This is a genomic window from Rhodococcus sp. OAS809, from assembly GCF_040546695.1.
Classification (GTDB): domain Bacteria; phylum Actinomycetota; class Actinomycetes; order Mycobacteriales; family Mycobacteriaceae; genus Rhodococcus_F; species Rhodococcus_F qingshengii.
The window spans coordinates 5,586,604-5,812,965 of sequence record NZ_JBEPOI010000002.1; the positions used below are offsets into that span (position 1 = coordinate 5,586,604).

Sequence of the window (226,362 nt, forward strand, 5' to 3'; positions counted from 1 at the left end):
CGAGGAGTGTGAGAGCAAATGCGTGAAGTATTGCTGACCAATAAGACTCGGCGTCCGCGAGTGCTGCTCGCCGTACTGACGATCGGGGTGGTGTGCGCGATGACAGGGTGTTCGAGTGATGACAACAGCGCTCCAGGAGACGAACCGACGACTACATCGGTGGTTGCGGCGTCTACGACCCCACCGCCGCTGACCGCAGCGACCACTTCGGAGACAGTCGAAGGCTCGAACTCGGTGGGCGGCGGTACGGACGCATCCACCCCCGGAGTCCCGGCGGGCGGAGCTGCGCCGGCCTGGACCCCGGTCTCGACCAGCGCGGCTGCCCCTGCGGCCCCTGGTCCGGCTACCGAGTCGACCAAGTGCACCGATCAGATCAATTATGTGGGTGACCCTCGTTCGAATGCGGAGATCAACAGCATCGGAGAGCAGATGGGTTCATGCCCGGCGCCGCTCCCGCCCGATGCCGTCGAGCCCTCCGAGAAGTGCACCGACCAGATCAACTACGGCGCTGACCCTCGTTCCAACGCCGAGATCAACATCATCGGGGAACAAACCGGGATCTGCCCCGAGCCGATACGCCCCTAGCGAGTTCAAAACCTGAGCAGTAGTCGGGAATTCGACCAAGAGCCGAAGCAGGGGGAGATCGGAATGACAAGCAGGGCAGGTGGACGTTCGATCGACAGTGTTGCCGACGATGCGTCCCGAGGGGATCGGGACGCGATTGCAGAACTCCTTCAACGAATCGTGCCTCTGGTGACGCGGCGCTGTCGTGCCGAACTGCGACCGCTCGACGCTGATCGTATTGCCGTCGGTATCTGCCGATCCGTCCTGTCCGACATTCGGCGACGTAGACGTACCGGAGAAGCGTTCCTCGCGCATCTGTACGACGCGATCAGTCGCGAAATCGATTCGCTACCCGCCTCCAGTCGACTCACTCTGCCCTTCGGTGATCTGTCGGCCGCAGAACGCAACGTCTTGGTAGCTCGCATCGTTGTCGGCTTCGACGTGCGCGAGACGGCGCTGTCACTGAGAACGACAACGAGCGCCGTCGAACTCGCCCAACACCGCGCGCTGGCCAAGATCAGACGCGGCAGCCTGAGCGGCGCCTGAATCAACGCTCGAAAGTCAACAGCTGCAACCCTTCGCAACTCCCGGCAACCTCACGCAACTCTTTCCCTTCGCCCGTGACCTACACGACACTGCATGGCGACGAGTGATCGAGAACGAGGAGTGTGACTGTGGTTCAACGGACGGCGCAGAAGCCGACAACCCCAGGATCGAAAAGGACCGGCGCCAAGCCTCATTCAGGGCTGGACCGGGATGCATTGCTGAAGGCGTACGAGAAGATGTCGCGCATCCGCGCGTTCGAGGATCGATTGCACGAAGAGAATGCAACCGGTGACATCCCCGGCTTCATTCACCTGTACTCGGGCCAGGAAGCCATCGCGGTGGGAGTGTGCGAGAACCTGAGCGACGCCGACTACATCGGATCCACTCACCGCGGTCACGGGCACTGCATCGCCAAGGGCTGCGATCTGAACGGCATGATGGCCGAGATCTTCGGCAAGGACGACGGCCTGTGTCGCGGTAAGGGTGGGTCGATGCACATCGCCGACCTGTCCGTGGGAATGCTGGGTGCCAATGCGATTGTCGGCGGAGCCCCGTCGTTGGCGATCGGCGCTGCACTGAGTGGCAAGACACTTCGAAACGGCGTCATCGCAGCGTCGTTCACGGGAGACGGTGGATCCAACCAGGGAACCGTCTTCGAGGCGATGAACATGGCTGTGGTGCTGGATCTTCCGATCGTCTTCGTGATCGAGAACAACGGATTCGGTGAGGCCACCGGAACCGACTACGCGGTGGGCGCACCCGACATCGCCGCCCGCGCTGCATCCTTCGGAATGCCTGCCGTCAAGGTGGACGGCACCGACTTCTTCGCGGTCTACGACGCGATGGCGGAAGCATCCGAGCGAGCCAGGACCGGCGGTGGCCCTACCACGATCGAGGCGGCCGCATTCCGTTGGCACGGCCACTTCGAGGGTGACGCGCAGCTGTACCGCACGGCGGAACAGGTTGCGCAACTACGGGAAACCAAGGATCCGCTCAAGAATTTCCGTAGCAGCGTGGATGTGAAGAAGGTCAGCACCGCTGATCTGGACGCGGTGGACGAGCAGTCGCGAGTGCTGGTGGACGAGGCGGTAGCGAAGGCGCGTGCCGCGGCGTATCCACCCGTCGAGAATCTGCTGACCGATGTCTACGTGTCGTACTGAGGAGCCCGAGATGACAAGCGTGGAAGCCGAGAACGTGTCGAAGAAGACCTACCGCGAGGCCGTCAAAGAGGCCATCGCCCAAGAAATGCAACGCGACCCGAGCGTCGTTCTCATCGGTGAGGACGTACGGGGTGGGCATGCCGGTACCAATCCCGATCTGGAGACGAAGAAGATCGAGGCATTTGGCGGTGTCCTGGGTGTCACCAAGGGATTGTGGACGGAGTTCGGATCGGAGCGTGTAATCGATACCCCGATCACCGAATCCGCGATCATCGGAATGGCTGCCGGAGCCGCACTGACCGGACTGAGGCCGGTCGCCGAGCTGATGTTCATGGACTTCTTCGGAGTCTCCTACGACGCGCTCTACAACCAGGCTGCCAAGTTCCGCTACATGTTCGGTGGCAAGGCCAGAACCCCGCTGGTGGTGCGAGGCATGATCGGCGCAGGGTTCTCCGCCGCTGCGCAGCACTCTCAGTCTCCGTACAACGTGTTCGCGGCGGTGCCTGGTCTGAAGGTAGTCGCTCCGTCCAATGCCTACGACGCCAAAGGCCTTCTCATCCAAGCCATCCGGGACGACGATCCCGTCGTCTTCTGTGAGCACAAGGTTCTCTACGACCTCAAGGACGAAGTGCCGGACGAGCCGTACGCGATTCCTTTCGGCGTCGCCAACTACACCAGGCAGGGCGACGACGTCACGATCATCGCGTTGTCCGCAATGGTGAACCGCGCCAACGACGTAGCAGACAAGCTGGCCGCCGAGGGTATTTCGGTCGAGGTTGTCGATCCTCGTACCGTCTCACCATTGGACGAGGACGGCATCCTCGAATCCGTCGCATCGACTGGAAGGGTCGTGATCGTCGACGAATCCGCCGCCCGCTGCGGTTTCGGGCACGACGTAGCCGCGCTGATCGCCACCAAGGGATTCAACTACCTGAAAGCGCCGATCGAACTGATCACGCCGCCGCACACACCGGTTCCGTTCTCCCCGACCCTCGAAACTGCCTGGCTGCCTGACGCGGCGCGCATCGAAGAGTCGGTTCGCAAGCTGGTGAGAGCCTGATCATGGCTGACATCAAAGCTATCGACATCCCCAAATGGGGGCTCTCCATGGAGGAGGGGTTGGTCAACGCGTGGCTCATCGAGGAAGGTGACTTGTTCACCAAGGGCCAGTTGATCTGTGAGATCGAGACCAGCAAGATCACCAACGAGCTGGAGGCGCCGTTCGACGGTGTTCTCCGCAAGATCGTCGGCACACCGGGGCAGACTCTGCCCGTCGGCGCCGTGATCGGTGTGTCCGCCGATGCGTCCGCGACGGATGCGGAGATCGAGCAGTTCCTCGCCGCCCGCGGCGCAACCGCGCCGGCGGAAGAGCCGGCACCGTCACCAGCTGCTGCGCCGGCGGCTCCCGTGACACCTGCGGCTACACCGGCTGCGAAGGTGGTTGTTGCAGCGAAACCTGCACCAACCGGTTCCACCGTCGTACCGAGTGTTCTGCAGGGCACGACGCAGAGCGACGTGTTTGCGAGTCCTCGCGCACTCCGACGTGCCGAATCGCTCGGAATCGATCTCGCCGCCGTAGTGGGTACCGGTCCCCTCGGGCGGATCAGTGTCCGCGACATCGACGACGCGATTCGTGACGCCGGTGGCACTGTTGCGCCGGTAGTGCCGGCCGCGAGATCCGGCCTCCCGCTGCGATCGACCGCCGACGACAGTGCCGTGCCTGCCACCCCGGTCGCACGCAGAACTGCCCGATCACTGGGCGTCAACCTGCATGACTGTCGCCCGACGGGTTCGCGGGGGCGCGTCTGCGTCACCGACGTGCACGACGCCGCTCGTTCCGCGCAGCTCCTGCCGGAGGCGGCGGCTGAGACCGAATCTGTTGCGGCCGAACCCGAGTACGACACAATTCCTTTCACCCCCATACGATCGGCAATCGCCGGTAGGTTGCAGGCGTCCAAGCAGCAGGCACCCCATTTCCGGCTCACCGCAGACCTCGAGCTCGATGCGCTTCTCGCTCTGCGCAAGGAGATCAATTCGACCGTCCCGGCGGTCAAGCTGTCGGTCAACGACTTCATCGTGAAGGCTTGCGCCGCTGCACTGATGAAGGTGCCGGACGTGAACGTCCAGTTCGATGCCGCGAACGAATCGGTTCTTCGATTCGCGTCGGCGGATGTCTCGGTGGCAGTTGCACTTCCGACCGGGCTGATCACGCCCATCGTGCGTAGCGCGAATACCAAGTCGTTGGCGGACATCTCGGGTGAGGTGCTCTCGTTGGCCACCAAGGCGAAGACCGGCAAACTTCGTCCCGAAGAATTCCAGGGCGGAACCTTCACGGTGTCCAACCTCGGCATGTTCGGGATCAAGGCATTCGACGCGATCATCAATCCGCCCCAGGGAGCGATCCTTGCCGTAGGTGCGGGGGAGAAGCGCGCGGTGGTGGTCGGTGACAGTGTTTCTGCCCGGACCGTGATGACCGTGACCCTCTCGTGCGATCACCGGGTTATCGACGGAGCCCTGGGTGCGACCTTCCTTCGGGAGCTCCAGCGCTTTGTCGCTTCTCCCGCGCTGATGTTGGTGTAAGGGGCTGTGGTGGAAAACAATACGTCGCATAAGTACGACGTTCTTGTCATCGGTGGCGGCCCCGGTGGTTACGTGGCGGCGATCCGGGCTGCCCAGTTGGGGTTGAGCGTCGCGCTGGTAGAACGTGATCGCCTCGGAGGTATCTGCCTCAACTGGGGTTGTATCCCCACCAAGGCGATGCTGCACGGCGCGGACGTCGCGCATACCTTGAGTGAACTTGACACATACGGATTCAGTTCGGCGTCTGTCCAGTTCGACATCTCGAAGTTGGTGTCGTTCAGCCGAGGGGTTTCGGAGAAATTGTCCGGCGGTGTTGCCTACCTGATGAAGAAGAACGGCGTCGACGTCATCTCAGGCACCGCGAAGTTGGTGGACAAGGGCGTCGTGTCCGTGGAAGGTCAGACGTATCGAGCCGACCACGTGATCATTGCAACCGGCGCCCGGCCGCGTTCGATTCCCGGGGTTGCCCCCGACGGTGATCGGGTGTGGACCTACTTCGACGCGCTCGTCCCGAAGGAACTGCCGAAGTCGCTGCTCGTGATCGGGTCCGGCGCGATCGGAGTCGAATTCGCCAGCCTGTACCGCGATCTCGGAACCGAGGTGACCATCGTCGAGATGGCACCACACATCATGCCGGTCGAGGACGAAGAGATCTCGGCCTTCGTTCGCAAGCAGTTCGAGAAGCGTGGCATCACGATTCACACCGGAGCCTCGGTGTCGGCGGTGACCGTCGGCGACGACGCCGTCCAGGTGAATGTGCAGACGAGCGACGGTGTCGAGTCGTTGACCGTGGACCGGGTGTTGGTGGCGGCCGGAATCACCGGCAACGTCGAGGATCTGGGGTTGGAGGCTCTGGGCGTCGAGATCGAGCGCGGTGCGATCGTCACCGACCAGTGGTGCCGTACCAGCGCTTTCGGGATCTATGCGATCGGTGACGTCGCGGGCGCTCCATGTCTGGCGCACAAGGCAAGCCACGAAGCTGTCCTGTGCGTCGAAAAGTTGGCAGGCGTGCCCGACGTTCATCCGCTCGATCGCGACTACGTTCCGGGATGCACGTATGCCCGCCCACAGGTGGCGAGCCTGGGTCTGACGGAGAAGCAGTGCGCCGGTACTGGTCGCGCGCTGCGGGTCGGACACTTCGACCTGCAGGCGAACGGCAAGGCACTGGCGATCGGCGAGGCCGAAGGCTTCGTCAAGACGATCTTCGACGCCGATACCGGGGAACTTCTCGGCGCGCACATGGTCGGTCCGGATGTGACCGAGCAGATTCAGGGTTTCGGGATCGCTCGATCCCTCGAAGCCACCGGCGAGGATCTCGCCGAGGTCGTGTTTGCTCATCCGACGCTCTCGGAGGCAATGCACGAGTCTGTGCTCTCGGCGCTGGGGAGACCCCTCAACGCGTGAGTACCGTTCGCGTGCGTGAACGCCGTCCTTTCGTTCACGCACGCGAACAACTCTGCAACCGGGTGCAACGCTCGCTTTCGATGACCCCGTCACATAGGACTGGAGTGTGATCGGCGAAACGAATCGACTCGAACCGGCCCTGGCCAGTGGTGAAGACCCGGCGCAGTACGCACGTGTTCTCGAATCCGTGTACGAAGCAACGATGTCGGGACGCAAGCCGCCTGCGCGTCCGCGCTCCGTCATCGCGAATTCGTGGTCGCGTTTGCGTGCGCTCGGACTCGATCCGGACCGGTGCTCGATCACCGAGACGGGCCGCGAATCCGAGATCGAAGAAGGCAGACGCGCAGCCGGCATGGCGGAGATCTTCGGCGAGGCGGTGCACGGTCTGGCACCACTCGTCGGCCCGGACGACGCGAATCTGATCTTGGTGGCGGACCGCTACGGACGTATCCTCTGGCGACACGGGGCCAGTCGAATGCTGGATCGGGCCGAACGGCTCGGGATGATCGAGGGTGCGTCGTGGACCGAGGAAGCTGTTGGTACCAACGGGATCGGCACTTCCTTGGCATCAGGTTCGGCAGTGCAGGTGTTCTCGGCCGAGCACTACTCGCGCTCGCAGCATCCGTGGACCTGCTCCGGGGCGACGGTTCGAGATCCGCGTAGTCGCCGGGCCATCGCCGTCGTGAACGTCGCCGGCGCAGCAGAGACGGTCCACCCGTCGACTCTCGCTCTGGTGGACAGTGTGGCCAGGCTGGCGGAATCCGCACTGCGGGAGAAGCATCGAATCGGATTGGATCAGCTCCGGATGATCTCGGCATCGACGCTGGCTCGCGCGAGTCAGCCGACAGTGGTCGTGGACCGCAGTGGCTGGGTCGCGGCGGTGGACTCGATGGCGCCGATCTACAGAATCGCACTGCCGAAAGTGATGAGCAGCGGCGAGCATTGGCTCCCGTCGCTCGGACTATGTATGTGCGAGCCGCTTCCGGGTGGTTGGCTCGTCCGCCCTCAGATGGATCCGGCGTCCGGAACGGTTTGTGCAGAAGTCGAATTGGATGTGCAAGATCCGAATGCGATGGAATTGCGGTACTCCTCGGCAATGGGGAGCTGGAGTATCGACCTCAGCCCGCGCCATTCGCAGATCCTCGTGGCTCTGACACAGGCGCCCGAGGGCCTCACGGCCTCGCAGCTCGCCTCACAGTTGTTCGGCGATCCGCGCAAGACGGTGACCGTCCGGGCCGAGATGTCGAGGTTGCGTAAGCGATTGGCCGGAATCCTGTTGGCTCAGCCCTATCGCTTCGACCCGGCGGTGAGGGTAAAAACCGCCCCTGCTGTGCGCCTTTATTAACCGCGGGGGGTTAATAAAGGCGCACAGCAGAGCGGCGCGAACGCCGCACCTGCGCGTACTCGTAGCCGTTCTGCCAGGTCACGGTGGCCACCAGCACCCAGATGATCCACGTGGCGCTCATGTGCGTGCCGACGATGCCCATGACGATGGGGACGGCGGTGCACGGGAGCGCCCAGCCGAGCAGCCACCGTCGGTCCGATCGCGCGAACAGCCCTGCCACCAGGCTGATTCCGAAATAGACTGCGATGCTTCCGCACAACAACCACCGCAGGTTCGCGGGCGTGTGCTCCGCGCCGTGTTCGGTTGCCGCTCCGAGCCCTGCGACCAGAACCGCGATAGCGCCGGTGGTGAAACAGTGCAGCGCCATGTCGATGCGAGCGGGAAACTTCTCGGCCTGCAGGTGCGGAACACCGGCGTGGCCGTAGAGAAGCGAGAGTGCCCACATGCCCGAGAGCAGGACAAACGATCCGACTGCGAGGCTGACCACCGTCGAGTCCCAGGTGAGCTTCGAGGCCGCAGAAATCACGAGGATCACACCCTCGCCCAGCACGATGATGACGTACAGGCCCAAGCGCTCGGCAAGGTGAGCCCGATCGGAGTGCAGGGCTTCGAGTTCGGGCATCCGGTCGTCCTTGAACCCCCGAACCTTGATGATGCGGTCGAGCTTTTCCTGCGCGTCTTCCATGATCGCGCTGCCGGAGACGACGAACATGATCAGCAGGTCGATGGTCACACCGGCGGTCCAGAGCCAGAACCGAGTTTCGCCCTCGAACCAGAACGAGACGATCCACGGGATCACACCGAGAGACATCTGGGCGATCGGCCAGTCCACGACTATCTGGCCGTTGTGCCACACCCGACTCGCCAGCAGACGTACGGCCACGTAGGCGACAGCGAAGGCCAGCGCATGGTTGTCGTGGATGCCGGCCACGGCCGCCATCATGACGGCCAGTCCGAACATGGCGATCAGCATGCTCGGAATTCGGACCCGGTCGCCGGCAACGTTGCCGTACATCGTGAACGTCGCCCACGCGGTCCAGAACGCGAGATAGAGCAACGCGTAGAGCGCGACATCCGACCACGACGGCGAACCGTGGAGCAGGTGAGCCAACTGACCGATACCGGCAACCACGACGAGGTCGAAGAACAATTCGATCCACGACGCGTGTCGCTCGAGCACCGCCTTCTGCTTCGAGTCTGGTTCATTTCCGAGTTCCGACATACAGCTCAGTATCGGCTATCGGCATCATCAGTGCTGGTAGGCGGCGAAGTTGTCCGTTTTTTCGAAGTAGTGTTTATGCTGTCCGCGCTCACGCGCGCGCCGTCAGGGAGGGGCATGCGAAGGCGCAAGTCGACGCCGTCGACCACATGACAAAGAAGTACGCACAAGAGTTGGCAGACAAGGGCTGACATCGTGAATGTCCCACAGGGCAACCGGGCGTTGTGTTTTCGAGAAGCCATGGCGCACGTGTGCTCACCGAGACTGCCGGACGCTCCCATCTGGATCGTGTGCACCGTGGACGGTGGTGATCACAAGATCGTGACAGGATCGGTGGACGAGGTCGAGCACCGCGAGTCGAATCCACTGACCTACCACCGGCGTGTATTCGGTACGCACGCACCGACGTCAGTGCTCTAGGAAGGAGAGCCATGTATGTACTGGTGGACGACGGCCGCGTCAGCATCCACGATGTGGACAACCTGAAGGACTTTCACGTCGAGGTGAGTGCCGACATCTCCGAAACCGAACTGGACGAACTCTTGCGCCTTCAGGATTACGGATACGTCAGCGGTGGTAGTGCATTCATCTCGGTAGCCCGCGTTCGCGAGAGCACCACGGACGTCGAAGGTGTTGCCGCGATGGTCGACTACGCCCAGAGCAAAGGCTGGGTGGACGAGGACGGCGAAGCACTGCAGGCTCACGTCGTTCGCCAGAAGTAGCGGAACGGCTCAGACCATGTCGTTCTTCTGCAGCCACCGCAGTGTCGGCCAACCGCAGAACACCGGGAGCCAGCAGGTCAGCACTCGGTAGAGCAGGACCGACGGGACCGCGATGCTTGCCGGCAGTCCGAATGCGGACAGACCACCGATAAGGGCGGCCTCGACGGCTCCGACGCCACCCGGTGTCGGAGCCGCCGAGGCGAGCGTCCCACCGATCATCGTAACGATGGTGACGGTGATGAACGTCGTTCCGCCGCCGAATGCTTCGACGCTCGCCCACAGAGCCAGGGCGGCACCCAGAGTTGTTGCGGCGCTGCCGCCCACGATGATGAGGAAGCGCGTGGGATTTCGCGCGAGTTGGCTCAGTTCACCCAACACCTCGGTGATCTGAGGACGCAGATCGTCGCGCAGCCACCCACGGAGTTTCGGGATGAACATGAATGCACCGAGAACTCCGAGCGCGACGCCGCCCGCCAGGTACAGAACAGTGGATCCCGGGATGAAGTGCGAGAGGTTCGTATCACGTCCGGCGACGATCGAGAAGAAGATCAGCAAGCCGACGTGGGTGACCACCTGAACCGTCTGTTGCAGCGCGACTGCGGCCGTTGCACGGACGGTACCGAGCCCGCCCTTCTGCAGGAACCGCACGCTCAGCGCGAGCCCGCCGACTCCGGCCGGAGTTGTCGTCGCCGCAAAGGTGTTGGCCACCTGCATGATCAAGAGGTTGCGGTAACTGACCATCGACGACGCACAGGCCCACAGGGCCGCTGCCGCGCCGACGTACGTCAGTGCGGAGACGCCGAGGCCGAGCAGTGCCCACCACCAGTTGGCCGTCTTCAGCTCGGTGATGAACGCGGGGACCTGGCTGATGAAGGGGTAGGCGACGTAGACCAGACCGATGAGCAGAACGAGCTGGATCAGCTGGTTGCGACTGAATCGGGTGACCTGTGCGGGAGCGACCTTTTCGATCCCGTTCTTGGCACCGACCTCGTCTCGGATCTCGGTCATCAGTTTCGCGGAATCCGTGACCGTCCGCCGAATTCGGTTGGGCAATGCAGCGGTGGTCAATCGGCCGGAGGCGGCGAGAATCGTGTCTGCGCCTTGCGCTCGAATCGCGGCGTCCACCGCTGCATCGACCCCGAACAATGATGCGGTGGCGAAGAGAAGTTGTGCGTTGTCGGACTGCATCTGAACTTCGGTGGCGCCGAATTCGGAGTACGCGTACCCGCCGAAGAGGATGGTTCCGCCTTCGACACGAATCTCGGAAGCGCGCAGGTCGCCGTGCGCCATCTGGTGCACGTGAGCGGTATGCAATGTTTGCCACAGCGCGTCGATCAGTTTGGTGGATTCTTCCTCGCCCGCCTGGTTCTCGACGGCGACGGCAAGGGGGATGCCACGAGGACTCGGGCGCGCGTACATCTCCCACCCGCGATCGAGTACCGAGATTGCGACGGCCTTGGAACTGGCCAGACCGATGTCGGCGAACGCGATACCCATGAGCGCTCGGTGTTCGACGGCGCGACGAAGTGATCCGTAGGGCGGCGGAGTTTCACGGTTCCGGAACGAGATCCAACGGAACGTCTGTCGAATTGCTCCGCTGCTTCGCTGGTTCTGTCCGTACAACTCGACGACGAGTTCGTCGAAAGGTTCGTCGTCCGGTGCTTGATCGATGGCTGCGGACATGACAAGAGGCCCGATTCCCGAGGGACTCACGACGCGGAACGCGGTGACGCGGTAACCGCGCCGCGCGAGTACGCGTACTGCCGAGTCCAACGGCACTTCGAGGGCAGGGGTGCCGACGGCGAGAACGATCACCGCGCCGATCAGGTAACCGACGGCGAGACCCAGCATCGATCGTGCGGGAACGATCGAGCTGACGATCAGATGGATGGGAGCGAAGAGCAGAAGCAGCGTCCACCAGGCTCGTCGCCACTTCTTCGGAAGCCACGGGCCCGAGACGGTGAGCACCGCCGCGAGCATCGCGATCCATCGCGGATCGTCGAGGAATTGAGACAGGAAGGTGGCGTCGAGTCGGTCCGGCACGTCGAGGTGCCATTTCGGTGCCGCCAGGCCTGTTCCGGTGAAGGACAGCGCGACACCGGCGCACAGGCCGGCGGCGGCGTATCCGGCCAGCAACTTCCACCGGCGCCCGACGATCAGGCCGATCAGGATGGCGAACGGTAGCGCCAGAATTGCGATGCCGTAGAGCAGGTACACAGTGTCGGACAGGCTCGGCGAGAGAACACCGACGATGTTGGACACCGACGTTTCGAGGGCGTCCCACTGACTTCGAGTGATCAGAGATCCCGCGATCACGCCGCCGAGCAGCACAGCAGCGATCGCAACCCGCATGATGTCGCTCGTACGGCGGTGCAGTGGTGGCAGGAGGCTTCCCGTTACCGGGATCTCCCGTCCGTCTACTCGCATCTCGCCAGAACTCTCTTCTCTCGGGGTTACCGACCGTCTCAGTTACCTCGATCAAGGTACCGCGTGAGGGTTCGGCGACTGGGAAGCCGGACCTGTCGTTACCTCCTCGATGCCAAGCAACATTCTCTTCGGACCCGCGGGAGCGGGCTTCGGCGCGTAAAATTCACTTTCCGGACGTTCGTTCATTTCGACGACAGGGAGTGCGTATTCATGAGCCCCGACGCCAGCGGTGTGGACGGTCGGGTTCCTGACCTGCCGACCCCGTCGACCAGAATTTCCGTCACCGAGGATTACGCGGCCGAGATCGACGAGCTGTCGAGTCTCAAGCACAAGCTCGGCGTGCTGGAGCCTTCGGAGTTCGCGGATGCCTGGAAGCAGGGCTATCCGTACGAGAAGAAGATGTCGCGCCGCGAGTACGAGCGGAAGAAGCGGCGTCTGCAGATCGAGCTGCTCAAGCTGCAGTTGTGGGTCAAGGAAACCGGTCAGAAGGTGCTCATCATCTTCGAAGGTCGCGATGCTGCCGGTAAGGGCGGGTCGATCAAGAGATTCACCGAGCATCTCAATCCCCGTGGAGCCCGCGTGGTCGCGCTCGAGAAGCCCACCGACATCGAGCGGACGCAGTGGTATTTCCAACGCTATGTCGCACACCTACCCAGCGGCGGCGAGATAGTGATGATGGACCGGTCCTGGTACAACCGCGCCGGCGTCGAACGAGTGATGGGTTACTGCACGCCGACGCAGTATCTCGAGTTCATGAGAGAGACCCCGGACTTCGAGCGGATGCTCGTCAACTCCGGGATTCATCTGCACAAGCTGTGGTTCTCGGTCAGCCGCGAAGAGCAGTTGGCGCGGTTCGCGGCCCGCCGAACGGACCCGGTGCGTCAGTGGAAGCTCTCACCGACCGATCTGGCTTCGCTCGACAAGTGGGACGACTACACCCAGGCCAAGGAAGCCATGTTCTTCTACACCGATACCGGGGATGCGCCCTGGACGGTGATCAAGAGCAACGACAAGAAGCGCGCTCGCCTCGAGGCGATGCGTCACGTGCTCGCCAGCTTCGACTATCCCAACAAGGATCACCGGGCTGTCGGTACTCCGGATCCCTTGATCGTCGGGCCGGCGTCGGCGGTATTCGAAGAGGGCGAGCACGTGAACGTGGAGTTGCCTCAGCTCTAGCGCAGGTGATCGCTCAGATCGAACTGGCCTCTGCCCACAGATTGATGCCGCTGTCCTTGGCGTGCTGATCTATGGAGGCCAGCTCGGCTGCGCTGAATTCGAGATTGTCGAGCGCGCCGACGTTGGCTTCGAGTTGGGCGACACTGGACGCACCGATCAGTACCGAGGTGACCCGCGAATCGCGGAGTGCCCAGCTCAGTGCCAGCTGAGCCAGCGACTGGCCGCGGTCTGCCGCGATGTCGTTGAGCGCGCGGATGTGGGTGAGAGCGTCGTCGGTCAACCACGACGGATCCAGTGACTTACCTTGAGCTGCACGGGAATCCTCGGGGACGCCGTTCAGATAGCGATCGGTGAGCATGCCTTGAGCGAGTGGTGAGAACGCGATGACGCCGACGCCGAGATCGTCGACAGCCGACAGCAGGTCCTGCTCTATCCAGCGGTTCAGCATCGAATAGCTCGGCTGGTGGATCAAGAGCGGAACCCCCGCAGCGGCGAGCAGTGCGGCGATTTCACGGGTGCGCTCCGGCGAGTACGAACTGATACCCGCGTACAGGGCCTTGCCCTGCTGGACAGCGCTGATCAGGGCGCCTGCGGTCTCGTCGATCGGAGTTTCGGCGTCAGGGCGATGGCTGTAGAAGATGTCGACATAGTCGACGCCGAGTCGTCCGAGCGACTGATCGAGGGAAGACAGCAAATACTTGCGGGAACCACCGAATCCGTAGGGGCCGGGCCACATGTCCCAGCCGGCTTTGGACGAGATGACCAATTCCTCGCGGTACGAAGAGAAATCCTCACGCAGGATCCTGCCGAAGTTCGTCTCGGCGCTTCCGTACGGGGGTCCGTAGTTGTTCGCAAGATCGAAGTGGGTGATTCCGAGATCGAATGCCCGCCGCAGAACTGCGCGCTGGTTCTCGATCGGTACGTCGTCGCCGAAGTTGTGCCAGAGGCCCAGCGAGATGGCCGGGAGTTTGAGACCACTCCGACCGGTTCGGCGGTACGGCATGGCTTCGTAGCGGTCCTGCGCGGCGACGTACTGATCGGACATGGTGCCTGCCTTCACATCGTTGTGTTTGCGGTTGAGCGTTCACTCCCGACCATTATCGCCGACGGCGCTCAGGTGTGCCGGCCGCTGGAGGTGTGTCAGTCAAAATGCTTGCGGTTTAAAGCAATTCGATCGATCTTTTGGACCGATGTTCAGGTTCGAGTCACAGTGCCGGGCGGCGGTGACGTCGACCACGTCTGGGCTCGCATCTAAGGGAACGGTAAGGAATCGCGGTTACCATGGTCACAGTCGATCGGCGATACCGATCGCCGATTCGCTTCGAACATGTTGCCCAGCAGCCGGATCCGGGGTCCGGCGAGGAGATCTATGTCGACGCAGTCCGTAGTGCACGCACAATCATCCGCAGACGAGAGCGTCGTGGGGGATTCGTCTCCGCCGGGTGGTGGAAGCCGGCGATATCTCGAGCAACTGATCAGATACGACGTGCCGGCGTCGCTGGTCGTATTCCTGGTGGCGCTTCCCCTGTCATTGGGAATTGCGATCGCCTCCGGGGCGCCGATCATGGCAGGTCTGATCGCCGCAATCGTCGGCGGAGTGGTGGCCGGAGCTGTGGGAGGTTCACCGCTGCAAGTCAGTGGTCCCGCAGCCGGCCTGACCGTGGTGGTCGCCGAACTGATCGGCAAGTTCGGGTGGAAAGTCACCTGCCTGATCACCGTCGGCGCCGGAATTCTGCAGATCGTGTTCGGGCTCAGCCGAATTGCCCGTGCGGCGCTGGCTATTGCTCCAGTGGTGGTGCATGCGATGCTCGCCGGTATCGGCATCACCATTGCGCTACAACAGGTTCACGTGTTGTTGGGTGGAAGCTCGGCCAGCTCGGCGCTGGACAATCTACGGCAGTTGCCCGCACAGATCGGTGCCTTGCATGTCGAGGACCTGATGATCGGACTCGTCGTCATCGCCACCCTTCTCGGGTGGCGCTATCTCCCTGCCGGTGTCCGCAAGGTTCCGGCGGCGTTGGTGGGCATCGTATTGGCAACTCTCGCTTCGCTGGCGCTGCCGATCGACGTCGAGCGTATTGCTCTCGACGGATCTTTGCTGGACTCGATCGGACTCCCCGCTCTGCCCGACGGCCAGTGGCTCGGCGTCGCAACCGGCATCCTCACCATCGCCCTGATCGCCAGTGTGGAGAGTCTACTCTCGGCCGTGGCCGTGGACAAGATGCACTCGGGCCCGCGGTCGAACTTCGATCGCGAGATGCTCGGCCAGGGCACCGCGAACATGGTGTCCGGGGCCATCGGCGGCCTTCCGGTCACCGGGGTGATCGTGCGCAGTGCGACCAATGTCGAGGCCGGGGCGAAGTCCCGCGCGTCGTCGATCATGCACGGCCTGTGGATTCTGCTGTTCTCGGCTGCGCTCGCCGGGTTGGTCCAGCAGATTCCGAAGTCTGCACTGGCCGGACTGTTGATTGTCATCGGTATTCAACTGGTCAAGCTGGCGCACATTCGGTTGGCGCGACGGACCGGTGATCTGTGGGTGTACGGCATCACGGTGGTCGGCGTCGTGTTCTTGAATCTGCTCGAGGGCGTCCTGATCGGGTTGGCGCTGGCCATCGCCCTCCTGGTGTGGCGTGTCATCCGCGCAACTGTCACCGCAGAAGAGTTGGGCGACAACGATTCCGGGAAGTGGCGCGTCCTGGTCGAAGGCTCGTGCACCTTCCTGGTGCTGCCCAAGCTGACGTCGGTGCTCGCCGGACTCCCACCGCGGTCGGACGTCACCGTCGAGCTGTCTGTCGACTTCCTCGACCATGCCGTCTTCGACGTCATCGAAGAGTGGGCGAGGCAGTACGAGTTGGCAGGTGGTTCGGTGGTCATCGACGAAGTCGGCTCGGTGAGTATGGAGAGCGCGACCACCGGTCCGCCGAAGCGCGGCGCCGCAGTCACCGACCTGCGCGGCTTGCTCGCGCCGTGGGGCAGTTGGCAACCACAGGCTTCGGGGAGGAATCTGAGCAGCCCGCCGGCCTTGCGGCCCATTCTCGACGGGGTATCCAACTATCATCGCCATCGCGCCGAAGCGATACGGCCGCACATGGATCAGTTGCGCGACGGGCAGAACCCCGACTCTCTTTTCCTTACCTGCGCAGATTCGCGAGTGGTGCCGAACATCATCACGAGCAGTGGCCCCGGCGACCTGTTCACCGTGCGCAATGTCGGAAACCTGGTTCCTGCCGGCGGCCGCGATACGTCGGTGGAAGCGGCACTGGCCTTCGGGATCGACGAGTTGGGTGTCAGCTCGGTGGTCGTGTGCGGACATTCGGGCTGCGGCGCGATGCAAGCACTCCTGACGAACGGTTCGTCGGAATCGGGAGTCGTCGGGGAATGGCTGCGGCATGCGGAGACGAGCTTGCAGGCCTATACGAGTGGCCATCCGGTCGCGCGTGCTGCGGCCGAGGCAGGTTTCTCGGAGGTCGATCAGCTCGGAATGGTCAATGTCGCAGTCCAATTGCAGACTCTCGAACGCCATCCTCTCGTCGGTCAGGCCCGTGTGGATGGTCGCCTGCGTATCGCCGGACTGTTCTTCGACATCGGCTCGGCTCGGGTCATCGAAGTGACAGCGTCAGGGATCGGCCAGTTGATCGAGACCTGAAGGGGCTATTCGGGTCCGGGCTGATCCCTGAGTTCGACCAGCAGGCGAGCCCCGCCGAGTGGACTGTCGTGAAATGTCGTCCGTCCGCCGTGCAGGGCCGCCTGCTGCGCCACCAGCGCCAGGCCCAAACCGGAGCCTGTCTTGCCTGCCGTCGATCCGCGAGTGAAGCGCTCGAACACGCTCGAGCGTTCCTCGGCCGGTATTCCGCAACCGTTGTCGTCGATCGTGATCGTGACGGTGTCCGGTGAATCTGCCGGGCGAGCGAGGGTGATGCGCACCGCGCTCGCGCCGCCGTGGCGGACTGCATTGGTGATCGCGTTGTCGAGGATCAACCGGATTCCGCCGGGAAGGGCCCGGATGCAATAGGGGAGTGGGGAATCCACCGTGACGACGCCGACGTCGAGCCCAGGATGATGTCGGCGTGCGTCGTCGGCAGCGATGTCGCAGACCTCGGTCAAATCGGTGTCCTTGAAATCCTCGGCCGTCGAGAGTTCACCCTTCGCCAGGCGCTCGAGGTCTCTCAGAGTTGACTCGACGCGGCCCTGCGCGCGGGCCAGATCTGTGAGGATCTCGCGTCTTTGTTCGTGATCGAGGTCGTGAATGGACAACACTTCGATGTCGGTTCGCATTGCTGTCAACGGAGTTCGGAGTTCGTGAGCCGAGGCGGACGCAAAATCTCGGGCGGCGGCAAGGGCGGAGTTGGTTGCGGCTTGCGCTCGAGCGACGTCGCTGAGCATCGATTCTGCTGCTGCGGCAAGCTCGTCCGCTTCACGGATTCCGGAAACCTCGGTGGCGAGATCGGGATCGCGCCTGGCGATCCGGCGGGTCAACTCCACGAGGGGGCGCACCGCCGGGCCACCGAACAACCATCCCAACGCAGCTGCGGCCGCTACGGCCCCGACGCCGAAGAACGCAACCTGTCGCTGTTGGTCGACTGTGATGTCTCGCGCTTCGGCATAGGGAACCGCCAGCGAGACAAGGGCATTGATCCCGTCGGCCTCGGCGGTATATGCCCGGTACTTCGTACCGTCCACGTCGACGGTCGCCGAGCCGACCGGTAGTTCGGGCAGTCGCGTCGGGGTACTGGATTTGACGGTTCCGTCGGTGTCGGAGCGGATGGTCACGGAAAAGGCGCCGCCGTCTCCGAACGCGCCGAGAAAAGGTCCCGCTGTAGCCGCATTGGCCACGATGACCGTCGATGCCGTCTCCAATCGACGGTCCAACTGCGCCAAATTGTTTCGTGCGATAGCCAGTGCAACGACCACACCGAGTGCGATGACGATGAACGTCGCCCCCAGTGCCGCGGCCGCGGCAACGCGAGTTCGTAGTGAGAAGCGGCGACGCTTCACGGGTTCTCCCGAAGCACGAACCCGACGCCGCGAACGGTATGCAGCAGACGAGGTGAACCGCCGGATTCGAACTTTCGACGCAGATAGCCGATGAAGACGTCCACGACGTTCGTGTCGGCGACGAAGTCGTAGCCCCACACCAGTTCGAGGAGACGTTCGCGAGTGAGCACGATGCCGGAATTGTGTGCGAGCACTTCGAGTAGCTCGAATTCGCGTTTGGTGAGCGGTACTTCCTTGCCGTCGACACGAACCCGGCGACCGGAGAGATCGATGTCGAGGTTTCCGACCCGCAGGGTATTCGTACCCTCGGAGTGATCGCCGGCCGGAGTGTTGCTGCGACGGAGCATTGCGCGGATCCGGGCAACCAGTTCGGCAAGAACAAACGGTTTGACCATGTAGTCGTCTGCACCGGATTCGAGCCCGGCGATGCGATCGTCGACCGAGTTGCGCGCACTGAGCACGCAGATCGGGATTTCGTTGCCGGCGGCACGAAGCGCCGTCACCACACCGGTGCCGTCGAGCACCGGCATGTTGATGTCGAGGACTACCGCGTCCGGTCGCTTGTCGGAGATCACTCGGAGCGCGTCGGCGCCGTCCACCGCCGTCAGTACGGTGAATCCCGAGAGCCGCAATCCGCGTTCGAGTGAGGTCAGGACGTCTGCGTCGTCGTCGACTACGAGGATTTTCGGTATCTCGGTCACAGCCCCATTGTGCCTTGCCTGGTACGTCGGGTTTCGCCGATCAGACCGGCAAGTCGGTACCGTCCGGACGCAGACCGGCCATGAACACCGCGACCAACCGCGGGACCAGGTTCGGCATGGCCTCGTCGGACAACTCGATTTGCGGGCGCGTCAGTTTGGCCAGAGCCATGACGAATTCGAGCGGTTGCAGATCGGCGCGAACCAGTCCGGCGCTCTGAGCGGCGCCGATCGTCGCGGTCATCTTCGTTTTCGTCACCTCACGCACCGCCAGAACTTCGGGCGCCAGCTCGGTGAAACTGCGTTCCACCAGTGCAGGAATGAGCGCACCCAGGCGCAGTTCCACGAGGCGGTCCACCAGCGTGTGCCACGCGTTTATCGGATCGGTGGACATTGCCGTGAGTGCGATGTCGGCAGCCTCGCGGACATCGGTCAGTGTTGCGACGGCGACGGCGGTCACGAGGTCCTCGCGCGTCGGAAAGTTTCGATACAGCGTGGCGATGCCCACTTTCGCGAGTTCTGCGACTGCATCGAGCGGCGCGTCGTGCCCGCGTTCGGTGAACACCGCTCGTGCGGCGTCGACTATTGCGTTTCTGCGTTCACGTGCATCGGCTCGCACATCCACCTCCGGTATTGACAGTTCATCATAACCGGAGGAATATCTTCCACAAATAGTGGAGGAAAAACTTCCACTTAGGGAGGGTAGTTATGAACGCCGAAGTCGAAGCACGGGACCGCAAGAAGTTGGTGGCTGTGGTGTTGGGCTTGTCCGCCGTGATCGGGCTGATGCTGCTTGCCTTCGTGCTGCCCTCGGTCAACAGTGGCCCGCACGAACTGAAGTTGGGCATCACCGGTCCAGCTGCGGCAACCGAACAGATCAGCACCTCGCTCGAGGCGAGTAAGCAAGGCGCCTTCGATACTCGAGAATTCGCCGACGCCGACGCCCTGCGTGACGCGATTCGGAATCGCGACGTGGTCGGCGGAATCGCCGTTGATGCCAACGGTCCTCACGTGTTGATCGCGACTGCAGGCGGAACCCCGATCGCCCAGACCCTGACCGGGGTGGCCAACGGCCTCTCGGAGGCCTCGGGGGCAAAGGTTCCCGTCGAAGACGTTGTGCCGTTGACGGCGGACGACCCGACTTGTGCTGGGCTCACGGCATTGGCCTTGCCTCTGGTGTTCGGTGGAATCATGCCTGCTGTTGTTCTCGTGCAGCTGTTTCCGCGCAGCATTGTCAAGCGAGTGTTGGGCGCTGCCGGCGTCGCGGTGGTCGCGGGTTTTGCACTGACTGCCATTCTGCAGTTCGGCACCAACAGTCTTGACGGAAACTACCTGCTCACCGCGCTCACACTCGCCGTTGGTATTTCGGCCATCTCGCTTCCCATTTTGGGGCTCGAATCCCTGCTCGGGATGAAGGGGTTCGCTTTGGGCGCCGTCACGATGATGTTCATCGGAAACCCACTCTCGGGGATGGCGACAACTGCCGCGTGGTTGCCCGCGGGTTGGGGCGCTTTGGGGCAGCTGCTCCCACCCGGCGCCGCAGGAGCATCCGTCCGTTCGATGGCGTTCTTCGACGGCCATGGCGCCACCACGCCACTTCTGGTGCTGGTGTGCTGGATTGCCGTCGGGATCGCGCTGTGCGTGGCTGCCGGTCGGAAGAAGGCGTCGACCCCCGTGGTCGAACCCGAGGCTGCGCTGGTCTAGTCGGTGCGGCTTGCGTACGGGGTCAGGTCGGGAATCGGCCAGACCCCGTCAACGCGTTCCATGGCCAGTTCGGCGACCACGGTGTCCTCGTCCATCGGTAGAGGTCGGAGGATTCGGGGCTTTCCCGCCTCCCATTCGACGTCGATGCCTGCGGAGGTCAGGGCGTCCTGATCGATGACGGCGACGACCAGTGGCAATGTGAGGTCGCCGAACACCAGATCGAGCACCGAAGCGAGTGCGTCCGGGTTCGTTGCGCGAATGAATCCTGCCTCGTCGTAACTGATTCCGCGCGTCGAGACCTCGTACTCACCGAAACGCTTGCATGCTTCCCAGTCGTCGGCGATAGCGACGTGGACGAGTCGTTGTCCGGTCATGCAGTGCTCCTGTAGTATTCGAATTAATGAAACGTCAACGTAGCATTAATTTACCGGCACGGTAACAGGGGACTTGATGGAGCAACCGCGCAGACGTGGGAGAACCAGTGACGCCGAGCGCGCCGAACGACGCAACGAGATTCTCGACGTCGCTGTCGACTCGTTTCGAGATGTCGGGTTCGCCCGAACTACCATCGAGGGCATTGCCACGGTGGCCGGCGTCGCCAAGCGCACCGTGTACAGCTACTTCGGCGACAAGTCTGCGGTCTTTGCAGCTGCGGTTGCGCGTCAGCACGCGTACGTCGACGATGCCGGCGAGGGCCAGTCCGACCTGCTCGCCGCTGCAGTGGACATCGTCATCGCCCTGCACAGCGACAACTCGATTGCGCTGCACCGCATGATGATCGGCGAGGCCGTGCAGTTCCCTGAATTGGCCGCAGCGTTCTACGAATCCGGCCCGGCCAAGTCGATTGCCTTTCTGGAGAAGATTTTGATCGATCAGCACGGCCAGAAGGCTGCGCTGTGCGCGGATCAGTTGTACACCTTGCTGCTCGGGGAGGAGCACCGGCGGCGACTGCTCGGGCTCACCTCCGAACCGACAGCCGAAAGAGCGGCGCAACTGGCGGCCCGCGCGGTGGGATGCGTTCTGAGATCTGATCGGTAGGCTCGACTGGGTGAGTAACTCTGTGATCTGGTTTCGACGCGATCTGAGGGTCGGTGATCTTCCGACTCTGACTGCAGCGGCGGATGCCGGCGGACAGACGTTGGGTTTGTTCGTCCTCGACGAGAAGTTGCTCGGACCGGCAGGCTCACCCCGCCAGAATCAACTGTTCGCCAACTTGTCGGCACTCGACAACCAGCTCGACGGACGATTGATGGTTGTTCGAGGTGATCCGGCAGACGTGGTGCCCCGCGTGGCGGAATCCGTTGGCGCCGAAGAAGTTCACATCAGTGGCGACTACGGGCCCTACGGCCGACGGCGCGACGCGGCCGTGGCCGAGAAGGTGGAGTTGATCGCCACCGGGTCACCATATGCCGTGGCGCCCGGACGCGTCACCAAGGCGGACGGTGATCCGTACAAGGTGTTCACGCCGTACTTCCGTCAGTGGATGGAACATGGTTGGCGGGGCCCCGCGTCGACCGATGCGGGGACGGTCCGTTGGTTCGATCCGAGCGAGAAGGACGGTGGCCCGCGCCGGGTGAGTATCCCCGCGCAGTCCGGCACCGTCAGCGATGTCGTCGGTGAGGCCGGTGCGCTCGAACAGTGGAAAGAATACTGCGAGAACGATCTTGACCGGTACGACGACGAACGAAATCGACCCGACCTCGACACCACGAGTCGGATGTCGATCCCGCTCAAGTACGGCACGATTCATCCGAGAACCATGTTGGCAGATCTCTCCAAGCGACTCGGAGACGGCGCTCAGGCGTACCGTCGCCAGCTTGCTTGGCGAGACTTCTACGCAGACATCCTGTTTCAGCGCCCCGACAGCGCGCGGAAGAACTACGACGACAAGTTCGACCGTTTACGTCACGACGGGGGAGTCGACGCAGACGCCGCCTTCACGGCCTGGTGTGAAGGCAAGACCGGCTTCCCGATCGTGGATGCCGGTATGCGGCAACTCGCCGCCGAGAACTGGATGCACAATCGGGTCCGAATGATCGTCGCGTCATTCCTGGTGAAGGACCTGCACATTCCGTGGTGGCGCGGCGCACGGTACTTCATGTCGCAACTGGTGGACGGTGACTTGGCCTCCAATCAGCACGGGTGGCAGTGGACTGCCGGGTCGGGTACGGATGCTTCGCCCTTCTTCCGCGTCTTCAACCCGATCACGCAAGGGGAGAAGTTCGATCCCGACGGCACATACGTCCGTCGGTGGGTCCCCGAACTTCGCGATGTTCCCGGGAAGGCCGTCCACTCGTTGAAGGCGATGCGCCCAGTCGACTACCCGGACCCGATAGTCGATCACGCGCACGAGCGTGAGGAGGCCTTGCGCCGGTACGGCGAGATCAAAGGCTGAGTGCTCAGTGATCTGCGGGCGCTACGCGGACGCGGTTTCCGTCCAGATCTGAAATGACAAACGTCAGACCGAAGACATCTTCGTTGGGTTCTTCGACGACCTCGACTCCCTTGGCCACCCACTCGTCGTGGATCGCCCGAATTTCGTTGCTCCCGCCGTCGACCAAGATGCCGACTTCGAAATTGCGCGGTGTCGCGGGATCGAGGTCGCGGGACTTGCCGCTCCACAGTGCAAGGACCACACCGCCGCCGAGGTCGAAGGTCATGTACCGAGGGCTGAGGACCTCAGGCTTCGCGTCGAACAATTCGCCGTAGAACGCTGCTGCGGAGGCGGCATCGCTGACGTAGATCAGAAACTGGTTGGGTAGTCGCACTGTGGTTTTCCCTCTCCCGTTGATGTTCGGGCCACCGGCAGCGGGGCGTGTGCCTGGTCGTGCGGGGCTGCGTTCAACAATCCCCGCGCGCCGGACGAATGTCCAAGAACAAGTGCGTCTGAGAGGCAGATGGATTACTTATGACGACTGCTGCAGTCACACCGCACTGAGGTGGTACCCGACGCTCAGGTTCGGGTAGTAGCCGTCGATGTAGCTCGAGATGAAGTAGTGATCAGGGTCGGTGGTGCGAGTTCCGTCGGTGTCGAACTGCGGATAGTCGTTGGCCATGAAGACTGCTTGTCCGCCGTCGGGAGTGGAATAGACGACGTCGACCGTCAGGCCGCGCGGGTCCTGGTTGTATGCCGTGACGATCTCGGTCTCGTGAGGCGCGAGCGACTGGCGTGGGCTCTGCATCCACTGTCCGTAGGGGTTGTCGGCGCCTTCGAGATGAATTGTCTGTTCGGTGTCGTTGCTGATCGTCATCGTGATGCTGTTGCCGGTTGTGGGAAGGGTTCCGGCACTGGCGATTCCGCTCAATCCCAACGTGAGGGCGCCGGCGGCCAGAGCTGTGATTGCGGCAACTACGTAGCGTGGGTTCGTCATCGTCGGTGTCCTTTGTCCGGGTGAGCGTTCGGTTGGCTCTCTCGAAGACAACTATGTCGGAGCAGATCGATGTCGTATGTCCACTCCCCGGACCCTGTGCAGGCGGAACGGTGTGTCCACCGATCGGGGGACACCTACTCCGACACCGAGACGGCTTCGACCTTTCGCTCGCCGGTGACCAGCAGTCCGATCAGTGCGGCCGCCGCGAGCACCATGACGAGTGCTCCGTAACCACGCGTCGTATCCACCAATCCGACCTTGCCGACCAGGTAGCCGGCCAGCAAGGCGGGAAGACTGTTGGCCAGATATGCGATGACGTAGACGGTGGACAACAAACCCGCGCGTTCGTGGTTCTCGGCCAGCGGCATGACGGTGAGGATAGTTCCTTGGAATCCTGCTCCGAAGCCGATACCTGCAACAGCCGTACCGACCAGAATCAATACGGCAGAGGATGTTTCAGCACCGATGAGTGTGACGGCCACCCCGAGCACCAAGGCGGTGGTTCCGATCAGCATCACGGTCCGGCCGCCGAGTTTGCGGAAGGTGAGCACTGCTGCCGCTCCGAATCCTGTCAGTGTTGCGACCATGATGGCACCGATGAGGGAGCTGTGAACGTCAAGTGCGTTGCGCGCCAATGCAGGTCCGAGTGAGAGGTAGAAACCTCCCAGTGCCCAGACCGCGATCAGGCACGGTGCGGTCAGGGCAATCATCGTGCGCGCCTGACGAGGAACGGCCAGTGTGGGGCGCAGGGACTGCCAGGCTCCCGGGCGTCCGCCCGAAGTCTCGGGAGCGGCCCATACTCCGAAGATCTCGAGAATGACAAGCACGAGAAGGACCAGGTAGACAGTGCTGGTGGGACGGGGCAGGTGCTCGCTGATGAGGCTCGAACCCACTGCTCCGACTGCAAGCCCCATCGTCGGAGCGACGCTGTTGATGATCGATCCTCGGCCCGGAGTGCGTTCGAGGTCGATCAATGCCGAACCCAGAGCACTGATTGCAGCGCCGGTGGCAACACCCTGTACGACCCGGGCGATGAGCAGGATGGTCAAACCGTCGGCCGAGGCGAACAGCGCGAGCGAGACTGCCTCGAGCGCGAGTGCTCCGAGCAGGACCGGGCGCCTGCCGATGTGATCGGACAGGGATCCGGCGGTCAGGAGCGTGGCGAGCAATGCGAGAGCGTAGATGCCGAACACAAGCGTCGACGCGAGCGAGGAGAATCCCCACAACTGTTGATAATGCTCGTACAACGGTGTCGGGGTCGCGGATGCGCCCAGGAACGTGGCGATGATGACGGCGATGAGTGTGAAAGCGACGCCTCGCCCAAGGCGTGGGCGTGAAGTGCTCTCGGTCTGTGGTGAAACGGTCGTTGTCATTGTCGTAGCGCTTCCCGTGCGGGTGGTGAAGACTTCAAACGCAAATACTTTGCGTTTGGGACGCTACGCCTGGCCGTAGCCTAATGCAACATCTTTGCGTTAGTATTGGATTTATGAGTCCGTCCGCAGGTCCGCGCCCCGGTGGCCGTAGTGCGCGCATCCAACAGGCCGTGCATGCGTCGGCGCGCAAGTTGTTGGAACAGCGTGATCGAGCCGAGATCACGGTGCCGATGATCGCGACCGATGCGGGAGTGACCCCGTCGACCATCTATCGGCGGTGGGGTGACATCAACGAAGTCTTTGCCGACGTCTCGATCGAGAGATTGCGCCCGGACGCCGACCCGCGTGAAACGGGCTCGCTCCGAGGGGATCTGACGATTTGGGCGCAGGAGTACCTCGAGGAGATGTCTGCGCCTGTCGGTCGTGCTTCGTTGCGTGACGTGTTGATGAGCGACGATCAGACGCATGCACCGGACGGTACGAAGAAGTTCAAGTGTGCCTTCTTCTGTCGGACGCAGATCGACGTGATCCTCGCGCGTTGGCCGGAAGCTGCCGGCGTGGATGGTGATTCGGTGGTCGACCATGTAGTGGCGCCGATCATCTACCGAATTCTGTTCGACCTCGAACCGGTCGTGCCGCAGCGAGTTGCGGAATTGGTGGATCAGACGCTTGCCCTCGCGGCGCGAGTCGTTGCCGAAGGCTGATCGCTACGTAGTCGGGCGTGGACGTGCATGTCGTGCCAGCCGTCGGCGTGCCTGGCGGAGCTTCGTCGAACACCTTCTTCGCTGAACCCTGCTTTGGTGGCGACTCGGCACGATCGTGGGTTGTGGATCGAGTGCTCGAGTTCCAGTCGATGAAAACCCGCTTCGCGGAATGCCCACTCGGACAGTGCGGTTACAGCCTGGGTGCACAGTCCGCGGCCGCGCGCCGCTGGGGTCACCCAATACGCGAGCTCGGCAGTGCCGTCCCACAAATTCACCCCCTTTGCTGCGATTCGACCGAGGAGTTCATTTGTCTCGGGAGCGGCGATCGCCCAATGGCATTCGGATTCGCTTGCCCACCCGTCTCTCCACTGGGTGAGCCAACCCCGTGCTTCGTCGATCGAGTCGGCGCGGCGGATGTGCCAACGCTGAATCGACGGATCGCGAAAGGCTTCCATGACGGCCGGTGCGTCGTCGCGGGTCCAGGGTCGGAGAATCGCGAAAGTCCCGACGTGGATCGAGGGTTGGTCCATTCCCCGGAGATATCCAGCGGCGATAGCGGGCGTGGTCAACTTGGGCACGTGAAGCATCATCGCCTACCCGCCTGATGGCGGGCAATGGCGTGAGCTTTCCGGTCATTATCCCTGCCACTCTGCGTTCAGTCGGCGCGCAGATTCCAGAGTTGCGATGGCCTCTTCGGTGTCAACTCGTGCGAGTACCAATGCACTTACCGTGCAGGAGAGAAGGATTCGAGTGCGATCTGAGAGCGTGGCGTCTGTCTCGGTTGGAAACGCGGCGTGTAATCCACTGTTGATCGCGTCGGCGAGTTCTCGGCGGTACGCGCGGATCACTGCGGCCGCCGCATCGTCGTGCGCGCCGAGTCCGGCAGCCGTATTGAGAAGTAGGCAACCGCGCCGAGGCGAGTCGGCGGTCATGGTGCCGATTGCTTGCGCAAGCGAGGAAAGGTAGTCGTCGACTGCGTCTGCCCCGGGATTTGTCGTGAGGCTGCGCAGACGTGGCCGGATGACATGGTCGAGGTACATCTGCACGGCGGCGTCGAACAATCCGCGCTTGTTGGTGAACGAGTTGTAGAGGCTTGACCGACTCAGCCCCGTCGCGGATTCGAGGTCGCCGAGTGAGGCACCTTCGTATCCGCGTGCCCAGAAAACGTCCAAAGCGGCAGCGACCACGGCTGTTGTGTCGAATTCTTGTGATCTGCCCATCAAAGCCTCGCTCTTTCTGTATCGTTCGGTCCAGTATATATTGGACCGAACGATACAGAATTCACTCGAAGCAACAGGAGTTCACCGATGAACGTCGCCGGCTACATCTTTGCGGGACTGGCCGCAGCAGTGCACGTGTACATTTTTGTCCTCGAATCGATTCTCTGGACGGCCCCGAAGACCCGCGCCACGTTCGGCGTGAAGTCCGAGGAAGAGGCGATCGCCACGCAGCCGCTCGCCTTCAACCAGGGCTTTTACAATCTTTTCTTGGCGATCGTGTCGGCGGTCGGCATCGTGATTGCGGCGACCGGCTCCGCGTCGGTCGGAATTGCCCTCGTACTGGCAGGCACAGGATCGATGGTTGCCGCGGGATTGGTGCTGATTCTCTCGTCTCCCGACAAAGCCCGCGCAGCCGTCGTACAGATGCTTTTCCCAGCTATTGCCGTTGTTCTGCTGGTAATCCACCTGCTTTGAGTGGTCTCTATCCGCCGCCGAGCACCAGTGATTCGATCAACGCAAAAGCCCCGTTGAGTGCTCCGCAATCGAAGGCTTCGGCCAGGGCGTAACCGATGACAAGTTCGTCGGTGCTCGGCGTGCTCGACCAGACTGCGTCGGTCTGTCTGGGATCGGATTCCTCGTTCTTGGAGAAGTGCCCGATCCGCAATCCGTCGCGGGTGAATGCACTGTTCGCGTAGTTGACTGGGGCGAAGTTCAAACTCACGCCGTCGACGAGTGCCGAGACAGAGTACGAGCGACGGGACAGAAACCCTTTGCCGACAGTGAGTTCGACTTCGTCGCCACCGACAGTGAAGAACAAGTCGGCGGCGGCGCGCGTTCCGATGGGTGTGCCTTCACGGCGCGGGGCATCGACTCGACGCGTCAACAGAGCGTGTGAGTTGCCGTTTCGGACGTCGACGACCCCCGTGTCGACATCGAACGAGATCTCGACTTTTCCGTGAATCGGGTCCATTACGGCGTATTTGACCGTCACTGTGCCTACCCCCTGTAAGTGTGAACTCGGGTCAATAATACGTGGTGGGAGCGTTGCCCAGTATGCCCGAATCCAAAAAAATAGTGCCGAATGACGCGCGTTTGCGGCCAAATGCTTCTACGCTGGGTCTTGGGTTTGTTGCGCATCCCACAACGGTTTTTCCCACACCAGACGAGGAGCGCCTATGAGGTTGTCGACTACTTGTTCTGTTGCTACGAAGGCTTGATCAAGCCGGAATTGCCTCTGCCGGATGGTGCTCGAGACCCATCCGGCAGAGGCAATTCTGCATCAGTTCGGGCCTTCAGCCGCCGGCGAATTTTTCCGAGGTGCCGAGATCGATCGGCAACGCGATGCCGGTGATCCCGCGCCCGGCCGGCCCCACCAGATAGAACACCGCATCCGCAATCACTTCGGGGTCGACCCACGGGTGGGGCAGCAGATTCAGCTTCGACATGATCGGAGCGGTATCGGCGAGGACAGGATTCTCCAAGTCTGGACGGAACGCACGAACCATCGGTTCGTTGTCGATCATCGTCGTTCGCACATTGCCCGGGTGTACGGAGTTGACTCGGATGTCTGCCCAGCCGAGTTCGTTGGCCAGAGACTTCGCCAACCCCCGAACGGCGTGCTTGGACGCGGAGTAATGTGCAATCCCCGGCACGCCTCGAAGCCCGGCCATCGAGCTGATCAACACAATGGATCCACCTCGATTGCCGTTCATGATGTGCGGAATCGACACCTTGGTCGTCAACCAGACGCCGGTGACGTTGATGTCCATCAGCTCGCGGAACTCTTCGGCGCTCAGGTCCCAGGACAATTTCGCCGACGCCGCGATTCCCGCGTTGGCGATCACGATGTCCAGTCGGCCGAGTTTCTCGACTCCGGCGTCGACCGCTGATTTCAGGGCATCGAGGTCGCGAGTGTCCGCGACGGATGCGACGATACGCCGGCCCTGAGCTTCGACCAGGGCGACGGTCTGGGCGAGGTCGGCTTCGGTGGCCATGTCGTACCCCGCCGTTGCGACCGGCGCGCAGAGATCCACCGCGATGATGTCCGCGCCCTCGGACGCGAGCTTGACGGCATGCGCGCGCCCTTGACCACGCGCCGCTCCGGTGATGAATGCGACCTGACCGTCCAAATTGCCCATCGAACTTCCCCTGTCCGTGTGAATCGCCGAAACTGGAACGTGTTCATACTGCTACGTCCGGAGGCAGAGGGGCAGGGGAATTCGCTGAATCCTTATCCGCGAAGGAGTTTGGACAACTCGTCCAATACGCTCGCGTCCTCGATGGTCGACGGGACCGTGTACTCCTCGTTGTCGGCGATCTGCCGCATGGTCTTGCGGAGGATCTTGCCGGAACGAGTCTTCGGTAGTGCGGCGACGACGGTGACGTCCCGGAACGTGGCGACGGCACCGATCTGGTCTCGCACCCGCGCGACCAGTTCTTGTCGGAGTGTTTCGGGATCGATGTCGACGCCGGACTTGAGCACGACATAACCGCTCGGCCGTTGCCCCTTGAGTTCGTCGTGAATGCCGATGACCGCGCATTCGGCGACAGCCGGGTGGCCGGCGACGACGGCCTCCATGCTTCCGGTCGAAAGGCGATGTCCGGCAACATTGATCACGTCGTCACTTCGTCCGAGCACGAAGACGTAGTTGTCCTCGTCGATGTACCCGGAGTCGCCGGTGAGGTAATAGCCTTCGAAAGTCGACAGGTAGGACTTCACGTACCGGTCCTCGTCACGCCACAGTCCGGCGAGTGTTCCGGGAGGAAGCGGCAGGCCGATCACGATGTTGCCCTCGGTGCCCGGACCCACGAGTTCGCCCTTGCCGTCGACGATTTCGACGCGGTATCCGGGGCAGGCGACGGTGGGTGAGCCTGCTTTGATCTCCATCGGTTCGAGGCCGCGCAGGTTCGCGCAGATGGCCCAACCGGTTTCGGTCTGCCACCAGTGATCGACCACCGGGCGATCGAGAATCCGAGTAGCCCACTCGTAGGTGTCGGGATCCAAGCGCTCGCCGGCCGCGAACAGTGTGTCGAGCGACGAGATGTCGTACTTGGCAAGCTCTTTTGCGTCCGGGTCGGCCTTGCGGACCGCGCGGATCGCTGTCGGAGCGGTGAAGAGTGCCGACACGTTGTATTCGGAAATGATGCGCCAGAACGCACCGGCGTCGGGGGTGCCGACGGGCTTGCCTTCGTACATGACCGTCGTGGCTCCGGCGAGCAACGGTCCGTAGACGATGTAGGAGTGGCCGACCACCCAGCCGACGTCGGAGGCGGTCCACCACACCTGTCCTGGGCTGATGTCGTACAGATTCTTCATGGTCCACGTCAGCGCAACGGCATGGCCACCGTTGTCCCGGACGACGCCCTTGGGCTTACCGGTCGTTCCCGAGGTGTAGAGAATGTAGAGCGGATCCGTCGCGGCGACCGACACCGGGTCGGCCGGGGTGGCGTCGGCGATCAGCTCGTCCCAGTCGAACCAGGCTGCGGCACTTGACTTGTAGTCGGAAGCTGCACCGGGAATCTGCTCGCGATTCTTCACGATCACGGTGTGCGCGGGAGTGGCGGACAGTTGCAGAGCCTTCTCGACCATCGGCAGGTACTCGATTGTTCGTCCGGGTTCGAGGCCGCCGGACGCCGTCACGAGCACCACTGGACCGGCGTCGTCGATACGGGTTGCGAGCTCCTTGGCCGCAAAGCCGCCGAACACCACCGAATGCACCGCGCCGATTCGCGAACACGCGAGCATCGCGATCGCAGCCTCGGGGATCATCGGCATGTAGATGATCACGCGGTCGCCCGCCACCACACCCTGATCTTTCAAGACGCCGGCGAAGAGTGAGACCTGCTCGAGCAATTCGGCGTAGGTGTACGTGGCCTTGGTGGGGACCATCGCGGAGTCGAAGATCAACGCGGTCTGATCGCCGCGGCCGTCGCGGACGTGCCGATCGAGGGCATTGAAGCTGGTGTTGAGCGAAGCATCCGGGAACCAGCGATAGATCGGCGCGGCAGAGTCGTCGAGAGCCTTGGTGGGCGCGACATCCCAGTCGACGGCCCGCGCAGCGTCGAGCCAGAACTTCTCCGGCTGATCCATGCTCTCGCGATATGCGTCGGCATACGTGGTGTGGGACGCCTGCTCGGAAGAGCTCATCGACGTGTGTCCTCTCGTGAACTTCGCTTACCGGTGACCTGAAACACCTTAGGTCACCGTCAGTGCGGTGCGCCTCAGTAGCGGTGGGGGTACCGTCCCTTTGCGCCGGGCGGGCCTGTCCCGTCGGCCAGTGGCGCGCAGGGGTGGGATAGGGCAGGGACTGAAAGGGGGGATCGATGTGACAGGTGCAGCGCAACGCGCAGGCTTCTGGGGAGTCCTCGCTCTGCGTGACTTCCGACTTCTGTGGACCGGCGACGCAGTCAGCGGTATCGGAAACGGTGTCACGACCGTCGTACTGCCGCTGATCGCGCTTCGCGAACTGGACGCGAGTAGCTTCCAGATCGGTGTGCTGGCATCAGCAGTGTGGTTGCCGTGGTTGATCGTCGGACTACCAGCCGGTGCCTGGATCGACCGGCTGCCTCGGCGCCCGATCATGATGATCGCGAACGCTGCGTGCGCGCTGTTCTTCGCGAGCCTCGCGATCGCCGGCTTCCTGGAGGCGATGACATACGGCCACCTGCTCCTGGTCGCGCTGCTCACCGGTACAGCCACCGTCTTCTTCCAGGCGGCCTATCACTCGTATCTCCCCACGGTGCTCGCCGAAGCGGATCTTGTCGAAGGGAACTCGAAGATTCAGGGCGCCGAGGCCGCAACTCGGGTGATCGGCCCAAGCGTCGGTGGGCTGGTGGTTGCAACTGTCGGGCTCGCGGCCGGTCTGGTTGTCGACGCGTTCACGTTCGCCTTCTGCTTCGTATGCATCTGGCTGATTCGTGTGCAGGAGACCGTCCATCGCGGACAGAATCAGCGAGAACCGTTGCGACGGCAGATTGCGCTCGGACTGCGATTCGTCGCCGGTGATCCGTATCTGCGGTCGATCGTCGTCTACGGCACTCTGCTCAATTTCGGTCTCACCGGGTACTCCACGATCCAGATCGTGTTCCTGGAAAAGACGGTTGGCGTGGGGGAGTTCGGACTCGGGCTTCTCCTGGCGATTGCCGGGGTGGGCGGAATTGTCGGATCGATGATCGCGCGCCCGCTCGGCCGCAGATTCGGCACTGCCCGAAGCGTTCTCATCTGTCAGTTGGTGACGGGACCGTTCATCCTGTTAGCACCTCTGACGACGTACGGTGCCGGCCTGTTCTGGTTCTGCATCGGCGGCATGGTGATGGTTGCGGGCGTCGTGTCGTGCAACGTGGTGCTCGGCAGTTTCCGTCAAAGTTACTGTCCGCCGGACCGCCTCGGACGAGTGGTGGCAACGAGTATGTTCCTGCTGCACAGCAGCATTCCGCTCGGTGCTCTGACGGCAGGCTACCTCGGCGACGCAGTGGGACCGCGCGGGACGATGTGGATCATGGCCTGCCTGATCGCGCCGTGCGGATTGGTCTTGCTCTTCAGCCCCCTCCGCGGAATCCGCGATCTACCGAGTCGGCCGGCGATCTCAGTGCGGTAGAGAATCGCTGCGGTAGGGGATTACTGCGGTAGAGCCGCGGCGGCCTCTTCGCTTCGAATCGCGATGCGAAGTGTCGCGAGCATGAACAGTGACACTGCGAAACCGAAAAGCGCGCCGAACTGGTCCTGCGTGAACAGATAAACCTGCGTCACCAGGAGGCTCACGATGAGGGATGCACGCAGGAGCCTTAATGCTCGCAGGTACGGACCTCGGAAGAGGAACCACACTCCCAGAACCACAAGAACTCCGGTTGTGACGGTGGAGATCTGGACCACCAGGTCGGAGACGTCGTCGGCCTCGACGACGTTCTCGGAAACCAACGCGTAGATCACCTGGACAATCGCCAGAAGAGCCTGCAGTACGAACAGGGTCAGAACCAGTCGGCGGACGACCCGGTGCCGGAGCAGTTCCTCAGCACGGTGGAAGAACGCGTTGCGGCCACGAGTGATCTTCGATTCGATACCGCCGGTCGGCGGAGTCTGTGAATGCAGGCCGGCCTTGATCGAATCGACGAGGTCGGTGAGGCTGCGGTCTTCGACGCCGTCGAGTACGCGGAGGGCGTGGTTGTACTGGATCTCGTCGAGCTGACCGAGAGCGAGGTCCGAGAGCGCTCGCGCCCCGATGGCGAGCCGATGACGATCATTCATTCCGCGCCGAATCACCACCTCGCGCGCGGCAAGATAGAAGAGAACGAAGACGACGTACATGATCGCGATGGCAGGCTGGTAGAAGTAATCGACGTCGGCGGTGACGAATTTTCCGACCTCGTCAATGAAGAGACCGAACCCGATTCCGCCGACGAGCGTGGCCAGGTCACGCGTGCGAGAACCTTCGGTGATGGCGGTCGCCACGATGGCGACGGCCATCAGCAATCCGCCCCAGAGAACGTGTGCGATGTGGAGGGCGCCGCCCCCGATCTGGGGATAGCCCGTTGCCGCCAGATAAGCGCGGGTGATCAGCACGGTGGCGATGCCCGCGAACAGGAACAATTCGAAACGAGCGAGTGCCGCGCGGTCGTAACTGTGCGGCAGCGTCAGCGCATTCCGGTCCTTCGTCGTCATTGCGGAACTCCCAGGTTTCGATAGCGCGCGATACGGGAGGACTGGCGATCGGTGTCCGACTCTTCGGCGAGCACGAAGAGTTCGTGCGCTATCGCAGCCCCTACCCTCTTGGAGAATTCCACGGGTTCATCGGCCGCGTCAGGCGTTTCGGGAATGATCGCGTCGACCACGCCGTCTCGAAGCAGATCCAACGAACGAATGCCCTGCGCTGCCGCCATCTCCGGTGCGTGACTGATGTCGCGATGGACGATCGCGCTTGCGCCTTCCGGTGGCAGGGGAGCGAGCCACCCGTTCTGTGCCGCGAGTACCCGATCGGCGGGCAGCAGCGCGAGAGCCCCACCGCCTGTTCCCTGGCCGAGCAACACCGACACTGTCGGGGTCTTCAGCGTCACGAGGTCGGCGATGCAACGGGCGATCTCAGGGGCCAGTCCACGTTCTTCAGCTTCTTTGGACAGCGACGCGCCCAATGTGTCGATCACTAGGACAAGCGGGAGTTGTAGTTCTTCGGCAAGTTTCATGCCCCGTCGCGCTTCCCTGAGCGCGGCCGGTCCCATCGTGGTGAGCGCGGATTGGCCACTGCGGTCCTGGCCGAGCAGGATGCACGGAAAGCCCCGGAAGCGGGCGAGCGAGAGCAAGATCGTCTTGTCGGTTTCACCCTGCCCGGTGCCGCTGAGCGGTACCTGTTCAGTTGCGGCATGGCGGAGCAACTGCCGGATGCCGGGTCGATCGGCCCGGCGCGAGAGCATCACCGACTGCCAGGCGGGAACATCGGGAATCTCGGGTGAGGGAATCGGGTCCGTGGCCGCCGGGGACGGGGGATCGGTGAGCACGCACAACGCTCGGTTGACCAGCAGACGGAGGCGGTCGACGGGGACGACGCCGTCGATAACGCCGTTGCGATACAAGTTTTCGGACGTCTGGATACCGTCGGGAAACTTTTCGCCGTACAGGGATTCGTAGACACGGGGTCCGAGGAATCCCACCAGAGCACCGGGTTCCGCGACGGTGATGTGGCCGAGGGATCCCCACGAGGCAAAGACCCCGCCGGTGGTGGGATTGCGCAGGTAAACCAGGTAGGGCAGGTGTGCCGCTTTGTGAACAGCCACTGCCGCAGCGATCTTCACCATCTGAACGAACGCCACGGTGCCCTCCTGCATCCGCGTTCCGCCGGAGGTTGGCGAGGCCAGCAGCGGGAGTTGTTCTGCCGTAGCACGTTCGACGGCGGTCACGATCCGCTCGGCCGCAGCGACTCCGATGGAACCGGCGAGAAAGCTGAATTCACAGGCAATTACCGCGACCCGACGTCCCCGAACGGTACCGACACCGGTGACGACGGACTCGTCAACTCCGCTCTTCTCGCGGGCCTTCGCCAGGTCTTCCGCGTATTTCGCGCCAGGTCCGACGTCGACGGGCGGGGAGTCCCAGGAGACGAAGCTCTCGGGATCGAGTACCGCAGTGAGTAGTTCTTCGGCCGAGATTCGCACAACGTCCTCCAAGTAAGCAGCACCCCGTCCAGGATGAACCTACCTGGGCGGGGTGCTGCCGTGATCGTGTGGCGTCAGTTGTGCGCCGGATAAATCAGCGTCCGAACGCCTCTTTCCACGAAACGACCTTGCCGATGCGAAGGATGGAGCGCTGGTAGATCTTTGCCGCGATCATCGACAGCGCAGCAGTCACGACCAGCATCAGCAGAATCGTTCCCACGATCTGGAACGGAGAAGCAACACCGGCGGAAATGCGCAGGGGCATGAGGATTGCCGAGAACGGCGGAATCCAACTCAACACGTTGCTCAGGGTTCCTTCTGGATTGCTCACCGAAACGAAAGCCACGCTGACCATTGCCATGACGAGCAGCGCGAGAGGCATCGCGGTGGCGTTGACGTCCTCCTGTCGCGAGACCATGGACCCGGCCGCGGCGTACAGCACGGCGAAGAAGAGGAAGCCCAGAATGAACCACCCCAGTGTGCCGAACAGAACGCCGATTGCGGTGCCCGTCACGGTCAGGACGCCCGTCGCCAGTCCGGTGGCGACGCCCGCGACAGCGTAAGCGGCCATCTGCATCAAGCCGACAGCACCGATTCCGAGAACCTTGCCCCACAACAACTGCAGTGGACGGAGAGTGGAGAGCAGCAACTCGACGACACGGCTGGACTTCTCCTCGACGACGCCCATCGCCACGTACGTTCCGAACAGCAGGATCTGCATGTACAGGAGCACCACAGCAGCGATCGACATCGCTATACGTTGGCCCTGTTCGGGATCCGGGGGATCGATGGCATCGATGGTGACCACTGCGGTGGACGTGGCTTCGGCGAGCTGAGCCGGGTCGATCCCCGCAGCGGAAAGCGCATTCGATTGTGCCTGCTGTGCAACGGAACTCTCGATGACGGCCCGCAGATTCGTGGCTACTTCCTTCTTGGTCACGACAGTGACGCCGCCGCCCGATCCAGCGATCACGGCCACGTCGAGGTCGCCGTCCTTGACTTGATCACGCGCGGTGCCGTCGTCGGAAACCTCCGTTACCGTCACCGGATTTCCGAGGGTGTCGCCGATGGACACCATCGTGGCACTGAGTGATTGGTTGCCGACCAAGCCGATCTTCGACTTGTCCTCGTCGCCGCCGGAGAAGAGCGAGAAGGCGATGATGCCGCCGATGATCGCGACCAGAATGATGACGTTGCTGATCACAAAACTCTTCTTCGAGATCTGCGTCATGAATTCGCGTCGGGCGACCAACCCGATGGCTCGACCTCCGCTCAACTGGTTGCTCATGCGGCTACTACCTCTCGGAACAGATCGGTCAGTGACGGACGTCGTAGCGTGAACTCGTGCACCGGTCCGGTTTTCAATGCTGCGTGCAGGATCTGCTGATCGTCGGCCGTGCCGTCGACGCTCAGGAGCGTTCGGCCGTCGAGGTGGCTCAGTGTGGTGACACCGATCAGATGGTGTGCCCAACCGACCGGCGCGTCAGGGGCGAAGACTTCGATTCGGCCGTCACCCTTGCCTCGTAGCTCGTCGACGGTTCCGATCTCTCGCATGCTGCCGCGGCTGATGATGCCCACGCGATCGCACAAGCGCTCCACCAGATCCAGCTGATGGCTGGAGAAGATTACGGGAACACCGGTGCGAGCCTTCTCGACCAACACGTCACTCATGACATCGACCGCTACGGGGTCAAGGCCCGAAAACGGTTCGTCCAGAACAAGTACCGATGGGTCGTGAACCAGCGCCGCCGCGAGCTGCACACGTTGCTGATTACCGAGGGACAGGGAATCGACGGTGTCCTTGACGCGTTCGGCGATGCCCAGACGTTCGGTCCACCGCTCAGTGGCCGCGTGCGCGTCGGCCTTCGAGAGTCCGTGTAGCTCGGCCAGATAGGAAAGTTGCGCTCCCACCTTCATCTTGGGGTAGAGGCCGCGTTCCTCCGGCATGTATCCGATAGTGCGACGCACGTCGAGGTCGACGGGTTTGCCGCCGAGGCGAACTTCTCCCGAATCTGCTCCGAGCACACCCAGCGCAATGCGCATCGTGGTCGTCTTGCCGGCGCCGTTGCTGCCGACGAATCCGAAGATCTCGCCTGGACGCACTTCGAAACTCAGGTTGTCGAGTGCGACGACGTCGCCGTAGCGTTTCGAGATGCCGTCGATCGTGAGGGTGGCTGACATGGGTCCTTCCCATCGGTCGAGTGGTGCGCTTCGGTAATACGGGTCAGAGATCGAACTCTTCCGAATCAATCGGATCCGGGTCTGGATTGGTCCACGAGAGAATCATCGCGGGCGTGCACGCGCCGATCAGCATTGCAGTCAGTGCCAATAAACCTCCCGTGTAAGGCAGCCTCTCTACATTCCACTGCACCGACGAGGTGAAAATGAGGAAAATGGCGACAATGAAGACCAACGTTTGGGTCACGCTGAGCCCGACGGAGCGAGCGTCGTTGCGTTGCTGGATCTCCCATTCGTCCAACGCCTGCCGCGGAGCATCCCCTTGCCGGCCCGACACGATTTGAAGTGAGGACCACGTCGGCAGGAACAGCAGGGTGAGGACCGGCCATGCCACGGCGAAGAGCGGATTGAACAGGCATGCTGTGCTGACGGCAACCATCGTGGTGAACAGGACCGCCAGGGCGACGACGAGTACGCGCCGACGTCGACGGGTTCGCCAATTCGGGAGCCAATGTCGGAACGTCTCCTCGTTCTGCAGGAACCGCCGAGTGCGGTGGGCCTGGTAGCGGTCGATCAGATTTGATTCAGGCACTTGGCTTTTCACTCCCCTCGGTAGTGCGGTCAGATCGGTAGACCTCCGTCGACGGTGCATTCCGGTAGACCTCCGTCGACAGCGGCCCGAACTCCGTCCGGGAGAACACCGCCTCCACCGGGAGGTCGAACACCCAGCAGATTCGGAATGCAAGATCCAGGCTGGGGTAGTGGTCACCGCGTTCGAGTGCCCCCACCGTCTGCGGATTCACGTCGACGAGTTGCGCAAGCTGTGCCCGGCTCATCTTCCGCTCGGCGCGAAGCACTCCGATGCGATTGAAGATGGGGAGCGCGTCTCCCCGCCGGACTGGGCTCATGCATCAAAGTGTTGTAAAAACCCAACAGTTTGTCAACACGAACCGCGATTGTTCGGCTTCTGGGGCGTGCCGGCGGATAAGGTTCGGGCAACGGAAGGGGCTTGGCATAGTGGTCGAACAGTTGGTGCTCGAAAAGTCCGGCCTGGTCGTGCAGGTGCGCGAGGATGGTAGCTACTGCGTGGGACCGCAAGGGCGCGACGCGGTCTGGCGCGATCCGATGGAGAAGGGTGCAGTCATCGGTATCGGGCAGCACACTCCGGGGGATGTGGAAGGCGAATCGTGGTGGGTCGTGTACGGCCAGTCGGACATCGGGGCGGACGTCACCGTTCGACTCGAGGACGGGTCGCACGTGCCGGTTTCGCGCCTCGGTGAGATCTTCGCCAGTGAATGGTTGAGTACCCCGCAGCAGGCGTTGCTGTACCGGTCCGATCGCCCGGTGGAGTCGCAGCCCACTAAACTGTCTGTGCTGTTCGCCAGGCCGAAGTTCATGCCCAAGGCGGCGTTTCCGGAGAATGATCGCTTGTAGTTGCAGCGAGCTGCCGTCGGGAGGCTGGCAGCCATCTTCTCGAAACATTACGGTACGTACTGTACTGTTTTGGAATGATAGCTTGGCCGAACGACCTCGCAGTAGTGCAAGTGCGCGTAGCGCGACCCACCGACAGGCTCGACGACGTGATTACGTTCTATCGCGACTGTCTGGGATTGCCAGAGCTCTACCGGTTCTCCGGTCATGCCGGGTACGACGGAATCATGCTGGGTCTGCCGGATTCGAACTATCACCTCGAATTCACGACCCACGAAGACGGAAGCCCGTGCCCGGCGCCGACGCAGGACAACCTGTTGGTGCTCTACTTCGCCGGCGAGTCGGCGATGTACGAGGTAGTTCAGAGGTTGGGGGAAGCAGGGCACGAACCCGTTGGCGCCGAGAATCCGTACTGGGAGGAGAATGCGGGGATGACTTTCGAAGATCCCGACGGCTGGCGTCTGGTGCTCATGCCGCGGCCGGTGCTGTAGATGGTGCGCGCCCGCGACGAGCGGATCGACGACGCCGTTCTGGCGGCAACCCTGGAGTTGTTGGGGGAGAACGGATATGCGGAGCTGTCGATCGGTTCGGTGGCGACGAGAGCGGGCGTGCATCGACCCGCCATCTACCGGAGATGGCCGTCGAAGCGGCATCTGGTGGTCGACGTTGTCGTGGCGCACATCGGCACTGATCCAACGCCGGACACCGGCGATCTCAGGGCAGACCTGGTCGCCGGCATCACGACATTGGTTGTGGGGCTGAGCGAAACGGTAGTCGGTCGGATCCTGCCCGCGTTGGTCGCGGATCTGGCGGCGGACCCGGAATTGGCGCGGGATTTCCAGTCGGCATTCTTTCAGCCTCGACGCGATTCCACTGCGGCAGTGCTGGAATCGGCGCGCCTACGCGGCGACATACGGAGCGACTTCGACCTGGACTTCGTCCTGGACGCGCTGGCGTCGCCGATCTATTACCGAGCGTTGTTCCGTCACTTACCGCTGGACGCGCTCCTGGCCGAGCAGTCCGTCGATTCTGTGCTGCTGACGTTGACTCCCCACGAAAATTCTTGAAGCCGTTTCGATTCAGTTCAATTCGACTGGATCGGGTCCGACACGGCTGTCGGTGTTCAGCGCTGCGATTGCAGCTGACTCGTCGGCATCGAGTGCGAAGTCGAAGATTGCGGCGTTGTCGCGCATGCGGGCAGGCGTGACCGACTTCGACAGAACGGTGTGGCCCTGTTCGAGATGCCAACGCAGAATGATCTGTGCCGGGCTCTTGCCGTGTGCTGCAGCAATTTTCCCGATGGCCGGGTCGTCCAGGATGGTTCCCTGTCCCAATGGGCTCCAAGCCTCGATTTCGATGCCGCGACTTCGCGCGTACTCCCGTGACGCGTGCTGTTGCAGTCTGGGGTGCAATTCGATCTGGTTGACGGCCGGGGTGATCGAGCTGTGCTCGGCCAGCAGTTCGAGATGCTCGGGCAGGAAGTTGGACACACCGATCGCCCGGGTGCGGCCGGAGGCGAGAATTTGCTCGAATGCCGCCCAGGTCTCGACGAACAGGCCCTTTGCCGGCGCGGGCCAGTGAATCAGATAGAGGTCGACGTAGTCGAGTCCGAGCTTGTCGAGGCTGGTGTCGAAAGCGGCGAGTGTTCGGTCGTGGCCCTGATCGTCATTCCACAGCTTGGTGGTGACGAACAGCTCTGACCTAGGGATATCCGAACCTGCGATGGCGCGGCCGACCCCGGCTTCATTTCCGTAGATCGCGGCCGTGTCGATGTGGCGGTAGCCGATCTCGAGAGCTGCGGCAGTGACCTCTTCGGTCTGTGCGTCCGGTACCTGGAAAACGCCGTACCCGAGTTGCGGGATGGTGATCGGCTCGCCGGTGGTTCCGTGAGTCAGTGTGCGGTCGGGGATCGACAACATTGAAGAGTGCCTTTCGGGACTGGGATGTGGCAGCTCGACGGGGGATCATGTCATCCGCGGGCCACCTATGCCGCGCATGCAACTATTGCGTGCGCCTGATAAATAGTTGCACACGCGGGTTGTCTGCGCAAGCAGAGTCGATCGGCTACTCCTCGAAGAGCTGTCCGTTCTCCATTCGCCACCGGCGCGTGCTTCGGGTGGACTGCAGCATGCGTCGATCGTGAGTGACCAGAAGGAGGGTTCCCTCGAACGACTCCATTGCCTGCTCGAGCTGTTCGATCGCCGGAAGGTCGAGATGGTTCGTCGGCTCGTCCAGTACCAGTAGGTTCACGCCGCGAGCCTGGAGCAAAGCAAGTGCAGCCCTTGTTCTCTCGCCGGGGGACAGGGAAGCGGCAGATCTGAGTACGTGGTGTCCGCGCAGGCCGAACTTGGCGAGGAGAGTGCGGACATCGGCATCGGGCCAGTCCGGAACCTGCGCACCGAAGGCCTCCACGACTGGTTGATCACCTTCGAACAATCCACGCGCCTGATCGATCTCACCGATCGCGACACCGGAACCCAGCGACGCGATGCCCTCGTCCGGGACGAGTTTGCCGAGCAGGACGTTCAGGAGGGTGGTCTTGCCTGCCCCGTTCGCGCCCGTGACGAGAATCCGATCGCCCCAGTCGATCTGCGTCGTGACCGGACCGAACGTGAACTGACCGCGAGTTACCTTGGCGCCGTTCGTGGTTGCGACAACGGAACCGGACCGCGGCGCCGCCGCGATCTCCATGCGAAGTTCCCACTCCTTGCGCGGTTCCTCGACGACTTCGAGTCGCTCGATGCGGCGTTGAGTCTGGCGGGCCTTCGCGGCTTGCTTCTCCGTCGACTCGGTCCGCAATCCGCGTCCGATCTTGTCGTTGTCCTTGGCTTTACGACGCGCGTTGCGGACGCCGTGTTCCATCCAGTTGCGCTGCATCTGTGCGCGATCTTCGAGATCGGAGCGGGTGCCTGCGTATTCCTCGAACGCCTCGCGTGCGTGCTGGCGGGCGATCTCGCGTTCGGCGAGGTACGACTCGTAGCCGCCGTCGTACACGGCGATGTCCTGTTGTGCCAGATCGAGTTCCACGATTCCGGTGACGGTGCGCGAGAGGAACTCGCGATCGTGGCTCACGACAACCAGTGCTGCGCGCGTCTCGGCGACAAATCGCTCCAACTGCTCGAGACCGCGTAGGTCGAGATCGTTGGTGGGCTCGTCCAACAAGAGAATGTCGTAGCGCGAAAGCAACAGTGACGCGAGGCCGGCGCGCGCGGCCTGACCGCCGGACAATGCCGTCATATGTGCATCGAGTGGAACTCCGAGACCGAGTTCTTCGACCACCTTCTCGGCGCGCTCGAGCAGGTCGGCGCCGCCGAGAGCGAGCCAGCGTTCCAGTGCCGGGGAGTACAGATCCTCTTCGGCTTCGGCCAGGGTTTCGGCTGCGGCGTTCATGACTTCCTCGGCGTGGGCGACGCCGGTGCGGCGGCCGAGGAACTCGAGGACGGTCTCACCCTCGATGCGATCGGGTTCCTGCGCGAGGTAACCGACCGCAGCATCCGGCGGGCTGAGGATGATCGAACCTTCGACGTCGGCAGTTCCGATTCCGGCCAGTGCGGTGAGAAGCGTCGACTTGCCGGCGCCGTTCGCGCCGACGAGGCCGATGACGTCGCCGGGGGCAACGGTGAGGTCGAGGTCGGAGAACAGGGTGCGTTCTCCCCGGGAAGCAGAGAGGCCGCTGATGCGCAGTGTTGCAGTCACCTGAGAAGTATCCCCGGTGCTGTGCGCCTTTATTAACCGCGGGCGGTTAATAAAGGCGCACAGCAGTCAGCCACGGACCAGGTGATACCAGCACGGATGTGCCGCACGGACCGGAAGTGGCGATTCACTCACGTCCGCGGCCATGCTCGAGGCCATCGACCAACCGTCGAATGCACGCATGACGTCCTCCTCCGAGACGCCGTGTGGCATCGGCCAACGGTGCCCCGGTCCGAATGCGAACATCACCATGGACGCTCCCGGTGCGGTGATCGCATTTACGGATCTCCCGTAGTCCCGCCGTTGATGATCGGTGAGCCCGTGAAAACAGCCGATGTCGAGCACCAGCAGGTGCCCGCCGTCGACAGCGATGTGCAGGTCTGCCGCGTCCTCGTGGAGGAACCGGACGTCGACGTGTGCTTCACGCGCGTGTATGCGCGCTTTGTCCAGCGGTTCCTGTTCGGCGTCGACGCCGGTGACGTGCCACCCGCGTTGCGCCAGCTCGATGGAATGGCGTCCGGTGCCGCAACCGATATCGAGTGCACGGCCACCTTCCGGGACGGGAATCGCATCCAGAAGGCCGGACAGTTGAGCGTCGAACCCGTGCCCGGTGTGCTCCCACGGAGTGACGCCGACCTTGTAGGCGAGACGATATGAAAGATTCATCGCTCTCTCTTTTCTCGAGGCGATTCCAATACTTGTCTTCCAAGGTAGACCGGCATTTCGGGCGGTACAAGGGCACTGCCCGGAGGTTCGGCGGGGAATGCCTCCCGGCCCTCGCGCGTTGGATCCATATATGACCGAGACCAACGATGTGACCTCTGTACCGACCATTGTTCTGAACGACGGTAAGACGATCCCCGCACTCGGATTCGGTGTGTTCCAGGTTCCGGACGACGAGACGCAGGAGGCCGTCTCCACAGCCCTGAAGACCGGCTACCGCAGTATCGACACCGCCAAGATCTACGGCAACGAGGTGGGCGTCGGCCGCGCGATCGCCGAATCCGGCATCGCCCGCGAAGACCTTTACATCACGACAAAACTGTGGAACGACGATCAGGGCTACGACTCGACGCTTGCGGCATTCGACGCCAGCCTCGACAAGTTGGGTCTCGAGTACCTCGACCTGTACCTGATCCACTGGCCGGTTCCGTCCAAGGACCTGTACGTCGAGACGTTCAAGGCATTCCAGAAGCTCAAGGCCGACGGACGGGTTCGATCCATCGGCGTCTCCAACTTCACCATCGAGAACCTCGAGCGCGTCATCGGCGAAACCGGTGAGGTGCCGGTCCTCAATCAGATCGAGCTTCACCCCAAGTTCAACCAGGCAGAACTGCGCGCCTTTCACACCGGCAAGGGAATCGCGACGGAAGCGTGGAGCCCGCTCGGACAGGGAACCGTTCTCGGCGACCCCGTCATCACCGCTATCGCCGACGCTCATGGCGTCACCGCGGCTCAGGTGATCATTCGCTGGCACCTGCAGATCGGAAACGTGGTGATTCCGAAGTCGGTGACCCCCGAACGTATCGCCGCCAACTTCGATGTCTTCGGATTCGAACTGACACCGGAACAGATCAACGCGATCGGTGCTCTCGACGACCCGGCCGGCCGCATCGGCCCCGACCCGGTCACGCTCGGCAGCTAGTACTTCCGGCAGACCCACAAACGGCACTCCCGCAATTGCGGGAGTGCCGTTTTGTCGTGCGAGGTCAGTTCAGGTGCGTGCGATGTTCTGCGGTGAATGCGATGTGCTCGTCCGCGCGTCCGGTGCGGAGCTTCTCGACCCACTCGGGATCGGCGAGCAGCGCGCGCCCGATGGCAACCATGTCGAATTCACCCCTCTCGTACTGAGCTTCGAGACGCTCCAGCCCGGTGACGGCAGATGCAGCGTCGCCGGTGAATGCCGTCGTGAACACGGAATCGAGTCCGACCGAACCGACGGTGATGGTCGGCAACCCGGTCAGCTTCTTCGTCCAACCGGCGAGGCCGAGTGTGCCGTCTTCACCGTCGAGTTCAGTGAATGCCGGTTCCCAATGACGCCTCGTGGACGGATGCAGAACGTCGACGCCGGCGTCGACCAGGGGAGTGAGGATGCGGCCGAGTTCTGCCGGGCTCTGGGCGATACGAGCGTCGTAATGGCCGGACTTCCACTGCGAGAATCGGTAGACGATCGCGAACTCGTCCCCGACGGCCTCTCGGATTGCGGCGACGACCTCGGCCGGGAAACGGGTGCGGGCCTCGAGTGATCCGCCGTATCCGTCGGTTCGGACATTGGTTCCCGCCCAGAGAAATTCGTCGAGCAGGTAGCCATGTGCTCCGTGCAACTCGAGACCGTCGAAGCCGGTGTTCTTCGCGTTGAGTGCGGCGTCGACCCACGACTGCTTCAAGTCGTCGAGGTCAGAGGTGGTGAATTCTCGTCCCAGGCGGGTGCCGTCCAGTGCCAGGCCGGAGGGGCTGACGGTTTCGACCTCGGGGTTCAGGCGCGAGTTCTCGCCGCGTTCGACTCCGAGGTGCCACAGCTGAGGAATGATCGATCCGCCTTCGGCGTGGACGGCGTCGACAACCGACTTCCAGCCACCCAGGCTCGAATCGCCGTAGATGCGCGGTACGCGGGTGTGCGGGCCGGCTGCCGGGTCCGGGATGTACGTGCCTTCGGTGATGATCAAGCCGACACCACCTGCTGCGCGACGACGGTAGTACTCGGCTACGTCGGCGCCGGGGATTCCGTCCGGCGAGAAGGCGCGCGTCATCGGGGCCATGGCGAAACGGTTACGCAACGAGAGTGATTTGACCTCGAAAGGCTCGAAGAGGCCGCGCAACGCGGAGGCCTCGGGTGCTGTCGATGTGTCGGGAAGAGTCACGGGTTTGTTCAACGCGGCGGACCCTCGACCTATTCCGCCGCCTGACTTTATCTCACCGAAATCTGCAAAAGGTTGCGTACGTTCGGTTTTCGATAGATGCTCACGTCGACCACACTTAGTTTGTGCATTAACTATTAACATGCGATATGGTCGTGCGGAAAGTTCTTGAGGCGGTATCGAGCACGAAAGAGGACGCGCGAGCATGACGACAACGGTGCCGGACGAGCGGACCGGAGAGTTGGAGCCGATTCCGGAGCGGCCGTACCCGAAGCGCCGTGATCCCAAGGGGTCGTGGATGTTCGACATGATCAAGACCACCGATCACAAGAAGATCGGGATCATGTACATGATCACGGCTTTCGTGTTCTTCCTGATCGGCGGCCTGATGGCCCTGTTCATGCGTGCGGAACTGGCTGTCCCCGGGATGCAGTTCCTCTCGAACGAGCAGTTCAACCAGTTGTTCACCATGCACGGCACGATCATGTTGCTGCTGTACGCGACGCCCGTCGTTTTCGGCTTCGCGAACTACATACTTCCGCTGCAGATCGGTGCCCCGGACGTGGCGTTCCCGCGTCTGAACGCATTCGGGTTCTGGCTCTTCACTTTTGGTGGTCTCATCGTTCTCGGCGGATTCCTTACGCCGGGCGGCGCTGCCGACTTCGGTTGGACCGCGTATACCCCGTTGTCGGGTGCGGTGCACAGTCCCGGCGTCGGCGCCGACCTGTGGGTCTTCGGTCTGACGGTCGGTGGCCTCGGCACCATTCTCGGTGCGGTCAACATGATCACCACCGTGATCTGCCTGCGCGCACCAGGTATGACGATGTTTCGGATGTCCATCTTCACGTGGAACATCTTCATCACCAGCATTCTGATCTTGATGGCGTTCCCGTTGCTGACCGCTGCGTTCATGGGTCTGTTCGTCGACCGTCACCTCGGTGGACACATCTTCGACCCTGCGTCGGGTGGAGTTCTGTTGTGGCAGCACCTGTTCTGGTTCTTCGGTCACCCCGAGGTGTACATCATCGCGCTGCCGTTCTTCGGCATCGTCTCGGAGATCTTCCCGGTCTTCAGCCGTAAGCCGATCTTCGGGTACACCGGATTGGTCTATGCGACACTGGCGATTTCAGCTCTGTCGATCGCGGTGTGGGCTCACCACATGTACGCGACGGGTGCTGTTCTCCTGCCGTACTTCTCGTTCATGACGTTCCTGATCGCCGTGCCGACAGGTGTGAAGATCTTCAACTGGATCGGCACGATGTGGAAGGGGCAGTTGACCTTCGAGTCGCCGATGCTGTTCTCGGTCGGCTTCTTGATCACCTTCCTATTCGGTGGTCTGTCGGGTGTCATTCTCGCGAGCCCGCCGATCGACTTCCATGTCACCGACACGTATTTTGTCGTCGCCCACTTCCATTACGTGGTCTTCGGTACGGTCGTGTTCGCCACGTACGCCGGTATCTACTTCTGGTTCCCGAAGATGACCGGTCGCATGATGGACGAGCGTCTCGGCAAGTGGCACTTCTGGACCACGTTCGTCGGTTTCCACGGCACGTTCCTCGTTCAGCACTGGCTCGGCGGCGAGGGGATGCCGCGTCGCTATGCCGACTACCTGCCCTCGGACGGGTTCACGGTGCTGAACTCGGTGTCCACGATCTTTGCCTTCGTGCTCGGTGCCTCGACGCTTCCGTTCATCTGGAACGTTTTCAAGAGCTACCGCTACGGCGAAGTTGTCACCGTCGACGATCCGTGGGGTTACGGAAACTCGCTGGAGTGGGCAACCACCTGCCCGCCGCCGCGTCACAACTTCACCGAGTTACCGCGCATCCGCAGTGAGCGTCCGGCGTTCGAGCTGCACTACCCGCACATGGTGGAGCGAATGAGGGCGGAAGCGCACGTGGGTCTCACCGGGCAACCCACGTCGACGTTGGAGAAGAGTGACGATCGTCGCCAGATTGATTAGTGCAATAATAGTTGCTGCACTAATTAATCTGATAACATCGGATTCATGACGACGAAGGCTCCGCAGACGCAGATGGATGATCCGCTGGCTCTCGACCGGCAGGTGTGCTTTGCACTTGCGGTCGCGAACCGGGCGGTGCTGTCCGTCTACCGGCCACTGCTCGAGCCGATGGGCCTCACGCATCCCCAGTACCTGGTGATGCTGGCACTGTGGGGAAAGTCGCCGATGGCGGTCAAGGAAATCGGGCAGGCACTGCAACTCGATTCGCCGACGCTGTCGCCGCTCCTCAAGCGACTCGAGGCGTCCGGGCTGATCACGCGAACCCGTAGCCGCGCCGACGAACGGCAACTGGACGTGGACCTCACCGAAGCCGGTGTGGCACTGCGCGCGGAGGCGGAGAAGATCCCGCCGGCGGTTGTCGCGAAGCTCGGCGTCAGCCTCGCCGAACTCGAAGAACTCCACAATGTTCTGACGCGGGTCAACGAGGCCGCGCTCCGCGCCGGAGCCTTGGACCAATGAGAGAAATGTGATGACTGCATCCGAAAGAAACGTGATGACTGCGTCAGTACCGTCGATGCGTACCGAACAGGTGACTTCCGTGACTTCCAAAAAGCAACGTACGAGCCCGAATCCTCTTCAGTGGTTGGGTTATTCAGTGGGGCGCAAGCTGCCCGATTCGATGCAGGACTGGGTACGAAACGACCTGATCGGTGACTGGGCCGTGCCGCGTCACCTGATCCGAAGCATGGTGCCGTTCATTCCAGTGTTCGCGGCCTTCATGCTCTTCCCCGGACCGTGGGCCCTGCGGGCATCGATGGTGCTGCTCGGAGTGCTTCTGGCACTGTTCTATTCGGTCTCCTACATGGCTCAGAACAGGTCGCGTCGCCTCGAGCGTCACGGTTTGCCTTCCGACCTCGAGAACCCGAAGAAGATCTCGCGCCACGACGCCGAGAAGGCCGCCTACGAGAAGTTGCACGGCGGCCCCGCGACGTAGACACCTCGGTCACATGCCGTGGAGGGCGCTGCCGCCGTTCAACTCGCAGACGCGTTGCTCCACGGTCGCCGAGAAGCCCCCTTCCGGCTCGGTCGAACGAAGAGCCGATTCGACGTCTTGCTCGACCAGATATCCGTTGATCGCGATTGCCGCGGTCGAACCTGCCGCCGCAGCATTGATTACCTGGGCGCGAGGGTCGACGACGTTGCCGGCGCCCCAGACGCCCGGAACGCTGGTGGCGCCGGAAGGGTCGACAACCGCGAATCCCGTAGGGCCGGTTTTGCACCCGAGTCGCGTCAGATGTGTGTCGTTCGGATTGAAACGTGGCGCAACGAACAATGCTGAGCGAGGGACCAACTGGCCGTTGTCGAGTTCGACGGCCCTCAGTTCGCCTCTCTCACCGATCAATCCAGATACCGATCCGTCGGCAACCGTCACTCCTCGGGCAGCCAGTCGCGCGCGTTCGTCGGGGGTGAGCGAGATCTTGTCGGGGAATAACGTCACATCCGACGACCACTGTCGGAGTAGAAACGCCTGGTGAAGTGACATCTCGCGAGCGTCGCCGCCGAGAACGCCGATCGGTTGGTCGCTGATCTCGTACGCATGGCAGTACGGGCAATGGAGCACGCTTTGTCCCCAAAGCTCCTGGATGCCTTGTATTTCCGGGAGTGAATCCCGTAGACCGGTGGCAACCAGCACAGTACGAGTTTCGAGCGTCGTGCCTCCTGAAAGTTCGACGACAAAGCCGGGTTCGATACCGCGCCAGGAGATGTCGACTACGTCATCTTGTGTCAATTCCACTCCGTACGTCTGCAATTCGCTGCGTCCGACGGCGAGCAACTCACGTGGCGCCATGCCGTCGCGCGAGAGGAAGCCGTGCATGTGTGCTGCCGGTGCGTTGCGCGGTTTGCCGGAATCGATGACGGCGACCGAGCGCCGAGCACGACCCAACACCAGGGCTGCGCTGAGTCCGGCGGCGCCACCGCCGACGATCACGGCGTCGAGGATCTCAGTTTCAGTGTGTGTTCGCATGAGCACAGATTGCTCGCGGAGGAGGTTCATCAGCAACTAATGTTGCCATTTCTGGGAATCGTCGTCAGACTCGGCACCATGAATGTCAACGGTCCGCACATCGATGCCGCCATCTCGCAGATCGGCGCGCGCCTCAAACGCATTCGTACACAGAGGAACGTCACGCTCACAGCGCTGTCCGAGTCCACCGGTATTTCGAAGAGCACCCTGTCGCGGCTCGAAGCGGGGGAGCGTCGCCCGAGCTTGGAGTTGCTGCTTCCGATCGCGCTTGCCCACCAAGTGCCGTTGGACCAACTGGTGGCGGCACCGCAGGTCGCCGATCCACGCATCCAGAGTGCGCCTCGAAGCGTCAGTGGGCGAACGGTATTGCCGCTGACTCGGCAACCGGGTGGGTTGCAGGCATTCAAGATGACCATCCCGGCAAGCCAGACGGAACCGGATCCCCAAGTGCACGACGGCTACGAATGGCTGTACGTGCTGTCGGGGAGGTTGCGGTTGGTGTTGGCCGATCACGACATCGTGATGGGTACGGGTGAAGCTGCTGAATTCGACACCCGAAACCCGCATTGGTTCGGCAGTGACGGGCGCGGCCCGGTCGAGGTACTGAGTCTGTTCGGCCCCCAAGGAGAACGCATCCACGTTCGGGCCAAGCCTTCGGCGAAGTGAAGGACAGTCATACTTTCATTCGGTACTGCCGGAAGCGAAGAGGACAGTGAGGATCTGTGCGAATCGAAATTGACGACCTGAGTCGGGATGCGGTCCGTGCTCTACTCACCGAACATCTCGCCGACATGCACGCGACCTCGCCCGCGGACAGCGTTCACGCGCTGGACGTCACGGGGCTGATGGATAGCTCTGTGACCATGTGGACGCTGTGGAGCGAAGGTGACGAGTTACTCGGTTGCGTCGCACTCAAGGAACGGTCGTCGGCGGGCGGCGAGATCAAGTCGATGCGAACGGCATCGGCAGCAAGGGGGCGTGGCGTGGGAACGCGACTTCTTCAACACGTCGTGGACGAGTCGAGACAACGAGGTTACCGGCAACTCGAATTGGAGACCGGTACGCAAGAGTTCTTCGATCCAGCTCGCCGGTTGTACGCGAAATTCGGGTTCGTGCCTTGTCCACCGTTCGGGAACTACCGCGAAGACCCGAACAGCGCATTCTTCGTTCTCACCTTGTGAGCAGCTCGCACGCTACAGCATCTTGGCTGTGATGCGTCGTACTGCACTGTCGGAGTCCATGATTGCGGTGTCGAGCACCAGCCGTTCCGTAGTCCACGGCTCGTAGTCTCGATCCAGAATTTCCTGCCACGTCGGTAGTACGAGATCCGGGATGTCGACGACTCGCCGTTCAGCGCGTCTGCGATGCTCGTCGGGATCCGAACAGATGACCTCGACACCGAGCAGGCGCGCCGAATTATGTTGTGCGGTAGCGGACCAGGCGTTTCGTGTCGCCTCGACGGGGTTGACGCATTCGACCACGACCGAAAGTCCCAGTCGCAATTGTTCGGCGGCGAGCGCGTACCCGGTGATGTATCCAGCGGTCCCGGACGCGTCAGCGATACCGCTGCGGATCAGCGTCTGTTCGATGGTATCGATCCGCACGAAGGGGATTTGGTGACGCTGCGCAAGCGCCCGCGCGATCGTCGACTTGCCGGTGGCCGGCAAACCACCGATCACGACGAGCGTTGCGCGGGTCGATGGCTGGGGGTTGTGTCCGGCATCCACCATCCCCGAAATGTACGGGGCGTTGTCGATTTACGTGAACTCGCCCCGTACTCTGCTCAGTTCGAGATCGCGAACTCTCGTGCTTCGAACGCCAGATCGTCGGCGGCGGATTCCATTCGTGCCGTCGCGCGGTTGGGTGCTGTCAGCACTGCGACAATCGGAACTGCCAACGCCAGCAGGCCGAGAACGAAGACAGGGAAGAGGAACGAGAACACTTCGAGTCCCTGTGGCGCCGGGGCTGCCGCGTCGTGAACAACCTCGACAGCGGCCATTCCGGTGTAGTGCATACCGACGACGGCGATGCCCATGATGATTCCGGCGACAAAACGCAGAATCGTGGACTCGAGCACCATGGTGAACCACAGTGCAGCGGTTCCGGCGACGACTGCGATGAGAACCGACAGTGCAACGAAGAGCAGGTCGTAGTGGATCTCGCCCTGAAAGCGCAAGGCGCGCATACCCGTGTAATGCATGATGTTCACGGCGAGACCGGTTACCACGCCCCCGATCAGAAGCCGCGTCCAGCGAAATTCGGTCCCGATGATCAGCAGGCCGACAAACACGGCCCCTACTGAGATGATCGCGGAGATCACGGTCCATCCGAGGTTGTATCGAATGGGACTGCCGGGGACTGCGAATCCGAGCATGGCGATGAAATGCATGAGCCAGATGGCGACGCCACCGATCGACAAGGCAGCCATGGCGAGCCATCGCATGCGTGTGGCGGTTGTCGTCGCCGACGCTGAATGCCTGGTGCACGCCAGGCCGACTACCGACCCGACCACGGACACGACGTAGGCGAGTCCGAGCAGCCAGATTCCCATCGAGAAATGGTGCATTTCATCCGACATGCCAGTTCCTTTCGGCGACGATTCGCATCTGGTGATTCATCTAGACGACTGCTTCAGCTGCAAGTCGTTCGAGGGAGTATTCGGTGACGGCGATCAGCGCGCGTTTGGCTGATTCGCGGTTTCGGGCGTCGATCTCGATCATGGGAACCCGGTTGGGTAGAGCCAACGCCTGGCGGAGATCGCTCGCCGAATGGATTGGCGCGCCGTCGAAACGGTTGACCGCCACGATGAACGGGAGGCCTCGCGCCTCGAAGAAGTCGACTGCGGCGAAGCTGTCTTCCAGGCGACGCGTGTCGACCAGAATGACCGCACCGATCGCACCGGTGATCAGGTCGTCCCACATGAACCAGAAGCGGCGCTGTCCCGGGGTTCCGAACAGATAGAGGACCAGGTCGTCGGCGAGAGTGATGCGCCCGAAGTCCATCGCGACCGTCGTGGTGCTCTTGTCGGGAGTGGATCCGAGATTGTCGATACCGTCGCTGGCGTCGGTGACCATGGCCTCCGTGCGAAGGGGGACGATTTCGGAGACGGTCCCCACAAGTGTTGTCTTGCCAACACCGAAACCCCCGGCGATCACGATTTTTGTCGATTTCACGCGAGACGATGAGTCAGAGTGCCCGAAGTCCACTGAGGGTCCTTTCGATCAGTTCGCGTCGCTCGACTCGAGATGCGTCGCTTCGCAGAGTGGCATGTATTTCCAGTGATCCGGCTACTACGAGGTCGGCGACCAGTACCCGCACGACTCCGATCGGAACACCCAGGTGGGCAGCGATCTCGGCAACCGAGATCCGCTGCTCGCAGAGTGCGACGATCGATGCACGAATATCCTGCGGTGCAAGATTGTTCGAGACCGCGTCTTCGATCGTCGCGATGATCGCTTCGAGTGGGAGGTCGATGGACGGCAGGGTCCGACCTTCGGTGAGCGCGTACGGCCGGACCAAGCTCGGTTCGGCGTCGTCGTACTCGGATTGATGGTGAGGCATCGAACTCAAATACCCTGCGATGTTCTCGGGGCAATGTCCATGGTGGTGCCGACGCGATCGACGAGAGTCGCCATTTCGTAACCGATCTGGCCGATGTCGCATCCGGCGACAGCGAGAGCAGCAAGGTAAGCGCCACTACCGACGCCCATGAGAAGCAGGTAGCCGTTCTCCATCTCGACGACGGACTGCATGACGGCTCCACCGTCGAAGAGGCGTGACGCCCCCGCGGACAGGCTGGCGAGTCCGGAAGTGACAGCGGCTAATTGATCGGCCCGATCGAGCGGAAGATGCGTGCTCGAGGCCGTCAACAACCCGTCGGCTGAGACGATGATCGCGTGACTCACACCCGGCACGTCTCGGGCAAAAGCCGAAACCAGCCAGTCGAGTGCGCGGGGAGTCTCTTGGGCTCCGACAGTGTTCACTGTTCTCCTTCATCGTTGTGCAACATCGTGGACGCTTCGAAAGACTGTCCGCCATCGGGCTGATGGTCGGCAGCGCGCCGACGCCCTCGTTGTACTCCGGATTGGTAACTGCTCCAACCACGTTGGACGTCCGCCGGATTGGATGCATGGCGCTGTGTCGTTCCACCTCTCCCGACTGCGCCGGGAACCAGGCGGGCTCCGCGGTCTCGAATGGGAAGTCCGGAATCGGCGATCTTGGTGACCGGCATCTCGAACGAGGTCCGAGCGGCCAGCCAGCCTTGATCCGCGTCGGTGGTCCACGCACTGCCGGTGGAAGCAGCTGACGTCTCCGCCGTCGGGTCCACGAGCCACTCGGACACCATCCGGGCGAAAATCGGCATCGTGGTCGGGGCAGCGAGTACGCCGTTCGAGTTGCCCTCTCCCGCGCCGTCAGCGCGCGCCGATGCGCGAGCAGAGAGCCCGTCACGGGTGCGCGAGGAGAAGAACGCCGCAGTATTTGTCGGCGTCGGGGCTGAGAGCCGGTGCCGTGGCGGCGGGGTTGTCGACGGGTGTGGACCCACCGGGATCTCGGGACCCTGTGCCGGCGAGGTGAATTCCGGCGAAGGAGTACGCACGGGAAGGGACGTCGATGCGCTTGTGCCTTCGGGATCGGGCAGAGGAGCGAAGGACGACACGGAGGTGGCGGGTGCAGCAGTGGTCGGAGTCGAGGTACTGACCGCCGGTACTCCACTTGTGCCCGGAGTGCGACGTGGCAACCCCGAAGGCGCTGTTGTCGTGGGAATGGATTGCGGTGTGATCGGGGCGAACGTCTCAGTCCGGTCGGTGCTGTTGCTGGGCGTTCGACGCGGGAGATCTGCGAAACTTCTGGTCGCAGGCTGCGGGGGTGCCAATTCGGTCGGGACGGGCTTTGACCAGGACGGTTCAGACGGTGCGGGCGGCGGAGTCCGATCGAGCGTGGGCACGGGTCCGGTTCGCGGCGTGCGGATCTCGGGTCCCCGAGAAGAATCGAGTATCGACGTCGGTAGGAGCACCGTTGCGGTGATGCCGCTGTGCGTCGACGACGTTGCCGTCGGGCGCAGGCGCACAGAGATGTTGTAGCGACGACTGATTCGGCTCACGACGAACAAACCCATGCGACGCGCTGTATCCGCGCTCATCTCGCCGCCGGCGGCGAGGCGCTCGTTGGCATCGAGGATATCGGCAGGCGACATGCCGATACCGAGATCTGCGATCTCGACGATCATGGAGCCGTCGATGGTGCGGGCAGCGTTGATGGAGACGGTGGTCTCCGGCGGGGAGTACCGCAGAGAATTGTCGAGCAGTTCAGCGATGAGGTGAACGACGTCCGGGGCAGCATGACCGGTGACGACTCCGGGCGGTATCTGCCCGAGTTCGACGCGTCGATATTCCTCGACGCCTGATACCGCCGCACGAAGGATATCGCCGAGAGCGACGGGGGCGGTTCTGGCGCGGCGTACATCGGTTCCGGCGAGAACCAACAAGTTGTCGCCGTTTCTACGCATTCTCGCGGCGATGTGGTCGAGCCGGAACAGATTCTCGAGGCGACGAGGGTCGTCTTCGTCCTGCTCCAACTGTTCGATCAAACCGAGTTGCTGGTCGACGAGGGACTTGTTACGCCTCGACAGCGTTTCGAACATGTCGTTGACCTGGCGCCGCAGGGTGGCCTGCTCGCCGGCCAGCGTGATGGCCTGACCGTGCATGTCGTCCACCGCGCGTGCAAGCTCGCCGATTTCCTCGTGGGTGCGGATCGGTACACGGGCGAAGTCGACGTCGTCGATACTGGCACCTGCGCGAATTCGTTCGATCGCGTCGGGGAGTCCGCGTCGTGCTGCTTGCAATGCGGCAAATCGCAGCCGACGGATCGGATCGATGAGCGATCGGCTGATGACGAGGGCGATGGCCAGTGCCAGCAGGACCGCGCCGAGCACGATTGCAGTGTCACGAAGTGCTGCGGTTCGTGCTGCATTGGATTCAGCGGTGACGGTATCGCCGAACTCGGTGACGGTGGTGTCGGTCAGGCTGTTGTACTGGTCGTTTCCGGATTTCAGATCGGTACCGACGCGGCTCCCCAGAGGAGAGGTCGACGGGGTTGATCCGAGTGCGTTGATCCGGTTCTGAGCAGAGTTGCTGAGGGTCCGGACGGTGTCGTTGCTCCCGTCGATGGCGAGAATGTTGTTCAGAGCGACCAGTTCGGCACCGGCGGCACTGACCATCGAGGTACGAGCCTGCTGGTCCGGATCACCTGAGCCGAAGAGGATTCGTTGTTCGGCCAGTGCTCGTCGCGCATCCCAGAGTGCTGAGAGTCGGCCACCCTCTTCGCGCAGCGCCGGACGCTGAGAATGCTCGACGACGCTGGTGAAGGTGCTCGAGAGTGCGCGAGAGACTTCGCCGACCCGCGAAACCAAGCGTGCGGGAGCCACCGCGCCGGCGGCGACCTCTTCCGTGATGGAACGGCTCTCTGCGAGCGCCGAAGTCACTTGGTCGTTGAGGTCGTCGTCGGACTGGAACGCGCGCGCGGCGTCGACCAGTTGATCCATTGCGTCCGAAACCGCTTGTGTGGCGGGGCCGGTGTCAGTGCGTGCCGATGCGGCTTCGGCGAGCTCGTACAGCGCGGATTCGAGATTGATCGCGGCGGGCACAGCGAGGGCGCGCTCGGACGAGGAACTCAGCTGTGCGGCTTCTTCGAGTTCCGTCTGAACGCGAAGGGCTCCGAGGACGACGGCGACGATCATCGGCAATGCGAGAACGGCGATGACCTTCCATCCCAGGCGCCATTCGCCGATCGACCACCAAGAGGTTGTCGTGTGTGAATCGTGTTTCATGCGGAACATGGCCCCTTCACGTCAACCCCCCGTGGGTCATTGCCCGAACCCCTTCGATCCGGTTTGACCAGAAGGGGTAGTTAGCTGAACGGTAACAGACTGTTCGCTGGCTCGCTACATCCCAGTTGGCTTCTTGGATCGCCGATGACTATATCCGGATTGTAAGGCCAGGTGAAAGGGTAAACGGACAAGTGCGGCGAATGGGATAGCCGGAAAGTCCAATTTGGTAGCTCGGCGAGCGGTGTTGCCCGGGAATTCGTGGAACTCACGGCAAGCATCTGGCTCGTGTCCCGACATCGAGGACACGTCCGAACGAGGCGCACACGCATGTCAGAATGTGGAAACCGCACCGATGACCGAATTGAACTTGGAGCCATAGTGAGTGGAACTGCTCGCGACGCGTTGCGCGCGATCGCCGAACTGCTCGCCCCTGACAGCGCTGTTGTCATCGATCGTGTGACTCTCGCGATCGACCAGCCGGAACGGTATGTCGAAGTACAGAACGAGTTGTACTCACAGACGCTCGAGAAGCCGCACCCGGAAATGGCGTGGTTTGCTCTCGTCGACGCATTGCACGAACAAGAACGCCTGGTCTGGGTGGATTGGAACGAGGGCGCTGCCGAGGTTCTGGGTCAGCTGCGAGTGCTCACGTCGGCGCCGGCAGGATCGTGGGAGTGGGCGGACAGTCTTGCCATGGGCTTCGATCGAGCTGCCGGACTCGAATCGCTTCTCGCCCGTATCGTCGACAACATCACCGATACGGGCGTTTCACTTGCCTGGCTCGACAGCGACAGCGATACGTTTCTCCTCGCGCTCGTCCCGAGTGTTCACGGTGCAACGCTCGTCGAACTCGCGCTGGCAACCGGGCACTGCGTGCGCGTGTTCTAGAGTCTCAGCGTTTGCCGAGCAGGCGGCGCAATCCTTCGATTCGATCGCTCAGTCTGGGTGGCGTGCGCTCGGGATCCATCAGTGCATTTTCAGCGAGCACGTGGTCTTCGCCGTCGACTGTGTTCCGGTCGAATTCGCGCAGACTGCGAGCGTCGGAGGTCGCGAGAGCGCGAACCGTCGACAACAGTGACTGCTCGCCCAACGCGTCGTCGACTTCTTCCTCGGTGACGTCGAGGTGCTCGCTGAGTAGGCGGCGCCTCAATCCGATGATCGAGGCGCGCAACTCGACATCTGCGTCGTCGTCGGATTCGACGGCGATGTCGCACTCGGTGTCGAAGCCCATCGAACGGTTGTTGAGATTCGACGACCCGATTCGCAGGAGGCGATCGTCCATCACGAGAACCTTGGCGTGGACGTAAATAGGTGCGCCAGAAGAGGTCACGGGATAAAACGCCCCGAACCGGTCGTGGATATCGGCGGACCACAGCAGATGCAACAGGTCGTGGCGCGCCCCGTCCATCGCCTTTTGTTCCAGCCAACCGTCGGCGTTGCGCGGAATGACCAGAACGATCTCCGGTCCGTCGTCCTCACGCAGGCGCGCGGCAATCGCCTCGGCCAGAGTGCGTGAGGCGAGGTACTGGCTTTCGATGTACAGCGTGTGTTCGGCGCCGGCGATGGCGGCGAGATACAGCGCCTCGATCTCACGAACCTCCGCGCGCTCGCCGAGTTCCGGCAATGTTCTGGCGACGGCTACGTCGACCACCCGCAAGGTGGGAGCCAAATTGACGGGCCACGGAGTCGCAGTGCTCTTGACCGGTGTCAGATCCTCGCCGGTTGCGGATTTCCAGCGTGCCCGCGCCAATTCGCCGATGGCCGCAGCCGCATTGCCGTCGACCGCCGTGGTTGCGTCATGCCAAGGGCCGTAACGCCTTCCGCTCGGCGTGATTCGATAATCGTTTCGGTCGACATGATCCGAGGTGTCCCAGCGGTCCACAGTCATGTCGATGCCGCCGCAGAACGCCAGAGCGTCGTCGATGACGATGATTTTCTGATGGTGCGCCGCACCAACCGGGTGGGCGCCGTCGATCTCGAACCGTAGGCGCTCGTCGGTCAGCCAGTTGGACACGAAGACGGGAGTCATGCCGCGGCCGATTGCGGTGAACGCGCCGATGTTCCATTTGAGTACGAGGATTTCGAGGTCGGGTTTCTCGCGGACGAGCCAGCGGAGGAACATTCCCAACCGGTTGGGGCCGTCGAGAGTCTGCTCGCCTGGTTCGAGTTTGATGCGCGTGTCGAAGTCCCAGCCGATCAACATGATTCGCTTTTCAGCTTGCAGCATTGCGGACTTCGCATGATGAAAGTAGTCAGCGGCGTCGACGATGCAGGCAAGATTGTCCGCCGGTTCGATGCGCCAGCAGGTTTCGCCCGGAACAAGGATTCTGTTCATTCGCCGATTCCCAGGTACGCGGTCAGTTCGCGCGCTGCCGCTTGGCCGGCGCGGTTGGCTCCGATCGTCGACGACGACGGTCCGTATCCCACCAGGTGCACGCGAGGGTCGGCTTCGACCTGCGTGGCGAGGCGCCCGGTCATCGGGATTCCGCCACCCGGTCCGCGCAGGTGCAACGGCGCCAGGTGATCGAGTGAGCTACGAAAACCGGTGCACCACAAGATGACATCGGCGTCGACTACGGTACCGTCGGCCCATTTCACGCCGTTCGGAAGAATTTCGGAGAACATCGGCAGTCGATTCATCACACCACGCTCACGTGCTGCCCGGATGGCAGGCGTTACCGGGAGGCCGGTCACCGAGACAACGGATCCCGGTGGCAGGCCGCGTCGTACACGATCTTCGACCATGGCAACCGCAGCGCGGCCGATGTCCGGCGTGAACGGCTCGTCGCGGAACTCGGGTTCGCGCCGCGTCACCCAGGTAGTGGTCGTGACGCGTGAGATCTCGTCGAGCAGTTGGACAGCCGAGATCCCGCCGCCGACCACGACGACATGTTTGCCTTCGAACTCGGCAGCGGTTCGATAGTCCTTCGTGTGCAGTTGTCGGCCACGGAACGACTCGGCCCCGCGATAGTGGGGGATGAAGGGCCGCTCCCAGGTCCCCGTCGCGTTGATCAAGCCTCGCGCCGCGAATACTCCCTGGTCGGTCTCGATCCGCAGGCGCTCTTCCCTCGGACACACCACTCGCGTGTGTACCGGGCGGTGGACGGGAAGTTCGAATTGCTTTTCGTACAGTTCGAAGTAGTGGGGGACCGCCACCGATGCAGGCACCTGTTCGGCGTCTGTACCGGTGGTTTCCGCGAAGGACATTCCCGGGAGGTCATGGACGCCGTTGACGGTGCTCAGTGTCAGGCTCGGCCAACGGAACTGCCACGCCCCGCCCGGACCGGACGCATGATCGAGCACCACGAACCCCGATTCGGGCTCGATTCCGAACTTGCGCAGGTAGTAGGCGGCGGAGAGTCCGGCCTGTCCGGCGCCGATCACCACCACGTCAACCGGGTGTGGTTGCTGTGCGGCAAGGTCGTCTGTACTCATCGGTAATCTAACCTCCTGATGTACAGAACTTAGCTGCAGAGAAGTATGCGGACGGTATCGGCGCCTCGGAACATCCCTGTGTCGAGCCTTCCAGAAACGAAAGTGAGCGGACATGATCGGGTTCTCCCGTGACGGCAACGTCGTGACCATCGAGTTGCAGCGTCACGAGCGTCGTAATGCGCTCAGCGCGGAACTCTGCATCGCAATACGGGACGCGATGAACGCGGCGGTAGCCGAGCACGCGCATGTCGTCGTCATCACCGGTGAGGGATCGGCGTTCTGTGCAGGCGCGGACCTTTCCGGCGACGTCTACATGGAGGGCTTCACCGATCGCCTGTTCGAGATGCTTCGCTCTATCGACACGGCGCCCATCCCCGTCATCGCTGCCGTCAACGGTCCGGCTATAGGCGCGGGCACGCAACTGGCCATCGCGTCGGATCTTCGCGTCGTGGCGCCGAGCGCTCGCTTCGGAATCCCGGCCGCCACCCTCGGTGTCTCGGTGGACAAGTGGACGATGCGTCGGCTCGCGTCGCTGGTCGGCGGCGGTCCCGCGCGCACCATTTTGCTCGGCATCGAACAGATCGGCGCCGAAGAAGCCTTCACTCGCGGCCTCGCCAACAAAATCGGAACCCTCGACGACGCTCAGGAATGGGCACACCGCATCGCGAATCTCGCACCGCTGTCGTTGCGGCACATGAAGATGGTTCTCAACGACGACGGCACCATGGAGGAGCAGTCTCCCGAGCAGCTCGACGCGCTTCACGCCGCCTGGCTCAGCGAGGACGTCCAGGAAGCCCGCGCTGCCCGCATCGAGAACCGCCCTCCCGTATTCAAGGGTAAGTAAAGCTGGTTGCAGGGAAAACAGGCGCCGGGCACGCAGGGCAGATAGTGGCTACGCTCGTCTGAATGAAGAAGACGACGGTTCTCGGAGTTGCTGCTGTTGCCGCGGCGACGGGGTGGGTGGCGCGAGCCGCATGGGGCATCCCGACGCAGATCGGGGCCTCGCGAAGCACGGTGCAACCGTATGCGGCGATGTCCCCGCGATACCGGGACCGCCAGTTCCACAACTCGGAGCCCAGCAGCACACTGGTTCCGGGCACCGATGTCGGAATGTTCAAGTCGATGGCTACGAGAGGGTCGACGGGTCGGCCGCGTCGGCCGATTCCGTTGGCCACTCCGCTGGCACCGGCGGCAGCCGGCGACGCGGCGGTGACGTGGTACGGCCATTCGAGCGTTCTCGTCGAGGTCGACGGCTACCGCGTTCTCGCCGATCCGGTGTGGAGTGAACGCGTATCACCCTCGGCCACAGTAGGTCCCGCGCGCATGCACCCCACTCCGGTGGCTTTGACCGAACTGCCTGCAGTGGATGCGATAGTCATCTCTCACGATCACTACGACCATCTCGACATGGCTACGGTCAAGACCCTGACTCGTACACAGACGGCTCCGTTCGTCGTGCCGATCGGTATCGGGGCTCACTTGCGGCACTGGAAGGTGCCCGAGGACCGGATCGTGGAATTGGACTGGGACGAGTCGACAAAAATCGACGACCTGGTCCTCACGTGCACGGAGGCTCGTCACTTCTCCGGTCGTGGCCTCGTCCGGAACACGACGCAGTGGGCGTCGTGGGTATTCGCCGGGCCGAAGCACCGGGTCTTCTTCGGTGGTGACAGCGGATACACATCGCGTTTCGAACAGCTGGGTGAAACCTATGGGCCTTTCGATCTGACGCTTCTCCCCGTCGGTGCGTACGACGTGCGCTGGCCGGACATCCACATGAATCCGGAAGAGGCAGTGCAGACGCACATCGACCTCAACAAGGGCGACGGGTCGCGCGGTGTCTTCGTCCCGATTCACTGGGCGACGTTCAACCTCGCGTTTCACTCGTGGTCGGAGCCGATCATTCGCCTCGACGAGTCGGCTGCAGATGCGGGCACAACAGTGTCGGTCCCGATGCCGGGCGGCAGGATCGACGCGTTGTCACCGACACCGCCGTCGAAGTGGTGGATACCGCTGGGCTGAGCGGCGAAGTGTCGCGGACGTGGTTGCCTGTCGAGTCGCACCCTGATTAGTTGCTCCGGGTGCGTAATCTTTGACCATGGCTCACGAGCACACCAGTTCAGAAGAGACAGCAGTGGCGGTAGCGCCTGAGCGATTGCCGGACGACGTCGACGTCGCCCGCGGTCTGACCGCCGATCAGGTTGCAGCAAGGATCGCGTCGGGACAAACCAACGATGTACCGGACCGGGCGTCCCGCTCGGTCAAGGACATCATTCGCGGCAACGTCTTCACTCGCATCAACGCGATCCTGACCGTGTTGTTGGTGATCGTGCTCGCGACGGGTTCGATCATCGACGGCATGTTCGGACTGCTGATCATCGCGAACAGCGGTATCGGCATCATCCAGGAGATCCGCGCCAAGCGCACGCTCGACGCTCTGGCCATCGTGAGTCAGGCCAAGCCCATGGTCAGGCGTGACGGCGTCGCCGTGGCGATGGCGCCCAAAGATGTTGTGCTCGACGATATTATCGAACTCGGATCCGGTGACCAGATAGTCGTCGACGGTGAGGTGGTCAGTTCGGCTGCACTCGAGGTCGACGAATCGCTGCTCACCGGTGAGGCCGATCCGGTTCACAAGGCGAGTGGCCAGCAAGTGTTGTCGGGCAGTTTTGTTGCCGCGGGCAGCGGTGCATACCGCGCCACCAAGGTCGGCGGCGATGCATACGCGGCCAAGCTGGCCGAAGAGGCGAGCAAGTTCACCCTCGTGCATTCCGAACTGCGCAGCGGCATCGACAAGATCCTGAAGTTCATCACCTACCTGATGATTCCGGCGGGTGCGCTGATCATCTTCAATCAGCTCTTCACGATCGGCCTGCCGATCCGACCGGCACTCAACGGCATGGTGGCAGCTCTGGTTCCGATGGTTCCCGAAGGCCTTGTGCTCATGACGTCCATTGCATTTGCGGTCGGTGTGATCCGGTTGGGCAAGCGCCAGTGCCTCGTTCAGGAGTTGCCGGCGATCGAGGGTCTGGCTCGTGTCGACGTGGTGTGCGCGGACAAGACCGGAACGCTGACCGAGAACGGTATGCGGCTGTCCGAGGTCGACGTCGCACCGGGTGGATCGGGGGAGACTGCGGTCAAGTCCGCGTTGAGCGCGATGGCCGCGTCCGACCCTCGCCCCAACGCGAGTGTCCTGGCGATTCGCGAGTCTCTCTCCGACGACTCCGGGTGGGGCGAAGCGACAGCGGTGGCGCCGTTCTCCTCGGCGAAGAAGTGGAGCGGCCAGTCGTACGGCAGTCACGGCAACTGGGTACTCGGTGCCCCGGACGTGCTGCTCGATCCCGACTCGGAAATGGCCCGCAAGGCCGAGGAAGTGGGTTCGAGCGGACTTCGTGTCCTCATGCTCGGCAGCAGCGACCTCCCCGTCGACGACGCCGACGCCCCTGGCACCGTCACCCCCGAAGCTCTGGTCGTGCTCGAGCAGAAAGTGCGCCCGGACGCCCAGGAGACGTTGGAGTACTTCGCCAGCCAGAAGGTCGCGGTCAAGGTCATTTCCGGCGACAACGCGGTTTCCGTCGGCGCCGTTGCCGGATCCCTCGGACTCGAAGGCGGCGACCGTCCCATCGACGCGCGAGAGCTGCCGAGCGATCAGGAAAAGCTGGCGGACACTCTCGACGGAGCAACGACGTTCGGTCGAGTGCGACCGGATCAGAAGCGGGAAATGGTCGCGGCCTTGCAGTCTCGCGGACATACCGTCGCGATGACCGGTGACGGCGTCAACGACGTGCTCGCCCTCAAGGACGCCGACATCGGAGTCTCGATGGGTTCGGGCAGCCCGGCTACCCGAGCCGTGGCCCAGATCGTGCTGCTGGACAACAAGTTCGCGACGCTCCCGTACGTCGTCGCGGAAGGCCGCCGAGTGATCGGCAACATCGAGCGTGTGTCGAATCTGTTCCTGACCAAGACCGTCTACTCGGTGGTGCTTGCGTTCCTGATCGGCATCACCGGCGTCCTGTCCCAGGTCTTCGACTTCGAACCGCTGCCGTACCCGTTCCTGCCCCGCCACGTCACGATCGCAGCGTGGTTCACGATCGGTATCCCGGCCTTCATCTTGTCTCTGGCACCCAACAACGAGCGCGCGCGAACCGGTTTCGTCTCGCGCGTGATGCGTCTGGCGTTGCCGTCGGGCCTGATCATCGGCATCACCACGTTCATCTCCTACGTATTGGCTTACCAAGGCCCGGACCAGACGGAAACCCAGAAGATCCAGGCCGGAACCAGTGCGCTCATCACGTTGATCATGATCGCCGTGTGGGTTCTGGCCGTCGTGGCTCGGCCGTACGTCTGGTGGAAGCTCGTTCTGATCGGCGGGTCGGTGGCCGGATACCTCATCCTGTTCGCGCTGCCGTTCACCCGCGAGTTCTTCAAACTGGATCCGAGCAACGTCGCTGCGACGACGCTCGCGATCACCCTCGGCGCGATCGGCGTTGTACTCGTGGAACTCTCGTGGTGGATCAGCGCACGCCTGCACGGGGAGAAACGAAAGATGTTCGCGACACCCGACGACCTGCCCGGCGAGCATCACCATGCCCACAGTGAGTGAGTAGTTTCAGCGCCTGAACATCTGCACCCAGGCAATGCGATCGCCGCCGCGCTTCTTGGCTCGGTACATCGCATTGTCTGCGTGCTCGATCAGTTCGTTGACAGCCCGATCCGGTAAGTCCGTCTCGGGACTCAGATAGACACTGACGCCGGTACTGGCGGACACAGGATAGGGATCGGAGTCGGACGAAACCGCCGAATGTATCTCGGTGGCGACCTGCTCGATATCTCCTCGATCGACTCCGCGCAGGACGACGAACTCGTCTCCACCGATTCGAGCCACCACCGCATCGGGGCCGGCGGCAGCGATGAGGCGGTCGGCGACAGCGGTCAACGCGTCGTCGCCCGCGACGTGCCCGTGTGTGTCGTTGAGGTTTTTGAACGAGTCGACGTCGATGAGTAGTGCGATCAGAGCCTGCGTTCGATCACTGCGCAGCAGATGCTGTGCCTCGTCCTGGAGTCCGCGGCGATTGAGTGTCGCGGTGAGGTAGTCCCGGTGGGCGTTGCGTGCGTCGTCGGTCAGGCGCAGCCAGACGATCTGCAGAATCCATGCGGTGGAGAAAACCACACCGGCAACCATCAGATAGAGATTCACGACCACCCAGTCGTCGTTGACCGGCTCGGACATCGCCATGGCAGCGAGCGTCGTGCAGACAGCAAGAGCCCAACCGATGTGGCTGATGGCAACGCGAGGGCTGTGAACTATCGCCGCATAGAAGCCGATCATGATGAACAAGATGCAGCCGATGGTTCCGACGAAAGCGGTGCGCACGGCGAAGAAGAGAGTGACGGCGAGCCACAGGTCGGCCCAGACGACAAAGGCCACGGATTGTCGCCAAGTTGGCCACGATTCATTACGCGCCCAGCGGTAGCCCGCATAGGCGCCACTGATAGTTCCGAGGGCGAAGATCGACCGCGCCAGGGCGGTGTCGGAACCGAAGCGGCTCAACTGCATGGTCGCCGCGATCAGGGCGAAGAGAAAACACCACACCGCGACTAATTTGCGTCCGGGAACGGTCAGCCCGCGAGTGTCGAGGAATCGGGGGAGCCAGGTGTAATCGGTGCGATCCGACCACCACCGGGACAGCAGTTCACGCGTGGGGTAGGGGTCGCTCCCCGTCCCGCGCAGTCCTGCATTCAAACCGGGCACCTGTCGATGTCGATGGGTGGTCAATCAGCTATTGGCGGGTTAACGCTACCTCGAGTTGCGCACGGCTCGAACGCACGGACCTGCTTTCTGGCGCAGAGGCCGTCGACCTGTGAGAATCGAAGGGCGCGGAGGAACGATTCCGCCGAAGGATGTGCGTCAGCACCGGGAGAGGACACGGACATGGGTTTCTTGGACAACGTCAAGGGATTGGTCGAAAAGGGCCAGGAGCTCGCAGCGGAGAACTCCGACAAGGTTCACGACGCTATCGACAAGGTCGCCGACATCGCCGACGACAAGACCGGCAACAAGTACGGCGATCAGATCGACAAGGCAGCTGAGGCCGCCAAGAAGGCTGTTCCCGAAAAGCAGTAATACCGGATTCGGCATACCGTTTTTCGGTAGCACCGTTGCTCAGGGGCCCGTCACCGAAAAGGTTGCGGGCTTCTGTGCGTCCGCTGGGTGAACTCCCAGGGTCGGCGGGCAGAATGAACGCGTGAACTTCACCTGGATTCTGCTGGTCGTCATTGCCGCCATCGCAGTCACCGGGCTGTCCAATCGACGAAACCTGCAGGCTCCGCTGGTTTTGGTGACGGTAGGTTCGGTCGCATCCTTCATACCCGGTATGCCGCGGCCGGAACTCGATCCCCACGTCATTCTCGGTGTGGTCCTGCCGCCGCTTCTCTACTCGGCCGCTCTGAAATTCTCGGTGGCGACCTTCAAACGCAACTTGGCCCCGATCTTGCGCCTCGGCGTCGGAATGGTGTTGGTGACGGCGTTCGTGGTTGCCTTCTTCTCCGAATGGATGGTGCCCGAGTTCACGATCGGCGCCGCCCTGGTGCTCGGGGCCGTGATCGCGCCGACCGACGCCGTCAGCGCGGTGGCGGTCGGTCAGAAGCTCGGGCTCCCGAAACGGGTGATCGCCATCCTGACGGGCGAGGGGCTCGTCAACGACGCCACCGCGCTCACGCTCTTCACCGTCGCCGTCGCAGCAGTGACCGGAACGCGAATTGCCACCGATTCGCCCCTGTTGTTCTTCGCGTACGAAGTGATCGGCGGCGTTGTCGTCGGCTTGGTGCTCGCGTTTGTCGTCAAGTTCGTTCGTGCCCGCATGTACGACTCTCCACTGGAAACCGGCTTGGGGTTGGTGCTTCCGTTCGCTGCCTACCTGGCCGCCGAAGAACTACACGCGTCCGGTGTTCTGGCCGTTGTGGTCGCTGGTCTGGTGATCGGGCACTATTCGACGGACGCGTCGATCATGACGCGATTGCAGGAGCGCTCGGTGTGGTCGAGCCTGGACACTCTTCTCGAGATGTTCGTCTTCGCATACATGGGGCTCCAGCTGAGCTTTGTGATCGACGATGTTGTCGCCGACGGACTTCCGGTGCTTCACGTGTTCGCGTACGGTCTCGCAGTCCTGGCCGTTGTCATCGTGATTCGGCCGGTGTGGCTGTTCCTGAGCTACTCGCGTGTGCGATTCGGTGTAACCCTGCGCCGTGATCGCGAGAATCAACTGACGTGGAAACAGAATCTGGTGGTCTCGTGGGCGGGAATGCGCGGCGTCGTCACTCTTGCTGCTGCCGGCGGTATCCCGTTTGCACTCTCGTCAGGCGAGCCGTTCCCCGGACGCGGCGTCATCCAGGCGATCGCGTTCATCGTCGCGGTCGGGACATTGCTCATCCAGGGATCTACCTTGCCGTTCATGATCCGTCGCCTCGACGTCGCGGATCCTTACGAGCAGTTGCGCACGCAGGAACAGATGGAGTTGGCCCGCAACATTTCTCGCAAGGCGGGAGAGAAGGCGTTGGCAGACGCGGCCGCGCACCCTCCGCCGGGGATCGACGGGAAGGAACTGCAGGCGATCGTCGAACGCGTACGACGCTCGATGCAGGCGAGGCTTCAACTCCAGGAGGTCGACGAGGACGCCGATCGCGAAGCCGCCTTGTGGAATGCGGGAGCTCTGTTCGACAAGTTCCGGCATCAGTCACTGCGCTCGCAACGAGTTGCGCTGATCGCCGCACGTGACGACGGAGATCTCGACGACGAGGTATTGCGTACCGTATTGGAAGGACTCGACATCGAAGAGGCCGCAGCAGAGGAACGTGTCAGGCGTCGCCGAGCAGGTAGCGGTGCGGGCAAATAGAGGGGAACACTGCGTATGACTGTTCGGAGTTCGAGGGTTCGCGCAGTCTGGGGAGTCGTGGTGGCGAGCGCACTTCTCGTGAGCGTCGGCTGCGGATCGGATGCCTCGCCGGATGTCTCCGTCACCGACACCTCGACCACGACAACCCCGTCGGTCGAGAGCAGTGCGCAACGTGGCGTCGTGTTCGACAGTGAACCCTTCACCAGCACAGCCGAAGTGGCGCCGTCCGGAGCAAGCGCGGTGAAAATCCTGTACGGCTCCACCTCCGGTATCGACGGCCGAGAGACTCAGGTGTCGGGAACGGTGTTCACGCCGCCTGGAACTCCGCCGGAGGGCGGTTGGCCGATCGTCTCCATCGGCCATGGCACGACGGGTATTTCGGACGACTGCGCGCCGTCGGCCTCGCCGACCCTGTTCGGCACGATCGGCCTGGTCGCGCCGTTCCTCGACTCGGGATACGTGGTCGCTGTCTCCGACTTCGAGGGCCTCGGCACTCCGGACCCGCATCCTTACCTGCAACCGGACACCGCGGCGTTCAACGTCATCGACGCGGTTCGAGCGGCGCGCAACGTCGTTCCGGACACCTCGACTCGTTGGGCAACTCTGGGGCTGTCCCAAGGCGGGCAGGCATCCTGGGCGGCAGCCGAGGAAGCCGACACCTACGGCGACGGACTCGAATTCGTCGGTGCAGCAAACCTGTCCCCGGCAGCGGACATCTCGCCGATCATCTCGAGTGATTCCGAGGTGAATCTGTCACTGCCTCAGCAACTGCTGCTGCCCTATGTACTCGAAGGGCTGTCCCTCACCCATCCGGACCTCGAACGAACCGACTACGTGCGCGGCGCATTCGAGCAGAACTACGACCTGCTCACCTCGTGCCTGACCTCTCGGGCGACGGAGAAGTTGGGTCTGGTCGGAAAGGTGACGCCCGCCGACACGCGGCCGGCTACCGCCGAGGATGCGGACCGAATTCACGCGTGGCTCAGCGATGTTGCTCTTCCCCGTCAACGCGCGAGCGGTCCGATGTACGTAGTCGTCGGTACCAATGACAACCTGATCCGTCCGGAATGGACCGAGGCGGCAGTCGAACGCGCCTGCGCCGGCGGTGACGTCATCGAATTCCAGGCGCGACCGGGTGAAGGTCATGCGGACGGCGCCGCTGTGCCGGGAGCTGTCGCGTGGGTGAAGGATCGATTTGCAGGTGTTCCGGCACCGAATACCTGCGGGTCGTGAATCGATGACGGCGTCGGCACGAATCCGCGCTCTTGCCCTGGCATTGCCGGAGGCGACCGAGCGGGTCAGCCACGGTGAAGCGTCGTGGTTCGTGCGCAAGGCGCCGCAGTTCGTCACCATGGCAGATCACCACCACGACGATCGCGTCGCGATCTGGGCCGCGGCCCCACCTGGGGCGCAGGCAGATTGGGTCAGTCGTGATCCGTCGAGGTTCTTCGTCCCTCCGTACGTGGGTGGCCGGGGATGGATCGGCGTGTACCTCGACGTTCCGAGTGCCGACGAGACCGAGGACGAGAAATTCTGGAACGACGTAGCCGACGTCGTCGAAGATGCGTACCGCACGGTGGCTCCGAAAACACTGATACGGAAACTGGACGAGGACTCGCGGTGAGTCCGGCCGTGGTCGCGCTTCTCAGCGTGCTGATTCTCGCAGTGGCCGGGGCGCTGACGGCTGTGTGGATGCGCACCAGACGTGAGGTGACCACCCCCACCGAACGTGCAGTCCATGCCGCTCTCCATACGGCTTCGCTTGCCGCGCGGCCACTTCGGCGTGGACTCGACGAGAATTCGGCCGCCGAGGCGGCGCCTCACCTACGTGAGCTGACCGGCGGCTCCGGTCTGGGCCTGGCAGACGCGTCGGGAAACCTGTTGGCGTGGGACGGCCGTCACGAAGCGTTGTCCGAACAATTCCACGACGCCGCCATTCGTGCGATCGAAGGCGAACGCCGGGTACTCGTCACGCACTCGGACCTGGTGCGCGGACCGAGCGATCACCATGTGCGAGCGCTGATCGCTCAGCCCCTGCTGATCGAGGACATCGGCGTGGTCGGCGTACTGGGAATCGTCACCAGCGAAGACCCGTGGCCGGGAATGCTCGGAGCGGTCACCGAGGTGGCACGATATGCCTGCAGTCAGATCGAACTCGCCGACCTCGACGCGTCCAGAGCCCTGTTGGATCGAGCCGAAGTGCGTGCCCTGCGCGCACAGATCAGTCCCCATTTCATCTACAACGCGCTCAACACGGTCGCATCGTTTGTTCGAACCGATCCGGCGCGGGCCAGAGAACTGATCCTCGAGTTCGCGGACTTCACGCGGTACTCGTTCCGATCTGCGGGTGAGTTCACCCTGCTTGCCGACGAGCTGCGCAACATCGATCGTTACCTGACCCTCGAACGCGCGCGATTCGGGGAGGCTCTGAACGTCCGCCTTCAGATAGCACCCGAAGTGCTCAACGTGGTTCTTCCTTTCCTGGCCCTCCAGCCGCTGGTCGAGAACGCGGTTCGTCACGGCATTTCGAGTAAGCCGGAGGGCGGGACCGTGAGCATCGTGGCTGCGGACGAGGGACCGGACTGCATCATCAGCGTCGAGGACGACGGTGTGGGGATGGACCCTGAACTACTGCGTTCCGGCTCACTTGACGCCATCGAGTCGGGATCGGGACGACCCAGCGCACGCGAAGCTGCTCACGTCGGTTTGGCCAACGTCGACGACAGACTTCGTGCCGCGTTCGGCAACGACTACGGACTCGTGGTGGAGACAGCGCCGGGTGCCGGTACGAAGGTCAGCATGCGTGTTCCCAAGTTCAAGCAGGGTATTCACGTCTGATTCTCGCCTTCGATGATCAGGCTGAAACCGTCGTGGGAACATGGACCTGTTGTGAACGAGACTGACACTGATGCCCAGCTGACCGTCCTTGCCGTCGACGACGAGAAACCAGCCCTCGACGAGCTGGCCTTCTTGCTGCGCGCCGAGGACTCGGTGGCGCACGTTCACACGGCATCGGATGCGACGACAGCGTTGCGGATCCTGCGCGGTGGAAGCATCGACGCGGTGTTTCTCGACATCAACATGCCCGGACTCGACGGTCTCGAACTGGCCGGCATCCTCTCCAATTTCGCGACGCCACCGCCCGTGGTGTTCGTGACAGCGCACGACGATCGAGCGGTTGACGCATTCGATCTCGGCGCCGTCGACTACCTACTCAAACCGCTCCGGGAGGAGCGTCTCGCTCAGGCCGTTCAGCGGATCGTGGGGCTGGCCGGGCGCACCAAGAGTGAGAGCAAACCCGAAGCTGCGCCCACGGACGAGGTGATCCCGGTGGAACTGGGCGGTGTCACGACGCTCGTTCAGCGTTCCTCGGTGGAGTGGGTGGAAGCCGACGGGGACTACGCGCGTTTGCACACCGCCGGGAAGTCGCACCTGGTGCGCATCCCGATCTCGACGCTCGAATCACGCTGGGCCGACGCGGGCTTCTTGCGTGTGCACCGCTCCTACCTGGTGTCGCTGGCGCTGGTCACCGGCATCCGAACAGTAGGCAGTGGATTGGTGGTCTGTCTGCGCCCGCACGGTGACAAGCCTCCCGTCGAGCTTCCGGTCAGTCGCAGACACACCCGTGAACTCAAGGATCGACTGGTTCGTGCGCCCAAGCAGAGTTGGTTGTCGCGGTGACGTCGCAGTCCGATCCTCCGCAGCGTGAGCGCGTTGTGTTGGCGCAACGTAGTGGCGCACGGATCGTGCGAACACGGGTGGAGGTGCAGGAACAGACCGAAGTCGGTGACGCCATGATCCGCGGTCTCGTTCGCGCGCAGTTGGGACTGGCGATTCGCCTTGCCGTCGTCGCAGCCGGGCTCCTGTGTGCGGTGCCGCTGCTGACGCACCTCTTCCCGACGCTCTCGGAGGTCGCGGTCCTTGGCATCCGGTTGCCGTGGCTCGTGATGGGCGGCGCCGTGTATCCCTTGCTGTTGACGACCGGTTGGGTGTTCGTGCGTCGTGCGGAGCGAAACGAGCAGGACTTCAACGACATCGTGGACGACTGAGCGCGGCACTGTGGGAGGACAACCTATCCCGGTGTTGACGGTGCTCGGCATCGTGGCAGCAGCTGTCGCGACGGTGGCTATCGGAATCTACGGCGTTCGGCTCGCTCGTACCACCTCGGACTTTCTCGTCGCGTCCAGAACCGTCAGTGCGCGGTGGAATGCGACGGCCATCTCCGGCGAGTACCTCTCTGCTGCTTCGTTTCTCGGTGTTGCGGGGCTGGTCGCCAAGTACGGCGCCGACGCACTCTGGTATCCCATCGGCTTCACCGCCGGATACCTCGCCCTGCTGCTGTTCGTCGCAGCGCCGCTTCGGCGTTCCGGTGCGTATACCGTCCCCGATTTCGCCGAGTTCCGTCTCGGCTCACCGCGATTGCGCAAGCTCGCGATGCTCGTGGTCGCGATGGTGTGCATCCTGTATTTGATTCCACAGTTCCAAGGCGCGGGACTGACGCTCAATATCTTGCTCGGGGTTCCCAGTTGGATCGGCGGCGTAGCGGTCGGGGTCATCGTCATCGCCAACGTCGTCGGCGGCGGGATGCGCTCGATCACCTTCGTTCAGGCCTTCCAGTACTGGCTGAAACTGACTGCCGTCGCGATTCCCGCTGTGGCACTGACCTTCTACTTCTTCGGCGATCACCACGACGTCGGCGCGTCGATGCCGCCGACGGTCACCACTGCGACGACCGTCGACATCACCACCGACGTCGTCGTCCAGGTGTCCGAGCCGGTGACGGTCAGCGGCGGCACAGTCGACGGGCGAGCGGTCGAAGGCACGATGACCCTGGGGCCGGGGGAGCACACTCTCGGTGAAGGCATGTCCATGGTCCTCGACGCGGGAGCCGCCGTCCCTGTCGTCGCCGGAGCGCCCGCGCAGAACTCTGACTGGATCACCCCGGGTTGGGGTTTCGGTGGGCCGCACCCGATGTACCAGGTGTACTCGCTGATGCTCGCGACCTTCCTCGGAACGCTCGGCCTTCCTCATGTTCTCGTCCGGTTCTACACCAACCCCGACGGCCGGGCAGCCCGTCTGACGTCGCTCGCCGTTGTCGGTCTGGTCAGCGTGTTCTACCTGTTTCCGACACTCCTCGGTGTTTTCGCTCGACTGTACGTCCCGCAACTTCTGATCACCGGCACCTCTGACGCGGCGGTGCTGCTGTTGCCGGGCTCGGTGTTCTCGGGGTGGGGCGGACAACTGCTGGCAGCCCTCGTGGCGTCCGGTGCCATCGCCGCTTTCCTGTCGACGTCGTCCGGATTGCTCGTCAGCATCGCCGGCGTCGTCAGTACCGATGTTCTCCGTGGTCGAGTTCGAGACTTCCGTATTGCAGCGCTACTGGCCGGGGTCGTTCCTCTCGTGCTGTCGCTGGCGGTGGTGTCGGTCGACCTCTCGAGAACCGTCGGTTTGGTGTTCGCAGTCGCTGCGTCGACGCTCTGCCCACTGCTCGTATTGGGTATCTGGTGGCGCGGTCTGACTGCCGTCGGCGCGGGGGCGGGGATGGTTGTCGGTGGATGTGTTGCGGGCACTGCCGCTACTGTCGCCGTCCTGGGTGGTTTGTCGGAGGACGTCCTCGGTGGCTGGCCGGCAGCCATTTTCGCGTTCCCGGCCGCGGTGAGCGTGCCGCTGGCGTTCCTCACGATGATCGTCGTGAGCAAGGTGTCGTCGAAGCAGATACCGGCAGATATTGCGCGAATCTTCACGCGGATGCACGCCCCGGAACGGCTCGGAATGGGCTCCGATCGCGAAGACGATCTCCGCCAACCCTGACTTTCACCGCCCGAACCCTCTGCCGTTGGTCGCGCCTGCCTGACCGTTCGGCGCAGCGCGCGACTGCTCACCGTGTGACTGACGCCACAGCGTCTTCATGTGACTCCGATCTCACTAACGTCTGTGCGTAGTTCACTTCACACGCGAGGCGAGGAGCCGGCAGTGTCCACAGCAGAAATCAGTGAGGGGTCGCCGCAAGAGCGACGCACCCCGGATGCCCAGGCATTCATAGACATGCAAGCGAGTCCCGAATTCCAGGAACTCCGAACGCGTCTGCGCAAGTTCGTTTTCCCCATCACTGCATTCTTCCTGCTCTGGTATGCGGTGTACGTCGTCCTGGCTACCTATGCCCACGACTTCATGGCCACCAAGGTCCTCGGCAACATCAATCTCGGCATCATCCTCGGCCTCGGGCAATTCGTCACGACCTTCGCCATCACCGCGTGGTACGTGAAGTTCGCCGGTCGTGAGCTCGATCCCCGCTCCGCCGCCATCCGTGAAGAACTGGAAGGTCCCGCACAGTGATCACCACACTCGCCGCGTCCGGAACGGACGTAGGAAACCCAGCCTTCAACATCGCGATCTTCCTCGCTTTCGTCGTCGTGACCATGACGCTGGTGATCCGCGCCAGCCGGACCACCAAGAAGGCGTCCGACTTCTACACCGGCGGTGGGCAGTTCACCGGCCCGCAGAACGGGTTCGCCATCGCCGGTGACTACCTCTCGGCGGCATCGTTCCTCGGTATCGCAGGTGCGATCGCCGTGTACGGCTACGACGGATTCCTGTACTCCATCGGATTCCTTGTCGCCTGGTTGGTTGCACTGCTCCTGGTCGCCGAATTGCTCAGGAACACGGGCAGATTCACGATGGCCGACGTCCTGAGCTTCCGGCTCAAGCAGCGTCCGGTGCGCATGGCGGCGGCCCTGTCCACTCTGGCGGTTTCCCTCTTCTACCTTCTTGCCCAGATGGCCGGCGCCGGTGGACTTGTCGCCCTGTTGCTCAACATCGACGGCAAGGTGGGACAGTCGATCGTCGTCGCGATCGTGGGTGTGCTGATGATCGTGTACGTCTTGGTCGGCGGCATGAAGGGCACCACCTACGTACAGATGGTCAAGGCAGTTCTGCTGGTTGCCGGAGCCGGAATCATGTTCGTACTCGTTCTGTGGGCAGTGCGCGGCAACTTCTCTCAGTTGCTCGCCAATGCGCAGGACATGGTCAACAGTTCCACCACCAAGGGTGTGCAGGGACGCGACATCCTCGGCCCCGGTGCCAAGTACGGTCTTTCCGGAATGACGAAGCTCGACTTCATCTCTCTCGGAATCGCTTTGGTGCTCGGCACGGCGGGCCTGCCGCACGTGCTGATGCGCTTCTACACGGTGCCCACTGCCAAGGAAGCTCGCCGCTCGGTGACCTGGGCGATCGCGCTGATCGGTGCCTTCTACCTGTTCACACTGGTTCTCGGCTACGGCGCGGCCAGCATGGTCGGACCGGACAAGATCTTGGCAGCGCCTGGTAAGGAGAACGCGGCCGCTCCGCTTCTCGCCTTCGAGCTCGGTGGCACCATCTTCCTCGGCATCATCTCCGCGGTGGCGTTCGCGACCATCCTCGCCGTCGTTGCCGGTCTCGCGATCACTGCTTCGGCGTCGTTCGCTCACGACATCTACGCCAGTGTCATCAAGCGCGGCAACGCAACCGAGGAGCAGCAGGTTCGAGTTTCTCGAATCACCGTCGTGGTCATCGGACTCGTCTCCATCGTTCTCGGCATCATGGCGATGGGGCAGAACATCGCCTTCCTGGTGGCTCTCGCCTTCGCGGTGGCGGCCTCGGCGAACCTGCCCACCCTGCTCTACTCGTTGTTCTGGAAGAAGTTCAACACCACCGGTGCGCTCTTCAGCATCTACGGCGGTTTGATCAGCTGCTTGACGCTGATCGTGTTCTCCCCGGCGGTGTCGGGTAAGCCGTCGTCGATGTTCCCGAACTCCGACTTCGCCTGGTTCCCGCTCTCGAACCCCGGCATCGTCTCGATTCCGCTGGCATTCGTCCTCGGCATCGTCGGTACGTACATCGGACGTAACAAGATCGAAGATCCGGCAAAGCAGGCGGAGATGGAAGTTCGCTCCCTCACCGGCGTCGGCGTCGAAAAGGCTGTCAGCCACTAAGAGGGGCAAAGCCCCGTGCGTCTTTCTGGTACCTCTGGTTACGGAAAAGGCGCACGGGGCTTATTGTTCTGCCATGGCAAAGCTCACAGTGAAAATCGACGTTCCGCTTCCTCCTCAGGAAGTGTGGGACAAGGCGTCCGATCTCAGTGGATACGAAAACTGGCTCGTGGTTCACGACGGATGGCGCAGTGAACTTCCCGAACAACTGGGTGTCGGCACCGAGATCAGCTCGGTCGTGACCGTGAAGGGCCTGCGCAACCGCGTTCGGTGGACCATCAAGAAGTACGACGTTCCGAAGGCGATCTCGCTCAAGGGAGACGGCAAGGGCGGGGTCAAGCTCGGTCTCGAACTCGACGTGAAGGCAAAGGGCGACGGGTCGGAACTCGCGCTGACAGTCGAGTTGGGCGGCGCGCCGTTGTTCGGCCCGATCGGTTCGAGTGTGGCGCGGGCGCTCAAAGGCGATGTGGAGAAGTCGCTGGCCCAGTTTGTCCAGATCTACACCTAGTTGTGGAGATTTCCACATCGAGCTACTTCACCGCTAACGTGAGTTAGGATTCTTTTCGGCGGGATAAACCGGGCATCGGTTGGTTATTGATGCGGGTCCCGCCGGAAAGGATTCGATCAATGTCGTCTCGTCATGGGTACGGCGCACCACCTGCGTCCATGCCTCGATCCGTGCAGGTTCTGATCGGACTCTTGGCAGTAGTCGCAGTCGGTGGAACCGCAGCATTCGCCGTGACGTTCAAAAGCGTCAGCGACAAGGGAGAACTCGGTGCGAGTGCTGTCACAGCTGCGACGGCAACCAGCTGTGAGAACCCGGAAACCGTGACCGTGGCCGCCGATCCGTCGATCGCCTCGGGACTCGAAGCTGTCGCCGCTGCCATCCCCGCTACGGAACTCGGGTGCAGCTCGCTCAGTGTGACGCCGCAAGATCCCGTGCTCACCGTCGCGGCGATCGCCGACGGTTCGGCGCCCGCATTATGGATCCCTGATTCGAGCGAATGGTTGGACAAGGTTTCGGCTAGCGGGCAGGAGATTCGCCGGATCAGCAACTCGGTCGCGTCCACCCCTGTTGTCACTGTCTCGGCGCCGGGTAGCGAGGCACCCACCGCTTGGACGGATGTCCTCGGCGCTCCAGCACTGCACATCGGCGATCCCCTCACCAGTGCCGTCTCCAGCGCACCGATCGTGGCAGCCTTTGCCGAGGCCCAGTCGCGGGGCGGGGACCTCACGTCCATTTCGGCAGCCCTGGTCCCGGTGGCGCAAGCGCAGTACGGAAATCTGAAGGAAACCGGTTCGACCGGACGCATCCAAACCGTGGACGCGTCCGGCGGGACCGCGGTGACGACCGAGCAGACCTTCGAGGCTTATCTCGCCGCACATGCGGACAGTCGACTCACCGCGTCGGTACCGTCGTCCGGTTCGGTCTTCATGGACTACCCGATGGCAAGTGTGGGTGCAGACTCGTCGGCGGCGGACGACGCCGGCAAACTGCTGGCGGCAGCGCTGACATCGGACACCGGGCGCTCCGTACTTGCCGGCCTCGGGTTCCGCGGCGCGGATCAGGCCCCGCCGGTCGCCGGTGGAGTGGGAAAAGTTGGCTCGCTGGTGCCGTCCGATCCGACTGTGGTCACCAAAGCGCTTGCGCGGTACGAGATTCTGTCCAGGCCTTCCCGTGCACTGGCAGTTGTCGACGTCTCGGGGTCCATGGACTACATGCAGGACGGGGTCACTCGAATGGCCGCGACTGCACAGGCTGGTGACATTGCGATCCGAATGTTTCCCGCCAACGCACAATTGGGTCTCTGGGCATTCTCCGTAGACCTCGGCGAGGGCACGGACTACCGCGAACTCGCACCTGTCGCCCGTATGGATGCAACTGAAGGCGACACGGATCATCGGAGCAAACTGCTGTCTCGGATCGACAGCCTCTCTTCGATCGTCGGCGGCGGAACAGGTTTGTACGACAGCGTTCTCGCCGCGTATCGGTCCATGCAACAGACTTACGATCCGGCCTCGATCAATTCGGTGATTCTACTGACCGACGGTGCGAACGATGATCCGTCGAGTATCTCGCTGCAGGAACTTCTCGACACCCTGACTCGCGAGCAGGACCCGACGCGGCCGGTACCGATCATCACCATCGGTGTCACCGATGACGCCGATACCGATGTGCTCGAGCAGATTTCGGCTCTCACCGGCGGCAACAGCCACTTCGCTCCGACACCGGCAGACATCCCGAAGGTCTTCGTCGGCGCGATCAGTGGGCGCGCCGGCTGAACTACTCGAGGACTGGCGCGTCGGCGCTGTCCGTGATCCATTCGGTTGCGAGTCTCTCGAGGGTGCCGTCGGCGTAGAGCGCATCCACGGCGGCAGAGACGCACGCCGTCAGAGGACTGTTCTTCTCGAGCACGAACCCGAAGAATTCGGTGACCGCGTTGGGCCGCGGAAACTGACCCACGATGACCGACCCGGGCAGTTCGTTCTCGGTGATGTGAAATCCGGTCGGGATGTCGACGACCAATGCGTCGATCTCGCCCGCGGCCAGCGCAGCTTTCGCGTCGTCCGTGGTCGCGAACTCGCGTGGCGCAGTGGTCGGAACAATCGTGTCGGTGATCGCCGCGAGGCTGGTGGAACCGGTCTGAGCGCCCAAACGGTAGCCGGCCAGATCCGCAAGATTCTTTGCCTCAGCGGCTTTGCTCCCGCGCGAGGCGATCACCGACTGCGCCACTGCGTAATACGGCGAGCTGAAGTCGACGTTCTCGCGGCGATCCCCGGAAACCGTGAACTGATTGACGTCGAAGTCGAAATCCTTGGGGCCTGGTTTCAGTGCGTCGTTGAAGGCGACCGTGGTGAAGCGAACCTGATCGGCGTTGTACCCGAGCTTGTCGACGACGGCCCGGGCCACCGCTCCCTCGAAGCCCTTGCCGTTGGACGGAGTGTTGTCGACGAACCACGGCGCGTACGCCGGCGAATCGGTGGCGATGGTCAAGACACCGTCTTCGAGGGTGGTCCCGCTCTGGGGTCCGCACTTGTCCACGGCGGTGGTCGAGGGCAGTTTGGTGAATGCCTCGGGAACCGTGGTCGTGGTGTCCGCTGCCGCAGGTGCCTCCGGCTGCGACGAACACGAGCCCAACAAGATCGAGCAAGCGAAGATCGCGGTCACAGCAACAGCGCGTCGTGTCATAGGCACAAGGTCATCTTGCCTGTTTGTCCGGTACGGACGTGACGGGGGTCTCGTGTGAGCGGAGTTCACGCAGCTGAGCGTCGTAGTGCGAGGCGCTCCGACGGTGTCGTCCCACCCCATACTCCGTGTGGTTCAGCGGTGTCGAGTGCAAACGTCAGGCAGTCCCGAATGACCGGGCAGCGGAAGCACACCTGCTTTGCGGAATTTTCCCGTGCAGCCCGATTGCGTCCGCGTTCTTCACCCGGCGAATAGAACACGGCGGGGTCCACCGTCTTACAGGTGGCGAACATCCGCCAGTTGTTGTCGACCAACGGCTCCACGGAACTGCGAACTGTCATCGTGGTCTCCTCTCCCATCGAGAATCCAGTCTTGCCCGTGGCCTGGCGCAGCGGCAGGTTTCCGATCCACCAGATTTCTACTGCCAGATGCAGCACTATCCAGCACAATGAGGAAATGGCAACGACGGATCGGGGTCAGATCACGCTCGACGGCACAACGGTGTCCGTGACCAATCTGGGCAAGATCCTCTACCCCGAGAGCGGCACCACGAAGGCCGAAGTCATCGACTACTACACCCGTATCGCCGCAGTCATGCTTCCGCATGTCGTCGGTAGACCGGGCACTCGTAAGCGTTGGCCCAATGGCGTGGACGGTCAGTCCTTCTTCGAGAAGAACCTTGCGTCGTCTGCCCCGCAGTGGCTCACGCGTGCGTCGCTGCAACATTCTGATCGTGTCGTCACTTACCCGGTCTTCGATTCCGTTGCATCCCTGGCGTGGCTGGGGCAGCAGGCCGCACTCGAATTGCACGTTCCCCAATGGCGATTCGACGGTTCCGAGCGTGGTCCGGCGACACGACTGGTATTCGATCTCGACCCGGGCGAAGGCGTCGGATTGACCGAGTGCGCCGAGGTGGCGAGGTCGATTCGAGATCTGGTCGCAACTCTGGGGTGGACTGCCTATCCGGTAACCAGTGGTAGCAAGGGAATTCACCTCTACGTTCCACTGGATCGAGCCTTGGACGGCAGCGGTGCGTCGACTGTCGCCAAGCAGATCGCCACCGGACTCGAGAAGCTTCACCCGGATCTCGTCACCGCGACGATGGCTCGAAATGTGCGGGCAGGCAAGATTTTCGTGGACTGGAGTCAGAACAACGCAGCCAAGACAACCATTGCGCCGTACTCGATGCGCGGTCGCGATCAACCCTATGTTGCCGCGCCGCGCAGTTGGGACGAACTCGACGATCCGAAACTACGACATCTGTTGTTCGACGAGGTTCTGGAGCGCGTCGAATCCGATGGTGATCTGCTGGGCGATCTGGATCCGCCGGTCTCGGCGGCTGTAGCCGACACGTTGACGCACTATCGCAACAAGCGGTCGGCCGACCGGACGCCGGAGCCGATCCCTGCTGCGGTGACCAAGGAGACAGCGGGCAATACCTTTGTGATTCAGGAACATCACGCCAGACGATTGCATTACGACGTTCGCCTGGAGCGGGATGGTGTGCTCGTGTCCTGGGCTGTTCCGAAGGGCGTGCCGACCAGTGCCGGAGAGAATCGGTTGGCCGTGCACACCGAGGATCACCCGCTCGAGTACGCCACGTTCTCGGGCACGATCCCGAAGGGGGAGTACGGCGGCGGTTCGATGACGATCTGGGATTCCGGGACGTACGAGACCGAGAAGTGGCGTGAAGACGAGGTGATCGTGCGCCTCAGTGGGAAACGGGTGCAGGGACGCTTCGCGCTGATCCGGACGAAGGGTGACCAGTGGTTGATGCATCTGATGAAGGATCAGAACGCGAGTTTCGGAACGGAGTTTCCCAAGAATCTCGAGCCGATGCTTGCCACCGCTCGAACGCTCGAAGGTCTCGACTCGCAGGAGTGGGCTTTCGAAGGAAAGTGGGACGGGATCCGAGTGATTCTCGAATATCATTCGGGCACAATGTCACTTCGCAGTCGCGCGGGTAACGACAAGACCGGGGACTATCCCTCCCTTGCCGGGTTGGCCGAGGTGCTGGACGGTCATGACGTGGTTCTCGACGGTGAAGTGGTGGCGTACAACGACGCGGGGGTCACCGATTTCGGTCTTCTCCAGCGAGGTGGGGAGCCGGTGTTCCTGGCCTTCGATCTTCTGTACCTCGACGGAGTGTCTTTGCTGCGGAAATCCTACTCGGACCGGCGCACCGTGTTGAATGCGTTGGCGGGCAAGGTCGGTGAGCTCGAGGTACCTCCACAGATCGAGGGCACGGCGGAGAACGCGTTGGAGGTGAGTACCGATGCCGGATGGGAAGGGATTGTCGCCAAACGTCGTGCATCGGTCTACCTTCCGGGGCGGCGTGGGTCGAGTTGGATCAAGGTGAAGAACTGGCGCACTCAAGAGGTGGTGATCGGAGGGTGGCGCACCGGGCAGGGCAATCGAGCACAGGGGATCGGGGCGCTGCTCATGGGAATTCCGGGTGAGGATGGATTGACCTACGTTGGGCGCGTCGGTACCGGCTTCAGTGATCGCGACTTGGAGTCTTTACTTGCGACACTGGAACCGCTGCGTCAGAAGGAAAGTCCGTTCGGGGAGGAACTTCCAGCAGATGACCGCAAGGGTGCGGTGTGGGTGAGGCCGGAACTCGTCGGTGAGGTGCGGTTCATGGATTGGACGAAGACCGAGCGTCTGCGTCATCCGAGTTGGCGAGGTCTGCGGGAGGACAAGAAACCGGGCGACGTGGTGCGGGAAACAGTGCAATGACGGCCAACGCACCGACGAACGCGACTGCGGCACAGATTTGGATTCCGGTACTCATCGCCGAGGTGTAAGCCTGGTTCGCTGCGTCGGTCAAGGCACTCGCGGGGGGAGCGCCGGCATGGATCTGCGCCGGATCGGCTGTGGAAGTGCCGACTCCGGGTTCGAAGCGGGACCGGAAAACGGTGGCTACGACCGTCCCGATGACGGCGACGCCCAGAACTCCACCCAACTCTCGCACGACGCTGTTGATCGAACTGGCCATCGAAGCCTGCTGGGGCGCAACCGAAGACATCGACGTGGTTGTGGCCGGAGCCATGACCAACCCCATCCCCGCGCCGACCAGTGCCATGATCGCAGCCAGGATTCCGAACGGTGCGTACCTATCTGCTGCGATCGACAGGACCAACAGTCCCGCGGACATGACTGCGAGACCGGTCGCGATCGAACTGCGCACGCCGAATCGGCCGACCATACGATCGCTGCTGGAGGCGACAGTCGCCATCACTATCGCAAACGGAACTGCACCGACGCCGGCGACCAATGGACCGTAACCACGAACTAATTGGAGGTATTGCGTGTACGTGAAGAGAACTCCGAAAAGGGCGAAGAATGTTACGGCCAAGATGGCATTGGAGGTGCTGAACACTCGACTGGTGAAGATGCGCACGTCGGTCATCGGCGCCGAGGCCCGCAGCTCCCACCAGACGAATCCGGCGAGAAGTGCTGTTGCGCTGACGATCTCCAGCACCGTGACGGGCGACGACCATCCGCGAAGGCTTGCCTGGGTGAGGGCATCCACGATCAAAGCCAGTCCGCCGGCGGACAGCAGGAGTCCGGGGATGTCGAACGAACCCTTCGTGATCCCTCTTGCCGGGGGCACAAGAAAAACCGTCGCGGCGATCACACCGGCGACCAGTGGGACGTTTATCCAGAAGACGCTTCCCCAACTGAAATGTTCGAGAAGTACGCCACCGGCCACGGGGCCGATCGCGATTCCCAGTCCGGCGGTTGCAGACCAGATTCCTATCGCCCGGCCTCTCTCGTGCGGGGCGAACATCGAGACGACAAGTGACAGCGTCGCCGGCATGACCAGTGCGGCGGCTGCCCCCATCACTGTTCTCCATCCGATCAGCTGCATTGACGTGTGAGAGAGGGCAGCGAAGGCTGACCCGAGGGCGAACAAGGTGAGGCCGGTCAGAAGTATCCGACGGTGACCGAATCTCGCGCCGAGTCCACCTGCCGTGATGAGCAAGGCGGCGAACGCCAATGTGTATGCGTTGGTGATCCATTGCAGGTCGACGGTGGTCGCCCGCAGTTCGCGGGCAAGGGTCGGGATAGCGGTGTTGAGGATGGTGTTGTCGATCGTGACTACGACGAGGGATGTGCAGAGGGCGCCCAGTGCTGCCCATCGTCGCCGGTCAGTGGGTTCGAGGGAATTCATCATGTCCTTACGAATGTAACCTTACGAATGTTTAGTGATGAGAACGGACCCCCTCGCCTTACATGTGTAAAGTTTGTCGGGTGAGTGATGTTTCCGAAGATGCCGATGAAACTGGGACGAGTGGTTCTCGGAGTACTCGCGCCCGAAATCCGAGAGGAAGCGGCGCACGGCTCCGCGGAGAGATCGTCGCCGCAGCGGCGACGCTCATCGCCCGCACCGGATCGGATCAGGCGGTGACGCTCCGATCGGTCGCTCGCGAAGTCGGGATATCCGCACCATCTATCTACGGACACTTTTCCGATCGCGATGCCATTGTCGAAGCGGTGGTCTCCGAATCGCTGGAGCAGTTGCATCTCGCCGTGGCCGGCGCCGTTTCCGCACACCCCGACCCGGTCGAGGGTCTGTATGCCGGGTGCTCGGCATACGTCGAGTTCGGCATTTCCGAGCCCGCTCGGTATCGGGTCTTGTTCGGGTGGTCCAGGCCGAAAGGTCAGTCACCACAATCGGATACGCGAGGACTGGCCGCCTTCAACACACTGGTGACCAACCTCGACGCGTGCGTCGCCGCTGGGAGGTCGGCCAGCACAGACACTTTTGTCGATGCGGTATCGATCTGGACTTCGCTGCACGGACAGGTGATGTTGCGGGCCGATCTCCCGGAATTCCCGTGGCCGTCGACCGACACCGTCGGTGAGATGGTGAGGAGCCTTGCGCGGCTTGTGAACTGACGCCTCAACCGTTTGCTGATCGGCAACCAGGCGAGGTCTGATCCAGCATCGTGAGATAGGCATCGAGCTGAGCTGCGCCGGCGAGAAGGTTGCGACTGCGTGTGGTCAGCCGGTCTTGCCAGGATTCGAGGAACGCTGACAATGCGTCTGCTCCGCCGGCCTCGCGCAGCGAATCGAGAAACTGAGCGACTTGCGACAGCCGATAGCCACCGCGCCGCAGCTGCCGTGCGATCTCGGCGTCGCGCACACACTCCGGACCGTATTCGCGATAACCCGTTGCTCGTTCGCGCTCGGGGCGCAGGATGCCGTGCTCTTCCCATGTGCGCAGTGTCGCCGGGTGAACGCCGAGACGGCGCGCCAGCTCACCCACCGTCAGCGCTGGACCGTGCACCAGTGCCGGTGCCATGGTGGACAGAGTCCCCAGCGCTGTGGCTACCTCGGTGCGAGTTTTTCGCTCGGCGAGCAGCGTCATGTGCGCACTGTCGATCAGGCGATAGGCGGACTCGGTGTCGCCCTGGTTGGTCGCCCGCATGATTTCCGTGGCCCGCTGGTGCCCGTGACCGCCGCGCAATGCGAGGAAAGTGCGCAGGGCTTGCGCGTGCACTGGGGTGTATCGCCGGTAGCCGTAAGTGCTGCGCTCGGTCGGAGGGAGGATGCCGGCATCGTCGTAGTTGCGGATCGCCTGTGCGGACAACCCGTGTTCACGGGCAAGGTCTATGGGCCGCACTGATCACCTCCGATTGAGGCTTTTCACGGTATACCCCACGTAATTGCCAGTGAAAGTTTCACTCGAATCTTCAACGATACTGTCGAAGGCAGTCCACCTTCGAAAGGGATGATCATGTCCACTGCCCCAGCGCTGAGTGAGTTCGGCCGCCAACTCGAAGACGCGGCAAGTCTTGGTCGTGCCGTCGACGAACTGCTCGCAGCGCGAACCGAGGTGCCGGCTCTGCTCGCTCTCGGCGAGCCGACTCATGGGATCAAGGCTTTTCCGTTGCTGCGCAACGAACTTCTCGGCCAACTGGTCGAACGAGGATATCGGTCGATCGTGCTCGAAACAGATGTCTTTGCGGCTTTGCTCGTGAACGACTACGTGAACGGGGGAGAGGCGGACATCGAGAAGGTGCTCGCCACAGGCTTCAGCCACGGATTCGGTGCGGTACCGGGTAACCGCGAACTCGTCGAATGGCTACGCGAGTACAACCACGGCCGCGCTCCGGCCGACCGAGTTCGCTTCTACGGCTTCGACGCTCCGGTGGAGTACTCCGGTGCACCGAGCCCACGTGGCGCGCTGTCTGCAGCAGGTGACTTCCTGCCCGCTGCGATGCGGCCGCACTCGTTCGACGGCATCGACCTTCTGCTCGGGCAGGACACCGACTGGACCAACCCGGCGGCGATGTTCGATCCGGCTGCGTCCGTCGGCAACTCCGATCATGCTCGCGCTCTGCGCATCATTGCGGACGACCTCGGCAGCGTCCTGCGGCGCGCCGCACCAGTGCTGCGACCCGACGACCCGGCCGGGTACGACCTGGCCCTTGCACATTCACGCACCGCTCTGGGGCTCTTGCGCTATCACTCCGCGATGGCGAGTTCCGCTCCTGATCGCATTGGAACACTGCTCAGTCTGCGTGCCGAGATGATGGCCGAGAACCTGCTGGCGGTCGTCGCCCAGGAGCAGCGACGCGGGCCTAGCCTGCTGTTCGCACACAATGCCCATCTCTTGCGAGTGCCGTCCGACATGCCGGTCAACGGCGACGTGGTCAGTTGGGGGAGCGCCGGCTCACTTGTCGGACTTGTCCTCGGGGAGCGTTACGTATTTTTGGCAACCGACGCCAACCCCGACAGTGATCCGGGCACTCTGCAGGGAGCGTTGGCCGATGCGACCGGTCGGCGTGCCCTGTTCTCGACTCCGGCCCTGCGAGCCGCGCTCGGCCCGTCGATCACCGCGGGAGAAGCGATCCTGCCAGGGCATCTGCCGCTGAAACCTTCGGAGTTGGACGGCGCCGACGCGGTCATCTTCGTCGCGGATACCGACGGGCAGCGTCATCAGTACTGGTAACAGCGTCAGGGGCAGAGCGCGTGCGAGAGTATCGCGACGGTGTCCGGCTGGTCCTTCGGCGTCGACGTCAGCGTCACAGTGAACGCGCGGTCCGGCGTCGCACCGGACAGTGTGTAGTACCCGTAGATCCCGCCACTGTGGCCGGTATAGGTGACGCCGCAGGGAAGTTCGGTGGCGCCGACGCCCATCCCGTACCCGAGTCCCTCGGCTTCGGTGGCGGCGACCTGAGGGGTGGTCATCTCAGCAAGCTGCTCGGCCGGCACCACCTGCCCGTCGAGTAGTGCACGCCAGAAGGTGTTCAGGTCTGTGCCCGTCGAGACCATCGCTCCGGCAGACCAGGGGATCGACGGTTCCGTGCGGGAAACGTCGGTCAGGCCACCGTCGAGATCCTGATAGCCCGTCAGGTGATCGCCCCTGATATCGCGCTCACCGGCCGCCGGGAGGTACGTGTCTTCCAGGTCCAGCGGGTCGAGTATCCGAGACTGAAGTTCGTCGGCGTAGCTGCGGCCGGTCACCGATTCGACGAGCATTCCGAGAACGATGTAGTTGGTGTTGGTGTAGACGAACGACGTTCCGGGGACGAATTGCGCCGGTTTGCCGAGGGCGATGGCGACCGCGGCGGACGGCGTCAGCGTTCGGTCCTCGTTTGCGGCAATCCATTCGTCGGCGCCGGGTTCTCCGGCGAACTCGGGTAGGCCGCTGCGATGTTGCAACAGTTGCCGCACGGTGATTGCGCTACCGTCTGTGCCACTGCCGTCCATGTCACTGCCGTGCAGTAGGTCCGGGAGGTACTGCTCGATGGGTGCGTCGAGGTCGACCTTGCCTTCGGCCACCAACTGCAGGACGAGTGAAGCGGTGAATGTCTTTGTCACACTTCCGATCCGGACCCGATCATTCTTGCCGATCGAATCGCCGTTGGTCCGATTGGGTACGCCGCTGGTCATGACAGCCGTCGTGGTGCCGTCGTCGAGTGTTGCGATCGACCCGACGACACCCGACCTGGTGAGTCCGTCGAGATCCGATTGAATCTCCACTGCGCGCTGGAGCGTCGAGCAACCGATCAGCGCCGTGGTGGCTCCGATGATGACCGCGGCGACAAGGAGGTATGAGCGCATGATTTCGAATCTAGGGATCCGCCGGCTCCGACGGATCCAGGAAATCCCCGATCATTCCCTGATCTTTGCCAGGCCGGGACGTAAGGCCTGTTTGTCGAAAACCGACAAATGGGATCAATGATTCCTGTCCGAACACCACGTCTACGCCGTTAACATCCGAACGAAGTGTTTGTTTTCACGTGTCTTACCAGTTCACGGCTATCGAGGTGCGCTGCCGCGCGCCGAAACGACTCCCACGAAGGACGGATGCATGAAGAAGTCGACACTCCGCACGGGAACGGTCGCGGCTTTGCTGACCGGAAGTGTCCTGTTGCTTTCCGCTGCCCCTGCCTCAGCCGACCCGGGAAGCCTCGGTAGCGGTGGCAGTAGCGGGAGTTCCGGAAGCGTGGGAAGCACGGGCAGCATCAGCAGCGGATCAGCCGCCCTTCCGATTCCGAGTCCGGCAGGGCTGATCGCGCTGGCAGCGGCGAGCACTCAGACCGGAAAGCCCTACCAGTGGGGCGGCGTCGGGCCGAACTCGTGGGACTGCTCCGGGCTGGTGCAATGGGCGTTTCGGCAGGCCGGCGTGAATCTGCCACGGACCAGCCAACAGCAGGCCAACGTCGGACAGCCGGTTCCCCGGTGGGCCCTCGCCCCCGGCGACGTCATCACCTTCTACCCCGGTGCGACGCACGTCGGCATCTACGCTGGGTTCGGAATGGTGTTCAACGCCTACGGAGTTGGTGTTCCGACCGGACTGACGCCCCTGGCGGATCTGCCGATCAACAACATCCGCAGGTTCTAGAACCTGCACAGAACCTTCACAAGTCCTCCCAGGTTCATCCACGAGGGCCGAATACAGTCAGTTCCATGAGTCAGCGAAGAGTGCTCGTGGTCGACGACGAGGTCAGCATCTGCGAGTCCATCGCGGCGAGGCTGCGTGCCGAGGGCTACGACGTCGAGCTGGCGTTCGACGGTCCCAGCGCGGTGGCCCGCTGCGAGCAGATGGACGCAGACCTGGTGGTACTCGACGTGATGATGCCGGGATTCGACGGACTCGAAGTCTGCCGCCGCATCCAGGCCGTGCGCCCGGTGCCTGTGCTGATGCTGACCGCTCGCGCCGATGAAACGGACATGCTGATCGGTCTCGGCGTCGGGGCCGACGACTATCTGAGCAAGCCGTTCAGCATGCGTGTGCTCGTCGCCCGGGTGCAGGCTCTGCTTCGGCGTGCGGATCGCGCGGAGCACGCTGCTCGCCCGGTGGCCGACCTCCTCGAGTTCGGTGACGTCGTGATCGACCTGACCGAACGTCGAGTGCGCCGTGATGCGCAAGAAGTTCACCTGACTCGCACCGAATTCGATCTCATCGCCTATCTGGCGGAGCGGCCGCGAGCCGCGATCCCGCGGGAGTCGCTGCTCGAGGAGATCTGGGGCTGGGGTGAGGGAGCGGGCAGTCGGACCGTCGACAGCCACGTCAAGGCGCTGCGACGCAAGCTCGGACCTTCCGTGATCCGGACCGTTCACGGGGTCGGGTACGCCTGGGACGTGCCGCGATGAGCGTCGTCGACCGTCTTTTTGCACGGTGGCCGCGGCCGCTGGACCCGATGCGGTCCTTCAAGGTGAAGGTCGGCCTCCTGGTTGTCGCAGCACTGGTGTTCGCCGCGGGTGGTTTCTGGCTGACGTCGCAACAACCGTTTCGTTTTGCTCTACTGACGGCGTTGGTTGTCGCTCTAGGCGTTACTCAGGTGCTCGCACACGGGATGACGTCACCGCTTCGCGAGATGACGGCCGCGGCGAAGGCGATGGCGCGCGGCGACTATTCGCGGCGAGTACGAGCGACTTCCAGAGACGAAGTAGGCGAACTCGCCCATGCGTTCAATCGGATGGCCGAGGACCTCGGGGCCGACGACCGGTACCGCCGCGAGTTGATCGGCAACGTCTCCCACGAACTGCGCACGCCCATCACCGCTTTGCAAGCCATGCTCGAGAACGTCGTCGACGGTGTCGAAGAACCGGATCCGGCGATGATGAAATCGGCGCTGCGGCAAACGGAACGACTGGGCGCGCTGGTAGCCGACCTTCTCGATCTCTCGAAACTCGAGGGTGGCGCAATGCCGTTGAAACGCCGCCGTTTCGAGGTCGAGCCGTTCTTACGCGAGCTGTCGAGTGTGAGTGCGGGCGACATCGAGATAGACGTCAAGCCTCCACAATTGTCCGTGGTCGCCGATCCGGATCGCCTCCACCAGGTGGTGACCAACCTGGTGGACAATGCGGTTCAGCACGGGAACGTCGACACCAAAGTTGTCATCCGAGTACGTACCGGCAGCGCGGGGGAGTTGGTGCTCGACGTCCACGACGACGGCCCCGGCATCGAACCACAGGCCCGTGAGCGAGTGTTCGACCGCTTCATCCGCGGCGGCTCGACCGACGGAGGCACCGGACTCGGCCTCGCGATCGCGAAGTGGGCGGTCGAATTACATGACGGCAGGATTGCCGTCGTCGATGCCCCGTCGGGTTGTTGCATTCGAGTAGTGCTGCCGCAGAACTGAATCAAAGTCCCTGACGAGATCGAGAGATCTCGCGATGGCGCATGTCTTCATCGGCATTCGTCTGTACTTCCGACCCTGAAAAATTGAACCAGACACATAGGAGATCACATGAGCGCTCCGATAGTAATTCCACCGAAACCGCCGATGCCGGCCGTAAAACCCAAGCGTTCCAGCCGGTTCTGGCGTCCCGATCGCACTTCGATGGCCACCCGCTCGATGCTCCTCGGCGCGGCCGCAGTAGGGGTGCTTGCGGCCCTGATCCTCGACCCAGGGTTCGCGAGTATCGCGTACTTGATCGTGGGTGCCGGTGTGGTGATCGTCTTCGGGATTCTGACGCCGCCGCGGATGACCGTGACGCAGTGGGTCGCCGCCATCGGGATGCTCGCACTGCTGGGTGTTGCCGCCGTTCGCGGTGCGGAGTGGTTGGTGTTCCTCTGCGTCGTGGTTGCATGGGTTCTGTTCACGTGGACTCTGATCGGCGGGCGGACGTGGACCGGGATACTTCTGGGAACGCTTGCTCCCTGGCGGGCACCGCACCGGACGGTCAACTTCGTTCGTCGTCGAAAGCTCGCTACCCGCTCTGCTCCGCGGGTGCCGGCGGCGCGAGTTGTCGTCGTGGGCGCAGTGTCGATTCTTCTCCTGTTGATTTTCGGATCTTTGTTCGTGAGTGCGGATCCGGAGTTCGCGAAGATCTTCGGCGGCTTCGCTCCGGCCATCTCGGTGTCGAACCCGGGGGCACGGATCTTTGCCGGCGTCGTGATGGCGTTCGGCACGCTGGTTGCGGTGTATCTGCGCCGCAGAACGCCGACGGTGGACGCGTTTGCACCTGCGCCGGCGACGCCGTTGCCGATGTGGGAGTGGGCGGTCCCGCTCGGAGTACTCAACGTGCTGTTCCTCGGTTTTGTCGCAGTACAGACGAAGACGCTGTTCGGGGGAGACGAGCACGTACAGGTGACCGATGGACTGACCTATGCGGACTATGCGCGTGAGGGTTTCTGGCAGCTCATGGCGGTTACCGTGCTGACGCTGCTCGTCATCGCCGTCGCAGTGCGGTACATCGACCGCCGCGACGCTGGATCGAGGCGTCTTGCCCGCGGACTGCTGGGTGCCCTGTGTGTCTTCAGCCTGGTGATCGTGGCGTCCGCTGTGCACCGGATGTGGTTGTACGAGAATCAGTACGGTTTCACGGTGCTCCGGGTCAGCGTCTTCGCGACAGAGCTGCTTCTTGGCTTCGTGTTCGTGTTGTTGCTCGTCGCAGGTATTCGGATGTCCGGGAAGTGGCTGCCCACAGCTGTTCTCGCCACTTCGGCCGTCGCGCTGCTGGCCTTCGCGGTGTTCAACCCCGACGCGTACATCGCGCAAAAGAACGTGGAACGGTTCGAGGGCGGCAAGAGCATCGATGTTTCCTACTTACACGGACTCTCCGTCGACGCGGTACCTGCCTTGGATCGTCTACCGGAACCGCAGCGTTCATGTGCCTTGAGCAGATATCGATTCGGAGTGCCGGGCACCACTGCGCCCTGGGAGTTCAACGCAGCGCGTGAGAAGGCCCGCGACATCCTGGAAGGTCGCCCGGTGGGGCCGTGCCTGCAGATGTACACGGTCGGATAGACGCAGGGCGATTGTGCAGCCGCGCGGCAGATGGCCTGCGCGGCTGCACAATCGGCGAGCGTCGCCTGGTCGATCAGTGCACGGCGAGTGAGATTTTCTCCCGTTCCTCTGCGGACACCACCTCTCGGGTGGATCGTAAGTCGACGGTCACGCTGTGGAGTTTGCCGCCGTAGCGGAACGTGCCCTTGTCCGCGAACTCTTCCGCGACCGGGCTTCCCCGGTTGATGCCGACGTCGAGCTGTTCGTTCATGCTGAAGATCGCCCGAGTGGTCTTCTCGATCCGGCCTTCGGAGACCACCTCGTCGTCGACGCTCAGGGTTGCGGTTCCACCCTTGCCGATTCCGCCGCCGTCGTACTCGAAGTGGACGGACACCTCGCGTGCATTGGGTGCCAGCGGGTTGCGCCCACGCACGAAGGTCCGACCACCGCCGCTGAAGTTGTAGCAGTAGACGGGGACGGAATCGAGTATGTACAAAGCGAATCCGCCGAACCGGCCACCGAGGCTGACCAGCATGCCGTCGGCGACGCTACCCAGACTCGCGGTCAGCGTGTATGAGCGGTTGAAGAACGTCGGCGCGGCTTTCTCGACCAGACCGTTCATGTGTGGGTACAGAGTGAGGGTCTTGCGGCCCATCATCGGATGCGGGGGTCGTGATTCCGCGGTGGCGTGGCGACCGACCGTTCTGTCGTCCAGCGGCAGCACCTGATATTTGGCCGCCTCGACGAGGAACTTTTCCTTGAGCCGGGCCAGGATCTCGGGATGCTCGTCTGCGAGATCGCGGGCCTGCGACCAGTCGACCGAGGTGTCGTACAGCTCCCAACGGTCCTCGCTCATCGGTGTGAGCTCGAGGCCGTGAGTGGCCATCAGCCAGGGTGCGCGGTGGGCCGTGACTGCGGTCCAACCGTAATCGTAGATTCCGCGGTTGCCGAAGATCTCGAAATACTGTGTGGTGTGGCGCTCTTCGGCGTCGGGCTCGGCGAAGGTGTAGTTCATCGCCACGCCTTCCATCGGTTTCTGGGTCACCCCGTCGACGCTGGACGGTGCCGGAATACCGGCAGCTTCCAGGATCGTCGGCGTGATGTCGACGCAGTGATGCCATTGCTCCCTGATGCCTGGCTTGTCGATCCCCTTGGGCCAGTGGGCGATCAGGCCGTTCCGGGTACCGCCGTAATGGGACGCAACCTGCTTGGCCCACTGGTACGGGGTGTCGAGAGCCAGAGCCCACGACGCCGGATAGTGCGGGTAGCTGGTTTCGGTCCCCAATTCGTCGTAGCGCGCCAGTACGTCGGATGTCGCACTCTTGTAACCGTTGAGGCCGGCGAGGTAGTTGAACGAGCCCTCCATTCCGCCTTCCGCGGAAGCGCCGTTGTCACCCATCATGTAGAGCACCAGAGTGTTGTCGAGTACACCCATGTCCTGCAACCGGTCGACGAGCCTGCCTACCTCGTCGTCGGTGTGCTCGAGAAATGCCGCATACAACTCCATCAGACGGGCCGAGACCTTCTTCTGGTCGTCGTCGAGTTCGTCCCAGTGTGGGAGCCCCGGAGCCCACGGGGCCAATTCGGTGTCAGGAGCGACGACGCCCAGTTCCTTCTGCTTTTGGAGGGTGATCTGGCGTTGGCGATCCCACCCGTGATCGAATTCGCCGACGTACTTGTCCAGGTAGCGGTCCGGGACCTGGAGTGGAGCGTGGCACGCGCCGAAGGGGAGGTAGCAGAACCACGGCTTGTCGGGGTCCATCGTGTTGACGCCCTCGACCCATTCGATCGCGTGGTCGACGAGATCCTCTGACAGGTGGTAACCCTCCTGTGGTGTCTTGGGTAAGTCGACCATCGTGAAGTCCTCGTAGAGAACCGGGGTGAACTGGTCGGACTCGGCACCGAGGAAACCGTAGAACTTGTCGAAACCCTCACGGACCGGCCAACGATCGAACGGCCCGGCAGCGGTGGTCTCCCACGTCGGGGTCTGGTGCATCTTGCCGAAAGCACCTGTCGCATAGCCGTTTCCCTGTAGGACGCGTGCGACCGTGGCGGCAGAGGCGGGGCGGGTCCCGTTGTATCCCGGTGCCGCGTTGGCCATTTCGGAGATGACACCCATACCGACACTGTGGTGGTTGCGCCCGGTCAGTGTGGCGGCACGCGTCGGCGAGCACAGAGCCGTGGTGTGGAATCGGCTGTATTTCACGCCGGTTTCGGCCAAACGCTCGGCGGTGGGGGTGCGGCACGGGCCACCGAACGCGGAGGGTGCGCCGAATCCGACGTCGTCGATCATGATCAGCAGCACGTTCGGGGCCCCGGCCGGCGGGCGAAGCGGTTCCGGGCGGGTGTACGGGGGATTCTGATCGGGGTAGTACACGGCGGCCGCGACGTTCGGTGTCTCGGGAATGATCGGAATGGAATGGCGATTCACCAGCAGGCTCCTTGGCGTGTGCAAAACCGGGCGGATTAAGCTGTCGTCTTAATCTGGAGCGTATCGATCGGAATTCAGTTGGCGGCGTATGTCTCGTTGACTGGGACAACTACCCCCGTGAGTGGTTAAGGAGTCCCTGCACTCCCTAACCGCGCACAGGGGATGGGGCTTGCGGAATTAAGACAGTGACTTATATGGTCGGTGTATGCCCGCCTCGTTGGATGCCAAGAACGCCATGATCGCCGTCGCCGAGCGGATGTTCGCCGAGCAAGGTATTCACGAAGTGTCCATGCGGGACGTGGCGACTGCGGCCGGGCAGCGCAACAACTCTGCAGTTCAGTATCACTTCGGTGGGCGAGACGGTCTGGTGCTGGCCGTATTCCGGCATCGGATGGATCAGATCAACGCAGCGCGACTGACGTATCTCGACGACATCGACGCCAGTGGGCGGACCGACTTGGTCCGTGCTTTGGTCGAAGCCTTTCTGTACCCGCTGGCAGATTTTCTGGCGACGGTCGACGGTTCCAACTATGCGAGGTTCATTGCCCGAATCTCACCGTCGGTGGATACGCAGAGTGCTGAGTTCCGCGAGGTCAGCGAGGGGATCAACGAAGTTGTCGTCAGGTTGACGCGGGCGTTGCCGCATCTATCTCGCCGCGTCGCGGTCGAACGGATCGATCTGACGTTCAACATGAGCGTCTCCGCTCTGGCAATCTTCGAGCAGCGCCGCGAAGACGAAAACCCGGTTGTGCAGGCAGATTTCGATACGACAGTGGATCATCTGGTCGATCTCGCGGTAGGAGCACTGACCGCGCCCCAAAGCGCACACAAACGCACACGAGCAAAGCGGGTGCACGCGTCGACTGACGTGTGACCCCGCGACACGACACGACAGGACGGAGTCATTCGATGGCTACCCTTACATCCTCACGAACAGTCCAAATCGGCAATCACACAATCGAATTCGGACCACGCGGAATGAGGCGAAACCCGGAAGGCGTTGAATCGAGGCCGTACGAGCGGTTCACTCTGACACCCGTCACACCATTCATCGGTGCCGAGATCAGCGATATCGACTTGCGTGACCCGTCGGAGGAGCAGATCGAGGACGTGCGTCGGGCCCTCCTCGAATGGAAGGTCGTGTTCTTTCGGGACCAGCCGATTTCGAGCGTGAATCATCGTGACTTCGCGGCCCATTGGGGTGAACTCGAGGTTCATCCACTTCTCCCGCAGGGAGAGGTCCCGGCAGTCGTCAGATTCGAACGCGGAGAGGACAGTCCAGGAACCGAGAACATCTGGCACGTCGACGTCACCTGGACGAAGACGCCGCCGCTCGGTTCAGTACTTCGGGCGATCGACGTACCGCCTGCCGGTGGTGACACGCTCTGGGCTGATATGGGTAACGCCTTCGACTGCCTCCCCGACGAGATCAAGGACTTGATCGACGGCAAGGACGCCATCCACGATTTCGTGCCGTCCTTCGGACGCGGCATGAGCCCGGAGAAGTTGGAACAGATGAAGGAGCAGTACCCGCCGGTCCTGCACCCGATGGTGCGTAAGCATCCGGAGACCGGGCGTAAGACTCTGTTCGTCAACAGCCTTTTCACCACCCACATTCCGGACATGGATCCTGTCGAAGGCAACGATCTGCTCAACCTGCTGTTCGCGCAGGTCAAGGTCCCGGACTTTCAGTGCCGCTTCAAGTGGGCGCCGAATTCCATTGCCTTCTGGGACAACCGGGCTACCCAGCACTACGCAGCGAGTGATTACTTCCCTCATCGCCGCGTCATGGAGCGGGTGGCCATCCTGGGGGACGTGCCCTTCTGATCTACTCCTGCGGAATGCGGATGATGCACCGGAAGCCGACGTGGCAGGTTGAGGACTCCTCGGATTCGCCCTGCCGCGCGGCGGGGCGGTAGCGCAAGCAGTAGTTCGGTGCACACAGATGTGAGCCGCCTTTGATCACCCGTCGTGCGTAGGGTTCGCCCACCAACGCCTCCGTGGCGAACTCCGCTCGGGGATTACGAGGAATGCAGCACGACGAGGCCGGCGCGACGTTCTTGGAACTGCGGGCGTGGTCCGATGTGTAGTGATCGGCCGTCCATTCCCACACGTTCCCGGCCATGTCGAACAGTCCGTAGCCGTTGGGCCGGAACTTTCCGACCGGAGCGGTGCGCTCGTAACCGTCCTCGAGCAGATTCTCCCAGGGGAACTGGCCCTGCCACACGTTGCCACCGGGCCGCCCGCCCGGAGAGTCGTGATCGCCCCACACGTACGCCTGGCGATCGAGTCCACCGCGGGCGGCAAACTCCCACTCGGCCTCGGTCGGGAGTTCCTTGCCGGCCCACGCGGCGTAGGCCTGGGCGTCGAAGTACGACACGTGGGTGACGGGGTGCCGTTCACGTCCCCCGATGTTGCTGTGGGCGCCCTCGGGATGGCGCCAATCGGCGCCGGGAGTGAACGACCACCACTGGGTGTAGTCGTCAAGTGAAACCGGGCCGGGTGGCGAAGTGAAGACCAACGATCCCGGGACGAGGAGGGCTGGATCGGCGTCGGGATAGTCGGCGGCATCCGGGGCGATTTCAGCAGTGGTGACGTGGCCGGTTGCCTTCACGAAGCGTCGGAACTCGGCGACCGTCACCGCCGTCGTGTCCATCCAGAATCCGTCGACGGTGACCTGGTGAACTGGGCGTTCTTCCGGATAGAAATCTTCGGAGCCCATCCAGTACGTCCCACCCGGGATCAAAGACATGTTCTTCGGGGGAGTAGCCGTGGAGTGAGGCGTCGTCATGAATTCAAGAATGGCACGTTGGTCGCGCCGATGTGGGGAGAGTCCCACCTGGTGCCCTCGGCAGGATTCGAACCTGCGACCCTTCCTTTAGGAGAGGAATGCTCTATCCCCTGAGCTACGAGGGCGGGGAGCGTACCGACAAGCGCTGAAAACCCTGTGCTGCCGGGGTTTTCGCTTCCCGATACTGCTGTTGCGTCCGCTCGACCTGTCGGCACGAAGCCTCGGGCGTCACAGCTGCGCTAGTCAGTGTAGCGGCCCGCCGACGAGGTCGCGAAGTCGACGGTATCGCCGGGTGCAAGCAGGAGCCGAACCGATCGCACTGATCGCAATGGTGTTCACCGCGGAGCAGGCACGGCATCGTGCGGGAATGACCCGCAGAATCCGCTTCAACGCCTTTGCCATGAACTGCGTCGCCCACCAATCGCCAGGTCTGTGGCGCCACCCGGAGGACCAGTCGTCCAGGTACACGGATCTGACGTACTGGACGGAGTTGGCGAAGCTCCTCGAGCGTGGAAGATTCGACGGGCTGTTCCTGGCCGACGTGTTGGGAACGTATGACGTGTACGGCGGCAATCACGACGCAGCGCTGCGGCAGGGCGCGCAGGTACCGGTCTCGGACCCGCTACTGCTGGCGTCGGCGATGGCTGCCGTGACCGAGCACTTGGGCTTCGGGATCACCGCAGGTACAGCTTTCGAGCATCCCTACCCGTTCGCTCGGCGCTTGAGCACCCTCGACCACCTGACGAACGGGCGAATCGGGTGGAACGTGGTCACCGGATACCTCCCCTCGGCCGCGCGGAACATGGGCGAGGACGACCAACTCCAGCACGACGATCGCTACGACCACGCGGACGAGTACCTCGAAGTTCTCTACAAGTTGTGGGAAACGTCGTGGGAAGACGACGCGGTGGTGCGTGACAGAACCACCGGGGTCTACACGGACCCCGCCAAGGTTCATCCGATCGAGCACGAAGGCAAGCACTTCACGGTTCCGGGCATCCACATCTCCGAACCTTCTCCACAGCGGACGCCGGTCATCTTCCAGGCCGGCGCGTCGCCTCGTGGGGTGCGGTTCGCCGCTGAGAATGCCGAGGCGATCTTTGTGGGTGCACCGACAAAGGCGATTCTCAAAGACACCGTTGCTCGAATCCGAAACGAACTGACGAAGGTCGGGCGAGATCCGTACTCGGCCCGCATCTACACACTGTTGACGATCATCACCGACCGAACCCCTGAGTTGGCCCAGGCGAAGCTCGAGGACTACCGCAGCTACGCGAGTAGTGAAGGCGCGCTCGTTTTCACCTCGGGGTGGATGGGAATCGACCTCTCCGGATACCGAGCGGACGAGCCGATCGGGAACGTCGAGAGCAATGCCATTCAATCCGCGGTCGCATCGTTTCGTCAGGCCGACGAGAAAGGCGGCGAATGGACGGTGGGGGACATCGCGGAGTGGGCGGGCATCGGCGGGCTCGGCCCGATCGTTGTCGGTTCCGGCGCGGAGGTCGCCGACGAGTTGCAGGAGTGGGTGTCCGAGACCGACGTCGACGGTTTCAATCTCGCGTACGCGGTGACTCCTGGAACCTTCGAAGACATTGTGGAGCATGTGATTCCGGAGCTGACCAAACGAGGTGCCTACCAGGGCGACTACGACGAGGGAACGCTGCGCAACAAACTGTTCGGGCGAGGGGACAGGCTGCCGCTCGAACACCGAGGCCGGAGCTTCGACCGGATCCGCACTGCCGGCTGAGCGGGGACCTCAGGACCAACCGGACCCGGGTACGTGAACCGAGGTGGTGAGGTCGACGGCCTCGATGTCCGAAGACCTCAACTCTTCACCACACACACTGCAACCCAAGCGCGCTTCGAACCGTTTACCGCAGGCCTTGTGATGGAGAACGATGTCCGGGCCGTCCGCGGATCTGAACCAACGCTGACCCCAGGAGATCATGCACATCACCACGGGGAAATACGCCGTGCCCTTGGCGGTGAGTCGATACTCCGACCACTGTGGGCGATCCGGAAGCGGACGCGTTTCCATTACACCGATCTCGGTGAGGTGCTTCAAGCGATCCGCGACTATCGCCGGTGGTGCACCGGTGATCTCGGCGAACTCTCCGTAGCGGCGAGCGCCTCGGAAAGCTGCACCGATGATCGCCGCTGACCAGCGATTGCCGACAAGTTCCATCGTGTGAGCCAGAATCTCCGGACGGCGTTCGGACTTGGTGGAGCGTCGCCGCGATGTTGCTTCCGGGACACTGCGTGAGAAGTCCCCACTCGGACCCATTTGGGAGTCCAGGGATCGTACGTCCACGTCCTCGCCGCACTCCTTGCAGCGCAGGATCGGGGTGAAGTCGTTTCCGCAGGTGCTGTGCCGCAGTGGTGGAAGCGGCTGGGTTTCATTGGGCGCCCACTGCTTCTCCCACGACCACATGGTGATGAGGACGGGCCAGATCGACTGCCCTTTGCGGGTGACCGAGTATTCGTGCCTGGGCGGGTTCTGCTGATACTCACGACGCTCGAGCATTCCGCCGGCCGTCAGGACCGCCAACCGTGAGGACAATACGGAGTTGGAGATTCCCCCGAGGGCGAGCCAGTCGTTGTATCGCCGCGACCCCAACAGGGCGAATCGCAGAATCCAGAGGTTCCACTCGTCCCCCAACAACCCGAGCGTGACGGCCAGTGCGTTCGGACCGCCGGCAGGCAACTCGGTGACGCCCGCCGACGCGGTGGGTGTCGAAGATCCGGCTGCATTCACTCGTACCACCCCGAAATCATAGGCCGCGCACCCTGCGGCACCGCGAGACCGTACCGAATGGTCTGCAGAAAGAGTCGGGAATCACTCGGTGCGGGCAATGAGTAACGCTTCCTGAGTGATCTGGCAGATCTGGAGTCCGGATCGATCGAAGACCGCCGCATTCACTACTGCTCTGCCGGTGTGAGCTGTGGGGGTCGAGTGCTCGAAGAGCAGCCACTCGTCCGCCCGCACAGGGCGTTGAAACCACATCGTGTGATCGAGGGACACACCAGTCCAGTCCGTGTCGAGCGAGTGCTCCTGCCCGATGTCGTAGCCGTGCGGAGTCAGCGCGGTTGCCATCAGCATCAGATCACTGGCATAGGCGAGAGCAGCCACGTGAATCAGTGGATCGTCGCTCAGCCGCTGAGCCGAACGCATCCAGATGTTGCGCGGAGGCGCCGCCGAATGCGTCGTGGGGGACTGCGAATCGATGGGGGACACACGAATCTCGATGGCGGAGAACTCCTCCCACACCTCTCCCAACCCACCGTCTGCCTCGGCCAACTCCTGCAACGTCACGCACTCAGCGGGCGGGAGTGCGGCGGGTACTGCGCGACTGTGAGTGATGCCCTCGTCGATCGAGGAGGCAGAGACCGTCGAACGGCAGACGAGTCGTCCGTCCTGGTGGACGTCGACGCCTCTGGTGGACAGGCGTTTTCCGTCCCGAAGGCGATCTACCGAGAACTCGGTCGCGCGATTCGTCGACCCCGGGCGAAGGAAGTGGGTGTGGACGGAACTGATCGCTTTGCCGTCGGTAACCGTGTGCCCGGCTGCGAGAATCGACTGGGCTACCAGTTGGCCGCCGAACAGCTGAGGCAGCCGAACACCGTCGTTCGACCCTTGCCACCGGTCCGGGCCGGTCGATTCCAGATCGAAGACGTCGGCGAGACCACTCGTGGGGGCGCTCACGACGCGTGGTTTCGTGCCGGACGGGGTGGACGAGGTAAGAATCCGCTGGTCCGGGCTACGTAGTCGTCGTAGGCCTGCCCCTTGCTCTTGCGCATGCCGCGTTCGAGAAGGGCCTTACCGCTGTAGCTCACCAGCAGTTTGATCATGACGATCGGAGAGACGATCGTGATCAGCGCCAATGGATCACCAAGCGCGAGGATGAACAGTCCGACCCAGACGCATGCATCACCGAAGTAGTTGGGATGGCGGGTCCAGGCCCAGAGCCCACGGTCCATCACCTTCCCGGCATTGGCCGGATCAGCTTTGAAGCGGGAAAGTTGGTAGTCTCCAACCGATTCGAAGACGAAGCCGACGGTCCAGACCGCGATGCCGATCGCGCCGAGGACTCCGAGGGCGCGAAACTCGTACATCGCGAACTGGACGGGCAGCGACACCACGAGAATGAGAACGCCCTGGAGGCCGTAGATTTTGCGAATCAGGAACGGAACCAGCGGTCCCTGTTGATGTTTGAGCAGGGCAGTGTAGCGCTTGTCCTGCCCGTGCCCACGGTTTCGGAAGCCGATGTAGAGGCCGAGTCGCATTCCCCACACCACGGTCAGAGCCAGCACGACGAGGCGACGCAGATCGTTGCCGTCCGACCCGATGGACGTCAGGTACGAGACGACGGCGACGACGGCGAAGCCAGGCCCCCAGCAGATGTCGATGATCGAGTGATTGTTCATCCGGATGGCGACGGCCATCACGACTGCGATGAAGACGAGGACGGCGAGTGCGCTCACACCGAAGTTCAGTGCAAGATCGCCCAGTGGGATGTCGGTCATGCGCGCGCTTTCCGATTGTGGTGGTCGAGCAGTTCGGAAGCGAAGTCCGCGAAGGCTTCCTGTGCGCTCGGATAGGTGTGAGGAGCGCCGAGTCGGCTGGTCACGAGTAGCGCGTCGAGCGCTTTGGCATCGAGTTCTGTGGTGGTGGGCAAGAATTCGGTCGAGCCCTCGACGGCGTCTGCCGAACGCACCCCGTTGCCTGCCGTGACGATCACCTGCCCGTTGGTCGTGGACTCGGGATCGACGAGGGCGGTGACCACCGGGGCTACCAGGTCGGCACCCATGATGTCGATGAATCGTGGATCCATTCCGGATTCGGTCATCTGCGTAGTGGCATAGGGCAGTACGACATTGGTGAACACATTGCGACTCGCTCCTTCGCCGGCTGCGGTGCGTCCCAATGCGATGACGGCACCCTTGCTGGCGGCGTAGGCGGACACGGTGGGTTCTCCGTGCAGTCCTGCGGTCGAGGCAATCATCACGATGCGCCCGAATCCGGCTTCGCGCATCACTCGGGAGGCTTCGGCGGCGACCAGTGCGGTTCCGACGACGTTTGTCGTGATGACGGTGCTGAGGTTCTCGGCGGTGGTGCGATGAAGCATCTGTGGACCGCTGACCGCGGCGCTGGTGATGCAGAAGTCGAGTCGTCCGAACCGAGTGAGAGCGTCGTCCACCAACTTTCGGCCGACCTCGGGGTCGGTGACGTCGTCGTGGTTGGCGACGGCCTGTCCACCGGCTTCGAGGATTTCGTCGACAACCTGATCTGCAGGGCCTCGGCCGCTCGAATCGAGTGTGCGATTTCGATTGTTGACGATCACCGTGACCCCTCGGCTCGCGAGATGCAGTGCGACGGCACGGCCGAGGCCCTTACCCCCTCCCGTGACGACGGCAACGCGGCCAGAGAGTGAACTGACGGTCATGAGGCGATCCGTTCGACGAGCACCGCGACTCCGACACCGGCGGCGCCGCTGACCGCGGCCACACCGTAGCGTCCGTCGCTCCGTACCAGTTCGTCGACACATGCGCCGACGAGAATTGCTCCGGTGGCGCCGAATGCATGGCCCATCGCCATCGTGCCTCCGTTGGGGTTCATGCGGTCCGGCCCGGCGTCAAGATCGCGGCGGAACCGTAGGCAGAGTGCGGAGAACGCCTCTGCGAACTCGAACACGTCGATGTCCTGTGGACGAAGCCCGGCTCGCGCGATGACTGCCTCCACGGCGCTCTGGCCCGCAGTGAGCATGAGGACCGGATTCACCGAAGTCGAGGCGGATCCGATGATCCGTGCGCGAGGGGTCAAGCCGGCTCTCGCCGCGGCTTTCTCGGATCCGAGGAGTAGGAGCGCTGCGCCGTCGGCCATGGCGGGAGAGGATCCGACGGTGTGCAGGTGTTCGATCTTGCCGACCTCAGGGTAGGCGGCGAGCGCGAGTGCATCCTGACCGGCGGCGCCGAGCCCTTCGAAGGCGGCAGGCAGCGCTGCGAGTCCCTCTGCCGTCGTCTCTGCCCTGACCAGTTCGTCGTGGGCTGTTCCCGCTTCTCCGTTTCTGCCGGGGACAGGCACAACGGACCGCTCGAATGCGCCGTTGCGCCAGGCCTCGGCAGCCTTGTGTTGGGTTTCGACGCCGTACGCATCCAACTCGTCGCGGGAGTACCCCTCGATCGTGGCATTCAAGTCGGCGGCAATACCCATATGGATGGAACCGATCTGCGCGATAGTTGCCGGATCGGTCCACAGCGGTCCGCGATCACTGAACATCGGAGTCCGGGAGACGCTTTCGACGCCACCGGCCACGACGAGGGACACGTCGTCGCCGCGAATGCGGGCCGCGCTCTGGCCGACTGCGTCGACGCCGGATGCGCAGAATCGATTGAGGGTTGCGCCGGGGACGGAGTCGCCCCAACCGGCAAGGAGTGCGGCAGTTCTCGCGATGTTCGCGCCCTGCTCGTCCACCTGCGATGCGCAACCGAGAACGACGTCGTCGATCTGTTCTGCGGCGAGGTTCGTTCTACCCTGCAGAGCCTTGGCCAGATGGACGACAAGGTCCACGGGGCTGTGTTCGTGGAGGGCGCCTCGCGCCGATGCTCGACCGCGCGGCGTGCGCACGTAGTCGAGGACAAAAGCATCAGTCATTTTCAACCCTTCAATTAGTAGAGTTACTCTGCTAGTTGTAGTACGGTTGCGGTGAAATTACAACCGCCGTTGCGCGGGTATCTCGGTGACGTCACCGAGGCCGGATCGGCAAGGGGAGAGGTCATGACTGTTTCGAACATTTGGATTCTCGGCGGGTACCAATCCGACTTCGCACGGAACTTCACCCGTGAGGAACTCGATTTCGCGAACCTTGCCGAAGAGGTGGTGAACCACACCCTGGACGCGGCGAAGGTTCCTGCCACCGACATAGAGGTGATCCACGTCGGTAATGCCTTCGGGCAATTGTTTGCCGGCCAAGGTCAGCTGGGCGCGATGCCCGCCACCGTGCATCCAGACCTGTGGGGTGTGCCCTCGTCTCGGCACGAGGCGGCGTGCGCATCGGGCAGTATCGCTGTACTTGCAGCGATGGCAGACCTGCGCGCCGGCAACTACGACGCGGCTCTGGTGATGGGTATCGAACTGGAGAAGACGGTTCCGGGTGATGACGCGGCCGGCCATCTGGGCGCTGCAGCCTGGGTCGGACACGAAGGTCAGGAAGCAAAATTCATGTGGCCGTACATGTTCGACCGTGTGTCGAAGGAGTACGGGCGGCGTTACGGGATCGACGAATCTCACCTTCGCACGATCTCGCAGATCAACTTCGCAAACGCGAAGAACAACCCCAACGCGCAGACACGCGGTTGGGCGGTACCCGATCTGCTCGGGAATGCAGGCGGCGACGACGCCACCAATCCTGTTGTGGAAGGCGGTGTTCGACGATTCGATTGCAGCCAGGTGACCGACGGTGGCGCCGGGGTGGTGCTGGTGACGGACAAGTACCTGCGTGAACACCCTGGTGCTGCGGCGACTCCGCTGGCCCACATCGCGGGCTGGGGTCATCGGACTGTTGGTTTAGGTCTCGAGCAGAAGCTGGCCCGCGACGCCGATAATCCCTACGTGATGCCACACGTTCGGGATGCGGTGATGGGTGCCTTCTCCCGGGCCGGAGTCGACCTGGCCGGGATAGACGGGATCGAAACACATGATTGTTTCACGGCGAGTGAGTATCTCGCGATCGACCACATCGGTCTGACCGCACCCGGCGAGTCGTGGAAAGCCATCGAGAGTGGTGACATCGCCATGGGCGGCAAGCTACCGATCAACCCCAGCGGCGGTCTGATCGGCGGTGGTCATCCGGTGGGTGCCAGTGGTGTCCGAATGCTTCTCGACGCGGCCCATCAGGTGACGGGAACGGCCGGCGGTTTCCAAGTCGAGGGTGCGAGCCGCTTTGCGACGCTCAACTTCGGTGGAAGTACGGCCACCACCGTCAGTTTTGTCGTCGACGCAGTTTCCTGAAAGTGCAGTCCAGCCTTTCCCCATCAGTCGAAAAGAGAATTCCATGGACGTCGAAATCGTAGGCAAGTTGTTGTCCACCCTTCCCGCCGATGACGATCACCCGTATCGCACCGGCCCGTGGCAACCCCAGACCACCGAGTTCAAAGCGGACAACCTCGAAGTCGTATTCGGTGAGGTTCCGAAAGACCTCGACGGTGTCTACCTGCGTAACACCGAGAATCCGCTCCATCCCTCGATGAAGGCGTATCACCCCTTCGACGGTGACGGCATGATTCACATCGTGGGCTTTCGCGACGGAGAGTCGTTCTACCGCAACCGATTCGTACGTACCGACGGCTTGGCGGCCGAGCAGGACGCCGGCGCTGCGTTGTGGGCCGGGCTTGCCGAGTCTCCCAAACTCAGTCGCCCCGAGGGCGGCAAGGGTGCGCGCACCCGGATGAAGGACGCGTCCAGCACCGACGTCGTCGTTCACAGGGGGACTGCTCTCACCAGCTTCTACCAGTGCGGAGATCTGTATCGTCTCGATCCGATGTCGGCGGAGACACTCGGCAAGGAAAGCTGGAACGGCAAGTTCCCCTTCGAATGGGGTGTGTCCGCGCATCCGAAGGTGGACGACAAGACCGGAGAAATGCTGTTCTTCAACTACAGCAAGGAAGCGCCGTACATGCACTACGGCGTCGTGGACTCGGCCAACGAGTTGGTCCACTACGTCGACGTCCCGCTTCCAGGTCCACGCTTGCCGCACGACATGGCCTTCACGGAGAACTACGCGATCCTCAACGACTGCCCCTTGTTCTGGGATCCGGTTCTGCTGGAGAAGGGCGCGCACGTCGCGAATTTCCATCCCGATATCCCGCTCCGTCTCGGAGTCATCCCACGCCGCGGAAACACCGCTGACATCAAGTGGTTCGAGGCCGATCCGACCTATGTCCTGCACTTCGTGAACGCCTACGAAGAGGGGGACGAGATTGTTCTGGACGGTTTCTACCAGGGTGATCCGGAACCGTCGGACAACGGTATGGGCAATCAGTGGGAGCGCGCCTTCCGTTTCCTCGCTCTCGATCGCATGCAGACCCGGCTTCACCGCTGGCGTTTGAACCTGGTCACCGGAGCCACGCGTGAAGAGCAACTCAGTGACTCGATCACTGAATTCGGCATCATGAACAGCAATTTCGCGGGTGAGAAGTACCGATACGCTTATGCGGCTTCGGGTAAGCCGTCGTGGTTCCTGTTCGACGGCTTGGTCAAACACGACCTGCTGACGGGCAACGAGGAACGATTCTCCTTCGGTGACGGCGTGTATGGAAGCGAGACCTCGATGGCACCACGCGTGGGCGGTACCGCTGAAGACGACGGCTATCTCATCACGTTGACCACCGACATGAACGAGGACGCGTCCTTCTGCTTGATCTTCGACGCTGCCCGCGTCGGAGACGGACCGTTGTGCAAACTTCGCCTTCCCGAACGGATTTCGAGTGGCACCCACTCGACGTGGGCGCCGGGTGCCGAGCTCCGACGCTGGCAGAGTACCGACACAGCCGCCGAAGCGGTCGGACTGTGACGGGCACGCACGACGCGGGCACGTGGGAGATCCTGCGGCAGGTGGTGATCGGTGCACGAGACCTGGACAAGACCGGTCAACAATTACGTGAAGCGTTGAATCTGGCGCCAGGATTCGCGGATCCACTGCTCGAAGGCATCGGTTTGGCCGACGAGACCTTGGCCGTCGGGCCGCAGGCATTTCTCGAGATCGTCGCGCCGCTCGACGAGACGGTCTCGCTGGCGAGATGGATCCGCAAGGGCGGAGGGGAGGGCGGCTATGCACTCTCGATCCAGGTTTCGAACATCGAGCCCTATCTGGAACGTGCAGCTGCGGCCGATGTTCGGACGGTGGCCGATCTCGAGGCCTACGGTCACCGGATCGTCCAACTTCATCCCGGTGATCTCGGACTGCTCGTGGAACTCGACGAGATTCCCGACGCCGACGAGTGGTTCTGGGATGAGACGGAGAAGGAAGTTTCCCTCGATCCCTGGGTCGACGACATCCTCGGCGTCGACGTGTCCTCGCCCGATCCGGCCAGGACGGCGACGCTGTGGGCCGAAGTGTTCGGAAAGGAACCGGTCTCGGCGCAACCACTCTCGATCAGGCTGGGATCACGCGTCGTGTCGTTCGTTCCGGGGGAGCGATCGATGCTCACTGCAATCGATCTGGCGGCGTCGAGCGGCGCGTCTGCCGTCGAGCCGGGGCTGATCGTCGGCGGCGTGGAGTTCCGGATTCACCCACGCTGAGCGTGCTTCACATCGAACGACAGAAATCGGGGCCGATCGCTCGAAGCGACCGGCCCCGAATTCGTGTCATGGACTCAAGCGAAGTCCTGTCGCAAACGAGTCTTGAGCAGCTTCCCGCTAGCGTTGCGTGGCAGCTCCTCGATGAACCGAACCGCACTGGGGCACTTGAAGTGAGCCAGTCGCTCGCGTGACCACTCGATGATCTCCGCTTCGGTTGCATCCGAATCAGCAGCTCGAACGACCACGGCAAGGGGAGTCTCACCCCACCGATCGGAGTGAACGCCGACTACCGCCACCTCGCGGATGCCGGGGTGCCCGGAGAGAACACTCTCCACCTCGGCCGGATAGACGTTCTCACCGCCGGAGACGATCATGTCCTTGAGGCGGTCGTGGAGGTAGAGATAGCCGTCCTCGTCGAACGATCCGCCGTCTCCGGTGCGAAGCCAGTCGCCGTCCAACATGGTGGCCGCAGTTGCTGCTTCGTTACGCCAGTAACGCTTCATGACGTGAGGGCCGCCGATGACGACCTCGCCGCGGGTACCGACCGGGACGTCTTCGAGCGTCACGGGATCGACGATGCGGATGGGCACTCCGAACATCGGCTGCCCGACGGACTTCAACCGATGCGCGGTCGACTCGTCGGTCGCCCGATGATCTTCCGGGGTCAGCATGGTGACGCCGCCGGTCGACTCGGTGAGTCCGTATGCCTGCAGGAAACTACACCCGAAGACCTCGGTCGCGTCTTGCAACAGGGGCAGTGGCATCGGCGCGGCTCCGTAGACCAGGAACTGCAGGGCACTCCAATCTGCCTCGCGCACAGCCGGAAGGGAGGTCAGGACGCTGATCACCGCGGGAACGGCGACCGCATGCGTGACTTTGTACTCCTGCATCAGCGCGACGAGTTCGAGAGGTCCGGCGATGGTCTCGAGCAGTAGAGCGCCACCGCCGAGCGTCGTGACCAGGGCGAGACCCAGTCCGGCCACATGGAAGAACGGAACCGGGCACATAGCCACGGAGTCGGTGTCGAGATCGAGCAGGTGATACATGGTGGCGAGGGCACGGCCGAGGTTGGCGCCGGTGAGTTCGATTCCCTTCGGGTGACCGGTGGTTCCCGACGAGTAGAAGATCAGCGCTGTGTCGTCGGGGCGGCGCGACGACCCCGGATCGTCGTCGCCGACACCGGAAAGCCAGTCGTTCCACGAGATCGAGTTTCCGGAACCGTCCACCGTGACGACGGTACGGACGCTACCGACCGCCGCGGCGACGTCGGAGAGGCCCTCATCGCCTGCTCCGAGTACGACGACGGTCGGCTCGCTGTTGCTCAGGATGTAGTCGACCTCGCCCGGTGCCAGCCGATTGTTGACGGCCGTCAGAATCGAGCCCATCTTCGAAGATCCGTACAGGACGGAGAGGAAAGACGGTGCATTGGCCCCGATGTACGCCACCCGGTCGCCGGGTCGAACACCATCGCGCAGAAGTGCATTCGCGACACGATTTGTTTCGATGTCGAGTTCGCGGAAACTGGTACGCCCGTCATCGGAGATGACGGCGGTGCTCTCCGGACTGGCAATCGCCCGGCTGCGCAGCAAGTCTTCCAGATTCTGCACGGGGCGACCGTCGGGCAGGAGCGCGTTCACGGAAGGTTCACGGACGGCAGGTTCACGGGTGGCAGGTTCACGGGCGGCAGTCGAACCTACGGCCGTCGGCTGAGTTGTCATGCTGAATGCTCCAATCTGAAGGGGGCAAAGACAGGGGGTTCGAAAATGCCGGCGGGAGCAGCGAGTACATGCTCGACGGCGCGTAGTGCCGGGCCTGCAGTGATGAACTGACCGGCTGTCGTGCGACTGTTCGGATCTTGTGGTTCGACCAGGTTGACGGTCATCACGATCTCGGGTTTGCCGAAGAGGTGGACTTCCCATTGGTCCCGTCCCGCGTATTCGTCGCGATCAGGTTCCATGGTCCAGATGATGGCGAGGGTGAGGAACTGCTTTCCGTCGACCATTGCGTGCCAGCGCCATTCGGTGGTTCCGACGGTTCCCGCGGCGATGCGTCCGGCGGCGACGTCGAGATCCGTACGTGCCGGAACGACCCTGTGATCGGACACGACCTCGTCGTAGGTGACGCCCAGGCGCTCGCACATGAACGCGATGGTCTCGAGGTACAGCGACGCGTACAGCGAGGGCAACGGCCCGGTTCCGTCCAGTTCCTCCGGGGGCGAACCCATTCCCATGACGGTGAACGCGAAGTCGGGGTCAGGCATGCCGCGAGCGTCGAGCACCTCGTCGATCGTAATTCGGTCGAGTTCGATCGATGTTCCCGTCAGCGCCAACGCCAATCGCTCGCCGATGACACCTGGGCTCACGCCGACCCCGTAGAGCGTCGAATCGCCTTCCTTGCATGCTTGGGCGAACATGTGCTCGCGTTCGGTGCCGTGTGCGCGGGGGAAGTGCTGCCCGGCCGTCGTGATCACGTTGATCCCGGCGCGAAGCAGACGGCACAGATCGTCGTCGTGGCGTTCGTACGGAATCTGCAAACGCGGACTGTGGATGAGAACCTGTGGGCGCGAGCGGATGATCTCGTCCACGTCGCGTGTAGCGATCACCCCCGTCGGTGCTCGTCTGGCGATGTCACCGGCGTCTCGACCCGCCTTGGCGTCGCTGTACACGTACAGGCCGACCAACTCCAGGTCGGGACGATCGATGATTCCGCGTAGCGCTGTCTTGCCGATGGCACCGGTCGCCCACTGGGCAACACGAATCGGATCGCTCATGATCGAGTGGTCAGTTCGCCGGCGAAGAGGAGCTTGCCCAGACCGCGTTCGTACCGAATCGGGTCGCGTGCCAGACGCGCACGGGCATCGATTGCCATGAAATCTGTGTCGCACGTCCACTCACCGCGTTGCGTGGCGGCGAGTCCGGTCGCGGCGATGTCCAGAGGATTTTCCTTGTGGCCCTGAACATGTGACGCCATGCGGGTATCGACGCTGCCGACGATCAACGACGTGACGGTGATGCCGTGCGGTTCGAGTTCGGCGCGAGCGATGCCGCCGAGCGACAGAGCAGCCGCCTTGGCCGGTGAATAGCCACCCATGAAGGCGGTCGGAGCGATTGCGGCCACCGACAGGACGTTGACTATCGATCCTCCGCCGCGGGCGGCGAGTACCGGCGCGAAGGCGCGGATCATCGTCAGAGGCCCGAAGTAGTTGACCTCCATCTCGGCTCGCGCAGCCGCTTGGTCGTCGGCCTCGATCAACCGATTCCCGGTGAACAGTCCGGCATTGTTGACGACCACTGTGGTGTCACCGCACGCCCTGGCCGCTGCATCGACGAGTCCTGGATCGGTCACGTCGAGTTCGACGATGTGTGCTCCGGTGGATCGCAGCTCGGCGGGCGCCTCGTCGGGATTTCTCACCCCTGCATAAATTTTGGCGGCACCCATCGACTTCGCCTGTTGGACGAAGGCCAAGCCGAGCCCTCGATTGGCGCCGGTGACGAGGACAGTCGCGCCCTCTATCGGCGTTCCGCGAAACCTTGTCATGAGTGCTCCTGTGTCTGCCGTGTGTAGATGAGGTCGTCGGGAAATTTCTTGCTCTTCTTCAAAGACGTTTCAGGCGCGAGCATCCCGAAGATCCAGCCTTCGGCTGTGGCCATGTCGTGGTTCCAGTCCCACCGCAGTGCGCGGTGGCGGATTCCCCACCTGCCGTCCTCGTAGCCGAAGCGGTCGATCAGGCGCGCCGCGGTGAGTGTGTCGGCTATGCCGTCCGAGTGCTTGATTCGCGCGAAGGCAAGCACGTAGGACTCGACGTGTGCTGTGGCCCCGTCGAGTTCGATCAGGACGTTGGTCATTGCGTGGGTCGTCAGTGACCGTGGGTGAGTGATGGCCCCGGCGATGTGGTCGATGTAGTCGTCGGCGGTGCCGGTGAAGACACCCCCGTGGTCTTCGGTTGCGCCGGGTAGATAACACCGCCTGGCGTCCTCGACGTCTCCGCGATCGGCAGCTCGGAGGAAACGAGCCAGAACCTCGTAGATTTCCTGCTTGGCGACGAGAGCGTCGACCCGGCTGTAGTCCCTGACGTCTGGGCCCCCGCCGCTGTCGACTGCGTGAATGTTGTTGGACCTCACGATGATGTCCCTTCTCGGCTCCGGATCGGGGGCCGCACGTTGACGGAGTGCCTCTGTTTACTGTAGTAATCTCTATCACACTGTTAATTGAAGTGTCACGAGGAGGTGAAACCAATGCTTGGAAACACACCACCCGCACAACCTGCGAATGACCCGGTCGTACTCACGCTCTCCGATGTATCGATCGAATTCGGCGGAGTCACGGCTCTCGACGACGTCGGCTTCGACGTCCACGCCGGCCAGATCTGCGGACTCATTGGGCCGAACGGCGCTGGTAAGACCACGCTGTTCAACTGCATCACAAGGATTTACGAACCGAGTCGCGGTGTCATCACCTGGCAAGGAACCGACCTCTTGGGATTGCGGCCCTATGCATTGGCATCTGCAGGGATCGCTCGGACCTTCCAGAATCTCGCACTGTTCAGCGGCATGAGCGTCTTCGACAACACCATGGTCGGCGGATCGTCTCGGGGCCGCTTCGGACTGGCGAGCGGGCTTCTCGGCTGGCCTCCAGCGCGCGCCCGAGTCCGAGAACTGCGAGAGAAGGCCTGGTACCTGCTCGAACGCCTCGAACTCGTCGACGTCGCGAACGCGCCGGCAGCAGGCCTTCCGTTCGGAACACTCAAGCGCGTCGAACTGGCACGAGCATTGATGTCCGAGCCTTCGCTGCTTCTGCTCGACGAGCCCGCCGGCGGGCTCACACACAGCGAAGTCAAGGAGTTGGGAGAACTGATCGTCTCGCTCCGCGACGACTTCGGCTTCGGAGCGCTTCTGGTCGAACACCACATGGGATTGGTGCTGGGTATCTCCGATCACGTTGTCGCACTGAACTTCGGCCACAAGATCGCTGAAGGTACTCCGGCGGAGATCCAGCAGAACGACGCCGTGATCAATGCCTATCTGGGGCGAGCGGCATGAGCCTGCTGAGCGTCGACGATCTGCATGCCGGTTACGGGCGAGGCAATGTACTGCACGGGGTGTCGCTCGACGTGGAACCCGGCGGGGTCGCTGTTGTTCTCGGCGCGAACGGTGCCGGCAAGACCACCATGATGCGCGCGCTTGCCGGATTGATTCCGCACCAGGGAACGATCACCTTCAACGGTTCGCCGCTCGGATCCAAACCTGAACGCGCCGTGGCCGCCGGCGTCAGCCTTGTCCCACAGGGCCGTGGAACTCTCGGTCAACTGTCGGTACGTGACAACCTGCTCGTCGGCGCTGCGCTTCGCAACGACAAGGCGGAGATCGAGGCCGACATCGAGCGGTGGTGTGAGACATTTCCGGTGCTCGCGAGGAGGTCCACACAGTTGGCAGGTTCGCTGTCAGGCGGTGAACAGCAGATGCTCGCGGTCGCGCGGGCATTGATGAGCCGTCCCACCCTTCTTTTGTGCGACGAACCGAGCCTGGGTCTGGCGCCCATCGTCATCGCCGAATTGTTCGACACGCTCGGTGCGATCAACCGGAGCGACGGAACTGCACTGCTGATCGTGGAACAGAATGCCGATCTCGCGATGAAACTCGCGTCGAAGGTCTTCCTGCTCGACGTAGGCACCATCGTCGCTGCCGGCACGCCCGAGGAATTTCGTTCCGACGACGTCGTGCGCAGCGCCTATCTCGGGTACCAGGAGTAAACGGTGACACTCTTTCTCGAACGACTCATCTCCGGATTGACCAACGGATCGATCTACGCAATTCTCGCGCTGGCACTCGTGGTGGTGTTCCGTGCCACCGGCACGATCAACTTCGCTCAGGGCGAGTTGGCCCTGTTCACAACCTTCGTGGCGTGGTGGCTCACAACGATGTCCTGGCCGATCTGGGCCGCGATCGGAGCGGCTCTCGCTCTCGGCTTCCTGCTCGGGGCGTTGATGGAGCGTCTGCTCATCCGGCCGGTTCAACGTAGAAGTGACATGGCAGTGCTGATAGTGGCACTGGGATTGTTCACCGGGCTCAACTCGTTGGCCGGAATGTTGTGGGGGAGCGAAACGAAGATCATGCCGAGCCCGTTTCCCAACGGTCCCACCGACTACATCTCGGTGGGCGGCGCGCGCGTGTACGGCGACGCACTGGGCGTACTGGTTGCGCTCGTTGTCCTACTTGTGTTGATGTCCTTGCTCTTTCGCAAGACGAGAGTCGGTCTGCACATGCGTGCCGTCGCGGACAATGCCGAATCTGCCACTCTCGCCGGAGTTCCGACCAGCCGGATACTCGCAATCGGCTGGGGTGTTTGCGGCAGCGATCGGCGCACTGGCCGGTGTCCTGGTCACTCCGCTCTCGCCGCAACAACTCGGCCTCACGACCATGTTCCCGATCTTCATCGCAGCATCTGCGGCAGCGCTGTTCGGCGGTCTGGACAGTCTTGTCGGCGCAGTTGTGGGTGGGTTGACGATCGGTGTTCTGGAATCGATGCTCAGCGGCTACATTTCGGTCATCGGCGGTTCGCTGCAGCAGACATCCGCGCTACTGATCATCGTGGTGATCCTCTTCGTCAGACCCAATGGACTGTTCGGTACCAAGAAACTGGAGCGGGTATGACGACGCTTGCCGAGAGAAATGAACCCGCGGTCGCCGAAAAGGCAGTCAGGCGACCGCGCGTGGTGGTTGCCGGATCGACGTCGTACCGGATACTCCAACTGGTTCTGCTGGTGGCTGCCGTCTGTGCCCTGCTCCTCGTGTCGCAGAGCGCGCCGTTTCGCGTAGGGCAGTTCACGAGTGTCTTCATCATCGCGATTGCCATCGCCGGACTGAATATCGTCAGCGGGTACACCGGACTTCTGTCGATCGGCCATTCTGCCTTCTTCGGCCTCGGCGCGTACACGACCGGCGTTCTGATCGTCGATCGCGGATACTCGCCGTTGACCACAATCCCGATGGCAGTCGTATTGTGTTTCGTACTAGGACTTCTCGTCGGGCTTCCCTCCTTGCGGATCAAAGGGCTGTATCTGGCTCTCGTTACCCTCGCCGTCGCTGTGGCGTTTCCCGAAGTGATCCGCAAGACCGGGGATCTCACCGGTGGCGCGGCCGGCATGGTCGTTCGTGCGAATCTTCTGGTCCCGCCGAAATGGACGGGTTTGACCCGCGCGGACACCTATCTCTGGATCTTCTGGGTTTCGGTAGTGACGCTGGCAGTGGTCATGCTCCTGATCCGCAATCTCGTCAAGAGTCGATTCGGTTTGGCAATGGTTGCGGTGCGCGACAACGAGATTGCGGCGAGTGCAAACGGCATCAACGTCGCGCGGGTCAAGATTCTCGCTTTCGGACTTTCCGGCGCGATCACCGGTCTGGCAGGTTCGCTGTTCACGATGTACATCGGCGCGCTCTCACCCGAGTCCTTTTCGTTGATGAAGTCGATCGAGTTCATCACCGGACTGGTGTTGGGCGGAATCGCAACGCAATTCGGCCCGATCGTCGGGGCGACGGCAGTGGTGTTCCTGCCGTACTACACCGGAAGCGTCACCGACGGCCCCGTGTCGGGAGTGGTGTTCGGCGCGGTGCTGATCGCGATCGTGTTCTTGATGCCGGACGGAATCGTCGGCCGGATCAACAGCGTTCTCCGACGGTTTGTCCTCGTGGTTCCCGCAGATCATCCCAAGTATCGCGAAGGTGAACCCCGCACCTGAGCGCCGTCTCCCTCGCCCACTCTCGTTTCTCTCAACTCACAGCAAGGAACTGGACGATATGAAAAGGCAGACCACGATTCCCGCAGTCATCGCCGCTGCGGCACTACTCCTTTCGGCCTGCGGAGGTAACTCCGACGCAGAGAGCAACACGTCGACCTCGGCCGGAGCAGTATCGGTCGACGACTGCAGCGATCCCAGTGGTGCCGCGGCGCCGATCACCGACAAACTCACGGTGGGGTGGAGTGGGCCGACGTCCGGCCCGCTCGCCGACGCGGTCGGCAACGTGATCGAAGGAATGCGAGCACGGTTCGAGGTCGAGAACGCGGCCGGCGGCGTCGGCGGCGTCAAGCTCGACGTCGTGGTCAAGGACGATGCCTTCTCCCCGGAGCGCGCCAAAGCCAATGTCGGAGAGTTCATTCAGAAGGACAAGGTCGACGTTCTGGGCACGTTCGGAGCAGGCCAGTTGAACGCCATCGCGGACGACCAGACCACTGCCTGTGTTCCACTGCTCTTCGCGCAGGCAGGCATGCCCGAGTTCCGGGTGATCGAAGACTTTCCGTGGACCACGGAGTATCTACCGGATCCGGGCGTCGAGATGGAGGTAGTGGTCGAAAGCCTGAAGAAGAAGTATCCGAGCGGCGCCAAGGTTGCCTTGGCCACGAACCAGACCGAGTCCGGACAAGGGATCGCCAACGGCTTCAAGTCCGCGATCGAAGGAACGAACTTCGAGATCGCAGCCGAAGAGGCGCTGACCGACCCCAAGACGGCGGCATCGACCCTCAAAGCCAGTGGCGCCGAGGTATTGGTGGTGGCCGGTGTCACCACCGATTGCCTCGCGATCACCCAGGCGATCGGACGTGTCGGATGGAAGCCCGACACCGTGATTCAACCGTCGAACTGCGTCGACGGTGCGACGCTGTATGCGCCCGCCGGTGATGCTGCCGACGGGCAGCAGGTGATGGTGTGGCTCAAGGATCCCAACAACGCCCTCTACAAGGATGACGCGGCGGTACGTGACTACCTGGCCGGTGCGGCTGCTCACGGTGCCGATTCCCCGACCAACAGCTACACCGTGAACGGCTGGGCCATCGGTGACCTGTTGGTGGACAACTTCACTCGGGCCTCTGAGTCATCCGACGGACTCTCACGCGCCAGCATCATGAGTGCCGCACGAACGCAGGACTACCACCCGCCGATGTTCATCGACGGAATCAAATTCACGATGACCGCGGACCATGCATTGGGAATCCTGGCATTCCAGCCGTTCGAGTGGAACGCCGCTACCCAGGCGTTCGAGAAGCAAGGCGACGTGATCGACATTTCCGGCCGTTACGAGAACTGAAACGAGTACGCGAATGAACAAGGCACACAGGGGATTGCACCCTCGCGTCAAGGTGGACGAATACACCTCGAAGGGGTGGTGGTCCGACGAGACGATCGATCAGGTGTTCCGGGCGCAGGTGCGGGTACGCGGTGACGAACTTGCCGTGGTTGATCCGGCGAACCGGAGCGAGTTGTCCGGCGGAGATCCGCGACGCCTCAGTTGGAACCAACTGGAGAGCGAAGTCATCGCGCTCGCTGCCGGCTTCTCCGAGGTGGGTTTGGGCCGGGGAGATGTTCTGGGCGTGCAGATGCCCAATACCGTCGAATTGGTCGAGGTCTACCTTGCAGCGTGGTCTCTGGGGATCGTGGTCTCGCCATTGCCCATGCAGTACCGCGAACGTGAAGTGGAAGGAATGGCAAACCAGGCGGCGTTTGCAGCATTTGTCACCGTACCCAGTTTTGGTGACAGACTCCCTGCTACGGAGATCGCTGCAATCAGATCCCGGATTCCCTCTCTGAGATCGGTGTTCGCCTACGCTCCCGCATCCGAGCTTCCGGCCCAGTTGCCGGCCGGTGTCGTGGGGCTGAGTCCTCGGGCGGCCACCGAAACACAGCGCAGTGAATTGGATGTCCGAATCACCGAAGATCCCAACGACCCCAACGATGCGATGACGATCTGTTGGACCTCCGGGACCGAAAGCGAACCGAAGGGGGTCCCACGTTCGCACTACGAGTGGCTGGCCATCTGCTGGGCCACGATCGACGCTCCCGACATCGGCGTCGGCGACGTCTTGCTGAACCCGTTCCCGATGGTCAACATGGCCGGAATCAACGGAATGTTCCTGCCGTGGCTCCGCACGGGATGTGTACTGGTACAGCACCACCCGTTCGATCTTCGAGTTTTCCTCGGGCAGATCGAGGCCGAGCGCGTGACGTACACGGTAGCGCCGCCTGCGCTGTTGTGGATGCTGCTCGCCGACGAGTCGATGCTCGCGGCGGTCGACCTGTCGAGCTTGACTCGGATCGGTTCGGGTTCGGTGCCACTGCAACCTCCGATGGTCCGGGGATGGCAGGAGCGATACGGAATCGGAGTCATCAACTTCTTCGGATCCAACGAAGGCATCAGTCTGCTCTCCTCGCCTGCGGACATGCCGGATCCGGACGACCGCGCACGGTACTTCCCCCGCTTCGGTGTCGAGAACTTTCGCTGGAGCACCAGAATCTCCGACTGGATGGACGTGCGCTTGGTCGACGTGGTCACCGGCGAGGACATCACCGAAGTCGGGCACCCGGGTGAGTTGCGAATCAGCGGACCGACGGTCTTTGCCGGCTATCTCGGCGATCGGCCGTCTCCGTTCGACGAGCGCGGATTCCTCTGCACCGGAGACATCTTCGAGATTGCCGGTGATCACGGGCAGTTTCTCCGCTACCTGGACCGGGGGAAGGACCTCGTGATCCGCGGCGGAATGAACATCGCCCCAGCCGAACTGGAGGGATTGATCGCCGAGCATCCGGCCGTTGCGGATGTGGCCGTCATCGGCGACCCCGACGAAGTACTCGGTGAGCGCGTCGCAGCAGTGGTCACGCTGCGGCCCGAGACCGAACTCGAGCTGGACGCTCTGGTCGCGTTCCTGAAGGACAAGCGCATCGCGTCGTACAAACTTCCCGAGCGGCTGGAGATTCGGAAAGAACTGCCGCGCAATTCGACCGGAAAGATCCTCAAGCGTGAGCTTCGACAGAAGAGTGTGGCATGAGTGTGATGAACGACAGTGACAAGCTTGCGTTGGCGCGTGAGATGTTCCAGGCGTGGGACGTCATGGACTGGACACGCGTCGTCGACCTGTTCGCCGAAGACGGTGTGCTCCACAGCGTCATGCAGGAACCTCTTGTCGGCAAGGAGGCCGTTGCGGGCCGAATTGCGTTACTGGCAAGCAAGTGTGAACGGATCACACTGAAGATCGAGTCTCTCGGCGTGATCGACGGAAGGGTATTTGTGCAGCGAGTGGACGACTTCCACTTCGACGGTACCCATGGCGTCGTTCCTGTTGTCGGAATCCTCAGCATGGCAGACGGACGGATCACCGAGTGGCTCGAGTACTACGACCGTCCGACACTGTTGGAGGGAATGGGTCTTGTCTCCGACTTCGAGTAGAGGTTTGCCGACCATCGACATCTCCCTGGGGTTGTGGCAGGACCGTCCGCCGCGGGAGGTGACCACTACCGCGCGCCTCGCCGACAAACTGGGGTTCGGCCGAGTGTGGGTGGGGGAGATGGCGACGTACGACGCCTTTGCGCTGGCGACGTCGGTCGGCGTCGGCTTCGAGTACTCCGAACTGGTGGTCGGCCCACTCGCGGTGACGGTTCGTGATCCGGCGATGATCGCGATCGGGGCGGCGTCGGTGGCCGATCTCACCGGGCGCCACGTGTCGATCGCCTTGGGTACGTCCAGCACTGTCGTGGTCGAAAAATGGCATGGACGAAGCAGGTCCGGGGCAGCTCGGGCGCTCGCGGAGTCCGCCCGCGGTGTACGAGCGCTGATGGACGGTGAACGGGGCGAAGTCGCCGGAACGGTGATGCGGACCAGCGGATATCGGCTGCGACTTCAGCCGCCAGGTGGGCGGCTGATCGTTGCGGCATTCGGGGACAAGGCGCTTCGGGCCGCGGTGGAGTTGGGCGACGAACTGGTGCTCAATCTGGTCAGCCCGGAGCAAGCGGGGCGCCTGATCACACGGTGCAAGGAAATCGCTGCCGAGTTGGAAACCGGCATGCCTTTCGTGTCGGTGTGGGCACCGGCTGCCGTCGCCGAGAATGGACCGTCACAGGTGTCGATCGATCAACTTCGACGCGGGCTCGTACCGTATCTGGCTGCTCCGGGGTACTCGGACATGTTCGTCCGCGCGGGCTTCGCTGATGTGATCGAGGCAGCCAGGGCCGGGGCCGCGCCGCGCGAGATCTTGAGCCAGGTCTCGGACGCGATGGTGGCAACGGTGGGAATCGTCGGGACTCCGGCCGATGCCCGCGAGCAACTCGAGGCGTACCGAGCGGCGGGAGTGGACTCCGTCGTGGCCGTGCCTTCATCCACTGATTCGGATCCTGCCGGCAAAGTGACCATGGAACTTCTTGCGGAGATGGCATGACGGACCCCCGACGAACTTACTCTCAGGTAAGTTCGTCGGGGGTATGTCTAACCGAAGGAGTAGCCGTGAGTGATCGCGTTCGTGTCGAGGTAGTGCAGTCGGTGGCGTACGTGACGCTCAGCCGACCGGAGAAACTCAACGGTCTCGATCTGGACATGCTCGACGCCCTGGTGGACGCCGCTCGAACTATCGAAGCTGATCGTTCGATCCGGGGCGTGATTCTTCAAGGCGCGGGTGACGCGTTCTCGGCCGGGTTGGACTTCGCCTCTGCGGGTAAGCAACCGAGGCGCATGGCGAAGGCCTTCGCGAAATTTCCCGGTCAGAAGACCAACCTCTTTCAACGCGCGTGCTGGGTGTGGCGCGAATTGCCCGTGCCGGTCATCGCGGTCGTTCACGGGCACTGCTTCGGTGGGGGACTGCAATTGGCGCTCGCCGCAGACTTTCGATTCACCACCCCCGATTGCACGTTCTCGGTGATGGAGGCGAAGTGGGGATTGATCCCCGACATGACCGGAACGGTCACGATGCGCGAACTCGCGGCAATGGACGTCGTGAAACGCCTCGCCATGACTGCTGAACTGTTCGACGGAAATCAGGCTCTCGAGTGGGGGTTCGTGAGCGGAGTCAGCGACAATCCGATCAAGCCGGCGCAGGAACTGCTGTCGCAGATCGCGGTTCGCTCGCCGGACGCCGTCGCAGCGACGAAGACGTTGCTGCACAAGACCTGGAACCGCTCGCCTCGCGGCGCGTTCTGGATCGAATCGCGGATCCAACTGGCGCTGATGCGAGGCAAGAACCACAAGATCGTGCGCACAGCGAATGCTGCGAAGAAGTTGCCGGAGTTCGCCTTTCGAAAGTTCGGCTGACAAACTCCGGCATCGCGACGCCGTTGGGCGTCCACATTCAGGTCGATTACACCATCAGGTCTCGTCCTGATCGATCCTTGATGAGCATCGTGGCGACGAACGAGACCGCGGCCAGCAGGGCGAGGTATATCGAGATGGCAAGGGTGCCACCGGTCTTGCCGAGGAGCCACTGTGCGACGGTGGGAGCAAAGGCGCCGCCGAAGATGGTGCCTACCGCGTAGGAGATCGACGCACCGCTGTAACGGATCGAAGCCGGGAACAGTTCGGCGAACAACGCGGGTTGAGGTCCGTACGACAGCCCGAGTCCGACCGAGAACAGGATCATCGCCACGTAGATCCAGCCGAGATTCCCGGTGTCGATGAGGAGGAAGAACGGCACCGCGAAGAGGACCATTGCGAGGTTGCCCACGTTCATCACCGTGGTGCGGCCGCGTCGATCCGACCAGTAGGCGCCGATCATGGTGAAAACGCCCCACGTGACGGCACTTGCGAGCGTGGCAATCAGTAGTTCGGTCTTACCCAGGCCATAGGTCTTGGTTGCGTACGCGACGATGAATCCGCCGATCACCATGTAGCCGTTGCCGTTTGTGCCGATGAAGGACAGCGCCGCGAGTACGACCTGCTTCGGGTGTTTCTTGAACAGAGTTCGGATAGGCGTGTTGCTCTCGGTGCGGCGTTCCTTGAGTTCGGCGAATACGGGTGACTCGCTGACCTTGCTTCGAATGTAGAAGCCGACGCCGATCAACACGACGCTGAGCAGGAACGGCACTCGCCATCCCCAGGGTGGTGAACTGTTCGTCCGTGAGGGTGAACGTGCACAGTGCCAAAACGCCGGTGGCGAGCAACATTCCGAGCGGTACTCCCATCTGTACGAACGCTCCGAAGAATCCTCGACGCTTGGTGGGTGCGTGTTCGACGGCAAGAAGAGCGGCCCCGCCCCATTCGCCGCCCGTCGAGAATCCTTGGACGACGCGAAGCAGGATCAACAGGATCGGTGCCCAGATTCCGATCGATGCATACGTCGGCAGCACGCCGATGAGAACCGTCGCGGCACCCATCATCGCCAACGTCGCGACCAGGACACGTTTGCGGCCGAGCCTGTCGCCGAGATAGCCGGCCACGATGGCACCGAGAGGACGGAAGACAAAGCTGATGCCGACCGTGACGTAGGAGACGATCTGGCCTGCCGAGCCCATCGGCTTGAAGAACAGGTCGGCAAAGATCAGGGCTGCAGCTTGGGCGTAGATGAAGAAGTCGTACCACTCGACGGTGGTGCCGACCATCGACGCCATCGCGGCGCGGTCGTATTCCTTCGCGGCGGGCTTGGTGCCAGTTCTGGTTGTGGTCATCGAGCTACTTTCTGCCAGTCACGTGGTTCACCGACACGGTGAAACTGCGAAGTCGGAACAGGGGAGAAACGCTGTTCGATCTGCGACGTTGCCGGTGTGCTCGGTGCATGCTTTTGGCTGACTCGGAGCGTTCCTGCGCGATCTCATCGTCGATATCGACAACCGAATGATCGGTAGGTAATGAATTATGCAGAAGTGTGAGCGTCAACACAAGCGATGCCGGAAAAGTCTGATTGTTTGATGCGGAGCGTGCGAGAAGTCAGCGACTCACGTGTGGAGTGACGCCGCGATCCGCAGATCGATTTCCCTGGCGCTGAGCAGATGGTCGAGGACGAGAACCGCACAACCGAGGATGCCGGATTGTGCGCCGTGGCTGACCGAAGCGATCTGAAGCTTTCGGGTGGCAAGCGCCGTTGCGTTGCCGTAGACGGACTCCCGAAGCCCGGCGAGGAAGAGTTCGTCCGCCTCGGCCATGTCGCCGCCGATGATCAGGACCTCGGGATTGAGGAGATTGACCGCGCCGGAAATGACGTCGCCGATCAGTCGGCCGCTGCTTCTGATGAGCCGGCGGGCTTCGCTGTCGCCGTCCAGGGCGAGGCGGACGACATCACGCACGTGACCGACGCTTCGGCCCTGATCTCGGAGGGCGTGCACGAGAGCCCAACCGCTGGCGACAGTTTCGACGCAGCCGACGTCGCCGCAGCGACACTTCATGCCCCGCGCTGCAGCGGTTTTGGTATGCCCGATCTCGCCGGACGCTCCGAGTGAACCGCGTTGGAGGACTCCGCCCATGACGATTCCTGCGCCGAGGCCGGTTGACGCCTTGATCATCAGGAGGTTGGGCGCACTCTCGCGTCGCTCGCTCAATTCGGCCAGAGCCATCACGTTGGCATCGTTGTCCGCGAACAGCGGAGCCGTGGTCACCGATGCCAGATAGGGGGCAAGCGCGACTCCGTCCCACCCCGCCATCATCGGAGAGTCGAGGCTTGCTCCCGCGGCGACGTCGACCGTTCCGGGAATGCTCAGTCCGATTCCGATGACCTCGGTAGACGCGCGGTGGACCTGGGCCAGTAGTGACGAAAGATGCTCGGCAATTTCGGGCATCAGTTCGTCGGGGCCGACCCCGACCGACTTGTCGATGTCTTCTGCCGCGAGGATCGTGCCCGCCAGGTCGGTGACGGCAAGTTGTGCCCGCGATCGACCGATTGCCACGACGAGAACCACGCCGGACGAGTTCGCGAACGTGAGAGTGGACGGCGGCCGACCGCCTGTCGACGGGCCCTCGTCGTCATCGGCAATCAAACCAAGCGATTGAAGTGCTGCAACCCTGGCCGATACCGCCGTCCTGGACAGGCCGGTGAGCTTCCCGATCTCGCTGCGCGTGGTTGCGGAACCGCTGCGTATCAGCGTGAATACCTCTCCCGCAGTAGCCGGAGTCGTGGACGGTCGGGTCATTGTCCTATTCAAGCATTCCTCGTCGGTAACTTCAGCGTGCGAAAGTTGGCATACTTTGTTCACAAAAAGACATAAGTAGGTCTTGTGAAAAAGCAGAAGTAGGCATAGTCTGTGTCTTGACTCACTGCCACGGGCGTCCGAGGAGACGAGTCGCAGTTTCTGTGAAGCAGGGCGCACAAACAGGGGAGAACCTGATGAGCCGCACCGATACACAAGAGATCGTCGAGTTCGCACGTAAGTGGCAGCAGTTCGACGGTGGACCTGACGAAGAGATCTTCGTAACCTTCGGCCTCGCCCCGGACGAGTATTTCCGCAGGCTGCAGGCAATTCTCGACGACGGCGTCGTAGCGCTGACTCCGCCGGTCACCGGCGAACTCGCAACGGTCTGTGCACATCGACTCGGCCAATCGGCCAGGCGTCGATAAGTCCGACCCGGCGTCAGCCCAGAGTCACCCGAATCCGTGTCACCCGAGTAAGGAATTGAGGTCGCCATCATGCACAAGCACCTTCCGATGCCGTACCCGACCGCCGAAGTGTGGGACTGGCAGCTGCAGGGAGCGTGCCGCGGGCACGATTCCGCGGTGTACTTCCATCCGGACGGCGAGCGTGGACACGCCCGCGAGAACCGTGAACGCAACGCCAAGAAGGTCTGCGCGACGTGCCCTGTACTCCAGCAGTGCCGCGAACACGCACTCTCCGTCCACGAGCCGTACGGCATCTGGGGTGGAATGACGGAGACCGAGCGCGCAGAATATGTGCGATCGCTGCGTAAGCGCAGCAACCGGATGCCCGCGGTCGCCAACGCGAGCTGACGGTCCTTCGGAAAGGACGCCAGTGTGACCCTCGTAGCCGGTATCGATTCGTCTACCCAGTCGTGCAAAGTCATTGTCCGTGATGCCGATTCGGGAGAGCTGGTACGAGAAGGGCGGGCGGCGCACCCCGTCGGTACCGAGATAGATCCGGCATGCTGGCTCGAGGCGATGGACAGTGCAATCGCCGCGGCGGGTGGGCTCGGCGACGTCGCAGCCGTATCGGTCGGAGCTCAACAGCACGGCATGGTGTGTCTGGACAGTGGCGGCGAGGTTGTCAGACCGGCGTTGCTGTGGAACGACACTCGGTCGGCGAAGGCTGCGACCGATCTGGTCGAAGAGTTCGGCGGACCCAAGGCGTGGGCCGACGCAGTTGGTGTAGTTCCGGTCGCCGCGGTCACGGCAAGCAAGCTTCGATGGCTGGCAGATCACGAACCCGGCAATGCCGATCGCACTGCCGCGGTGTGTCTTCCGCATGACTGGTTGTCCTGGAAGTTGGGTGGGTCCGGCTCGATCGAGGAGCTTGTTACCGACGCGGGCGACGCCAGTGGAACCGGCTATTATGCTGCCTCGACGCGCGAATATCGTAAAGATTTGCTGGCGTTGGCATTTCGCGGTCGAACCCCGCATGTTCCCCGAGTTGCATCGCCGAACGAAAAGATCGGAAGTACACGTTCCGGAGGTATTGTCGGGCCTGGCACCGGTGACAATGCCGCAGCCGCACTGGGTTTGGGAGCAGTTCCCGGTGACGTGATCATCTCGATCGGAACATCCGGCGTCGTCTCGGCTGTATCGGCCACCCCCACCCACGATCCCGGCGGGAACGTGGCAGGATTCGCGGACGCAACCGGCCTGCACTTGCCGCTGGTGTGCACTCTCAACGGCGCGCGCATTCTTGATGCGACGGCGTCCATTCTCGGTGTCGATCACGCCGAACTGTCGCGGTTGGCGTCGACGGCGCCCCTCGGAAACGACGGGCTGGTCATGATTCCGTACTTCGAGGGTGAACGGACGCCCAACCGCCCTGACGCCACGGGGGCCATGCACGGATTCCGGCTGCAGAACTCGACGCCTGCGCACTTTGCACGAGCCGCAATCGAAGGGCTCCTGTGCGGCTTGGCCGACGGCGTCGACGACCTGGTTCGTCAAGGCGTCGAGGTGAAGCGAGTTCTCCTCGTGGGAGGCGGAGCGAAGTCGCGCGCTCTCTGTGAGATCGCGCCGGCAATTCTCGGAGTGCCGGTCGTGATCCCTGCTCCGGGTGAGTACGTCGCCGAAGGGGCATGCAGGCAAGCAGCATGGGCACTGTCCGGGGACACGCAGCCGCCGGTGTGGCCGAAACCGGAAGAGCGACGATTCGACGCCGAACCAGCTCCCCACGTGCGCGAGCGCTACGCGTCGTTGCGCGAACTCACCGAAGGTGTCTGAGCGCTCCCTACAGAAGCCCGAACTTCCGCACTGCGTCGAGTAGCGCGTGCGGGCGTTCGGTCGTCGGCAGGGGATCGACGAGTGCGAACTGGCAACCGACGTCTCGGGCAGCGCCGTCGGCGATGTCGCTGTCACCGACCATCAGAGCCTGCGCCGCATCCACATCGAGTTGTGCGAGGGCGTACTCGAAGATCGCCGGTTCGGGCTTGACTGCACCTACCTCGAACGAGAGAACGAACTCGTCGACCCAGACGTCCCAGCCGCGGTCGGCGAACGCCGGACGGATGTCGAAGGCGATGTTGCTCAAGACGGCAGTGCGTATGCCCTTCTCCGACAGTGACTTCAGGACCTCGCCGGTATCCGGGTACGGCGACCACTGATCCGGATCGACCAGCAGGGCGTAGAAAGCTTCGGCCCGAACCGGATCGGGCACCCCGGACTTACTCAACACGTCGAGGTAAGCCTGACGATGCAACTTCGGATCCCGGTCGCGGTTCTCCCACGCGTAGATCCCCGCTTCGTCCATCTCCACGGTTCTGCCCACCGGCGCGGTCATCCGACGCATCAGCTCGGCTTGAGCGTGCACGTCGAGCGGATCGCCTTGGTGATCGACGAGGTGCTCGGTCCAATCGTCGCTCTCCTCCAAACGGAAGAGGGTTCCGGAGAAATCGAACAGCGTCGCGGCGATATGTCCGTCTTGATGGGCCGTGCTGTCAGTGTTCACCTCGACAGGTTATCGGCGTCCGCTTTCCGATGCGTGATGTGAGCCAGTGCACGCGTACTTTGAGAGAGCACATTTTCCGAGGTTCCCCCGACGGGCACGATTTCGATGCCCCGGATGAACCGTATGACGAGGGGGATCCTCCGTGTCCGACCACGCGAATACACCAGACCTGACGAAGCCGTCCGGCGAAGACCCCCACCTCTCACGTCAGCTGTCCAACCGGCATATCCAGCTGATCGCCATCGGTGGTGCCATCGGCACCGGACTGTTCATGGGATCGGGCAAGACGATCTCGCTCGCCGGGCCCTCCGTGATCTTCGTGTACATGATCATCGGATTCATGCTCTTCTTCGTCATGCGGGCTATGGGGGAGCTGCTGCTCTCGAACATGGCGTACAAGTCGTTCTCCGACTTCGCCGCGGATCTGCTGGGCCCCTGGGCGGGATTCTTCACCGGCTGGACCTACTGGTTCTGCTGGATCGTCACCGGCATCGCGGACGTCATCGCGATTTCCGGGTACTTCAAGTACTGGTGGCCAGGGCTCGCGGCGTGGATTCCTGCTTTGCTGACGATCGCGGCGCTGCTGCTCCTCAATCTCCCGACCGTTCGCGCCTTCGGTGAAACCGAGTTCTGGTTCGCGCTGATCAAGATCATCGCCATCGTCAGCCTGATCGTCGTCGGCATCGTCATGGTCGTCTCCGGGTTCACGGCGCCGAACGGTGCCACCTCCGGTATCGACAACCTCTGGAACGACGGCGGGATGTTCCCGACCGGATTCATGGGCTTCGTCGCCGGCTTCCAGATCGCCGTGTTCGCCTTCGTGGGTATCGAGCTCGTCGGTACGACGGCAGCCGAGGCGAAGGACCCGGAGAAGAACCTGCCGAAGGCCATCAACTCCATCCCCATTCGTGTCCTGCTGTTCTACGTCGTTGCACTGACCGTGATCATCGCGGTGACTCCGTGGCGTGAAATCAGCGCAGACAAGAGTCCGTTCGTCGCCATGTTCACACTCGCCGGCCTCGGCATCGCTGCTTCTGTCATCAACTTCGTCGTGCTGACCTCCGCTGCATCTTCGGCCAACTCGGGTATCTACTCCACCTCGCGCATGGTGTTCGGCCTTGCGCAGGAAGGCGACGCACCGAGGGCCCTCGGCAAGCTGAACTCACGCAAGGTCCCCGCGAACGCCCTGATGTTCTCGTGCATCTTCCTGCTGGCTTCGTTGATCCTGCTGTTCTCGGGCGATTCCGTGATCGAGGCCTTCACCGTCGTCACGACCATTTCGGCGCTGCTGTTCATGTTCGTGTGGACGATCATCCTGGCGAGCTACATGGTGTACCGGAAGCGTCGTCCGCACCTGCACGAGGCGTCGAAGTTCAAGATGCCCGGCGGCATCGTGATGTGCTGGGTCGTGCTCGCGTTCTTCGTCTTCATTCTCTGGGCACTGACAACCAAGGACGACACCCTGCAGGCACTTCTCGTCACGCCGATCTGGTTCGTGGTTCTGGGCATCGCGTGGGCGATCATCCGGCGTCGACCCGCTCACCGGGCACGATACGACGCATTCAAGTCAGAACTGGACGCCAGCCGACAGAACGGCGACAAATAGTTTTGGTCAAGATCGGGTAACGGTGGCGGCCGCCTTGATCAAACTGTTACATTCTTCGGCAGACAGAGGAGCGGGCTTCATCAGAAGGACGCTGCACGCCGACGACTGACGGAGTACACACTGTGGGAAACCACCACCGCACGGGCAATGACGATGTTGTCTTCGAGATCGATCCCGAGGCAGCAAGCGGCCGCCACCGCACCCCGTCGGCTGGCCCTGGTGCCGGTGTCAAGGCAGGTGTCGTAGCTGCGGCTACCGGTGCACTCCTCGTCGGTGCAGGCCAGATGGGCGCAGGAACCGCTGCTGCGGCGCCGGCAACACAGACCATCGCCGGCATCGAAATCCCGCAGGGTCTGCTCCCCGAGGGCGTTGTCGTTCCGGCTGAATTGGCGGCACTTCCGGCTCTCGACATCCCCGAGCTTCCCGATTTTGCTGCCGACCTCAACACGCAGGCACAGCAGTTCCTCGCTGGGATCAACCCCGGCACCTCAGCTCGTACCGTGCAGCCGGTGTCCGGAACGCTTACCTCAACCTTCGGTTCGCGCTGGGGAGCACACCACGGCGGCCTCGACATCGCGGCTCCGATCGGTACGCCGATTCTGGCTGCAGCCGACGGCCAGGTCATCGACGCCGGCCCGGCGTCAGGTTTCGGCCTCTGGGTCCGCGTCCAGCACGACGACGGCACGGTCACCACGTACGGCCACGTCAACGACTACCAGGTCAACGTCGGCCAGCGCGTCAACGCCGGCCAGCAGATCGCCACCGTGGGTAACCGTGGCCAGTCCACCGGCCCGCACCTGCACTTCGAGGTTGCCGAGAACGGCGCAAAGGTCGATCCCGCAGCGTGGCTGCAGGCTCGCGGCGTAGCTGTCACCTGGGTCGACAACTCGTAGAAGAAACTTTCGGAGAACTGCGGTGGCGTCGGGAAATTCTTCCCGGTGCCACCGCAGTTCTCGTTTGTCGGTGACACCGGACGGATAGCCTTCAGTGACGTTGATCGTCGAAGGGGGGAATGCGCAATGGGTGCAGAGGTCACGGCGCGAGAATTCACCAGAGCCGACCGTAGGCTCTTTCGTAAGAAGGTGCGCTCGTGCGTCGACGCCATGAAGCAGATGCTCGACGGTGGTGACTTCCGAGACGCCGTCGACAAGCCCGCTCCGCTGTTGGGCATGGAGATCGAGTTCAACCTCGTGACCGGCGACATGACGCCCGCGATGTCCAACCGTGAAGTGCTCGAATCCATCGACGACTCTGCGGTTTTCCAAACCGAGCTCGGACAATTCAACGTCGAGATGAACGTCGAGCCCGGCCCACTCACCGGTGATGCGACTTTCGAATTGGAGAAGAAACTGCGGGCGTCCCTCGACGTCGCAGACGCGCGAATCCACGCGCACGACGCCGAGATGGTGATGATCGGGATGCTGCCGACACTGCAGCTCGAGCATCTCGATCGTGAGTGGATCACCGCCAACCCGCGCTACGAATTGCTCAACGAGCAAATTTTTGCCGCGCGAGGAGAGGACATCGAACTCGACGTCGAAGGTGTCGCGCTACCCGGTGGCGACGTGGAAATCCTTCGGGCCGACACCAATTCGGTGGTGCCGGAGGCGGCTTGTACGTCCATGCAGTTGCACCTGCGCGTCGCGCCGGAAGAATTCGCAGCGCACTGGAATGCCGCGCAGTGTCTGGCCGGAGTACAGGTGGCGCTTGCGGCCAATTCCCCTTTCCTGGCAGGGAAGGCGCTTTGGCACGAATCACGCATTCCGATCTTCGAACAGGCAACGGACACCCGAACTTTCGAGCTCAAGAACCAAGGTGTGCGACCGCGAGTGTGGTTCGGTGAGCGGTGGATCCATTCGGTTCTCGACCTGTTCGAGGAGAATTCACGGTACTTCCCGGCGCTGCTCCCTGATGTCTCGGACACCGATCCACTGGAAGTGCTCGCGGCGGGCGGGGTTCCGGAGTTGAGCGAGCTTCAGATGCACAACGGCACGGTCTATCGCTGGAATCGGCCTGTCTACGACTGCTCGGATGGCAAGCCGCACTTGCGTATCGAGAATCGGGTGCTGCCGGCCGGGCCGACCGTCGTCGACATCATGGCCAATGCGGCCTTCTACTACGGAACCGTTCGCGCATTGGTGAACGCGGAGCGGCCACTGTGGTCGCACATGTCGTTCCATGCGGCCGAAGAGAACCTGCACATCGGCGCCAAGTACGGACTCGACGCCACCCTGTACTGGCCGGAGATCGGTTGGGTCGGTGCCGACGAGTTGGTCCTGCGAAGGCTGCTGCCGTTGGCGGACGAGGGTTTGGCCGACTTCGGATTGTCCGCCGCGGCCCGCGATCGGTACCTCGGCGTGATCGAAGGGCGGTGCATGAATCGGCAGACCGGTGCCGCCTGGCAACGCGAGCAAGTGGCGCACGCGGAGGCCTCGGGCGCGGACCGCTCGACTGCGCTCACCGGAATGCTCCGCGGTTACGTGGAGAACATGCGGACGGGAGATCCTGTTCACACCTGGTCCTGATTGCTCTGCTAATTCTCCTATCCGTCAACAGTTTCGGGGACCTAAGTCCCCGAAATGAAGAGGGGGCGACCCCAAAAAAGCCGGACAAGTGGGATGGTTAGAGTGAAAGTGGCTCGGTTACTTCTTCAGGAAGGTGGGCACATGAGTTCACGCGAACATAACAGTGTTGTTGTCGGAGTCGAGGGTTCGGACACTGCGTCCACAGCGCTCCGCGAGGCCGCGAAAATCGCCGCCCAGCGCGAATTGCGACTCGACATCATCCACGCTCTCGACTTCGCGCCTTACGGTTTCGGCGGACCGTACGTCGACGCGGGTGGGGTGTACGAATGGGTCGAAGAGGCCGGAAAAGCGATCTTGGCAGAGGCGGAACAATTCGCCCGTGAGATCGATCCGAAACTCGAAGTTCACACCGAAATCGCCATCGGCAGCGCAACTCAGTGGCTGATCGAGAGTTCGGCACAGGCCAGGCGGGTCGTTGTCGGAGCGTCGGCGTCAGGCAAGGCGGCGACAGCAGTCCTCGGCAATACCGCGGTCGGTGTGGCCAGTCACGGCAAGTGTCCGGTCATCGTCGTCCGAGACCGCGATGGTGCGGTGCCCTCGGAAGGACCCGTAGTGGTCGGCGTCGACGGCAGCGCATTGAGCGCCCAGGCCGTCGGTGCGGCTTTCGAGGAAGCGTCGTTCCGCGGAGTCGAGTTGGTGGCGTTGCACGTGTGGAGTGACCTCGGCAGTGCGGCATTCGAAGACCCGAGGGCCGCTGCGCTTGCCCCGCAGTCTCTCGAAGAGGAAGAGCACGCGGTACTCAGCGAGAGCTTGGCCGGATGGTCCGAGCAATACCCGGACGTGAAGGTCCGGCGCGAGGTATACCTCGACAACCCACGCGGACGGCTGTTGGACTGGTCGGCAAAAGCGCAGCTCGTCGTAGTCGGAAGCCGTGGTCGCGGTGGATTCCGCGGCATGTTGCTCGGCTCGACCAGCAACACCCTGATCGCTTCGGCCAAGTGCCCCGTCATGGTGGTTCGCCCCGAAGAATCCTGACCCTCGACAGGCTCTCCCACTACCCCGTTCATTTCGGTCATCGAATATGAACGGGGTAGTCACATGAATGCGGACTCAGGTTCCGTAGTGTTCGATGTGAGTAAGTGTTCGATGGGAGTACCACTGCTCGTGTGCGCATCGCACACGGCAGCAATCGTCAGGATTGGGGTTACAACGTGCGTATCGGTATGGGTTTGAACTACAGCGGCGGGTTCGCCGAAACCGTCGAAGAGGTCGGTGACCTGGAGAAGGCGGGCCTCGACATCGCCTTCGTCCCGGAGGCGTATTCCTTCGACGCCGTCAGCCAGCTCGGTTACCTGGCGGCCAAGACGTCGACCATCGAACTCGCTTCGGGAATCTTTCAGATCTACACCCGTACCCCTTCGTTGACCGCCATGACGGCGGCGGGCCTGGACTTCGTCTCCAACGGTCGCTTCGTGATGGGACTGGGCGCTTCCGGACCGCAGGTGATCGAGGGGTTCCACGGCGTCAAGTACGACGCTCCGCTGGGACGCACACGTGAGGTCGTCGAGATCTGCCGTCAGGTATGGCGCCGCGAGAAGGTCGAGTACCAGGGCAAGTACTACCAGGTTCCCCTCCCCGCCGAGAAGGGCACCGGACTCGGAAAGCCGCTCAAGCTGATCAATCATCCTGTGCGTGAGCGCATCCCGATCCTGATCGCTTCGCTCGGACCCAAGAACGTCGAGCTGACGGCGGAAATCGCCGAAGGCTGGGAACCTATCTTCTTCCATCCGGAGAAGGCAGCAAGCGTGTGGGGTGAGCCGATCGCCAAGGGCAAGGCCAAGCGCGATCCGAGCCTCGGTGAGCTTCAGGTGTACGCGTCGCCGGCACTGGCCATCGGTGACGACGTCGACCACATGCTCGACTGGGTACGCCCGAGCCTTGCGCTCTACATCGGTGGCATGGGCGCCAAGGGCAAGAACTTCTACAACGATCTCGCGGTGCGCTACGGCTACGAAGAGGCCGCCGAGAAGATCCAGGATCTCTACCTCGCGGGCAAGAAGGACGAAGCCGCAGCAGCAGTGCCGGACGAACTGGTTCGCGCAGTGTCGTTGATCGGTCCCGAGAGCTACGTCAAGGAACGCGTCGCAGCCTTCGCCGAAGCCGGTGTCACGACGCTCAACGTCACGCCGTTGGCGGCCGACCGCAACGGCCGAGTGCAGCTGATCGAGAAGTTCCGCAAGATTTGTGACTGACCCTGCTGTGCGCCTTTATTAACCGCCGGCGGTTAACAAAGGCGCACAGCAGAGCAGGTGGTTCGGGATCTCCTGCGTACGAAACCCGATTTTGGGCGCTTGTTGACAGGACTTTTTTCACTTCTGACCGGTCGGGTTCTTCACCTAACGTGGATCGAGTAGCCAGGGTTTGCGTGCGAATCCGGCACCGGTGGCCTCGTTGACGCCCGAAAGGGATGTTGGCGGGGCCGTTGCCGCAGTCCACCCGAACACCCAATGTCCGATTTGGGACTCGCGTCGGCTGATGAATCCTTTTTGCCGTCATTGGGCAATAGTGTGAGGGCGAAGAGATTCTGTGGTCGATTGTGGAGGGACGAACATGAGTGCAACCAAACCCGTCGTCGTAGCGGTAGACGGTTCGGAATCGGCGTCGTCGGCTGTCGTCTGGGCGGCGAGGACCGCGGTGGCGCTCGGTCGACCGCTCCACATCGCGACGGTGGTGCACATCCCAGCCTTCTACTACTCCGAGCCTTACCTCGCCGAGAGCTTCAAGGACGAACTGCGGCGCACTGCCACCGCTCGTCTGGACAGCGCACAGATCCTCGCGCGGCAAAGCATCGACGACGACCTCGAGATCGTCACCGAACTACTCGACGGCAGCGTCTCCGATCGCCTGATCGAATTGTCCAAGGGCGCGTACATCATTGCGCTCGGCCCTCGCGGGCACGGCGAATTCACCGGATTGGTCGTCGGTTCTGCGACGGTCTCGGTTGTCTCGCACGGCGAATCTCCGGTTGCAGTTGTCCGAGGACGGACGCTCGACGGTCGACCGCCGACCGAGGGCCCCGTCGTCGTCGGTGTCGATGGATCCGAAAGCAGCATCGAGGCAGTCGAGCACGCTTTCGAGCAGGCCTCCGCGCGGGGCGCCACCTTGATTGCCGTCAACGTGTGGAGCGACGTGAGTGTGCAGCCCTCGTTGGGCGCCACCCCCGACGACCCACTGTGGAGCAGCATCCAGACGGGTGAGGAAGTTGTCCTCGCCGAGCAATTGGCCGGATTCACCGAGCGTTACCCGGACGTCGTCGTCGAAAGAGTCGTCGCGCGTGACCGTCCGGTCCGAGTCCTGAGCGAATACGCGGAGACGGCGCAGTTGATAGTCGTCGGCAGTCGCGGGCGCGGCGGATTCGCAGGAATGCTCCTCGGATCGACCAGTCGGGCGCTCCTGCACACCGCGGATTGCCCGGTTCTCATCGTCCGGCACGTCAACAAGTGAAGAGAATGCATTCCATGAGTTCTGAGTCCACCGTCTCCGGTACCGTTCGACGTGAGATGTCTTTTGGAGGGGTTCGATGACAACGCGGATATTCCTGGTCGACGATCACGAGATCGTCAGACGCGGATTGTTCGACCTACTCGGTGGGGTCGAGGACTTCGTGGTGGTGGGCGAGGCGGCGTCCGTGGGGGAAGCGCTGGCTGCGGTACCGCAGAGCAACGCCGACGTCGCTGTTCTGGACGTACGCCTGCCTGACGGCAACGGCGTCGAACTGTGCCGAGAACTCCGCTCGATGCTTCCCGACCTCCGCTGCCTGATGCTCACGTCGTACGCCGACGACGAGGCGTTGCTCGACGCGATCATGGCGGGCGCCTCGGGATTCGTCCTCAAGCAGATTCTCGGAACCGACTTGGTCGCTGCAGTCCGCACAGTCGGGCGCGGCGGTTCACTGCTCGACAGTCGTGCAACCGAGGCGCTGATGCAGCGGATCCGCAGCGACCGTACAGCAGATCCGTTGGCCGAACTTTCCGATCAGGAGCGAGCAGTCTTCGACCTCATCGGAGAAGGGCTCACCAACCGGGAGATCGGCGCGCGATTGTTCCTCGCGGAGAAGACGGTCAAGAACTACGTGACGCGTCTGCTCTCGAAGCTGGGCATGCAGCGTCGTACTCAGGCTGCGGTGCTGGCGACCGAAATCCGTAGCGGCAGTCGCTAGGATCTAACGACCGGATTTCGGTCGATTCGAGTTGGTGCGACCGAGCGGTACTCGCCAGAGCAGGCGTGCACCGCTCGGATCGTGATTGACGATCGTGCACGTACCGCCGCAATGTTCGGCGCGGCGCTCCAGATTGTGCAGTCCACTCTTGTGGAAGTCGGAGGGGAGTCCGACGCCGTCGTCCTCGATCGTGATCGCAAATTCGACGTCCGCGGTGACAGCGATGGTGATGTGGCGTGCGTGTGCATGCCGAAGGACGTTGCTCAACCCCTCACGCAGCACGGCTTCGGCGTGCTGGTGGATCCCGGGATTCACCAGAGTGTCGATGGCGCCGGAGAATTGGACGCTCGGGGTCACAGCGGACTGTGCGGTGGCGTCGCCGATGACATCGAGGAGGCGTCGGCGCAGGCTCGACGAATCGGTGGCCGTCGGAGTCTGCAGATCGAAGATGGTTGTCCGAATCTCGCGGACTGTCTTGTCGAGCTGTTCGAGAGATCGTTTGACAATCGCGCGCGCCGACTCCGGGAGGGTCTCGTCCGGAAGCGTGCTCTGCAGGCTCATTCCGCTCGCGAACAGTCGCTGGATGACGTTGTCGTGCAGGTCTCGTGCGATGCGGTCGCGGTCGGCGAGAACGGACAACAGGCGTTGCGCCTTTTGTTTCTCGTCGAACTCGATTGCAACGGAGCCGAGTTCGGCCATCGACTCGATCCGGGTCAGTTCGTCGTGATCCCAGTGTGTGTTGGTGGAATTCGACGCCACGATGACCGCGCCGACTACACCCGAGGCGACGCACATCGGTGCCACGACCGCACTCCCAGCCGACGGCACCAGTTCGGTGAGTGCGCCTAAAGTGGTGAGTACCTGTAGCTTTCGAGTGCTCCGCACCACGTCGAACGGATAAGTGGTCGCCGGGATTCTGACTCCACGTGACGTGGTCCGGGCGCTGGCCGCGGCGTGAACCTGTGCGTAGCCGTTCTCGCAGATCACCACGATCACGTCGTCGACGCCGGTCAGGTCCCGAACGCGACTGGCAAGAAGTTGCAGGCCGTCCTCGAGCGAGTCACCGGCCAGCAACCGCGAGCGGATGGCAGATGTTGCGGTGAGCCATCTTTCACGAGTTCGTGACTGCTCGAACAGTCGGGCGTTTTCCACAGCGATACCGGCTGCGATGGCGAGGGCTTCGAGAATGACCTCGTCTTCTTGGGTGAACTCGGCCTGTCCCCGTTTCTCGGTCAGGTAGATGCTTCCGAACACCTTTCCCCGCATCATGATCGGCGCTCCGAGGAAGCTCTCCATCGGTGGATGATTTGCGGGGAATCCCACCGATTCGGGATGGTCGCCGAGATGGGCCACACGCAAAGTCTGCGGGTGATTCATCAGAACACCCAGCACGCCATGACCTTCGGGGAAATGTCCCATGGTCGCGCGTTGGGACCCGGAGATTCCCTCGTACACGAATTCCGAGAGCCCGCCCCCCGGCGCCGCGACCCCCAGGGCGCCGTAGCGGCAATCCAGAACCGTTGTCGCAGAGGTGATGATCCGTTGAAGCGTCAGGTCGAGGTCCAGGCCGGAGCCGACCACCAGGACCGCCTCGAGCAGGCGGTGGAGTGTCGGTATGTCGGCATTGGAATCGCCCAGGCGGTCGAGCAACTCGCCGAACGTACGTGCCGGACTGTGACCCGAAGCTTCGACCATGGTCGAAGCATATCGCCTCACCGAACGTCAGCTCTCCTGGCGGCGACCTTCCCACCACGACGACCAGTGATGCTTGATCTCGTCGAACTCGTCATCGCTCAGGTCGTAGGTGGTCAGCAGGATGGACATGCCTCCGTCGGGCCGCTGCGCCGTCACCGACTGGGTGGCGACAGACAGCAGGCCAGGGCCGAGATCCTCGACTGTCAACCCGAATTGGTGGTCAGTGACGTAGTCGACGACGCCTTCGAAATAGTCGCCGGGAGCGATTGTCACCGCGTACCGACTTCCCGCTTCCAATTCGATTTCGGTGAGCCCGAGGACGCTTGCCACGTTCTCCCCGGGGAGCAGAAGGCCGTCGAGATAAATGGTTTTACGCTCGGCCAGTCCGTGGTGCTCCACTGCGAATCTGAGCAACTGGAGGAATGTCGTCCAGCCCTCGGTGATGTCGTCGTACCAGTCGTCGTCGGCAGATTTGGCCGGCCGATCGATGCGGACGACCGTCTTGCCGTCCTGTTCGCGAAGTGAGAAACGGTCACCGTTTCCGAGTTTCAGCGTCAACGCTTCGGGGTCGACCTCAGCGGTGGAGTAGATCTGGGTGATTTCGTCGTCGAGTCCGTCGTACTCCCAGCCGAACCAACGTCGAATCAGCGACGGGTCGCGCAGCGCGGGCCAGAGTACGGACGGGGCTGCGACGATGGACACTTCGATCACGGTTTCGCTCACGCGGAAGACACCACCGATTTCAGCCCTTCATGGCGACGGTCAGTAGAAATGCAACGTCTTCGAGCGCTTCGACGCTGTGCCGGTCGGCCGGGACGGTCAGGAAATCACCCGTGGATCCTTTCCACTGGTCACTCCCACACACAAGATTCAGCTTCCCGCTCAGGACCAACAACGTGGCTTCGCCCGGACTGTCGTGTTCGGCGAGGCTCTTGCCGGCGCTCAGCGCGATCACCGTCTGTCGCAGGCTGCGCTGGTGGCCGCCGTAGACGGTTTGTGAACTGCGACCGCTGGTCGCCGAGCCCGCCAGTTTCAACTGTTGGCGAGCGAGAGCGGTCAGTGACTTCTTGTCCATCGAAGACCTCTCGGAAGCGGTGAATGTCCTTCTTGGAGTATGACCGACTCACTCGCGAGGTGCCTCGTTATCGGCGGAAGTCGGTCAGCGCGTGTACTCCAACCAGCGGAAGCGCAGGCCGCTCTTCTCCGAGGTCTGCCAGGGCTCGTCGGATTTCAGGTTCCATTCGGGGCCGATCTCGGGAGCAAAAGCATCGCCGGCGATGTCGAGGTCGATCTCGGTCACCAGTAGATGCGTTGCGAATGGCAGTGCAGCCGAATAAATTTGCCCGCCACCGACGACGAAGACGTCACCGTCCGGCAACGCCAGGGCGTCGTCCAGACTGCGGACCACCTCGGCGCCTTCGGCGTGCCATTGCGGATCGCGTGTGACGACGATGTTCCGACGCCCGCTGAACGGACGGAACTTCGATGGAATGGAGTCCCAGGTGCGCCGCCCCATGATTACCGGATGGCCCATGGTGACGCGTTTGAAGTAAGCCATGTCCTCGGACACGCGCCACGGGATCGAGTTGTCGGCGCCGATGACGCCGCCGTGGGCCTGCGCCCAGATGAGGGTGACTGTGCGATCGGTCATCGTCAGACCGCTACCGGGGCTTTGATCGCGGGGTGGTGCTGGTAGTCGACGATCTCCACGTCCTCGAAGGTGTAGTCGAAGATGGAGTCGCGCTTGTTCAGCTTCAGGGTCGGCAACGGCAGCGGTTCGCGGCCGAGCTGCTCGGTCACCTGGTCGACGTGATTGTCGTAGATGTGGCAGTCGCCGCCGGTCCAGACGAACTCGCCGACGTCGAGTCCGGCCTGCTGGGCCATCATGTGGGTGAGCAGCGCGTAGCTGGCGATGTTGAACGGAACGCCGAGGAACATGTCGGCGCTGCGCTGGTACAGCTGGCAGGAGAGCTTGCCGTCGGCGACGTAGAACTGGAAGAAAGCGTGGCACGGCGCCAGGGCCATCTGCGGAATGTCGGCGACGTTCCACGCCGAAACGATGATCCGCCGCGAATCGGGGTTGGAGCGCAGAGTCTCGACGGTCTGCGTGATCTGGTCGATGTGCTCGCCCGAAGGGGTGGGCCAGCTACGCCACTGGACGCCGTAGACGGGGCCGAGTTCACCGTTCTCGTCGGCCCACTCGTCCCAGATGGAGACGCCGTGCTCGTGCAGCCACGCCACGTTGGAGTCGCCGCGCAGGAACCACAGGAGTTCGTTGACTATCGACTTGAGGTGGACCTTCTTGGTGGTGACGAGCGGAAAGCCGTCGGCAAGATCGAAACGCATCTGGTGACCGAAGATGCTGCGGGTGCCGGTTCCGGTTCGATCGGATTTGGCGGTACCCGTCTCCATGACGAGCCGGAGGAGGTCTTCGTAAGCAGTGGAAACAGTCACGGGAATCAGTCTAGGGCCTGCCCTGCTGTGCGCCTTTATTAACCTCCGGCGGTTAATAAAGGCGCACGGCAATATAGCCTCGGCACATGCGCGAACTCTTGGTGATCGGTATCGGTGCTGGTGATCCCGACCAGGTGACGGTTCAGGCGATCAAGGCTATGAACAGGGCCGATACCTTCTTCATCATCGGAAAGGGTGACGAGAAGCAGGCCCTGGTCGACTTGCGCACCGGCATCCTCGACGAGCACGTTCACCTCGACTACAAGGTGGTCGAGATCACGGACCCGCCGCGGGACCGAACCCCGACCGACTACGAGGGCGTCGTCGAGGACTGGCACGAGCGTCGGGCCGCGAAATTCGAAGCGGAATTCGCGGCCGAACCTGGCGTCGGCGCGATTCTCGTCTGGGGTGACCCTTCCCTCTACGACAGCACTCTGCGGATCGTCGAGCGCGTGCTCGCTCGCGGGAGAGTTTCGTTCGACTACTCCGTCATCCCGGGAATCACCAGCGTGCAGTCGCTGGCTGCACAACACCGGATCGTCCTGAACCGAATCGGCGAACCCATCCACATCACGACCGGCCGCAAACTGGCCGAGGGATTGCCCGACGGCGTGGACAATGCCGTCGTGATGCTCGACGCGCATTGCACCTTCACTCAGGTAAGCGAAAACGACGCCGAGATCTGGTGGGGCGCGTACCTCGGGACCCCGGACGAGGAGTTGATTTCCGGCAAACTGCGTGACGTCGAAGATCAGATCGTCGCTCGCCGGGCGGAGTTGCGTGAGAAGCACGGTTGGATCATGGATACGTACCTCGTTCGGCGCTGACAACCGACCCTGAATTTGCCGCCTCGATCCTGCACTCTTGATCCCGAACGACGGTCTGCGCACCTATGATCTGCGCATGACATCGTTCGGGCAGGACCGACTGCAGTCGATTCTGCCCGCGCCGCGTGGCCGTGAAAAATCAGCTGTGAAGTCGGCTTTCGACCTTCTGGTTCAGTGGTATCGGCGTCCTGATCAATTCGACAGTTTCAATCGATACCTCGCCACGAAGGGCCTGGAGCTAGCTGTCCGATTGCTGGTCATCGGCTCGCTGACGACGGTCATCATTGCGATGACTCTGCTGCGCTTCAGCGACGCGGGCGTGCACAACCACGTCACCAGCGTCGTCAACGCCGTTATCATCGCCGTCACGATTGCGGTGATCGTGCTCTTCTGCCTTCTGCCCGAAATCACGCGTCGGTGGTCGTACTTCTTTGTCGCCTACTGCGAGGTCGGCGTATTCGTCGGTGTGTTCTTGAACAACGACCCTTTCATCGGGTTGATCCAGTGTGTGCTCTTCGTACTGATCGGTGGTTACATCGCGTACTTTCACAACGCGAGACTCCAGGCGGTTCACATCGCGCTGTCCATCGTGGTTCTGGCAGTGGTCGGCCGAAAGGTTGCGGTCTACGCGGATCCTGCGTTGGCCACCGCACTGTGTCTGATCATCGCCACCGGGATCGTGGTCATCCCGTTCGCCTGTCAGTTCGTCCTCTCACTTCTCGGCTCCGACGCGGACAGTTCGGATGTGGATCCGTTGACAGGGCTTCTGAATCGGCGCGGGCTGCAGCGAGCTGTTGTCGAAATGGGGGCGACGGGGCATGCGTCGAGCAAGTCGTCGTATGTCGTCGCGATTGTCGATGTCGATTCGTTCAAGAGCGTCAACGACTCACAGGGGCACGAAGAAGGCGATCTCGTACTTCGCCAGATTGCTGATCGACTGCGGTGGTGCGGCGGCGAGAAGGCGCTCTTCGCCAGATTCGGTGGGGACGAGTTCGTGTTGGTAGACACGATAGACGTCGGCGCAGCGCCTGCGTTCGAAGACAATCTGCGAAGGCACTTGCGAATCGACGATCGTGATCCGGTAGTGACCACCAGCGTCGGAGTCGCGATCACCTCTGCCGAATGGTCGTCGATTATTTCCGACGAGGAGTTGACGGAACTGTTTCGAGTAGCCGATGCCTCGATGTACCGCGCGAAGGCCGCCGGCGGCGATCAGGTTGTGATGTGGGACGGCAAACAGTGAAAATTGTCTGATTGCGGGGAGTTGACTGGATTACCCTGACACTATGGAATCTGCCGAGAGTGTTGAGCGTTCGGACGCCGTGGCGTCTCGACGACCGCTCTCGGGTCCCGCGTTCCGGCTGATCTCTTCTCAACTTGTCGATTGGTATCGGCGTCCGGACCAATTCGACACCTTCAGTCGCTATCTCGCGGACAAAGGGTTGACCGTCGCCTCGCGGTTTCTCGTCGTCTGCTCGTTGGTACTGGTCACCGTGATCATGTTCCTCACTCGCTTCAGTCCACAGGGACCGACCACTTCGCACGCGCGCTCCGCGAACGCAGTCATCATGGTCATAACCGTGATGATGGCCGTCGCCCTCTCGACGAGGCGAAATCTCTCCCGTTCCTGGTCTTACGCCTTTGTGCTCTACTCGGAAGTGGGAATAGCGGCCGCAATGCTGCTGTACTCCAATCCACTTGCAGCACTGGCACACGCCGTGATGTTCTCGGTGATCGGCGGATACATCGCGTTCTTCCACAATGCTCGAATACAGAGCCTTCACATGTTGTGGGTATTCGTCGTGGTCATCGGCATCGTGACACGTACGGCCGTGGTCGAAAACGATGTGGATGTTCCGGTTCTGGTCGCGTTGGTAGTACTGGTCGGCGCGGCAATCTACGTGATTCCCTTTGCCTGTCAGTTCATTTTCTCCATCCTCGGCACCGACGCGTTGAACTCGCAATTGGACCCACTGACGGGACTGCTCAACAGGAGGGGACTGGCCGACGAAGTACGACTGTTGCTGGAGCAGTCGTACACGCACTCGGCGCTCTTGGTAGTCGCCGCCGTCGACATCAATCGATTCAAGGCCATCAACGACGAGTACGGACATACCGTCGGTGACGCTGTGATCGAAAAAGTCGGATCGAGGCTGGTCGAATGCGCCGGCCCGGCGGCCTTGATCGCACGGATAGGCGGCGACGAGTTCGTCATCGTCGATTCGGTCGATCAACGCTCGTTCCATCGACTCGAACATGAGCTACTCCGTTCGACGATCACCTCGCCCGATCATCCCGAGGTGGCGATGAGCGTCGGAATCGCGAAGATTGCAGGGCCTTTCGAATCAGCGGATGATGCGCTGGTCGCCTACCCGACTCTGCTGCGGCGAGCGGATCGGGCGATGTACTCCGCGAAGGCACGCGGTGGGCATTCGGTGGTGCTGCAGACGGAAACGGACTGAGCGCGCTGTGAGTGTCCGTGGTCGGCGTTAGTCTGTTGCCATGCCTGAACTACCCGAGGTGGAAGCGCTGGCAGGGTTCCTTCGTCAGCACGCGGTCGGCGCAGTGGTGGGACGCGTCGACATCGCTGCATTGAGTGTGCTCAAGACCTTCGATCCGCCGATCACTGCTCTGCAGGGGCGTGACGTCACGGGCGCCGCCCGCTTCGGGAAGCATCTGGCTCTGGATTGCGACGGGTTGTGGTTGGTCACGCATCTCTCCCGTGCCGGCTGGATGCGCTGGCTGGACAATCCATCGGCGACGCCGCCGAAGCCGGGGAAGGGGCCGTTGGCGCTGCGCGTTCATTTCTTCACACCCGAAGGTTCGACGCCGGCATTCGATCTCACCGAAGCCGGCACCAAGAAACGCCTCGCCGTCTGGGTCGTGAACGATCCGCAGGAGGTTCCGGGCATCGCCCGGTTGGGGCCGGACGCGATGGCCGTGACCGAAGCCGAGTTCGCACAGATTCTGGGCGGAACGTCGGCGCGGATCAAGAACTCGATAGTCGATCAGTCGTTGATCGCCGGTATCGGGAACGCCTACTCGGACGAGATCCTCCACACCGCGAAACTCTCGCCTTTCGCGACCTCGTCGCGGCTGACGCCGGATCAGATTTCGACGCTGTATGCCGTGATGCGATCCACGCTGGCCGACGCGATCGAGCGTTCGGAAGGTCAGGACGCGGCCCGGCTCAAGGGTGAGAAACGCTCGGGGATGCGAGTGCATGCTCGTACCGGACTTCCGTGCCCGGTGTGCGGTGACGTCGTACGCGAAGTGTCGTTCGCGGAGCGTTCTTTTCAATACTGCGCGACGTGCCAGACCGGCGGTAAGCCGTTGGCGGACAGGCGAATGTCGAAACTGCTCAAGTAGCGAACTGTGCTGCGAGTAGTTCGACGAACTCGCGGGCGAGTGCCGACGAATGGGTGGGTTCGGTGATTGCGTGGACGATCCGATGCGGCGCATCGGTGATCGGAATACAGACCAATTCGGGGTGCAGGGCGCTCATGGACTGGGGGAGCAAACCTACGCCCAGGCCGTTGGCGGTCAGTGAACAGATCAGGTCTACCGAGTTGGCTTCAAGTGTTTTTCCCCGAGGGACCTGTGATTCGGCGAAGGCTTGGTCGGTTTGGACACGGGCCTCGCTGCCGGAGGCGAAGTCCACGAGAGTGTGATCGCGTAGGTCTTCGAGCCTGATCGACGAAGCCTGGGCAAAGGGATGGTCAGGAGCAACGAACGCTGCGGTGGGTTCACTCCACAGCGGCGCGGCGGCAAAGCTCTTGGGTAGGCGACCTGCGGCCAATCCGACAATGCCGACGTCGATTGCACCGGACCGGACTCCTTCGATAACTACTTCACTGCCGTACGGTCGCGCGGTGATGTTGATTGCAGGGTGGCGCCGTGTCAGATCTGCCAGCGCGCGTCCGACGTCGACGCGCCCCGCCGAGGTGATGGTGCCGACCGTCAACCGCACTTGCTCGTTGCTCCGTGCGGAGACATCACTGACGAGTCTCGACACGGCGCCGAGTACCTCGCGGGAGCGGGCGACAAAAACCTCGCCTGCAGCAGTCAGGCCGACGTTTCGGCTGTTCCGGTTGAACAATTCGACTCCCAGTTCCTTTTCGAGGTCTCTGATCTGGGCACTCAAGGCGGACTGGGAAACGTGCAACCGCGACGCTGCTCGGCTGAAGTGTCTGTCTTCCGCGACTGCCAGGGCGTAGCGGATGTGACGTAGTTCCATCGCACCAATCTATCGTTTCTGGAGATAGATCATGCATATCTATCTATTGGACGCGCGTCGGTGTAGGCGGTCATGCTTGACGACATGATTTCAAGCGACGCGCGTCCGAGGCTCGGACTACCAATAGTGCTGCTGATGGCTGCAGCGACGGGCCTGTGCGCGGGCGGTAACTATTTCAACCAGCCACTCCTCGATTCCATCGCAGATCACCTGAATGTGTCGGCCTCCGCAGCGGCCGCGACGGTGACCATCGCGCAGGTCGCGTATGCACTCGGATTGATACTTCTGGTTCCGGTGGGCGACATGGTGGACCGACGCAAGCTGACGGTAGGGCTCATGCTGCTGGCGGCGACCGGTCAAGCGGTCAGCGGATTTGCGCCCAACTTTGCCACGCTGGCAGTGGGAATCGCTGTCGCTGGAGTCTTTTCGGTCGCCGCCCAGGTGCTCATTCCGTTTGCCGCCTCACTGGCCGAACCTGAGAGGTCCGGTCAGGTGGTCGGCACGATCATGAGCGGACTGCTGATCGGAATCCTGCTGGCGCGCAGCGTTGCCGGCGTCCTCTCCGGACTGGGAGGTTGGTCGACGGTATACAAGGTTGCGGCGGTACTGATGGTGGTGATGGCCGTGGCATTGTGGCGATCTCTGCCTTCCGATTCCGCAGATCGCCCGAAGGCAAGCTACCGCGCAACGCTCGCTTCGGTAGGGAAGTTGGCTGCGACCTTGCCGCGCCTGAGAACCCGATCGGCCATGGGCGGACTGGCTTTTGCTGCTGTCAGCACCGTCTTCACGACAATGGCCTTTCTTCTGTCCGGCGAATTCGGCTACAGCGACACTCAAATCGGCTTGGTCGGACTACTCGGTGTGGCGGGAGCTTTGATGGCGACGGTGGCGGGCAGACTGGCCGATCGGGGATTGGGTCAGCTGGCGACCGGCGGCGCCATCGCGATTCTCTTGGTGTCGTGGCTTCCCTTTGTCGCCGGTGCCACCCACGTGGTGTGGTTTCTCGTTGCCATCGTCCTTGCCGACCTCGCGCTGCAGGGAGTGCACGTCAGCAACCAGAACGTGATCTACGCCCTTGTCCCCGAAGCGCGTTCGCGTGTGAATTCCGTGTACATGACCACCTACTTCGTCGGTGCTGCCGTGGGCTCGGCGGTGGGGTCAGTGGTGTGGAAGTCGTACGGCTGGAACGGAGTATGCATCGCCGGGTTGGTCTTCTCCGTTGCAACGGCGATGGTGTGGGTGCATGATCGCCGACTGGAGACGGCTGAACTGCGAATCCCGGAATCCCCTGTTGCAGTGGGGTAGGCACCCACACCGTCTCGGCTCCAGCACCTTTCAGATTTCGGCACCGTCCACCAGGATCTTGCCGACGCGTTCGGGATAGAACGACACGTGGTCGTCGATCCCGGACGCTTCGGCGGTAGTGAACGGATAGAACCACGCCAGATCCTCGATCGGAGCGAGTTCGGTTGTGCCGGTGAACGACAGATACGACGCAGTGCCCTTGTAGGGGCAGGCCGTGGTGGTCGGGGACAGCGCAAAGTACTCGCTGCGAACGTCGATTCTCGGAATGTAGTACCGCGTGGGCAGTCCGGTTTCGAAGAGCAGTCTGGGTCGTCTCGTCTCGGCGACCAGTATGTCGCCGACAAAGACCTGGACGTGGCGGGACGAGGGGAGTGCGTCGATACGTACGTATGGATCGCGGGCGTGGACAAAGACCTGTTGATCCTCCTCGTACCAGGCGTCCATGCGATCCCAATAGAATGCGACGTACTCACTCAGATCCAGGGAACCGTCGAACTGTTCAGGGTAGGTCCAGACGGCGTCCTCGGCCCGGCGATCCCCGATCTCGATCGTCCAGTAGGTGGCGTCACCTTTCCATGGGCAATGGGTGGTCGTCGACGTCGGGACGAGGAATTCGGTACGAACGTCCGCGAGGGGGATGTAGTACATCGGCAGGCGGCCGCGTTCGAAAAGGTATACCGAACGAGTGGTGTCTGCGACGGCGTGACCAGCGAAGAAGGCTCGAATTCGGCGGGGGTTCGGCTCCAGTGCGATCCGCCCGTTGGAAGCTGTGATCTGTGTGTCTTCTGCGTGAGTCAGTGCTGTGGACATTCGCGAATGCTCCTGAGATCGGCAGGGTGGTCCTTCCCATCCTGCGCCCGGCAGCAGTTATTTGACAGGTTGGAGTCGAAATACGCGGATCTGGCGCCCGAATGCTCGATCGGCGTAGGTTTCGTACGGCGGCCACGTGGTGGTCGCGAGCTCCCACAGCTTCTTACGCGTGGCGCCCTCCGCCAGACTCGCACCGACCGGTATTTCGACGCCCTTCACTGTCACGATTGCGGTGGGGTTTGCCATCAAATTGAGTGTCCATGCTGGATGCGTATCCTGCCCCCAGTTCGAACCGACGACGACAAACGCATCGCCGTCGGGTGCGTACAGGAGTGGCGTGGTTCGAGAACGGCCGGTCTTACGGCCCGTCGTGGTGAGCAGTAGCTGAGTCACGGTGTTCTCTCCGACCAGCGAGAGCTTGCCTCCCGACACTCTCTGCACTGCTCGATCGAGCGGAACCAGATCCTTGCCGAGATCCGAGAACCATTGTGTATGGCCGACATTGCGCATCAATGACCGGTAGATATTGCGCATCGGACCCCTCGCATTCTCGGCACTGTTTCGAGGCTGGTGCACCTCGACTCGAAAGAGTCTGCCACGTCTGGTCACAGATACCTGAGTCCCAAGGTCCCGAAAGGAATGAAGCGGTCAGCCGAATTCGGTTTTGGTGGAGTAGAATTGGGGCATACCGCCGAAACCGTTCGTTTGTGCGCGTTGGACGGTCGTTGGAAGATCAACCCTCCGAGGTCAAGACATCAGGCTCTAGCCACTCGACGCCGAGCAGTTCGGACAGCGACCGCAGACCGGATCGATCACCACCTTTCAGACCTGTGACCGAATTGAGATTGCGCAACATGACCGTGGCGACGTCCTCTTCCTTGGTGCCCACGCCGAAGGGTATGACCCACGGGCACGTCTGGTAGTCGCGATGCGACCGACCGAACGTCTGTTCTGCCGCGATCCCTGAGTATCGCGGTTGATGAAAGATTCCCGTCCGTGGCAACGGGGACGCGTGAGTGCCGTCCGGGAGTGCTTCGTTGGCATGGAGCGAGATCGAGGTCGTGACATTGAAGACGATGACCGGTGCGTCCCCGCGTTGAAACCGCAGACGTTGACCCTCCTTGTCCGGCACCGCGCCGAACAGTTTTGCCACCGAGATCCCGGCGTCTTCGATCATCTCGACCAGTGGATCACCTGCCGTGGAGACGAATTCGACGGTCACCAACACCTGCTTGCCTGCCTTGACCTGCGCCTGCGCCCACTGGGCCGTCGACTCGGCGCGGATCATGCCCGCTTTCTGTCGGTAGCGCAGAACCAGCGCACGGCCGCGCGCGATGTTGCGACTCTTGCGGGCCAATCCCATTTCGTAGGCGTACTCGGCCCACTCCGTCTCGTACTCGGCGCGCTGGGCATGGGTGAGGTCGATCGGCATACCGTCGAGCGGAACAGGTCCCCACGGAGTCGGTCGATGAATCATCAAGGGCGGTTTGCTGTTCGACATCCACCCACGCACGGTCTCGAGCGCGCGAGATTGCAGCGTAGGTGATTCCTTCGCCTCTGCGCTCCACGTCCACTTCCCGTAGGACTTGTCCAGCGGAAGGCCGGACTCGACCAGCCTGGCGCCCAGGTCGGACCAGTACTCCGAAGGTTCTGAATGCAGCTGCGCGAAAAGCGGTGCCAGGTAACGCTGGTCGGCCGGCGTGTGTCCCGGTGTTGCCGTCACGGACAGGACGAACGGCGCTTGCTCGTGAGCATTCGAAAAGCGCGCGACCTTCTCGAATGCCGCCGTGCGCTGTGTGTCGTTGCTGTACAGCTGGGCCTCGTCGGCAATCACCACACCGAACGTGTACTTGGGGCGGCCGTTTCGCGCGATCAGCTTCTTCAATTGGTCAGGCGACATGATCAACCAGCGGAATCCACCGTCGCCCACCGAGGCGATGGAATAGCGCCAATGCGGAATGGTGATCTGTGCGGGTCGATCGACGAGGACGAGGATGTTGGTTTCGCCGCGCTCCTCGGCAATCGTCTTGGCAGACATCACTGCGATCAGCGTCTTACCCAGGCCTGCATTGTCTGCCAACAGAAATCCGCGTTTGCCGGCGCGAGCGGCATCGACGACGGCTGCAGCCCCCGAAACCTGCTCGGGCCGAGGAATTTTGGGTGCAGCAACGGGACGTTCACCGGTGCTGTCATTGATGTCGTCCTCTACCCACTGCTGATAAGAGAAGGGGAGTGCCTTGAATGGAGCGAGTTCTACGGGCAACTCCGTACCGACCCACGCGTAGCTCTTCCATTTCTTGACGAACTGCGCACCAGGCGCCGGCGTCCGAAAGGGAACGTCGAGGAGCCAGACTCTCTCACCAGGGCCGGCAGTCGGCACATCCGGCATCGTCGCGCGTGAGCTCTTCTTTGCGACAGTCTTCTTCGGGGCGGTCTTTCTGGTCGTGTTCCTCTTGGGTGCAGCCTTCTTCGGTGCAGCCTTCTGCGGTGCAGCCTTCTTTGCGGCAGCCTTGCGTGCCGTGGTTGCTTTGCGTGGTGGCATCAGGCGGTTTCTGCTGTGAGGAATTCACGCAGCGTGAGCGCAGGCCGGCCGACAAGGTCCTCCACGGTGCCCGTGATCAGCGCCAATTCACCCTGCGCGATTGCGGTGTACGTCGACACCCATGCGTCGAGTTCCCAAGCGGGTGCGTTGTACGACGCCCGCGATTCGTAAGCTTCCTCGAGCGTTTCCTCGACGTACGTGGTTCGCTTGCCGGTGACTTCGGTGATGATGCTCGCGGCCTCGGAGAGCGTCAGTGCCTCCCGTCCGGTCAGGCTGTACGTCTGTCCGACATGAGAATCCAGATCCTGCAGAACCGACACAGCGACGGCAGCAATGTCGGAGCGCGCTACCGCGCCGACGAGACCGTCCCCTGCGGGTCCGCGGATCACACCGTCTTCACCGGCGAGAGCGGGTAGGAAATCGAGGTAGAAGCTGTCGCGCAGGAAGGTGAATGCGAGCCCGGAAGCGCGGATATGTTCTTCGGTGACCCAGTGATCGCGAGCGAGCGTGAACGTCGCGTCCGGAGCAGCGCCGAGGAAAGACGTGTACACGATGTGCCTGACCCCGGCCTCCGCTGCGGCGTCGATGAAGGTGCGGTGCTGATCCAGACGATCTGCGCTTTCGGCCGCCGAGACCATGAAGAGGGTGTCGATTCCGGCCAGAGCCGCGAGAGCGCGCTTCTGATCCCCATACGTGGTCTCGGCCGAATCGGCACCGGGGAGCTGCGGTAATCGGTTGACCGACCGTGCGATCAGCCGCTGTGGGACACCGGCGTCGGCCAACGACCGGGCCACCAGTCCGCCGATATGACCGGTCGCGCCGGTGACGGCGATCCTCGCAGACCGTGAATCTACGGACATGGTGCCCCTCCTTCGGTCGGTGTGCATCCCATCTTGCCGGAACCCACTCCCACGTCAGGTCACGACGCGACGATTACACCGCGAGCCACCGACAGAGCGTCGGACAAAGCTGTCCTGGTGTTGTCGTCGAGGGACAGCAGGGGCCGGCGGGGAAGGCCGGCGTCGATGCCGAGAGATTCCAACCCGGCTTTGACCGTCGACGGCAGTCCGCGACTGACGAGGACCTTCAGTAGCGGCTCGATCTGTTCGAACACAGCGGCGGCACCCGACCGATCACCGGATTCGAGTAGACGCCAGAAGTGCACCACCTGTTCGGGGGCCAGACACGGGGCTGCCGTGCACCATCCGCTTGCACCGGCAGAGAAAGATTGCAGTGCAAGAGGATTGCTGCCGTTGAAGAAGGGGATCGTGCCACCGCTCAGTTCGTTGATGCGGTTCATCCGGGTGATGTCGCCGGTGGATTCCTTGATCATCGTGACGCCGTCGACGGTGGAGACGAGATCGACGAGAAATTCCGGCGACATGTCGATCCCGGTGGTGGCCGGATTGTTGTAGATCATCGTGGGAATGTCGACGGAATCGGCCACCGCGGTGACGTGTTCACGAATCTCCTGCTCACCCAGATGCCAGTACGACGTGGGGAGGATCATCATTGCGTCGGCTCCGGCGTCTGCCGCGATCGATGCTCGGCGGAGTGCTCCCGCCGTCGTCAGATCCGACACTCCGACGACGGTGGGGACTCGGCGGTCGACGTAGTCGACAGTCTCCCGAGCGACCGTCTCCCACTCTGCATCGTCGAGATAGGCGCTCTCGCCGGTACTGCCGAGTGGGGCTATCGCGTCGACACCACTGCTGATCATGCTGTCGAGGAGCGTGTGTAGCGGCTTGGGGTCGAATGCTCCGGTGTCCCGGTCGAACGGGGTGATGGGATAGGCGACGATTCCCTTGATGGTGCTGCTCATGAGGCTCTCAGTTCTGTTGGTGGGAAACAAAAGTCAGTTGGTCAGTGTGTCGGGATGATTGCGGAGAGCGCGACGGGCGTAGTAAGCGAAGTTCGCCTCGCTGCGCCGAGGAGTCAGTGTCCAATCGTGTGCCTCCTTCGCCAGGCGAGGCGGTAGCGGCTTGATGTCTCCGGCAGCCATCGCCAGCAACTGCAGTCTGGCCGCTCGCTCGATCAGATGCCCGAGAGAGCATGCCTCTTCGACCGTGTTGCCGACGACGAGTTGGCCGTGGTGGGCGAGCAGAATTGCCCGCTTGTCGCCGAGTGCAGCCGAAATGATCTCGCCCTCCTCGTTTCCCACGGGAACCCCGGGCCAGTCGGCGAGAAATGCGCAGTCGTCGTAGAGCGGCGCGATGTCCATTTGGGAGACGACGAGGGGAATCTCGAGCATCGACAGCGCCGTCGCATGTAGTGGGTGTGTGTGGACGATGCAGTTGACGTCGGGTCGTGCGCGGTAGATCCAACTGTGGAACCTGTTGGCGGGGTTCGGCATGCCCTCCCCGTCGAGGACTTCGAGATCCTCGTTGACGAGCAGGAGGTTGTCCTCGGTGATCTCGTCGAACCCGAGGCCGAGTCGCTGTGTGACAAACGTTCCTGGCTGCCCACCGCGGGCGGAGATCTGTCCGGCAAGGCCGGAGTCGTGGCCGGCGTCCGACAGTGCCCGGCAGGTCAGTGCGATCTTCTGTCGAAGAGTCCAACTACCTGTCGTTACTTCGGTGAGCATCTTCGTCTCGGCGGTGGCCATGAGTTCCTGCTTGCTCGCACGCATCGTGTCGGTCATGGGGTGTGCCTTTCTCGGGACCCGGAAATCAATGACATTCAGTCACCTATAAGACACAAAGTGTCATATAGGACGGAAATGCGCAACCCTCGATTCCTGCATCGCTGATCGCCGCAGGTCAATGTATTGGTAGGGTGATGACACAAAGTCGCGTGAGGGGAACCGAATGGCAGCGTTTTTGCGAACACATCGGCGTCGCGCCGGTCTGACGCTCGAGGGCCTGGCCGAGCAGACCGGTCTGACGAAGAGCTATCTCTCCAAGGTCGAGCGGGGTATCAGTACCCCGTCGATCGCGGTGGCACTCAAGATTGCGCGTGTGCTCGACGCCGATGTGGGGCAACTGTTCTCGGACAGTATGGAGGGAAATGCCATGACGATCGTGCGCGCGAAGGACCGCGTGATCGACCCGGCCAACTCCGTGCAGTCTTCCGTCTACGATCCGATCGCGCCCTCACTGGTCGGAAAGGCCATGCAGCCGTTCGTGGTTCATCCGGCCTCGGTGATGGGTCCCAAGTTCATGGACCACACGGGAGAGGAGTTCGTGTTCGTGCATTCCGGATCCGTAGAATTCGAAATCCCCGGGCAGACGATGCACCTCGACGCCGGCGACAGCTTGTACTTCGACGCGAATACGCCGCACCGGATGCGGTCGGTGTCGGCGGATCGTGCGGTGGTGCTGGTTGTCGTCTACGACAAGCCTTCGGCTGGATCACCCAGCGGTGACTCGCTGGAAACGCACTGCGGGGTGGGCAGATGACGCTGGGGATCGACACGACACTGACGCTTCTCGCTGCCGGTCTGATCTTCCTTCTCTCCCTGTGCCTGGGAATCTGGAAATACCGACAGATGGCCACTTCGGACAATCACCTCGCCCATCCGTATGTCGACATCGCACACCGCGCTGCCCTGATGTACTCGTTTGCGACGCTGCTGATCGCGGTGTTCGTCGAACTCAGTGCGTGGCCGACGTGGATCAACCTGACCAGTGCCGCAGTGGTCGTGTTCTTCTTTCTCGCAGCGATATTCAGCTACATCGCTCACGGTGCGATGAAGGACACCGACAATCAGTTCGAGTCCGCCGGTCCGCCCCTGCACCTCGGGATGTTTCTGCTGATCCTCGGTGAGGTGGGCGGATTTGCCGTCCTACTCGCAGGTTTCGTGAAAGGTCAGTTCTTCTGATCGGGCTTCAGCGCCTGTGCTCGTAGCCGATCCAAGCCCGTCGACGCTCACCCATCGGGTCGTTCTCCACTCGGGACGTCTCGTCGAAGATCATTGTTTGCCGCTCCGGTACGGAGTAGGCGGGCCAATCCCGGTCCGGCACTCCGTGGCGGGCGAAATGGATCCAGTGGCGCTGCATGGTGGAGGTCACCGCAGTCAGTCCGCGGCGCCCACCGACCGCGGTCAAGGCCGCGGTGAGTGCATCCGAACGCCCGAAGACCGCAAGCAATTCGGTGGCGTGGGTAGCGCCCATGCCGACGAGTCTGAGCAGGCGAGGCGCAAAATCGTAGCGGTAACTGTAGGTAGGAGCTACCTGGCAATGACCCTGTGCGCAGAGTATCGCGGGCTCCCAGAACGTGATGTCGCCGCCGAGATCTGCGGCAGCAAACCGGTGCGGATACGTGGGATACGCCGCGAGCGCACGTGCTTTCACTTCAGGGGTGGTGTGGGAGAACATCTTCTCGATCCGAACCGGGTCGGTAGGCAAGATGTCGAGAACGCGCGGGAAGATTCTTCCCTCGTGGAGATTCGAACCGACGAGCAGCGGAACGGGGTGGGCGCGTCCGGCGGCGAACACGTCGAGCGGGTGTTCGGGAAGGACGTCGTCACCCACCACGGGGGCAAATGCCCGCGTTCCGGGTTCTTCGTCCGCGCCGCGGCGTGCAAGTTCTTCGCCGGCAGCGACCAGGTCCTTCACCGAAGCGGAGCGCAGCCACGATCCCGGATCGGTATCCGGAGCCTGTGCGATCTCGAGGAACTCGCGTGCCCAACGGTGCGCTCGCTCTTTTCCGTATGCCGAAGCAGCCGGCGGACTTTGAGCGATGGCCCGGGCGAACAGCCCTCGTGCCGCCGGCGTTGCCATCAGAGTGGTGACCGCGTTGGCGCCGGACGATTCACCGAAGACGGTGACGGCGTTCGGGTCGCCGCCGAAAGCGGCGATGTTGCGTTGGACCCACGTCATCGCGGCGATCTGATCGCGCAATCCGAGGTTCGTCTCGAATGATCTTTCCGCAGTGGAATATTCACTGAAATCGAGGTAGCCCAACGCGCCGAGACGATATTGGATCGAGACGTAGACGATGTCGCCACGTTCGACCAGGCTCGTTCCGCAGTACATGGGCGTCGACGGATTCCCGCCGTTGTACGCGCCGCCGTGAATGAAAACCATGACCGGTCGCAACGAATCCGACGGTACCTGCGGAGCCACGACATTGACGAAGAGTGAGTTCTCGTCGAAGTTGCTCTTGCGCTGCGGAGACGGAGAGCCGAATGCTTCCGCCGGGCGGACACCATGCCAAGCCTCGACCGGCTGCGGTGCGCGAAATCTCCAAGGACCGGTCGGGGCCGTTGCGTAGGGGATTGCTCGCCAGGTGCGCAGTCCTCGATCGAGGCGCCCGCGTACGACCCCGGAATCGAGAGTGATCTCGAGGGGGCTCGTCACGGTAGGGAGATGTCGGTGCCGTGGCTACGGTAACCGCTGTATCCCGCCCAGGCCAAGCGTTGTTCACGTCTGGGATCGTTCTCGACGCGGACGATCTCGTCGAAGATCATGGTCCGACGCTCCTGCCCCTCGTAGCGCGGCCACGATCCGCGCGGCGAGCCGTGCTCGGCGAAGTGAAGCCAGTGTCCCTGAACAGATTCGGTGACTGCGCGCAGTCCGCGTCGACCGCCGGGAAGGGTGAGGCCGCGCCCGACAAGGGTGTCACCGATGCCGAAGACTGCAAACATCTCGAATCCGTGTGTGGCGTCGAGGCCGAGCCAGCGCATCATCGTCGGCGCGAAGTCGAATCGGTAGGCGTACGTCGGCGCCGATTGTGCGTGCGCTTGCATCAACTCCACGGACGGGTGCCAGAACGTGACGTCTCCGCCGACGTCGATCGCGGACTGCTCGTCCGGGTAGCCGGGATAGGTCGCGAGGATGCGCTTCCCGGCCTCGGGATCGGTGAGGGCAAACATGGTGTCGATGCGCGACGGGTTGGTCGGAAGTGCGTCGAGCACCTTCGGGAACAGCGTCCCCTCCCGTCTGTTGGTGCCGATGATCATCGGCACCTGGTGTGCCGATCCTTCTTTGAATGCGTCCAAGGGGGAGCGGGGGAGGAAGTCGCCGTCGACGACCGGCCCGAAGGGATGTAGTCCAGGTGTGTTCGCGAGTACCTCGGCGCCCAGTCTGCTTCCGGCTCTGCCCAATTCGACGGCTGTCGCCGAGGTCAGGGCCTTCGCGGGTGGTAGGCCGGAATTGAGGATCTCGACGAAACGCGCGCCCCAGGCATGCGATCGCTGCGTGCTCGAGACCAGATCCGGAGCCGAACTCTCGGCGATAGCGCCGGCAAAGAGTCCCTTGGCGGCCGGAGTCGCCATCAGGGTGGTGACGGCGGTGGCTCCGGCGGATTCACCGAAAATCGTGACTTTTTCAGGATCCCCACCGAAGGCGGCGATGTTGCGTTGCACCCACTGCAGGGCCGCGACCTGATCGCGCAGTCCGAGGTTGGAGTCGAATACGCGCTCGGATGTGGAGAACGGGGTGAAATCGAGGTAGCCCAGAGCGCCGAGTCGGTAGTTGATCGAGACGTAGACGACGTCGCCGCGTTCGACGAGGGACACGCCCGAGTACAAGCCGGTGGCCGAGGTCCCGATGGTGTTTGCCCCACCGTGGATGAAAACCATGACGGGACGCGGAGTATTGCCGGTGTTCGCGGGGGCGAGCACGTTGAGCGTCAGGCAGTCCTCGCTGCTCGGCTGGTACTTCCCGGGCGCGAGCAACAGCCCCTTCTTGTGTTGGACAGACGCGTCGCCGAACCTGGTCGCGTCGCGTTCTCCGGTCCACGGCGTGACCGGCTGGGGTCGCGTCAGACGCAGTGTTCCGACCGGCGGCCGGGCGTAGGGAATTCCGCGCCAGGCACGAAGTTTTCCCACCCGGCGGCCGCGCAGGGTGCCGTCGGCCGTGGTCACAAGTATGTCGGACGCCATGTCGCGACTATACGTACTTCGGGAGCGCGTCAGCGGCGAGCCTCCAGCAATCGAAGCCAGACTTCACTGACCGTCGGATACGAGGGCACCGCATGCCAGAGAGTTTCCAGTGGTACGGCGCCGACGACCGCGATTGTCGCCGCATGCACCAGCTCGGATACTTCGGGCCCGGCGAAGGTAGCGCCGAGGATCACGTCGGTGGCCTTGTCGATCACCAACTTCGCGCGCCCCGAGTAGTCGTCGCGCAGCAGCGAAGATCCCGCGACGGCGAGTTCGATCTCCACGACTTCGACGTCGTAGCCGTCGTCGCGAGCTTTCTTCTCGGTGCGTCCCACCCAGGCGATTTCGGGTGAGGTGAACACCACCTGGGGGACCTGTCCGTTGTCCGCCGACGCCGTGTACCGAGGTCCCCTGAGTCCGCGGCTCTCGGCCCGCGCGGCGATGACGTCTCCGCAGACTCTCGCCTGATACTTGCCCATGTGGGTGAGGGGAGAACGACCGTTGATGTCGCCGACGGCGTAGAGCCACTCACCTTGGGCACAGAGGTGATCGTCAGTGGTGACGTACTTGCCGTCCTCGAGGCCGATGACGGACAAGCCGAGATCGGCAGATGTCGGCCCGCGGCCCGCCGCGACGATGACCTCGTCGACTTCGATCACGCCGGACGATGTCTCGATGCTGACGGGTCCACCGTGGATGTGACCTTCGCCGGTGTCCTTGGCATCGGGGCGTGAGACCGAGTTGACGGCAGTGCTCAGTCGAACGTCCACACCGCGGGCGCCGAGTGCTTCGGCCACCATCGTTCCGGCAAACGGTTCTGCTGATTTCAACAGAGCATCGCCCCTCACGAGCAACGTCACGCGAGCGCCGAACGACGACAACCACGTTGCGCACTCCGTTGCGACCACTCCGCCGCCGATGACCGCCACTCGCGACGGAACCTCGTGCAGGTTGGTCGCATCGCGCGAGGTCCACGGGAGTGCCTCGCGCAATCCCGGTGTCTTCGGGACGGTGGCGGTCGTTCCCGTGGCGAGTACGACGGCCTGGCGGGCACGGAGCTTACGGGTCCCGTCGACGGTCACTGCTCGCTCGCCGTCGATGACCCCGTGGCCTTTGATCACGGTGATGCCCGCGGAGGTTGCCCAGTCGACCTGGGACGAGTCGTCGTGGTTGTGGGTGAACGAGTCGCGCCGTTTCAGAATGGCATCGACGTCCAGCGGTCCGGCCGGGATCCCGGGCAAGGCGTCGGCCGCCTCGAGGACCTGCCCCGGGCGCAGTAGTGCCTTGCTGGGCATACAGGCCCAATACGAGCATTCACCGCCGACCAGTTCGTGTTCCACGATTGCGGCGGTGCGATTACTTCCGGCGATGGCGTATGCGGCGGCGTTCTCGCCGGCGGGTCCACCGCCGATCACGATGACATCGAATTCGTCGGTCATTGCTCCACGGTATGTCGGATCGGTCCGAGTTCGCTCGGTTACCGCCGGGTACGAGAACTCGATGATGGTTACAGTTGCACCCATGACGCGGCAGAAGATTTTGATCACCGGTGCCAGTTCGGGTCTGGGTGAGGAGATGGCCAGGAGATTCGCCGCGGCCGGTCGCGACCTCGCGTTGTGTGCCCGGCGGACGGATCGTCTCGACACGCTGCGTGGGGAGCTGGTGGCGCAGTACCCGTCGATCAGCGTCGCAGTGCGCGAACTCGATGTGACCGAACACGATTCCGTCGTCCGGGTTTTCGGTGAGCTGCGCGACGAGTTGGGTGGCCTGGACCGGGTGATCGTGAACGCCGGGCTCGGCAAGGGCGCCAAGATCGGAACCGGAAAAGCGCACGCGAATCTTGCAACAGCGCAGACGAATTTTGTCGGCGCGCTGTCGCAGTGTGAAGCTGCGCTCGAGATCTTCCGCGCGCAGGACTCCGGACACCTGGTTCTCGTGTCCTCGATAAGCGCGGATCGGGGGCTACCCGGGCCAAAAGCGGCCTATTCGGCGAGCAAGGCGGGAGTAGCGGCGCTGGGTGAGGCGCTCAGTATCGAGTTGGCGCGCACACCTATTCGGGTCACCACGCTGCTGCCGGGCTTCATCAAGACCGACATGTCCGCCGGCGCCGGCGACGACGCTGCGCTCATGGCCAGTCTGGACGAAGGCGTCAGTGCCATGGTCGACGCTATCGAGAAGGAAACCACCCGAGCGGCGCTACCCGGCCTCAAGTGGCAAGGGATAGATGCGGCCCTACGATTCCTGCCCAACTCCGTGACAGCGAGGTTTGTCTGATGAGCATCCACATCTCGAACGGTAAGCCCCGGGTAGTGATCGTCGGTGGCGGCTTCGGTGGACTGTATGCAGCGAGACGACTCAAGAAGGCTGACGTCGAGGTGGTTCTGATCGACCGAGGGACCAGCCACGTCTTCCAGCCCCTGCTCTACCAGTGCGCCACGGGTCTGCTCTCCGAAGGGCAGATCGCAAGTCCGCTGCGACATCTGCTCGAGGACAACAAGAACACGAACGTCGTTCTGGGCGAGGCCAAGTCGGTGGACGCCGACGCCGGGATACTGACTGCCAGTCGCTTCGACGGGTCGACCTTCGAATTGCCGTACGACTACCTGATCGTGGCGGCTGGAATGCGCCAGTCCTACCACGGCCAGGACGAGTTCATCAAATGGGCGCCCGGCATGAAAACCCTCGACGACGCTTTGGCGATCAGGCGCAGTCTCATTGCTGCGTTCGAGATGGCCGAATCGCTCCCGACTGCGGAAGAACGTCGACCGTGGCTGACATTCGCCGTGGCGGGCGGCGGACCCACCGGCGTCGAATTAGCCGGACAGATCCGCGAATTGGCGATGCACGCGCTCACCAACGAGTTCCGGTCCATCGACCCTGACGAGGCAAGGGTACTGCTCTTCCACGGCGACGATCGGGTGCTCCCTTCGTTCAGTCGCAAGCTCTCGGCCGCCGCCAAACGTACTCTCGACGGGATCGGCGTCGAGACTCACCTCGGCGTGCACGTCACCGACGTGTGCGAGACCAGCATCGAGACGACGGACAAGAAGACAAAAGAGAAGCGGCAGTACGAGACCCGCACGATTCTGTGGACCGCGGGCGTCGAAGCAGTGCCGTTCGCCGAGGCACTGGCCACGGCGCTGGGTGTGAAGCAGGTCGGCGGTGGCCGCATCGAGGTGGAAGCCGATCTGACCGTTCCCGGCCACCCGAACGTCTACGTGGTGGGCGACCTCATGTCGCGGGACAAACTTGCCGGGGTGGCCGAGGTCGCGATGCAGGGTGGTCGGCACGCCGGTGCCCGGATCGCTGCAACCGTAGAAAACGGAGTGCCCAGCCGAAAACCGTTCAAGTACCGCGATCTTGGAACCGCGGCCTACATTTCGCGACGCCACGCGTTGCTTCAGGCAGGGCCGGTCCAGTTGTCCGGGTTCATCGGATGGGTGTCCTGGGGAATCATCCACATCGCGTTCCTCGCGGGGTTCCGCAATCGCGCCAGCACGGTGCTGAACTGGGGCGCAACCCTGGCGTCGAAGACGCGTCGGGAACGGGCAATCACGTACGGCGACCCCGAAACCGCTCGGCAGCCGTACAACTGAGGGTTACTCGGTCTTGAACACGGGGTTTCCGGCGGTGTCGATCATCCACCACAGGCTGCCGACGCTCTGTCCGAGCATGTCGCCGGGAACCTTGTCGTCGAGGTACCGATAGACGGGCTTGCCGTTGACGGTGATCTGGAAAGATCCTTCCGGCCCGTCGATGGTACCGATGACAGCGTCGATTCCTTCGACGATCGGCGAATCCGTGACCGAGGTGACCGCCGGCCAGTAACGCAGGCACGCTTCGTCGCACGACCCGGCTTGTGAGTTCTCCTCGTCCGGGTTGTAGACGTAGACGGTCATGCCTTCGCCGTCGACGGCGATCGTCCCGAGTGGGGAGTCGGCGGTCTTCAGCAGGGGTGCATCAGCGGCGGCGGGTGGCGACAGCGACGTCGAAATGGCAGTGACGTTGTCTGCGCTGTCCCCGGAATCGAGGGCGTCGGGCGAGCAACCGGTGAGGATCAGGGCGGTACTCGCAACTGTCGCGAACAACCACTGTCTGCGCATGACGTCTCCGTTCTGGGCGGGAGTGCTCGGGACAAGCAATCGGGGATACCCGTTGCGGACGAGCTGAAAACGCCGGGCGTCCGGATTCCTCGACAATAGCTCTGTTACAGAGCTATTGTGAGGTTGTGGATGGAAGCGGAGCAAATCTTGCGGATGACGTCCTGGAGACGCTCGGACAATTGCGCCGGGGTACGAGGAAGGCATCGGGGCGGCCGTTTGCGGAACGACCGCTCGCCGGCGCCCAGATCGAACTCGTCAGGCTGCTACGACGCAACCCGGGTCTGTCGGTGGCCGAGGCTGCCGGGCGATTGGGTGTCGCGGCAAACACGGTGTCCACCTTGGTGCGGCAGCTCGTCGACGAGGGAGTGATCGAACGCGTTGCCGACGAGGCCGACCGCCGCGTCGCGCGATTGGTGCTCGCGGACGAGGCGCGCGCCCGCGTCGAGGTGTGGCGTGATCGCCGGAGTGTGATTGTCGGTCAGGCATTGTCGACTCTGACCGCAGAGGACAGGGCAAGTATCGAGGCTGCTCTACCGGCCCTGTCTCGATTGGCGAGCGCTCTGGCAGCAGCCGGATCGGAAGGCGGGGGGCAGTGAGATGCTGACACAGTGGTGGAAGAGCCGAGCGGCAGGTTCACCCGACCCCGGCGCACACGCGGTCGAGATCGACTCGGTTACATACAAGTTCGGCGACCACCGCGCGGTGGACAACCTGAGTCTGGTCATCAATGCGGGGGAGTGTTTCGGCCTGCTCGGTCCCAACGGCGCAGGAAAGACTACGACGATCAGGTTGCTCAACACGTTACTTCCTCTGCAAGACGGTGACATTCGGATTCTCGGTCGCTCCGTTCGCAGCGAAGCGATGACCATTCGGCGCTACCTCGGGTACGTGCCACAACAGCTCTCGATCGAAAGCGCATTGACCGCACGCGAGAACGTGACCTGGTTCGCGCGACTGTACGACGTTCCGCGGTCCGAACGACGCGAGCGCGTCGACCAGGCGCTCGAGATGGTGGATCTGCTCGATTCAGGTGAGCGTCTCGCGTCGAGCTTCTCCGGCGGTATGGTGCGACGTCTCGAACTTGCGCAGGCGCTGGTGAACCGACCGTCGTTGCTGGTGCTCGACGAACCGACGGTGGGGCTGGATCCCATTGCCCGCGAATCCGTCTGGCAGCGAGTGGCGGAGATGCAGAAGCAGTACGGCATGACTGTGCTGCTCACGACGCACTACATGGAAGAAGCGGAGGAGTTGTGTGATCGTGTTGCGTTGATGCATCACGGTGAACTTCGTGCGGTGGGCGAGCCGAGCGCGTTGGCCGCCGAACTGGGGCCGGAGGTCACTCTCGAAGACGTGTTCCGTCACTACACCGGCGACGATCTCACCGGCGACAAGTCAGGAGGTCTCCACGATGTCCGCAGTGCCCGTCGCACAGCGCGCCGCTTGGGCTGATCCCACTACCAACAGTCTTGCTCGATTGCTCTCGAGAATTTACACATTCTGCCTCGTGGAAGTTCAGAAGTTGCGGCACGACCGATCTGAATTGGTCACGCGCGCAATCCAGCCGATCCTCTGGTTGGTGATCTTCGGTCAGACGTTCAGTCATATCCGAGCGATCCCGACTGGCGACGTACCGTATCTCGACTTTCTCGCGCCGGGCATCATTGCGCAGTCCGCGCTTTTTGTTGCGATCTTCTACGGAATCCAGATCATCTGGGAGCGTGACGCGGGAGTCCTCACCAAACTCATGGTGACGCCGACGCCACGAGCCGCGCTGGTCACCGGAAAGGCATTTGCGGCCGGTATCCGTGCGGTCGCCCAGGCCGTGGTCGTAGTCGTTGTAGCGGCGCTGCTGGGCGTGAGCATGACGTGGAACCCGATCAAGTTGCTCGGCGTCGTGGCTGTCGTTGTCCTCGGCTCGGCGTTCTTCGCCTGTCTGTCGGTTGCGATCGCGGGGATCGTGCTCAAACGAGATCGATTGATGGGCATCGGCCAGGCGATCACCATGCCGTTGTTCTTCGCGTCCAACGCTCTGTACCCGGTCGAACTCATGCCGACGTGGGTTCAGTGGCTCAGTCGCATCAATCCGCTGAGTTACGAGGTGTCAGCGCTGCGCGGTCTGCTGATCGGAATGCCGACCGACTACCTCGTCGACTTCGGCGTGCTGATCGGGGCCGCGCTGCTCGGAATCATCACAGCTTCGGCACTATTGGGCCGCTTGACTCGCTGATCTGACTCGCTGAACTTCGCTCCGGACTAGTCGCGAGTGAACGGTGGGGTGTAGGTGCTGCAATCCGGAGGGACGGCCGGGAGTCCTTCGGACGAGCGAAGTTTCTCCGCAATCGATGAGAGCAAGTCCTGCGATTCAGGGGAGAGATCGACCGCTTTTATGGCCAGAGAACGTAATTCGCTGTCGTGGAACTCCTCGACAACCGAACGGTCTTCTTCCGGAATCAGTTCGGGATCTTGGCGAGGTGTCGGGCCGAAGAAGTACTCTGCTGCCACGCCGAAGTAATCGGCCAATGCCAAAACGACTTGCTCCGATGGATTCGTGCGCACACCGCTCCGGAGTTGCGAGAGGTACGGTGTCGAAATCTTGCATCCACGTTGCGAAAGGGCTTCCACAACTTGTGCGTTGGTGAGTCTCGGTGCTGTGGCCGGGTACAAGGCGTTCAAACGGTCCTTGAATGAATCGGTCACAATTCCTCCCTCGAGCGTGACCCAGCGTCACAGCTACTTCGCAGTTTTCACATAGTAGACGACACGGTTATTCTGGACTCTGGTCGAAAGTCCTTTCACCTGCGGATATTTGGCGCAGAAAAATTCCAAAGACTTTGTAAAGTATGTGATTTTCGCCGCGTACTGACCGTTCGTTTTGCCAAGGTGTACGGCGGTAGCGTATAAGCCGAACGGTGGTGGTTACGCCATTGTGCTGCAGGTTCTTTCAGCCGGTCCTATCCATTTTGTGTCGATGCATTCCTGCTCGGTCTGTAACGTGCGAAGCGCTGCCGCCGGGCACCGGGCGTCGTCGTGCCGGCGGTTGGCGCGCCGCGTGTTCGGGACTTCTTCTCGGTGCTCTGCTCGACGCTCGCGCGCAGTGGTGGGCCCGTATTTTGCTGCACTCGAGAGTGAGCGCTCAGGTGTGTCCACCTGCGAAAGTGACGCGCATTGAAAGCGGCCGATTGGTATGTCATCGACGTTGGAACACAGTGCTTCTCGTCGGTCCCCATTTTTCATGCGGTGACATAAGGTTCATGCGGTGACATCAGCGCCGCCCGGGCGTGTTGCTGCGGCGGACCGGGCTCGAAGCGCAGCCGGCCGGCCGGACATGTCGAGCGTCGACTCTGCGTCTTTCGGATCGGAATAGCCCGCTGCGCCAGTAGTAGTCGACGTCGTCGCAGTCAGGTGCATGTCAGAACCATGTGGAGGATTACACGTCTTGCACACGGAGGGCGACAGTCCAGGCGGCAATTCTGTCGCACAGATCTACCATCCAGTCCCCGCCGTGCGCTGCTCAACCTGCGGCATGTGTGCCTCGGCCTCGGAAGCGCTTTATGGCACGGGGGTTGCTGACCGGCGCATACTGGTTACAACACAGTGTGTTCGAAGGGCAGGACTGACATGGTCAGTGTCGAGAAGTGGGCGATGTGGGATTCCGCCGTGGAGGTGGACGTCACCGAGGGCGCTGCGCTGCCTACTGCGCACGCGTTGATCGCAGCTGCCATCGACGAAACCGAAGCGGTCTGCGACCTTCGCCGGGGAGACGCCGAGATTCACGCCGTCAACCTCGCTCAGGGAACTCCGGTCAAAGTGACACGACGTATGTCGGCTCTGCTGCGGTCGGCGCTGTGGGCTGCCCGTATGACCGGCGGTGCAGTCAATCCGCTTGCCGACAACTACTCCGAGGACGAATCCATCCCTCCGGTGCACCCGACCCCGACGTTCGAGGACGTACAGCTCGACGGAGACGTGGTGTACGCGCCCTGGGGTGCGTCGTTCGACATCACCGGAGTTGCCAAGGCCGACACCGTCGATCGCGCCGCGCAGATCGTCGCCGCCGAATTACAATGCGGCGTTGCTGTGCGGATCGGCGACGTGATCGCCACGGCCGGCCATGCACCGGCTGGTGGCTGGCAGATTCCGGTGCCGGACAGCGAAGAAGTCGAACTGATCAACGGAACCGCGATGGCGACGGCGCGGGCGCTGGAGCTGCCCTCCTGGGAGCCGAACCAGGAGCGGCCCTCCACGGAATGGGCACAGGTCTCGGTGATTGCTGACGACGCGGTGTGGGCGTACGCCGCGAGCGAAGCTGCGTTGATCCGGGGGATAAGCGCCATCAAATGGGTTGAACAGCAAGAGCTTCGGGCTCGGCTCGTCGACCGATCCGGACGCGTGTACACAACGGAAAGTTGGTTCGGCCCGGCGGCCGCGTGAGTCAGGCCCGTCCGCGCTCTCTGCGGTACCACTGCACCAGAGCATCTGTGGATGTGTCGCCGAGGTCGCCGGGTGCTGCTTCGGAAGAGAGCGCAGGCCCCAGTTCCATGGCTTGTGTCTTGCCGAGTTCGACGCCCCACTGATCGAACGGATTGACACCCCAGACAGCACCTTCGACAAATACCTGGTGCTCGTAAAGTGCGATCAGCTGACCGACGACCGAGGGGGTCAGCTCCTTCGCCAAGATAGTGCTCGAAGGCCGGTTGCCTGGCATCACCTTGTGTGGCACCAGCTCCGGAGCAGTGCCCTCTGACGCGATTTCTTCGGCAGTCTTCCCGAACGCGAGAACCTTTGTCTGAGCGAAGAAGTTACTCATGAGCAGATCGTGCATTGATCCCGTGCCGTCCGCAGTAGGCAGATCGTCGGTGGATTCCGCGAACCCGATGAAATCGGCAGGCACCAGCCAGGTGCCCTGATGCAGGAGTTGGTAGAAGGCGTGTTGGCCGTTGGTTCCGGGCTCGCCCCAGAAGATCTCACCGGTGGACGTGGTCACCGGTGAGCCGTCGGCGCGAACCGATTTGCCGTTGGACTCCATGGTCAGCTGCTGCAGGTAGGCGGGAAAGCGCAGCAAGTCGTTGGAGTAGGGCAGAACTGCGCGGGACTGTGCGCCGAAGAAGTTGGAATACCAGAGCCCGATGAGGCCGAGGAGGACCGGCGCGTTCTGCTCGAGCGGTTGGTTTCGGAAGTGCGTGTCGATCTGGTGGAAACCGTCGAGGAACTCCGCAAAGCGAACCGGTCCGACGGCACACATGACCGACAAGCCGATCGCCGAGTCGACGGAGTAGCGCCCGCCGACCCAATCCCAGAACCCGAACATGTTCGCGGTGTCGATGCCGAACTCCGCCACACGGTCACCGTGGGTGGAGACTGCGACGAAATGCTTGGCTACGGCCGAGACGTCTTCGCTGCCCAGACCGGCGAACAGCCAACGCTTTGCCGCTGTCGCGTTGGTGAGGGTCTCGAGGGTGGAGAACGTCTTGGATGCGACGATGAAGAGCGTCGTCTCCGGATCGAGGTCGTCGAGCTGCCCGACCAGATCGACAGGGTCGATGTTGGAGACGAACCGGACGCTGATTCCGGCGTCGGCGTAATGCCGTAATGCGCGGTAGACCATCACCGGCCCGAGGTCGGAACCGCCGATGCCGATGTTGACGATGGTGCGGATGCGCTTGCCGGTAGCTCCGGTCCACTCGCCGCTGCGCACACGATCGGCAAAAGCGCCCATCGCGTCCAGAACTTCGTGAACGTCCGCGACGACGTCTTGACCGTCGACGGTCAGCGCAGAATCCTTGGGCAGACGCAGCGCTGTGTGCAGTACGGCGCGGTCTTCGGAAGTGTTGATGTGATCGCCCGCGAACATCGCGTCGCGTCGTGCCTCGACGCCGGCCTCGCGGGCCAGGTCGACGAGCAGCGCGAGAGTCTCGCGGCTGACGCGATGCTTGCTGTAGTCGATGTGAAGATCACCGGCGTCGATCGTCAGCTCTCGCCCGCGGGCTGGATCGTCCTGGAAGAGTTCTCGCAGGTGAACGCCTTCGATGTCGGCGTAATGAGCGCGCAGTTTCTGCCAGGCTGAGGTTCCGGTGATGTCAGTGCTCACGATCATCGACTTTAGTGGCACAAGCTGGAAACTTCCGCGTGAGTCTCGCTCGCGGGCAGACGGACGCGGCTCCGACGAGCATCATGGAACCCATGGACACATTCGAATTCATTCGATCAGTTCCCACCCAGTTGTTCGTCGGCGGTCGGTTCGTGCCCGCGGAGAACAACGCGACCTTCCCGGTGGCGGATCCGGCGACCGGGAAATCGTTGACCGATGTCGCCGATGCGAGCCCCGCGGACGCGCTGCGCGCTCTCGACGAAGCCGTCGCCGTCTCGTCGAAGTGGGCGAGCACACCTGCGCGCGAGCGTGGTGAAATCCTGCGAGCCGTCTTCGAGAAGATCACCGAGCGAGCCGAGGACGTGGCGCTGCTGATGACCCTCGAAATGGGCAAGGCACTCGCCGAAAGTCGCGCCGAGGTGAAGTACGGGGCGGAGTTCTTCCGGTGGTTCAGCGAGGAGGCCGTTCGCATCGGCGGGCGCTACACGCCGGCCCCGGCGGGCAACGGCCGGATCCTTGTCACCAAGGCGCCGGTCGGACCGTGTCTGGCCATCACTCCCTGGAATTTCCCGTTGGCGATGGGTACCCGCAAGATCGGCCCGGCGTTGGCCGCCGGCTGCACGATCATCGTCAAGCCTGCCTCGGAGACCCCGTTGACGATGTTGTTGCTTGCTCAGCTCATGGCCGAAGCCGGGTTGCCCGACGGAGTCCTCTCGGTGTTGCCGACATCGAAATCCGGTGAAGTGACCGGCCCTCTCATCGACGACCCTCGACTGCGCAAGCTCACCTTCACCGGCTCCACCGGCGTCGGCAAGATGCTGGTGGAGAAGTCCGCGAAGCGATTGCTCCGCACGTCGATGGAATTGGGTGGCAACGCACCCTTCGTGGTGTTCGACGACGCGGACGTCGACAAGGCAGTCGAGGGCGCGGTACTGGCGAAGCTTCGCAACGGAGGCGAAGCATGCACCGCCGCCAACCGGTTCCACGTCGCCAACGCCGTGCGTGAAGAGTTCACGACCAAGCTGACCGAGAAGATGGCGACTTTCACGATGGGACCCGGTACCGACCCGGAGACGAAGCTCGGCCCGCTGATCAACCAGAACCAACTCGACACGGTCGCGGAGTTGGTTGCAGATGCGGTGGATGCCGGGGCGAAGGTGCGACTGGGCGGCGAAGCGCCGGATGGTGAAGGGTACTTCTATCCAGCCACGGTGTTGGCAGACGTTCCGGCCAGCGCGCGGATTCTGAAAGAAGAGGTGTTCGGACCCGTCGCCGCGATCACCGGCTTCGACACCGAAGCCGAGGGAATCGCAGCCGCCAACGACACCGAGTTCGGACTGGCCGCGTACATCTTCACGAGGGATCTCGACCGTGCGCTTCGGGTTTCCGACGCACTGGAATCAGGAATGATCGGCGTCAACCGCGGAGTGATCTCGGACGCGGCAGCGCCGTTCGGTGGCGTGAAGGAATCCGGATTCGGCCGCGAGGGCGGGACCGAGGGGATCGAGGAATACCTGAACACGAAGTACATCGCGCTCGAGAGCTGATACACACGCGAACGGCCACATCGGGACTGCCAGAGGCATCCGATGTGGCCGTTCGCAAGTGATCTGGGTGTGCGCTAGTGGCCCAGGCGTCCGCGGCCCAGGCGCAGGAGCAGCATCGCGAGAGTGTGGCCTTCCTGGCCCAGCTCGTTGAATCGTTCGAGGACCTTCATCTCGCGGCTGTGCACCAGACGCGGACCACCCGATGCCATCCGGGTACGGCCGATGATCTGGGAGACCTCGGAGCGGCGTTTGATGGCCGCGAGGATCTCGGCGTCGAGACGGTCGATTTCTTTCCGTAGTTCGTCGATCTCCGCCTCACTCTGGGGGATCTCGACGTCTGTCGGAGCAGTTTTTACAGTATCGACAGTATTTCCATGGGGGGCTGCAGCCTGGGTGCTCATTGCTATTCGTCTCCTCTTCCTACTGCGTGGATCGTGGTCTCGGCTCGGGTCGTTACCGATCCAGGCACACTGACGAAAATGCCCCGGATCCGATTCGGACCAGGGGCGGGTGAGCTGTTCAGATCACGTGCACCGAGGTCCGGGGCACGTAAAGTAACGCCACAGCGGGCCGACGGGGTCGGCCGTGTTGTCGCGAACGGAAATGCTGAACATAGCGTCCAGTTTGCCATGCTCGACACAGGTAATCCAAGTGCCTCTACCAGCAGGTGGACGCACTGACGACCGTGTCGGTGGACGCCGGTAGCGTGGACAGGCGATGAACACGTACCCAGCACTCGGTGAGCACGACGGACATTCCCAGCACGACGGGGGCGGCGCGCGGGGACACGACGCGGGTTCGGACGCCCTCCTCGAGGGTCTCAACCCGCAACAGCGCGAGGCCGTGGTCCATGCCGGTTCGCCGTTGCTGATAGTCGCGGGAGCCGGCTCGGGCAAGACTGCAGTGCTGACGCGTCGCATCGCCTATCTGTTGGCCGAACGGGGTGTCACCCCCGGTCAGATCCTGGCCATCACGTTCACCAACAAGGCTGCGGCCGAGATGCGCGAGCGTGTGGCAGCTCTTGTCGGACCGCGTGCCAACGCCATGTGGGTATCGACGTTCCACTCCAGTTGCGTGCGGATCCTGCGAGCACAGGCGGCGCTCCTGCCCGGTTTGAACTCGAATTTCTCGATCTACGATTCCGACGATTCGCGTCGACTGCTGACGATGATCTCGAAGGACCTCGAGCTCGACACCAAACGATTCTCCGCGCGGCTTCTCGCCACCCACATCTCCAACCTGAAGAACGAACTCGTCGGACCGGAAGAGGCGGTTGTCGCAGCCGATCAGGATCCGGCCGAACTTCCGCGACTGATCGCCAAGGTCTACGGCCACTACCAACAGCGGCTGCGTGCGGCGAACGCACTCGACTTCGACGATCTCATCGGTGAGACCGTCGCGCTTCTTCAGGCGTTTCCACAGATCGCCGAGTACTACCGCCGCCGCTTCCGTCACGTGCTCGTCGACGAGTACCAGGACACCAACCACGCGCAGTACATGCTTGTGCGTGAACTGGTCGGCGGTGCCGGCGAGTCCGACCACGCCGTTGCCCCGGCCGAACTGTGCGTCGTCGGTGACGCCGATCAGTCGATCTACGCGTTCCGCGGAGCCACTATCCGCAACATCGAAGAGTTCGAACGCGACTACCCGGATGCTCGGACCATCCTTCTCGAACAGAACTACCGTTCGACGCAGAACATTCTGTCTGCGGCCAACTCCGTGATTTCCAAGAACACCGGCCGACGAGAAAAGCGTCTGTGGACCGATTCGGGTGAAGGCGAACTGATCGTCGGCTACGTTGCAGACAACGAGCACGACGAAGCATCGTTTGTCGCCTCGGAGATCGATCGGCTGGTGGACCAGGGCGAGACCAAGTTCGCCGACATCGCGGTGTTCTACCGGACCAACAACTCCTCGCGCGCGCTCGAGGAGATCTTCATTCGACTCGGAGTGCCGTACAAGGTGGTCGGCGGCGTTCGCTTCTACGAGCGCAAGGAAGTTCGGGACATCGTCGCGTATCTGCGCGTCCTCGCCAACGAGGACGACACCGTGAGCCTGCGACGCATTCTCAACACGCCCCGACGCGGTATCGGTGATCGAGCCGAAGCCTGCGTCGCCGTGCACTCCGAGCATCGCAACATCAGCTTCGCCGCCGCTCTCCGTGACGGCGCGGAAGGCAAAGTGGCGCTGCTCAATACGCGGTCACAGAAGGCCATCGCGTCGTTCCTCGAGATGATGGACGGGCTGCGGGCCCTGCTACCGACAGCGGCCGCCGACGAGGACGAACCGTTCGAGCTCGGTGACATCGGTGAGGTTGCCGAGGCGGTGCTCGAGCGCACCGGCTACCGCGCCGAGCTTGCGGCGAGCAGCGATCCGCAGGATGGCGCGCGACTCGACAACTTGAACGAACTCGTCAGCGTGGCAAGGGAATTCAGTTCCGACGCGCGAAACGCGGCCGGGCTGATCGATCCGGACGACGAGGAAACCGCAGCAATGCGTGAAGGTGAACCCGATCCGGGTTCGCTTGCCGCCTTCCTCGAACGGGTATCGCTTGTCGCCGACGCCGATCAACTGCCGGACTCCGACGACGGCGTCGTGACCATGATGACGCTTCACACCGCCAAGGGCCTCGAGTTCCCGGTCGTCTTCGTCACCGGTTGGGAGGACGGGCAGTTCCCGCACATGCGCGCCCTCGGCGATCCGGCGGAGCTGTCCGAAGAGCGTCGACTTGCTTACGTCGGCATCACCCGTGCCAGGCAGCGCCTGTACCTGACGCGCGCGATCATGCGTTCGGCGTGGGGGCAACCGATCCAGAACCCGGCGTCGCGGTTCATCCAGGAGATCCCGGAGGACCTGATCAACTGGCGCCGTGAGGATCCGGGCACCGGTGGCGGATTCGGAAGCGGCAGGCCGGGTTACGGCAGCGGAAGCCGCTACGGCAGCCAGGGCGGCCAGGGATACGGCGGCGGGCAGAACTACGGGGGAGGGTCCGGCAAGGCCGCGTCGACTCCCAGTTTCGGTGCCGCGCGTGGCCGCAACAACGTTCTGGTCCTCGCCACGGGTGACCGCGTCAGTCACGACAAGTACGGTCTGGGCACCGTGTTGGAAACCAAGGGCACTGGCCCCACCGCGACGGTCACCATCGACTTCGGTAGCGCGGGCAAGGTGCGGTTGATGCTCATCGGCGGTGTGCCGATGGTCAAGCTGTAGAAGACAGGCAAAAACTTCCGGCCCGTACCTGGAAAGGTGCGGGCCGGAAGTTTTTCATCAGAAGCGTTGGGCTTGCGATCAGTCCTGCTCGACGCCGAGGCTGATGCCGCGTGAGGCGAGCCAGGGGAGGGGATCGATCTTGTTCTCGCCGGCGAGATGAACCTCGAAGTGAAGGTGCGGGCCGGTGGAGAAGCCACGGTTGCCGACAGTGGCGATCTGGTCGCCGGCCATGACCTGCTGACCAACCGTGACGGTGGACGTGTCGATGTGGCCGTAGACGGTGATCGTTCCGTCTGCGTGCTGTAGGCGTACCCACATGCCGAACCCGGAAGCCGGACCTGAATCGATGACCTTGCCGTCGGCGACGGCGACGATGGGCGTCCCGATCGGGGCGGCGATGTCGACGCCGGCGTGCAGGGTGCCCCAGCGGGTGCCGAAGTTGGACGTGAACGTGCCCACTGCCGGCAGGACGAACAGCGGGCGACGGGCAGCGGCTTCGCGTGCTGCGCGCTCGTCACTGAAACGCTGGCCCTTGGCAAGCAGGTTGCTGAACTGGGAGAGGTCGGTCGGCGCTGCGACGTTGAGGACCTGCGGAGCGTCGGCCTCGGTGGTGGCTGCCGTGGAGGTGGCCGGAGCGAACTGAGCGGCCTGCGGTTCTGCGGTGGTACCGATCGCGGAGGACTCGTTGGCGAGTGCAACTTCCGAGTGGTCGGCGGCAGAAGAGGAACCGTCGTTGACAACTGCCTGGCCCGCGGCGACAACCGCGCCGGCTGCAACTGCCAGAACGGCGGCGCGGCCCTTGAGAGCGGAGGGAGGGGTGGGGAGTCGGTGAGCACCGCTGCGGCGAACCGGAGATTCGACATCGACTGTCGGTGCGGAGGAGGCGTAAGTGGGGGTGCTGATCACGTCGGACTCGACGAACTCGTGAGAGTCGGAATCTGACGACGTGGAGGATGAATTTCGAGTGAACATATCGGTAGAGATCTCAGAACTTTTGGTCTCGGTGTAACGCCTGGCCGAGTGCGTTGGATAAGTGGTCGTGACCTCGTCTGGAGCTGAGTTCGAGAACCTACTAGCGGTGAACTGGCTGCGGTGATGCATATGCCGGTTCTCTCCTCGAGTTCGTGATCAGCCCGTGACTTAGACCGACTGACGGTAACGAAATGATTGCGATGGGCGCAAGCCGTAGCGGAAACCTGTCCGATTATGTGACGTGCCTCACAGCTTGACCTGGGAATATGTCGATCCGGGCAAAACGGACGAATCATCTCGTTTCGTGATCGCGCGTGTCACAACCGGATCACCGGTCCATTCAGGCACTACCGTCGATCGAGTGTCCACAACACCTGGAACTACGTCGCAGGCGCGTATCGACGACCCCGGAGTGAAGTCCGGGGCGCCACTCGCGGCGGTAATCGGACTGCTCGGTGCCGTCGGAGTGGCAGCCAGTCCCGTCGTCGGAGTCGGGAGTGGCCGCGGGGTCGACACGACGGGGGCTCTTGCTTCCGCCGCTCTCTTCGCTGCCGTCTGCACGATCGTCGTGCCGCTGGTTGCGGTGCTCACCTCGGGGCGCAGGCCCGCCTTCGCAGGTGGACTCCTGGCAGGTATCGGCGCGGTGTCCCTCGGCGCGGCGATCCTCGACGTTCAGTTGTTCGTCGACGCAATCGATGCAAACCGCTTGGACCTTTTCCGTCCGATTTCGGCGGGTTCGATCGATGCGGGTCCGGGCGCTTATCTCGCGCTCGCGGGCCACGGACTTCTTGTGGTGTCCGGTGTCCTCGGCTTCATGGTCGTCCATCGTGAATCGGAGCGGGACGGATACGGCAGCGCTCGCGCCGCGGAATTCGACGGGCGATCGGTTGGCGGGCGGATCGGTGGGTGGCCGACAGCGCTGCTGATTCTGGCCGCGGTGGTGTTCGTGCTCTCCCTGTTCGGTCCTTCCTTCAGTTCGCAGGATCCGATCTTTCTGGTCAAACCGCTCGTCGACTCGGCGGCGGCCACCGCCGTCGGTACGGGATTGGTCGGCGTCGCGGTACTCGTTGCGGTCGCGGCGGCATTGACGTCCATCTCGCTACCGGTGGGCTGCGGCGCCCTGATCGGTGTCGGTCTCGGCGCACTCGCAGTCAGTGGAACCAGGGTGATGGCTGGGTTCGCGGCCGGCGATCGGATCGGCGTCGGTTCGGGATCGGTGGTCGGGGCGCTGGCCGCCGTGGTCATCGCCGTGATCGGAGTTTCAGCTCCCTACCTCGCATCCAGGCGTGAAAGAGATGCGATTCCCGCTGAAAGTGTGGTTCGCGCACCCGCGAAGACGACAAAGGGTGCGCTGAAAGCGGCGATGGTGGCTCAGTCCCGGGCGGCGCAAGCGCGGGTGAACAGACTTCACCGCGTTGCCGGTATCGGCGCAGTTGTCACCGCAGCAGTGGCGGCCCTGGGGGTGGCACTTCCGGTCCTGTCGTTGCCGGAGAACATCCCCGAACCGTCCATGCTCTCGTCTCGAGTTGTCTTGCTCGCGGCTGCTGTACTGCTGGTCGCCGGTCTGGGCTTGTTCGCCCCGGGCCGCGCCGCGGTGGTGCGGCCGGCCGTCGGCGTGTTGTGGACCACGGTCGTGATGGGAGTCGCCGCTGTCATGCAGTCGGCTGTCATCGCCACGGACGTACCGGGCGTCGGGTTGGGGGCCGGTGCCTTCGTGCTCTGCGGCGCGGCTTTCCTCGCTGCGGCGACGGGACTGCTCGTCTGGCTGGCGGGAAGCGCCGAGCGTGAGGATGTCGACACGTCGGTAGGTGGCGGTTCGCGAGGGCTGGTGCTTATCGTCGGTGGGATCGGCGCCGTCGCTGTCCTGATCGGAACCGCGCTTCCCCTCTATCAGGGCGACGCCTATACGGCGGCCTCAGTTCTGGAGTGGCCGTGGGGAATTGACGTCTGGGGTCAACTGCTCGTCGGCGTCACCGTCGTGATCGCCGCTGTGATCGCAGCGTCCGCGCGGCCGTCGCGGGGCGCGGCATTGCTGATCGGATCTGCCGTGGCAGCTCTGGTGTACGTCGGTGAGTGGCCACTCACGTCATCGCGCATATCGGACGCAACCGTGGGGGTGGGTGCGATCACAGCGGCCACGGGCATAGTGTTGCTTCTCGTTGCAGCGTTCTCGAGCGCAAGAATCAGTGAGACTGATGCTTGACAAATTCGGTGTGGCCACCTTGCCGAATCGGTGAGGCGTGCCTCATCGAGCAATTGCGCGTGACTTGGGCCACATAGCATCAATGCGGGCGCAAACCGAACGCGGCAACTGGTTAAAGTCCAGAACAGACCCGCTCCTACCCCTCGAGCGGGTGACAACGCAGACGAGACGGTGAGCAGATGGATCTCTTCGAATACCAGGCGAAGGAACTCTTCGCCAAGCACGGAGTGCCGACTTCGGCTGGACGTGTTACAGACACAGTCGCCGGCGCACGCGAGATTGCCGAAGAAATCGGTAAGCCCGTGATGGTGAAGGCACAGGTCAAGGTAGGCGGCCGCGGCAAGGCCGGTGGCGTCAAGTACTCGCCCGACGTGGATGCCGCAGTGGCAAACGCCGAGGCAATCCTGGGCCTGGACATCAAGGGCCATGTCGTCAAGAAGCTGCTGGTCGCAGAGGCAAGTGACATTGCCGAGGAGTACTACATCTCCTTCCTGCTCGACCGCACCAACCGCACCTACCTGGCCATGTGCTCGGTAGAGGGTGGCGTCGAGATCGAGGTCACCGCCGAGGAGAACCCCGACGCTCTCGCCAAGATCCCCGTCGACGCAGTCAAGGGCGTCGACCTCGCGTTCGCGCGCAGCATCGCCGAGGCAGGAAAGCTGCCCGCAGAGGTGCTCGACGCAGCGGCCGTGACGATCCAGAAGCTGTGGGAGGTCTTCATCGGCGAAGACGCACTCCTCGTCGAGGTCAACCCCCTCGTTCGTACGCCTGACGATCAGATCCTCGCCCTCGACGGCAAGGTCACCCTCGACGAGAACGCAGCGTTCCGTCAGCCCGGCCACGAGGCATTCGAGGATCGCGACGCTACCGATCCCCTCGAGCTCAAGGCCAAGGAAAACGACCTCAACTACGTCAAGCTCGACGGTGAGGTCGGAATCATCGGCAACGGCGCAGGCCTGGTCATGTCCACGCTGGACGTCGTCGCATACGCCGGCGAGAACCACGGTGGCGTCAAGCCCGCCAACTTCCTCGACATCGGCGGCGGAGCTTCCGCTGCAGTCATGGCTGCCGGCCTGGATGTCATCCTCAACGATGCACAGGTCAAGAGCGTGTTCGTCAACGTCTTCGGCGGCATCACCGCGTGTGACGCAGTTGCCAACGGCATCGTCGGCGCACTGAAGACCCTGGGTGACGAGGCCAACAAGCCGCTCGTCGTTCGCCTGGACGGAAACAACGTCGAAGAGGGTCGTCGCATCCTCGCCGAGGCCAACCACCCGCTGGTCACGGTCGTCGCAACCATGGACGAGGCCGCCGACAAGGCCGCCGAACTCGCTCACGCAGCGAAGTAAGGGACTCACAGAACAATGGCAATCTTCCTCACCAAGGATTCAAAGGTCATCGTCCAGGGCATCACCGGCGGCGAGGGCACCAAGCACACCGCTCTGATGCTCAAGGCCGGCACCCAGGTCGTCGGCGGCGTCAACGCTCGCAAGGCCGGCACCACGGTCTCGCACGTTGCAGCTGACGGTTCCCCTGTCGAGCTCCCCGTCTTCGCGACGGTCGAAGAGGCAATCAAGGAGACCGGCGCAGACGTCTCCATCGCATTCGTTCCCCCGGCCTTCTCGAAGGACGCCATCGTCGAGGCCATCGACGCGGAGATCCCGCTCCTCGTGGTCATCACCGAGGGCATCCCGGTTCAGGACTCCGCTTACGCTTGGGCGTACAACGAGTCCAAGGGCAAGAAGACCCGCATCATCGGACCGAACTGCCCCGGCATCATCACCCCGGGTGAGGCCCTCGTCGGCATCACGCCCGCCAACATTGCAGGCACCGGCCCCATCGGCCTGGTCTCCAAGTCGGGCACCCTGACCTACCAGATGATGTACGAACTCCGTGACTTCGGCTTCTCCACCGCCATCGGCATCGGCGGCGACCCGGTCATCGGAACCACCCACATCGACGCCATCGAGGCGTTCGAGAAGGATCCCGAGACCAAGGTCATCGTGATGATCGGTGAAATCGGTGGCGACGCGGAAGAGCGTGCAGCCGATTACATCAAGGCCAACGTCACCAAGCCGGTCGTCGGCTACGTGGCAGGCTTCACCGCTCCCGAAGGCAAGACCATGGGCCACGCCGGTGCCATCGTCTCCGGTTCCTCGGGAACTGCTCAGGCAAAGCAGGAAGCTCTCGAAGCTGCAGGCGTGAAGGTCGGCAAGACGCCGTCCGCTACCGCTGCTCTCGCTCGCGAGATTCTTCAGTCCCTGTAAGGGGCTTCGCCCCCGTGCGTGGTTAGGGAGTCTCCGGACTCCTTAACCACGCACAGTGGTATCGACCCACATCGACCCGGCAGGTTCCAACTGCCCGGCACCGGATGTGATGGATGCGACGATCGAATCGAGATCGTCGGCGTCACCGGCGGCGAGCGTCATCACCGCCTTCGATCCATACGTAGTTCCGAGCACCGAGACGCCCCGCGCTCTCAGCTCCGCTTCCACCCGACCGGCCTCTGAGTGCCGGATCGCCAAAGTGCGCAGGACCTTTCTCTCCCTGGCCACAAGCTCGGCCGAATCGAGAGCCACCGAGACCGCTCCCGAATACGCGCGGACCAATCCACCGGCGCCGAGCTTGATTCCGCCGAAATAGCGCGTGACGACAACAATCACATCGACCAGATCTCGAGACTTGAGAACCTGAAGCATCGGCACCCCGGCAGTGCCGCCCGGTTCACCGTCGTCGTGTGCACGTTCGACGCGTGAGTTCGCCTCGTATCCGATCACGAAAGCCGAACAATGATGGCGCGCATCGGGATACAGCGATTTCTGCTCCGCGACGAACTCCGTGGCGGCTTCGGCGTCGTCTACCCGGTGAAGCGCGGCGATGAATCGTGAGTGCTTCACCTCGGTTTCGACGACGTGGTCGGCGCCGGGCGCGAGGGTGAAGGGCATCTGCCCATTGTCTCCTGTCGGTGTTAGCGTGCGAAGTCGAGACACATACGCTGGTAACCATCGAAGACCGTCTACGAGGAGAAGTCATGACGTTCACGCCGCAAGGGCCCAGCTTCGGGCCACCGAATCAGCCGGCAGCGGGCGGTGGAACCAAGAATCTCGGATTCATCCTGCTCATCGCCGTCGCGGCACTCGGCCTGATCAATTTCCTGCTCGGTTTTGCGCCCTTCACGTCGATCAGTGGAAGCAGCAGCGGCATCGGTAGCGGCCTGGATACCAGTTCGAGTTTCTTCGAATCGAGCATCTACGGCCTCGGATTCGTTTTCGCCGGCGGTGTGGTTGCGGGCGTATCGCTCCTCCCGAAGCAGTCGTATGCAGGCATTGCCGCAGCGCTCACCCTCACGGGTTTCTTCGCTTTGGTGTTCGCCGCGTTCTCCGTCGGTACCAGCGACTACGTCGACATCAGCCTCGGTTGGGGCCTGATCATCGTGCTGATCCTCTCGTTCGTGCAGACCGTCGTCGCAGTCGCCGCGTTGTTGTTCGAGATCGGAATCCTGAAGGCGCCCGCGCCCCGACCGGTAGCTCAGCAGTACGGTCAGCAGCAGCCTTACGGCCAGGCGCCGGGGCAGGCGCCAGGTCAGCCACAGGGATACGGACAGGCTCAGTACGGCCAGCCTCAGCAGGCTCAGCAGCCGGGCCAGTACCAGCAGAATCCGCAGTACGGGCAGGCGCAGCAGCAGGGATACGGGGGAGCGCACGCCGCCCCCGTCGACCCGACCGCTTCGCAGCCGCCTTACGGCCAGACTGCGTCTCCCTACGGGCAGAACCCGGTGCAAAATCCCGGACAGACCGACTCGTCGGCCGCGACGACGTCGTCTTACTATCCGCTGACCTCTCAGCCCGGTGGCCAGCCGAACCCGAGTTACTCGTCGGATCAGTTCACCGCTCCACGCGGTTACGGCCAGCCGTACAACCAGCAGCAGACTGGCTCGACCGAGCAGCCGACGGGCTTCGAGCCGCCTACCTTCGAAGCGCCGACGCCGTCTGCGGAACCTGACCAGGGCAGCAGCGATTCCGCGGCCGAGACCAAGGTCTTCGGCTCGCAGAACCCCGACGAGCGTCAGCAGTAGTACTTCTTCGTTTCACGAACATGAATGTGGCCTCCGACCCGCTGCGGGTGGAGGCCACATTCCGTGAGCCCGACGGCGCGCCTGAGTGCGCGGCGCACTGTCGAGTGAAACCCTCGAGGGGATGAGTTCTTTGATTGATGGCACCCGGTCCCGTCCCACGTCCTCACGACCCGGACGTGGTCGTACTGGCAGCGGCCGCGTCGGCGGCGGTCGCCCGGGACCGAACCCGGACCTGGCGCGCAAGCTGCTGACCGTCGCCTTCCGACCGTCGGGCCTGACGATGCTGCTGATCGCGGCTGTCGTCGTGGTCACTTTGGTATCGGCGAGCAGCGACCTGACCGGAACCTTCGGCGCCATTGCCACTACATGGTTGGCCATCCACCAGGTGCCGGCGACTATCAGCGGCGTCCAACTCGGTGTACTGCCACTGCTTCCAACGGCGGTCATGATGTGGGTGGTCGCACGCCGATGCGCGTCGACTGCGGTGCACACCGACTCCCGTGACGACACCCTCCGCCTGGTGGGGGCGGCGGTAGCCGGACCGTTGACTATCACGGCAATCGCTCTCGCCGTTGTCGCCGACGCCTCCGCGGCAATTCCGCTGTCGAGCCCCAACACGTTGGCCGCTTTCGGCTGGGTCGCCGGGATTCACCTGATCGCCGCGTCCGTCGGTGTTGCTGCTGCGCACTGGGATCGCGTCGTCGCCGAGATTCCGCCGTGGGCATCTGCCGCTGTTCGTCCGGCCGCGGCTGCGTCGGCAGCGCTGCTGGCTGCGGGCGCCGTGGCCGTCGTGGTGTCGCTACTCGTGTCGTGGTCGACGGTCGGTGACCTACTCGCACGCGGCAACGGGTTTGTCGGCGTACTGGGATTGACGGTGTTGTCGCTGCTCTACCTGCCGAACCTCGTGGTCGGTGCAGCCGCGGTGATGACGGGATCGACGGCCGATTTCGGAAACGTCTCCATCAGCGTGTTCGGCAACATCGGTGGAGATCTGCCACCCTTGCCCCTTCTCGGAGCGGTTCCGGAAGGCGTCGCCGGCGGAATCTGGCCGGTGCTGTTGGTCGTTCCGGCTGCGGTGGGTGTGATGCTCGGCCGTGATTGCGCTCGACGCATCGCCGGGCAGGACAGTGTGCTCGCAGTGCTGACGGCAGCTGCCGGTGCCGGCGTCGTCATGGCTCTGCTTGCCCTTGCTGCGGGGGGAGACCTCGGGCAGTTCGGCACCGTCGAGGTCCTGTGGTGGGGCTTCGGTCTTCTGACTTTCGCGTGGCTGGGATTGTTCGGAACCGTCTCGGCGCTGTTCGCGATGTGGTTCTCACACCGCGGACACATGAAGGACGAGGTTGCGCCGCCGACGGCTGAACCGGCTCGAGAATCCGAGCCCGAACTTGCGATCACGGCCGCGGCCACAACGGATGGCGAGGACGACGAAAACGCCGACGAAGTGCTCGCCCAGGAATCTGCGGTGGTAGTGACCAAGGTCGTCGAAGCCGAAATTGTCGAAGAATCAGGCGAACCCGTGCAGGTAGTGACAGAGGAAACCGTCGAGATCGAAGTAGTCGACGCGGAGGTTGTCGCGGCACCCGAGGCGGACCCCACAGCCGGGGCGGAGCCGGAGACCGACCTGCCCTCGAAGCCGCAGGAGTCCAGCGACTAGGCTGTCATGCGGCCGATACTCCGGCCGCATCATCTTCCAGTTCTCAGGAGTAGTGCGCTGACTGCCTCGGCCGACAATCCGCAGCCGACAATGCCCGACAGGGTCCAATTTCGCGACTCGGTCGCGCGGGTAGTCGTACTCGCTTCCGGCGCGGGAACCCTGCTGACTTCGCTGATCGACGCTTCGCATGCCGAGGGATACCCCGCCGAGATCGTTGCCGTCGGTGTAGATCGTGACTGCCTCGCCGCCGAGCACGCTGCGGATTCGAAGATCCCGTCCTTCAAGGTCTCGATCAAGACCTACGAAAATCGTGCCGCCTGGGACGAGGCGCTGACAGCAGCAGTGGCCGAGTACGAACCCGATCTCGTGGTCAGTGCAGGCTTCATGAAAATCCTCGGCCCCAGCTTTCTCGCGCGTTTCGGCGGCCGAATCATCAACACTCATCCCGCGTTGCTGCCTGCCTTTCCCGGCGCGCACGCGGTTCCCGACGCTCTGGCGTACGGCGTGAAGGTCACCGGTTCCACGGTGCATCTCGTCGACGGCGGAGTTGATACCGGGCCGATCTTGGCGCAGGAAGCTGTGCCGGTGCATGACGACGACACCGAGTCTTCGTTGCATGAACGCATCAAAATTGTGGAGCGACGGTTGTTGGCGGACGTCATCGCCGCTGTTGCTACGCGCGGAGTGGTTTCCGATGGACGAAAGGCCGTGATCCCCAGTGAGTGAACGCAAGGCTGTGCGCCGTGCACTTGTCAGCGTCTACGACAAGAGTGGTCTGATCGAGCTGGCCACGGGCCTGCACGAGGCCGGTGTCGAGTTGGTCTCGACCGGTTCGACCGCGTCGAAGATCGCCGACGCCGGAATCCCCGTGACGCCGGTCGAGGCTCTGACCGGATTCCCGGAATGCCTCGAAGGCCGTGTGAAGACGCTGCATCCGCGCGTCCACGCCGGCGTTCTCGCCGATACCCGCAAGCCGGATCACCTCGCTCAGCTCGAGGAACTCGGCATCGCGACCTTCGAATTGGTGGTCGTGAACCTGTACCCCTTCACCGAGACGGTTGCCTCGGGCGCTAGCCCGGACGAGTGTGTCGAGCAGATCGACATCGGCGGCCCGTCGATGGTGCGTGCTGCAGCCAAGAACCATCCGTCGGTTGCCGTCGTGGTCGATCCGGCTCGTTACGCCGACGTCCTGACTGCCGTTGCCGGTGGCGGATTCACCTTGCGTGAGCGCACTGTGCTTGCAGCGCAGGCTTTCCAGCACACTGCGTCGTACGACGTCGCTGTTGCGAGCTGGATGACGAGCACGATCGCCGCTGACGAGGACGGCTCGCTGTTCCCGGCCTGGGTCGGTGCTACCTGGAACCGCAGCGCTGTTCTTCGCTACGGCGAGAACCCGCACCAGGACGCTGCGCTGTACGAAAACCCGGCTGCGCCTGCAGGTTTGGCTCAGGCGGAGCAGTTGCACGGCAAGGAGATGTCGTACAACAACTACACGGACTCCGACGCAGCGTGGCGCGCAGCGTACGACTTCACTGATCCGGCCGTCGCAATCATCAAGCACGCCAACCCGTGTGGCATCGCCATCGGCACCGACATCGCCGACGCCCACCGCAAGGCGCATGCATGCGATCCGGTCAGTGCTTTCGGTGGTGTGATCGCTGCCAACCGCGAGGTCACCGTCGAACTGGCCGAGCAGATCGCCGACATCTTCACCGAGGTCGTCATCGCGCCCTCGTACGAAGACGGAGCTGTCGAGGTTCTGCAGCGTAAGAAGAACATTCGTGTTCTGAAGGCAGCCGCTCCGACCGCTACCGGAATCGAACTGCGTCCGATCTCCGGCGGTACCTTGCTCCAGCAGCGCGACGTCCTGGACGCCGACGGCGACAACCCGGCCAATTGGACCCTCGCCAACGGTGAGGCTGCCGATGCCGAGACTCTCGCTGACCTCGAATTTGCTTGGCGCGCCAGCCGTTCGGTGAAGTCCAACGCGATCCTGCTGGCCTCCGGCGGTGCCTCTGTCGGCGTCGGCATGGGCCAGGTCAACCGCGTCGACGCAGCGCATCTGGCTGTTCAGCGAGCCGGTGACCGCGTCGTAGGTTCGGTTGCAGCTTCGGACGCGTTCTTTCCCGTTCCCTGACGGTCTGCAGGTGCTGCTCAACGCCGGCGTCAAGGCTGTTGTGCAGCCGGGTGGTTCGGTTCGCGACAACGAAGTGATTGCCGCAGCCAAGGAAGCCGGTGTCACTCTCTATCTGACCGGTGCGCGCCACTTCGCGCACTGACTCCTGCCTCGGTAGCGGGCCTCGACTCCTCAACGGGAGTTCGGGGCCCGTTCTGCATTCAGGCCGCCCGGGTCTTTCAGGCGGCGCTGCTGTGGGTGCCCTGGAGTTCGCGGGGTGAGCCGGTGATGACGACGCGTGAGGCTCCGCGACTGCGGATCTCGCTGATCAATGCGCCGAGGGTAGCTTCGTGGGCCGCATCGGAGTGTGAAAGATCCAGGGTGACGGCGTATCCGGTGAGGTCACCGGGCAGATCGACATACGGCGGCGCGATGGACAGTTGGTTGACTCGAAGTTTCATGTGGTGCTCCTGCGTGTGAAAGGTAAAAGAAAAGGCACCCGAGGCGTTTGCCCTGGGTGCCCGAGAACGAATCCGGTGAAACTGGGGATCATTCTCGGGGTACACCGCGCTTGTTGCCCATGTGCTTGGCCGACATTGCGGCCGAAAAAATGTGCTTGTCTACGGTGCAGCTGCGCCACGAAGGTACGGATACGACGTGCGGGTGTAGCGACATGATGTCCGTTCCTTTCTGTGTGGCGTTGCTGGTTAATGGATGACCGTACAGCACGGATCGAGGGTTCGCACCAATAAAAAGCGCCGCGAACGTAAACTCCGGGTGACTTCTGTCCCCAGGTTCGCTGGATTGAAAGAGTCTTCATTGCAGGTCAGGCGTAGAAAGCAGAATTCCCTCCGCGATGGTTCGCGGAGGGAACTTTCTACCTGAAAAAGAGGACGTTCGGTCTGTACGTGATCAGGAGAACGAACGGACCCACGCTGTGAAGGGCTCCGAGAACTCTGCCGAGTACGGAAGCGGCGCGACGTAGTCGGCACCGGTGGACTGTTCGTCGCCGATGTCCTTGAGTACGAAGTTGGCGTTGCGCATCCGCACGGAAGTCAGCGCTGTATGTGAGAGCGCGGCGTCGAGTGCCGCGACATCGGCGGGAATGACTTGGATGTCCTTGTCCGAGCAGCTCGTGAGAACGGGCATGCCCGCCGGCAGCCCCGTCACGAGTGCAACCGGGTCCAATGCGTCTTCCTCGGCGAGTGCTTTGGCGTTGGCGTGGACGAGTCCTGCATTCTGCAGCGGTTCGGGTAGATCGTCCGGAACTGTGCCCTCGGATCGAAGGGACTCGACGGCGTCGGCGAGCGCGACGCGCAGTTCGTCAGCCAGTTCGACTGGCAACTGACCGGCACCGACGACGGCGTCGAGCTGGCGGTGAATCTGCGTCGTGAGTAGATCGAGAAGCCTGACGCTCAGTGGCTCGAGCAGTGCGAGGGCGCTGACTCTCGTGCTCTCTTTCGCGGTGGCGAGAGCCAGTGCGACTACGGCGCCGTCGCTGTGTCCGACGACGAACAAGCGCTCGGGATCGACGCCGGGTTGCCCGGCGAGGTAGTCCAGTCCGTCGGAGGCGGCGTCGACAAAAGTGTTGAAGCCGAGATCGGCGATGTCCTCGATGTCGTAGTCACCGAGGGCGGTTTCGCCACTGCCGAGCTTGTCGTAACGCAGGCTTGAAATCCCTTGTTTTTCAAGAAGATCCGCGATGAACCGCAGAGTTCCGATGTCGCCTTCGAGGAGGGCGCTGTCGCCGTTGCGGTCGGTGGGGCCGCTGCCGGCCAGAATCAGCGCGGCCGGGGCAGGGGCGTCGGGTGAGGCGGCCAGGCGAAGACTCCCGTACAGGGTGACGTCGCCGGATTGGAACGAGATCTCGGTGTCGGACATGACGACTTGTCTACCAGGTCGGTGCGGTCAGGCGGTGCGCAGACTCCGGACACGACGCCAGCCACGCCAGCTGAACCACAAGAGCGCGGCGAGCAGGGGAATGATCAGGAGCGGCAAGATCATCGCGATCAAGGAAGTGAAGAAAGTCAGCACATCCTCGATGACGGAAACGACGGGATTTGCCAGCCCACCGGTAGTGGCCGTACTGACCGCGCGAGTGCCGGTCTGCGCGGCGCTGAACGTCAACGCCGTCGGCGCTCCGACGATGATGCCCGCCAACGCGGCCATCGCAGGGTCGAGATGACTGAATGCCGCCCAGGCGGCGATCACTCCGGCAATCGGTCCGGTGACGTTCCCGATCACCGAGAGTGCGTTGTCCACGAACGGAATGAGGTCGGCACCCAGTTCGACCACCGCGGCGATTGCCAATGCCACCAGCGCGCCGGTCGATCCGATCCACCGCATCGACTCGCCGACGGTGATCCCGAACAGTTCGAAATGGACGGCAGCGCTGAGCATCAGCAGCGGCAGGAAGGTTCGCATTCCGGACGCTGCGGCGAGTCCGAGGCCGAGCATGGCCGGCAACACCCAGGTATCCATGGGTGGAGTTTAGGTCTACTGTGCGCCTTTATTAACCGCCGGCGGTTAATAAAGGCGCACAGCAAAGTCTCGGAAAGGACCTTTCATGGCGACAAACCCGCAGCCGATGTTCTTCCTCAACCTGCCCGTCAAGGACCTCGGCAAGGCCACCACCTTCTACGAGGGCCTCGGATACTCCAAGAACACGCAGTTCTCCGACGAGAATGCGTCGTCGATGGTCATCAGTGACACCATCGTCGTGATGCTGTTGGCCGAGCCCTTCTTCAAGACCTTCACCGCCAAGGGCATCGCCGACACCTCGACGTCGACGGAAGCGCTGCTCGGTCTCTCGGCCGAGACCCGTGAGGCCGTCGACGCCCTCGTCGACAAGGCGCTCGAGACCGGCGGTTCCGAAGGTAACGCGACGCAGGATCACGGCTTCATGTACAGCCGCAGCTTCCAGGATCCCGACGGCCACATCTGGGAAATCATCTGGATGAACCCCGAGAACATCGAGGGCTGAGCGACCGAACTTCCTCGGCGAGAGGCGAAACCCCGCAAACACTCGTAGCGTGGAGTGGTGACTGTCGCAAAAACCCTCGGAGAGCTACGCGCCTCCGGACACGTACAGCGAAGTGTCAAGGAAGAACTACGAGAGAATCTTCTCGCCGCGTTGCGGGACGGCCGTGACCCCTGGCCCGGGATAGTCGGGTTCGAGGACACGGTCGCCCCGCAACTCGAGCGGGCGCTGATCGCCGGCCACGACGTGGTTCTGCTCGGCGAACGAGGTCAGGGAAAGACGAGGTTGCTTCGCACTCTCGGGCTCCTGCTCGACGAGTGGACGCCCGTCATCGAAGGCTCGGAACTGGGGGAGCACCCGTACGAGCCGATCACACCGGCTTCGATACGTCGAGCCAAGGAACTGGGTAACGACCTCCCGATCGCCTGGCGACACCGCAGCGAGCGGTACTCCGAGAAACTGGCAACGCCGGACACCTCGGTCGCCGACCTGATCGGAGATGTCGACCCGGTCAAGGTGGCCGAAGGTAGGAGCCTCGGTGATCCGGAGACCATTCACTTCGGTCTCGTGCCCCGCGCGCATCGCGGAATCGTGGCCATCAACGAGCTTCCCGACCTCGCCGAGCGCATCCAGGTCTCCTTGCTCAACGTGATGGAAGAGCGGGACATCCAGGTCCGCGGGTACACGCTTCGGCTTCCGTTGGACGTTCTTCTGGTCGCGAGCGCCAACCCCGAGGACTACACCAACCGCGGGCGCATCATCACACCGCTCAAGGACCGCTTCGGCGCAGAAATCCGCACTCACTACCCCGTCGAGTTGGCGGGCGAGATCGCGGTGATCGAGCAGGAGGCGCACCTGGCCGCGGAGGTGCCTGACTACCTTCTCGAAATTCTTGCCAGGTTCACGCGCTTGCTACGCGAATCCACCTCGGTGGACCAGCGATCGGGTGTGTCGGCACGCTTTGCCGTCGCCGGCGCGGAAACCGTCAGTGCCGCCGCGGTACGACGGGCAGCGGTGCTCGGCGAAGCCGATCCTGTTGCACGGCCCGTCGATCTCGAGTCCGTGGTCGAGGTTCTTCGCGGCAAGGTCGAGTTCGAATCCGGTGAAGAGGGACGAGAACTGGAGGTGCTCGAGCACCTGCTGCGTCGCGCGACGGCCGATACGGTTCGGGTACGTCTCGGCGGGATCGACCTGGGGATGCTGGTTGCTGCGGTGGAGATGGGCAACACGATCGTCACCGGTGAATCTGTCACGGCCAAGGCATTTCTCGACGAGCTTCCGGACCTCGAGGTCCTGGACGAAGTAGCCGAACGCCTCGGCGCGCAATCCGACGGCGAGCGTGCCGCCGGTGCCGAACTTGCCCTCGAAGGGCTTTACCTCGCGCGCCGGATCTCCAAAGATCAAGGCCCGGGCGGCCGCTCGGTGTATTCGTAAGGGGCAGTGATGATCCACAATCCGCGGTACGGGCCTTACGACGGTGGTCCCGATCCGCTGGCGCCTCCCGTGGATCTGCGCGAGGCCCTGGCAGCAATCGGCGACGACGTGTTGTCGGGCACGTCGCCGCGCCATGCCCTCCGAGAGCTCCTGCGCCGAGGCAACCGGGACATGCGCGGGCTCGACGACCTTGCCGCCCAGGCGAACCGGCGTCGACGCGAGTTGCTGCGCCGCAACAATCTCGACGGAACTCTCGACGAGGTTCGCAAGCTTCTCGACAAGGCGGTGCTCGAAGAGCGCAAAGAATTGGCACGTGCTCTCGACGACGACGCACGATTCAACGAAATGCGGATCGAGGAGTTACCGCCGTCGACAGCTCAGGCCGTGCAAGATCTGGCCGACTACAACTGGCGCAGCGAACAGGCTCGCGCGGATTACGAGAAGATTCGTGATCTGCTCGGACGTGAGGTTCTCGATCAACGCTTCTCGGGAATGAAGCAGGCACTCGAGGGCGCTACCGACGAGGATCGTGAGCAGATTCGCCAGATGCTGGCAGATCTGAATCAACTGCTCGACGCGCACTCTCGGGGTGTCGACACTGCGGAGCAGTTCGCGGAGTTCATGGACAAGCACGGGCAGTATTTCCCGGACAACCCGCGCAACGTCGACGAACTTCTGGATTCGTTGGCGCAGCGCGCGGCGGCCGCACAACGATTGCGTAACTCGCTCTCGCAGGAGCAGCGTGACGAGTTGGATGCGTTGGCGCAGCAGGCGTTCGGCGATCCGAGCCTGATGAGTGAGCTGAGTCAACTCGACCAGTTCCTTCAGGCGGCTCGGCCGGGTGAGGACTGGGAAGGTTCGCAACAGTTCCGCGGCGACAACGGAATGGGGTTGGGTGAGGGGACCGGTGCCCTGCAGGACATCGCCGAGCTGGAATCGCTGGCAGATCAACTGTCGCAGCAGTATGCGGGCGCAGCGCTCGACGACATCGACCCCGAGCTACTCGCGCGGCAACTCGGCGACGAAGCCGCCGCTGATGCTCGCACCCTGGCCGATCTCGAAAAGGCTTTGCAGGAACAGGGTTTCTTCGATCGTGCACCGGATGGTCAATGGCGCTTGTCGCCCAAAGCCATGCGACAGCTCGGACAGACTGCTCTGCGCGATGTCGCCGGGCAACTGTCGTCGCGAACCGGTCAACGCGACACGCGTCGGGCCGGTGCGATGGGCGAACCGACCGGAGCTTCCCGCGAATGGGAATTCGGGGACACCGAACCGTGGGACGTCACGAGAACCATCACCAACGCCGTCCTGCGTGACCCGGGCCGAATGCCGGTGCGGCTGAGCGTCGTCGATGTCGAGGTGGCCGAAACCGAACAGCGCAGTCAGGCTGCGGTTGCTCTCCTGGTGGACACGTCGTTCTCGATGGTGATGGAAGATCGCTGGGTGCCGATGAAGCGCACCGCTCTGGCACTCAATCATCTGGTGAGTACGCGATTTCGCAGCGACGAACTCCAGTTGATCGCCTTCGGACGCCACGCGCACGTGCTGAGCCCGTCGGAGCTCGCTGGTTTGGACGGCGCGTGGGACCAGGGAACCAACCTGCACCACGCACTGTTGTTGGCGGCCAGGCATCTTCGACGCCACTCCAACGCACAGCCGGTGGTACTGATCGTCACCGACGGTGAGCCGACGGCTCATCTCGAAGCGGACGGAGAAGCCAGGTTCGACTACCCGCCGAGTGCGCGAACCCTCGGTTTGACGGTTCGAGCACTCGACGCGGTGGCCAGGCTGGGCGCCAAGGTCACGTTCTTCCGCCTCGGTGAGGATCCAGGTCTGGCCAGGGTGGTCGACCGGATGGCGCACCGTGTGGGTGGACGCGTCATCGCGCCGGACCTGGACGGCCTCGGCGCCGCGGTCGTGAGTGACTACATGCGAGGTCGCCGCTAATTCTGCCGCCGTCAGTCTTGTTCAGCGGGCTGGTGCTGGGTGATGCAGTGGATGCCGCCGCCACGTTCGAACAACGGTCTGGCGTCGACGGTGACGACGGTGCGCCCGGGGTAGGCGGCCGCAAGGATCCGGGCCGCTTCGGCGTCGGCCGGATCGTCGAAGCTGCAGGCGATCACTCCGCGATTGACCACGAGATGGTTGATGTAGCTGTAGTCGACGAATCCCTCGTCGTCGCGCAGGATCTCGGGCGCAGGTACCCGAATGACCTTCCACGGCCGACCGCCGACGTCCGTCGAGCTTTCGAACAACTCGATGATCGTCTTGCTGACGGCGTAGTCGGGGTGCACCGGATTGCGTTGGTCATGGACGAGTACAACTCCGGGGGAAGAGATGGCAGCGACGATGTCGACGTGTCCGCGCGTTCCGTACGTCTCCTGATCGCGAGTCAATCCGCGGGGAAGCCAGATCACGTGCTTGGCGCCGATGGTGCGGGCGAGTTCGGCCTCGATGTCGGCCTTCGTCAGGTCGGGGTTTCGTCCCGGATCGAGTTGGACGGTTTCGGTGACCAAGACGGTGCCGAGACCGTCGACCGCAATACCGCCGCCCTCGTTGACGATTGGTGAGTCGATCAACTGGGCACCGGATTTTTCGACGACAAATGCGCCGATCTTCGAGTCCTTGTCCCACTGCGCCCAATCCTGTGCACCCCAGCCGTTGAACACCCAGTCGACTCCGCCGAGACGGCCTTCGTCGGACAGGACGAACGTCGGCCCGATGTCGCGCATCCACGCGTCGTTGAGAGGTGCCTCGACGATGTCGACCTTCTCGGACAGGTACTTTCGTGCTTCTTCGACTTCGGCGGGATCGACGACGACGGTGACCGGCTCGAATTCGGCGACGGCGTGGGCGACGGCTGCCCACGTCGAGCGCGCTTCGTGCTGTTCTTCCGCAGTGTCCCCGAGAGAGTATCCGGCGCTCGGGTACGCCATCCAGGTACGTTCGTGCGGCTCACTTTCCGCGGGCATGCGCCAGGTCATCGGTTGGCTCCTGCAGTGTTCACCGGTGCGGTCAGGGCCGAGTAGGTGTCGGGTCGGCGAGTGGCCAGGAACGGGAACAGCGCAAGCCAGTCTTCACGGTGCTGCAGGTCGAGCTCTGCGACCAGGACGGCTGATTCGTCGCGCGGAGCCTGAACGAGGATGCGTCCGTACGGGTCCGAGATGAACGACGAACCGTAGAAGGTGATGAGACCTTCACTGCCGTGGCGATTGGGGACAACCATGAAAGTGCCGTTGGCGATACCGTTTCCGACGATCACTTGCTGCCACAGCGGTTGGGTGTCGAAGTTCGGGTGATCGGGTTCCGAGCCGATCGCCGTCGGGTACACCAGGACCTGGGCACCGGCGAGGGAGTATGCACGTGCGACCTCGGGGAACCACTCGTCCCAGCATGTCGGGAGTCCGAACTTGGCGCCGAGTGCCTCGTGAACGGGGTATGCGTCCACGGACGGACCGCCGCGAAAGTACGTGTCCTCGTAGTACCCGGCCGTCACCGGAATGTGGAGCTTGCGGGTACGACCGAGAAGTTCACCCCCGGGCGAGACCAGGATCGCGGTGTTGAAGCCCAGGCCGTCCTCGGCGTCGCTGCGCTCGTACAACGACGCGTGAACGAGAACCTGGTTCTCCGCGGCGGCCTTGGTGGCGAAGGCGAAAGTGGGTCCGGTGAGCAGGTCTTCCGCCGCGCGTCCGGGATTGTCGCCGGCCGGGGTGGAGGCGGGGTAGCGGCTGAGCGTCAGCTCCGGAAGAAAGACCACGGAAGCGCCCAGCTTCGCTGCGGACGCAATGCCTTCGCTCAATTCAGCGTGGAGGTCGTCTTGGTCCTCGTGCCAGCGATGTTGGACGAGACCTACACGCAGAGGGGTGGACGTGGGCGGCGAAGTCGCGGCCGGTGACTCGGGTGGGGTGAGGGCGGTGATCGTCAGCATGGGGTTTCCTCGGTGCTCGGGTATTCGACGTTCAACGTAAAACGAATGTGATTCGTTAAGTATGGTGGGTGAGCGCTGATTGATCAAGGACTTTCGAGGAATTGTTTTTTGCAGCGCCCCGAACGGTGTGGATCACTACAGGAGGACATATGCCGCGGCCATCGCAACGACTGCTCTCACCGGCGATCATCACCGAGGCAGCGATCGAGTCGGTGGACGAATCCGGCGACTTCACCATGCCGGGACTCGCCGCAAGACTGAAGGTTCGACCGTCCTCGCTCTACAACCACGTTTCCGGACGAGCCGAGATCGTCGAACTGATGAGGGCGCAGTTGATGGCAGGAATCGACGTCGAGTCGGCCTCGGGGACCTGGAGTGAGACCGTCGCGGCGCTGGCAGCCGAGTACCGGCGAAGCTACGCCGCGCATCCTCGTCTGATTCCGCTCTTCACGGCCCAGACGGTGCAGGCCGGTGTGGCGTTCACCCTCTACAACGCATTGGCGCAGGCATTTGCCGATGGTGGCTTCGACCCGACCGAAACACTGCACGCGATCACGACCGTCGACAGTTTTGTTCTCGGTTCGGCCCTGGACCTGGCGGCGCCGGACGTCCAGTGGGCGTCGGGACCCGAAGCCAACGACGCAATGAAGGCGGCGTTGGCAACGTCCGGGAAAAATCCCGAACGTGCCGACGCCGCCTTCGAATTCGGCTTGCGCGTGTTGATGGCGGGCCTGATCGCGCAGGCCCCCGAATCTACTGTCTCCTAGGACACGCTGAGGTCGTTCTCGTCTCGTAAAGCTTCCGTGTCGCGGTTGAGGGTCTTGCCCTCGAAGAACTCGGGATTCCGCACTCGCATGACCATCATCAGGACCGCGCCGAGGATGAGGATTCCGAACCCGAGGAAGAAGACCAGGCCGATTCCGCCGATGGATGCTCCGCTGGCATTGTCCGGATTCATACTCTCCTGGACCGAAATGACGAACACCGCAAGCAGCATGAGGCCACCGATGAGTGGGAACGCGAGCCGAAAGACGAAGTTTCGTACGCTCTCGAAAAGCGTCTTGCGGAAGTACCACACGCACGCGAATGCGGTGATGCCGTAGTACCAGCAGATCATGATGCCGAGTGCGGCGATCGTGTCGAGCAGAGCACTTTCGGACAGGAACGTGACGACGCTGTAGAACACTGCGGTTACCGCGCCTGCCACGACGGTCGCGTACGACGGCACCAGGAACCGAGGCGAGACCTCGGCGAGCTTCTTGGGGAAAGCTCCGTATGCACCCATGGCGAGCATGGTTCGTGCCGCGGGCAGGAACGTGGTCTGCAGGCTGGCGACTGAAGAGACGAAGACCGCGAGGAACAGAAGCATTCCGCCCCAGTTGCCCAGTACCGGGTCGGCCAGAGCGCCGAAGACGTTCTCGGAGTTGTCGGGATTGCCGAGGCCGAGGCCTTCCTCGCCGACGCCGGCGTACATCATCGCGGCAACGGCGACCAGCAGGTAGGTCAGGAGAATGGTTGCGACACAGAGCAAACCGGCGCGGCCGGGGGTCTTCTTGGGGTTCTTCGACTCCTCGCCCAGCGTGAGACAGGTATCCCAGCCCCAGAACGCGAAGATCGATCCGGTGAGTCCGATGACAAACGCACCGATGGCGAGTCCGCTGAACGGGTTGAACCAACTCAGGTCGAAGGACAATCCGGCCGGGGCGTCGCCGGCGCCGACGTGAACCAGTGCAACGACGGCGAAGACGACCAGCAGCACCATCTGGAAGCCGACGAGTGCGAACTGCACGCGCTCGCTGGTAGTGATTCCCCGACTCGCTATCCACGTGGCCAGGGCGATGAAGACGAGTGTGGTGCCGACATTGACAAATTTGTTGCCCGGCAGATCGGCGATGGAGGGATTGTCGGCCACCCGCGCGATGAACAGATAGAAGAAGTCGACGGCAATTGCAGCGAGGTTCGAGAGCACGATGATGGTGGCGATCACCATGCCCCAGCCGCACATCCAGCCGACGTACGGTCCGAATGCCTTGGTGGACCACGTGAATGACGCTCCGCAGTCAGGAGTGTCGGAGTTCAGTTCGCGGTACGCGTACGCGGTGAGGAACATCGGGATGAAGCCGGCGATGAAGATGGCGGGCATCTTGAGACCGACCGCGGCGACGATCAATCCGATGCTGGCCGTCAGGGTGTAACCCGGTGCCACGGAGGAGATTCCGAGCACCGCGCCGGAGATCATGCCGATCTTGCCGGTGGCGAGGCCTTTGGAACTCAGTTCGGTGCTGGTCATGACAGTGCCTCCGGCTGGGTGAATTCGTGCTTGGGCACTACGACCATGGGTACGGGCAGTACGCGCAGCATCTTGGCGGCGGTCGAGCCCAGGAAAAGTTTGCGGGGCTGGGCGAGGCGACTTGAACCGACCATCACGAGATCGCCGTCCTGCCAGTCCAGTTGACGCACTGCCGATTCCACGGTGGACCCGTCGGCGATGATGACCTCGATGGGGAACTCCGCGGGGAGCGCGGCTCTTGCGACGTCGAGTGTGTCCTGAGCGTGATTTCGTGCACGCTCCCTGGCCGACTCGGCGGTGTCGCGATGATCGCGCAGATCGTTCTGGGGGTCGAGCGCTACCAGTGAGACCAGTCGCAGCGGAACCTGCATCAGTTCGCTGGCGCGCACGGCGGTGTTCAAGACGATGTCGGCGCCGACACGGGTGCCGAGTGCACAGGTGACCTCTCGTATAGCAGTGGCCGCCGAGTGCCGCGTTCCGCGAGGCGCCAGTGCTACCGGGACATGGGCGGAGTGAAGCAGTTCGGTCGAGACCGAACCTATCGCGTGACGGCCGAGCAAACCGTCGCCGGAAGCTCCCACCACGATCGCGAGCGCATTCAGTCGGTCCACTTCGTCGAGCAGGCCCTGAGCGAACGACTCGTGGAAGCTCAGGTGTACTTCCACCTGGATGTCCTCGGGCACCGACGCTTTCGCCTCGGCGAGCCAGTCGTGGGCACGCGCGGCGAGGATGTCGTCGTAGCCGGCTTCCGAGGGAACCTTGGCCGGCAGTGTCCGATCCGGTGGGAGGACCATGCAGATGTCGAGTTGCGCGCCGAGACTGCGCGCGAGCTGGGCCCCGAGGACCAGCCCGTCTTTACCGCTGGGTGTGGCGAGGTATCCGACGATAAGGCGCATGGTGGCTCTTTTCCGGATTGGAGGAATCTGCTGTGCGCCTTTATTAACCGCGGGGGGTTGATAAAGGCGCACAGCAGGAGGGGCGGCGACTCAGTCGTGCGAACTCATGACGTGCTTGAGACGGGTGTAGTCCTCGACTCCGTAGGCCGAGAGATCCTTGCCGTAACCGGAATACTTGAAGCCGCCGTGCGGCATTTCGGCGACGAGCGGGATGTGGCAGTTGATCCACACCGCACCGAAGTCGAGAGCAGCGGAGACGCGTTGCGTGACACCGTGATCCTTGGTCCAGATGCTCGAGGCCAGGCCGAACCGAACGTCGTTGGCAAGCGTGATCGCCTCCTTCTCGTCGGAGAAGCTCTGGACTGTGAGGATAGGACCGAAAGTCTCTTCCTGCACGATGTCGTCCGATTGCGCGACGCCGGTGATGACGGTCGGCTCGAAGAAGAATCCGGTTTCGCCCGAACGCTTTCCGCCGGTAACGATCTTGGCCGACGCCGGCAGGTTCGCGATCTTGTCGCTCACGGCGTTGAAGTGATTGATGTTGTTGAGCGGGCCGTAGAAGGCATCAGGATCGGAAGGCGCTCCGGGGCGCAGCTTCTCGGCGTTCCGGACGAGGGCTTCGACGAGCTGATCGTGGATGGACTCGTGAACGATCACGCGAGTGGCCGCGGTGCAATCCTGGCCGCCGTTGAAGAACGCTGCCTCGGCGATGCCGGTGGCGGTCTTCTCGATGTCGACGTCGCCGAAGACGATCGCCGGCGCTTTGCCGCCCAGTTCGAGGTGCGCGCGCTTGAGTTGCTGTGCTGCGGACACGGCGACAGCGATGCCCGCCCGCACCGAACCGGTGATCGAGACGAGACCGAGGGCCGGGTTCTCCACCAACGTCGCTCCGGTTCCGCCGTTGCCGAGCACGACGTTGAACACGCCGTCCGGCAGGATGCCCTTCGAGAGCTTCGCCAGGACCAGCGTGCTGCCCGGTGTGGTGTCGCTGGGCTTGAGGACGATCGTGTTGCCGGCCGCGAGGGCGGGCCCGATCTTCCACAGCGCCATCATGAACGGGTAGTTCCAGGGCGTGACCTGACCGACGACGCCGATCGGCTCACGACGGACGTAGGAGGTGAAACCCTCCATGTACTCTCCGGCCGCCTTGCCCTCGAGAAGTCGTGCGGCTCCGGCGAAGAACCGCATCTGATCGGCTCCGACCTTGACCTCTTCGTCGGCGATCATCTGGTGGGCCTGGCCGGTGTTGGCGCTTTCGGCTGCGACGATTTCGTCGCTGTGCGCTTCGATGGCGTCGGCGAGCTTGAGGAGTGCAGCCTGCCGCACGCTCGGCGTCGTCTTGCCCCAGGTCTCGAATGCTCTCTGTGCGGCTTCGACGGCGGCGTCGACGTCTTCCTTCGTGGAGACCGGCGTACGCCCGACCACACTCTCGTCCACGGGGTTGATCAGGTCGAGTGTTTCCGTCGCGGCTGAGGCGACGAATTCACCGTTGATGTAGTTCTCGAGTACGACGATCGACATCGGTACCGGTTCCTCTCGAGGTCGAACGAGTTCCGGCCGAGGTGATCAGCACGGAACTCGCACTTTGTGGGGCGTGTGTGAGCAAGTGTGCGCTGACTCACAAGTAAAGGCAGCTGCCAAAAAGGTGAAATCTTTGATCGCCGACGCGCCGAGTTGTACAGTCCAGCCCATGACGATCGCTGTGCGGTGGATGTTGGCGCAGCCGGACCTCGCGCTGGAACTCAAAGGCGGCGCCCAGGGCGTCGGTCGCGAAATCACATTTGCGCACGCCACGGAGTTGCTCGACCCTTTCCGGTGGTTGACCGGCGGCGAATTCATCCTCACCACCGGCATCCGATTGCCGTCCACTCAGCAAAAGCGCGGCCGCTATCTCCGAATGCTCGACGCGGCAGGTGTGGCGGCGGTGGGATTCGGAACCGGGCTCTCGTACCCCGAGGTCCCGGCCGATCTGGTGGCCGTCGCCGACGAGATCGGACTCCCGCTGATCGAGGTGCCGCTGCCGACGCCGTTTGCTGCCGTCGTCAAGCGTGTGATGAGCCGGTTGGCAGAGCAGGAATACGAAGCGGTCCTCCGGGCGTCGCGGGCGCAACCGCGGATGACGCGTGCCGTCATTTCCGGCGGAACTGCCGCAACCGTGCGTGAACTGGCGATCGCAACCTCGGCGACGGTGCTTCTTCTCGACGTCGCCGGACGAGTTCTCGAGAGCTCACCTCAACTGCCGACGGACGACGTGATCGACGAACTGCGAGCAACTCTCGGGGGCGGTGCCTCCAGTAGCGTGGCGCTCGCAAGGTCTGGAGCGTCGATCGCGGTGCAGCAGATCAGCGTCGGGCGAACGCCGTACGGATACCTGGCGGTGATCAGTGCTTCGGCGCTCAGCTACGTCGATCAGATACTGCTCGGTCACGCGAACTCGTTGTTGGCGTTGGACTTCGAGAAACCTGCGCGCCTGCGTGCTACTCAGGATCAGTTGAATTCGCACGCCCTCGGGCTGCTGCTTACCGAGGATCGCGACCCGGCGCCGGCGTGGCAACAGATCAGGCAGGCCGCCGACGGCGAGGGAATGATCCGAGGATTGACAGTTCTTGCCGACACGTCCGACGTAGCGGGACGCGTCGGAGCCGAGATTGCCGAGTTCATGAACAAGGCGGGGCGGCAGTTGTTCTCGCGGATCAACGACACTCGCGTCACGGTGCTGCTGCGTGGAACCGACGACGTCGAGTTCGCCCGAGAGCTGCTCGGCGGGGTATCGAGGTCGGATCTTCGCGCGCTTCGTGTCGGCTTGAGCGCGCGACGGGTGGTCGCTGCGCTGGCGGTCGCCGTCGAACAGTCCCAGCTGTGTGCGTCGGCGGCGGAAATCGGTGGCGAACCTTTGGAATTCGCGGCGCTGACCGGAAGTGTGCTGCTGTCTTTCGATTCGACGCGTGAAGTGCTCAACACGTTGGCGGAAACGATGATCACACCGATCGAGGACTACGACCGTGACAACGGCACCGAACTGCTGGCGTCGTTGCGGGCATTTCTCGAGGCCAACGGACACTGGGAAGCGGCCGCCATCACGATGGGCGTTCACCGGCACACACTGCGGAGCCGAATGGCGAAGGTGGAGAGCCTGATCGACTGTCGGCTGGAAGTGGCCAGGGTTCGGGCCGAACTACTGCTCTCGATCATTGCCCGGCAATCGTGACTGCCGGGCAATGATCGAGACTTGGCAAAGCGGCCGTCAGGCCTTGCTGCGAGCGATGATGTCGGCTGCGGTTCGCTGACCCATCCGAACGGCACCGTCGACGTGCTGGTACCCCTCGGCCGCAATGTCGGAGCACGAGAAGTGAATCGGGCCGACGGGCGTGCGGGAATCCGCGCCGTAGCGGTGCAGGCCTCCGAGGTCGAAGCTCGCTGCGTACGCACCGCGGGTCCATTCCTCCGAGCCCCAGTCGGATTCGTAGTACACAACCGGCTCTTCGGCCTTCGGGCCGAGATAGCGGGCAAGTGAGGCCAGAATCGTGGCCTTACGCTCCTCGACGGAAAGCTCGAACATCGCGTCGGCCTTCTCGTCGGAGACGAACGCGACCAGGGTGCCGCGATCGTCCTCGTGGTTGGTGTTGTCGTACACCTCCTGCACTACCTCGGACGCGCCGAAGCCGGTGCCGGAGAGGCCGTCTTCGCGCCAGAAAGGCGTCTCGTACACCGCGTGAACCTTGATGACGAGGCCGAGGGACTGGTGCTGGTGCATCTGGTGCTGACGACGCGGCAGCGGGGGATCGTACGAGATTCGGGAGTAGAGGTTGGGCGGTACGGCCAGGATCACTCGGCTTGCCTCGACGCGAACATCGCCGTCCGCCAACACCGTTGCACCGGATTCGTTCCACTTCACCGTTCGCACGGGTGCGTTGAGGAAGACGTCGTCACCGAGGGCCTCCGCCATGCGGATCGATACCTGCTGCATTCCGCCGATCACTCGCTTGTCGAGGATGAAGTCCTCGTCGACAAGGTGGGAGAACGAACCTGCGGAAGCGGCCATGAGTACGGCCTGCAGGGCAGAGAACGAGTGGGCGGGCTTGGTGAGCATGCCACCGGCGATGAAGAGGCCGATGTTGTCACGTGCCTCGGCGTCGTCGGACTGATTGATCAGCCACTGCTTGAAGGAGACTGTGTCGAGATCGCGGGCGAGGGGATGTGCCCACGGTTCCTCGGCGCCGATCTGTGCTGCGAGATCGTCCATCTCGTCGATGAGACGGTCCATCTCCTTCTTCGTGGTGTCGTTCGTGGGGAAGGAATCACCCGTGTACTGCGTCCGCTCACCTGCCGACGAGATGTAGACGGACTCGCCCTCGCGGTAGCGCTCGAAAGTTTTCAGGCCGAGTTCGTCGAGCAAGGAGATCAGCGCGGTCTGGTCGGGGGAGACCCACTGGCCGCCGATTTCCAGAACTGCTCCGTCGATGGTGTCGGTCCACGTGCGGCCGCCGACGCGGTCGCGCGCTTCGATCACAGCGACGGTCAAACCGGCCTTGCGCAGCGCGGTTGCAGCTGCCAGGCCAGAGGGGCCGGCACCGACGATTGCAACGTCTCTCTGGAGAGTAGGCACTTGCGAGCTCCTTCATGTTGAGCACCGCTCGAGTCGAAAGCTGCCGACGAGCGAGTGAACGGGTGTCGGTTTTCAGTCTGTCCCGAGGAGACGCACACCACACCTGACGAAACGGCGTGTTCGATCGTCGAACTTGTGCCGTTTAGGCGCGCAGCTAGCCGTTGATGACGTGACGATCGCCGAGCGGTCGGCTCAGCGGGACATCCAAGCTGCCGAACACGGCAACCAGAATGCACATCTTGTCCGCGGCCTCGGGCAGTGCCCCGGTTCGGAGCGTGACGATCACCGTCGTATCGGTCTCTTCGACGGTTGCGTACGCGCCGTAGCACTCCGGAGTGCCGGTCACGAAGTGGACGGCCACCGTGTGATCGTCGACCTCGGACCACGATTCGAACATCGTGGCCGTCGCACCCACGATGTCGGTGCGGCTGTCGAACTCCGTGCCCATCTCGCTGTCGTCGACCTCGTCGGGAACGGGGGTTCCGAGCGACCAGTCGGCGGGACTTGCTTCGTTGGCCGCCATCGGATTCGGTGCGGCAACCGGCCCCGTGGTCTGGGCCCCGACGGAGCATCCGGCCACAGCAAGGCAGGCCAGAACGGCGAGGGTTAGTACACGCATGAATCCACCGTAACCCTGCTCAAGCGAGTAGCGCTGTGACCAGCGCAATTGCGGGAATTGACGCCAAAGTGGTGACAAAGGCACTGTCTCGGGCGAGGACCATTCCGCGCCGATAGCGGCTTGCGTAGATGAAGACGTTCTGCGCCGTCGGCAACGTCGAGACGACCACGATGGCGAACAACTGATGACCGTCGATGCCGAGGAGGAAATGCGCCATCAGATAGGCCAGCACAGGTTGGACCACGATCTTGAGCGTCGACGCCAGCGCGACGTCGCGGCGTGGACTCGAGCCTTTCTCCAGCACCCGCACGCCGTAGAGCGAGAGCCCGAATGCCAACAGCGCACCGGGTACCGACGTCGCGCCGATCAATTCGAAAGGCTGCATCAGCGGCCGGGGCGGTACCCAACCGATCAACGCGACGATCAACCCCGCAGCGCCCGCGAGCACGATCGGATTCTTGAACGGGGCGGTGACGGTGTCGATCAACGAGAGCTTCTCGGCATCCGCGCCGCGAAGGGCCGTCAGATCGAGGATCGTCAAGGCGATCGGGGAGTACACGACGATCTGGAAGAGCAGGAGCGGCGCGACGAACGTGGCATCGCCGAGCACGAACACCGCGATCGGGATTCCGAGGTTGGCTGAATTCACGTACGAAGCCGACAGCGCGCCGATGGTCAGTTCGGGTAGCGGCCGGTTGAGCCAGATCTTTGCGACGACGACGTACAGAGCGCCGACGGCAAAGGCAGTAGCCGACGCAACGGCGAGCGTCGGCGAGAAGATCACCGAAAGATCGGACGACGCGAGGGTGGTGAACAGCAGGGCAGGCGTCGCGACGAAGAAGACGAGTCGACCGAGAACGAACTGTCCTTGGCTACCGAGGGTGCCGAGACGGCCGAGGAGATACCCGACCGCGATGACAACAAAAATTACGGTGAAACCCGCAACAACTCCCGACACGCTGCGGGCACCTCTCGACTGGAATGAACGACTTCGGGAAAATCTTAGTCAGGGCAACAAAAAGGCCGCGCAGTCGAGTGACTGCGCGACCTTTTCGGTACTTCTACGTGTGACTACCGAGCACGTATGACTACCGTGCGGCGGTGAAGGGGAGCAACGCCATTTCGCGTGCGTTCTTCACTGCAACGGCGACCTGACGCTGCTGCTGCGGGGTCAGGCCCGTGACGCGACGGCTGCGGATCTTGCCGCGGTCCGAGATGAACGTGCGAAGCAAGTTGATGTCCTTGTAATCGACATGCGTGATCTTCGCTGCGAACAACGGGTTCTTCTTGGGCTTACGACCCTCTACGGGGCGTGGCTTCTTCGACGGTGAACGCTTGACTGCCATCCGACTTCCTTACCAGCTCGACTTGTGTACGCCAGGCAGTTCCCCACGGTGCGCCATTTCTCGCACGCGAATCCGGGAGAGCCCGAACTTCCGCAGGTGGCCGCGCGGACGTCCATCCGCAGCGTCTCGATTGCGCAATCGTACCGGACTGGCGTCGCGTGGTAGACGTTGCAGGGTCGCTTGGGCCTTCGCGCGCTCCTCTGCCGAGCTTTTCGGGGAGCGGATCGTCTCCTTGAGAGCGGACCGCTGCTCCGCGTACCGCTCGACGACGACCCGTCGCTGGTTGTTCTTCGCGATCTTCGACTTCTTGGCCATGCCTACTTCTCTTCTCGGAAATCGACGTGCTTTCGCAGCACCGGGTCGTACTTCTTCAGTACGAGTCGATCGGGGTCGTTACGACGGTTCTTGCGGGTCACGTACGTGTACCCGGTGCCCGCGGTGGACTTGAGTTTCACGATCGGGCGGATCTCGTTGCGTGCCATCTGCTCAGACCTTCTCGCCGCGCGCGCGGATCCGGGCGACGACGGATTCGATGCCGTCGCGGTCGATCGTCTTGATGCCCTTGGTCGAGAGCGTGAGTGTGATGCGACGCCCCTCGCTGGGCAGGAGGTAGGTCTTGCGCTGGATGTTCGGGTTCCAGCGACGGTTCGAACGCTTGTGAGAGTGCGAGACGGATTTTCCGAACCCCGGCACACGTCCGGTCACTTGGCAGTGAGCCGACATGGGTGTTCCTTTCAACTTGCAGATGACAATCATTTTCGACAATGCGGTGAGATCAATGTACCGTTCAACCTCGGTAATGACAATCATTCCCAGAAAGGCCCGCTGTGAACACGATCTTGGACGGCAGGACTCCGCTGGTCCTGGTCGCCGGCATGAGCGAATCCACCCCACACACCGCACGAGCGTTGCTGCGGACCGGAACTGTTCTGGTCCACCACGACCTGAGCCACGTCCGTGAAGGGGTGGTCCGGCGGACGGTCACCTCGATGACCGGGAGTGCCGGGTCTGCCGGCACTGTGTCCGAGCGCGAGACGATCCTCGAGCTCGCGCACGGCTGCGTCTCCTGCACCCTGCGCGAAGACTTGCTGCCGCTCCTGCGCCGGCTTCACTCGCACAGTTCGGTGCAGCGGATCGTGTTGCTGTTGGACCGGCAACTCGAGCCCGAGGCGCTGTGCTGGGCGATCGAGCACGTCGTCGTGACCGGCGTCGTCGGCCAACTGGACGGACCGGCGCAGCGGGACGTCCGCGTCGACGCCGTCGTGACGTGCATCGATGCGGCGACCTGGCTGGCAGACGCCACCGGCGACGAAGCTCTCGACGACGACCGCACCCTGGCTCAGGTCGTCGTCGGGCAGGTCGACTTCGCCGACGCGCTCGTCCTACGCGGGTCCGATGCGCTCGACGGCTGGCAGCGGTCCCGCTTGAATGCGGTTCTCGCGCGCATCGCTCCACGGGTACCCGTCTTCGATGAGGGAGACGACATCGAGGCACTGCTCCTCGAGGTGCCTGCGGATGCGCGACGCGGTGAACTGGCCGACGCTCACTCACCGCTGTTGCGTCGCCAGCCGCCGCTCGACGACGACGGCGGAGTGATGCTCGTCGAGTTCACCGCGAACCGGCCGTTCCACCCCGGTCGTCTGCACGAGGCGATCGACGTCCTGCTCGAAGGTGTCGTGTACTCCCGCGGACGAGTCTGGGTGGCAACGCAACCGGGTGAAGCGCTCTGGCTCGAATCGGCGGGCGGTGGCCTGCGAGTTGCCAGCGCGGACACCTGGCTGGCCGCGATGACGCCGGAGGAACGAGACCGCGTTCCAGCTGAACGCCGTGCACTCGCGGCCCTGAAATGGGACGAGCGTTTCGGTGATCGCGACACCTCGATGGTCGTTCTGACGTGCGGTGCGAACCCGCTCGAGATCGACCGAACACTGCAGCACGCCTTGGTCACCGACGACGAATTGGCGGACGAAGCGTCGTGGGCAACGTGGGAAGACCCGTTCGGCGAGTTTCACGAAGACCCGTGTGACGAATCCGAATCACCTTATGCCGAAACCGAATCAACGCGAGAGGGAAACGAATGAAGAAGCAGATGCACCCCGACTACCACCCGGTGGTCTTCCAGGACGCCAGCACCGGCAAGAGCTTCCTGACCCGATCGACCGTGACGAGTGAGCGCACCGTCGAATGGGAAGATGGTGGCACGTACCCGCTGCTGGTCGTCGACGTCACGAGCGACTCTCACCCGTTCTGGACCGGAGCGCAACGTGTGATGGACACCGCCGGACGCGTCGAGAAGTTCGAGCGGCGCTACGGAAAGCGCAAGGCACTCTGATGGCCGTTCCCAAGCGGAAGATGTCCCGTTCCAACACGCGCAGCCGTCGTGCCCAGTGGAAGGCGACGGCGCCCGATCTGGTCGAGGTCACGGCCTTCGGCCAGACCCACCGGGTGCCTCGGCGACTGGTCAAAGCAGTTCGGCTCGGGGTGATCGACCCGAGCCGCATCTGACCGTGCGATCCTTGGCCGGTGCTGCTGAGGATCCTCGAACTGGTGGGCATCGTGGCGTTCGCGGCCTCGGGTGCCCTGGTGGGCGTCACCAAGCGACTCGACATCTTCGGGGTGTGCTCGGTCGGTGTGTTCACCGGCATCGGCGGCGGTATCGTCCGCGACGTTCTCCTCGGCGTCCATCCGCCCAGCTCTCTGAGCAGTTGGCCGTACTTCGGAACCGCCGCCGCCACCTCACTCGCCGTGTTCTACCTCCACGAGCCGCTCAATCGACTGCGTCGTGAAATCCTGGCGCTCGACGCACTGGGGATGGGCTTGTTCGCGAGCACCGGCGCCGTCATCGCGCTGGACAACAACGCCAGTTCGCTGGCGGCGACGTTGATCGGTGCGACCGCGGCGATCGGCGGCGGCGTGATCCGCGACGTTCTCGTCAACGAGGTGCCACTGCTCCTGCACAAGGACCTGTACGCGGTTCCCGCACTGCTCGGCGCTGCGTTGGTGGTCACAGTCTCGCAAGCCGGACTGTCCACCAACGCCGCGCTGGTGTGCGGCACGGCGTTCGCCGCGGTGTTCAGACTGCTTGCGTTATGGCGTCATTGGAGCCTGCCCGGGCCCAGGCGAACCCGGGACTGACCGCGACACGCCGGAGGCCGGAATCGGACCCTCTCAGCCGCATCTCAGCACTTCAGTCCAAACTGTCGGTATGCGTATTTTGGTGGTCGACGACGACCGGGCGGTTCGCGAGTCGCTTCGGCGGTCGCTCAGCTTCAACGGCTACACGGTCGAGCTCGCGGTCGACGGGCTCGACGCACTCGAGAAGATCCTCGCCAACCGGCCCGACGCCGTCGTGCTCGACGTCATGATGCCGCGACTCGACGGACTCGAAGTGTGCCGTCGTCTTCGCAGTGCCGGCGACGACCTGCCCATCCTCGTGCTCACCGCCCGCGATTCGGTCAGCGAGCGAGTGGCCGGTCTCGATGCCGGAGCGGACGACTACCTGCCCAAGCCCTTCGCTTTGGAAGAGTTGCTTGCCAGGTTGCGTGCACTACTTCGCCGCACCGCGCCCGATCTGGACGCCGATTCCGAAATGATGGCGTTCGAGGACCTCACCCTCGACCCGGTCACCCGTGAGGTCAAGCGCGGCGAACGATCGATCAGCCTGACGCGCACCGAGTTCTCCCTCCTCGAAATGCTCATGGCCAACCCACGCCGCGTGCTGACCCGTGGACGCATTCTCGAAGAAGTGTGGGGATACGACTTCCCGACGTCCGGCAATGCCCTCGAGGTGTATGTCGGCTACCTGCGTCGCAAGACGGAAGCCGACGGCGAACCGAGGTTGATCCACACCGTACGCGGAGTCGGATACGTCCTGCGGGAGACGCCTCCGTGATCACCGCTCCGTTCGGCAAGAACGCCGAACCGAAGAAATCCTCCACCACCCAAGCGTCCGTCGAAATGCGCCCGCCGATGCCACTGACCCGTTCGGTGTCATTGCGTTGGCGTGTGACGCTGCTCGCCGCGTCGGTGGTGGCCATTGCCGTCGCAGTCATGGCGATCGCTGCCTACGCGGTGGTTTCGCGTGCGCTCTACGCGGACGTCGATCACCAGTTGCGTACCAGGGCAGCGGTGCTGATCGACAGCAATGTCGTGCGATTCGATCCTCGCTACATCTCCGGTGCGACGCTGTACACCACCGACATCAGTGTGGCCCTGATCTTCTCGGACCTGAGCACGTACCAGCCGCCCGGTTCCGACGTGCCGATCGGTGAAGCCGAAGACGCCGTAGCGCGTGGCGAATCGGATTCCTCGCTGCGAACCGTCGACGGTCAGCGAGTGCTGGCTCAACGAACCCATGACGGAAGCACTTTGGTGATCGGTCAGCGGCTCGCGCCGACCGTTGCGGTACTGGACCGTCTGGCCTGGGTGCTCTTCGTGGTCGGCGGGTGTGGCGTCATACTTGCGGCGGTGGCGGGTACTACCGTGGGCCGCACCGGTTTACGACCTATTGCCAGGCTGACTGCTGCCACCGAACGAGTCGCTCGGACCGACGATCTGACGCAGATCCCCGTTACCGGCAGCGACGAATTGGCGCGCCTGACAGAGAGTTTCAACACGATGCTGCGGGCGCTCGCCGAGTCCCGTGAGCGTCAGTCGCGCCTCGTTGCGGACGCCGGACACGAGTTGCGCACACCGTTGACTTCGTTGCGTACCAACATGGAATTGCTGATCGCGTCCAGTCGCCCCGGTGCGCCGCAGATTCCCGACGAGGACATGGCAGAACTTCGTGCCGACGTCGTCGCGCAGATCGAGGAACTCTCGACTCTGGTCGGCGACCTCGTCGACCTGGCCCGTGAAGACGCACCCGAAACCGTGTACGAGCGCGTCGACGTCAGCGACGTCGTCGAGCGTGCGCTCGAACGAGCGCGGCGCAGGCGCAACGAAATCGAGTTCGAGGCGGTCACCACTCCGTGGTACGTCTACGGAGATCAAGCGGGCCTGTCGCGTGCCGTGCTGAACGTCCTCGACAACGCTGCGAAGTGGAGTCCGAAGGGCGAACAGGTACGCGTCGAAATGCGACCGGTGGGTCAAGGATTGTTGGAATTGACCGTAAGTGATGCGGGACCTGGCATTCCGGAGGAGGATCGGGAGTTGGTGTTCGATCGTTTCTACCGGTCGACTGCGGCACGTTCGATGCCGGGATCGGGTCTGGGACTTGCGATTGTGCGTCAGGTCGTCGTCAAGCACGGCGGCACCATCGCGATCGACGAATCCGATCGTGGGGGAGCGCTTGTTCGTATCGTGCTTCCCGGTGAACCGGGGCCGAGTGTCGAGTAGCGTGTTCTGTAGACCCGTTGGTCCCTCGCTTCGGTGACTGACGTCACGGCTTAATGCGTTCGGCCCGAAAGTCTTTCGGGCCGAACCGACAACACCGGTTTTTCACGTCGAACTCTGGGTAAAGTGACAGGCACGTCTCAGCGCCTTCTCAGCAGCGCAAGGCAGCATTGTCGGCAGAACAGTTGTGACTGCCCGTCCGGTGGTCACCGTAGACGAAAGCGAGCCGATGACCGAGGACCGTAACGTCGGGCCGACCCGGCCCGAGCAGCCCAACAGCGAGCCCACCACCCAGGCGCAGCCGACAGCACCTCAGGCACAGCCGACAGCACCTCAGGCACAGCCTCCCGTGCCGCCGCAGCAGCCTCAGGGGCAGGCGCCTCAGCAGCCGTACCAGCCGACCGAGTCGTTCGCCCGACCCGCCGAAGCCCGACCCACTGAAGGCAGGCCCACCGAAGCCTTCGGGCAGGCACAGCAGCAGCCCACGCAGGCTTTCGGCCACCCGCACGGTGCCCATGAGGCCGCGTACCAGCAGAGCGCCCCGTACGGCGCACCCAACCCTGGTGGCCCCGGCGGTCCGAACGGCCCGGGCGGCGGCCACAATCAGATCCCCGCACCGCTGCAGGGGCCGAACTCCGGTTCGACCACCACCAAGCCGAAGTCGGGACGCATGGCGCTGGTTGCCGGCGCTCTCGCCCTGGTCCTGGTCAGTGGCGGTGTCGGTGGCGTGGTCGGCGCCGTCGTCGCGGACCGCAACGGTGGAACCGCGACGGTCACCAACTCTCTGAACGCTCCGAAGCCCACTGCGACCAACACGTCCAACGCTCCCGCCGGCTCGGTTCAGGCCGTTGCCTCGAAGGTCGTGCCGAGCGTCGTGCAGATCGAGGTGGCCACCGCGCAGGGACAGGGCGGTGAGGGCTCCGGTGTCATCCTGTCCTCCGACGGTCTGATCCTGACCAACAACCACGTTGCCGGCGCACAGGGAGCGCAACTTCGCGTTGCGTTCTCCGACGGAACCAAGGCCTCGGCCACTCTGGTCGGTGCCGATCCCGTCTCCGACATCGCCGTCATCAAGGTCGACGGTCGCAACGACCTCACCCCCATCGATCTCGGCAACTCCGGCGACGTCCAGGTCGGACAGCAGGTGGTTGCCGTCGGGTCCCCACTCGGCCTGGCCGGCACGGTCACCGAAGGCATCATCTCCGCACTCGATCGCCCGGTGTCCACGAGCGGCGAGTCCGGCAACCAGAACACCGTCATCGACGCTCTGCAGACCGACGCAGCGATCAACCCCGGCAACTCCGGTGGCGCCCTCGTCAACATGGACGGCCAGCTGATCGGCATCAACACGGCGATCGCCTCGCTCGGAGCGTCGTCGGGTACCCAAGGCGGTTCGATCGGCCTCGGTTTCGCCATCCCGATCGATCAGGCACGCCGCGTCGCCGACGAACTGATCAAGACCGGCAAGGCGACTCAGGCCATGATCGGCGTGACCGTGCCGTCGCAGGACAACGCCGACGGCGCAACCGTCATGGATGTCACTGCTGACGGGCCGGCAGCCAAGGCCGGTATCCCGAAGGGTGCAGTCATCACCAAGGTCGACGATCGTGTTGTCGCAGATGGTGATTCGCTGATCGCGGCAGTGCGTTCACATGCTCCCGGCGACAAGGTCTCGATCACGTACAGCGACGGCGGGCAGACCAAGACCGTCGACGTCACGTTGGGAACCGCGGCAGCGCAGGGCGGCCGATGATGTTCGGCGATCAGCAGACGATCGACCCGATCTTCGGCCAGATCGCAACGGCGTCGGGATCGGACACTACGGTAGGAGTCATGGAACTCGAAGCCACATCGGCCGGCCGCGCTCTGGTCGTCATCGTCGACGATCGCACAGCCCACGGCGACAACACCGACTCCATCGGTCCACTGGTCACGGAACTGCTGAACGAAGCGGGTTTTCTCGTCGATGCGACGGTCGCCGTCGCCGCCGACGAAGTGGAGATCCGCAACGCTCTCAACACCGCAGTCATCGGTGGCGTCGACCTCGTCATCTCGGTCGGCGGTACCGGGGTATCCCCGCGTGACGTCACTCCTGACGTGACCGCTGAGGTTCTCGATCGCGAGATCCCGGGAATTGCCGAAGCACTTCGTGCTTCCGGTCTTTCGGCCGGATCGCTCGATGCAGGCTTGTCCCGCGGCCTCGTCGGAGTTTCGGGAAGCACCGTGGTCGCCAATCTGGCGTCGACCAGGCCGGCAATTCGCGACGGCATGGCAACCCTGACGGCTTTGGCGAGTCACGTGATCGCCGAGCTCTCCAGCCTCGAGGGCTGAGACAGCTTGTCGGAGCAACGAGATACCCCGAAGAAGCCGTCAGTCGACAAGAAGCGCCTGGCGCGCATCTTCGGGGACGTCTTTCCCGAGACGACGTCGGACGAGCGGGGTCCCGAAGGATCCTCGCGGTCCTCGGACGACGACTGGCTGCGCAGTCAGCGGCCCCCGCACCACGGGGGTTGAGAAGTAAATCAGGCCCCCGGACAATTGTCCGAGGGCCTGATCTGATCTGTGGGCACTGCCTATTCGAGAGTCTTGGCGTGCGCTCCCGTGTCGGCGCCACCGGCATTGGCCGAGAGGATGTCGCGGATCTGGATGAGCAGATCGGTTTCGCTGGCTTCCTTGTCCTCGGGCTCGGAGACGAACTTCTTCTTCGCCGCATTCGCAGGGACGATCAGCACGAAGTAGACGACCGCTGCGATGATGATGAAGTTGATGATCGCGGTGACGACCGCACCGAAGTTCAGGAACGTCTCAGCGGAGTCACCCGTCAGCTGAATGCCCCACCCGTATTCGTTGGCTCCGCCAATCGAAGCGACAAGTGGGTTGATGATATTGCTGGTGAAGGCAGTCACGATGGCGGTGAAGGCCGCGCCGATGACCACTGCGACGGCCAGGTCGAGCACGTTTCCGCGAAGCAGGAAGTCCTTGAATCCCTTGAGCATGTCGGTGTCCCCTCGAGTCTCCGATGGCAAGTGCCAGATGGTCCGTTGATACCGAACCGACTGGAAAAATCCTAGAGGAGCTTCGGACGCTTTGTGCGGTCAGCGGAATGTCACGGTGATCGCATTGGACAGAGATGCCGCGGCTACGACGTTGGCTGCTGGTGTCGGCAGGGCCAGCAAAATCACCTGTTCCTGCTGGTTACGTGTACTTTCCGACGTGGTGACCAACGCGACTACCGCTCCTGCCGCAAGAATTTGTGGGGCCTTGTCTGCAACTGATTCGTTGGGTGTGTCGGGGTGGGGTGTGTCTGGGCGGGATGTGTCAGGGCCGACGGTCAGGACGTCGACGACGTCCCCGCTGCGCAACATGTCCGCGACGGCCGCATCGGCCAATCGGACGGGGACGATGCGGGCGTCGTCGGTTCCTACCGACAACCCGGCCAGCCGTGGGCTGAGAACGCGCACGTCGGTGACGGTTTCTCCGGAGCGAATCGGGCCGGCAACGGTTCTCCCGACTACCAGGTCGGTATCGGAGACAACTCCTTCGGGAAGTTGTTTCGAGTCGATCTCTCGCATCTCGACATCCGAATCCGCAATCACCTGCCCCGGAGTGAGATCGCGGCTCGAGACAACTACGGCGACGGTGTCGGTCGCGGGATCGCCTCGAAAGAAGAGAACAACGCCGAGTGTGGCCAGGACAACGGCTGCGATCTTACGGACTGTCGCCGTGCGGAATCGTGTGCCGCGTGTCAGTTCGACGACGCGATCGAAGGTGCTCGGGCTGAGATCGAGTTGGGCGCGCAGTGGATCGGAGCGCCTCGGCGAGCGAGAACGTGCTGACGGCATTCATGCACGTTAGGGCCGGAAGCGGTGCTTCCGGCCCTAACCATGTGAAACTGTGGACAACCCGGAGGTTGTGGAAATCAGCTTGCGGCAGCCTTTGCGGGCGCCGGCGTGCTGGTCGACGAACTCGATGTCGAAGAGGAGTCCGACTTGGACTCGGACTTCGCAGCGGGTGCCGAATCACTCTTGGCGGGCTCGCTCGCAGTCCCGGAGCCGCCGCGGCTGTCGGTGCGGTAGAAGCCGCTGCCCTTGAACACGATGCCAACAGAGTTGAACAGCTTGCGGAGCTTGCCTGAGCAAGCTGGGCAGACCGTCAGCGAATCTTCGCTGAAGGACTGGACGATGTCGAAACGGTTGTCACATTCCGTACATGCGTATGAGTAGGTGGGCACCGGGCTTCCTCCGCACTGTGATGTTCGAGCAGCCGCGTATTTACACCGCAGCCTTTAGCACTCTACAAGTGACAGTGCCAACAGCGCTAATCAGGGATCTATTCCCGCAGATCAATCGCCTTTGAGTTGCGTGAGGCCGCCGCGCGGCGTCAATGCCCAGCCCATGGGAATGTCGTGGTCGTCGGCAGGCAAGGCCTCGACGAGTTCGGAGTCTCTGACAATTGCCACGAGCCGAGTCTGTGGTCCGACCGACCCGAGCGTCCGGTCGTAGAAGCCTGCGCCACGGCCCAGGCGTGTTCCACGAAGATCCACCGCGAGAGCAGGGATCAGCATGCATTCCACGTCGGACAGGGCTTCCGGTGGCAAGACGGGTCCGACAGGCTCCCGAATGCCGTACTTCGCGGGGCGCAAACCGTCCGCGCCGCTGTACTCGACCCAGGACAACGGTCCCGGCTCCCCGGTGATCGGAAGTAGTACACGCTGAGCGATCTCGGCAACGGCGTCGAGCAAATCGGTGGATCCTGGTTCGGTGCGGGTGGGGACGTACGCACAGACGACCGAGCCGTCGACAATCACTGAACGTATGTGCGTGATCAACGCCGCAGTTTCCGTGTTTCGAGTGTGCTCGGAGACTGCATCACGTGCTGCGAGTGTGATTTGTCGCCATTGTGCTTTTGTCTGAGGTGTCACCCCGCAACGATATTCGTCGTGCTGACCGAGCGGTAACAAGCGGCGGCTAAGGTGTTGGCATGACAGACGTTGTCGCTAGCAGCACGAGGGCCTTCCGTACGGCCGTGGTTCCCGCAGCCGGACTTGGTACGCGTTTCCTGCCTGCCACCAAGACGGTTCCGAAAGAATTGCTGCCGGTCGTGGACACACCGGGTATCGAACTGGTGGCAGGTGAAGCTGCGGACTCGGGAGCCGAGCGGCTCGTCATCGTGACGTCCCCGGGCAAAGACGGCGTGGTTGCCCACTTCGTCGAGGATCTCGTGCTCGAAAGCAAGCTGGAAGCAAGCGGAAAACTCGCTGCCCTGGCGAAGGTGCGCAAAGCGCCGGGTTTGCTCGAAGTCGACTCCGTGATTCAGGAGCAGCCTCTCGGCCTCGGGCATGCAGTCGGTTGCGTCGAGTCGGTTCTCGACGACGACGAAGACGCCATCGCGGTCCTTCTGCCCGATGATCTCGTACTACCGCGTGGCGTCCTGGAGATCATGGCGCGAGTTCGGGCCAAGCGCGGCGGGTCCGTTCTCTGTGCAATCGACGTCCCGAAAGACGCAGTCAGCGCTTACGGCGTCTTCGACGTCGAGATCGTTCCCGACGCGGTCAATCCCGACGTCCTCAAGGTCGTCGGCATGGTCGAGAAGCCGGCTGTGGAAGACGCGCCGTCGACCTTTGCCGCTGCAGGTCGCTATCTGCTCGATCGTGCGATCTTCGACGCACTTCGTCGCATCGAGCCGGGAGCCGGCGGTGAGTTGCAACTCACCGACGCCATCGCTCTCCTGATTTCCGAGGGCCATCCGGTTCACGTGGTGGTGCACCGCGGAACGCGTCATGACCTGGGCAACCCCGGCGGGTACCTCCGCGCTTCGGTGGACCTGGCACTCGACAGTGACGATTACGGCCCGTCCTTGCGTAAGTGGCTCGCGGATCGGCTCGACCGCTGAGCGTGTCGCCACGGTGGTTGATCGCCCGATAACGCAGTATCAATGTGCTTGTCCCTTTTCGGCGGCAAGGCATCATGAGCTGACGGATATCACCGAATTTCCAGACACAGGAGGACGCGGACCAGATGCGGTCGGTTGAGGAGCAGCAGACCAGGGTTACCGCTGCTGCAGTGGCGCCCCGTCCGGTTCGGGTCGCCATCTCGGAGGCGCAGGGACTGCTGTGTGCCGAGGAAGTGGTGACCGAACGCCCATTGCCGGGATTCGATCAAGCTGCCATCGACGGTTACGCGGTTCGCAGTGTCGATGTCGCCGGAGCTGGAGCCGACCTCCGCGGCGAGGACGGCGAGCCTACGGACCTCAGCTTGCCGGTGGTCGGCGAGGTGACGGCGGGCTCACGCCAACCGATCCGCTTGCAACCGCGTCAGGCCGTTCGAGTCGACACGGGCGCGCCTTTGCCCACGCTGGCCGACGCAGTTCTTCCGCTCGAGAACACCGACGGTGGTCGCGCTCGCGTTCGGATCTTCGAGCCGGTGCGTTCGGGCGATTACGTTCGCCGTGCAGGCGACGACGTCCAGCCGGGCGACGTGGCCGTTCGGGCAGGCACCATCATCGGAGCCGCACAGGTCGGGTTGCTTGCCGCGGTCGGCCGCGACAAAGTACTCGTCCATCCGCGTCCGCGCCTCTCCGTCATCAGCGTCGGTGGAGAACTCGTCGACGTGGATCGCACGCCGGGACCTGGTCAGGTTTACGACGTCAATTCGTATGCCCTCGCCGCCGCAGCGCGCGATGCCGGCGCCGACGTCAACCGTGTGGGAATCGCAGGCAACGACTCTCGTCGTCTTCGCGAAGTAGTCGAGGGACAGCTGATTCGCTCGGAAATCGTTGTCATCGCCGGTGCCGTGGGCGGCGGAGCGTCCGACGAGGTTCGTGAGGCGCTTGCCGACCTGGGGACACTCGAGGTGGAGCGCGTTGCCATGCATCCGGGATCGGTGCAAGGCTTCGGAAAGCTGGGAAGGGACGAGGTTCCGACCTTTCTCCTACCGTCCAACCCGGTCAGCGCACTGGTGGTATTCGAAGTCATGGTTCGCCCGCTGATCAGAATCGCGCTCGGACGCCGCCAGCCGATGCGGCGAGTAGTGAAGGCGCGGACAGTGGGAACGATCACGTCGATTGCCGATCGCAAGGGTTTTCTGCGTGGTCAGCTGATGCGTGACGAAGCGACAGGGGAGTACCTGGTGCAGGCCCTCGGGGGCGCGCCCGGTGCGTCGTCACATCTCCTCGCGACCTTGGCGGAAGCCAATTGCTTGGTTCTGGTCGATCGAGACGTCACCGAAGTGCACATCGGTGAAGAAGTCGACGTAGCTTTTCTCGCCCAACGTGGGTAACGCCGACCCGAGTGGGGTGTGATGTCAGTCCATCCAGGATGGCCGGAAGATCTCGGCCCGCTGCGAGTGCCCGCGGGAGTGGTGACCGTCCGCCCCGTGAAGCTCCGTGACGCTGCTGTGTGGAGTCGTCTCCGCATTCGCGATCGCGAGCACCTCGAGCCGTGGGAGCCCACCGGAGAATCGCCCTGGGATGCTCGCCACCACATCACCGTCTGGCCGTCCCTGTGCGGAAACCTTCGCTCCGAAGCGCGCAAGGGCAGGATCCTTCCCCTGGTGATCGAACTCGACGGGAAGTACTGCGGGCAGGTCACCATCGGAAATGTGGTGCGCGGCGCTCTGCGGTCCGCCTGGGTGGGCTATTGGGTCGCCTCGCACGTGACCGGTGGGGGCGTAGCCACAGCTGCCGTTGCACTCACACTCGATCACGCATTCTCGAAGGTCGGTCTGCATCGAGTGGAGGCCACTGTTCGGCCGGAGAACGCGTCGAGTCGCGCAGTCCTACGAAACGTTGGGTTCCGGGAGGAAGGTCTTCTCAAGCGCTACCTCGATGTCGACGGCCAATGGCGTGATCATCTTCTGGTCGGAATGACCATCGAGGAAGTACCCACCACCGTCGTCGACAGATTGGTGCGGTCCGGACGCGCTTCATGGGTGTGACGAAGACGGCGCCAGAAGCGTGAGAAACGCGAGCTAAACAGCAGTTACCGCTGAGTAGTCCTACTTTCGGGCGGGAAAATGTGGTTTTTGATTCAACCAGAACTTGAGACTTTTGGGACTGAACCGGAAGTTCAGTTCGGTACGCGTGTGACACATGAGTATGGTGGGGTTCGGCGCGTCGGCAACGATGCGAGGGCGTCGGCCGTTAACCTTGACTCGTCAACGGCTGGCATAGGTGCTGGTAGGTGATCGGGAGGAGGCCGCGGCATGCCTAGCTCATTCGTGTGGATCGGGCTGGTGGCCGTGTGGCTGTTCGTCCTGGTGCCGATGCTTGTCAACAAGCGCCCCAGGATCCGGCAGACGAGTGACGCGGCACTCGCGACTCGAGTACTCCACCGCGGCGACAGCAACCCTGTTCAGCGCGGGCCGGCAGCAGGACATCGAAGCGATCCGAACTGGCAACCAGAACCAGTGCGCAGCAGCTACGACGCGGAGGACCAGATGGACACTCACGCAGAAGACGACTACGCCGGCGGTCGTGCACCGGTCGGAGAATTTGTTCCGGTTCGGCGCGGCCGAGGCGGATTCGACCCCGAAGCGGATGCCATCGCCCGGGAGGCGCGGTATGCATTCCGTCAGCGGACATTGCTGGGACTTGCGTTCGTCGCGATTCTCTCGGGCGCTCTCGCATTGATCATCTCGCCGATGGTGTGGTGGTTGTTTGCGCTGACCGTCTGCGGCCTCGGCGGGTACATGGCGTACTTGCGTCGGCAGGTTCGGATCGAGCAAGAGATTCGCCGCCGTCGTACCGAACGCCTCAACCGATCGCGACTCGGAGTCGAATCGCACACCGACGAAGAGCTTCGCCTGATTCCGGCGCGACTACGTCGGCCAGGAGCGGTTGTCCTCGAGGTCGACGACGAAGATCCGGTGTTCGATCACCTAGATCACTACGAAGAAGAGATCAGGCACACCGAGATGCGTCGCGCGTCCGGTCAGTGATCTTCTGGGCCGATCTTGTCGGGCCGAAAGTTCGTGTCGGGTGATTCCAACGGGAGTATTCGTTCCTGTTAGAGTTGCCGAGCACCGCTGAGGCGGTGGCACGGGGCTGTGGCGCAGTTGGTAGCGCGCTTCGTTCGCATCGAAGAGGTCAGGGGTTCGATTCCCCTCAGCTCCACCAAGAAGTACCAGCGAAAAGGGTCTTTCAACGAAAGTTGAACGACCCTTTCCTGCATTTTCAGGGCCTGCCCGAATTGCGAAGATTCGATCTGAGTGTGCGCCGTTTCATACGATTGCGACCGCTGATCCGGACCGTTGAGCTTCCAAGTGAGGGATGATCCTTGGGCGGATACATGTTTGCCGGAAATGTAACGAGGGTGTGTCCGGTGCGATAGGCACGGTGAGTCTGCCGCAGTTTTCCGCAGGTCGGACGTATGTGTCGGGGAGGAATGTCGATGAGCCAGCCACGACGGCTAGCGATGATGCTTGTTGCTGTGATGTGCCTGATGGGTATCGGCGTCCTTGCCGTATCGGTCTTCCCCGCCATCGTCGCCGCCCAACCTGGCGGCAACAGCGGTGGTGGCAACAACGGCAATGGAAACGGCAATTACGGCAACAACGGCGGCAATAACAACGGCAACGGTGGCGGTCACAACGGCAACGGTGGCGGCAACAACGGCAACTATGGCTGGCATTGTCACCGTCACAACTGCGGCACGACCGTAATTCCGACACCGACACCGACCACGACTGAGCCGACGACGACTGAGCTGACCACGACTGAGCCGACGACGACTGAGCCCACGACGACTGAGCCGACGACCACGACTGCGCCGACCACGACGACTGAGCCGACGACCACGACTGCGCCGACCACGACGACTGAGCCGACGACCACGACTGAGCCGACCACGACGACTGAGCCGACCACGACGACTGAGCCGACCACGACGACTGAGCCGACCACGACGACTGAGCCGACGACCACGACTGAGCCGACGACCACGACTGAGCTCACGACGACTGAGCTCACGACGACTGAGCTCACGACGACTGAGCCGACCACGACGACTGAGCCCACGACGACTGAGCCCACGACCAACCCTTCGGCGTCGCAACGTCCGAGCAGCAGCGCTTCCCCCGCGACCAACGCAACTTCGCAGACCGAGAGTCCTTCGAGCCAAGCACCCTCCGAGACACAGTCTCCTTCCGAATCGCAGCCGAGTTCCGAGCAGTCGTCCGCGGTAGCGGCTCCGCCGGCTGGACCGTCTGATCCGCAGGGACCGTCAGCGGGCGGCGGAGCGCCTGCACCCTCTGCCGGTGGACCGGCAAACGCTGCGCCGGGCGCAGTCGCAGCCCCTTCCGCACCCGAGGTTCTGGCCGCACCCGCACCCGTAGCTCCGCAGGTACCGTCGAACGTTCCGAACGTCGCGGCTCCGACTGACAACCCGCAGGCATTTCCGACGGCGTTCACTCAAGGGCTTCCGCCGATTCTCAACGCCGCCGCCGTCGCCGGCGGTGTAGGCGGAATGGCAGTGGTAGCGGCCGGTGCGGGAGCACTGACTTTCCGCGGAGCATCGCTGCAGAAGGCACGATTGGCTGCCGCGCGTGCCGAATTCCTGGCACCCGGATCACAGGGAGGTGCGTGAGTCGTGCCGGACAGACGTTCACATCGCCGCGTTCTGGCCGCGGTGGATGCCGTATGCGACGCAGCAGCGTCGTCGGAGGCAGTGTCACTGCTGACGGTGGTGCAGACAGTCGCCCGCGAGCGTGGGCGCCCGATCGAGATCGATCTGGAAACCCCTCTCGCCACCGGAGTGTGCGGTCAGCGCCGGGCCTACGACGACCACGACGTCATCGTTTTGGCTCCCGGACTACCCAATGTCGAGCGGACTCTGGCACATGAGTTGGGGCACATAGTGTTTCGCCACGAGGGTGCCGAGATCGCCGAGGCGACGCTCGAGGTCAGTGACGATTTGATCGCCTACATGTTGAGTCAACGTTCTCTGCGGCGCAACGAACCCGTGCCGATGGACGACATCGCGGAGTGGGAAGCCGAGACGTTTGCGTCGATGTTGATCATGCGTCTGCGAACGATGAGTGGCCGTGGGACACCGCTGTCGGTGTTGCGGTATGACGAGGCGATCGGATGATCTTTTGGGCTGTGGCCCTTCTCGTCTGGGTTGCAGCCGGCGCGAGACTGGGTCGAGTTGTCGCGCGCACCGCGACGCCGTTGCGAATGTCGATGGTCTTTGCAGGCTTCTCGGTCGCGTTGTCGTCGACGGTCATGGTGCCGGCGGTATGGGACATCGTCGATCGCATTGCGCCGGAGCAGCATGCCGCCGCGATGATCGTCATCGTCTTGTGGACAGCGTTGTCTGCGGCCAGTGCAGTCGGCGCCGTGTCTGCGTGGCCGGTGATGTCACGTCCGGCTATGCGCGGCCTCGCCACCGTGCTGTACTCGGTGGGGCTCCTGGTGGCGATCGCGGTTCTCTTCGGCTACCCGGCGCCGGCTCTGATCTTTATCGTCGTCGCTCTGTCCCTTGTCATTTCGACGGGGCTACGGCACGTTGCGTGGGCGCCGTTGGGGCGCGGAATCGCGTTGATCGTGACCGGTTCGTCGATCCTGCTCGTCGTGGTCGTCGTGATGCTTGTCGAATCGATCGGTGGCACCGGCGCACTCGAATCGGATATCTGGACGGGCGCAGGGGTGTGGTTCATCGCTGCCTCGAGTGTTCTGATTGCGCTGGGCATCACGTGGGTGCTTCTCGAGACCTGGTTACGTGCGCGACGAGATCTGTACCGGCTGCGGCGGATGCACGCGCTTCTCGTCAAGCGATTCCCCGAGGTAGTCGACGCGGACAGCGCCGGGAGTACGTCTGTGCTGCGGGCATCGGACATGATCGCGCAGATCATGGATGCGATGTACATCCAGTCCGGCGCCGGGATGTTCGACGTCGGTGGTCAGGAACCGCCGCGGGCCGTCACTGCACACGCGGGGATTTTGGCGGGGTGGATCGCCGATCCCTTGGCCTCGGATGTGTTGGACACCAGGTGGATTGCGCCTCCTGAGAAGATGTCGGCGCGCCGATGGGTGTTGTTGTTGGCGAAAGAACTCGATGAAACGACAAAAGTAGGTCGACGTTCGTAGTCGACCTACTCCATGTCATTGCAGTGCTCGAGATCGAGTCAGTGCTTCAGCACGTTCACATCAGCGTGACGCGTCAGGCGGAACCTCTGGCAAACCTTCACTCGCGCGGAGCTTTTCAGCCATCGTGGTGAGTAGATTCTGCGATTCTTCCGAGAGGTCGAATGCACGGCTCGAGAGGCGGCGAAGCCCGTAGCCTTGGAGCTGTGAGAGCAGTTCGAGATCGTGATCGATCTTGGCTGCGTAGATGTCGTTGAAGAAGTAGTCGGGCTTCACCTTGAAGAACCGGGCGAAGGCTGCGACTGTCTCGTCTGAGGGGTTGGTGCGCTGTCCCGAGCGGAGCTGCGAGATGTACGGCTTGGAGATCTGATGGCCGTCTTCGATGAGCGCTGCCGCAACCTCGGCGTTGGTATGGGGTTTGCGCCCCGGAGGATGAACACTGTCGAACAGTTTGTTCAATCGTTCTGCAAAGTCAGCCATTGTGAACCGCCCCGTAATCCTCTCTAGCTAGCAATTGTCCGTTCAGTGAATCCTACGGTATCACGCGGATAACCGATCGGTAGCTCACCGTAGTCTGTTTAGTGGACTAGTTGTCAAATGTGTCCGAGATTCGATTCGTCTGGCCAATGAGTGCTCAGCTATGTCTCAGCGCACATTGAGTTTCCGCCACACGGAAATGTGCAGCTACGACTGCGCTATTCGAACCTTCCAGTACTTGGCCAATCTGCCCAATATCAAACCTTTTACCCGTTTTGGCGATATTAGCTATGCGTTAGCCTGGTTTTTCACAACTATTTCGATTGAAAAACTGCAGTTCAAGCGATGTTTGAAGGTTTGGGGTCGCGATCAGGGTGGCTGGTTGCGATGTCATGCGGATCACCTCGGGGTTGAACCTTGAACGGTTTGCCGGATTGCGATCTGTGCTAGCTAAACCCTCCGAGTGGGTGCAGAATTGTGACATGAAACACACGATGAGCGATGATGAATTGCGCCGCGCAATCCGTGAAATTCAGGATCGAGCCCACGACGCACGCAAGCGTGGGGACGATGTAGCGGCGGAAGAACTCGACCGTACGGTCAAGGGCTATCAAGAGCAGATGATGCAGCGTCTCTAGTGCTCGCTGCGGTCGTCTCTGTGCGGTGTTTGCGCGGAGTACGGCCGTGCCCCGCAGGTCGTCTTGCGTGTTTCAGGGCGGCCGCACCGTGCGTGCGTAGACTTTCCCGCATGTCCACAGTACGAGTGCGGGGGAGTGTTCATCCATGTCTGTAAGGTCGCTCGACGGCAAGAAATGCCTGATCACCGGCGCCGGTAGTGGAATTGGACGTGCAACTGCGCTGCGTGCATCAGAGGTCGGCGCCGAATTGTTTCTCACCGATATCAACAGCGTCGGATTGGAAGAGACGGTCGCGATGGTCGGCGCCGGCGGCGGCACGGTCAGCATGGCGAAGGCACTCGATATCTCGGACTACGACGAGGTCGTGAAATTCGGTACCGAGATTCACACTCAATTTTCTTCGATGGATGTCGTCATGAATATCGCCGGCATTTCAGCGTGGGGAACTATCGAGAACCTCGAACATCGGCATTGGAAGTCCATGGTGGACGTCAACCTGATGGGGCCGATCCATGTCATGGAGACGTTTGTTCCACCCATGATTCGTGCCGGCAAGGGTGGACACCTGGTCAACGTGTCTTCGGCTGCCGGACTTTTGGCCCTGCCGTGGCACGCCGCCTACAGTGCGAGCAAGTTCGGCCTTCGCGGGGTGTCCGAGGTGCTGCGATTCGATCTGAAGCGGCACGGAATCGGGGTCAGTCTGGTTGTGCCGGGTGGGGTGAAGACGCCATTGGTGGGAACCGTGGAAATAGCGGGTATCGACAGGAACGACCCGCGGGTCGAAAAACTCACGCACCGGTTCGAGGCGCGTGCTGTCTCCCCGGAGAAGGTGGCGTCGTGCATTCTGCGGGGAATCGAGAAGAATACGTACCTCGTATATACGTCCAATGACATCCGATTCGGATACTGGTGGGCGCGCAAATTCGCCCTGCCTTACGAGTTCGTGATGCAAAAAGCGAACGACCAGTTCAGTAAATTGCTCAAGCGATGAGCGTCAACTCCGCCGGGACTTTTATCTAGTCGAATAGGGACCAAAGTCATGCCGAAGAGTTTTCACTTCGATATCGAATTCAAATATCCGATCGACGACGTGCATCGAACTTTGACCGACCCGAATTATTGGAAAGGCAGACTCGGAGACCTTTATGCCACCTCGGACATCGAAGTTCGAGACGGATCGATCGAAGTATCCGTGTCCGAGGAAATCGACTCCGCCTCCCTCCCGAGCCTGGTCGCCAAGGTTGCGCCGAGTCGGCTCGGTCTGAAACGGGTCGATCGGTGGGGACCTCTGTCGGACGGGCGTGCAGCAGGGTCGGTCACCGGAATCGCGCGGGGACTGCCGATCCGAATCGAGACGACGCTCGATCTCACCGCCGCCGAGTCCTGCACGCGGTTGGTCGTCGACGGAACGGCTGAGGTGAAGATGCCGATCATCGGCGGCCAGATCGAGAAGTTGCTGAAGAAGACCGTCGAGGACTTGCTGGGGCGCGATCGGGACGCCGTTGAGTCATTTCTCGCCTGAGCCTGCACCGAAATCTACTTCCAGAACGCGCGCACCCGGGCCGGCGGATGCGAGTTGATCGTGCGGGTTGGCGAGGGCGCACCCCTCCAACGAGAGGCACCCGCAACCGATGCAACCGGTGAGGTTGTCCCGTAGACGTTCCAGTTGCTCGATGCGTAGATCGAGGTGGCGCCGCCACCCGGTCGACAATCTTTCCCAATCTGCGCGGTTCGGGGTACGGCCTTCAGGAAGTGTGCCGAGGGCCTCTCTGATTTCCGACAGCGGAATGCCGACGCGTTGCGAGATTCTGATGAAGGCGACGCGTCGAAGCGTGTCTCGTTGGTATCGGCGCTGGTTTCCGCTGGTCCGGCGACTGACGATGAGGCCTTCTCGTTCGTAGAAATGCAGGGCCGAGACGGCGACACCGCTGCGCTCGGAGAGCTGGCCGGGCGTGAGTTCCTTTGCCTTCCACGACGGCATCTCCATGGCGACTACCGGTCCGTCGCGCGGTGGAGGGTGGCGTGGAGATGATGCGTCAGCGGGGTGTCGCCGTGCGCCATCCACAGGTCGTATGTCAGCGTGTCGCCCTGAACGCGCATGACTCGCCGAACGTCGTGAACCGGTTTTGCGTCGGGTGATGCTGCGAGCGTGAGACGGGTCAAGGCGAGAGTGCCTTCGGAGTCGAGGGTGCCGCGATGGATCTCGACGAATCCGGTGGGCTGGCTGACCAGCAATTCGAGCTCACCACCCGGTGTTGGGCGCAGGTATCCCGATTCCATGTGAAGCGGTCGTCCGTCGGGGAGCCCACGAGTGCGCGACGAGTAGGTGAGAAACGGTTTCGGGGTGGGCGCGAACTCGATCTCCTCGGAGTACTCGAAGTCGTCGATGGTGGGGAAATGTCCGGCTCCAGCGCCGACCCAGCGCCCGGTGAACCTCTCGATTCCGGCGCCGTTCAGCGCCGCCTGATCCGTACTACTCATTGCCTGGTCCTCTCGCCTGCGTCGGATCAGACGTTACGCGGGCCGGTACGACAGCTGCTTATCCCTGCTGGGTGGGGCCTACGGGATTAGTGTTCACTCATGAACGCTTCTGGCTCCGTCCCCCTCGGTGTCGATTCCGAGGTGGGCCGATTGCGATCGGTCATTCTTCATCGTCCTGGCGACGAGTTGAAACGATTGACTCCGCGCAACAACGACGAGCTGCTGTTCGACGCGTTGCCGTGGGTGGACCGCGCGCAGGAGGAACACGATCAGTTTGCGACCGTCCTTCGTGAGCGCGGCGTCGAGGTACTGCTTTTGTCCGATCTCCTCACCGAGGCGCTCGAGGTCAGTGGCGCAGCGAGGATCCAGGGAATTGCGGCCGCCGTGGACGCACGCAAGATCGGCCACGCGCTCGGGCAACACCTGGCCGCCTACCTGCGAAAGGTGGAGCCGAAGGAGCTTTCGTCGATCCTTACTGCAGGAATGACGTTCGACGAATTGCCGATCGATGCCGACTCGACCTCGTTGGTGCGCAGGATGCATCACGGCGGTGACTTCGTGATCGACCCGTTGCCCAACTTGCTCTTCACCCGTGATTCGTCGTTCTGGGTCGGGCCACGGGTCATCATCACGTCCTTGGCGTTGTCAGCGCGAGCTCGCGAATCCTCGATAACGGATCTCGTCTACGCGCATCACCCTCGATTCAAAGGCGTGCGCCGCGCGTACGAGTCGCACACGGCTCCTGTCGAGGGAGGTGACGTGCTGCTTCTCGCGCCGGGGGTGATCGCAATCGGTGTCGGTGAACGTACGTCACCCGCCGGAGCAGAAGCATTGGCGCGTAGCGTGTTCGACGACGGCCTCGCCCACACGGTGTTGGTTGTTCCGATCGAGCAACGCCGAGCGTCGATGCATCTCGACACGGTCTGCACCATGGTCGAGGCCGACGCGGTCGTCATGTATCCGGCCATTCAGGACACCCTGGCGGCGTTCACTCTGCGCAAGGAAGACGACGGGGTGAGTATTCGCGGTGCGACGCCGTTCCTCGAAGCGGCGGCCGACGCCATGGGAATCGGAAAACTGCGTGTGATCGACACCGGACTCGACACGGTGACTGCCGAGCGTGAGCAGTGGGACGACGGAAACAACACCCTCGCCGTCGAGCCTGGCGTCGTCGTCGCTTACGAGCGCAACGTCGAAACGAACGCCAGGCTGGAGGCCTCGGGTATCGAGGTTTTGCGAATCGCGGGTTCGGAACTGGGGTCCGGCCGAGGTGGTCCTCGGTGCATGTCCTGCCCGATCGCCCGCGATCCGCTGTAAGCCGTCGACGCTGTCAGAGAATTTCTTCCACCTTGGCTGCAGGCCGCGCGAGGACGGTGCCTTTGTCGGTGACCACGAACGGGCGTTCGATCAGAATCGGGTGCTCGATCATCGCGTCGAGGATCTCGGATTCGGATGCATCGGCGAGCCCGAGTTCCTTGTACTGCGTTTCGCGCTTGCGAACGGCTTGGCTGGGCTCGAGGCCGGCGTCGGCGAGGAGTTTTTCCAGCTCGGATCGGGTAGGCGGAGTATCGAGGTACTTCACAATGGTCGGTTCGATGCCGGCGTCGCGGATAAGTCCGAGAACAGTCCGCGACGTGTTGCACCGTTGATTGTGGAAGATGGTTGCAGATGCCATGTCCGTCATTCTGCCTCTGTGTCCGAACTCGTGGGACAAACAGGGGAACAACGGACACCTCCGGCGCGCTGCACTTGAAGTACCGACTTGTGAGGAGAAAACGATGACGGAACATCGAAGTGTGGACGAACGGCGCGTGGTCATTGCCGGTGGGCACGGCAAGATCGCGCAGCACCTGACGTACCTGCTGGCAGGACATGGTGATCGGCCGGTAGCGCTGATCCGCAACTCCGCGCACGAGGGTGCGGTCCGCACACTCGGCGCGTTCCCCGTGGTGATCGATCTGGAATCCTCCACGGTCGAGGAAGTTGCGAAGGTACTCGACGGTGCCGACGTCGCGGTCTTCGCCGCGGGCGCCGGACCTGGTAGCTCGATCGAGCGGAAGGACTCCGTAGACCGAGCTGCGGCGGTGCTGTTGGCCGATGCCGCCGAGAAAGCGGGAGTGCGTCGGTTCATACAGATCAGCGCCATGGGTGCTGGTGACGAAATACCGGAGAACACCGACGAGGTTTTTGCCGCCTACCTGCGGGCGAAGACTGCAGCAGAGGAAGACCTGAAGACAAGGACTTCGCTGGATTGGACGATTCTTCGGCCAGGCCTTCTGACAGACGACGACCCCACCGGTGAAGTCCTTCTTGCAGAGCCGCCCGTCGATCGAGGCTCTGTGCCTCGTGCAGATGTCGCCGCAGTGATCGAAGCGCTCATCGACGCGCCGTCCAGTGTCGGCAAGATATTGGTTCTGACCTCCGGCCCGCATACGATCCGCGAAGCGATCGAGGGTTTGTGAGAGAGAAGATGCTGTGACCGAGAAGATACGACGAGGGTGACGATGAAGATCGCTATCGAACACGATTCCTCCACCGCTCCGTACGACCAACTGCGGCAACAGATTATCGAGCAGGTTCACGGCGGCGGATTGATTGCGGGAACCAAGATCCCGACGGTGCGTGCATTGGCCTCGGAGCTGGGATTGGCGGCCAACACCGTCGCGAAGGCTTATCGCGCGCTCAGCGATCAGGGCGTGATCGAGACGAGGGGAAAGCAAGGGACGTTCATCGCTTCGGGGACCGATCCGGTGCAGGCGCAGGCGGAGCAGGCGGCGACAGCGTTTGCGCATAAGGTCCGCTCGCTCGGGTACTCCGACACTGAGATCGTCGCCATGGTGGAGTCGGCATTGAGAGGTGCGTGACACTTTGATTAAGTTGACGCTTCAACTTAAAGCTGTCAGTCTTGGCTCATGAATTCGTCGATTGCTCGTGACCTCGGACTCCTCATCGCCCGTGTCGGCCTCGGGATCATCTTCATCGCCCACGGTTGGCAGAAGTTCTTCACCTACAAGATCGCCGGAACGCAGGCCGCATTCGAAGGGATGGGCGCCCCGCTCCCCAAGATTTCTGCAGTTCTGGCAGCATCCATCGAACTCGGTGGCGGCATCCTGCTCATCGCGGGTCTGCTGACCCCGCTCGTCGGCGCACTGCTGTTCCTCGACATGGTCGGCGCGTTCTTCATCGTGCACGCCGACAAGGGCGTCTTCATAGACAACGGCGGCTATGAACTCGTCGTCGCACTCGGTGTCGGTTCGCTCTTGATCGCTGTTATCGGCGCAGGACGCATCAGCATCGACGGATTGATCGGCAAGGGCAACGGTTGGGTTAAAACCCCAGCTTGATCGGGGTGAGAAGGCGGGTTCAACGGCTGTTGAGCCCGCCTTCCAGCTTGCTTTTGGCCCACAAAGTGACGAACGTAGTCATCTATGGTGACGAAATCTGATCGATCCGAACAAGATTCCGGGGCCAACGAAGAGCGCCCGGAAACGGGCTTTACTCGGGTAGGCGTTCGGACCGACTACGTGGTGTTTTCCGTGGCGGCCGCAGCGGTGCTGGCTATTGTCGTGTGGGGTCTCGTAGCTCCCGACAACCTGAACTCGGTAACCGGAAGTGTTCTCGGCTGGTTGGTGACGAACATCGGCTGGCTCTTCGTACTCGCAGCTTCGGCTTTCGTGCTGTTTTCCATCTACCTCGCTGTCAGTCGATTCGGCGACATTCCGCTGGGCAAAGACGGTGAGAAGCCCGAGTTCCGAACCGTCAGCTGGATCGCCATGATGTTCAGCGCCGGCATGGGCATCGGCCTGATGTTCTTCGGTGTCGCGGAACCGCTTGCGCACTACGTGACTCCGCCTCCCGGTACCGACGGTGGCGTCGGAACTGCCATGGCTACCACCATGTTTCACTGGGGTCTTCATCCTTGGGCGATGTATGCCGTTGTGGGCCTTGCCATTGCGTACGGGTCGTATCGCCGAGGACGCAAGCAACTGTTCAGTTCGGCCTTCATCCCGTTGCTCGGTCGCAAAGCCGAAGGGCCGATCGGCAAGGTCATCGACATCCTGGCAATCTTTGCGACACTTTTCGGCACCGCAGCATCTTTGGGGCTCGGCGCACTTCAGATCGGCTCCGGTTTCGAGGTAGTCGGCTGGATGGAAGAAGCCGGCGTATTCCTGCTCGTGGCCATCGTTGCGGTGCTGACCCTGGCGTTCGTCGCTTCGGCAGTTTCCGGTGTGGCCAAGGGAATTCAGTGGCTCTCCAACATCAACATGGTGCTAGCGCTGATCTTGGCCCTGTTCGTGTTCGTTCTCGGGCCGACCGTGCTGATTCTCAATCTGCTCCCGACGACCATTGGTGCATACGTTTCCGACCTCGCCCAGATGTCGGCCCGCACGGGTGCATCGTCGAATCCTGAAACCGGCGCGTGGCTTTCGTCGTGGACGATCTTCTACTGGGCATGGTGGGTGTCCTGGACGCCGTTCGTCGGCATGTTCCTGGCCCGCATCAGCCGCGGCCGCACGATCCGCCAGTTCATCGTCGGCGTCATCGCCGTTCCCACGACTGTCAGCTTGCTCTGGTTCGCGATCTTCGGCGGCGCAGGCATCGGTGAGGAACGCGACGGAATCGGCTTGTCCGGCCGAGGCTCGGAAGAGGCTCAACTGTTCGGCATGCTCGACAATCTGCCGTTGGCCGGAGTGACGACTGTCCTGGTCATGCTGCTCGTCGCAGTGTTCTTCGTCTCCGGCGCCGACGCTGCGTCGATGGTGATGGGGACGCTCTCGCAGCGCGGAACGCTCGAACCGAGTCGCTGGGTCGTGGTGTTCTGGGGCATGTTGACCGGTGGCGTCGCGGCGCTTCTGCTGTGGACCGGTGGTTCCGAAGCGCTCGACGGCTTGCAGACCATGACGATCATCGCTGCGGCGCCGTTCGTGCTGGTCATGATCGGACTGTGCTTCTCGCTGTACAAGGATCTTTCGCACGACCCGATCATCATTGCGGCGAAGGAGCAGAAACGTGCTCTCCTACGCCCGCGCCGAGGACGCCGTGTGGATAAGTCAGTGGAGTAGGACTTGAGCGGAGTAGGACTTGAACCGTGAAGGGGCACCGAACTGCGGTTCGGTGCCCCTTTTGTCGTCCGGTTATTTCCAGCTGGGCAACCACAGATGGTTCTGCCACGATTCCGGCGTGATCGGCATGGCGGTGAGTATCGGCCAGAGGTAGACGAAGTTGGCCACGACCAGACCGATGTACAGACTGACTGCCAGAAGTCCGGTGGTACGACGCTCGACGGACGCGCTCGCCTTGCCCAGTACATCGCCGAGGACCAGCGCAAATCCCATGACCATGAACGGGGCGAGTGCAACTGCGTAGAAGTAGTACATCTGGCGGTCGAGCGTCGCGAACCACGGGAGGTAAGCGGCACCGTAGCCCGTCAGGACCACGGCGTATCGCCAGTCCCTGCGCACGAACGTCTGCCAGATCGCCCACGCCAACATCGGTAGGGCCAGCCACCACATCGCCGGTGTGCCGATCAGCATCACGGCCTTGACGCAGCTGGCGGCCCCGCAACCGGTGACCTGCTCGCCGTCGGCGTAGTAGTAGAGCATCGGTCGTAGCCCCATCGGCCACGTCCACGGTTTCGACTCCCACGGGTGGTGGTTTCCGGCGGAGTTGGTCAGACCGGCGTGGAACTGGAGAACGTTTCCGCTGTAGTACCAGAGTGAGCGCAGCGCGGAGGGAATGAAGCTCCATGTGCCGCCCTCACCGATCTCGTTACCGACGGCGTGACGGTCGACGCCGGTCTCGCTGGTGAACCAGGCCCAGTAGCTCGCGAGGTACACACCGAGCGGAATGATCACCAACGCATACAGAGCAGGCCCGATGTCGCGAACTGCAGTGCCGACCCATGGGCGCTGCACGCGGTAGGCGCGGCGCGCTGACAGGTCGAAGGCAACACTGAGCAATCCGAAGAACAGAATGAAGTACATGCCGGACCACTTGGTTCCGCAGGCCAGGCCGAGCAGGATGCCGGCGCCGAACCTCCACCACCGGAAACCCAGCCGCGGACCCCAGGCAGAGTCGCCGATTCGGCCCTCTTCGTATACCTTCGCCATCCGTTCGCGGACTTGGTCGCGATCGACCACCAGGCATCCGAGGGCGGCGAGAACGAAGAAAGCCAGGAAGATGTCGAGCATCCCCAGGCGTGAGGAGACGAAGGTGACGCCGTCGACGATGAGCAGGATTCCGGCAATCGCGCCGATCAGCGTGGACCGCGTCATGCGGCGCACGATCCGGATGATCAGCAAGACCATCAGTGTCCCGACCAGGGCCGACGAGAATCGCCACCCCCAACCGTTGTAACCGAAGAGTGCTTCGCCGATCGCGATCATCTGCTTACCGATCGGCGGGTGTACCACCAATCCGTAACCGGGATTGTCTTCGATGCCGCCACCGGTCAGAACTTGCCAGCCCTGCGGAACGTAGTGCTTCTCGTCGAAGACAGGTGTGCCGGCGTCGGTCGGGTAGGCGAGCATCGTGAAGCGTGTGATCGCCGCGATAGCGGTGACGAAAGCGGTGACAATCCAGCCGCGCAATCTGTCGGTCGGGCCGAAATCAGGATCCGGTACCAGCGGGCCGGGACTACGCATTACCCGATCGCTCGTGGCGGGCGTTGGCCGCTCGTCCGTCTGCACAGTCACCTGGCAATCGTAGGCTGTCAGGTATGACTGGTCGCTTGGTACTCGCCGCAACACCCATGGGAGATGTCGGTGACGCGTCTCCGCGTCTTCGGTCTGCTCTCGCAACCGCCGACGTCGTTGCTGCGGAGGACACACGACGCACCAAGTCTCTGGCGTCCGCGCTAGAGGTAACCATCACCGGGAAGATCGTCAGTTTCTACG

224 protein-coding genes, 2 tRNA genes and 2 pseudogenes (1 of these 228 only partly in view) are annotated in these 226,362 nt (G+C 62.8%); 125 read left to right on the forward strand and 103 right to left on the reverse strand.

What is annotated here, in order from left to right; genetic code table 11:
* Positions 1–18 precede the first annotated feature (18 nt).
* From ABIE52_RS29235 to ABIE52_RS29265, 7 genes are all read left to right on the forward strand, one after another.
* The gene (locus ABIE52_RS29235) at positions 19–585 is read left to right on the forward strand and encodes a hypothetical protein (protein WP_058226116.1); all 567 of its coding nucleotides are present in this window, start codon (positions 19–21) and stop codon (positions 583–585) included.
* Between the two features lie 63 nt (positions 586–648).
* Complete coding sequence (locus tag ABIE52_RS29240; protein WP_118603371.1) at positions 649–1,110, forward strand: RNA polymerase subunit sigma; 462 nt, start codon at positions 649–651, stop codon at positions 1,108–1,110.
* A 236-nt stretch (positions 1,111–1,346) separates the two neighbouring features.
* A complete protein-coding gene (locus tag ABIE52_RS29245; RefSeq protein ID WP_051649553.1) occupies positions 1,347–2,270 on the forward strand; it encodes a thiamine pyrophosphate-dependent dehydrogenase E1 component subunit alpha in 924 nt (307 codons plus the stop codon).
* Positions 2,271–2,280: 10 nt separating this feature from the next.
* Positions 2,281–3,330, forward strand: a complete 1,050-nt coding sequence (locus ABIE52_RS29250) for an alpha-ketoacid dehydrogenase subunit beta (protein WP_007733466.1) — start codon at positions 2,281–2,283, stop codon at positions 3,328–3,330.
* A 2-nt stretch (positions 3,331–3,332) separates the two neighbouring features.
* Complete coding sequence (locus ABIE52_RS29255; RefSeq protein ID WP_192712273.1) at positions 3,333–4,850, forward strand: dihydrolipoamide acetyltransferase family protein; 1,518 nt, start codon at positions 3,333–3,335, stop codon at positions 4,848–4,850.
* Between the two features lie 6 nt (positions 4,851–4,856).
* Positions 4,857–6,254: a dihydrolipoyl dehydrogenase gene (gene lpdA, locus ABIE52_RS29260; RefSeq protein WP_050654705.1), complete on the forward strand. Its 1,398-nt coding sequence runs from the start codon at positions 4,857–4,859 to the stop codon at positions 6,252–6,254.
* Positions 6,255–6,360: 106 nt separating this feature from the next.
* Positions 6,361–7,599, forward strand: coding sequence for a helix-turn-helix domain-containing protein (locus ABIE52_RS29265; RefSeq protein ID WP_192712274.1), 1,239 nt, complete (start codon positions 6,361–6,363; stop codon positions 7,597–7,599).
* Between the two features lie 10 nt (positions 7,600–7,609).
* Here the strand turns inward: ABIE52_RS29265 and ABIE52_RS29270 are convergent, their stop codons facing one another.
* On the reverse strand, positions 7,610–8,821 hold the full coding sequence (locus ABIE52_RS29270; RefSeq protein WP_003940002.1) for a low temperature requirement protein A: 1,212 nt from the start codon (positions 8,819–8,821) through the stop codon (positions 7,610–7,612).
* 192 nt (positions 8,822–9,013) lie between these two features.
* On the opposite strand from ABIE52_RS29270, the gene ABIE52_RS29275 reads away from it, so the two are divergent.
* Both ABIE52_RS29275 and ABIE52_RS29280 read left to right on the forward strand, forming a co-directional pair.
* Positions 9,014–9,238 (forward strand): flavin reductase, encoded by a 225-nt coding sequence (locus ABIE52_RS29275; protein WP_230587458.1) that lies wholly within the window; start codon positions 9,014–9,016, stop codon positions 9,236–9,238.
* Between the two features lie 11 nt (positions 9,239–9,249).
* A complete protein-coding gene (locus ABIE52_RS29280; RefSeq protein WP_192712275.1) occupies positions 9,250–9,540 on the forward strand; it encodes a hypothetical protein in 291 nt (96 codons plus the stop codon).
* A 9-nt stretch (positions 9,541–9,549) separates the two neighbouring features.
* Here the strand turns inward: ABIE52_RS29280 and ABIE52_RS29285 are convergent, their stop codons facing one another.
* Positions 9,550–11,967, reverse strand: coding sequence for a lysylphosphatidylglycerol synthase transmembrane domain-containing protein (locus ABIE52_RS29285; protein ID WP_007733454.1), 2,418 nt, complete (start codon positions 11,965–11,967; stop codon positions 9,550–9,552).
* Positions 11,968–12,177: 210 nt separating this feature from the next.
* Between ABIE52_RS29285 and ppk2 the strand changes: the two genes are divergently transcribed.
* Positions 12,178–13,143, forward strand: a complete 966-nt coding sequence (gene ppk2 / locus ABIE52_RS29290) for a polyphosphate kinase 2 (protein WP_003940295.1) — start codon at positions 12,178–12,180, stop codon at positions 13,141–13,143.
* Between the two features lie 13 nt (positions 13,144–13,156).
* Here ppk2 and mgrA read toward each other — a convergent pair whose 3' ends face one another.
* Complete coding sequence (gene mgrA / locus ABIE52_RS29295) at positions 13,157–14,188, reverse strand: L-glyceraldehyde 3-phosphate reductase (protein WP_007733451.1); 1,032 nt, start codon at positions 14,186–14,188, stop codon at positions 13,157–13,159.
* A 324-nt stretch (positions 14,189–14,512) separates the two neighbouring features.
* Between mgrA and ABIE52_RS29300 the strand changes: the two genes are divergently transcribed.
* Positions 14,513–16,789: a SulP family inorganic anion transporter gene (locus ABIE52_RS29300; RefSeq protein WP_042451182.1), complete on the forward strand. Its 2,277-nt coding sequence runs from the start codon at positions 14,513–14,515 to the stop codon at positions 16,787–16,789.
* Between the two features lie 5 nt (positions 16,790–16,794).
* On the opposite strand, the gene ABIE52_RS29305 is transcribed toward ABIE52_RS29300, so the two are convergent.
* From ABIE52_RS29305 to ABIE52_RS29315, 3 genes are read right to left on the reverse strand one after another with little or no spacing between them, the layout of a single operon-like run.
* Positions 16,795–18,138, reverse strand: a complete 1,344-nt coding sequence (locus ABIE52_RS29305; protein ID WP_003939972.1) for a sensor histidine kinase — start codon at positions 18,136–18,138, stop codon at positions 16,795–16,797.
* The gene (locus ABIE52_RS29310) at positions 18,135–18,839 is read right to left on the reverse strand and encodes a response regulator transcription factor (protein ID WP_003939853.1); all 705 of its coding nucleotides are present in this window, start codon (positions 18,837–18,839) and stop codon (positions 18,135–18,137) included. The genes ABIE52_RS29305 and ABIE52_RS29310 overlap by 4 nt, the downstream gene beginning before the upstream one ends.
* 40 nt (positions 18,840–18,879) lie before the next feature.
* The gene (locus tag ABIE52_RS29315; RefSeq protein ID WP_007733449.1) at positions 18,880–19,455 is read right to left on the reverse strand and encodes a TetR/AcrR family transcriptional regulator; all 576 of its coding nucleotides are present in this window, start codon (positions 19,453–19,455) and stop codon (positions 18,880–18,882) included.
* A gap of 89 nt (positions 19,456–19,544) precedes the next feature.
* On the opposite strand from ABIE52_RS29315, the gene ABIE52_RS29320 reads away from it, so the two are divergent.
* The gene (locus ABIE52_RS29320) at positions 19,545–20,540 is read left to right on the forward strand and encodes an ABC transporter permease (protein WP_192712276.1); all 996 of its coding nucleotides are present in this window, start codon (positions 19,545–19,547) and stop codon (positions 20,538–20,540) included.
* On the opposite strand, the gene ABIE52_RS29325 is transcribed toward ABIE52_RS29320, so the two are convergent.
* Positions 20,537–20,914 carry a DUF952 domain-containing protein gene (locus tag ABIE52_RS29325; protein ID WP_073512668.1) on the reverse strand — a complete coding sequence of 126 codons (378 nt, stop codon included), beginning with the start codon at positions 20,912–20,914 and terminating at the stop codon, positions 20,537–20,539. The genes ABIE52_RS29320 and ABIE52_RS29325 overlap by 4 nt on opposite strands.
* Positions 20,915–20,990: 76 nt before the next feature.
* Between ABIE52_RS29325 and ABIE52_RS29330 the strand changes: the two genes are divergently transcribed.
* Positions 20,991–21,578, forward strand: a complete 588-nt coding sequence (locus ABIE52_RS29330) for a TetR/AcrR family transcriptional regulator (RefSeq protein ID WP_042921655.1) — start codon at positions 20,991–20,993, stop codon at positions 21,576–21,578.
* Between the two features lie 10 nt (positions 21,579–21,588).
* Positions 21,589–22,935: a cryptochrome/photolyase family protein gene (locus ABIE52_RS29335; protein ID WP_073512669.1), complete on the forward strand. Its 1,347-nt coding sequence runs from the start codon at positions 21,589–21,591 to the stop codon at positions 22,933–22,935.
* Between the two features lie 4 nt (positions 22,936–22,939).
* On the opposite strand, the gene ABIE52_RS29340 is transcribed toward ABIE52_RS29335, so the two are convergent.
* The 3 genes from ABIE52_RS29340 to ABIE52_RS29350 all read right to left on the reverse strand — a co-directional run bounded on the left by ABIE52_RS29340 (position 22,940) and on the right by ABIE52_RS29350 (position 25,284).
* Entirely contained in the window at positions 22,940–23,308 is a 369-nt protein-coding gene (locus ABIE52_RS29340) for a VOC family protein (protein WP_003939994.1), read from the reverse strand.
* Between the two features lie 156 nt (positions 23,309–23,464).
* Complete coding sequence (locus ABIE52_RS29345) at positions 23,465–23,911, reverse strand: hypothetical protein (protein ID WP_003939681.1); 447 nt, start codon at positions 23,909–23,911, stop codon at positions 23,465–23,467.
* A 134-nt stretch (positions 23,912–24,045) separates the two neighbouring features.
* The gene (locus ABIE52_RS29350) at positions 24,046–25,284 is read right to left on the reverse strand and encodes an MFS transporter (RefSeq protein WP_003940229.1); all 1,239 of its coding nucleotides are present in this window, start codon (positions 25,282–25,284) and stop codon (positions 24,046–24,048) included.
* Positions 25,285–25,397: 113 nt separating this feature from the next.
* Between ABIE52_RS29350 and ABIE52_RS29355 the strand changes: the two genes are divergently transcribed.
* Positions 25,398–25,988: a TetR/AcrR family transcriptional regulator gene (locus ABIE52_RS29355; RefSeq protein ID WP_007733425.1), complete on the forward strand. Its 591-nt coding sequence runs from the start codon at positions 25,398–25,400 to the stop codon at positions 25,986–25,988.
* Here ABIE52_RS29355 and ABIE52_RS29360 read toward each other — a convergent pair.
* Both ABIE52_RS29360 and ABIE52_RS29365 read right to left on the reverse strand, forming a co-directional pair.
* Positions 25,946–26,566 (reverse strand): GNAT family N-acetyltransferase, encoded by a 621-nt coding sequence (locus ABIE52_RS29360; protein WP_042451481.1) that lies wholly within the window; start codon positions 26,564–26,566, stop codon positions 25,946–25,948. The genes ABIE52_RS29355 and ABIE52_RS29360 overlap by 43 nt on opposite strands.
* A gap of 57 nt (positions 26,567–26,623) precedes the next feature.
* On the reverse strand, positions 26,624–27,208 hold the full coding sequence (locus ABIE52_RS29365; RefSeq protein ID WP_030535389.1) for a TetR/AcrR family transcriptional regulator: 585 nt from the start codon (positions 27,206–27,208) through the stop codon (positions 26,624–26,626).
* Between the two features lie 87 nt (positions 27,209–27,295).
* Between ABIE52_RS29365 and ABIE52_RS29370 the strand changes: the two genes are divergently transcribed.
* Positions 27,296–27,682 (forward strand): DUF1304 domain-containing protein, encoded by a 387-nt coding sequence (locus ABIE52_RS29370; RefSeq protein WP_099698663.1) that lies wholly within the window; start codon positions 27,296–27,298, stop codon positions 27,680–27,682.
* 7 nt (positions 27,683–27,689) lie between these two features.
* Here the strand turns inward: ABIE52_RS29370 and ABIE52_RS29375 are convergent, their stop codons facing one another.
* From ABIE52_RS29375 to ABIE52_RS29385, 3 genes are all read right to left on the reverse strand, one after another.
* Positions 27,690–28,199 (reverse strand): hypothetical protein, encoded by a 510-nt coding sequence (locus tag ABIE52_RS29375; protein WP_256519732.1) that lies wholly within the window; start codon positions 28,197–28,199, stop codon positions 27,690–27,692.
* Positions 28,200–28,500: 301 nt separating this feature from the next.
* Entirely contained in the window at positions 28,501–29,346 is an 846-nt protein-coding gene (locus tag ABIE52_RS29380) for a mycofactocin-coupled SDR family oxidoreductase (protein ID WP_020970454.1), read from the reverse strand.
* Between the two features lie 92 nt (positions 29,347–29,438).
* Complete coding sequence (locus ABIE52_RS29385) at positions 29,439–31,355, reverse strand: propionyl-CoA synthetase (RefSeq protein WP_064443859.1); 1,917 nt, start codon at positions 31,353–31,355, stop codon at positions 29,439–29,441.
* 178 nt (positions 31,356–31,533) lie between these two features.
* On the opposite strand from ABIE52_RS29385, the gene ABIE52_RS29390 reads away from it, so the two are divergent.
* Positions 31,534–32,805, forward strand: coding sequence for an MFS transporter (locus tag ABIE52_RS29390; protein WP_064443860.1), 1,272 nt, complete (start codon positions 31,534–31,536; stop codon positions 32,803–32,805).
* 20 nt (positions 32,806–32,825) lie between these two features.
* Here the strand turns inward: ABIE52_RS29390 and ABIE52_RS29395 are convergent, their stop codons facing one another.
* The 6 genes from ABIE52_RS29395 to ABIE52_RS29420 all read right to left on the reverse strand — a co-directional run bounded on the left by ABIE52_RS29395 (position 32,826) and on the right by ABIE52_RS29420 (position 38,436).
* Complete coding sequence (locus ABIE52_RS29395; protein ID WP_047270909.1) at positions 32,826–33,866, reverse strand: hypothetical protein; 1,041 nt, start codon at positions 33,864–33,866, stop codon at positions 32,826–32,828.
* Entirely contained in the window at positions 33,863–35,350 is a 1,488-nt protein-coding gene (locus ABIE52_RS29400; protein ID WP_064443861.1) for an acetyl-coenzyme A carboxylase carboxyl transferase subunits beta/alpha, read from the reverse strand. The genes ABIE52_RS29395 and ABIE52_RS29400 overlap by 4 nt, the downstream gene beginning before the upstream one ends.
* A 94-nt stretch (positions 35,351–35,444) precedes the next feature.
* Complete coding sequence (locus ABIE52_RS29405; RefSeq protein WP_007733417.1) at positions 35,445–36,638, reverse strand: ABC transporter permease; 1,194 nt, start codon at positions 36,636–36,638, stop codon at positions 35,445–35,447.
* Complete coding sequence (locus ABIE52_RS29410; protein WP_003939757.1) at positions 36,635–37,531, reverse strand: ABC transporter ATP-binding protein; 897 nt, start codon at positions 37,529–37,531, stop codon at positions 36,635–36,637. Before ABIE52_RS29410 ends, ABIE52_RS29405 begins: the two co-directional genes overlap by 4 nt.
* A 43-nt stretch (positions 37,532–37,574) precedes the next feature.
* Complete coding sequence (locus ABIE52_RS29415; RefSeq protein WP_003939943.1) at positions 37,575–38,120, reverse strand: hypothetical protein; 546 nt, start codon at positions 38,118–38,120, stop codon at positions 37,575–37,577.
* On the reverse strand, positions 38,113–38,436 hold the full coding sequence (locus ABIE52_RS29420; RefSeq protein ID WP_003940147.1) for a helix-turn-helix transcriptional regulator: 324 nt from the start codon (positions 38,434–38,436) through the stop codon (positions 38,113–38,115). Before ABIE52_RS29420 ends, ABIE52_RS29415 begins: the two co-directional genes overlap by 8 nt.
* A 109-nt stretch (positions 38,437–38,545) precedes the next feature.
* Between ABIE52_RS29420 and ABIE52_RS29425 the strand changes: the two genes are divergently transcribed.
* The 3 genes from ABIE52_RS29425 to ABIE52_RS29435 all read left to right on the forward strand — a co-directional run bounded on the left by ABIE52_RS29425 (position 38,546) and on the right by ABIE52_RS29435 (position 40,026).
* Complete coding sequence (locus ABIE52_RS29425) at positions 38,546–38,962, forward strand: hypothetical protein (RefSeq protein WP_230691721.1); 417 nt, start codon at positions 38,546–38,548, stop codon at positions 38,960–38,962.
* A 74-nt stretch (positions 38,963–39,036) separates the two neighbouring features.
* Positions 39,037–39,450: a VOC family protein gene (locus ABIE52_RS29430; protein WP_064443862.1), complete on the forward strand. Its 414-nt coding sequence runs from the start codon at positions 39,037–39,039 to the stop codon at positions 39,448–39,450.
* Positions 39,451–40,026: a TetR/AcrR family transcriptional regulator gene (locus ABIE52_RS29435; protein ID WP_007733408.1), complete on the forward strand. Its 576-nt coding sequence runs from the start codon at positions 39,451–39,453 to the stop codon at positions 40,024–40,026.
* 12 nt (positions 40,027–40,038) lie between these two features.
* On the opposite strand, the gene ABIE52_RS29440 is transcribed toward ABIE52_RS29435, so the two are convergent.
* The 3 genes from ABIE52_RS29440 to ABIE52_RS29450 all read right to left on the reverse strand — a co-directional run bounded on the left by ABIE52_RS29440 (position 40,039) and on the right by ABIE52_RS29450 (position 43,318).
* Positions 40,039–40,878 carry an aldo/keto reductase gene (locus ABIE52_RS29440; RefSeq protein ID WP_058037842.1) on the reverse strand — a complete coding sequence of 280 codons (840 nt, stop codon included), beginning with the start codon at positions 40,876–40,878 and terminating at the stop codon, positions 40,039–40,041.
* Between the two features lie 145 nt (positions 40,879–41,023).
* Positions 41,024–42,655: an ABC-F family ATP-binding cassette domain-containing protein gene (locus tag ABIE52_RS29445; protein ID WP_030535395.1), complete on the reverse strand. Its 1,632-nt coding sequence runs from the start codon at positions 42,653–42,655 to the stop codon at positions 41,024–41,026.
* A gap of 66 nt (positions 42,656–42,721) precedes the next feature.
* Positions 42,722–43,318, reverse strand: a complete 597-nt coding sequence (locus ABIE52_RS29450) for a class I SAM-dependent methyltransferase (RefSeq protein WP_054188857.1) — start codon at positions 43,316–43,318, stop codon at positions 42,722–42,724.
* A 130-nt stretch (positions 43,319–43,448) separates the two neighbouring features.
* Between ABIE52_RS29450 and ABIE52_RS29455 the strand changes: the two genes are divergently transcribed.
* A complete protein-coding gene (locus ABIE52_RS29455; RefSeq protein WP_037128502.1) occupies positions 43,449–44,297 on the forward strand; it encodes an aldo/keto reductase in 849 nt (282 codons plus the stop codon).
* Between the two features lie 64 nt (positions 44,298–44,361).
* On the opposite strand, the gene ABIE52_RS29460 is transcribed toward ABIE52_RS29455, so the two are convergent.
* Positions 44,362–45,513, reverse strand: a complete 1,152-nt coding sequence (locus tag ABIE52_RS29460) for an NADH:flavin oxidoreductase (RefSeq protein ID WP_064443863.1) — start codon at positions 45,511–45,513, stop codon at positions 44,362–44,364.
* 202 nt (positions 45,514–45,715) lie between these two features.
* On the opposite strand from ABIE52_RS29460, the gene ctaD reads away from it, so the two are divergent.
* From ctaD to ABIE52_RS29475, 3 genes are read left to right on the forward strand one after another with little or no spacing between them, the layout of a single operon-like run.
* Positions 45,716–47,470: an aa3-type cytochrome oxidase subunit I gene (gene ctaD / locus ABIE52_RS29465; protein ID WP_046379038.1), complete on the forward strand. Its 1,755-nt coding sequence runs from the start codon at positions 45,716–45,718 to the stop codon at positions 47,468–47,470.
* Positions 47,471–47,515: 45 nt separating this feature from the next.
* Positions 47,516–47,989 carry a MarR family winged helix-turn-helix transcriptional regulator gene (locus ABIE52_RS29470; protein ID WP_003939892.1) on the forward strand — a complete coding sequence of 158 codons (474 nt, stop codon included), beginning with the start codon at positions 47,516–47,518 and terminating at the stop codon, positions 47,987–47,989.
* Positions 47,990–48,023: 34 nt separating this feature from the next.
* Positions 48,024–48,464 carry a DUF5313 family protein gene (locus ABIE52_RS29475; RefSeq protein ID WP_223304421.1) on the forward strand — a complete coding sequence of 147 codons (441 nt, stop codon included), beginning with the start codon at positions 48,024–48,026 and terminating at the stop codon, positions 48,462–48,464.
* Positions 48,465–48,473: 9 nt separating this feature from the next.
* On the opposite strand, the gene ABIE52_RS29480 is transcribed toward ABIE52_RS29475, so the two are convergent.
* On the reverse strand, positions 48,474–49,502 hold the full coding sequence (locus ABIE52_RS29480) for an NAD(P)/FAD-dependent oxidoreductase (RefSeq protein WP_064444227.1): 1,029 nt from the start codon (positions 49,500–49,502) through the stop codon (positions 48,474–48,476).
* Between the two features lie 33 nt (positions 49,503–49,535).
* On the opposite strand from ABIE52_RS29480, the gene ABIE52_RS29485 reads away from it, so the two are divergent.
* The gene (locus ABIE52_RS29485) at positions 49,536–50,162 is read left to right on the forward strand and encodes a helix-turn-helix domain-containing protein (RefSeq protein ID WP_003940282.1); all 627 of its coding nucleotides are present in this window, start codon (positions 49,536–49,538) and stop codon (positions 50,160–50,162) included.
* A gap of 56 nt (positions 50,163–50,218) precedes the next feature.
* The gene (locus ABIE52_RS29490) at positions 50,219–50,677 is read left to right on the forward strand and encodes a GNAT family N-acetyltransferase (protein WP_064443864.1); all 459 of its coding nucleotides are present in this window, start codon (positions 50,219–50,221) and stop codon (positions 50,675–50,677) included.
* Between the two features lie 12 nt (positions 50,678–50,689).
* Here ABIE52_RS29490 and ABIE52_RS29495 read toward each other — a convergent pair whose 3' ends face one another.
* Genes ABIE52_RS29495 through ABIE52_RS29520 form a run of 6 tightly spaced genes read right to left on the reverse strand, consistent with a single transcriptional unit; the run spans position 50,690 to position 56,322 of the window.
* On the reverse strand, positions 50,690–51,226 hold the full coding sequence (locus ABIE52_RS29495; protein WP_064443865.1) for a P-loop nucleotide/nucleoside kinase family protein: 537 nt from the start codon (positions 51,224–51,226) through the stop codon (positions 50,690–50,692).
* A 53-nt stretch (positions 51,227–51,279) separates the two neighbouring features.
* Positions 51,280–52,074, reverse strand: coding sequence for an MHYT domain-containing protein (locus tag ABIE52_RS29500; RefSeq protein WP_003939865.1), 795 nt, complete (start codon positions 52,072–52,074; stop codon positions 51,280–51,282).
* Positions 52,075–52,114: 40 nt separating this feature from the next.
* Positions 52,115–52,702, reverse strand: a complete 588-nt coding sequence (locus ABIE52_RS29505) for a GTP-binding protein (protein ID WP_003940118.1) — start codon at positions 52,700–52,702, stop codon at positions 52,115–52,117.
* Positions 52,683–53,057 (reverse strand): DUF742 domain-containing protein, encoded by a 375-nt coding sequence (locus tag ABIE52_RS29510; RefSeq protein WP_007727785.1) that lies wholly within the window; start codon positions 53,055–53,057, stop codon positions 52,683–52,685. The genes ABIE52_RS29505 and ABIE52_RS29510 overlap by 20 nt, the downstream gene beginning before the upstream one ends.
* A gap of 5 nt (positions 53,058–53,062) precedes the next feature.
* Positions 53,063–53,479, reverse strand: a complete 417-nt coding sequence (locus ABIE52_RS29515; RefSeq protein ID WP_003940329.1) for a roadblock/LC7 domain-containing protein — start codon at positions 53,477–53,479, stop codon at positions 53,063–53,065.
* Positions 53,476–56,322, reverse strand: coding sequence for an ATP-binding protein (locus ABIE52_RS29520; protein ID WP_238592652.1), 2,847 nt, complete (start codon positions 56,320–56,322; stop codon positions 53,476–53,478). The genes ABIE52_RS29515 and ABIE52_RS29520 overlap by 4 nt, the downstream gene beginning before the upstream one ends.
* A 378-nt stretch (positions 56,323–56,700) precedes the next feature.
* Between ABIE52_RS29520 and ABIE52_RS29525 the strand changes: the two genes are divergently transcribed.
* The gene (locus ABIE52_RS29525; RefSeq protein ID WP_042451123.1) at positions 56,701–57,210 is read left to right on the forward strand and encodes a DUF6630 family protein; all 510 of its coding nucleotides are present in this window, start codon (positions 56,701–56,703) and stop codon (positions 57,208–57,210) included.
* 4 nt (positions 57,211–57,214) lie between these two features.
* Here ABIE52_RS29525 and ABIE52_RS29530 read toward each other — a convergent pair whose 3' ends face one another.
* Together ABIE52_RS29530 and ABIE52_RS29535 are read right to left on the reverse strand one after the other, a co-directional pair.
* Positions 57,215–58,657 (reverse strand): phospholipase D-like domain-containing protein, encoded by a 1,443-nt coding sequence (locus tag ABIE52_RS29530; RefSeq protein ID WP_192712277.1) that lies wholly within the window; start codon positions 58,655–58,657, stop codon positions 57,215–57,217.
* A complete protein-coding gene (locus tag ABIE52_RS29535; protein WP_020970433.1) occupies positions 58,654–59,757 on the reverse strand; it encodes an NAD(P)-binding domain-containing protein in 1,104 nt (367 codons plus the stop codon). The genes ABIE52_RS29530 and ABIE52_RS29535 overlap by 4 nt, the downstream gene beginning before the upstream one ends.
* Before the next feature lie 112 nt (positions 59,758–59,869).
* Between ABIE52_RS29535 and ABIE52_RS29540 the strand changes: the two genes are divergently transcribed.
* The 3 genes from ABIE52_RS29540 (at position 59,870) to ABIE52_RS29550 (ending at position 64,360) form a co-directional block, all read left to right on the forward strand.
* Positions 59,870–60,601: an enoyl-CoA hydratase gene (locus ABIE52_RS29540; protein WP_003940192.1), complete on the forward strand. Its 732-nt coding sequence runs from the start codon at positions 59,870–59,872 to the stop codon at positions 60,599–60,601.
* A gap of 62 nt (positions 60,602–60,663) precedes the next feature.
* Positions 60,664–61,779 carry an MBL fold metallo-hydrolase gene (locus ABIE52_RS29545; RefSeq protein ID WP_192712278.1) on the forward strand — a complete coding sequence of 372 codons (1,116 nt, stop codon included), beginning with the start codon at positions 60,664–60,666 and terminating at the stop codon, positions 61,777–61,779.
* 76 nt (positions 61,780–61,855) lie between these two features.
* On the forward strand, positions 61,856–64,360 hold the full coding sequence (locus tag ABIE52_RS29550) for a cation-translocating P-type ATPase (RefSeq protein ID WP_003940410.1): 2,505 nt from the start codon (positions 61,856–61,858) through the stop codon (positions 64,358–64,360).
* A gap of 6 nt (positions 64,361–64,366) precedes the next feature.
* Here the strand turns inward: ABIE52_RS29550 and ABIE52_RS29555 are convergent, their stop codons facing one another.
* Complete coding sequence (locus ABIE52_RS29555; protein WP_003940053.1) at positions 64,367–65,509, reverse strand: GGDEF domain-containing protein; 1,143 nt, start codon at positions 65,507–65,509, stop codon at positions 64,367–64,369.
* 180 nt (positions 65,510–65,689) lie between these two features.
* On the opposite strand from ABIE52_RS29555, the gene ABIE52_RS29560 reads away from it, so the two are divergent.
* From ABIE52_RS29560 to ABIE52_RS29615, 12 genes are all read left to right on the forward strand, one after another.
* Positions 65,690–65,881, forward strand: a complete 192-nt coding sequence (locus ABIE52_RS29560) for an antitoxin (RefSeq protein ID WP_003940164.1) — start codon at positions 65,690–65,692, stop codon at positions 65,879–65,881.
* Positions 65,882–66,002: 121 nt separating this feature from the next.
* Positions 66,003–67,649 carry a Na+/H+ antiporter gene (locus tag ABIE52_RS29565; RefSeq protein WP_042451113.1) on the forward strand — a complete coding sequence of 549 codons (1,647 nt, stop codon included), beginning with the start codon at positions 66,003–66,005 and terminating at the stop codon, positions 67,647–67,649.
* A 15-nt stretch (positions 67,650–67,664) separates the two neighbouring features.
* Positions 67,665–68,882, forward strand: coding sequence for a lipase family protein (locus ABIE52_RS29570; protein WP_192712279.1), 1,218 nt, complete (start codon positions 67,665–67,667; stop codon positions 68,880–68,882).
* 4 nt (positions 68,883–68,886) lie between these two features.
* Positions 68,887–69,273, forward strand: a complete 387-nt coding sequence (locus tag ABIE52_RS29575; RefSeq protein WP_047272600.1) for an MmcQ/YjbR family DNA-binding protein — start codon at positions 68,887–68,889, stop codon at positions 69,271–69,273.
* The gene (locus ABIE52_RS29580; protein ID WP_030534943.1) at positions 69,270–70,487 is read left to right on the forward strand and encodes a sensor histidine kinase; all 1,218 of its coding nucleotides are present in this window, start codon (positions 69,270–69,272) and stop codon (positions 70,485–70,487) included. Before ABIE52_RS29575 ends, ABIE52_RS29580 begins: the two co-directional genes overlap by 4 nt.
* Positions 70,488–70,538: 51 nt before the next feature.
* Positions 70,539–71,330, forward strand: a complete 792-nt coding sequence (locus tag ABIE52_RS29585) for a LytR/AlgR family response regulator transcription factor (RefSeq protein WP_003939723.1) — start codon at positions 70,539–70,541, stop codon at positions 71,328–71,330.
* A complete protein-coding gene (locus ABIE52_RS29590) occupies positions 71,327–71,698 on the forward strand; it encodes a membrane protein (RefSeq protein WP_003939880.1) in 372 nt (123 codons plus the stop codon). Before ABIE52_RS29585 ends, ABIE52_RS29590 begins: the two co-directional genes overlap by 4 nt.
* Positions 71,699–71,708: 10 nt before the next feature.
* Positions 71,709–73,460: a sodium/solute symporter gene (locus ABIE52_RS29595; RefSeq protein WP_030534942.1), complete on the forward strand. Its 1,752-nt coding sequence runs from the start codon at positions 71,709–71,711 to the stop codon at positions 73,458–73,460.
* Positions 73,461–73,622: 162 nt separating this feature from the next.
* Complete coding sequence (locus ABIE52_RS29600) at positions 73,623–73,985, forward strand: DUF485 domain-containing protein (RefSeq protein ID WP_003939976.1); 363 nt, start codon at positions 73,623–73,625, stop codon at positions 73,983–73,985.
* Positions 73,982–75,619 (forward strand): monocarboxylic acid transporter, encoded by a 1,638-nt coding sequence (locus ABIE52_RS29605; protein WP_007727752.1) that lies wholly within the window; start codon positions 73,982–73,984, stop codon positions 75,617–75,619. Before ABIE52_RS29600 ends, ABIE52_RS29605 begins: the two co-directional genes overlap by 4 nt.
* Positions 75,620–75,692: 73 nt before the next feature.
* A complete protein-coding gene (locus tag ABIE52_RS29610) occupies positions 75,693–76,124 on the forward strand; it encodes a type II toxin-antitoxin system Rv0910 family toxin (protein WP_003939735.1) in 432 nt (143 codons plus the stop codon).
* A gap of 119 nt (positions 76,125–76,243) precedes the next feature.
* On the forward strand, positions 76,244–77,899 hold the full coding sequence (locus ABIE52_RS29615) for a substrate-binding domain-containing protein (RefSeq protein ID WP_064443872.1): 1,656 nt from the start codon (positions 76,244–76,246) through the stop codon (positions 77,897–77,899).
* A 1-nt stretch (position 77,900) separates the two neighbouring features.
* Here the strand turns inward: ABIE52_RS29615 and ABIE52_RS29620 are convergent, their stop codons facing one another.
* The gene (locus ABIE52_RS29620) at positions 77,901–78,806 is read right to left on the reverse strand and encodes an ABC transporter substrate-binding protein (RefSeq protein ID WP_030534940.1); all 906 of its coding nucleotides are present in this window, start codon (positions 78,804–78,806) and stop codon (positions 77,901–77,903) included.
* A gap of 65 nt (positions 78,807–78,871) precedes the next feature.
* The gene (locus tag ABIE52_RS29625; RefSeq protein ID WP_037128762.1) at positions 78,872–79,144 is read right to left on the reverse strand and encodes a WhiB family transcriptional regulator; all 273 of its coding nucleotides are present in this window, start codon (positions 79,142–79,144) and stop codon (positions 78,872–78,874) included.
* Between the two features lie 115 nt (positions 79,145–79,259).
* On the opposite strand from ABIE52_RS29625, the gene ABIE52_RS29630 reads away from it, so the two are divergent.
* Positions 79,260–81,542 (forward strand): ATP-dependent DNA ligase, encoded by a 2,283-nt coding sequence (locus tag ABIE52_RS29630; RefSeq protein ID WP_064443873.1) that lies wholly within the window; start codon positions 79,260–79,262, stop codon positions 81,540–81,542.
* Here the strand turns inward: ABIE52_RS29630 and ABIE52_RS29635 are convergent.
* On the reverse strand, positions 81,442–82,983 hold the full coding sequence (locus tag ABIE52_RS29635) for an MFS transporter (RefSeq protein ID WP_058037852.1): 1,542 nt from the start codon (positions 82,981–82,983) through the stop codon (positions 81,442–81,444). The genes ABIE52_RS29630 and ABIE52_RS29635 overlap by 101 nt on opposite strands.
* Before the next feature lie 77 nt (positions 82,984–83,060).
* Here ABIE52_RS29635 and ABIE52_RS29640 point away from each other — a divergent pair, with 77 nt between their 5' ends.
* Entirely contained in the window at positions 83,061–83,708 is a 648-nt protein-coding gene (locus tag ABIE52_RS29640) for a TetR/AcrR family transcriptional regulator (protein WP_192712280.1), read from the forward strand.
* A gap of 4 nt (positions 83,709–83,712) precedes the next feature.
* Here ABIE52_RS29640 and ABIE52_RS29645 read toward each other — a convergent pair whose 3' ends face one another.
* Positions 83,713–84,435 (reverse strand): TioE family transcriptional regulator, encoded by a 723-nt coding sequence (locus ABIE52_RS29645; RefSeq protein ID WP_192712281.1) that lies wholly within the window; start codon positions 84,433–84,435, stop codon positions 83,713–83,715.
* Positions 84,436–84,543: 108 nt separating this feature from the next.
* Between ABIE52_RS29645 and ABIE52_RS29650 the strand changes: the two genes are divergently transcribed.
* Positions 84,544–85,767 carry an erythromycin esterase family protein gene (locus ABIE52_RS29650; protein WP_192712282.1) on the forward strand — a complete coding sequence of 408 codons (1,224 nt, stop codon included), beginning with the start codon at positions 84,544–84,546 and terminating at the stop codon, positions 85,765–85,767.
* Positions 85,768–85,772: 5 nt separating this feature from the next.
* On the opposite strand, the gene ABIE52_RS29655 is transcribed toward ABIE52_RS29650, so the two are convergent.
* On the reverse strand, positions 85,773–86,882 hold the full coding sequence (locus ABIE52_RS29655) for a serine hydrolase domain-containing protein (RefSeq protein WP_192712283.1): 1,110 nt from the start codon (positions 86,880–86,882) through the stop codon (positions 85,773–85,775).
* Between the two features lie 250 nt (positions 86,883–87,132).
* Between ABIE52_RS29655 and ABIE52_RS29660 the strand changes: the two genes are divergently transcribed.
* The 4 genes from ABIE52_RS29660 to ABIE52_RS29675 all read left to right on the forward strand — a co-directional run bounded on the left by ABIE52_RS29660 (position 87,133) and on the right by ABIE52_RS29675 (position 91,021).
* Positions 87,133–87,666, forward strand: coding sequence for an NlpC/P60 family protein (locus ABIE52_RS29660; RefSeq protein ID WP_003940435.1), 534 nt, complete (start codon positions 87,133–87,135; stop codon positions 87,664–87,666).
* Between the two features lie 65 nt (positions 87,667–87,731).
* Entirely contained in the window at positions 87,732–88,418 is a 687-nt protein-coding gene (locus tag ABIE52_RS29665) for a response regulator transcription factor (RefSeq protein WP_003940586.1), read from the forward strand.
* Positions 88,415–89,410: a HAMP domain-containing sensor histidine kinase gene (locus ABIE52_RS29670; RefSeq protein ID WP_007727705.1), complete on the forward strand. Its 996-nt coding sequence runs from the start codon at positions 88,415–88,417 to the stop codon at positions 89,408–89,410. The genes ABIE52_RS29665 and ABIE52_RS29670 overlap by 4 nt, the downstream gene beginning before the upstream one ends.
* Positions 89,411–89,518: 108 nt before the next feature.
* The gene (locus ABIE52_RS29675; protein ID WP_306665674.1) at positions 89,519–91,021 is read left to right on the forward strand and encodes a DUF4153 domain-containing protein; all 1,503 of its coding nucleotides are present in this window, start codon (positions 89,519–89,521) and stop codon (positions 91,019–91,021) included.
* A 73-nt stretch (positions 91,022–91,094) separates the two neighbouring features.
* Here ABIE52_RS29675 and ABIE52_RS29680 read toward each other — a convergent pair whose 3' ends face one another.
* On the reverse strand, positions 91,095–93,431 hold the full coding sequence (locus ABIE52_RS29680; protein WP_192712284.1) for an arylsulfatase: 2,337 nt from the start codon (positions 93,429–93,431) through the stop codon (positions 91,095–91,097).
* A 205-nt stretch (positions 93,432–93,636) separates the two neighbouring features.
* Between ABIE52_RS29680 and ABIE52_RS29685 the strand changes: the two genes are divergently transcribed.
* Both ABIE52_RS29685 and ABIE52_RS29690 read left to right on the forward strand, forming a co-directional pair.
* Positions 93,637–94,305: a TetR family transcriptional regulator gene (locus tag ABIE52_RS29685; RefSeq protein ID WP_030534932.1), complete on the forward strand. Its 669-nt coding sequence runs from the start codon at positions 93,637–93,639 to the stop codon at positions 94,303–94,305.
* Positions 94,306–94,340: 35 nt separating this feature from the next.
* A complete protein-coding gene (locus tag ABIE52_RS29690; protein ID WP_050654720.1) occupies positions 94,341–95,258 on the forward strand; it encodes a TauD/TfdA dioxygenase family protein in 918 nt (305 codons plus the stop codon).
* Position 95,259: 1 nt separating this feature from the next.
* On the opposite strand, the gene ABIE52_RS29695 is transcribed toward ABIE52_RS29690, so the two are convergent.
* Complete coding sequence (locus ABIE52_RS29695; protein ID WP_162113700.1) at positions 95,260–96,222, reverse strand: formylglycine-generating enzyme family protein; 963 nt, start codon at positions 96,220–96,222, stop codon at positions 95,260–95,262.
* Positions 96,223–96,271: 49 nt separating this feature from the next.
* Positions 96,272–96,347, reverse strand: a tRNA-Arg gene (locus tag ABIE52_RS29700).
* Positions 96,348–96,589: 242 nt separating this feature from the next.
* Here ABIE52_RS29700 and ABIE52_RS29705 point away from each other — a divergent pair.
* Positions 96,590–97,969: an LLM class flavin-dependent oxidoreductase gene (locus ABIE52_RS29705; RefSeq protein WP_168798795.1), complete on the forward strand. Its 1,380-nt coding sequence runs from the start codon at positions 96,590–96,592 to the stop codon at positions 97,967–97,969.
* 9 nt (positions 97,970–97,978) lie between these two features.
* Here the strand turns inward: ABIE52_RS29705 and ABIE52_RS29710 are convergent, their stop codons facing one another.
* The 5 genes from ABIE52_RS29710 to ABIE52_RS29730 all read right to left on the reverse strand — a co-directional run bounded on the left by ABIE52_RS29710 (position 97,979) and on the right by ABIE52_RS29730 (position 102,874).
* A complete protein-coding gene (locus tag ABIE52_RS29710) occupies positions 97,979–98,977 on the reverse strand; it encodes a winged helix-turn-helix transcriptional regulator (RefSeq protein WP_003940366.1) in 999 nt (332 codons plus the stop codon).
* An 81-nt stretch (positions 98,978–99,058) separates the two neighbouring features.
* On the reverse strand, positions 99,059–99,925 hold the full coding sequence (locus tag ABIE52_RS29715; protein ID WP_058037859.1) for an acyl-CoA thioesterase: 867 nt from the start codon (positions 99,923–99,925) through the stop codon (positions 99,059–99,061).
* Positions 99,922–100,746 (reverse strand): DUF1295 domain-containing protein, encoded by an 825-nt coding sequence (locus ABIE52_RS29720; RefSeq protein ID WP_042451087.1) that lies wholly within the window; start codon positions 100,744–100,746, stop codon positions 99,922–99,924. Before ABIE52_RS29720 ends, ABIE52_RS29715 begins: the two co-directional genes overlap by 4 nt.
* Positions 100,743–101,666 carry an SDR family NAD(P)-dependent oxidoreductase gene (locus ABIE52_RS29725; protein ID WP_073512707.1) on the reverse strand — a complete coding sequence of 308 codons (924 nt, stop codon included), beginning with the start codon at positions 101,664–101,666 and terminating at the stop codon, positions 100,743–100,745. The genes ABIE52_RS29720 and ABIE52_RS29725 overlap by 4 nt, the downstream gene beginning before the upstream one ends.
* Positions 101,663–102,874: an acetyl-CoA C-acyltransferase gene (locus tag ABIE52_RS29730; RefSeq protein ID WP_054827293.1), complete on the reverse strand. Its 1,212-nt coding sequence runs from the start codon at positions 102,872–102,874 to the stop codon at positions 101,663–101,665. The genes ABIE52_RS29725 and ABIE52_RS29730 overlap by 4 nt, the downstream gene beginning before the upstream one ends.
* Before the next feature lie 123 nt (positions 102,875–102,997).
* Between ABIE52_RS29730 and ABIE52_RS29735 the strand changes: the two genes are divergently transcribed.
* The 3 genes from ABIE52_RS29735 to ABIE52_RS29745 are packed head-to-tail and all read left to right on the forward strand — an operon-like array spanning position 102,998 to position 106,519.
* A complete protein-coding gene (locus ABIE52_RS29735; protein WP_073512708.1) occupies positions 102,998–104,230 on the forward strand; it encodes an acetyl-CoA acetyltransferase in 1,233 nt (410 codons plus the stop codon).
* A 43-nt stretch (positions 104,231–104,273) separates the two neighbouring features.
* A complete protein-coding gene (locus ABIE52_RS29740) occupies positions 104,274–105,791 on the forward strand; it encodes a carotenoid oxygenase family protein (protein WP_192712285.1) in 1,518 nt (505 codons plus the stop codon).
* Positions 105,788–106,519, forward strand: a complete 732-nt coding sequence (locus ABIE52_RS29745) for a VOC family protein (RefSeq protein ID WP_054827291.1) — start codon at positions 105,788–105,790, stop codon at positions 106,517–106,519. The genes ABIE52_RS29740 and ABIE52_RS29745 overlap by 4 nt, the downstream gene beginning before the upstream one ends.
* A 74-nt stretch (positions 106,520–106,593) precedes the next feature.
* On the opposite strand, the gene ABIE52_RS29750 is transcribed toward ABIE52_RS29745, so the two are convergent.
* From ABIE52_RS29750 to ABIE52_RS29765, 4 genes are read right to left on the reverse strand one after another with little or no spacing between them, the layout of a single operon-like run.
* A complete protein-coding gene (locus ABIE52_RS29750; RefSeq protein ID WP_162113699.1) occupies positions 106,594–108,237 on the reverse strand; it encodes a long-chain-fatty-acid--CoA ligase in 1,644 nt (547 codons plus the stop codon).
* Entirely contained in the window at positions 108,234–109,289 is a 1,056-nt protein-coding gene (locus tag ABIE52_RS29755; protein ID WP_158170065.1) for an NAD(P)H-dependent amine dehydrogenase family protein, read from the reverse strand. The genes ABIE52_RS29750 and ABIE52_RS29755 overlap by 4 nt, the downstream gene beginning before the upstream one ends.
* Positions 109,286–110,056, reverse strand: a complete 771-nt coding sequence (locus ABIE52_RS29760) for an SDR family oxidoreductase (RefSeq protein ID WP_042451076.1) — start codon at positions 110,054–110,056, stop codon at positions 109,286–109,288. Before ABIE52_RS29760 ends, ABIE52_RS29755 begins: the two co-directional genes overlap by 4 nt.
* Positions 110,053–110,640 carry a nuclear transport factor 2 family protein gene (locus ABIE52_RS29765; RefSeq protein WP_042451074.1) on the reverse strand — a complete coding sequence of 196 codons (588 nt, stop codon included), beginning with the start codon at positions 110,638–110,640 and terminating at the stop codon, positions 110,053–110,055. Before ABIE52_RS29765 ends, ABIE52_RS29760 begins: the two co-directional genes overlap by 4 nt.
* 114 nt (positions 110,641–110,754) lie before the next feature.
* On the opposite strand from ABIE52_RS29765, the gene ABIE52_RS29770 reads away from it, so the two are divergent.
* The 8 genes from ABIE52_RS29770 (at position 110,755) to ABIE52_RS29805 (ending at position 119,580) form a co-directional block, all read left to right on the forward strand.
* The gene (locus ABIE52_RS29770) at positions 110,755–111,558 is read left to right on the forward strand and encodes an ABC transporter ATP-binding protein (RefSeq protein ID WP_003940309.1); all 804 of its coding nucleotides are present in this window, start codon (positions 110,755–110,757) and stop codon (positions 111,556–111,558) included.
* On the forward strand, positions 111,555–112,268 hold the full coding sequence (locus tag ABIE52_RS29775; protein WP_003939931.1) for an ABC transporter ATP-binding protein: 714 nt from the start codon (positions 111,555–111,557) through the stop codon (positions 112,266–112,268). The genes ABIE52_RS29770 and ABIE52_RS29775 overlap by 4 nt, the downstream gene beginning before the upstream one ends.
* A 3-nt stretch (positions 112,269–112,271) precedes the next feature.
* Positions 112,272–114,254 carry an ABC transporter permease gene (locus ABIE52_RS29780; RefSeq protein WP_354541565.1) on the forward strand — a complete coding sequence of 661 codons (1,983 nt, stop codon included), beginning with the start codon at positions 112,272–112,274 and terminating at the stop codon, positions 114,252–114,254.
* Between the two features lie 58 nt (positions 114,255–114,312).
* A complete protein-coding gene (locus ABIE52_RS29785) occupies positions 114,313–115,596 on the forward strand; it encodes an ABC transporter substrate-binding protein (protein WP_003939841.1) in 1,284 nt (427 codons plus the stop codon).
* Positions 115,597–115,609: 13 nt separating this feature from the next.
* On the forward strand, positions 115,610–117,331 hold the full coding sequence (locus ABIE52_RS29790) for a class I adenylate-forming enzyme family protein (RefSeq protein WP_030534908.1): 1,722 nt from the start codon (positions 115,610–115,612) through the stop codon (positions 117,329–117,331).
* Positions 117,328–117,729: a nuclear transport factor 2 family protein gene (locus ABIE52_RS29795; RefSeq protein ID WP_021345212.1), complete on the forward strand. Its 402-nt coding sequence runs from the start codon at positions 117,328–117,330 to the stop codon at positions 117,727–117,729. The genes ABIE52_RS29790 and ABIE52_RS29795 overlap by 4 nt, the downstream gene beginning before the upstream one ends.
* A complete protein-coding gene (locus tag ABIE52_RS29800) occupies positions 117,710–118,714 on the forward strand; it encodes an LLM class F420-dependent oxidoreductase (RefSeq protein ID WP_354541566.1) in 1,005 nt (334 codons plus the stop codon). Before ABIE52_RS29795 ends, ABIE52_RS29800 begins: the two co-directional genes overlap by 20 nt.
* 65 nt (positions 118,715–118,779) lie before the next feature.
* Positions 118,780–119,580 carry a crotonase/enoyl-CoA hydratase family protein gene (locus ABIE52_RS29805; protein ID WP_042451070.1) on the forward strand — a complete coding sequence of 267 codons (801 nt, stop codon included), beginning with the start codon at positions 118,780–118,782 and terminating at the stop codon, positions 119,578–119,580.
* A 46-nt stretch (positions 119,581–119,626) separates the two neighbouring features.
* Here the strand turns inward: ABIE52_RS29805 and ABIE52_RS34050 are convergent.
* Together ABIE52_RS34050 and ABIE52_RS29820 are read right to left on the reverse strand one after the other, a co-directional pair.
* A pseudogene (locus ABIE52_RS34050) lies at positions 119,627–120,929 on the reverse strand (MFS transporter).
* Positions 120,930–121,196: 267 nt separating this feature from the next.
* Positions 121,197–122,384 carry an ROK family transcriptional regulator gene (locus tag ABIE52_RS29820; RefSeq protein WP_003946405.1) on the reverse strand — a complete coding sequence of 396 codons (1,188 nt, stop codon included), beginning with the start codon at positions 122,382–122,384 and terminating at the stop codon, positions 121,197–121,199.
* Between the two features lie 194 nt (positions 122,385–122,578).
* On the opposite strand from ABIE52_RS29820, the gene ABIE52_RS29825 reads away from it, so the two are divergent.
* The 3 genes from ABIE52_RS29825 to xylB all read left to right on the forward strand — a co-directional run bounded on the left by ABIE52_RS29825 (position 122,579) and on the right by xylB (position 124,618).
* Positions 122,579–122,809, forward strand: a complete 231-nt coding sequence (locus ABIE52_RS29825; protein WP_020970382.1) for a DUF3263 domain-containing protein — start codon at positions 122,579–122,581, stop codon at positions 122,807–122,809.
* A 69-nt stretch (positions 122,810–122,878) separates the two neighbouring features.
* Positions 122,879–123,196 (forward strand): WhiB family transcriptional regulator, encoded by a 318-nt coding sequence (locus ABIE52_RS29830; RefSeq protein ID WP_003946343.1) that lies wholly within the window; start codon positions 122,879–122,881, stop codon positions 123,194–123,196.
* Positions 123,197–123,220: 24 nt separating this feature from the next.
* Entirely contained in the window at positions 123,221–124,618 is a 1,398-nt protein-coding gene (xylB, locus tag ABIE52_RS29835; RefSeq protein WP_047272588.1) for a xylulokinase, read from the forward strand.
* Positions 124,619–124,625: 7 nt separating this feature from the next.
* Here xylB and ABIE52_RS29840 read toward each other — a convergent pair whose 3' ends face one another.
* A complete protein-coding gene (locus tag ABIE52_RS29840; RefSeq protein ID WP_075834066.1) occupies positions 124,626–125,342 on the reverse strand; it encodes an HAD family hydrolase in 717 nt (238 codons plus the stop codon).
* A 142-nt stretch (positions 125,343–125,484) separates the two neighbouring features.
* Here ABIE52_RS29840 and cycA point away from each other — a divergent pair, with 142 nt between their 5' ends.
* The 7 genes from cycA (at position 125,485) to ABIE52_RS29875 (ending at position 133,692) form a co-directional block, all read left to right on the forward strand.
* Positions 125,485–126,948, forward strand: a complete 1,464-nt coding sequence (cycA, locus tag ABIE52_RS29845; RefSeq protein WP_003946351.1) for a D-serine/D-alanine/glycine transporter — start codon at positions 125,485–125,487, stop codon at positions 126,946–126,948.
* Between the two features lie 122 nt (positions 126,949–127,070).
* Complete coding sequence (locus ABIE52_RS29850) at positions 127,071–127,841, forward strand: M23 family metallopeptidase (protein WP_003946431.1); 771 nt, start codon at positions 127,071–127,073, stop codon at positions 127,839–127,841.
* 126 nt (positions 127,842–127,967) lie between these two features.
* Positions 127,968–129,473: a glutamate-cysteine ligase family protein gene (locus ABIE52_RS29855; RefSeq protein WP_050654664.1), complete on the forward strand. Its 1,506-nt coding sequence runs from the start codon at positions 127,968–127,970 to the stop codon at positions 129,471–129,473.
* 141 nt (positions 129,474–129,614) lie between these two features.
* On the forward strand, positions 129,615–130,508 hold the full coding sequence (locus tag ABIE52_RS29860; RefSeq protein WP_007727672.1) for a universal stress protein: 894 nt from the start codon (positions 129,615–129,617) through the stop codon (positions 130,506–130,508).
* Positions 130,509–130,684: 176 nt separating this feature from the next.
* Positions 130,685–131,725, forward strand: coding sequence for an LLM class F420-dependent oxidoreductase (locus tag ABIE52_RS29865; RefSeq protein ID WP_007727670.1), 1,041 nt, complete (start codon positions 130,685–130,687; stop codon positions 131,723–131,725).
* A gap of 358 nt (positions 131,726–132,083) precedes the next feature.
* On the forward strand, positions 132,084–132,977 hold the full coding sequence (locus ABIE52_RS29870; RefSeq protein ID WP_003946389.1) for a universal stress protein: 894 nt from the start codon (positions 132,084–132,086) through the stop codon (positions 132,975–132,977).
* A gap of 76 nt (positions 132,978–133,053) precedes the next feature.
* Entirely contained in the window at positions 133,054–133,692 is a 639-nt protein-coding gene (locus tag ABIE52_RS29875) for a response regulator (protein ID WP_003946380.1), read from the forward strand.
* A gap of 3 nt (positions 133,693–133,695) precedes the next feature.
* Here ABIE52_RS29875 and ABIE52_RS29880 read toward each other — a convergent pair whose 3' ends face one another.
* From ABIE52_RS29880 to ABIE52_RS29900, 5 genes are all read right to left on the reverse strand, one after another.
* Positions 133,696–135,387 carry a sensor histidine kinase gene (locus ABIE52_RS29880; RefSeq protein ID WP_042921348.1) on the reverse strand — a complete coding sequence of 564 codons (1,692 nt, stop codon included), beginning with the start codon at positions 135,385–135,387 and terminating at the stop codon, positions 133,696–133,698.
* Positions 135,388–135,414: 27 nt separating this feature from the next.
* Entirely contained in the window at positions 135,415–136,110 is a 696-nt protein-coding gene (locus tag ABIE52_RS29885) for an SRPBCC family protein (protein ID WP_192712286.1), read from the reverse strand.
* A gap of 19 nt (positions 136,111–136,129) precedes the next feature.
* A complete protein-coding gene (locus tag ABIE52_RS29890; protein ID WP_003946336.1) occupies positions 136,130–136,462 on the reverse strand; it encodes a cupin domain-containing protein in 333 nt (110 codons plus the stop codon).
* Positions 136,463–136,546: 84 nt separating this feature from the next.
* Positions 136,547–137,038 (reverse strand): dihydrofolate reductase, encoded by a 492-nt coding sequence (locus ABIE52_RS29895; protein WP_003946393.1) that lies wholly within the window; start codon positions 137,036–137,038, stop codon positions 136,547–136,549.
* Between the two features lie 2 nt (positions 137,039–137,040).
* Positions 137,041–137,841: a thymidylate synthase gene (locus tag ABIE52_RS29900; protein ID WP_003946427.1), complete on the reverse strand. Its 801-nt coding sequence runs from the start codon at positions 137,839–137,841 to the stop codon at positions 137,041–137,043.
* Positions 137,842–137,927: 86 nt separating this feature from the next.
* On the opposite strand from ABIE52_RS29900, the gene cobF reads away from it, so the two are divergent.
* The 4 genes from cobF to ABIE52_RS29920 all read left to right on the forward strand — a co-directional run bounded on the left by cobF (position 137,928) and on the right by ABIE52_RS29920 (position 142,037).
* Positions 137,928–138,668, forward strand: a complete 741-nt coding sequence (gene cobF / locus ABIE52_RS29905) for a precorrin-6A synthase (deacetylating) (RefSeq protein WP_042921340.1) — start codon at positions 137,928–137,930, stop codon at positions 138,666–138,668.
* A 76-nt stretch (positions 138,669–138,744) separates the two neighbouring features.
* Positions 138,745–139,911: a GGDEF domain-containing protein gene (locus tag ABIE52_RS29910; protein WP_223304416.1), complete on the forward strand. Its 1,167-nt coding sequence runs from the start codon at positions 138,745–138,747 to the stop codon at positions 139,909–139,911.
* A 43-nt stretch (positions 139,912–139,954) separates the two neighbouring features.
* Entirely contained in the window at positions 139,955–141,130 is a 1,176-nt protein-coding gene (locus ABIE52_RS29915) for a GGDEF domain-containing protein (protein ID WP_192712287.1), read from the forward strand.
* Between the two features lie 40 nt (positions 141,131–141,170).
* Positions 141,171–142,037, forward strand: coding sequence for an Fpg/Nei family DNA glycosylase (locus tag ABIE52_RS29920; RefSeq protein ID WP_003946349.1), 867 nt, complete (start codon positions 141,171–141,173; stop codon positions 142,035–142,037).
* On the opposite strand, the gene ABIE52_RS29925 is transcribed toward ABIE52_RS29920, so the two are convergent.
* Entirely contained in the window at positions 142,030–142,905 is an 876-nt protein-coding gene (locus tag ABIE52_RS29925) for a LysR family transcriptional regulator (protein ID WP_007727651.1), read from the reverse strand. The two genes, ABIE52_RS29920 and ABIE52_RS29925, sit on opposite strands and share 8 nt — an antisense overlap.
* Before the next feature lie 72 nt (positions 142,906–142,977).
* On the opposite strand from ABIE52_RS29925, the gene ABIE52_RS29930 reads away from it, so the two are divergent.
* Positions 142,978–144,210 (forward strand): MFS transporter, encoded by a 1,233-nt coding sequence (locus ABIE52_RS29930; protein ID WP_042921334.1) that lies wholly within the window; start codon positions 142,978–142,980, stop codon positions 144,208–144,210.
* A 30-nt stretch (positions 144,211–144,240) separates the two neighbouring features.
* On the opposite strand, the gene ABIE52_RS29935 is transcribed toward ABIE52_RS29930, so the two are convergent.
* From ABIE52_RS29935 to ABIE52_RS29960, 6 genes are all read right to left on the reverse strand, one after another.
* Positions 144,241–145,020 carry a DUF427 domain-containing protein gene (locus ABIE52_RS29935; protein WP_192712288.1) on the reverse strand — a complete coding sequence of 260 codons (780 nt, stop codon included), beginning with the start codon at positions 145,018–145,020 and terminating at the stop codon, positions 144,241–144,243.
* Positions 145,021–145,077: 57 nt separating this feature from the next.
* Positions 145,078–145,554 carry a nitroreductase/quinone reductase family protein gene (locus tag ABIE52_RS29940; protein WP_003946395.1) on the reverse strand — a complete coding sequence of 159 codons (477 nt, stop codon included), beginning with the start codon at positions 145,552–145,554 and terminating at the stop codon, positions 145,078–145,080.
* 199 nt (positions 145,555–145,753) lie between these two features.
* Positions 145,754–147,562, reverse strand: coding sequence for a DEAD/DEAH box helicase family protein (locus ABIE52_RS29945; protein WP_192712289.1), 1,809 nt, complete (start codon positions 147,560–147,562; stop codon positions 145,754–145,756).
* A complete protein-coding gene (locus ABIE52_RS29950) occupies positions 147,562–148,422 on the reverse strand; it encodes an SDR family oxidoreductase (protein ID WP_007727644.1) in 861 nt (286 codons plus the stop codon). Before ABIE52_RS29950 ends, ABIE52_RS29945 begins: the two co-directional genes overlap by 1 nt.
* 59 nt (positions 148,423–148,481) lie before the next feature.
* A complete protein-coding gene (locus ABIE52_RS29955; protein ID WP_007727643.1) occupies positions 148,482–149,384 on the reverse strand; it encodes a dihydrodipicolinate synthase family protein in 903 nt (300 codons plus the stop codon).
* A 33-nt stretch (positions 149,385–149,417) separates the two neighbouring features.
* Entirely contained in the window at positions 149,418–150,203 is a 786-nt protein-coding gene (locus ABIE52_RS29960; RefSeq protein WP_007727641.1) for an aldolase, read from the reverse strand.
* A gap of 166 nt (positions 150,204–150,369) precedes the next feature.
* Between ABIE52_RS29960 and ABIE52_RS29965 the strand changes: the two genes are divergently transcribed.
* Together ABIE52_RS29965 and ABIE52_RS29970 are read left to right on the forward strand one after the other, a co-directional pair.
* Complete coding sequence (locus ABIE52_RS29965; RefSeq protein ID WP_003946400.1) at positions 150,370–150,960, forward strand: helix-turn-helix domain-containing protein; 591 nt, start codon at positions 150,370–150,372, stop codon at positions 150,958–150,960.
* Positions 150,957–151,382 (forward strand): hypothetical protein, encoded by a 426-nt coding sequence (locus ABIE52_RS29970; protein ID WP_003946354.1) that lies wholly within the window; start codon positions 150,957–150,959, stop codon positions 151,380–151,382. Before ABIE52_RS29965 ends, ABIE52_RS29970 begins: the two co-directional genes overlap by 4 nt.
* Positions 151,383–151,389: 7 nt before the next feature.
* Here ABIE52_RS29970 and ABIE52_RS29975 read toward each other — a convergent pair whose 3' ends face one another.
* From ABIE52_RS29975 to ABIE52_RS29985, 3 genes are read right to left on the reverse strand one after another with little or no spacing between them, the layout of a single operon-like run.
* Positions 151,390–152,862, reverse strand: coding sequence for a carboxylesterase/lipase family protein (locus ABIE52_RS29975; RefSeq protein WP_192712290.1), 1,473 nt, complete (start codon positions 152,860–152,862; stop codon positions 151,390–151,392).
* Positions 152,859–154,388, reverse strand: coding sequence for a carboxylesterase/lipase family protein (locus tag ABIE52_RS29980; RefSeq protein WP_003946388.1), 1,530 nt, complete (start codon positions 154,386–154,388; stop codon positions 152,859–152,861). Before ABIE52_RS29980 ends, ABIE52_RS29975 begins: the two co-directional genes overlap by 4 nt.
* Before the next feature lie 29 nt (positions 154,389–154,417).
* The gene (locus ABIE52_RS29985; RefSeq protein ID WP_192712291.1) at positions 154,418–155,827 is read right to left on the reverse strand and encodes a dihydrolipoyl dehydrogenase family protein; all 1,410 of its coding nucleotides are present in this window, start codon (positions 155,825–155,827) and stop codon (positions 154,418–154,420) included.
* Positions 155,828–155,909: 82 nt separating this feature from the next.
* Between ABIE52_RS29985 and ABIE52_RS29990 the strand changes: the two genes are divergently transcribed.
* Together ABIE52_RS29990 and ABIE52_RS29995 are read left to right on the forward strand one after the other, a co-directional pair.
* The gene (locus ABIE52_RS29990; RefSeq protein WP_007727631.1) at positions 155,910–156,662 is read left to right on the forward strand and encodes an SDR family oxidoreductase; all 753 of its coding nucleotides are present in this window, start codon (positions 155,910–155,912) and stop codon (positions 156,660–156,662) included.
* The gene (locus tag ABIE52_RS29995; RefSeq protein WP_003946361.1) at positions 156,662–157,984 is read left to right on the forward strand and encodes an NAD(P)/FAD-dependent oxidoreductase; all 1,323 of its coding nucleotides are present in this window, start codon (positions 156,662–156,664) and stop codon (positions 157,982–157,984) included. Before ABIE52_RS29990 ends, ABIE52_RS29995 begins: the two co-directional genes overlap by 1 nt.
* Positions 157,985–157,987: 3 nt before the next feature.
* Here ABIE52_RS29995 and ABIE52_RS30000 read toward each other — a convergent pair whose 3' ends face one another.
* Positions 157,988–158,491, reverse strand: coding sequence for a COG4315 family predicted lipoprotein (locus ABIE52_RS30000; RefSeq protein ID WP_007727629.1), 504 nt, complete (start codon positions 158,489–158,491; stop codon positions 157,988–157,990).
* Between the two features lie 125 nt (positions 158,492–158,616).
* On the opposite strand from ABIE52_RS30000, the gene ABIE52_RS30005 reads away from it, so the two are divergent.
* From ABIE52_RS30005 to ABIE52_RS30015, 3 genes are read left to right on the forward strand one after another with little or no spacing between them, the layout of a single operon-like run.
* Positions 158,617–159,087 (forward strand): MarR family winged helix-turn-helix transcriptional regulator, encoded by a 471-nt coding sequence (locus ABIE52_RS30005; RefSeq protein ID WP_007727626.1) that lies wholly within the window; start codon positions 158,617–158,619, stop codon positions 159,085–159,087.
* 1 nt (position 159,088) lies between these two features.
* Complete coding sequence (locus ABIE52_RS30010) at positions 159,089–159,940, forward strand: ABC transporter ATP-binding protein (RefSeq protein ID WP_192712292.1); 852 nt, start codon at positions 159,089–159,091, stop codon at positions 159,938–159,940.
* Positions 159,900–160,718 carry an ABC transporter permease gene (locus ABIE52_RS30015; protein WP_007727621.1) on the forward strand — a complete coding sequence of 273 codons (819 nt, stop codon included), beginning with the start codon at positions 159,900–159,902 and terminating at the stop codon, positions 160,716–160,718. Before ABIE52_RS30010 ends, ABIE52_RS30015 begins: the two co-directional genes overlap by 41 nt.
* A 26-nt stretch (positions 160,719–160,744) precedes the next feature.
* Here ABIE52_RS30015 and ABIE52_RS30020 read toward each other — a convergent pair whose 3' ends face one another.
* Positions 160,745–161,188, reverse strand: coding sequence for a helix-turn-helix domain-containing protein (locus ABIE52_RS30020; RefSeq protein WP_003946341.1), 444 nt, complete (start codon positions 161,186–161,188; stop codon positions 160,745–160,747).
* Positions 161,189–161,740: 552 nt separating this feature from the next.
* Complete coding sequence (locus tag ABIE52_RS30025) at positions 161,741–161,899, reverse strand: hypothetical protein (RefSeq protein ID WP_192712293.1); 159 nt, start codon at positions 161,897–161,899, stop codon at positions 161,741–161,743.
* Positions 161,900–162,109: 210 nt separating this feature from the next.
* Between ABIE52_RS30025 and ABIE52_RS30030 the strand changes: the two genes are divergently transcribed.
* Complete coding sequence (locus ABIE52_RS30030) at positions 162,110–162,922, forward strand: FAD:protein FMN transferase (RefSeq protein WP_007727618.1); 813 nt, start codon at positions 162,110–162,112, stop codon at positions 162,920–162,922.
* Between the two features lies 1 nt (position 162,923).
* Here the strand turns inward: ABIE52_RS30030 and pgi are convergent, their stop codons facing one another.
* The gene (gene pgi, locus ABIE52_RS30035) at positions 162,924–164,579 is read right to left on the reverse strand and encodes a glucose-6-phosphate isomerase (RefSeq protein WP_007727615.1); all 1,656 of its coding nucleotides are present in this window, start codon (positions 164,577–164,579) and stop codon (positions 162,924–162,926) included.
* Positions 164,580–164,671: 92 nt separating this feature from the next.
* On the opposite strand from pgi, the gene ABIE52_RS30040 reads away from it, so the two are divergent.
* Entirely contained in the window at positions 164,672–166,126 is a 1,455-nt protein-coding gene (locus tag ABIE52_RS30040; protein WP_192712294.1) for an NAD-dependent succinate-semialdehyde dehydrogenase, read from the forward strand.
* Between the two features lie 74 nt (positions 166,127–166,200).
* On the opposite strand, the gene ABIE52_RS30045 is transcribed toward ABIE52_RS30040, so the two are convergent.
* Positions 166,201–166,527 (reverse strand): chorismate mutase, encoded by a 327-nt coding sequence (locus tag ABIE52_RS30045; protein ID WP_003946362.1) that lies wholly within the window; start codon positions 166,525–166,527, stop codon positions 166,201–166,203.
* A gap of 316 nt (positions 166,528–166,843) precedes the next feature.
* On the opposite strand from ABIE52_RS30045, the gene pcrA reads away from it, so the two are divergent.
* On the forward strand, positions 166,844–169,336 hold the full coding sequence (gene pcrA / locus ABIE52_RS30050; RefSeq protein ID WP_003946394.1) for a DNA helicase PcrA: 2,493 nt from the start codon (positions 166,844–166,846) through the stop codon (positions 169,334–169,336).
* 78 nt (positions 169,337–169,414) lie between these two features.
* On the opposite strand, the gene ABIE52_RS30055 is transcribed toward pcrA, so the two are convergent.
* Positions 169,415–170,437: a M23 family metallopeptidase gene (locus tag ABIE52_RS30055; RefSeq protein WP_030534879.1), complete on the reverse strand. Its 1,023-nt coding sequence runs from the start codon at positions 170,435–170,437 to the stop codon at positions 169,415–169,417.
* A 232-nt stretch (positions 170,438–170,669) separates the two neighbouring features.
* On the opposite strand from ABIE52_RS30055, the gene ABIE52_RS30060 reads away from it, so the two are divergent.
* The 3 genes from ABIE52_RS30060 to sucD all read left to right on the forward strand — a co-directional run bounded on the left by ABIE52_RS30060 (position 170,670) and on the right by sucD (position 174,778).
* Positions 170,670–172,511, forward strand: a complete 1,842-nt coding sequence (locus ABIE52_RS30060; protein ID WP_253741274.1) for a hypothetical protein — start codon at positions 170,670–170,672, stop codon at positions 172,509–172,511.
* Positions 172,512–172,690: 179 nt separating this feature from the next.
* Complete coding sequence (gene sucC / locus ABIE52_RS30065; RefSeq protein ID WP_003946426.1) at positions 172,691–173,860, forward strand: ADP-forming succinate--CoA ligase subunit beta; 1,170 nt, start codon at positions 172,691–172,693, stop codon at positions 173,858–173,860.
* Positions 173,861–173,875: 15 nt separating this feature from the next.
* Positions 173,876–174,778, forward strand: coding sequence for a succinate--CoA ligase subunit alpha (sucD, locus tag ABIE52_RS30070; protein ID WP_003946432.1), 903 nt, complete (start codon positions 173,876–173,878; stop codon positions 174,776–174,778).
* Positions 174,779–174,820: 42 nt separating this feature from the next.
* On the opposite strand, the gene ABIE52_RS30075 is transcribed toward sucD, so the two are convergent.
* Positions 174,821–175,456, reverse strand: a complete 636-nt coding sequence (locus ABIE52_RS30075; RefSeq protein ID WP_003946418.1) for an IMPACT family protein — start codon at positions 175,454–175,456, stop codon at positions 174,821–174,823.
* Between the two features lie 86 nt (positions 175,457–175,542).
* Here ABIE52_RS30075 and ABIE52_RS30080 point away from each other — a divergent pair, with 86 nt between their 5' ends.
* The 4 genes and pseudogenes from ABIE52_RS30080 (at position 175,543) to purH (ending at position 180,519) form a co-directional block, all read left to right on the forward strand.
* Positions 175,543–176,586, forward strand: coding sequence for a DUF5336 domain-containing protein (locus ABIE52_RS30080; protein WP_064074026.1), 1,044 nt, complete (start codon positions 175,543–175,545; stop codon positions 176,584–176,586).
* Positions 176,587–176,707: 121 nt separating this feature from the next.
* The gene (locus tag ABIE52_RS30085) at positions 176,708–178,240 is read left to right on the forward strand and encodes a cell division protein PerM (protein WP_192712295.1); all 1,533 of its coding nucleotides are present in this window, start codon (positions 176,708–176,710) and stop codon (positions 178,238–178,240) included.
* A gap of 6 nt (positions 178,241–178,246) precedes the next feature.
* On the forward strand, positions 178,247–178,966 hold the full coding sequence (gene purN, locus ABIE52_RS30090) for a phosphoribosylglycinamide formyltransferase (protein ID WP_007727601.1): 720 nt from the start codon (positions 178,247–178,249) through the stop codon (positions 178,964–178,966).
* Positions 178,959–180,519 (forward strand): annotated as a pseudogene (purH, locus tag ABIE52_RS30095) (bifunctional phosphoribosylaminoimidazolecarboxamide formyltransferase/IMP cyclohydrolase). Before purN ends, purH begins: the two are co-directional and overlap by 8 nt.
* Positions 180,520–180,595: 76 nt before the next feature.
* Here the strand turns inward: purH and ABIE52_RS30100 are convergent.
* The 3 genes from ABIE52_RS30100 to ABIE52_RS30110 form a co-directional block, all read right to left on the reverse strand.
* A complete protein-coding gene (locus tag ABIE52_RS30100) occupies positions 180,596–180,817 on the reverse strand; it encodes a hypothetical protein (RefSeq protein ID WP_003946391.1) in 222 nt (73 codons plus the stop codon).
* Positions 180,818–181,268: 451 nt separating this feature from the next.
* Positions 181,269–182,237, reverse strand: a complete 969-nt coding sequence (locus ABIE52_RS30105) for an alpha/beta hydrolase family protein (RefSeq protein ID WP_192712296.1) — start codon at positions 182,235–182,237, stop codon at positions 181,269–181,271.
* Positions 182,238–182,264: 27 nt separating this feature from the next.
* Complete coding sequence (locus tag ABIE52_RS30110; protein WP_007727593.1) at positions 182,265–182,837, reverse strand: DUF4126 domain-containing protein; 573 nt, start codon at positions 182,835–182,837, stop codon at positions 182,265–182,267.
* 85 nt (positions 182,838–182,922) lie between these two features.
* Here ABIE52_RS30110 and ABIE52_RS30115 point away from each other — a divergent pair, with 85 nt between their 5' ends.
* From ABIE52_RS30115 to ABIE52_RS30125, 3 genes are read left to right on the forward strand one after another with little or no spacing between them, the layout of a single operon-like run.
* The gene (locus ABIE52_RS30115) at positions 182,923–183,339 is read left to right on the forward strand and encodes a VOC family protein (protein WP_047272569.1); all 417 of its coding nucleotides are present in this window, start codon (positions 182,923–182,925) and stop codon (positions 183,337–183,339) included.
* Positions 183,340–183,393: 54 nt separating this feature from the next.
* Positions 183,394–184,770: an ATP-binding protein gene (locus ABIE52_RS30120; RefSeq protein ID WP_085998896.1), complete on the forward strand. Its 1,377-nt coding sequence runs from the start codon at positions 183,394–183,396 to the stop codon at positions 184,768–184,770.
* 9 nt (positions 184,771–184,779) lie between these two features.
* Positions 184,780–186,717, forward strand: coding sequence for a VWA domain-containing protein (locus ABIE52_RS30125; RefSeq protein WP_054826386.1), 1,938 nt, complete (start codon positions 184,780–184,782; stop codon positions 186,715–186,717).
* Positions 186,718–186,728: 11 nt separating this feature from the next.
* On the opposite strand, the gene ABIE52_RS30130 is transcribed toward ABIE52_RS30125, so the two are convergent.
* Together ABIE52_RS30130 and ABIE52_RS30135 are read right to left on the reverse strand one after the other, a co-directional pair.
* The gene (locus ABIE52_RS30130) at positions 186,729–187,754 is read right to left on the reverse strand and encodes an agmatine deiminase family protein (protein ID WP_192712297.1); all 1,026 of its coding nucleotides are present in this window, start codon (positions 187,752–187,754) and stop codon (positions 186,729–186,731) included.
* Positions 187,751–188,698, reverse strand: a complete 948-nt coding sequence (locus tag ABIE52_RS30135) for a nitrilase-related carbon-nitrogen hydrolase (RefSeq protein WP_192712298.1) — start codon at positions 188,696–188,698, stop codon at positions 187,751–187,753. The genes ABIE52_RS30130 and ABIE52_RS30135 overlap by 4 nt, the downstream gene beginning before the upstream one ends.
* A 149-nt stretch (positions 188,699–188,847) precedes the next feature.
* Here ABIE52_RS30135 and ABIE52_RS30140 point away from each other — a divergent pair, with 149 nt between their 5' ends.
* Complete coding sequence (locus tag ABIE52_RS30140) at positions 188,848–189,465, forward strand: TetR/AcrR family transcriptional regulator C-terminal domain-containing protein (RefSeq protein WP_030536334.1); 618 nt, start codon at positions 188,848–188,850, stop codon at positions 189,463–189,465.
* Here the strand turns inward: ABIE52_RS30140 and ABIE52_RS30145 are convergent.
* The 3 genes from ABIE52_RS30145 to ABIE52_RS30155 form a co-directional block, all read right to left on the reverse strand.
* Complete coding sequence (locus tag ABIE52_RS30145) at positions 189,462–190,988, reverse strand: APC family permease (protein WP_003946397.1); 1,527 nt, start codon at positions 190,986–190,988, stop codon at positions 189,462–189,464. The two genes, ABIE52_RS30140 and ABIE52_RS30145, sit on opposite strands and share 4 nt — an antisense overlap.
* A complete protein-coding gene (locus ABIE52_RS30150; RefSeq protein ID WP_007727555.1) occupies positions 190,985–191,884 on the reverse strand; it encodes a universal stress protein in 900 nt (299 codons plus the stop codon). The genes ABIE52_RS30145 and ABIE52_RS30150 overlap by 4 nt, the downstream gene beginning before the upstream one ends.
* Positions 191,885–191,974: 90 nt before the next feature.
* Positions 191,975–193,405, reverse strand: coding sequence for a gamma-aminobutyraldehyde dehydrogenase (locus ABIE52_RS30155; RefSeq protein WP_003946421.1), 1,431 nt, complete (start codon positions 193,403–193,405; stop codon positions 191,975–191,977).
* A 169-nt stretch (positions 193,406–193,574) separates the two neighbouring features.
* Here ABIE52_RS30155 and ABIE52_RS30160 point away from each other — a divergent pair, with 169 nt between their 5' ends.
* The gene (locus ABIE52_RS30160; protein WP_192712299.1) at positions 193,575–195,092 is read left to right on the forward strand and encodes a PucR family transcriptional regulator; all 1,518 of its coding nucleotides are present in this window, start codon (positions 193,575–193,577) and stop codon (positions 195,090–195,092) included.
* Between the two features lie 36 nt (positions 195,093–195,128).
* On the opposite strand, the gene ABIE52_RS30165 is transcribed toward ABIE52_RS30160, so the two are convergent.
* From ABIE52_RS30165 to rpmB, 7 genes are all read right to left on the reverse strand, one after another.
* Complete coding sequence (locus tag ABIE52_RS30165; RefSeq protein ID WP_007727552.1) at positions 195,129–196,490, reverse strand: flavin monoamine oxidase family protein; 1,362 nt, start codon at positions 196,488–196,490, stop codon at positions 195,129–195,131.
* Between the two features lie 154 nt (positions 196,491–196,644).
* The gene (locus ABIE52_RS30170; protein WP_007727550.1) at positions 196,645–197,109 is read right to left on the reverse strand and encodes a hypothetical protein; all 465 of its coding nucleotides are present in this window, start codon (positions 197,107–197,109) and stop codon (positions 196,645–196,647) included.
* A gap of 19 nt (positions 197,110–197,128) precedes the next feature.
* The gene (locus tag ABIE52_RS30175; RefSeq protein WP_003946401.1) at positions 197,129–198,067 is read right to left on the reverse strand and encodes an AEC family transporter; all 939 of its coding nucleotides are present in this window, start codon (positions 198,065–198,067) and stop codon (positions 197,129–197,131) included.
* Positions 198,068–198,197: 130 nt separating this feature from the next.
* On the reverse strand, positions 198,198–198,455 hold the full coding sequence (gene rpsR, locus ABIE52_RS30180) for a 30S ribosomal protein S18 (protein ID WP_003946414.1): 258 nt from the start codon (positions 198,453–198,455) through the stop codon (positions 198,198–198,200).
* A gap of 9 nt (positions 198,456–198,464) precedes the next feature.
* Entirely contained in the window at positions 198,465–198,770 is a 306-nt protein-coding gene (gene rpsN / locus ABIE52_RS30185; protein WP_003946379.1) for a 30S ribosomal protein S14, read from the reverse strand.
* Between the two features lie 2 nt (positions 198,771–198,772).
* Positions 198,773–198,937 (reverse strand): 50S ribosomal protein L33, encoded by a 165-nt coding sequence (gene rpmG / locus ABIE52_RS30190; protein WP_003946358.1) that lies wholly within the window; start codon positions 198,935–198,937, stop codon positions 198,773–198,775.
* Between the two features lie 4 nt (positions 198,938–198,941).
* Positions 198,942–199,178 (reverse strand): 50S ribosomal protein L28, encoded by a 237-nt coding sequence (gene rpmB, locus ABIE52_RS30195; RefSeq protein WP_003946346.1) that lies wholly within the window; start codon positions 199,176–199,178, stop codon positions 198,942–198,944.
* A gap of 104 nt (positions 199,179–199,282) precedes the next feature.
* Here rpmB and mrf point away from each other — a divergent pair, with 104 nt between their 5' ends.
* The 9 genes from mrf (at position 199,283) to ABIE52_RS30240 (ending at position 206,303) form a co-directional block, all read left to right on the forward strand.
* Positions 199,283–200,536 carry a ribosome hibernation factor-recruiting GTPase MRF gene (gene mrf / locus ABIE52_RS30200; protein ID WP_003946410.1) on the forward strand — a complete coding sequence of 418 codons (1,254 nt, stop codon included), beginning with the start codon at positions 199,283–199,285 and terminating at the stop codon, positions 200,534–200,536.
* Complete coding sequence (locus tag ABIE52_RS30205) at positions 200,533–200,787, forward strand: type B 50S ribosomal protein L31 (protein ID WP_003946367.1); 255 nt, start codon at positions 200,533–200,535, stop codon at positions 200,785–200,787. The genes mrf and ABIE52_RS30205 overlap by 4 nt, the downstream gene beginning before the upstream one ends.
* On the forward strand, positions 200,787–200,960 hold the full coding sequence (gene rpmF / locus ABIE52_RS30210; protein WP_007727540.1) for a 50S ribosomal protein L32: 174 nt from the start codon (positions 200,787–200,789) through the stop codon (positions 200,958–200,960). Before ABIE52_RS30205 ends, rpmF begins: the two co-directional genes overlap by 1 nt.
* Before the next feature lie 18 nt (positions 200,961–200,978).
* On the forward strand, positions 200,979–201,590 hold the full coding sequence (locus ABIE52_RS30215) for a trimeric intracellular cation channel family protein (RefSeq protein WP_003946409.1): 612 nt from the start codon (positions 200,979–200,981) through the stop codon (positions 201,588–201,590).
* A 70-nt stretch (positions 201,591–201,660) separates the two neighbouring features.
* Positions 201,661–202,347, forward strand: a complete 687-nt coding sequence (locus ABIE52_RS30220; protein WP_003946387.1) for a response regulator transcription factor — start codon at positions 201,661–201,663, stop codon at positions 202,345–202,347.
* Positions 202,348–202,412: 65 nt separating this feature from the next.
* The gene (locus ABIE52_RS30225; protein ID WP_230587550.1) at positions 202,413–203,792 is read left to right on the forward strand and encodes a HAMP domain-containing sensor histidine kinase; all 1,380 of its coding nucleotides are present in this window, start codon (positions 202,413–202,415) and stop codon (positions 203,790–203,792) included.
* Positions 203,793–204,018: 226 nt separating this feature from the next.
* The gene (locus ABIE52_RS30230; RefSeq protein ID WP_230587546.1) at positions 204,019–205,542 is read left to right on the forward strand and encodes a S1C family serine protease; all 1,524 of its coding nucleotides are present in this window, start codon (positions 204,019–204,021) and stop codon (positions 205,540–205,542) included.
* An 80-nt stretch (positions 205,543–205,622) separates the two neighbouring features.
* On the forward strand, positions 205,623–206,120 hold the full coding sequence (locus tag ABIE52_RS30235; protein ID WP_192712362.1) for a MogA/MoaB family molybdenum cofactor biosynthesis protein: 498 nt from the start codon (positions 205,623–205,625) through the stop codon (positions 206,118–206,120).
* Between the two features lie 6 nt (positions 206,121–206,126).
* Entirely contained in the window at positions 206,127–206,303 is a 177-nt protein-coding gene (locus ABIE52_RS30240) for a hypothetical protein (RefSeq protein WP_165639126.1), read from the forward strand.
* A 59-nt stretch (positions 206,304–206,362) separates the two neighbouring features.
* Here ABIE52_RS30240 and mscL read toward each other — a convergent pair whose 3' ends face one another.
* The 4 genes from mscL to ABIE52_RS30260 all read right to left on the reverse strand — a co-directional run bounded on the left by mscL (position 206,363) and on the right by ABIE52_RS30260 (position 208,710).
* A complete protein-coding gene (gene mscL / locus ABIE52_RS30245; protein ID WP_030536328.1) occupies positions 206,363–206,785 on the reverse strand; it encodes a large conductance mechanosensitive channel protein MscL in 423 nt (140 codons plus the stop codon).
* A gap of 99 nt (positions 206,786–206,884) precedes the next feature.
* Complete coding sequence (locus tag ABIE52_RS30250; RefSeq protein ID WP_047272494.1) at positions 206,885–207,631, reverse strand: SAF domain-containing protein; 747 nt, start codon at positions 207,629–207,631, stop codon at positions 206,885–206,887.
* 77 nt (positions 207,632–207,708) lie between these two features.
* Positions 207,709–208,020 (reverse strand): FmdB family zinc ribbon protein, encoded by a 312-nt coding sequence (locus ABIE52_RS30255; RefSeq protein ID WP_003946378.1) that lies wholly within the window; start codon positions 208,018–208,020, stop codon positions 207,709–207,711.
* A gap of 111 nt (positions 208,021–208,131) precedes the next feature.
* The gene (locus ABIE52_RS30260; RefSeq protein WP_054782288.1) at positions 208,132–208,710 is read right to left on the reverse strand and encodes a 5-formyltetrahydrofolate cyclo-ligase; all 579 of its coding nucleotides are present in this window, start codon (positions 208,708–208,710) and stop codon (positions 208,132–208,134) included.
* A gap of 59 nt (positions 208,711–208,769) precedes the next feature.
* Between ABIE52_RS30260 and ABIE52_RS30265 the strand changes: the two genes are divergently transcribed.
* The 5 genes from ABIE52_RS30265 to ABIE52_RS30285 all read left to right on the forward strand — a co-directional run bounded on the left by ABIE52_RS30265 (position 208,770) and on the right by ABIE52_RS30285 (position 212,903).
* A complete protein-coding gene (locus ABIE52_RS30265) occupies positions 208,770–209,681 on the forward strand; it encodes a UTP--glucose-1-phosphate uridylyltransferase (protein ID WP_003946415.1) in 912 nt (303 codons plus the stop codon).
* 125 nt (positions 209,682–209,806) lie between these two features.
* The gene (glp, locus tag ABIE52_RS30270) at positions 209,807–211,066 is read left to right on the forward strand and encodes a molybdotransferase-like divisome protein Glp (protein WP_003946353.1); all 1,260 of its coding nucleotides are present in this window, start codon (positions 209,807–209,809) and stop codon (positions 211,064–211,066) included.
* Positions 211,067–211,087: 21 nt separating this feature from the next.
* Positions 211,088–211,723, forward strand: a complete 636-nt coding sequence (locus ABIE52_RS30275; RefSeq protein ID WP_007727523.1) for a GNAT family N-acetyltransferase — start codon at positions 211,088–211,090, stop codon at positions 211,721–211,723.
* A 267-nt stretch (positions 211,724–211,990) separates the two neighbouring features.
* Positions 211,991–212,725: a divisome protein SepX/GlpR gene (gene sepX / locus ABIE52_RS30280; protein WP_007727521.1), complete on the forward strand. Its 735-nt coding sequence runs from the start codon at positions 211,991–211,993 to the stop codon at positions 212,723–212,725.
* 102 nt (positions 212,726–212,827) lie between these two features.
* Positions 212,828–212,903, forward strand: a tRNA-Ala gene (locus tag ABIE52_RS30285).
* Between the two features lie 292 nt (positions 212,904–213,195).
* On the opposite strand, the gene ABIE52_RS30290 is transcribed toward ABIE52_RS30285, so the two are convergent.
* Entirely contained in the window at positions 213,196–213,423 is a 228-nt protein-coding gene (locus ABIE52_RS30290) for a hypothetical protein (RefSeq protein ID WP_168422008.1), read from the reverse strand.
* Between the two features lie 2 nt (positions 213,424–213,425).
* Positions 213,426–214,196 (reverse strand): hypothetical protein, encoded by a 771-nt coding sequence (locus ABIE52_RS30295; RefSeq protein WP_192712300.1) that lies wholly within the window; start codon positions 214,194–214,196, stop codon positions 213,426–213,428.
* 178 nt (positions 214,197–214,374) lie between these two features.
* On the opposite strand from ABIE52_RS30295, the gene ABIE52_RS30300 reads away from it, so the two are divergent.
* Together ABIE52_RS30300 and ABIE52_RS30305 are read left to right on the forward strand one after the other, a co-directional pair.
* Positions 214,375–214,875, forward strand: a complete 501-nt coding sequence (locus ABIE52_RS30300) for an ImmA/IrrE family metallo-endopeptidase (protein WP_003946241.1) — start codon at positions 214,375–214,377, stop codon at positions 214,873–214,875.
* Positions 214,872–215,873: a hypothetical protein gene (locus tag ABIE52_RS30305; protein ID WP_047272490.1), complete on the forward strand. Its 1,002-nt coding sequence runs from the start codon at positions 214,872–214,874 to the stop codon at positions 215,871–215,873. Before ABIE52_RS30300 ends, ABIE52_RS30305 begins: the two co-directional genes overlap by 4 nt.
* Positions 215,874–215,933: 60 nt before the next feature.
* On the opposite strand, the gene ABIE52_RS30310 is transcribed toward ABIE52_RS30305, so the two are convergent.
* The gene (locus ABIE52_RS30310) at positions 215,934–216,350 is read right to left on the reverse strand and encodes a helix-turn-helix domain-containing protein (protein WP_003946231.1); all 417 of its coding nucleotides are present in this window, start codon (positions 216,348–216,350) and stop codon (positions 215,934–215,936) included.
* 479 nt (positions 216,351–216,829) lie between these two features.
* On the opposite strand from ABIE52_RS30310, the gene ABIE52_RS30315 reads away from it, so the two are divergent.
* The 3 genes from ABIE52_RS30315 (at position 216,830) to ABIE52_RS30325 (ending at position 218,507) form a co-directional block, all read left to right on the forward strand.
* On the forward strand, positions 216,830–216,985 hold the full coding sequence (locus tag ABIE52_RS30315; RefSeq protein WP_003946253.1) for a hypothetical protein: 156 nt from the start codon (positions 216,830–216,832) through the stop codon (positions 216,983–216,985).
* A gap of 145 nt (positions 216,986–217,130) precedes the next feature.
* Positions 217,131–217,976 (forward strand): SDR family oxidoreductase, encoded by an 846-nt coding sequence (locus ABIE52_RS30320; RefSeq protein ID WP_007729029.1) that lies wholly within the window; start codon positions 217,131–217,133, stop codon positions 217,974–217,976.
* Positions 217,977–218,024: 48 nt separating this feature from the next.
* Positions 218,025–218,507 carry a DUF2505 domain-containing protein gene (locus tag ABIE52_RS30325; protein ID WP_030536322.1) on the forward strand — a complete coding sequence of 161 codons (483 nt, stop codon included), beginning with the start codon at positions 218,025–218,027 and terminating at the stop codon, positions 218,505–218,507.
* Here the strand turns inward: ABIE52_RS30325 and soxR are convergent.
* Both soxR and ABIE52_RS30335 read right to left on the reverse strand, forming a co-directional pair.
* Positions 218,493–218,972, reverse strand: coding sequence for a redox-sensitive transcriptional activator SoxR (gene soxR / locus ABIE52_RS30330; RefSeq protein WP_003946250.1), 480 nt, complete (start codon positions 218,970–218,972; stop codon positions 218,493–218,495). The genes ABIE52_RS30325 and soxR overlap by 15 nt on opposite strands.
* Positions 218,973–218,977: 5 nt before the next feature.
* Positions 218,978–219,466, reverse strand: coding sequence for a heme-binding beta-barrel domain-containing protein (locus ABIE52_RS30335; RefSeq protein ID WP_003946270.1), 489 nt, complete (start codon positions 219,464–219,466; stop codon positions 218,978–218,980).
* Between the two features lie 99 nt (positions 219,467–219,565).
* Between ABIE52_RS30335 and arcA the strand changes: the two genes are divergently transcribed.
* On the forward strand, positions 219,566–220,783 hold the full coding sequence (gene arcA, locus ABIE52_RS30340) for an arginine deiminase (RefSeq protein ID WP_003946210.1): 1,218 nt from the start codon (positions 219,566–219,568) through the stop codon (positions 220,781–220,783).
* Positions 220,784–220,796: 13 nt separating this feature from the next.
* Here arcA and arsC read toward each other — a convergent pair whose 3' ends face one another.
* Positions 220,797–221,150: an arsenate reductase (glutaredoxin) gene (arsC, locus tag ABIE52_RS30345; protein ID WP_003946209.1), complete on the reverse strand. Its 354-nt coding sequence runs from the start codon at positions 221,148–221,150 to the stop codon at positions 220,797–220,799.
* Positions 221,151–221,244: 94 nt separating this feature from the next.
* Here arsC and ABIE52_RS30350 point away from each other — a divergent pair, with 94 nt between their 5' ends.
* The 4 genes from ABIE52_RS30350 (at position 221,245) to ABIE52_RS30365 (ending at position 224,529) form a co-directional block, all read left to right on the forward strand.
* The gene (locus tag ABIE52_RS30350) at positions 221,245–221,928 is read left to right on the forward strand and encodes an SDR family oxidoreductase (RefSeq protein WP_003946268.1); all 684 of its coding nucleotides are present in this window, start codon (positions 221,245–221,247) and stop codon (positions 221,926–221,928) included.
* 42 nt (positions 221,929–221,970) lie between these two features.
* Positions 221,971–222,330, forward strand: a complete 360-nt coding sequence (locus tag ABIE52_RS30355; protein ID WP_003946225.1) for a GntR family transcriptional regulator — start codon at positions 221,971–221,973, stop codon at positions 222,328–222,330.
* Positions 222,331–222,378: 48 nt separating this feature from the next.
* Positions 222,379–222,810: a DoxX family protein gene (locus ABIE52_RS30360; protein WP_003946228.1), complete on the forward strand. Its 432-nt coding sequence runs from the start codon at positions 222,379–222,381 to the stop codon at positions 222,808–222,810.
* A gap of 84 nt (positions 222,811–222,894) precedes the next feature.
* Positions 222,895–224,529, forward strand: a complete 1,635-nt coding sequence (locus tag ABIE52_RS30365) for a BCCT family transporter (RefSeq protein WP_054188803.1) — start codon at positions 222,895–222,897, stop codon at positions 224,527–224,529.
* 72 nt (positions 224,530–224,601) lie between these two features.
* On the opposite strand, the gene ABIE52_RS30370 is transcribed toward ABIE52_RS30365, so the two are convergent.
* A complete protein-coding gene (locus ABIE52_RS30370; protein ID WP_003946230.1) occupies positions 224,602–226,110 on the reverse strand; it encodes a dolichyl-phosphate-mannose--protein mannosyltransferase in 1,509 nt (502 codons plus the stop codon).
* 74 nt (positions 226,111–226,184) lie between these two features.
* On the opposite strand from ABIE52_RS30370, the gene rsmI reads away from it, so the two are divergent.
* On the forward strand, positions 226,185–226,362 hold the beginning of the coding sequence (gene rsmI, locus ABIE52_RS30375; RefSeq protein WP_003946264.1) for a 16S rRNA (cytidine(1402)-2'-O)-methyltransferase. It continues 653 nt past the right edge of the window; 178 of the gene's 831 nt are visible here — the first part of the coding sequence; it begins with the start codon at positions 226,185–226,187; its stop codon lies beyond the right edge, outside the window.

Coding starts and splice junctions, on each gene's coding strand:
- ABIE52_RS29235 (WP_058226116.1), top strand. CDS start 19: ATGCGTGAAGTATTGCTGACCAATAAGACTCGGCGTCCGCGAGTGCTG.
- ABIE52_RS29240 (WP_118603371.1), top strand. CDS start 649: ATGACAAGCAGGGCAGGTGGACGTTCGATCGACAGTGTTGCCGACGAT.
- ABIE52_RS29245 (WP_051649553.1), top strand. CDS start 1,347: ATGTCGCGCATCCGCGCGTTCGAGGATCGATTGCACGAAGAGAATGCA.
- ABIE52_RS29250 (WP_007733466.1), top strand. CDS start 2,281: ATGACAAGCGTGGAAGCCGAGAACGTGTCGAAGAAGACCTACCGCGAG.
- ABIE52_RS29255 (WP_192712273.1), top strand. CDS start 3,333: ATGGCTGACATCAAAGCTATCGACATCCCCAAATGGGGGCTCTCCATG.
- ABIE52_RS29270 (WP_003940002.1), bottom strand. CDS start 8,821: ATGTCGGAACTCGGAAATGAACCAGACTCGAAGCAGAAGGCGGTGCTC.
- ABIE52_RS29280 (WP_192712275.1), top strand. CDS start 9,250: ATGTATGTACTGGTGGACGACGGCCGCGTCAGCATCCACGATGTGGAC.
- ABIE52_RS29285 (WP_007733454.1), bottom strand. CDS start 11,967: ATGCGAGTAGACGGACGGGAGATCCCGGTAACGGGAAGCCTCCTGCCA.
- ppk2 (WP_003940295.1), top strand. CDS start 12,178: ATGAGCCCCGACGCCAGCGGTGTGGACGGTCGGGTTCCTGACCTGCCG.
- mgrA (WP_007733451.1), bottom strand. CDS start 14,188: ATGTCCGATCAGTACGTCGCCGCGCAGGACCGCTACGAAGCCATGCCG.
- ABIE52_RS29300 (WP_042451182.1), top strand. CDS start 14,513: ATGTCGACGCAGTCCGTAGTGCACGCACAATCATCCGCAGACGAGAGC.
- ABIE52_RS29320 (WP_192712276.1), top strand. CDS start 19,545: ATGAACGCCGAAGTCGAAGCACGGGACCGCAAGAAGTTGGTGGCTGTG.
- ABIE52_RS29325 (WP_073512668.1), bottom strand. CDS start 20,914: ATGACCGGACAACGACTCGTCCACGTCGCTATCGCCGACGACTGGGAA.
- ABIE52_RS29330 (WP_042921655.1), top strand. CDS start 20,991: ATGGAGCAACCGCGCAGACGTGGGAGAACCAGTGACGCCGAGCGCGCC.
- ABIE52_RS29345 (WP_003939681.1), bottom strand. CDS start 23,911: ATGACGAACCCACGCTACGTAGTTGCCGCAATCACAGCTCTGGCCGCC.
- ABIE52_RS29350 (WP_003940229.1), bottom strand. CDS start 25,284: ATGACAACGACCGTTTCACCACAGACCGAGAGCACTTCACGCCCACGC.
- ABIE52_RS29355 (WP_007733425.1), top strand. CDS start 25,398: ATGAGTCCGTCCGCAGGTCCGCGCCCCGGTGGCCGTAGTGCGCGCATC.
- ABIE52_RS29365 (WP_030535389.1), bottom strand. CDS start 27,208: ATGGGCAGATCACAAGAATTCGACACAACAGCCGTGGTCGCTGCCGCT.
- ABIE52_RS29370 (WP_099698663.1), top strand. CDS start 27,296: ATGAACGTCGCCGGCTACATCTTTGCGGGACTGGCCGCAGCAGTGCAC.
- ABIE52_RS29380 (WP_020970454.1), bottom strand. CDS start 29,346: ATGGGCAATTTGGACGGTCAGGTCGCATTCATCACCGGAGCGGCGCGT.
- ABIE52_RS29385 (WP_064443859.1), bottom strand. CDS start 31,355: ATGAGCTCTTCCGAGCAGGCGTCCCACACCACGTATGCCGACGCATAT.
- ABIE52_RS29395 (WP_047270909.1), bottom strand. CDS start 33,866: ATGACGACGAAGGACCGGAATGCGCTGACGCTGCCGCACAGTTACGAC.
- ABIE52_RS29405 (WP_007733417.1), bottom strand. CDS start 36,638: ATGAGCAACCAGTTGAGCGGAGGTCGAGCCATCGGGTTGGTCGCCCGA.
- ABIE52_RS29410 (WP_003939757.1), bottom strand. CDS start 37,531: ATGTCAGCCACCCTCACGATCGACGGCATCTCGAAACGCTACGGCGAC.
- ABIE52_RS29420 (WP_003940147.1), bottom strand. CDS start 38,436: ATGAGCCCAGTCCGGCGGGGAGACGCGCTCCCCATCTTCAATCGCATC.
- ABIE52_RS29430 (WP_064443862.1), top strand. CDS start 39,037: ATGATAGCTTGGCCGAACGACCTCGCAGTAGTGCAAGTGCGCGTAGCG.
- ABIE52_RS29435 (WP_007733408.1), top strand. CDS start 39,451: ATGGTGCGCGCCCGCGACGAGCGGATCGACGACGCCGTTCTGGCGGCA.
- ABIE52_RS29440 (WP_058037842.1), bottom strand. CDS start 40,878: ATGTTGTCGATCCCCGACCGCACACTGACTCACGGAACCACCGGCGAG.
- ABIE52_RS29450 (WP_054188857.1), bottom strand. CDS start 43,318: ATGAATCTTTCATATCGTCTCGCCTACAAGGTCGGCGTCACTCCGTGG.
- ABIE52_RS29455 (WP_037128502.1), top strand. CDS start 43,449: ATGACCGAGACCAACGATGTGACCTCTGTACCGACCATTGTTCTGAAC.
- ctaD (WP_046379038.1), top strand. CDS start 45,716: ATGACGACAACGGTGCCGGACGAGCGGACCGGAGAGTTGGAGCCGATT.
- ABIE52_RS29470 (WP_003939892.1), top strand. CDS start 47,516: ATGACGACGAAGGCTCCGCAGACGCAGATGGATGATCCGCTGGCTCTC.
- ABIE52_RS29475 (WP_223304421.1), top strand. CDS start 48,024: ATGACTGCGTCAGTACCGTCGATGCGTACCGAACAGGTGACTTCCGTG.
- ABIE52_RS29485 (WP_003940282.1), top strand. CDS start 49,536: ATGTTGCCATTTCTGGGAATCGTCGTCAGACTCGGCACCATGAATGTC.
- ABIE52_RS29495 (WP_064443865.1), bottom strand. CDS start 51,226: ATGGTGGATGCCGGACACAACCCCCAGCCATCGACCCGCGCAACGCTC.
- ABIE52_RS29500 (WP_003939865.1), bottom strand. CDS start 52,074: ATGTCGGATGAAATGCACCATTTCTCGATGGGAATCTGGCTGCTCGGA.
- ABIE52_RS29510 (WP_007727785.1), bottom strand. CDS start 53,057: ATGCCTCACCATCAATCCGAGTACGACGACGCCGAACCGAGCTTGGTC.
- ABIE52_RS29520 (WP_238592652.1), bottom strand. CDS start 56,322: ATGAAACACGATTCACACACGACAACCTCTTGGTGGTCGATCGGCGAA.
- ABIE52_RS29530 (WP_192712277.1), bottom strand. CDS start 58,657: ATGAACAGAATCCTTGTTCCGGGCGAAACCTGCTGGCGCATCGAACCG.
- ABIE52_RS29535 (WP_020970433.1), bottom strand. CDS start 59,757: ATGAGTACAGACGACCTTGCCGCACAGCAACCACACCCGGTTGACGTG.
- ABIE52_RS29540 (WP_003940192.1), top strand. CDS start 59,870: ATGATCGGGTTCTCCCGTGACGGCAACGTCGTGACCATCGAGTTGCAG.
- ABIE52_RS29545 (WP_192712278.1), top strand. CDS start 60,664: ATGAAGAAGACGACGGTTCTCGGAGTTGCTGCTGTTGCCGCGGCGACG.
- ABIE52_RS29550 (WP_003940410.1), top strand. CDS start 61,856: ATGGCTCACGAGCACACCAGTTCAGAAGAGACAGCAGTGGCGGTAGCG.
- ABIE52_RS29560 (WP_003940164.1), top strand. CDS start 65,690: ATGGGTTTCTTGGACAACGTCAAGGGATTGGTCGAAAAGGGCCAGGAG.
- ABIE52_RS29570 (WP_192712279.1), top strand. CDS start 67,665: ATGACTGTTCGGAGTTCGAGGGTTCGCGCAGTCTGGGGAGTCGTGGTG.
- ABIE52_RS29575 (WP_047272600.1), top strand. CDS start 68,887: ATGACGGCGTCGGCACGAATCCGCGCTCTTGCCCTGGCATTGCCGGAG.
- ABIE52_RS29610 (WP_003939735.1), top strand. CDS start 75,693: ATGGCAAAGCTCACAGTGAAAATCGACGTTCCGCTTCCTCCTCAGGAA.
- ABIE52_RS29615 (WP_064443872.1), top strand. CDS start 76,244: ATGTCGTCTCGTCATGGGTACGGCGCACCACCTGCGTCCATGCCTCGA.
- ABIE52_RS29620 (WP_030534940.1), bottom strand. CDS start 78,806: ATGACACGACGCGCTGTTGCTGTGACCGCGATCTTCGCTTGCTCGATC.
- ABIE52_RS29625 (WP_037128762.1), bottom strand. CDS start 79,144: ATGACAGTTCGCAGTTCCGTGGAGCCGTTGGTCGACAACAACTGGCGG.
- ABIE52_RS29630 (WP_064443873.1), top strand. CDS start 79,260: ATGGCAACGACGGATCGGGGTCAGATCACGCTCGACGGCACAACGGTG.
- ABIE52_RS29635 (WP_058037852.1), bottom strand. CDS start 82,983: ATGATGAATTCCCTCGAACCCACTGACCGGCGACGATGGGCAGCACTG.
- ABIE52_RS29650 (WP_192712282.1), top strand. CDS start 84,544: ATGATCATGTCCACTGCCCCAGCGCTGAGTGAGTTCGGCCGCCAACTC.
- ABIE52_RS29655 (WP_192712283.1), bottom strand. CDS start 86,882: ATGCGCTCATACCTCCTTGTCGCCGCGGTCATCATCGGAGCCACCACG.
- ABIE52_RS29660 (WP_003940435.1), top strand. CDS start 87,133: ATGAAGAAGTCGACACTCCGCACGGGAACGGTCGCGGCTTTGCTGACC.
- ABIE52_RS29665 (WP_003940586.1), top strand. CDS start 87,732: ATGAGTCAGCGAAGAGTGCTCGTGGTCGACGACGAGGTCAGCATCTGC.
- ABIE52_RS29670 (WP_007727705.1), top strand. CDS start 88,415: ATGAGCGTCGTCGACCGTCTTTTTGCACGGTGGCCGCGGCCGCTGGAC.
- ABIE52_RS29675 (WP_306665674.1), top strand. CDS start 89,519: ATGAGCGCTCCGATAGTAATTCCACCGAAACCGCCGATGCCGGCCGTA.
- ABIE52_RS29685 (WP_030534932.1), top strand. CDS start 93,637: ATGCCCGCCTCGTTGGATGCCAAGAACGCCATGATCGCCGTCGCCGAG.
- ABIE52_RS29690 (WP_050654720.1), top strand. CDS start 94,341: ATGGCTACCCTTACATCCTCACGAACAGTCCAAATCGGCAATCACACA.
- ABIE52_RS29695 (WP_162113700.1), bottom strand. CDS start 96,222: ATGACGACGCCTCACTCCACGGCTACTCCCCCGAAGAACATGTCTTTG.
- ABIE52_RS29705 (WP_168798795.1), top strand. CDS start 96,590: ATGACCCGCAGAATCCGCTTCAACGCCTTTGCCATGAACTGCGTCGCC.
- ABIE52_RS29720 (WP_042451087.1), bottom strand. CDS start 100,746: ATGACCGACATCCCACTGGGCGATCTTGCACTGAACTTCGGTGTGAGC.
- ABIE52_RS29725 (WP_073512707.1), bottom strand. CDS start 101,666: ATGACCGTCAGTTCACTCTCTGGCCGCGTTGCCGTCGTCACGGGAGGG.
- ABIE52_RS29730 (WP_054827293.1), bottom strand. CDS start 102,874: ATGACTGATGCTTTTGTCCTCGACTACGTGCGCACGCCGCGCGGTCGA.
- ABIE52_RS29735 (WP_073512708.1), top strand. CDS start 102,998: ATGACTGTTTCGAACATTTGGATTCTCGGCGGGTACCAATCCGACTTC.
- ABIE52_RS29740 (WP_192712285.1), top strand. CDS start 104,274: ATGGACGTCGAAATCGTAGGCAAGTTGTTGTCCACCCTTCCCGCCGAT.
- ABIE52_RS29750 (WP_162113699.1), bottom strand. CDS start 108,237: ATGACAACTCAGCCGACGGCCGTAGGTTCGACTGCCGCCCGTGAACCT.
- ABIE52_RS29755 (WP_158170065.1), bottom strand. CDS start 109,289: ATGAGCGATCCGATTCGTGTTGCCCAGTGGGCGACCGGTGCCATCGGC.
- ABIE52_RS29760 (WP_042451076.1), bottom strand. CDS start 110,056: ATGACAAGGTTTCGCGGAACGCCGATAGAGGGCGCGACTGTCCTCGTC.
- ABIE52_RS29770 (WP_003940309.1), top strand. CDS start 110,755: ATGCTTGGAAACACACCACCCGCACAACCTGCGAATGACCCGGTCGTA.
- ABIE52_RS29775 (WP_003939931.1), top strand. CDS start 111,555: ATGAGCCTGCTGAGCGTCGACGATCTGCATGCCGGTTACGGGCGAGGC.
- ABIE52_RS29785 (WP_003939841.1), top strand. CDS start 114,313: ATGAAAAGGCAGACCACGATTCCCGCAGTCATCGCCGCTGCGGCACTA.
- ABIE52_RS29790 (WP_030534908.1), top strand. CDS start 115,610: ATGAACAAGGCACACAGGGGATTGCACCCTCGCGTCAAGGTGGACGAA.
- ABIE52_RS29795 (WP_021345212.1), top strand. CDS start 117,328: ATGAGTGTGATGAACGACAGTGACAAGCTTGCGTTGGCGCGTGAGATG.
- ABIE52_RS29820 (WP_003946405.1), bottom strand. CDS start 122,384: ATGACCCGACCGTCCACGACTCCGGCTACTGCGGGAGAGGTATTCACG.
- ABIE52_RS29825 (WP_020970382.1), top strand. CDS start 122,579: ATGAGCCGCACCGATACACAAGAGATCGTCGAGTTCGCACGTAAGTGG.
- ABIE52_RS29830 (WP_003946343.1), top strand. CDS start 122,879: ATGCACAAGCACCTTCCGATGCCGTACCCGACCGCCGAAGTGTGGGAC.
- ABIE52_RS29855 (WP_050654664.1), top strand. CDS start 127,968: ATGGGTGCAGAGGTCACGGCGCGAGAATTCACCAGAGCCGACCGTAGG.
- ABIE52_RS29860 (WP_007727672.1), top strand. CDS start 129,615: ATGAGTTCACGCGAACATAACAGTGTTGTTGTCGGAGTCGAGGGTTCG.
- ABIE52_RS29870 (WP_003946389.1), top strand. CDS start 132,084: ATGAGTGCAACCAAACCCGTCGTCGTAGCGGTAGACGGTTCGGAATCG.
- ABIE52_RS29875 (WP_003946380.1), top strand. CDS start 133,054: ATGACAACGCGGATATTCCTGGTCGACGATCACGAGATCGTCAGACGC.
- ABIE52_RS29880 (WP_042921348.1), bottom strand. CDS start 135,387: ATGGTCGAAGCTTCGGGTCACAGTCCGGCACGTACGTTCGGCGAGTTG.
- ABIE52_RS29890 (WP_003946336.1), bottom strand. CDS start 136,462: ATGGACAAGAAGTCACTGACCGCTCTCGCTCGCCAACAGTTGAAACTG.
- ABIE52_RS29895 (WP_003946393.1), bottom strand. CDS start 137,038: ATGACCGATCGCACAGTCACCCTCATCTGGGCGCAGGCCCACGGCGGC.
- cobF (WP_042921340.1), top strand. CDS start 137,928: ATGCGCGAACTCTTGGTGATCGGTATCGGTGCTGGTGATCCCGACCAG.
- ABIE52_RS29910 (WP_223304416.1), top strand. CDS start 138,745: ATGACATCGTTCGGGCAGGACCGACTGCAGTCGATTCTGCCCGCGCCG.
- ABIE52_RS29915 (WP_192712287.1), top strand. CDS start 139,955: ATGGAATCTGCCGAGAGTGTTGAGCGTTCGGACGCCGTGGCGTCTCGA.
- ABIE52_RS29920 (WP_003946349.1), top strand. CDS start 141,171: ATGCCTGAACTACCCGAGGTGGAAGCGCTGGCAGGGTTCCTTCGTCAG.
- ABIE52_RS29925 (WP_007727651.1), bottom strand. CDS start 142,905: ATGGAACTACGTCACATCCGCTACGCCCTGGCAGTCGCGGAAGACAGA.
- ABIE52_RS29930 (WP_042921334.1), top strand. CDS start 142,978: ATGCTTGACGACATGATTTCAAGCGACGCGCGTCCGAGGCTCGGACTA.
- ABIE52_RS29935 (WP_192712288.1), bottom strand. CDS start 145,020: ATGTCCACAGCACTGACTCACGCAGAAGACACACAGATCACAGCTTCC.
- ABIE52_RS29940 (WP_003946395.1), bottom strand. CDS start 145,554: ATGCGCAATATCTACCGGTCATTGATGCGCAATGTCGGCCATACACAA.
- ABIE52_RS29945 (WP_192712289.1), bottom strand. CDS start 147,562: ATGCCACCACGCAAAGCAACCACGGCACGCAAGGCTGCCGCAAAGAAG.
- ABIE52_RS29950 (WP_007727644.1), bottom strand. CDS start 148,422: ATGTCCGTAGATTCACGGTCTGCGAGGATCGCCGTCACCGGCGCGACC.
- ABIE52_RS29955 (WP_007727643.1), bottom strand. CDS start 149,384: ATGAGCAGCACCATCAAGGGAATCGTCGCCTATCCCATCACCCCGTTC.
- ABIE52_RS29960 (WP_007727641.1), bottom strand. CDS start 150,203: ATGACCGACACGATGCGTGCGAGCAAGCAGGAACTCATGGCCACCGCC.
- ABIE52_RS29965 (WP_003946400.1), top strand. CDS start 150,370: ATGGCAGCGTTTTTGCGAACACATCGGCGTCGCGCCGGTCTGACGCTC.
- ABIE52_RS29970 (WP_003946354.1), top strand. CDS start 150,957: ATGACGCTGGGGATCGACACGACACTGACGCTTCTCGCTGCCGGTCTG.
- ABIE52_RS29980 (WP_003946388.1), bottom strand. CDS start 154,388: ATGGCGTCCGACATACTTGTGACCACGGCCGACGGCACCCTGCGCGGC.
- ABIE52_RS29985 (WP_192712291.1), bottom strand. CDS start 155,827: ATGACCGACGAATTCGATGTCATCGTGATCGGCGGTGGACCCGCCGGC.
- ABIE52_RS29990 (WP_007727631.1), top strand. CDS start 155,910: ATGACGCGGCAGAAGATTTTGATCACCGGTGCCAGTTCGGGTCTGGGT.
- ABIE52_RS29995 (WP_003946361.1), top strand. CDS start 156,662: ATGAGCATCCACATCTCGAACGGTAAGCCCCGGGTAGTGATCGTCGGT.
- ABIE52_RS30000 (WP_007727629.1), bottom strand. CDS start 158,491: ATGCGCAGACAGTGGTTGTTCGCGACAGTTGCGAGTACCGCCCTGATC.
- ABIE52_RS30010 (WP_192712292.1), top strand. CDS start 159,089: ATGCTGACACAGTGGTGGAAGAGCCGAGCGGCAGGTTCACCCGACCCC.
- ABIE52_RS30015 (WP_007727621.1), top strand. CDS start 159,900: ATGTCCGCAGTGCCCGTCGCACAGCGCGCCGCTTGGGCTGATCCCACT.
- ABIE52_RS30025 (WP_192712293.1), bottom strand. CDS start 161,899: ATGCACCTGACTGCGACGACGTCGACTACTACTGGCGCAGCGGGCTAT.
- ABIE52_RS30030 (WP_007727618.1), top strand. CDS start 162,110: ATGGTCAGTGTCGAGAAGTGGGCGATGTGGGATTCCGCCGTGGAGGTG.
- ABIE52_RS30040 (WP_192712294.1), top strand. CDS start 164,672: ATGGACACATTCGAATTCATTCGATCAGTTCCCACCCAGTTGTTCGTC.
- ABIE52_RS30045 (WP_003946362.1), bottom strand. CDS start 166,527: ATGAGCACCCAGGCTGCAGCCCCCCATGGAAATACTGTCGATACTGTA.
- pcrA (WP_003946394.1), top strand. CDS start 166,844: ATGAACACGTACCCAGCACTCGGTGAGCACGACGGACATTCCCAGCAC.
- ABIE52_RS30055 (WP_030534879.1), bottom strand. CDS start 170,437: ATGCATCACCGCAGCCAGTTCACCGCTAGTAGGTTCTCGAACTCAGCT.
- sucC (WP_003946426.1), top strand. CDS start 172,691: ATGGATCTCTTCGAATACCAGGCGAAGGAACTCTTCGCCAAGCACGGA.
- sucD (WP_003946432.1), top strand. CDS start 173,876: ATGGCAATCTTCCTCACCAAGGATTCAAAGGTCATCGTCCAGGGCATC.
- ABIE52_RS30075 (WP_003946418.1), bottom strand. CDS start 175,456: ATGCCCTTCACCCTCGCGCCCGGCGCCGACCACGTCGTCGAAACCGAG.
- ABIE52_RS30080 (WP_064074026.1), top strand. CDS start 175,543: ATGACGTTCACGCCGCAAGGGCCCAGCTTCGGGCCACCGAATCAGCCG.
- ABIE52_RS30085 (WP_192712295.1), top strand. CDS start 176,708: ATGAGTTCTTTGATTGATGGCACCCGGTCCCGTCCCACGTCCTCACGA.
- purN (WP_007727601.1), top strand. CDS start 178,247: ATGCGGCCGATACTCCGGCCGCATCATCTTCCAGTTCTCAGGAGTAGT.
- ABIE52_RS30100 (WP_003946391.1), bottom strand. CDS start 180,817: ATGAAACTTCGAGTCAACCAACTGTCCATCGCGCCGCCGTATGTCGAT.
- ABIE52_RS30105 (WP_192712296.1), bottom strand. CDS start 182,237: ATGTCCGACACCGAGATCTCGTTCCAATCCGGCGACGTCACCCTGTAC.
- ABIE52_RS30110 (WP_007727593.1), bottom strand. CDS start 182,837: ATGGATACCTGGGTGTTGCCGGCCATGCTCGGCCTCGGACTCGCCGCA.
- ABIE52_RS30115 (WP_047272569.1), top strand. CDS start 182,923: ATGGCGACAAACCCGCAGCCGATGTTCTTCCTCAACCTGCCCGTCAAG.
- ABIE52_RS30125 (WP_054826386.1), top strand. CDS start 184,780: ATGATCCACAATCCGCGGTACGGGCCTTACGACGGTGGTCCCGATCCG.
- ABIE52_RS30130 (WP_192712297.1), bottom strand. CDS start 187,754: ATGACCTGGCGCATGCCCGCGGAAAGTGAGCCGCACGAACGTACCTGG.
- ABIE52_RS30135 (WP_192712298.1), bottom strand. CDS start 188,698: ATGCTGACGATCACCGCCCTCACCCCACCCGAGTCACCGGCCGCGACT.
- ABIE52_RS30140 (WP_030536334.1), top strand. CDS start 188,848: ATGCCGCGGCCATCGCAACGACTGCTCTCACCGGCGATCATCACCGAG.
- ABIE52_RS30145 (WP_003946397.1), bottom strand. CDS start 190,988: ATGACCAGCACCGAACTGAGTTCCAAAGGCCTCGCCACCGGCAAGATC.
- ABIE52_RS30150 (WP_007727555.1), bottom strand. CDS start 191,884: ATGCGCCTTATCGTCGGATACCTCGCCACACCCAGCGGTAAAGACGGG.
- ABIE52_RS30155 (WP_003946421.1), bottom strand. CDS start 193,405: ATGTCGATCGTCGTACTCGAGAACTACATCAACGGTGAATTCGTCGCC.
- ABIE52_RS30160 (WP_192712299.1), top strand. CDS start 193,575: ATGACGATCGCTGTGCGGTGGATGTTGGCGCAGCCGGACCTCGCGCTG.
- ABIE52_RS30170 (WP_007727550.1), bottom strand. CDS start 197,109: ATGCGTGTACTAACCCTCGCCGTTCTGGCCTGCCTTGCTGTGGCCGGA.
- rpsR (WP_003946414.1), bottom strand. CDS start 198,455: ATGGCAGTCAAGCGTTCACCGTCGAAGAAGCCACGCCCCGTAGAGGGT.
- rpsN (WP_003946379.1), bottom strand. CDS start 198,770: ATGGCCAAGAAGTCGAAGATCGCGAAGAACAACCAGCGACGGGTCGTC.
- rpmG (WP_003946358.1), bottom strand. CDS start 198,937: ATGGCACGCAACGAGATCCGCCCGATCGTGAAACTCAAGTCCACCGCG.
- rpmB (WP_003946346.1), bottom strand. CDS start 199,178: ATGTCGGCTCACTGCCAAGTGACCGGACGTGTGCCGGGGTTCGGAAAA.
- ABIE52_RS30205 (WP_003946367.1), top strand. CDS start 200,533: ATGAAGAAGCAGATGCACCCCGACTACCACCCGGTGGTCTTCCAGGAC.
- rpmF (WP_007727540.1), top strand. CDS start 200,787: ATGGCCGTTCCCAAGCGGAAGATGTCCCGTTCCAACACGCGCAGCCGT.
- ABIE52_RS30220 (WP_003946387.1), top strand. CDS start 201,661: ATGCGTATTTTGGTGGTCGACGACGACCGGGCGGTTCGCGAGTCGCTT.
- ABIE52_RS30225 (WP_230587550.1), top strand. CDS start 202,413: ATGCGCCCGCCGATGCCACTGACCCGTTCGGTGTCATTGCGTTGGCGT.
- ABIE52_RS30230 (WP_230587546.1), top strand. CDS start 204,019: ATGACCGAGGACCGTAACGTCGGGCCGACCCGGCCCGAGCAGCCCAAC.
- ABIE52_RS30235 (WP_192712362.1), top strand. CDS start 205,623: ATGGAACTCGAAGCCACATCGGCCGGCCGCGCTCTGGTCGTCATCGTC.
- mscL (WP_030536328.1), bottom strand. CDS start 206,785: ATGCTCAAGGGATTCAAGGACTTCCTGCTTCGCGGAAACGTGCTCGAC.
- ABIE52_RS30250 (WP_047272494.1), bottom strand. CDS start 207,631: ATGCCGTCAGCACGTTCTCGCTCGCCGAGGCGCTCCGATCCACTGCGC.
- ABIE52_RS30265 (WP_003946415.1), top strand. CDS start 208,770: ATGACAGACGTTGTCGCTAGCAGCACGAGGGCCTTCCGTACGGCCGTG.
- glp (WP_003946353.1), top strand. CDS start 209,807: ATGCGGTCGGTTGAGGAGCAGCAGACCAGGGTTACCGCTGCTGCAGTG.
- ABIE52_RS30275 (WP_007727523.1), top strand. CDS start 211,088: ATGTCAGTCCATCCAGGATGGCCGGAAGATCTCGGCCCGCTGCGAGTG.
- sepX (WP_007727521.1), top strand. CDS start 211,991: ATGCCTAGCTCATTCGTGTGGATCGGGCTGGTGGCCGTGTGGCTGTTC.
- ABIE52_RS30305 (WP_047272490.1), top strand. CDS start 214,872: ATGATCTTTTGGGCTGTGGCCCTTCTCGTCTGGGTTGCAGCCGGCGCG.
- ABIE52_RS30310 (WP_003946231.1), bottom strand. CDS start 216,350: ATGGCTGACTTTGCAGAACGATTGAACAAACTGTTCGACAGTGTTCAT.
- ABIE52_RS30315 (WP_003946253.1), top strand. CDS start 216,830: ATGAAACACACGATGAGCGATGATGAATTGCGCCGCGCAATCCGTGAA.
- ABIE52_RS30320 (WP_007729029.1), top strand. CDS start 217,131: ATGTCTGTAAGGTCGCTCGACGGCAAGAAATGCCTGATCACCGGCGCC.
- ABIE52_RS30325 (WP_030536322.1), top strand. CDS start 218,025: ATGCCGAAGAGTTTTCACTTCGATATCGAATTCAAATATCCGATCGAC.
- soxR (WP_003946250.1), bottom strand. CDS start 218,972: ATGGAGATGCCGTCGTGGAAGGCAAAGGAACTCACGCCCGGCCAGCTC.
- ABIE52_RS30335 (WP_003946270.1), bottom strand. CDS start 219,466: ATGAGTAGTACGGATCAGGCGGCGCTGAACGGCGCCGGAATCGAGAGG.
- arcA (WP_003946210.1), top strand. CDS start 219,566: ATGAACGCTTCTGGCTCCGTCCCCCTCGGTGTCGATTCCGAGGTGGGC.
- arsC (WP_003946209.1), bottom strand. CDS start 221,150: ATGACGGACATGGCATCTGCAACCATCTTCCACAATCAACGGTGCAAC.
- ABIE52_RS30350 (WP_003946268.1), top strand. CDS start 221,245: ATGACGGAACATCGAAGTGTGGACGAACGGCGCGTGGTCATTGCCGGT.
- ABIE52_RS30355 (WP_003946225.1), top strand. CDS start 221,971: ATGAAGATCGCTATCGAACACGATTCCTCCACCGCTCCGTACGACCAA.
- ABIE52_RS30360 (WP_003946228.1), top strand. CDS start 222,379: ATGAATTCGTCGATTGCTCGTGACCTCGGACTCCTCATCGCCCGTGTC.
- ABIE52_RS30365 (WP_054188803.1), top strand. CDS start 222,895: ATGGTGACGAAATCTGATCGATCCGAACAAGATTCCGGGGCCAACGAA.
- ABIE52_RS30370 (WP_003946230.1), bottom strand. CDS start 226,110: ATGCGTAGTCCCGGCCCGCTGGTACCGGATCCTGATTTCGGCCCGACC.